This window comes from Paenibacillus faecis (genome assembly GCF_008084145.1).
GTDB lineage: Bacteria > Bacillota > Bacilli > Paenibacillales > Paenibacillaceae > Fontibacillus > Fontibacillus faecis.
Genome location: NZ_VSDO01000002.1, coordinates 57,672 through 288,357 on the forward strand (window position 1 = coordinate 57,672; position 230,686 = coordinate 288,357).

The following is a 230,686-nucleotide window of genomic DNA, read 5'->3' on the forward strand; positions in this document are numbered from 1 at the left end:
TTTAAGCAGACCGTTACCGCGATTTGGGACGAAGACGGCAATGAATTGGACGCGGCCCGGCATCCGCTGCAAAAAGTGAAAATTAAGGTGGATCAGCCGGTTTCCTATTTCGATATGATGCGTAAAAAGAAATAAATGGGTGTAAATTCTACGAAAGCCTGGGGAGTTGAAGAACTCTCCGGCTTTTTTTGTCTTGTCCGAATTAGGCCAAAAGTCCCTTTTTTAAGATTCGCCTTCATTTTTCTCATTAAAATTTAAATTCATGGCTGGATTATGCCGATATTAAAGAGGAGATGCTTGCTTGCCGTCGAATGATGTAAGTGACGCGAAATGTTAAGTAGACGTAAAAAGTAAGACCACAAGCCTAGGTTTGTGGGTGCAACAACTAATCTAAGCGGTGGGTGATGGAAATGGGTCTGGTTCCGAAGAAAGAGAACCGAGAAAGCAACAACAAGGAATCAAGAAAGAAGGGCTATGAGGACATCAGGAGCACCTTCAAGAAAGCCTTTGGGGGGGAAACCTGGTCGGCCTTGGGAAGCAAACTGCCGAAACAATTGAACCCGAGCAAATCGGTAGGCGTCCGTTTATTCCTAATCTTCTTTATTGCGATTATGTTCTTCGTCCTGACGATCGGTATAATCTCTTATCAGATGGCGAAAGGAACGATTCAGGAGAACGCCAAAAGCTCCAATCTGCAGACGATCGTTCAAACTTCGCAGAAATTGGACGTTGTTCTTGGCAAGTATGAAGAAAATCTGCAGCAGATGTTCCTGGATGATGAAATGCAGAAAGCGATTACGGAAGCTTCGCTGTCCAACATCACGGATTACGATCGCTTTACGGTCATGAACAAATTAAGAACCCGGTTAAACGGCATCACCTTTTCCACGAAAGGAATTGTTGCCGTTTACATGATGTCGGCGGACAACATGATTGAGGATGTCAGCTCGGGCAGCGCGGATTCCGCATTTCTTCAGGCGGCCCGGAAGGAGCCGTGGTTTGCGGAAGCGGCCAAGGGACCTAGCGTGCAATGGCTGAATGTTCCGGAGAAGAGCGGAGGGACGCAGGTGTTCCGGCTCGTCCGTTCGGTGCAAAGCGTCAACAGCATGAAGCGTTTTGTTCTGGTCGCAGACATCAATCTGGAAGTACTCAACGGCTATTTGAAAGAAATCAGCCTCGGGAAAAACTCGGAAATTCAAATGTTGACCTCCGACAATGTCGTGGTCGGCTCTTCCGCGGGAGGCGATGAAGGCAAGCCGACGGGCATCAATTTAACAAAAGCGGGAGACAAGAAAACCGGCAGCATCATTACGAAAAATGCAAGCGGACAAGACGTTCTGGCCGTCTTTAATTCCCAAGCTTCAACGGGATGGAAACTGGTAGGTACGGTGAGTACCGCTGAACTGACCAAGGATGCGCGCGGGATTTTGCTTGTGACTTACATATCGGCAGCTGTAGTTGCGATTATCACGATTCTGCTCGCGATGTGGATGGTTCGCATGATCGCTTATCCGCTCGCCAAGCTGAAGAACCTGATGGAAGAAGGCGCAAGAGGCAATCTGAATGTTCGGATGCAGTTGAATACGAAAGATGAGATCGGCCAATTGACGACCAGCTTTAACGTCATGATGGAGCAGATTACCAGCCTCGTGAAACAGACGAACCAGTCGGCTAGGGATGTGTTGGATACGGCTACCGAACTCACCCAGGCCTCCAACAAAACGGCGATTTCGGCCAAAGAGATCGCCGTGGCAACGGAGGAAATCGCCAACGGTGCGACGAGCCTGGCCAATGAGGCGGAGCGCGGCAACACGCTGACCGAGAACATTACGCGCCAAATGGAACTGGTTATTTCCGCCAACAAGGAAATGGAACAATCCGCCCACCAAGTGGAAAAATCGAGCCAGCAGGGGACAGGCTATCTGAACGGCTTGCTGGATAAGACGAATATGACCGTAGAGATGATAAATGCGTTGACGGCCAAGGTGGATGCGTTGAAAGCAAGTACGTCTTCCGTGTTGAAAGTGCTGGATGTCATGCAGAACATTACGCAGCAAACCAACATTTTGTCCTTGAACGCCACGATTGAAGCCGCTCGCGCGGGGGCCGCAGGGCGCGGTTTCATGGTCGTCGCCGATGAAATTCGTCAGTTGGCGGACCAATCCCGTCAATCGATTACGATGGTTGGCCAAATTACCGACAATATTCAGAAGGAAATGAACGAAACGGTTCAAGCGCTGTCGGAGGCAAGTCCTTTATTCCAGGAACAAATCAATTCGGTCAAAGAAACGAGCCAGATTTTCGTATCCGTTCAAGAGCAGATGGAAGGCTTTATCCGCCATTTGGATACGGTAACGACATCGATCGACGAGTTGAACGAATCCCAGACTGTGCTGTCCGAAGCGATGGGCAACGTCAGCGCCGTCGCTCAGGAATCTTCCGCGACTTCCGAGCAGGTGGCTTCGCTCAGCAGCGAACAGCAAACGGTTGGAGAGCAGTTAGTTCAGTTGTCGAATAAGCTGGAGAATGTATCCAATGGTTTGAAGGATTCGCTGTCCAAGTTTACCGTATAATAGATATAAGCGGAACGCAGAATTATCGGGTTGTCAGGACATGTTTGTCTTGGCGGCCCTTTTTTCGCAGAGACTGATGATTAGTTAAAGATGCGGCGTTTTCACCTCTCTCCGGGTTGAAGGGACTTTTCCCAGGAAATAATGGGAGAGTGGAATGGAGGCTGGCGAACATGTCATTATCCGTAAAGAAACGCATATTTTATATTCTAATGCTTTACGCAGGAATCTTTGTGCTTTTTGCCGTTCGGGTGGCTTGGATTCAGTGTACGGCAGCGTTTGTCCCGGTAACGAAGGCGGGGAAAACGATGAATGAGTTAGCGGTGCGACAGCGCGAGGAGGGCGTTGAATTGGATAGCGGCAGGGGGCACTTCGCCGATCGAAACGGTAAGCCCCTTACCGGGGAGATACGCTGGAAACCGACATTGTTTCCCTTATCCGAGTTGCCTCCAAGGAAGTCTGTGGGGGAACTGGCCGGTCTTCTCGGCACCGATATGAAGCATTTGAGCGAATTGTGGATGGGACTGCAGAAACCCTATATTTGGCCGGCTGCACAAGTCGGAGGAGGAAAGCCAGCGCGGCCCGAATCGCTGACGTGGCCCGTCGTCAAAGGATTTGAGCTTCTTCCTTATCTTGAGCGCCATGCCGGGGGACGAAACGGGAGACAGTGGCTGGGCTTTACGGGCCAGCGCCCCGATGAAGTACGGAAGCTGGCGGCCGCAAATCCGTCGAAGCGTCAGCTTCCTTTAAATTTGCAATTAGGGGCTTCGGGATTGGAAAAAACATTGGACCGGTTTTTACGAGGAGACGGGGAAACCCGGGTTTATTATACTGTGGATGGCCGAAAACGGGCCATGGACGGGATCGGAACAAGAGCGGTAAGCTCAGGGAACCGCTATTTCCCGGTTCAAGTGAACACCACGGTCGATTTGGATATTCAGCGGCGTCTGGAAAAGCTGACGGAGGACATGAAAATCCGCGAGGGCGCGGTCGTGGTTCTGGACGCTGAGCAAGGCGATGTGATTTCAATGGTATCCCGGCCGTTTTTTGATCCAACCCATGTGGATATCCAAAGCGGGGACTGGAGCAACCGTGCCGTCAAGGCGGCGGTTCCCGGATCCATCTTTAAAACGGTGGTCGCGGCCGCCGCTTTGGAGAAAGGGGTGACCCATCCCGGAGAAAGGTTCCATTGTTCAGGGCATTACGGCAAATACGGATTGGCTTGCTGGAAAAAAGACGGGCATGGTTCCCTTACATTGGAAGAGGGATTTGCCCGGTCCTGCAACGTTGTTTTTGCGACTTTGGGGGAACGACTGACCGCGTCCGATCTGGAGAGAACCGCCGCCGCTTTGGGGCTGAACAGGAGGATCGGCTGGAATGCCCAAGCGTTTATGGGCGGAGAAGCACTATGGCAGATCGACCAGGAGGAGAAGGGCGCCGTGTTCGGGGCTGCCGGAACAATAGACGGCGGGGTGCTGGCGCAAACGGCGCTGGGCCAGCGGGATGTTCTGATGACCCCGCTGCAAGCCGCAAATTTGGTCGTTACTCTGCTGCATGACGGGCAAGTCACCTCTCCGCGGCTGGTCAGTTCGATACAATACAAAGACGGTACGATTCTGGCCGATTTCCCGGTTCACCGTTTTGCTCGTCGGGAAGCGAGCATCTCGGCTAAAACCGCCAGAACCCTGCTAGCTTGGATGCGTTTGTCGGTCACCGACGACCACGGTACGGGGCGCTCACTGCTTCAGGCCGCTTGGCCCCTGGCCGGTAAATCGGGAACCGCGGAAACAGGAAAAGGGAGGGGCAGCCGAAACCATCAATGGTTTATCGGATACGGCCCAAAGGACCGCCCCAGGTATGCCGTAGCCGTGCTTGTACAGAACCGCCCCACCGGCTCTCCGCATCAGGCTGCCGTTCTTTTTCGCAGAGTGATGGATCTGCTAGCCGCACAGGACGAATCCGTGGCCGGATCAGAGGGACATTCGACCACTTTTCCAAAAAAATGGCCCTAATTCTGTGGAGGGTGTGATAAAATAGTGGGGATGCTATGTTTTAGTGCATGACAAAGTCAATGATCATAGAAAAGTGGGGAAAAGCACATGGAGACTTTGCTGCTGTGGTTATTTTATATCTCATCGCTTTATGCGTTTATACCCGGCCTGATCACCAGGCTCTTCGGGTTTCGGGTTTTCCGGCGGGGGCTTAGCGACAGCAGGTTCGCCCTCACCTTCGATGACGGTCCCGACCCGGTCTATACTCCTCAATTGCTTGATTTGCTGAAACGGTATGATGCCAAGGCGACTTTCTTCGTGGTGGGCTCCAATGCCGAGAAGAACGTCGATCTCATTAAAAGAATGCATGAAGAAGGCCATTTGATTGGGATTCACAATTACATCCATAAAACCAATTGGCTGATGCGACCGGCCACCGTCAAGAGGCATATCCAGAAAACGAGCGGTATCATTCAGGCCGTTACGGGTGTTAAGTCCATTTACTATCGCCCGCCTTGGGGGATCGTGAACCTGTTCGATTTCGCCAAACGCGGCGACACCCAGATCGTTCTCTGGTCGGCGATGTTCAGCGATTGGCGGGTGCGGATCGGAGCGGACAAATTGACCCAACGGATGATGAAGAAACTGCGGGGCGGCGAGGTATTTCTGCTCCATGACTGCGGTTCGACATTAGGGGCAAACCGGGGAGCCCCTGGGGAAATGCTGATCGCCCTGGAGCGGGTCTTGATGGAGGCGGACCGGAAGGGTCTGAAAAGCGTGCGGATCGACGATTTGATCCATATCACCGAAACCGCCAAACTTGAAAAAAAGGGCGGTCCTGCTCCGGTTGATGGAGACAAGGCCGCCAGAAGCGGGGCCAAGCCGGCTTCACGCTCCAAAAAAATAGTGGTCTCGTTGTGGCTGCTTTGGGAAAAGGTGTTTCACCAACTGTTCCACTTACAATCCACCAATGAGGAGAATCCCCTTCTGCATTTCCGGATTCGGCCGTATCACGGGGAACCGGTTGAAATGAACGGGGGCGTCAAATTGAAAAGCGGGGACCGGATTATGGAACTGCACTTTGACAATAAGAGGCTTTATGAATTCGGCTCCCGTTCGAAATCGCCGGTCCAGCTCGCAATCAAAATGGTTCGCGGCATGGAGAAGGAACTGCCGAAGTTGGCGGATCATATCGCCAATCATCCGGATTTGCATGATGTCAAGGCATTGTATGGCGTCAGCATGATCAACAAGGGACCGGAGCAGTTCGGGTTTACGGTTACCGACCTCCCCAAAGGCTGGTTCGCCAGCTCGTCGCGGCTTTATCTCAAGTTTTTGCTGAGGGTCATCCATCCGGAGGGCGGGGCCCGATTGAAGCAGTCTGCCGAACATTTGGTTCCAAAACTCATCGTAATGCCTATCGATCATTTGGTCAGCCACTATATGCAGGATGATTCCAAACGAAAAATGAACGGCAATCCGGAGGTTGTTCCGGAAGAAGAACCGGTATTGAACGCCAGCGTGTCTTGCCCTTAAGGTCTTATCGCACTAATATGCCAAACATCTACAAAAAAAGCGCCCGCAGGAATTTCCTGCGGGCGCATGTTCTTTATAATGCGTCTGATTTAGATTTTCATAACACCGCCGGAGCTGGCGTTGGTCACGAGCTTGGAGTAACGGGCCAAGTACCCGGTCTTCACTTTCGGCTCGAAGCCCTTCCAGTTGGCGCGGCGGCGGGCAAGTTCTTCTTCGTCGACATGGAGCTCGATCTTCCGGTTGTTCAAATCGAGTTCGATGATATCTCCATCCTCGACAAAAGCGATCGGTCCGCCTTCGGCAGCCTCCGGTGAAATATGGCCGATACTGATACCGCGGGAAGCCCCCGAGAAACGGCCGTCCGTGATGAGGCCGACTTTGGCGCCCAGGCCCATTCCGACGATCTGGGAGGTAGGGGCCAGCATTTCCGGCATCCCCGGTCCGCCCTTAGGTCCTTCATAGCGGATAACGACCACGCAGCCTTCCTTCACTTTGCCGTTCGCGATGCCTTCCAGCGCTTGCTCCTGGGAGTCGAAGCAGATGGCCGGGCCTTTATGATAGCCGCCAACCGAAGGATCGACCGCTCCGACTTTGATGACGGAACCTTCCGGAGCCAAGTTGCCGTACAGAATAGCCAGACCGCCTTTCTCCGAATGCGGATTGTCGATCGGGCGGATGACGTTATGATCCAGGATTTCGGCACCCGCCACGTTCTCGGCAATGGTCTTCCCGGTTACCGTGATCCGGTCTCCGTAAATGGCGCCAGGTTTCTTCAACAGTTCGTTGAGCACGGCGCTTACGCCGCCGGCCCGGTGAACGTCCTCGATGAAAAGATCGGAAGCCGGTGCCAGCTTCGCGATGTGCGGCACCCGGTTGGCCACTTCGTTGATCCGCTCCAGCGGATAGTCGATGCCGGCTTCCTGGGCCAGCGCGAGGGTATGCAGCACCGTATTGGTGGAGCCGCCCATCGCCATGTCGAGCGCGAAGGCATTGTCGATCGACTCCTGCGTCACGATATCGCGCGGTTTAAGATCGAGCTTGATCAGTTCCATCAACTGGCGTGCGGATTGTCTGACGAATTCTTTGCGCTCTTCGGCTACGGCCAGAATCGTTCCGTTGCCCGGAAGAGCGAGCCCCAGCGCTTCGGCGAGGCAGTTCATGGAGTTCGCCGTGAACATGCCGGAGCAGGACCCGCAGGTCGGACAGCCGTATTGCTCAAGCTCGAGCAGATCGTCATCGCTGATCTGTCCGGCCTGGTGAGCGCCGACGCCTTCGAATACCGAGGTGAGCGAAAGCTTGCGTCCCTTGCTGTCGACCCCGGCTTTCATCGGCCCGCCGCTGACGAAGACGGTCGGAATGTTGACGCGGAGCGCACCCATCATCATTCCCGGCGTAATTTTATCGCAGTTCGGAATGCAGACCATGCCGTCGAACCAGTGCGCGGAAACGACGGTTTCCAGCGAATCGGCGATAATTTCCCGGCTCGGCAGGGAATAACGCATCCCGATATGGCCCATGGCGATCCCGTCGTCCACCCCGATCGTGTTGAATTCAAAAGGTACGCCGCCGGCTTCGCGGATCGCTTCCTTCACGATTTTGCCGAATTCCTGCAGATGGACATGGCCCGGAACGATATCGATATAAGAGTTGCAGACCGCGATGAACGGTTTGCCGAAATCTTCGTCCTTCACCCCTGCCGCCCGCAGCAAGCTGCGGTGAGGAGCGCGGTCGAAGCCCTTTTTAATCATGTCTGAACGCATTTTCTTTGCTGTCATGATGTTGGATCCCCCCACGTTTGAAATAATATAATAAAAAAAGATTTTGGAACTTTACACCGCTAAAGGTTTTCTTTAAAGTCTACCATATATAACCCGGTTTTTCTACCAACCAGAAAAAAGAAACCCCGGCGAGTACCGGGGCTTCCGTGGGAAGAAACGGCGGATGGCCGCTTCGTTATTTATTGCTATTATTGCGAGCTTCGCCGCCTTTGCGGCCGATTTCGCGGTAAAATTCCTTGTCGTGTTTTTCGGAAGTGGCTTCGCCGCCCTTTTGACCGATTTCTTGATAGAATTCACGGTCATGATTTCGGGAAGTGGCTTCGCCGCCTTTTTGACCGATCTCCTGATAGAATTCCTTACCGTGGTTTTTGGCGGTAGCTTGCCCCCCCAAACGGCCTGCTTCTTCACGGCTCATTTTTCTTTTCTCCTGTGCCATGCCAATCACTCCTTAGGTCGTTTTGATGTGGTGCTTCGTAACAGTTATTTACCACCGCAAGCTAGCTTGAAACCAGATTTAACATAAAAAAGAAAAAAAGGACTGATTTGGTCCTTTTTAACCACCATTCTCCATACTCCTCTAATCACTGGTGTTTGCCGACAGCCCTCAGGCCGCCGAAGGCTTTACGCTCCAAATTTAGTACCCATTGAACCGGAGGTTCAATCGCGAATGAGGTCCATTTTCGGATCAACGGCTGGCTGAGCAGAAGGGTCAGCCCGATGGCGGCCAAGATGACGGCCACTCCGGCAACGGCGCCCTCCAGCCGACCGTACAACGGCGATGCCGCAGCGATGCCGCAGCGATGCGGATGAGAAGGCCGTGAAGCAGAAAGACGTACAGCGTCCGGCGGCCGTAATCCGTCAGCGGACTCTCGCGCTTCGGCACTAAAGAGAGGAATACCGTACCGGCGGCCAGTTGCAGACCATACAAGGCCAGCCGATACAGGCCCGCATACCATTCTTCATGTTGAAGCTGCATATAAGTCATGTTCCCGTAGAGCCAGCCCGGGACCAGACGGTTTCCGCCGATGAGGATCACCGCGAACAGGCCGATGGACAGGGCGATTCCGGCCAGCCGCACATTGCGGGTGAGTTTCTTGTTCAAGGCTTCAAAGGAGAAATGGTAGCCTGCGATGAAAAACGGCAAAAAGACGAAGGTTCGCGAAACACTCAGCCAGGTGCCGTCCAGCGGCAGATAGCCGACCAGCAGCCCGAGGGTAACGGCCGCAGCGATCTGTTGACGCGGTGACCATTTGCGCATCGCCAGCAGCAGAAGCCGCCAACCCAGATGGCTGGCCAGAAACCAGAGCAGCAAATAGGGCGCAAAAAAGGAATGGTGGATGTCCGGGACATGAAAGACGGTCCGATCCAGCACCGAGTATAAGGATTGGAAGATGACGTACTGCAAGCCGATCTGCACCATGATTTTACGGCCGGCGGTTCCGGTCAGGTTGGACTTGGCAAAATACCCCGTCACAAAAACGAACAAGGGTATATGAAAGGTGAAGATCCATAAATACAGGACATGAAGTCCCTCCATTCGCGTAATCATCGGTTCAATGGCATTGCCGACAAAAACGCAGACGATGAGCAGAAAGCGCAAATTGAGAAAAAACGTCTCCCCTCTGGATTGGAGCTGATGTGCCGACATACGCAATCTCCTTCCTGCTGGTGTCAATCTGGTCGATCTATTAGAAGCGGCTAAACAACGAGAACACAAAAATTAAAAATTTAAAATAATGATTCCATAAATAAAATACGATGAATGACCTTAAATGCTTGTGATAATAATCACATTTGACAGCGCTGTCATCCATTGCTTTTGTGACCATCCGATGAAAACTCGGAGGCGGGAGACTTTGTCACCCGAACGTCGTCGGAGTACAATGTTTTTATAAGTTATCAAGGTTTAGTTCGTTTTTTGGGAAACTACTTGAAAAAAGACAGGGGGAGCTCCGTTGCCTGCGATCCGCATTCACGACCAAACGGTTCCTTGCCGGGGAATTCTGTTCGATAAGGATGGGACCTTGCTCGATTTCCTGCAGCTATGGGGGAATTGGGCGCAAACGCTAACCGAACTGCTCGTCGCCCATCTCGGGGTGCTCGGGGCGGAGCTGTCCGTTCCGAAACCGCGTTTGATCGGGCTGCAATACAACGCCGAGGGGCAGGTTATCGGATATGACAAGACCGGCCCGCTCGCGATGGGAACGGAGGAGGAGATGACGGCGCTGCTCGCCTGGCAGTTGTATGCGGCCGGCGTGCCGTGGAATGAAGCGCTGGTTCAGGTGAGGCAATTCAGCGTATCCGCGATGGTGGAGGTGGAGAAACACAGAAGCGCCCAGCCGATGCCCGGATTGAACGACTTTTTGAACTCGTGCGAACGAGCGGGCCTGCGGCTCGGCGTTGTCACGTCGGACACGACCTCCGAGGCGTTGAAGCATCTGGACTGGCTCGGCTTCCGCGACCGGTTCCAAAGCGTGGTCGGCCGGGACCGGGTAGCGAAGGGAAAGCCGGATCCGGAGATGGCTTTTCTCGCGATGCGGGAACTTGGAATCGCGCCGGAGGAATGCATCGTCATCGGAGACAGCAATGCCGATATGACGATGGGCAAGCAAGCCGGCGCCGCGCTTACCATCGGCATCGCGCCGGACGGCGGAGGCCCGGATTATTTGCTGGATGCCGATCGCATCATCTCCAGCTACCGCAGCCTGGAGGCGTATTGACGGCGGGGTTACGAACTTCTGTTACGGAGTTACCAGTAGTGCTGGTTATGGGACGGATTAGTAGGAAGAGCAAGGAGGAGAAGAACGAATGAAAGAAGAATCGCAAGCCAAAATCGCCATGTTAGCGGAATGGATCGCAGAGAGCGACAATATCGTCTTTTTCGGCGGGGCCGGGGTTTCTACCGAGAGTGGCATTCCGGATTTCCGCTCGGCGGCCGGAATCTATCAAATGGAGAAGGAATCGCCGTATTCCCCGGAGGAAATTTTGAGCCGTCCGTTTTTTAACCGGCATCCGGAAGTGTTTTTTGATTTTTATAAATCAAAAATGATCCACCGGGACGCGCAGCCCAACCAGGCTCATCTTTTTCTGGCGAATCTGGAGGCGGAAGGCAGACTAAAAGCCGTGGTCACACAAAATATCGACGGGCTCCATCAATCGGCCGGAAGCCGCCGCGTCCTTGAGCTGCACGGGTCCATTCACCGCAACTTCTGCATGGACTGCGGTAAGTTCCACTCGCTGGATGAAGTCATGGCCAGCCCGTCCGTCGTTCCCGCGTGTTCCGCTTGCGGCGGCATTGTTAAACCCGATGTCGTTCTGTACGGGGAAAACCTGAATGACCGGGTGATTACCGAAACGGTCCAAGCGCTGGCGGAGGCGGACTTGCTGCTGATCGGCGGCACCTCGCTGACCGTATACCCGGCCGCTTCGCTGATCGGCTATTTCGGGGGCCGCCGGATCGTGCTGCTCAACGCTTCGGCTACTTCATACGATGATCGTGCGGATTTGTTGATCGCCGAGCCGATCGGCGCCGTGATGGGGCGGGTCGCGGATCTGCTCGAGCGCTAGGCTTCCTCTGACGCCTAGCCGCCCGGCTGCCAACGCAGTGGGGGAATGGGAACTCACCGCTATCGCGCAGCTCTGCCATGCTCTGCGCTATGGCGCAGCTCTTCCGTGCTCCGCGCTATGGCGAAGCTCTTCTGTGCTCTGCGCTATGGCGAAGCTCTTCTGTGCTCTGCGCTAGCCTGTCTCGCCCTGCGCTAACCAGTCCGGTCCTGTCCGGGCTCAGGCCAAATTTCTAACGGAAACTATAGCCGCTATTTCGTCCAATCGGGCCTAATGAGAAATCTAACGGACGCAGTAGCTGCTATTTCAGCAAAATGGGGTCATTTTGGCGGGGAAGAGTCCAAATAGGCGCTACTAGTTCCGTTAGAATTCCAATAAGGTGAATATTCGCGAAATAGCCGCTATTATTTCCGTTAGCGCGGGACAGGCTTCGAAAGGGCAGGGCACAGCGAAAAAGTTTCATCGAAAAGGTTCTCGCCAGCTTTAGCTGTAAAGTCATCGCGCAGCTCTTCCGTGTTCTCCGCTATCGCGCAGTTCTGCCATGCTCTGCGCTATGGCGAAGCTCTTCTGTGCTCTGCGCTAGCCTGTCTCGCCCCGGCCAGTTCTGTCCGGTCCTGTCCGGGCTCAGGCCAAATTTCTAACGGAAACTATAGCCGCTATTTCGTCCAATCTGTCCTAATGAGAAATCTAACGGACGCAGTAGCTGCTATTTCAGCAAAATGGGGTCATTTTGGCGGGGAAGAGTCCAAATAGGCGCTACTAGTTCCGTTAGAATTCCAATAAGGCGAATATTCGCGAAATAGCCGCTATTATTTCCGTTAGCGCGGGGATCAGGCTTCGAAAGGGCAGGGCACAGCGAAAAAGTTTCATCGTAAAAGTTATCGCGCAGCTTTGCTGTAAAAGTCATCGCGCAGCTCTGCCATGCTCTACCGGCTGCGCCGAAAAGGATAAGCTGCGAGAAAACGGTTTCTTGCCAAAGCGGAAGGAACGAGCTATGATGTTTTTCAAAGAGAAACTCACTTCGGGAAGGATGGGAATAGCATGGTTTATACGGCAAGCGACGATCGTTATGAATCTATGAAATATAACCGGGTAGGCCGCTCGGGTCTGAAACTGCCGGCCATTTCGCTGGGGCTGTGGCATAACTTCGGCGGCGTCAATTCGTTTGAGAACGGCCGGGAAATGCTGCGCCGCGCATTTGATCTGGGCATCACGCATTTTGACCTCGCGAATAATTACGGGCCTCCTCCAGGATCTGCCGAGGAGATGTTCGGCCAGATGTTGAAGAAGGACTTCGCTCCTTACCGGGACGAACTGGTGATTTCGACGAAAGCGGGTTACTACATGTGGCCGGGGCCTTACGGTGAATGGGGTTCCCGCAAATATTTGATCTCCAGCCTGGATCAGAGCCTGAAACGGATGGGACTGGATTATGTGGATATTTTCTATTCCCACAGACCGGATCCGGAGACTCCGCTGGAGGAGACCATGATGGCGCTGGATCAGATCGTGCGGTCGGGGAAAGCGCTGTACGTCGGTATTTCCAGTTATTCGGCCGAGCAGACCGCGGAAGCGTGCCGCATTCTGAAAGAATTGGGCACACCGCTGTTAATCCACCAGCCGAGCTACTCGATGCTGGAGCGCTGGATCGAGAACGGACTCCAGGATGTGCTGGATGAGAACGGCGTCGGCAGCATCGCCTTCTGTCCGTTGGCTCAAGGGCTGCTGACGAACAAATATCTGAACGGCATTCCGGAGGACTCCCGGGCGAAGAGCTCCACGGGCTTCCTCAAGGAAGAGCAGATCACGCCGGAAACGCTGCGCAAAGTAAGGGCATTGAATCAAATGGCCGCGGCCCGCGGGCAAAGTCTTGCGCAATTTGCCCTCGCTTGGGTGCTTCGCGGAGGCCGGGTCACTTCCGCCCTGATCGGGGCCAGCCGGGTGGGCCAAATCGAGGAGAACGTTCAGGCGTTGAACAAGCTGGACTTTACCGAGGAAGAGCTGTCCCGGATCGAGACGATTCTGAATACGAACGGGGATCATTAATTGAGGGCGTAGGGCCGAGATTCGATTCGCTCGGTTCACTCGATCTCTTCGAACACGCGATCTACTCGATCTACTCGATCTCTTCGATTCACTCGGTCCACCCGATCCCTTCGGTCCACCCGGTCGAAATTAAGCTACGGGAGCACCCCCATCCTCCAGCCGGTTTACGGAGAGGTGGGGGTGATTTTGTTGTGCGGCCCGCCGGGGGCGTTCTTCCTGTACTCGCTCGGTGATTCCCCGTGAAAACGCCGGAATTGGCGGGAAAAATACAGCGCGTCCGCCATGCCCACGGAGGCGGCGATTTGCTCGATCGACAGCTCGGGGCGTTCGCGGAGCAACTGCCGGGATTTGTCGATCCGCAGCTTCAGCAAATAGGTCACGGGAGACAGCCCGGTTTCCTTCTTGAATATGCGGGACAAATAGGCGCGGTTATATCCTAAACTTGCGCACATCTGCTCGATCGACATGGGGTGCGCGTATTGGCTGGACATATAATGAATCATTTGCTTGACGATGCGCTGGACCCCGGTTTCGCCCGCCGGAAGACCGGATTCCAGCACGAGTTTCTCCTCCGCTTCGGCCATGATCAAATACAGGCAGCCGAGCGAGGCGAGATGGGAGCTCGGCTTCTTGCTGCGGAACGCCTGCAGCACGGATTCCAGCAGCAGCGGAATCCGGCTCGCCTCGCCCGAGCGGAAGACCGGAAGCTTGGGGGTAAAGCCTGCGCGCGCGATCAGCGATTGCGCTTTTTCGCCGGAAAAGGCGATCCAACGGTAGCCCCAGGGATCGTCATTATCCGAGGCGTAGCTTACCAACTGGTCGGGCTGGATGAGAAAGCAGTCGCCCTGGCTGAGATCGTAGTGGGCGAATTCCGTCCGGAAGCTCCCTTTTCCGCGTTCGACAAAATGCAGAAGATAATAATCGTATACCTTGGGGCCCAGGCGGTGCTCGGCCATCGTCTGGCTTTCGCCGGCAAAAAGCACATAGAGGCCATGCATTTCGCTCGTTTCCGGGTTGGCCGCGGCACTGTAAGTTTTCTCGGGCATCGAAACACTCCTCTCGGCTCAGGTCACATATGTCCATATTATTCTCGCATAGTTGCATTATCAAAAACAAGCGTTTTCTTTATACTAGGTACAAGAAGTTAAGATTCCATGAAGATGGGGTGCAGGCGAATGAAAAAGCAGGAAATGGAACAATTGTTTATATCGCGTTGCGGAGGGAGCGACGAGGGTGTACGTATCTTTAACGCGCCCGGACGCGTCAACCTGATCGGCGAGCATATCGATTATAACGGAGGCTATGTGCTCCCGGCCGCCCTGGAGTTCGGAACGACGCTGGCCGTCCGGAAGAGAGCCGACCAAAAAGTGACATTTGCATCAAGTAATTTGCCTTATACGGCGGAAATCGGACTGGACGATCTGGGCAAAGAGAAAACCGGCGAATGGGTGGATTATCCGATCGGGGTGATCGTGGAACTCGGCAAGAAGGGAATTCGTTTAACGAGCGGCTATGACTTATTCTTCCACGGGGAAATCCCTAACGGCGCCGGCTTGTCTTCCTCGGCCTCGATCGAGGTGGTGACCGCATACGCGCTGTTGTCCATGGAAGGCCAACCGACGGATAAGGTGGAGATCGCCGTGCTGTCCCAAAAAGCGGAAAACCAGTACGTGGGGGTTAACAGCGGCATTATGGACCAATTCGCCGTTTCGAACGGCGCGCGGGATCATGCGATCCTGCTGATGTGCGACACGCTCGAATATAAGCTGGTTCCGTTCCGGACCGGAGCTTACAAGCTGATTATCGGCAATACGAACAAACGAAGAGGGCTGGTGGATTCCGCTTATAACGAGCGTCGTGAACAATGCGATGCCGCCTTGCGCATCGTCCAGCAGGAGGAGCCGGAAATTCAGTATCTCGCTCATTTGAAGCCGGAACGCTTCGAAGAGCTTCGCGACAGTTTCGCGGACGAAGTGTTGTTGAAACGGGCGAAGCATGTCGTGGAGGAGAACGCCCGCGTATTGCAATCGGTGGACGCGCTCAGCGCCAACGACCTGACGGCATTCGGCAAGCTGATGAACGATTCCCATGACTCGCTTCGCGATCTTTACGAAGTAAGCTGCGAAGAGCTGGACGTGATGGTGGAAGAAGCCCGGAAAATCGAAGGCACCTTAGGCTCGCGGATGACGGGGGCAGGCTTCGGGGGATGTACGGTTTCCCTGGTGCATGAGGATGCGGTGGAGCGGTTTGTTCAGGAAGTCGGAGCGGCTTATCTGGAGCGTACGGGTCTTAAAGGCGATTTCTATGTATGCGGCGTCGGCAACGGCGTTCATGAGATGAAGGGAGAGGTTTAATATGGCGATCCTGGTAACGGGCGGAGCGGGATATATCGGTTCTCATACGGTGGCGGAGCTGCTGGATCAAGGCAAAGAGGTTGTGGTGATCGACAACCTGCTGACCGGCCATAAGGAGGCGCTGCTCGGCGGAAAATTTTACGAGGGCGACCTGCGCGACAAAGCGCTGCTTGCCAAGCTGTTTGCGGAGAACGACATCGAAGCGGTCATTCATTTTGCCGCCAGTTCCCTGGTCGGGGAAAGCATGAAAGACCCGGTAAAATATTTCGATAACAACGTTTACGGAACCTTGTGTCTGCTCGAAGCGATGGACCAGGCCGGCGTGCGCAGCATCGTGTTCTCGTCGACGGCGGCGACGTATGGCGAGCCGGACAAGGTGCCGATCGAAGAGACCGATGCGACCCACCCGGCCAATGTTTACGGGGAAACGAAGCTGACGATGGAACGGATGATGGCCTGGTTTGACCAGGTTCTGGGCATCAAATACGTGTCCCTGCGTTATTTCAATGCCGCCGGCGCGCACGAAAGCGGCAAGATCGGCGAGGATCACCGGCCGGAAAGCCACTTGATCCCGTTGATTCTGCAAACCGCGCTGGGACAGCGTCCATCCATCCAGGTGTTCGGCGACGACTACAATACGCCGGACGGAACCTGCGTCCGCGATTATATCCACGTGAGCGATTTGGCGGATGCGCATCTTCGCGCGGTCGATCACCTGATGAAGGGCGGCGACAGCGAGGTTTTCAATCTGGGGAACGGTCAAGGCTTCTCGGTCAAAGAGGTCATCGCCAAGGTCAAGGAAGTGACCGGCCGCGATTTCCCGGTGGTCGTCAGCCCGCGTCGCGAGGGAGATCCCGCCGTGCTGATCGCCTCCTCGGACAAGGCCAGATCGGTGCTCGGCTGGCAGCCGAAGCGCAACAAGCTCGATGATATTATCCGCAGCGCCTGGGAATGGCATCTACATCACCCCGACGGCTACGGCGACAAATAAGGAGTGAGGAACTGTGGAAGCTGAAGTGATGCAAAGACAGGATGCGCAATATGCGATCGAACGGCTGATCCACTATGCCCTGGAGCAAGGCATGATCGACTGGTACGATCTGGACTATTCTCGGAACCGGCTGCTGGAGCTGTTCGGCTTCGACGAACCTTTCGCCGGGAAAATCGAGGAAGAGCCGCTTGCGGGGCCGCAGGAGCCGCTTAACAAGCTGATCGATTACGGTCTTGCCATCGGTCTGATCCCCGAGGACAGCGATACCTACCGAGATTTGCTGGACGCCCGCATCATGGGCCTGTTGATGCCGCGCCCTTCGGAGACGATTGCGCAGTTCCGTCAAACGGCGGAGAGCCGGGGCATTCAAGCGGCCACGGACGAGTTTTACAAATTGTCGGTAACGAGCAATTATATCCGGATGGATCGCGTGGCGCAAAATATTTACTGGACTCAGCCCACCGGCTTCGGCGATATGGAGATTACGATCAATCTGTCCAAACCGGAGAAAAATCCGAAGGAAATCGCCATGGCCAAGCTGCTTCCGCCGCCGGTTTATCCGAAATGCCAGCTGTGCCGGGAGAACGTCGGCTATGCGGGACGGCTCAACCATCCGGCCCGGCAGAACCTGCGGGTGATTCCGCTCGAGCTGAACGGCGAGCCGTGGCTGTTCCAATATTCGCCGTACGTGTATTATAACGAGCACTGTATCGTCTTCCATCACGATCACGTACCGATGAAGCTCACCAAGGAGACGTTCAAACGGCTGCTTGATTTCACGGGGCGTTTCCCGCATTATTTCATCGGTTCGAATGCGGATCTGCCGATCGTCGGCGGCTCGATTCTGACGCATGACCATTTCCAGGGCGGCCGGCACACGTTCCCGCTGGAGAAGGCTCCGATCGTGGCTTCGTTCCGCCATCCGGGCTTTGCCGGCGTAACGGCGAGCCTGGTCCATTGGCCGATGTCGGTGCTGCGGTTGAGCGCAGAGGATCCGGCCGTGCTGCTGGAGGCGGCGGACGACCTGTACGAGAAATGGAAGGCGTATAGCGATCCGGCGGCGGATATTCTCGCCTTCAGTGAAAGCGACGGTTCCCGGGTTCCGCACAATACCGTCACGCCGATCGTCCGCCGCAGTGCGGACGGCGGCTACGAGATGGATATCGTGCTGCGCAACAACCGAACGAACGAGGAACACCCGGAAGGGATATTCCACCCTCATCGGGAGATGCACCATATCAAGAAAGAGAACATCGGCTTGATTGAGGTGATGGGACTGGCGATTTTGCCGGGACGCCTGAAACAGGAACTGGCCGATATCGCCGGGATCTTGAGCGGGGATAACGAAATTCGGGAGCGGGCGTTTTCCACAGATGGAGTCGATCCGCTATCCGTGCACGCTTCTTGGATCGGCGAGCTGATCGAACGCCATGGGACGAAACTCGAACCGGAACAAGCGGAAGCGTTGCTGCGGGAAGAGGTCGGCGGCAAGTTTGCGGAAATTTTGGGCCATGCCGGCGTGTTCAAGGTGAGCGAAGAAGGCCGGGAAGCTTTCCGTCGCTTTATCCGGTCGGCGGGCTACCTGGAATAGGTGTACATGGTCGGTTATAATCGCGGACTGCAAAGGATGGTTTGCCTTTGCAGTCCGCTTTTTTCATTCCCACTGATGGAAGACGTCCCTGTGCGGTATGCTATAATAATGATTTAGCCAAAGGGGGTGCGTTCAATTATTGAGAGTATGGAATGGCTGTTTTCGGGGCCGTCCGAAGGCGTAAAATGGCGGGACATTTTGATTTCGTTCGGCATTTTGGCGGGGACTTTGTTTCTGGCCAAGCCGTTAAGCCGGGCTCTTTTCTATCTGGTCGAACGCCGATTTCATCCCGAGGAGAGCCATATCGACTGGTCGAAATCGTTTCGGAAACCCGTTCAATTTATTCTGCTGATCACGGGAACTTATATCGCCGCCTATTATCTGATGCACGGTCATCCCGCCTTGATGTATTGGATTAACCGGTCATTCCGATCCCTCGGGATTATCGCCGCGGGTTGGGGGCTTTACAGGGTCTCGGCTTCCTCCTCGGTGTTGCTGGAGGGCATGAGCCGTAAAATCGGTCTTGACGAGTCCAGCATGCTGATTCCTTTTTTGTCCAAAGTGGTCCGGTTTGTCGTCATACTGCTTATCATTATCGCGGTTGGGACGGAGTGGGGCTTTAACATCAACGGGCTGGCCGCCGGCCTGGGATTGGGAAGCCTTGCCGTCGCTTTGGCGGCCAAGGAAACGCTCGGCAATATATTGGGCGGGATCGTTATTATAGCGGAAAAGCCGTTTTCGCGCGGGGACTGGATCATGACGCCGACGGTGGAAGGAATTGTGGAAGACATTACCTTCCGCAGTTCCAGAATACGGACGTTCGCCGATTCGCTGGTCACGGTGCCTAACGCAACGCTGGCGGATCAGCCGATTACGAATTGGAGCAGGATGGGCAAACGCAGGGTGACCTTTACGTTGAACGCAGCGCTGGAGTCGGACCGCACCGGCCTGGAGAACGCTGTAAAGCGACTGGAAGACATGCTGAGAAGCGATCCCGACATTGATCCTCAGATGATTATGGTCAGGTTCACCGAATTTCGGGAAAGCAGTCTTGGCATTTTCTTTTATTATTTCACCAAGTCCACGGTATGGGCCGAGCATCTGGCGGTACGGCAGCGGATAAATCTGGCGATCCTGCGGATTTTGGAAGAAGAAGGAGTACGTCTCGCCTATCCGACCCAGCGCATATTCACGGCCGAAGAGGAGAAGCAGGCCGTATTTACATACGGCGAATCTTGATCCAAGCGTTTGTTTTAACGCCTGAAACGGCAGTATAATCAGAGTGTTATGCTGCATTTAAATTCAAACTAGGAGGGCGTCGAAACATGGAGCGTTTTCAATTTCATAATCCGACCAAGCTGATCTTCGGCAAGGACCAATTGCCTGCCTTGAAGGAGGAAGTCCCGCGTTACGGCCGTAAGGTTTTGCTTGTCTACGGGGGCGGAAGCATCAAGCGGAGCGGTCTCTATGACAGAGTGATGGCGCTGCTTCAGGAAATCGGTGCGGAAGTGACCGAGCTTTCGGGGGTGGAGCCGAATCCGCGTCTGTCCACGGTGCATCGCGGCGTGGAGCTGTGCAAGAGCAAGGGAATCGAATTGGTGCTGGCCGTGGGCGGCGGAAGTGTGCTGGACTGCTCGAAGGCGATTGCGGTAGGCGCGAAATATGACGGCGACATGTGGGATTTTGCGGAGCGAAAAGCCGCACCTCAGGCTGCGCTGCCATTGGGAACGGTGCTGACGATGGCGGCGACCGGTTCGGAAATGAACGGAAGTTCGGTCATCTCCAACGAAGCGACCCAGGAAAAGCTCGGTTGGGGCAGCAAACTCGCTTATCCCGCTTTTTCGATTCTGGAGCCGGAAAACACGGTAACGCTGCCGAAGGATCAGACCGTCTACGGCATGGTGGATATTATGTCTCATGTGTTTGAACATTACTTTCACAAAGAGACGAATACTCCGGTGCAAGACGGCTTCTGCGAGACGATTCTTCGCACGGTGATCGAAACGGCTCCGAAGCTGATCGCCGATCTGGAAAATACCGAACATCGCGCAACGATTCTGTACTGCGGCACGATGGCGCTGAACGGCGTACTTAACATGGGACTGTCCGGGGATTGGGCGACCCACAATATCGAGCACGCGGTGTCCGCGGTTTACGATATCCCGCATGGCGGCGGGTTGGCTATTCTGTTCCCGAACTGGATGAAGCATGTGATGCATCACGACCTTGCCCGCTTCAAACGGCTGGCGATCAACGTGTTCGATGTGGATCCGGCGGGAAAAAGCGATCAGGCCATCGCCGAAGAAGGTATCGACCGGCTTCGCGCGTTCTGGAATTCCATCGGGGCGCCGAGCCGGCTTGCCGACTATTCCATCGATGACAGTAAGCTGGAACTGATGGCCGACAAAGCGGTCCGCTTCGGACCGTTCGGTAATTTTGCCCGCCTTGAAAAACAGGATGTACTGGAGATTTACAAACGGTCTCTGTAGCTGGAATAAACCTTTTAGCGCCTCTCTTGGATTTCCAAGGGAGGCGTTTTTCTGTAAAAGGAAGGAAAAAAACTGCAACATTGTCGAATATAAAACGTAACCACATACATAGGGATTTGAGTTATAGCTGAACAAAAGGGGGGGATGAATTGGAGGTTTTGTTCTGGAGCTGTTTTGTAGGCGGTGCGCTCTTCGCCTTAATCAGTACAATCCTGGGCGATTTGGTCGGAAGCTGGCTGGAAGGGATGTTTGACGCCTTCTCCGCGGATTTTCTGAAACCGGTGGTTACGGCTTCGGCGGTCACGACCTTCGGCGGCGCGGGGATTCTGCTCGACCGCTACACGGGAATGGGGAATGCCGGGGTTATAATTATGGCTGTTCTCATCGCAATCGCCTTATCCGCACTGATTTACTTCGCCTACGTGAAACCGATGGAAAACAGCGAAAACTCAATCGGCTACTCTCATACCGAACTTCCCGGCAAGCTGGGGGAGGTCACCGTGCCGATCCCGTCCAAGGGGTACGGCGAGATTATGGTGAAGTTCGTTTCCGGCAATACGCTGCATACGGCGGCAAGTTGGGACCACCGCGATATCCCCGCGGGAACCCTGGTGGTTGTTGTCGATGCGAAGGACGGCGTCGTCCACGTATCGGAGTTCGAAGAACACAATCTAACACGAGGAGATGATGTGATTGGAAAACATGCCTGATTTTTTGTTGATCCCCGGAATTGTGATTGCCGTCATAATTATTCTTGGCCTGGCCTTCTGGGCTCGTTACAAAACGGTCAGTCCGGATGAGGCTATGATCGTGACCGGTTCCTTTTTGGGGAACAAGAATATTTCCGAGGATGAGTCCGGCAGGAAAATCAAAATCGTACGCGGCGGCGGGGCGTTCATCTGGCCGATTTTTCAAAAGGCCGAGTTTATGTCGCTCCTGTCCCACAAGCTCGATGTAATGACGCCCGAGGTCTATACGGAGCAAGGGGTTCCGGTGTCCGCGGACGGCGTCGCCATCATTAAAGTCGGCAGTTCCGTGGAGGATGTCGCCACCGCGGCCGAACAGTTTATGGGTAAGCCGATTGAATCTTTGAAGGGCGAAGCCCAGGAAGTCCTCGAAGGACATCTTCGCTCCATTCTCGGCTCCATGACGGTGGAGGAAGTGTACCGGAACCGGGATAAATTCGCCCAGGAGGTTCAGGGCGTAGCGGCGAGAGATTTGAAGAAGATGGGCCTGCAAATCGTTTCGTTCACGATCAAGGATGTGCGGGATAAGCACGGATATCTGGAAGCGCTCGGGAAGCCGCGAATTGCCGCGGTTAAGCGAGATGCCGAGATCGCCGAGGCGGAAGCGATGCGGGATGCCCGCATTCAGAAGGCCCTGGCTGAGGAGTCGGGCCAGAAGGCGGAACTGCTGCGGGACACGAATATCGCAGAGGCTTCAAAGGAGAAAGAGCTGAAGGTGGCTTCGTTTAAAAAGGAACAGGACACCGCCAAGGCGGAAGCCGATCAGGCTTATCACATTCAGGAAGCCCGGGCGAAGCAGACGATGGTCGAGGAGCAGATGAAGGTCGAATTGGTCCGGAAGGAGCGCGAAATCGATCTCCAGGACAAGGAAATCGTCGTGCGTCAAAAGCAATATGACGCTGAAGTGAAGAAGAAGGCGGACGCCGACCGCTATGCCGTAGAGCAGGCCGCCGAAGCGGAAAAGGCGCGGAAGATGCGGGAAGCGGACGCGCTCCAATACTCCATCGAGACGCAGGCCAAAGCTTCCGCGGAGCAAAAGCGCCTCGAGGGCTTGGCGATCGCCGATGCGGAGCGCGCGAAAGGGACGGCGGACGCCGAGATTATCCGGCTCCGCGGTCTGGCCGAGGCGGAAGCCAAGGAGAAGCTGGCGGAGGCGTTCCAAAAATTCGGCGAAGCGGCCATTTTGGACATCGTGGTCAAAATGCTGCCTGAGCTCGCCGGCAAAATCGCCGCACCGATTTCCACGATCGATAAACTTACGGTCGTCGATACCGGTAAGGGCGAAGGTGCCGCCCGGGTCAGCAACTATGTTACCGAGCTGATGGCGACCGCGCCGGAAATGCTGAAGAGCGTGTCCGGCATCGAGCTGGATCGGTTGATTCAAAGTTTGACCCAGGGCAAGGCGGTTCCGGCGGCTGCTAGCGCCGCCGCCAAAGCCCAAGCCCCGGCCGCGGCCCCGGCGGGCAAATCCTCCGTTCTGTTGGAGAGCGCGGCGGCATCGCAAGAGACCCCTTAACCGGCAGAAAACGGTCTGGTAAGGAGGCTGTTTTGGTAAGGAGGACGATTTTAAACAATGCGCGAGTTGCGAGCGAAGTGACGCTTGCAGCCCGCGCTTTTTTTGCTAACGAGTCAAATTCAGGCCAACGGAAGAAAAATCATGTTTCATACTTCACCCGTTTTAAGTTACAATGTTACATGCTGACCCGGCGGATGGCCTCCGCCGCGTGGACGCATCCGGCACTCGCAGCCCTATAAAGTCTGGCACGGTGAAGAGCCGTCGATTATAATAGGCGTAATAAGCATTCCGGAATACAAACGATGCAAGGAAAATGAGGTGCAATCGTGAGCAGCATACAAGTGGCCAAAGCGCTGAACAATAACGTCATTATTGCCCATCATCCCGAACATGGCGAAGTGGTCGTGATCGGTAAAGGCATAGGGTTTAACCGGAAGACGGGGGACGCGATCCCTCTGGAAGCGGTAGAGAAGATGTTTATTTTGACCAGCCGGTACGAGCAGGAGCAATACAAACAGCTTGTTCCACACGTCGATGAGCAGTTGATCGAAATTATCGGCGAAATTGTTACGTATATTTCCAGGAAGACCCAAACGGAGCTGAACGAGCATATACATATTGCCCTTACGGATCACCTTGCTTTTGCTATCAAAAGAGCGGAGCAAGACCTGGCGTTCCACAACCCTTTTCTCTATGAAACAAAGGAAATCTATCCGGTGGAATACGAGCTGGCGGAATATGCGATTCGTTTGATTCATCAGAATCTGGGGGTCGATTTGGGCGAGGACGAGATCGGTTTTGTAGCGCTTCATATCAATAGCGCGATGACCAACCGTCATATCAGCGAAGTACGCGGACACACCCAGTTGATCGCCGACCTGGTGGATGTCGTGGAATCCGAGCTGAAGTTTACGATTTTGAGGAACACGCTGGATTATTCCCGGCTGCTGACGCATTTGCGTTTCGCCATCGAACGGATTCGCCGGGGAGAGCAGGTCGGTGAGGTCGAGAAACTCGACGGTCTGCTCAAACAGGAGTATCCGGTACTGTACGGGGTGGCCGAGAAACTGACCCTGATGATGGAACAAAGGCTGAATCAGCCGGTTTACCGGGCCGAAGTGAGCTATCTGACCATGCATTTGCACCGGGTGGCCCCTCCCCATATTAAATAATGGGTTGCATGACCGAATAGGGTCTGCTATAATTCTTTGCGGTAAACAACAACATACTTCATGACAACGTGTTACTGATTCGATCAGGCATGAGTTGATAAAAGTTTTTTTGATTGTATCGCCGGATTGCGGGGTATTATAACCGTGATTACGGTAATTGCGATTAATTAACTTTCATTGGCTCATGCTTTTTTGTTGTCTGAACCTTTAAGAATGAGGTGGGAGGTTACTTATGTTCAAGAAGTTTTTCGGCGTTTTACAGCGTGTCGGTAAGGCGCTTATGCTCCCTGTGGCCCTGCTTCCTGCCGCGGGACTGCTTCTTGGGATCGGCAACATGCTGGTAAGTCCGGAGTTTCTGGAACATGTTCCGGTCTTGGAAAATCCGACGGTACACGCTATTGCCACGGTCATGATGAACGCGGGCCAAATCGTCTTTACCAATCTCGCGCTTCTGTTTGCGGTCGGGGTAGCGGTCGGCTTGGCCGGCGGAGAAGGCGTCGCGGGCTTGGCCGCCATCATTGGTTACCTCGTCATGAACGTGACGATGGGAACCGTGATCGGCGTTGTTCCGTCCATGATCGGAACCAATCCGGCTTACGCGAATGTGCTGGGAATTCCGACGCTGGCCACGGGCGTGTTCGGCGGGATTATCGTCGGGGTTTTGGCCGCCAGCATGTACAACCGGTTCTTTAAAATCGAACTGCCTTCTTATTTAGGCTTTTTCGCCGGTAAGCGCTTTGTGCCGATCATGACCGCGGCGACATCCGTCCTGCTCGGGCTGCTGATGGTGGTCATATGGCCGCCGATCCAATCGGGACTAAACTCGGCGTCCCATTTCATGCTTGAGCAAAACCGCACGCTGTCGGCGTTCATTTTCGGGATTGTGGAGCGTGCGCTCATTCCGTTCGGTCTGCACCATATCTTTTATTCGCCGTTCTGGTTCGAGTTTGGAGAATACGTGAACAAAGCGGGCCAACTCGTTCGCGGCGACCAACAAATCTTCATGGCGCAGCTCCGTGACGGCGTTGACTTTACGGCCGGTACGTTCATGACCGGTAAATTCCCGTTCATGATGTTTGGTCTGCCGGCGGCCGCACTGGCGATCTATCACGAAGCCAAGCCCGAGCACAAAAAGTATGTGGCCGGGATCATGGGCTCCGCAGCCCTGACTTCGTTCCTCACCGGGATTACCGAGCCGCTGGAATTCTCGTTCCTGTTTGTGGCTCCCGTCCTGTTCGCGGTACACTGCGTATTTGCGGGCCTGTCCTTCATGGTGATGCAAATCCTCGGCGTGAAAATCGGGATGACGTTCTCCGGCGGGTTGATCGACTATTTGATCTTTGGCGTCATTCCGGGTCGGACTCCTTGGTGGTATGTGATCATCGTCGGTCTGATTCTCGCCGTGATCTACTACTTCGGTTTCCGCTTTGTCATCCGGAAGTTTAACTTGAAGACGCCGGGACGGGAAGAAGCGGCGCCGGAAGGCGAAGGAGAAGCCGGAAAAGGTCCGGCGGTGAAGCAGGACGAGCTTCCGCATAACATTTTGGCGGCGCTCGGAGGCGGAAGCAACATCGCCCACCTGGATGCCTGCATTACCCGCCTGCGGGTAGAGGTGAAGGATAAGGCCGATGTCGACAAGGATCGGCTGAAAAAATTGGGCGCTTCGGGCGTGCTCGAGGTCGGCAACAACATTCAGGCGATATTCGGGACCCGATCCGATACCATTAAATCGCAGATTGCGGACATCATGAGCGGCCGGACGCCGGCGATTTCAACGAAGCCGGATGTCGCCGCGGAGGCCGCGCCAAAAGCGGCCGAAGTCGAGCAGCAAGCCGCCAAGGACGGCGATGCGATCATCAATGAGGATATCGTGATGCCGGTAAACGGGGAACTGCTGGATATAACCCAGGTGCCGGACCCCGTGTTCTCCGAAAAGATGACGGGCGACGGTTTCGCCGTGCTTCCGGCGGACGGCAACATCTGTTCACCGGTATACGGCAAAGTGTTTAACGTATTCCCAAGCAAGCACGCGATCGGCATCATGTCCGACGGCGGTAAAGAAGTGCTCGTTCACATTGGAGTCAATACGGTGAAACTCAAAGGGCAGGGCTTCAAGGTGCTTGTCAATGAGGGCGATCTGGTCGCGGCCGGTCAGCCGATTATGGAGGTCGATCTCGCTTATGTGAAAGAGCATGCGCCTTCCATCATTTCGCCGATTATTTTCTCGAATCTTCCCGAAGGAGCCGCGGTTACTTTGAAGAAAAGCGGTGCCCTGAAAAAAGGCGAAGGCGATATTATCGACATCCGCTAATTTGACAATTTGCCGAGGAAATTGGATTTTGGTACTACAGATCCCTTACAATAAGGGTGAATTCATAATAAGAAAGCGAGTGTATTCAACATGGAAAAAAGATTCAGAATTACTGACGAAGACGGTATCCACGCTCGTCCGGCAACGGCATTGGTCAACACGGCTAATAAATTCAAAGACGCGGAAGCTTTTGCTGAAGCTAACGGTAAAAAAGTGACGTTAAAATCGATCCTGGGCGTTCTTTCCCTCGGTTTGGAAAAAGGCGATAACATCACTTTAATCGTGGAAGGCGACAGTGCCGCGGAAGCTCTTCAAGCGCTCACGGATGTGATGGTTAACGAAGGGTTAGGCGAAATTGATGCTTAAGATCGACGGCATCGCCGCATCCGCGGGAATCGCGATCGCTGCCGCTTTTAAGCTGGAGCATCCCGATTATACGGTGAAGCGCAAAAACGCTGAGGATCCGGCCGCAGAGCTTGCTCGTTTGGAGCAGGCTCTGGCCACTTCCCAGCAGGAGCTCGAAGCGATTAAAGAGCGCACGCTGCAGGAGCTTGGCGCCAAAAAGGCGGAAATTTTCGAATCCCATCTGTTAATTCTGAACGACCCGGAGCTGCTTACGCCGGTGCGCGATAAAATCGCCGAGGAGAAAGTTTCGGCGGAATACGCGCTGGACGAAACAGCCAAACAGTTCATCAGCATGTTTGAAAACATGAAGAGCGCGTATTTGCAAGAACGCGCCGCCGATATGCGCGACGTGACGAAACGCGTGCTCACCCATCTGCTGGGATTGAAATACGTCAATCCCGCGGAGATCGGCGAAGAAGTGATCGTCATCGCCGAGGATTTGACCCCGTCGGATACGGCCCAACTGAACCGGAAGTATGTAAAGGGCTTTACGACGAACATCGGGGGCAGAACCTCCCACTCGGCCATCATGGCCCGTTCTTTGGAAATTCCGGCCGTCGTCGGAACGAAGGACGTTTTGTCCCGGGTGGAAGCCGGGGATACCGTGATTGTCGACGGTTTGGGCGGGACGGTTATCGTCAACCCTGCGCCTGAAGTGCTGGAGGAGTATAAGGTCAAGCGCGACCAATATCTCCGGCAAATCGAGGAGTGGAAGAAGCTTCGCGAGGTTCCGACCGTGTCCAAGGACGGCGTCCATGTGGAACTGGCCGCCAATATCGGGACACCGAACGATGTCGCCGGGGTACTGGAGAACGGTGGCGAAGGCGTCGGTCTGTACCGGACCGAGTTTTTGTACATGGGCCGAACCGAACTGCCGTCCGAGGACGTCCAGTTCAATGCCTACAAGACGGTGCTGGAGAAGATGGAAGGCAAACCGGTCGTCGTCCGCACCCTGGACATCGGCGGCGATAAGGAGCTGCCTTATCTGGATCTTCCCAAGGAAATGAATCCGTTCCTGGGCTTCCGGGCGGTTCGTCTGTGCCTGGACCGCAAGGATATTTTCCGCACTCAGCTGCGGGCCCTGCTGCGCGCCAGCACTTACGGCAATTTGCGGATCATGTTCCCGATGATCGCCACGCTGGACGAATTCCGTCAGGCGAAGGCGCTGCTTCTGGAAGAAAAGCAAAAGCTGGTATCGGAAGGCGTTGCCGTATCCGACGAAATCCAATTGGGGATCATGGTGGAAATTCCATCGACGGCTGTTCTCGCCGACCAGTTTGCCAAAGAAGTGGATTTCTTCAGCATCGGAACCAACGACCTGATTCAGTACACGATGGCGGCCGACCGGATGAACGAACGGGTATCCTATCTGTATCAGCCTTACAATCCGGCGATTCTCCGTCTGGTCAAAATGGTAATCGACGCGGCGCACAGAGAAGGACGCTGGGCCGGGATGTGCGGCGAAATGGCCGGGGATGCCACGGCGATCCCGCTGTTGCTCGGACTTGGGCTTGACGAATTCAGCATGAGCGCGACCTCGATTCTGCCTGCCCGTTCGCAAATTGCGAAGCTTTCCAAGGCGGAGATGAAATCTTTGGCCGAGCAGGCTCTGCAAATGCAAACCGCGGAGCAAGTCGTCGAACTGGTACGCGGTATCGGCGAATAATCATCGATTTTATTTGCATCTTTTCCAACATTTTTGTGGGTTTCCTACTTAACCGGCGCCTGAGGGTGCCGGTTTTTTTTGCGCTTCGGTTTATTTTTTCGCTTATTTGGGATAAAGTGAGGGTAAAACTTACTGTGTAAGGCACGGGCTGGTTTGAACTTAAAACTTAAAAAGAGATAACAGGAGCTAATCTACTCATGACGAACAACTTAGCGAGGACGGGGATTATCGACATCGGTTCCAACTCCATCCGTCTGGCGATTTACGAAGCTACGCCGGAAGGGGCTTACCGGCTGGTTAACGAGAACAAGGAATCCGCCCGGCTTAGCGGAAAAATCAACCGCGAAGGCATCTTGGAAGAGCATGCCATTCTCGGGATTGTTCCCGTCTTGTCCCAGTTTCGCGAAATCTGCGAGGTATACGGCTGCCGGACCGTACGCGTGGCCGCCACGGCGGCGATCCGGAACGCCGCCAACAGCGTGCGCATTGCGGAGCGCCTAAAAGCGGAAACCGGACTTGAGATTGAAATCTTAACCGGGGAACAAGAGGCGTACTTCGGATTTATCGGCGTGGCCGCCGGGATGGAGACGAAGGACGGATTCATTATCGATATCGGCGGCGGAAGCACCGAAATTACTTTGTTTCGCGATCGCCAGTTGCAGCACAGCGTGTCGCTGCCCATCGGAGCGGTGAACGCGCAATTGAAATACGGAGGCCCGGACCCTTGGGGGCAAGCCGATACGGCCAGGCTGCAGCAGGAAATCGAGCGGCTGCTGTCCGAGCATAAGTGGCTTGCGGAACACCCGGGACTTGAACTGATCGGCCTTGGCGGCACCATCCGGACGCTCGGCAAACTGGATCAGCGCAGGCGGAAGTACCCGGTCCGGCTGGCGCACCACTATCGGCTGGATGCCGAAAGCCTGGCGTATTACGCCGATCTGCTGCCTTACCTGCCGCTGGAGAAACGCAAGGCGCTCGACGGGCTGCCCAAATCCCGGGCCGATATTATCGTACCCGGGATGATCCTGCTGCAGACCGTCTTCCGCCATACCGGCGCGGCTTGCTGCGTTGTGAGCGGGACCGGGCTGCGCGAGGGCCTGCTGATGGATACGCTCGGCATCGGGGTGCCCGAGCCGGCGGAGGTGCTGGCCCGGCAGGCCTACGGCCTGCTCGCTTTCCATGCCGGGGCGCCGCTCGGCCATTTCCGGCAGGTCAGCCGGTTTGCCGAGCGGCTGAGCGCCGTCATGGAAGCGGGAGGACCCGCGCCGGAGAAGGCGGCGGAGACGCGCCGGCTGCTGTTCGCCTCTTCGATGCTCTACAAAATCGGCGGAGCGATCCGCTATCACCAGTACGACAAACATACGTCATACTGGCTGCTTCACGCGCCGCTGGGCGCCCTGAGCCATCGGGAAGCGGTGCTGTGCGCGGCGATCGTCGACTGCGCGGCGGGAGGCGGAAAGAAAGGAATCGATGGCGAACTGGAACGGCTTCTGGAGGAGGGCGACCCGGAGCGGATTCGCGAACTCGGTTCGCTGCTCGAGATCGCGATCGCGCTGGATGCCAGCGAAACGCAGAGCGTGGAGATCAAGGAAGCCCGGCTGCAGGACGGAGCATTACTGCTCCGCTTAAAATGCCGCAGCCGGGCTTATCTGGAAACGAGCCGGCTCGAGGGCGCGGCCAAAAGCTTTAAGAAGGCCTGGAAGCTCAGGTTGGAGTGGGAGTTGATTCCTTCTTCCACTTGCTGATATCCAGGGCGTCGAACTGGCTCCGGCGAGGCGGATGCGCGCGGACGGCGGGGACATACTTGCCGTTCTGAACAAGCTGCTTCGCCTTGACGTTGTCGGCCAGGGAAAGCATCAGCACCTGCATGAGCGTTGTGCGGGTTTCATCATTGAGAACCGGGCACATCAGCTCCAGCCTGCGCGTCAGATTGCGGGTCATCCAATCCGCACTCGACAACCAGACCTCCGGTTTGCCGCCGTTTTCGAAATAATAGATCCGCGAATGCTCGAGAAACCGGTCCACAATGCTGACGACCCGAATCCGTTCGCTTAAGCCCTCGATTCCCGGACGGAGGCAGCAGACGCCGCGGACGATCAAATCGATATTGACGCCCGACCGGGAGGCTTCATACAATTCGTCGATCATCTCCTGATTGGACAAGGAATTCATCTTCGCGATAATCCGCGCCGGCCTTCCCGCGGCCGCATGCTCCGCCTCGCGGCGGATCAGCGAGAACAGGCGGTCCTTCATTCCCGTGGGCGCCAGCGTAAACGCCTTCCAGTGGTCGGCCTCCGAATAGCCGGTAATCAGATTAAACAGCTGCGAGGCATCCTCGCCGATTGCGGGATCCGCCGTAAACAATCCGATATCCGTATACAGTTTCGCGGTGATATCGTTGTAGTTGCCGGTTCCTACATGTACATACCTTGTCAGGTCCCGCCCTTCCTGGCGGACGACAAGCAGGATTTTGGCGTGGGTTTTCAGGCCCACCAGGCCGTATACGACGTGGCAGCCCGCTTTTTCCAGCGTCCGGGCCCAGGCGATATTCCGCTCCTCGTCAAACCGCGCCTTCAACTCTACGACGACGGTGACTTGCTTCCCTGCCTCGGCCGCGCGGGCCAGCGCCTGAATGAGCGGGGAATTGCCGCTGACGCGGTACAGCGTCATTTTGATCGCCATGACCGCCGGGTCTTCCGAAGCCTGGGTGATAAAGTCGGTGACGGCCTCAAAGCTTTCATAGGGATGGTACACCAGGACATCCCGTTGTTTTAATACCTCGAAATAATCCTCGCTCATCTCGAACTCTCGGGGATAGACCGGCTCGATCTGCGGATACCGGAGCTTCGGATACCCTTTGACCGCGGACGGGAGCTTGCCGAGAAAGCCGAGGTCCAGCGGTCCGTCGATTTGAAAAATCGCGTCGGTGATTTCAAATTCCTCCCGCAGCACTTCCAGCGCGTAAGGATGAATCCCCTTCTGGATTTCAAGCCGGACGGGCGCCCCCCAGCGGCGTTTGCGGAGCTCTTTTTCGATTTCCTCGAGCAGATCCTCGGCCCCTTCCTCATCCAAAGCCAAATCGGCGTTCCGGGTCACCCGGAACTGATGGACGGCCAGCGGGGTATACCCGCTGAACAGCGTGTGAATATGGTGCTGAATGACCTCTTCGATCAGGATAAAAGATTGCTTTTTGCTGTTGGAATGATGCGGCAGAGGGATAATCCGCGACAGGTTGGACGGGATTTGCACGATTGCAAAATAAGGCTCCCGTTCTTCTTCCTCCAGGCCCTGCGCCGGCAGGGGGTCCCTCGCCAAAACGACCGCCAAATACACGAATCCGGTATGAACCAGCGGGAACGGGCGGCTCTGATCCACGGCCATCGGCGTCAGCACCGGAAATATAATGTCGTGATAGTAGGTCTCCATCGACTTCCGTTGGGTGGAGTTCAATTCCTCGTATTTGAGGAATTGAATGTGTTCCTTGGCGAGCTGGCGGGTTAAATCCCGGAAGGTTCGGTACTGCTCGCCAACCATAGCCGAAACCCGGGTAATCAAGCGTTTATACAACCCGGCCGGCGTATAGCCCGTGAAGTCGGTTTTGGTGTAACCCGCCCGGATTTGATCCTGAATGCCCGCCACGCGAACGCTCATAAACTCGTCGAGATTGCTGGACACGATCGAGAGAAATTTGGCTCTTTCCAACAAAGGCGTGTCCGGATCCTTCGCTTCCAGCAGAACCCGACGGTTGAATTCAACCCAGCTCAAGTCCCGGTTCAAATAGCGGGACCCTTTATTTTTATTTTCAGCAAGCGCCATTCCTGCATGACCTCCATTTGCCTGAAAACTCTCTTTTCTTAATAGAAACAATTAATGTTAGTTGAACTATTGATTTGCATAATAGACAGCGGCGTAAAGGTGGGTTACTTTCACACGCTTGACCTGCAGCTAAATGTTTGATTCGAATTAAAGGGAATTCTTCCCGTTAATTTGGTGTGTACACAGCTGCAGAGGGAAATTAGCTGGAAAACCTCCCGTTAATTCGCCTGAAATTGCGTATATCGGCAATAGGGCCGCGAAATAGATGGAGTTTTTCCAGTTAAATCCGGTCGAGGGGCCAAGAACGATACATTAACGGGAAATTTTCCCGTTAATATGCAGACTCCGACGGCGGGACTTTATATCTATAGTTTTATTTTACTATGCCGGCAGGAAACGAAATGCCTCATTATGTAAACGCAGTGTAAAAATTATAACTCTATGTAAAAATTCCTCCCGATTTTTGCGCTTTTTCTTGTTAAATTCAGCAAGAAAGAGGGTAATAGATATTTATAGCATTTATTGGCGTACGCGCCACTGTAACTTTTCTAGAGAGGATGATGCATGTATGGCAACGAATCATCAGACACATCGTTTGGATGCTGCGCGAAGAGAGACGTTTACCCGGGCATCCCTACGTCAGTTAAGGGACAGCGGCCGAATTCCCGCGGTCATCTATGGAGCGAACACGGAGCCGCTGCCGCTTCACGTGGATTTCAAGGAGCTGGCCAAAATCTCCAGGACCGGACGGGCGGAGGTGTTCGAGTTAAAGCTGGACAGCGGGGAAACCTACCCGGTTCTGATCAAGGAAATCCAGCAGCGCGCGGGTAAAGTGGTACATGTCGATTTTCAACAAGTCTCCAAAAACAAACCGATCCGCGTCAAAGTCCCGTTGAATCTAACCGGAACGGCTCAAGGGACGAAGGTAGGCGGCGTCCTGCAGATGCAGTCGACGGAGCTGGAAGTGGAAGGGCTGCCGGATGATCTGCCGGCCGAAATCGACGTGGATATCTCGCATTTGGGCACCGGCGACAAGCTGACGGCCGCGGACGTGACCTTGCCGGCGGGAGTTACGCTGGTCGGAGCGGAAGAAGAATTGCTGGCTTCGATTGTGCTGCCGCGGGTGGCGGAAGCGGATCTGACGTCGCCGGATGCGGCCGAAGAGACGGAGCCGGCGGACGAGAAATAAACGGGTATCGGACCTGGTTGTCAGGGCGGCGCGGTCTTCATGGCTGCGCCGTTTTTTTGCGTCTTCCTTCATCCGCCGAAACATGGACAGGCGAAATCACCGTTGGTTTTGAACCCCACACCCCTAACTCTCTCAAACTTGACGAATCTGTCATTTGTAACTAGAATGGTTGCATGATCTAGGAGTTATACTATTTTATTAGAAGAAAGAAGGGGTTTGGGTGCCACCGAAAAAGACAGGAAATGCCATGACGCAGCGAAAAGCGGAAGCGGAGAGGCAGGCGCAGCAGCAGCGGCGGAGACGGGTGATTTGGTTCTCCACCGTGGGGGTTCTGCTCGTATTGATTATCGTTGTGCTGTCCTTGGATCCGAAGCCGAAGGCGAAGGTTGCTTCGTTCGACTACGAGAATCTGCCGATGCTCGGCCAAAGCGACGCGCCGGTGAAAGTGGTGGAATTCGGGGATTTCAAATGCCCGACCTGCAAAATGGCCAACGAAACGATCAAGACGCAGCTGGTCAGCGACTATATAGATCAAGGAAAGGCCGCTTTTTACTTTATGAACCTTCCTTTTATTGGTAAAGACTCGATGACGGCGGCCCTCGCGGTACAATCCGTCTACCACCAGAACAAGGACGCCTACTGGCCTTATTTCGACGCCATCTTCAGCAAGCAAGGCGACGAACGCACGGAGTGGGCCACGGTCGATTTCCTGGTCGGATTGGCGGAGGAACTTAAGCTTGAAGTGGACTACGAGCAGCTCCGCAAAGATATCGAGAACAAAACCTATCAAAAAGAAGTGGACAAACAGTACGCCAAGGGGGATGCCTTGGGGGTCGACAGCACGCCTACCTTCTTTATTAACGGACAGGAGTTTGCCGGAAATGTCGGCAGCTATGACGAGTTTAAGAAAGCCATCGAGGAAGCGATCGGCGAGTAATGGGGAGGAATCGGCGGATGCGTTCTTTTTTCAGGAATTACGGCATTTATCTCGCTTGGCTGGTCTCGCTGGTGGCTACCGCGGGCAGTTTGTATCTAAGCGAAGTGCTGCACTATGAACCGTGCCGGTTATGCTGGTTTCAGCGGATCTTTATGTACCCGCAGGTGATCATTCTGGGGATTGCCGCCTACCGGAACGACCGTTCGGCCGTCATTTATGCCATTCCTCTCAGCGTTATCGGCGGTTCCATTTCGCTATATCACTACGCGGAGCAAAAGATCCCGGCGCTGTCCAGGCTGCTTCCGTGCAAAGTAGGGATTCCCTGCAATTTCGACTATTTGAACTGGTGGGGATTCGTGACGATTCCGTTTATGGCGTTAATCGCCTTTATTTTGATCATCGTATGTCTCTCCGCCGCCCGCAAGGGTACCGCGGATCAGCCGGAAGCTTAACAACAAGCGGCGCCCTTTGTCCGTCATGGACCGGAAGGGCGCCGCTTTGTCGTTGGCGGGCGAAATTAGGCATTTAATTCGTTCCAATGAAGTGAACGCGGCGAGTTCTGTTCATCCGCCTGCTGCCGCAGAAACGCATAGTGCCTGCCGCCCAACTCGCTGATGCGTTCAGGCTGGGCGAGGACAAAGTAAATCCCGGCGATGCAGGCCTGAAAATATTCGTGCCAGCTGCGGTATTTGGCGTACGCGATTTTGAAGAGCTTGTCGCGGAATACGTCGGCTTCGCCCCGGATTTGGAAACCGACTTTGGATGCCGAAACAAACAGGGTCAGATACAGTGCATAGTCAAAGGCGGCGATGCCCGAAAAGGTGAGGGTCTCCATATACGGACCGGCGTGAATCATCCGGTTCTTGAGCGGATCGGTTTCCGGCAGGCTGCGAATATAGGCACGGCGCGTGCTCTCCGGCAGACCGGAAAGGGTGTGCGCCGCCCGATTGAAGTCCTCCCGGTATCCCGTATACAGGAGCCACTTCAGCTTTTCCGTACAACGGTAGGATTCATCGGCGCCCCAAAAATCGAGCCAATCATGATGAAAATAACGGGAGGATCTCGCAAAATGGCGGAAGTTTCCGATCCCCGCATCATGAAACGGATCGGATATAAACAGGGGAGCGGTCATTTTCTCGATGAGGGCACGTTTTTTTAAAACCATATTCTTCGCCTCACACTTCTTCCGTATTCGAGGTATCCGAGGATCAGGCTGCGTAGTCCGATAATTACGCAAATCGCGATCGCCATCATGCAATGCCAGATGCTGTCCGCCCCCCTCGGATTCCGGATTTCAATAACCCGGGGGATCCAATCCGGCCCAAGCTCCTGGTCTTCCGCCGTGAACCAGCTCAGCACCCCGGAAATAGCCGCCCCGGCGCTTCCCCAACTCAGAGGCTCCGCGTATTCCCGCGAACCGGAGGCTTCTCTGATCAGGACTTCCGCCAGGGAGTCTCGCAATTTCCCCGGACCGAGCGTATCGATATACCCCGCCACCTTAACTGTCCTTTCTTCATTCTCGCTCAAAAGAGGCTTCGAGACCACGGCGAGTTGTTTTCCTTCGAAATTCGCCTGGTATACCCGAGCATCCGCCGATCCGTATTTCTCGGGATTAAGAAAAGCGTAATTCGCGTCCTGGTAGGCGACGACTTCCTCATCCCTCAAGGTTAGGAATGTATATTTTCCCAACTCAAGATCCCGCAGATCGGTCAGTTCCAGAGAGACCAAGGTGCCGGACTCCATGTCCTCCAATTGATGAAGGCTGGATACAGGAACGGGTGCCCCGGTGACGCTATCGGATTTGGAATATATAAAAAGCCCAACAATAAGCAGCAAGCAGACGAGGACCACCAAAGCATGGTTTCTGATTTTCCGGTTTTGAGTCCAGGCTGTTTTCCGCGGCTCGGGCCGTTTTTTGGCGGCGGGGGGTTGACTGGCGAACGCGGCGGCTTGTCCGTACAGCGCTTCATAGGTATGCAGCGCTTCTCCCTCTCGGCCCAGATGCATCAGCGATTGAGCCAGCAGCAGCTTGCTTCCCGTATGTCCCGGCCAACGGGCAAGAATGAACCTGCATATATCCTCGGCTTCGGCGAACCGACCGCTAAAGAATAAGGTGCGGGCTTTTTGAACATAGCCGTCGGATTCCTCCGGCGCCAATTCGATCCGGCGCTCAAACCGGGCCAGGGCGTGACGATCCTCGCCTACCCGAAGTTCGTATTCCCCAAGCAGAAGGAGCAGATCGGGATCGTCCGGGAAAAGGGCGTACGCTTGCTGGAGCGCTCTTCCCGCGGTTTCCAACCGATTCTCGGCCAAGGCTTGTTGTCCCTTATCGCGGTAATCCAGATACAGATCCATGTTGAGAATTTCGGCCGACAACAGCGGCTCGTATCGGAGTCCGGGGGTTCGCAGCTGCCTGATATAATAGGCCGTAAAAGAAGGGTCCTGAGAAGGCTCGAATCCGTTCGTCGCATCCCCCTCGTTCAGCATCTCTTCGAGGCCGAACGAGGCCTCCAGGAGCTCCCAAATTTCCGTCGGAAGGAACCGCCGCTCAGCCAAGAACGCCGGCAGTTGAACGGCGATTTCCCGCTTAAACCTCATATTCCACATCACATCGGAATTCAACAGTTCAAGCCATTCCCCTCTGGAAATGCGCGCAGGAAAATAATCGTAAATTTCCGCCGCCCGCTGCATAAATTCGGCCACGGTATGGCAGTTCCGAATATAGGGAAGCCGGTCTTCGTTCTCGATTTCCGGAAACGCCCGGTCTCTTAAGCCGCCGCCTTGTTCCTGCTCGTTCACCGTATCCAGAGGAAGCGGAGGGAGCGGAAGCCTGGGCGGAGGAACCAGGACGGACCCTCCCGGTTCTTCCGGATCTTGGTCGCTGTCCGGGGGAAAGAAGGTCCGGCGGTTCCAGCCTGTCGTTTCCCGCTCGGACGGATCATCCGCAGGGATCAGCGGCGGTATGCGGACGGGTGGGACCAGCGGGCTTTTTCCGGGTTCTTCTTCGGTATGTACATCGGGTTCGTAAACCACGCGGAGGAGTTTCGGACCCCCCTTCTCAGGGGGGGCCTCCGCAGGGATTCCGGCAAACCCTCCGTTTGCCGGCTCGCCGCTAAACTCGGATTCGCTTTTGGCGGCGGATTCCTTTCTTTTGGCATAGGCTAATGCCGCATCGAAGGCTTCCCGCAGCGCTTGATAGCCAGCGGGGTCATCTTCCGGGTGGTGAAGTTTCAACTGAGCGGCGTATGCGCGTTTGATGGCTTTTACGTCCGTGGTCGGGCTAATTTTCAGCCACTTCCAAAAGCTCATTAAAACTCCGTCCACCTTTCAAGCGAATCCAGCTTCTGCTTGAACAGGGCGGCTTGTTTCTTGATCTCTTGCTCGTTTTGGGAGGCGAGTACGCGTTCGAATTCAAGGATAAGGTCAGCGATATATTCCCGTCTTTCATGAAGGGCTTCTTCGTATAGCCGTTCCCCTCGCGCCAGCAGCAGGCGGTTTTCGCTGCGGTCGCGGGGGTGGATTTTCAAATGCTTCAGTTCCTCAAGCCGGGCCTGGATTTGTTCCGGGGAATATTGGCCCGGATTCTTCTCGATGATCATCGTTTTCTTCTCGCCGGTTTTGACCGTGGTGACCTCGACCTCCAGCACGCCGTTAATATCGTAGGTGTAGCGAAGATCGATGCTTTGCTCACCGGCCGGAGCCATCGGAATTTGAATGGTCAGATCGCCCAGGTGCACATTGTTTTCGACCCGCCGGCTTTCCCCTTGATAAATGCCGACGGTAATCGCGGACTGGTTATCATGAACGGTATAAAGGCGATCCACTTTGCTGACCGGAATCGGAGTGTTCCGTTCAATAATCGGAAGAAAATAGCCGTCTTCGATCCGGCCGCCGTCAAACCGCTTAATAATGTCCGTGCCCAGCGTGAACGGGCAGACATCGGTCAAGATCATCTCCTGCAAGCTGGCGTCGCGGTCTTTCAGCGCGACCTGAATCGCCGCGCCCAAAGCGACAGCTTCGTCGGGATTGATATTGGAGTAAGGCAGGCGGCCGAACATTTTGCTAACTACGGACTTAATTATCGGCATCCGGGTGGCTCCCCCGATGAGGATGACCGCGTCCAAATCTTTCGGCGCCAGCGAAGCGTCGCGCAAGGCCCGTTCTATCGGATTGCGCAGCCGAAGCAGAAGCTGGCCCGCCAGCTGTTCGTACTGGTTCCGGTCGAGGGTCAGCCGGTAGGTCTTGTCCCCTTCGGTAAAGACCATCTCGCCGGTATTGCCGTTGCCCAGGGCGATTTTGCATGTTTCCGCCTGTTTAAACAGGGCCGACCGGGCTTTGCCCGACAAATTCACAAAGTCGATGCCCTGATTCTCCACAAAGTAGGATAACAGAATGTCGGTGAAATCCTCGCCGCCCAAATAATTGTCTCCGGCGATGGATTGGACCTGCATGACGCCTTCGAACAATTCGAGAATCGATACGTCAAATGTGCCTCCGCCCAGGTCAAACACAAGGAACCGGGTATCCGCCTCCTGCTGATGAAGTCCGTAGGAAACCGCAGCGGCGGTAGGTTCGCTGATCAGACGCTCCACGTGAAGACCGGCCAGCGCCGCGGCCCGGAGCGTCGCTTTGCGCTGAGTGTCGTTGAAATAAGCCGGAACGCTGATGACGGCCTCTTCGATCTCTTCATTTAAATAGGCTTCGGCGTCCGCCTTCAAAGACCGGAGTATAAAGGAAGACAGGTCTTCGGGAGAAAAAGAATATTTGCCGATCTGGTACTGCTTGTCCGTCCCCATGTAGCGCTTAAAGGTCGAAGCGGTCAAGTGCGGATGCGTGATGCTTCTCTCCTTGGCGATCTGCCCTACCAGAATTTCGTCGTTGTCGTCCAAGCTGACGACGGATGGCGTAAGATGGGAACCCAACGAATTGGGAATGATCACCGGACCGTTTTCGGTCCAATGGGCCACCAAGCTGTTGGAGGTTCCGAGGTCGATTCCGATTTTTGCCATAATGTACCTCGCTTCACTGATAAGTTTTCATTTTAATTATCGGTCTGAAAGTAAGAAATTGTAACGATACTCTCCTCGCGCATTTCTCATTATAAACTGTTACACAAGTGGTGAACATTTCCAAGGGGCGATTTGAAACATTTCCATTGATTTTTCGTTCAGTATTTATGGAGGTGTTACTATTGATCAGACACAAGAAATGGCTCATTTCCGCCCTAGTGGCCGTACTCGCACTTTCGCTGGCCGCCTGCAGCGGAAAGAACAACGCCCCGGAGAAGACCGCTCCGCCCGCGAATCAAGCCGACACAGACCATGCGGAACCAAATCGGAACGACTCGGAGACATCAATGGAAGCGAAGCAGGGAAAAGGGGTCTGGGTTGGCCTGATCGACAATCATTCCGCCGAAATCCAGGTGGATGGGAGCCCGGAAGCCTTCCAATTGAATCAGGATGTACAGGAACTGGCCGCCGGATTAAAGCCGGAGGAGTCCGTCGAATTTGAATATGTGGAGGAAAAGGTTGAGGGAGACGATTCCCTGATCCAGAAGACGATCACCAAACTGGCCAAAACGGGCGGGGAAAATCCGTCCAAGTCCGGCTCCGCCGGGCAAGCCTCCGCGGGGGATTTGCCGGCCGAGCGCACCATTGAGGTCGAACTTGAGGGCATGAAGGAGGGACGAACCGCCAAGCTGGTTGAAGGCAGTGACTATGCCTTATACGCTTTTGACGGCTTTACCTTCGATGCTAAGGAGAACAAGTTAAAGATGGATTACGACAACGATTATTTCGTCGAAATCGTCAAGCTGCCGTCCGATTACAGCCTGGACCAAATTACGGCGGAGGCCAAACAAGAAATGGCCGAAACCGGCAAGGTCGAAGAGCGGAAAGGCGAACAAATCCATGCTTCCATGCGGGACGCGTCGCTGTTTCTGGTTGCCGGCGGCGAGAAGGTAACCAAGGAGTACATCCTTAAAGAAGTGGACGGCCAAGGGTATGTGTTCAAAATAAACATGCCGCACGGCGAAGCTTCGGAGGGCTTTGGCCCGCTGGCCTTCGCTTCGCTGAATACGATTGTGAACCGGTAGGGCTTTTCTAAGAATATTTCGTCAAGGGGTTGGGACACTATACGAGGATGAAGCTATCCTAATCCCAGGACGAAAGGAAGAAAACCATTGCTTCTAGGCGCTCATGAAGCCCATGAACTCAACGAACTCCTGCTCGGCTGCACCAATTCCATCCAAAGTATGGCCTTGTTTCTAAACCAGGCGCAGGATCCGGAACTTCGGGAGATGATTTCCCGCCATTACGCCGTCCATGTTCAGGATTACAATATGAAAGTGGAGTTTGCGACGAACCGGCACGGTTCCCGGGACCAACTGAACGTACCGCAATTGACGATGACACCGGGCATGCCTACCCCCGGAACTTACACCCCGGTCCAGCCTCAAGTCAAGTTGACGGGCCTGGACGACAGGGGGATTGCGACTTCGTACCTGTTGACCCTGAAGCGGAGCGGACGGGAGTATGCCTGGTCCGCCTTCGAATGCTCGACGGTTCAATTGAGAGTCTTTCTGGAGGACGCGTTCCGGATGTGTTCTCATCAGGCTTATGAGGTATGGAACTATATGGTTCGTAAAGGCTGGTACATGATGGCCACGGCTCCGGACCAAACTTTGCAGACCATGGGCCAAATGTATCGCGAGGTGCCTTATCACGAGCCGATGAGTGTGTATCGTTAACAGACGGTTTATGCCGCAAAAACGGCCCGTTCTTTCCAAGTGAAAGGGCGGGCCGTTTTTTTTATTGGGAGTACTGTTTGCGGAACTTTTGCGGTGAACAGCCGTTCTTAATCGTAAACCGGTTGGAGAAATAAGGAGCATGCCGGAACCCGACATACTTGGCGATTTCGGACACCGGCCATTCGGTTTTCAGCAGCAGCAGTTTGGCCTGCTCCAAACGGTAGTGCAGCAAATATTCATGCGGGGTCATGCCGTAAACCTGCTTTAGGCACCGCGTTATGTAGTTATAGTGAAAATGAAGGGCTTCGGACAAGGTTTCGCCGGTAATTTCGGAACGATAGTGGTTTTTGATATACGCCTCCGTCTGTTCGGCCACAGTGACGACGGGAGAGGCATACTGCTCCAGTTGGCGTAAGTCCATCATGCGGACCAGTTCGTCGAACGTCTGTTGACCGGACCAATAAGCGCTCGATTGACGCTCGGTCGTATAGGCAAGCAGCTTGTCCATTAAGCGGTAGGTTTGAGCGGGATAAGGCAGATGCCAGTGCTTCGGGAGCTGAATGGAATAAGGCGCCGTCCCGTAGATCCGGATATGCTCCTCAGGCTGATAGAGAGCCGGCAAGCTTCCCGCGGCCGATTCCTGCCAGGGACATACGGTTTGGAAATGAAGCCAGTAGAAGGAGCAGCGGTCTTCGCAAGGTTTGAACCCGTAATGGTAGCGGTCCGGCAGCAGCAGCAGCGTTTCCCCCGGCCCCAGCTCCCAGCGTTTCTCTTCCTCCCCAATAAACAGGGTCCCTTGCTCCACCAAAAGCAGGTCGAATACGCCGAGATTTTTCCGGTTCGGATGCTGGTCTCCAGCGGCGTAGACCGTATGACCGCATTCCAGAAAATAGGGAGCGGGCGGGGCCGGAATATGAACGATATCGGCGGCTTTGATCATCGGGTCTCTCCTCCTTGGTTTGTGTGAAATATTATAAACAACAGGTTGGAAGCGCTTATATTATTTATTAAATATATAAGCTAGAATGAAATCTGTCAGTATGATTTTTCGATAAAAGGAGGAGTCTCCAAGATGGTCAAAAGCGCGAATACGGCTTACGCGGCTCGAGTGCCGCTGCATCAGGTGCACATTCAGGATGAATTTTGGAGTTACTATATTAATCTGGTACGGGATGTCGTGGTCCCCTATCAGTGGGACGCCTTGAACGACCGGGTCAACAGTGCGGAACCGAGCGGAGCCGTACGGAATTTTAAAATAGCGGCGGGGCTGGAGCAGGGCGATTTTTATGGGATGGTCTTTCAGGACAGCGATATCGCCAAATGGCTGGAAGCGGTAGCTTATTTGCTGGAATCGAAACCCGATCCGGCATTGGAGGACATCGCCGACGGTTTGATCGATATCATCGCGATGGCTCAACAGGAGGACGGCTATCTCAACACCTATTTCACGATCAAGGAGCCGGGGCAGCGCTGGACCAACCTGGCGGAGTGCCATGAGCTGTACTGTGCCGGTCATATGATCGAAGCGGGCGTAGCTTACTACCGGGCCACCGGAAAAAGAAAGCTGCTCGACGTCGTCAGCCGCTTCGCCGATCATATCGACAGCGTGTTCGGCACCGATCCGGGGAAGCTGGCGGGGTACGACGGCCACCAGGAGATCGAGCTCGCTTTGATCAAGCTGTATCAGGCGACGGGGAATGAGCGCTATCTGCGGCTCGGCCGTTATTTTGTGGATCAGCGGGGACAGAAGCCGAGCTTCTATGCCATTCAGCTGGAGGAGCGCGGAGGCAAGACCCACTGGCCGGGCAATGTGGCGCTGGATTTGGAATACAGCCAGTCCCATGTCCCGGTGCGGGAACAGGATAAAGCGATCGGGCACGCCGTCCGCCTGCTCTACATGCTGACCGGCATGGCCGATGTCGCCGCCGAAACGGGTGACGACAGCCTGTTTGCCGCGTGCCGGCGCCTGTGGGACAACATCGTCACCCGGCAGATGTACATCACGGGCGGCGTGGGCTCCATGCCGCAGGGCGAAGCCTTCTCCTTCGACTACGATTTGCCGAACGATACGGTCTATGCGGAGACCTGCGCCTCTATCGGCCTGATCTTTTTCGCCCAACGGATGCTGCGGATCTCGCCGGAAGCGCCGTTTGCCGACGTGATGGAACGCGCCTTGTACAATACGGTGGTTGGGGGCATGTCCCGGGACGGGAAGCACTTCTTCTACGTCAACCCGCTGGAAGTGGACCCTAAAGCGTGCGGAGGGGCCAACCGCAAGTACGACCATATCAAACCGGTACGCCAGGAATGGTTCGGGTGCGCCTGCTGCCCTCCGAATGTCGCCCGCTTGTTGGCCTCCTTGGGCGAGTATATTTATACCGTGCACGAAGGCACCCTATATACTCATCTTTATATCGGCGGCGAGGCGCAGTTGGAAGTAGGCGGCGGTAAAGTGAAGTTGAAGCAGGCGTCGAATTATCCGTGGGACGGCAAGATTCGGCTGGAAGTAGAGCCGGATGGGGCAGCGGGATCGTTCGCGCTGGCGTTGCGGATTCCGGGCTGGTGCAAGCGCGCGTCGCTCAAACTCAACGGTTCGGCCTATCCGCTGAACGATCAAACCGTCGTAAACGGGTATGTGCGGATCGAGCGGGAATGGGCGGCCGGCGATGTTGTGGAGCTGGATCTGGAAATGCCGGTGCAGCGGATTTACAGCCATCCGCTGGTCCGCGCGAACGCCGGAAAAGTCGCGCTGCAAAGAGGCCCGCTCGTCTACTGCCTCGAGGAGGCCGACAACGGCGCCAACCTGCACGAGATCGTGCTGCCTCGCGAGGCGGAGCTTACGGCGGTTCGGGAGGAACAGCTTCTCGGCGGCGTGGTCACCGTTCGGTCCGAGGCCGAGAAGCTTCGCGAAGAGGATTGGACGAACGGGCTCTACAGCCCGGAAGCCGTCCCAGGGACGAAGCCGCACCCGGTGAAGTTCATCCCGTACTACGCCTGGGCCAACCGGGGCGAAGGCGAAATGACCGTGTGGGTCAGAGAGCGTTAACAGAGCGAATAGGTGAAGGAAACAGGCCCGATTGCCGCCCGAGTGTGCGGCGGTCGGGCATTTTTGCGTTTTGGCGGTCGGCATGGCGGGGTGTGGATGCTGAACGAGCGGTAGCCTGAGACCTTTTGACAGCCGGACGGGAGGATAAGGGCTTTTTGAGGCGTTATTTTGTCGAATTTGTCCCTTCGGTGAGAAATAGCGGTCATTTGGGGCCTTATTTTAGGGAAAAGCGGGCCGAAACCTGATTTTTGGACCCGTATCAGTGAAATAAGGTCCTTTTTGGCCGCTATTTTTCCCTAAAACGCAAATTGGGTCGAAATAACGGCCCAAAACGCCGCTATTATAGCCGGCGGCAAGAGAGATTGCGAATAGGCGGCACCAGGTCAGGTTTCATGCAACGCCAGTGCCCAAAAGGCACCTACCTATCGCAGAGGGCGGCTAGGGGAATTTCAAGGCGTCGGATTTGGTCCGCCCGGCCGAGGCGAAATGTCCGATTGAGGCAATATAGAGAGTGGTCAGTCTACAGACTATTGTAATCCCCGCAAGCGGGTCCGCAGCAATACCAGCAGTACGACGAGATTCCAAACGGCGCAGCCTAGAAAAACGACCGCCGAGCCGTACCAGGCAATGATCCATCCGGAAGCATACACGGCAATCGGCATGCCGACCCGGAACAAAGTGCCGGTAATGCCCGCGATCCGGCCCATTAACGGAGCCGGGGTTTGCTCCTGCCGAAAGGAGTAAACGCAGACACTGTGGACGGTCGAGCCCAGCCCGGTCAAAAACAAGGCGATTAAGAATACCGGCAGTCCGTCGGTAAGGAATAACAGCAGATAACCTGCGCCGCTGATAAGGATGGACGCGGCGTACAGTTTGCCGAGACCGAGGCGCAGGCGCATTTTTCCCATGAAGAGACTGGCCGCAAGTCCCCCCACTCCGGCTGCCGACAGGACGACGGCCAACCCCGAGGAAGACAGCTTCAATTCATCTTTGGCGAAAAAAATCACGGTCGTGTTGACCACGGTCGAGCTGCAATTCAGAAAGATGACGAAGACGGTCATCATCCACAGTGGGGTGTTACTTTTGAAGGCGGTCCAGCCTTCCGTAAACGCCTTGGCCAAGCTGGGCCGCGTTCCGCCATCGGCATGCTTCTCTTCCAGGCGGAGCCGGGTGAACAGAAGCATGCACAAGCCGTAACAGCCCGCGGTGATCAGCAGCCCGTCGGAAATGTCCGGCAGCAGCAGGATCATGGCCGACAACGCCGGCCCCATGATGCCGACGAGCGTTTCGGCAAAGGATAATTTGGCGTTTGCCGAGGTAAGCCGGTGCGTAGGTACGGTCAGCTTGGTCAGGCTGGTCTGGGCGTTGAAGTAACCGTAATTGAACGTCATCAGCAAAAAGCCGATCGTGTAATACAGCGGCAGCACATGGGTGCCCGAGCGGAAAAACAGAACGAATCCGATCAGAAGCAACGCCTGAAGACCGATCATCCAGAGTACCCAGCGCTTTTTGTCGACACGGTCCACCAGTACGCCGATGAACAACGCGAAGAAGAAATTCGGCAGCAATTCGGCGGTTTTCATACTGGACATCGCCACGGAGGAATGCGTGATGTCATACATCATCAACGGTAATATGATTTCATACAGCTTACTGCCGAATGACAAAAGCAGCACGCTGCAAAGAATCACGAGAAAAGGGCGGCTGGACTCTAGCCTGTTGGATACGTTTAGCGAGGACGAAGTGTGGCCTAGCGATTCGGCCGGCTCAGTTTGTAAAGCGGGATTAAAGTCGTTATTCATGCGGCTACCTCCAACAATCAAATCAATTAAACTTGTTCCATTGTAGCTCCCGGGACCGGCGAGAAAAATGGAAGGTTTGGCGCGTTGGATTTCCACTTTTACCGAAGATGAATTGTAAAGCGATCGGAGGGGGAGTGAAAGCGATGGATAGATCCGCGTGTAAAGCTGCTGATCTTCGCGGTTCTGTCACCTTTGCGATTACGCCGAATGGACGTTTCTTTTTTTCTTACGGGTGGGCGTGAGTTGCTGTGACAAGGGCCCAGTCTTCCGCATATGATGCCTAAGACGATCATCATTGTGGCAAAGGGGAGGACGGCTCTGAAAAAGCGAATCAAAACCACGAGAACCGGTAGCAGAGCGAGAAAGTCGCTCTATTTCGTAGATAACCCGGATATTGACGAGTTAATGATGTTGGAGGAAACCGAGGTCAGAAAGGAGGAAGTTACGAACGAGCCAACGCGGGAGATGAAAATTCACCAAACGATCTACGCTCCTCCGCAACCTCCGGTGAAGGAGGTTTTTGTAGAGGAACAAGCGTCAAAGGGTAATTCCGACAAAGAAGCGGATTTTTTGACTGAGGAGCGGGAAGAGCAATTGGAAGTCATATTAGCTGAAAAAAAAGCTACGGCTTCCTCAAAAGGAATTATCTATACGGATGATATCACGGAATACGCCGTAACCGGAGACAAAATCGCGCCCTATACGATCGACGCCACCAAGCTGAAATTCGGTACGGTCGGTTCGGCATGGATTGCCGATTATTCGGTGCTCGGCAGCAAAATCGCCGACGGTGCGGTCAGCGGGTCCAAAATAGCGCCTTTGGCCATCCGCGGCGATCATTTGGTTGACGGAGCGGTGGAAGGACGGAACATCCGTGACCGTTCCATCAGCGGCAGCAAATTGGAAGACGGAAGCGTCACTGTAGATAAGCTGGCCGACGGGATCATTAATGGCAATAAACTGGCGGACGGCTCCATAGAGAGCCGCCACTTAAGCGAATGGATCGTCACGACCGATCTGCTTCAGGACCAGGCGGTGACCTCCGAAAAAATCTGCAGCGGTTCCGTCAAATCCATCCATCTGGAGAACGGAGCGGTCGACAATTCGAAACTGGGCGATTTCTCCGTGACGTCTTCCAAGCTCCGCGACGGGGCTGTGACGGGTGACAAGTTGCAGGCAGGCTCCATAGAAAGCCGCCATTTGGCCGAGAACGCCATTACGGTTCAACATCTGGCTCCGGGCATGATCGGCCGCGAACATTTGGGGCCTTCAAGCGTGGGGGCCGAGCAGCTAAGCGAAGACAGCGTCAAATCCGGACATTTGGCGGACCGGAGCATTGAAGCCCGGCATCTATCCCCGGGGGCGGTGCACGCCGAACATCTTCAGCCGGGCAGCATCGGGGAGCGGCAAATCGGCAAAGGCGAGATTCATGGAAGACATTTGGCCGACAAAAGCATCCAGTCCACGAAACTGGCGGATCAATCCATAGGAACGTCGCAATTGGTGGATCAGGCGGTAACCTCTTCCAAAATAACGGATCAGAGCATTCTGCCGAGCAAAATCGCCGATGAAGCCGTGCAGACCCGACATCTCGCCAAGTCCGCCGTTCACGGCCCGCAGCTTGCTCCCGAGTCGGTAACGACGCTCCATTTGACTCCCGGTTCGGTAAACGGGGAAAAAGTCGCCTTCGAAGCGATACAGGGCTGGCATTTGGCGGCCGGAACCGTAACGGGAGATAAAATAGCGCCAGCCGCGATTTCCGAAGGGCTGCTCGCCGCCGATTCGGTGACCGGACGGCATTTGCAGACGGGCAGCATAACCGGCGCCAAACTAACGGACGGCGCCATTACCGAGAGCAAGCTGGCCGACGGCTCGGTCAGCAGCCGGGCGATCGGCCAGGAACAGGTAACTTCCGGGCATATCCGGTCGGAGGCCATCCATAGATCGCATCTGGCGGATCGCAGCATTGACGGAAGCGCGCTTCAGGAAGGGAGCATTCGGGAAGAGCATCTTGGAGACGGGACGATATTTTCCCGGCATTTGCAGGACTTCGCGGTGACTTCCTTAAAGCTTTCTCCCGAAAGCGTAACGACCGACAAGCTGAACGACCTGGCCGTGACGGCTCCCAAATTGGCCGACGGGAGCATCACCGCTTCAAAAATCGCTTCCGGGGCTTTGGAATCACGGCACTTGTCACCGGGTGCGGTGCAGGCCGAAAGTTTGGCCGACGCTGTTGTGAAAGTTAGGCACTTGGACGCCAACGCCGTGGGATCGGGGCAGATTCAACCGGCGGCGGTTCAGGAGTTTCATTTGGCCGAGGCTTCCATTTCCGAACGGGTGCTGCAAAATGAGTCCGTCACCGCAGCCAAATTGGCGGCGGGATCGGTTCGCCCCGAGCATTTGGAAGAAAGCAGCGTTTCTGGCGCTCACCTGGCGACCGGTGCGGTGGAATCCCGTCATATCGGAAACGGGGAGATCACCAAGGAACATTTGTCCGAGGGGCTGAAGCAGGAAGGGGTTCTGCCGGAGAACGGCATCGGCGGGGCGGATCTCCAGCCGTCTTCCATTCAACGAGCCCATCTGCAGAAGGGGATTGTCGACGGGGAAGTCCTCCAGGAACAGGCGGTGGGTCCGGCCCATCTTCGTCCCGATACCGTGCAAAGCCACCACTTGGCGGAGGCGGCTATCCTTGGGGAGCATCTCGCCGAGGGCGCGGTGAATGCGCGTCATGTGGCCGACGGAAGCATCGATGGCCGCTTGCTTGGAGAACAGGTCGTGACCGGCCGGCATCTGCAAACCCATGCCGTCGCTATCGACCATTTGGCCCCCGAGCTGCAGGAGAACGGTCTGCTCCCCGTTGGCGGGATCGGCAGCGACGATCTTCAGGCCGGCTCGATTCGCAAATCCCATTTGCAAAAGGGCAGTGTGGACGGGACGATTTTGCAAAATGAATCCGTGGGCGCGCTGCATTTGAAATTGCAGGCGGTGCAGTGCTATCACATTATGGATGAAGCGGTGCAAAGCCAGCATGTGTCGTCGGGAAACATCCATTCCCACCACTTGGCGAAAGGGATTATCGATGCCGTTCATATCGCCGAAGATGCGGTGCAATCGGGGCATATCGGTGAGAACGCGGTTTCGTTCCGGCAATTATCGGCCGAATTACAGCGGGACGGTCTGCTGCCTGCATCGGGAATCGGCGGAGAGCAAATCCAAGCGGGCTCGATCGGTCCGCATCATCTCCAGCCGGGGACGGTGAACGCCGAGACGCTTGGAGCCGGAGCGGTAGGCCCGTACCACCTGCAAGCCGATGCCGTTTACGGGCATCATCTGACGGCGGGCTCGGTCCAGGAACATCATATCGGGAATGGTGCGGTGCATCGTCAGCACCTGTCGGCGGAACTGGTTGAAGCGGGCCATTTGGCCGACGAAGCGGTGCAATCGCGGCATATCTCTCCCGGCAGCGTGGAAACCTGGCAGTTGTCGGCGGAATTGCAGCGGGACGGTCTGCTGCCGCAGGCGGGGATCGGCGGAGAACAATTGCAAGCGGGCTCGATCGGTCCGCATCATCTCCAACCGGGAGCGGTAACCTCCGCGACGCTCGGTGCCGAGGCGGTAGGTCCGGACCATCTGCAAGCCAATGCCGTTTACGGCCATCATCTGTCGGCAGGCTCGGTGCGTGAACAGCAGCTCGGGAACGGCGCCGTCCAGCGTCAACACCTGTCGGCGGAAGCGGTTGAAGCGGGCCATCTGGCCGACGAAGCGGTACAAACGCGGCATATTTCTCCCGGCAGCGTGGAAACCCGGCATTTATCGGCCGAACTGCAGCGGGACGGTCTACTGCCGTCGTCAGGGATCGGAGGAGACCAACTGCAAGCGGGATTGATCAGCCCGCACCATCTTCAACCCGGAGCGGTAACTTCGGTGACGATCGGTGTCGAGGCTGTGGGCCCGGACCACCTGCAAGCCAACGCCGTGTACGGCCGTCATTTGACGGCGGGCTCCGTGCAGGAGCAGCACATCGGGGACGGTGCGGTGCAGCGTAAGCATCTGTCGGCGGAATCGGTGGACTCCGGCCATCTGGCGGATGAAGCGGTGCAGACGCGGCACATCGCTCCAAACAGCGTGGAGTCATGGCAGTTGTCGGCGGAATTGCAGCGGGACGGCTTGCTGCCGCAGGAGGGCATCGGCGGAGAGCAAATCCAAGCGGGCTCGATCGGTTCGCATCATCTCGAGCCGGGAGCTGTCAACGCGGAACTGCTTGGTGCCAAAGCGGTAGGTCCGGACCACCTGCAAGCCAACGCTATATATAGCCGCCATTTGACGGCCGGATCAATCGGTTCGCATCATCTCCAACCAGGAGCTGTCAACGCGGAGTTGCTTGGTGCCGAGTCGGTAGGCCCGGACCACCTGCAAGCTAACGCCGTGTACGGCCGCCATTTGACGGCGGGCTCCGTGCAGGAGCAGCATATCGGGGACGGTGCGGTGCAGCGCCAGCATCTGTCGGCCGAATCGGTGGACTCCGGCCACCTGGCGGATGAAGCGGTGCAGACGCGGCACATCGCTCCAAACAGCGTGGAGTCCTGGCAGTTGTCGGCCGAGTTGCAGCGTGACGGCTTGCTGCCGCAGGAGGGAATCGACGGAGAGCAATTGAAGGCGGGCTCGATCGGCTCGCATCATCTCCAGCCGGGAGTTGTCAACGCGGAGTTGCTTGGTGCCGAGTCGGTAGGCCCGGACCACCTGCAGAGAAGCGCCGTGTACGGCCGCCATCTGACGGCGGGCTCCGTGCAGGAGCAGCATATCGGGGACGGTGCGGTGCAGCGTAAGCATCTGTCGGCTGAATCGGTGGACTCCGGCCATCTGGCGGATGAAGCTGTTCAGACGCGGCACATCGCTCCAAACAGCGTGGAGTCCTGGCAGTTGTCGGCGGAATTGCAGCGGGACGGTCTGCTGCCGCAGGAGGGAATCGGCGGGGAGCAAATCCAAGCGGGTTCGATCGGTTCGCATCATCTTCAGCCGGGAGCGTTGAATGCGGAGCTGCTTGGTAACGAGTCGGTAGGCTCGGACCACCTGCAATCCAACGCTGTGAATGGGCGTCATCTGTCGATGGGCTCGGTGCAGGAACACCATATCGGGGACGGCGCGGTGCAGCGCCAGCATCTGTCGGCGGAATCGGTAGACTCCGGCCATCTGGCGGATGAAGCGGTGCAGACGCGGCACATTGCTCCAAACAGTGTGGAGTCCTGGCAGTTGTCCGCCGAATTGCAGCGAGACGGCTTGCTGCCGCAGGAGGGAATCGACGGAGAGCAATTGAAGGCGGGCTCGATCGGTCCGCATCATCTCCAGCCGGGAGCTGTCAACGCGAAGTTGCTTGGTGCCGAGTCGGTAGGCCCGGACCACCTGCAAGCCAACGCCGTGTACAGCCGCCATTTGACGGCGGGCTTGGTGCAGGAGCAGCATATCGGGAATGGTGCGGTGCAGCGTAAGCACCTGTCGGCGGAAGCAGTGGACTCCGGTCATCTGGCGGATGAAGCGGTGCAGACGCGGCACATCGCTCCAAACAGTGTGGAGTCCTGGCATCTGTCGGCCGAATTGCAGCGGGACGGCTTGCTGCCACAGGATGGAATCGGCGGAGAGCAATTGAAGGCGGGCTCGATCGGCTCGCACCATCTCCAGCCGGGAGTTGTCAACGCGGAGTTGCTTGGTGCCGAGTCGGTAGGCCCGGACCACCTGCAAACCAACGCCGTTTATAGCCGTCATTTGACGGCAGGCTCGATCGGTTCGCATCATCTCCAGCCGGGAGCCGTCAATGCCGAGTTGCTTGGTGCCGAGTCGGTAGGCCCGGACCACCTGCAAGCTAACGCCGTGAACAGCCGTCATCTGTCGATGGGCTCGGTACGGGAGCAGCATATCGGGAACGGCGCGGTGCGGCGTCAGCACCTGTCGGCGGAATCAGTGGACTCCGGTCATCTGGCGGATGAAGCTGTTCAGACGCGGCACATTGCTCCAAACAGTGTGGAATCATGGCAGCTGTCCGCCGAATTGCAGCGGGACGGTCTGCTGCCGCAGGAGGGAATCGGCGGAGAGCAGCTACAGGCGGGCTCGATCGGCTCGCATCATCTCCAGCCGGGAGCCGTCAATGCCGAGTTGCTTGATGCCGGGTCGGTAGGTCCGGACCACCTGCAAGCCAACGCCGTATATAGCCGTCATTTGACGGCCGGATCAATCGGCTCGCATCATCTCCAGCCGGGAGCCGTCAATGCCGAGTTGCTTGATGCCGAGTCGGTAGGTCCGGACCACCTGCAAGCCAACGCCGTATATAGCCGCCATTTGACGGCCGGATCAATCGGCTCGCATCATCTCCAGCCGGGAACTGTCAACGCGGAGTTGCTTGGTGCCGAGGCTGTAGGCCCGGACCACCTGCAAGCCAACGCCGTGAACAGCCGCCATTTGACGGCGGGCTCCGTGCAGGAGCAGCATATCGGGAACGGTGCGGTGCAGCGTAAGCACCTGTCGGCTGAATCAGTGGACTCCGGTCATCTGGCGGATGAAGCTGTACAGACGCGGCACATCGCTCCAAACAGCGTGGAATCATGGCAGTTGTCCGCCGAGTTGCAGCGTGACGGTCTGCTGCCTCAGGAGGGAATCGGCGGAGAGCAGCTGAAGGAGGGCTCGATCGGCTCGCATCATCTCCAGCCGGGAGCCGTCAATGCGGAGTTGCTTGGTGCCGGGGCTGTAGGCCAGGACCACCTGCAAGCTAATGCCGTGAACAGCCGTCATCTGTCGATAGGCTCCGTGCGGGAGCAGCATATCGGGAACGGTGCGGTGCAGCGTCAACACCTGTCGGCGGAATCGGTGGACTCTGGCCATCTGGCCGAAGAATCGGTTCAGACGCGGCACATTGCTCCAAACAGCGTGGAGTCATGGCAGTTGTCCGCCGAATTGCAGCGTGATGGTCTGCTGCCGCAGGATGGAATTGGCGGGGAGCAATTGAAGGAGGGCTCGATCGGCTCGCATCATTTCCAGCCGGGAGCTGTCAATAGCGAGACGCTTGGCGAAGACGCGGTAGGATCGATCCATTTACAGAGAAACGCCGTATACAGCCGCCATTTGACGGCGGGCTCGGTGCAGGAGCAGCATATCGGGGACGGTGCGGTACAGCGACAACACTTGTCGGCGGAATCGGTGGACTCCGGCCATCTGGCGGAAGAATCGGTACAGACGCGGCACATCGCTCCAAACAGTGTGGAGTCATGGCAGCTATCGGCCGAATTGCAGCGGGACGGCTTGCTGCCGCAGGAGGGGCTAAGCGGTGGAGATTTACAACCCGGCTCGATCGGGAGCGGTCATTTACAGGCTGGGGCAGTGACGACCGAAAAGCTTGCTTCCGATGCTGTAGGCAATAGCCATCTTCAAGCCAATGCCGTAGACAGCCGGCACCTCTCAGAGGGAGCCGTCCTTGAAGAGCACCTGGGCGAGGCGTCGGTCGGCGCGGGGAAAATTCAGCCCGGCGCGGTCCGGCCCGAGCATTTGAGCTTTACTCCCGTTCAAGCCCCTTCCGGGCATCCGACACTTCAGCAGTTCGGCATGTGTCCGTTCTTGCTTTCCAGAAACGAGACTTCCGCCGATGTTACCGTCATGTTTGAGGAGCCTTATCCCAATGAACATTATGTGCTTGTCGCGATGACCAATCAACCCGCTTATTATGTCACCATAAAGGAACAGTCCCGGGAATTGGCGGTGGTGGAGATCTCGAGGTTGAAAGAAAGCCACTTTAATTACGGTTACATCACATGGATTGCAATTGGCTCATTAGATTAACACGAACAAGGAACAGGGCGGCCGCGCCGGGAACTCCGCGCGGCCGCCTTACGTTTCAAAAGAAATTAGGTCTTAAGAACCAGTCGCAAGGATGGTGGAATTGTCCCGCCTCGCTATTTAGATGCGGTCGCGGGATGAAACGGGCGGGTAACGTTCCTGTCGAATCGGATAGGAGTCTGTCGAAAACGACAAAATTAGAGCCGTTCAGATTATATACAGTATTTCCCTTTCTTTTGTATAATAACTTTATTACATATAGAGCGGGGGGAGCGACGTGCATGGGCTCGCCTGGAGAAAACTAGGGTTTGTCATTCTGTGCTGCTGGATTCTGGCCGGTTGTCAGTGGGCGGATCGAATGGCGGAGGATCTCGTAAGGGAGACCGCGGCGATCCTTCAGCCAATCAAGGAGAAAGCGAATGCCCCGGAAACCAAACCGGAACAAAGTACGCAGGAGACTAGACCCGAACCCAAAAGGAATGCCGATTCCGAAGCGGCGCCGATAACCGGAAATTTAACGGTTGCCGATTTAAAGAACAAATACAGCAGCGCCCACGCCGAGATTCGAGGGCCTGCGTCTTTGGCTCGGGTGGAACCCGACGAACACTTTTACATAACGTTCAAAACTTTCTTCGGAGAAGAGCTGCGCCCCGAAGATATCGTATCCGTACATACCGATCCGAAGGTTCTTCCCGAGAGCAGGGTCGATTACCGGGCCGAATTTGCGGAGGAAGCAAACTCCGGTTCCAGGGTCGTACTGTCCCCGTCCCTATACGGTGTTTTGACCTCAAATTATACGTATCGGGCCGGCGAAAATATGTGGGGAAACGCCCCCAAATACTATATCCGCATTAATTACGACATGAACTCGGCCAAGCCTGTTCACCTGGATTCGCCGATCGTTGTTCCCTTTACGGTGAAGTCGGCGCTGCCCGCGCCGAAGGTTGCCGCTCAGATTGACGGGGAAGGGCGATTAAAGCTGACCTGGAACCCGGTGGAAGGAGCTGAGGTCTATCATATCTACAACGATATGGCCGGTCTGGCCGGCGAAGGGAAGAAACAGCTTCCCAAAACCGGTGCCGAGGAAGGGTTTAAAGATAACTATCCGATTTTAATCGGAGTCACGACGCATACCGAATTTGATGATTTTATGATGGATGGCAAAGGAGGGTTGAGTTACTTCTCCTCCAGGGATAGGGTTTCTTCCCAAAACTTAATGGTGAGCGGAAACTATTACGTGACGGCCGTCAGAGGGAAAAGCGAATCCAACTTCAGCGAAACGGTTCAAACGTACCCGCTGCTGGAGAAGCTTCCGTCCCGATTGACCAAGGAGGCCTCGAACCGGTTGTTGGGCTTCCGGAGTCTGGACGATCTGCCGGAAAAGGTGGACGTCGAGAATGTGGATGGAAGTGTGACAAGCCGAAGAATCGTCTACGATACGGCGCGGCTGTCATCCCCGGATGAAGGAGAGGCCTCCGACCGTTTGTATTACAGAGTTTTGGGAACGGCCTTAAGAGGCTGGTTGAGCTTTTACGACCGCCCGACGGATCGGGAAATCCGGATGTTGGAGAGTCGGCAGGAAAGTGTTCCCGAAGCGGAATTGGAGGCGTTCCTTCTGGACGACGAGACGTCTTCGGAGCCTCAAATCGAAGTCAAGACTTGGAAGGAACGGTTTCCCGAGGAGAATAAAGGCACGACCGAACGCAAACGTTGGGATCGTCAGCTCGTTCCGGATCCGCCCATCCTGAAGCAAGTGAATATTCACGCGGATTCGGCCCTGGAAGAGTACCTGGCCAGATTCATGATCGACGGCCAACGAAAAATACCGCTTCGCGCTTTTCCCGAAGCCGAGGATGAGGACCAGCTCTTCGATGCGCTGAATAAAGTGTATTATCAAAACCCGATGATTCTCGGCGTCAAAAGTTACAGATACAGCTATTTCAGCGAATCCCTTATCGTGAATTACCATGATTCGCAGCGGACGATCAAGGAGAAACAAGCCGAAACGCTGAAGGCGGCAAGACTCATTTTGTCTTCTATGATCAAGGAAGGGATGACCGATGAAGACAAACGGTTGGCCATCTACGATTATTTGAACGACAATGCCGTTTACGACGACGAAGCTTACAAAAATTCGAAAGCTCACGATTTTGAATATGTCGATGATCAATTCTCCGACGCTTATACCCCCTACGGCGTTTTGGTCAAGCAGAAGGGGGTCTGCATGAGCTACGCTTATGCCTTCAAGCTGCTTGGAGATTTGGCTGGCTTGGAAAGCATCGTCGTTACCGGGACGCTGGACGATATCCCCCATGCCTGGAACAAAGTCCGCATCGGCGAGGACTGGCTGAATGTCGATGCGACAAACGGCGCCACGAATGCGGGGGTACCTTATTTTTTGTATAATGCCAGTGATCAATTGGCCGAAAAGCTGAAGTTTCATTTCGACGAGGACTATGTTTTGGACAGCGAGTTGAGCGATTACGCCGGCAAATCAAACTCCCGGGATTATTATGTCTCCCATGGCCTTGAAGCCAAAACGCTGGCGGAGTTCAAAAAGAAACTGGCCGCCGGTTTGCAGCGGGGGGACGAAGTTATTTCGCTCCGTGTCGCCTCCAATCTGGATGAAGATGACTTGATGGAGGCCGCCTCGGATACGTTTTATCAAATTTCGCCGGAACTCGCGGAGTCTGCGGATTACTACGAAATGGAGAATTATGTGGTGATTTATCCATAGTAGATGCGTCCACCCGGGAGCCAAGCATGTCATCCGCTTCTTGCCGTAGTATAATGAAACTATCATTGCTATGGAGGAATCTAGTGTGACATTGATCAGGCAACTGGGGAATCAGGATGAGTTTGTCGGGTTTTACCTGCTGAAATCGCTGGAAATCAAACAGACGAACAGCACGCCGCCCAAGGATTATCTGGATATGATGCTATGCGACGCCAGCGGGGAGCTGCCGGCCAAACTGTGGGATGCGTCCCCGACCGATAAGGAAACCTTCTTTCCGATGGGGCTCGTCAAGGTGAAAGGATTGGTACAGACCTACCGGGACAAACTGCAGGTGAAAATATTGCAAATTCGCCCGGCCAAGGCCGAAGACGGGGTGAAATTGACGGATTTTATCCGCTCCGCGCCGATTTCGTCGGAGGAGCTGGTACAGACAATCAGGAACGTCGTCAACGGGATTGCCGATGACGAAATCCGGGAAGTCGTGCGTTTTTGCGTGGGAAAGGTGGAGGAGAAACTGGAGCATGCTCCGGCGGCCAAGACCCACCACCACGCTTATTTCGGCGGCTTGGCCTATCACATGGTGCGGATGCTGGAGCTCGGCGATTTTCTGTGTAACCAGCGCCCGTTTTTAAACGCCGACCTGTTGAAGGCCGGCATCATCCTGCATGATATCGCCAAGCCGGAAGAGATGGTGGCGCAGCTCGGCATCGTGTCGGAATACAGCGTCCAGGGCAGGCTGGTCGGGCATATCGCCATGGCCTCGAATTGGATTACCGAGGCCGCCGTCCGGCTCGGAATCGGACTGGAGTCGCCCAAAGTGCTCAGCCTTCAGCATTTGGTGCTGTCGCACCACAACCTGGGTGAATGGGGGAGCCCGGTTCAGCCGCAAATGGCCGAAGCGGTGGCCCTGCATTTTATCGACGCGATCGATGCAAAGCTGCAGATGGTGGAGGATGCGTTAAATACGACACCGGAAACGGAAGAATGGACGCCGTTGATCCGCGGGCTTGAGAACAAGGCCGTGTACCGGACCAAACTCCAGGGTTAAATTCACCGCACTTATACGTTGAATCGACATAAGGCTGCCGCACGGGAGGATGATCCACCGGTGCGGCAGCCTTTTTATCATGATCGAAAAGTCGGGGCCGAAGTTAGATATTTTGGGCGTAACGGGGCTCGGGAACTTTGGTCAGAATGACATACAGCGAGGATGGTTCACTGCCCGAATTGGTATACGAAAACATCTCTTCCCCCGCCAAGTGTACGATTTCCCCTTTCGCCAATTCGGATTCGACGCCGTCCACGGTCACCGTTCCGTCTCCCGCAAGACCGAGAAGGTAGACGTCCGTCCCGGGGTGCCGATGAGCGGGCAACTGCTGCCCTGGCAGGAAGTTCAAAACAAATACCACGCTTTCGCCCTTTTGAAAAGCGATTCGCTTCGTAAATCTCCCCTCCTGATAATCCTGCAGGCTAGCCAATGATTTTTTCTCCATGTGAATCCCTCCTTGCCTTTATCCTACCTGTCCAGGGAAGAGCAAACCTTGATTCAAATCAATTTTCTTCACAATTGTTGCTTGACGAAGTGCGGAGTTCCATGTATATTAATAAATGCTTTTTAATATTTTACTGCTTATTATTTAAATTGTATAACTATTAAGAGATGAATTAATACAATAGAGAAAGGAGCTGTGGGAAATCAAGGAATGGATAAATAATGGAGGGGTACCGGGGTGGAAAAAGAAGACTTGCTCGAAGTAACGACGATGTTCAGAACTTTGATCAGGGGCATTACCCAAGAATGGAACAAACGCGGGGGTGAGTACAACCTCAGCTTTCCGCAGTTTAAAATGCTGCACATGTTAAGCCGAAGCGGCCCGCAAAGGGTTTCGACCATTGCCGAAAAGCTGGGGCTTACCTCGGCGGCCATTACGGGGCTGACCGATCGACTGGTGTCCGAAGGATATGTGCTAAGGGCCAGGGACGATAGCGACCGGAGAGTCGTTTATATAACCGTAACCGAGTTGGGTAAGGAGATTGTAGACCAAGTGATCCAAGGGCAGGAAGAATCGAACCGGACGATATTCAGTACGCTGGACGACGGGGACATTCAGCATTTGAAGCGGATTTTTTCGCGGATGATTGCCTATTTGGAAAAAGAGAACTAAGAACCAAGAGGTGGAGAGACAGTATGGAGCACTTATCATTAAAACGCAAAATAACCATTATGATCGCCATTATGGCGGCCATGTTTTTTGCGGCGATCAATCAAACGATTACGAGCACGGCGATGCCGCGCATTATTTCCATTCTCGACGGAATGGATTACTACACCTGGACGATCAATATTTACTTGCTGACTTCGACCATCGCGACCGTCCTGGTCGGCAAACTGTCCGATATTTTTGGACGCAAGCCGTTTATCTTAATCGGTATTTTGCTGTTTATGGCAGGCGCCTTTCTAACGGGGACGTCTTCCGATGTATTTCAGTTTATCGCTTACCGCGGGATCCAAGGGATCGGCGCCGGGATCATCCAATCCACCGCGTTTACGGCGGTCGGAGACCTGTTCGCCCCTCGCGAACGCGGGAAATGGATGGGCTTGATGACCGCGATCTTCGGTTTTTCCAGTGTGGTTGGCCCGACGCTCGGCGGTTATCTGGTCGATCATCTGGATTGGCATTGGCTGTTCTGGATTTTCCTGCCGCTCGGGGTCGTCGCGTTTATCATGATTCTTACTTTGTTTCCAAAAGTGGAACGCAAGCAGGGGGAAGGGATCGATTATCTGGGTTCCCTGTTTATGACGACGACGATCGTACCGCTGCTTCTGGCCTTTTCCTGGGCCGGAACCCAATATGAGTGGGGCTCCGCGCAAATTCTCGGCTTATTGGCCGCGACGGTTGTCTCGGCGGTCATCTTCGTGATCATCGAGCTGAAATCGAAAAACCCGATTTTGCCGATGCATCTGTTTAAAAACGATGTCGTCACGATTTCCAACCTGATCGGTTTCATTATGAACTTCGGGATGATGGGTGCGCTGATTTACATTTCCTTCTTCGTGCAAGGCGTTATGGGAATTACTCCGACATATGCCGGTTACGTGACGATGCCGATGAGTATTTTTATGGTTATTATGAGTGCTTTGACCGGACAATGGATCGCAAAGCAAGGCAAGTACAAAAAATTTGCCCTGATCGGCGTTCCGGTAATGATTCTCGGTATGGCGCTGATGGTCATTATGAACAGCATTTGGCTCGCGGTGCTCAGCATGGTTATCTTCGGGATCGGTTTGGGCCTGGGGATGCCGGTCTTCTCGCTGGCTACGCAAAATGCGGTTCCGCATAAGGAACTTGGGGTTGTAACGGCCTCCTCCCAGTTGTTCCGCAACTTGGGGGGGACGATCGGGATCGCCGTGATGGGGACGGTCATGTCCAACAGTTTGAAGGGCAACCTGAAAAACGCGCTCCAGTCCGACAGCGCCCCGGATTTCAGCAAGATGGATCCGGAGATGGCCAAACAGCTTACCGCTTTTGCCAATCCGCAAACATTGATGAACAAGCCGCTGATCGAGCAGACGCAGGCCGGCCTGCCTGGGGATGTACAGCCATTGTTCGCGCAAATGATCGCCGGAATTCGGGATGCGCTGGGCGACACGCTGTCCGTCGTATTCCTGACGGGGACGCTGGTCCTGGTTGTCGCCTTCGTGCTGGTCTTCTTCCTGAGGGAACTTCCGCTGCGGACGTCAAATCAGGCTTCGCCTGAAGCCGGCGGGGATGCGAAAACCGTGTCGGGAGCGAAAGGAGCGGGCGCTTCTTCCAAAACGGCCGGCGTAAAAGCTTAAATAAGCAATTTCATCAGAGAGCAGGGTGGCTGTAAAGTGCCATGCTGCTCTTTTTCTATATTGAAATGAAAACAAATTGATTTTACAGAAAATTTACATAGATCGTTCTGCCAAGAGATGGTATAATCAATTTCCTGCGGATTAAGCCGAAATATTGCAAAAGGGGAGAATACTACACCATGAACCATCAAAAGAAGAAACTGAAATGGGCGGTCCGACTGCCGCGCTTCAAAAGTATGAAAACGAAGTTGATTGTTTTTATGGGGCTGCTGGCGATCATCCCTGTGATCATCGTCGGGGGAATTTCCATCAAATACGTCCAAACGACCATGAAGCATAAAATTGAGGACTCGTCCCTGCAACTGGCCAAAGAAGTTCGGCATAGCGTGGTCAATTACTTATTGGGCGTAGAAGGCTCGATTCATTTGTTGGCCAACAACGTGGATTTCACGGAGTATACAAAGAATCCGCACAATCGTACATACGGGCAATATTTGCTGGAAGATATGAAAAATACCCGAGCGGATTTCAGAAATGTGTATTTTGCCTCCGTGGGCAAGGAACTGCTGATTGCTCCCAAGGAGACGGAGCTGGGGGATTTCGATCCGACGCTCCAAAGCTGGTATAAGGAGGCTGTTCAAGCCAACGGAGCATTGGCGATCAGCGACCCCTACACGGACAATGCCACGGGAAAAATGACCCTCACGGTGTCCCAGGCTGTGCTGGACAAGGACAAGGCCATCACCGGAGTGATCGGAATCGACTTGGATATCGACGCACTCAGCAAAGATATCAATCAGATTGAAATCGGCGAAAACGGTTATGTGCTGGTTCTGTCCAAAAACGGGATGGCGATCACCCATAAGGACGAGAAACTGATCGGCACCAAGGAATTAACCGAGCTCAAGCTGTGGAAGGACATCGCAGGCCGGGAGGAAGGCTTCAGCGAATACGATTACCAGGGAGTTGCCAAGACGTCGGCTTTTACGACCCATGCCGGAACCGGGTGGAAAATCGTCGCTACGCTGGATTCGAAAGAAATCACGCATAGCTCCAGCGGCATTTCTAACGTCACCTTGCTGTTGATGATTGTGTGCGGTTTGGTTTCCGTAACGGCCGCCTATTTCATCAGCCGAAAAATCGGGATGAACCTTCAGGAAGTCAGAACGGGCTTCGCCCAAGCTTCCCAAGGCGATCTGACGACCCGGATCCATGTCAATTCGCAGGATGAGTTCAAAGAGCTGGAGACCAGCTTTAACGGCATGATGGAGGGATTGTCCCAAGCCTTGCAAAACGTTGAGGTATCGTCCAAAACCGTGCTCGAAACCTCTACGTCTTTGTCCAGAATGACGATGGAAACCTCCCGTTCCGTGGAACAAGTGGCCAAGGCCATTGAGGAAATCGCCGTAGGCACCGTTCGCCAGGCCGAAAACTCGCAGACGAGCGCCGATGAAATTGCGGAGCTTTCCGAAAATCTGGAACGCATCTCGGCCTCTACACTGGAGATGGACGAGGCATCGAAAATCTCGGCGGAATACGGGAATAAAGGGCTCAACCAGGTGTCCCTGCTCGCGGAGAAATCCGGCCAGACCAAACAATCCACGGAAGAGGTTCGCCGTAGGGTACAGGATATCGAGAAACATATGGGTGACATCTATCAAATGTTGTCGGCGATTTCCGAGATTTCCACGCAAACGAATCTTTTGTCGCTGAACGCATCCATTGAAGCGGCAAGGGCCGGAGAGCACGGCCAAGGATTTGCGGTCGTTGCGAATGAAGTGCGCAAACTGGCCGAGCAGTCCAGCGCCTCCGCGGCGGAAATCGGCAAGATGGTGGCCGGAATTCAGAATGTCGTCAGCGAAGCGGTAAGCGCGATGAAACGGACGGAAGCGGTAGTGCGGGAGCAGGAAACGGCTGTGGAAGAAACGAAAGAAACTTTTGAGCAGATCATCGTTTCGGTACAAACCTTGATCGACAAGGTCCATACGGTTAAGAACGATGTGATGGAGAGCGATCGGAACCGGGAAAATGTCGTCCGGGAAGTCGAGAGCCTCTCCTCGGTTTCGCAGGAGATCGCCTCCACTTCGGAAGAGGTGTCCGCGTCTACCGAAGAGATCTCCGCCACCATGACGGAGTTTACGAAGCATGCCGCCGGTTTGCAGCAACTTTCCGAGCTGCTGGACGAGGAGCTTAAGAAATTTAAATTGTAACAAGTGTTTTTTGACGGACAGCCGTCTCCTTCCTTAAGGAGGCGGCTGTTTTTACGTCGATTTACGGTTTCTTACGCAAAGTTTACAATATGGCGAATTGTAATTAATGCGGAATTGATACTGGGACGGCAGAATGAATGTCATGAGAGGGGGCAATTCATGCAGAATTAAGGGTGTGATGAGGAAATGCTTGATGAAAAAACGGAGACTTCCGTGGAATTGACCCGTGGGGAGGCGGTGGTCCTGCTGAACCGGCTGTTTGGAATTCAAGGAAAAAAGAATGAATCGTTCAACGATGTAGAGCAGGGGAGCGACTGTGCCGAGGCCATTGGAGCGGCAAGCCAGCTCGGGCTTGTGCGGGGAACCGGCATCCGGCAGTTCAGCCCCCAGGGCAGGGTTCGGACACTGGACTACCTTGTCATGCTGCACCGCTATCTGGTCGGATTGAACCTGCTGGCCCCCGAGCGGCATCGGAGAGGGGCGGCGGGCGAGTTTGAGCTGAACCGCGTTCCCTTTTATGCGAGAGAAGCGGTTCTTTATTTTCAGGATGGCGGTTATTTGGCGGAAGGGTCCGTCCCCGGATGCCTGTTTCGCCCGATTCCGCGGGTGGAGGCGATTGCGCTGCTGGACAAGTTGAGACCGGCGTTTTTGGAATATCTCCCCCAGGAAAACAAAGAAAACAGTCTTGATTAATACGATGCAAAAGAAATAAAGAACCTCAAGCCGGGCAACTCGCCGCTTGAGGTTTTTGGTTATTCGCGCACTTCCGGGGGGCGGCGGATTTGCGAGGAGCGGTAGAGGTCCGACACAAGCCCCATCACTTTTAGGCCCTCATGCTCGTCGATCGCAAATTTCCGTCCTTCCCGGATGTGGCGGTAAAAATCGGAGATCAGCCGGCCATGGCTGTTTCCCCAATAGGATTTGCCTGCGGAGTTTCCGGCTCCCCCAGCTTCCCGGGCGCGGAAGGGGGGACCGCAAAGCAGGCTTTCCTCGCCGTCCCGGCTAAGAAAAAGGCGATCCTGGCGTTGGTGAAGACAGCCTCGCTCAAAGATCAGCTCCAGTTCGACGGGGGAGTGGGCGAGGTAGGCATTTGTGGCGTAAAAGAGGCCCCGCACTCCATTTTTAAAGGTGAGCGCGGCGTGAACCGTATCCTCCACTTCGATGACGTCATGGAGAACATCCGCACTGGCGCAGCCCCGAATGGAAGACACCTCGCCCCCGAACCATTGAAGCAGATCGAGCGTATGGATCGCCTGATTGATCAGGACGCCGCCCCCCTCTGTTTCCCAGCGCCCCCGCCACGGGCTGTTTTCGTAATAGCCGGGTTCCCGGAACCAGGTAACGACGCCTTTCATGCAAACGAGTCTTCCCAGTGCGCCTGTTTCGATCATGTCGCGGATCTTTAAGGAGGCCTCGTTATAACGGTTTTGGAACACCAATCCGAATTGTGCCGAGCTCCTCTCCGCCGCATGGGAAATGCGCAAGGCCGCCTCGAGGCTGTGAGCCATAGGTTTTTCGCTCAGGACATGCTTTCCGGCCCGCAGCAATTCGACCGCCATTTCGGCATGACGATGATGGGGCGTGCATAAGTGAACGACCTGAATATCTTCCCGTTCCAGCAAGCGGCGGTAATCGGCGGCCGCCTCGCATTCGTATTCCCCGGCCGCGGCCTCCGCCCGGCATCGGTCCTCATCGACGACCACCCGCAAAACGGCTCCGTCCATACGTTTCAGCGCCTCGGCATGCGGGGGGAAGATCGTCCCGCAGCCGATAATCGCCGCGCCCAACGCTTCGCCCATCCTCACATCACGCTCTTTTCCCGGGAAATGACCATCGCCTGCCGCTGGGCTTCCAGACATAATTCGGCGGCTTTAAAGGCGTGCTCCTGCGTCATGGCCAATTCCGTCCGGTTGATGCAATCGAGAATCAGTTCCCCGAAGTAAGGATAGCCGATCCGGCCGCGAACGCCGAATCGCCGTTCCCCTTCCCGGTTGACCAGATAAACTTGATCACCGTCCGCTTCCCGGGCGATATCGGTATATTTGCGCAGTTCGATATAGCCCTCGGTTCCAAGAATGAACGTCCGTCCATCCCCCCAAGTGCGGAGTCCGTCCGGCGTAAACCAATCGACGCGAAAATACTGGGTGGCCCCGTTATCCCCAAGCAGGGTGGCGTCGCCGTAATCCTCAAGCTCGGGATAATCGGGATGATCGTAATTGGCGACCTTGCTGTGCAGCACTTGAGCGTCCTTACAGCCGGCATAGAACAGAAACTGTTCGATTTGATGGCTGCCGATGTCGCACAGAATCCCGCCGTACCGCTCTTTACGGAAAAACCAGTCCGGCCGTGAAGACGCGTTCAGGCGGTGGGGACCGAAGCCCGTGACCTGAAGCACTTTGCCGATGGCCCCCTCCCGAATCAGTTGTCCGGCATAGACGGCCGATTCCACATGGAGGCGCTCGCTGTAATAAACCGCATATTTGCAGCCTGTGCGGCGAACGGCTTCCCGGGCTAACGCCAACTGGTCCAGACTTGTGAAGGGCGCTTTGTCGGTAAAATAGTCCTTCCCGGCATCCATGACCTTAAGCCCCAGCGCGCAGCGCTCCGACGGAATCGCGGCGGCGGCCACAAGCCGGACCTCCGGGTCTTCAAGCACCTGTTCCAGCGTATCCGCACGGACCGCTTGCGGAAATTCGCGGACGAACGCTTCGGCTCTGACCGGATCCGGGTCGTACACCCACTTCAAAGTAGCGCCGGCTTCGATCAGGCCGCCGGTCATGCCGTAAATATGGCCGTGGTCCAAAGCGACGGCCGCAAATATGAACTCACCGGGCTTCACGACCGGCCGGGGCAGGCCTTTCGGAGCGTAGTTCATCCCGTCCCGCGTTTGAAAAACCTCGGGCCGGGAGTTTTGCCCGGATCCGGTTGCTTCCTGCGGCGAGGACGAAGCAGCCTCGGGGACCGCGGAGGGCGATGATTCGGACGCCGACAACGCTTGAGTCGTTTGCGGCGCAACCAAGTCCAGTGACGAATCCGTTTCTTGCGGACGCTGAGTTTCCATTATATTTCCATCCTTTCGCGGATAAATTGGGCATATGCCGCCAGCAGATCGCCTGAGGCGTATTGGCCGCTGAAATCCTCGATGCCGAGATAGCCGTCATACCCGACGGATTTCAGATCGGCCAGCAGCAGCCGGAAATCGACAAATCCTTGCGCCAGGGGAGCCCAATCGGACCGCCATCCCGACGTCCCGTCTCCACGCGGTGAAGCCGGAACCCAGGCGGCGTTTTTGATATGGACATGGGCCAGGTAGGGGCCCAAAAGTTCCAGGCCCATTTTAAAATTTTCGTACCCTTCATGAACCATGTTGCCGGGGTCGAAAAGAACGCCGATATGATCGGGGCTGCAGTGGCTCACAAGCCGGTGGGTCAGCCCGGCGCTCGGAGCGATCGTGTTGTGATGGGTCTCCACGACCCCTTTCACGCCGTAGTGTTTGGCCATCGTCTCGGCTTCCTTCAGGTAGCGGACGGTGGCCTCGTATAAGTCGGGATACGGCCGGCTTCCGTCGTAGGCGGCCGCTCCGACCCGAATCATATCCGCTCCGAGCAGCCGGGCGGCCCGAAACGCCCGTTCCGTCTCTTCCAGATCGAGCGAGTTCAAATAAGGCGTGACGCTCACGACCTCCAGTCCTTGCGCTTCCGTAATATCCTTGAAACGCAGCCACGCTTCCTCGGGCAAGGACGGATCGATCGAACATTTGTTATGGCGCCAAAACGAGGGAGCTTCCCCAGCCGCTTCGGCAGGGATCTCCCTAAAGCGCCATTCCACGCCGTCCAGGCCGGCCCGGCGGGCGGCAAGGACCAGTTCCTCCGGCGTCAGCTCCGGCGTAACGACAGTAAAGACGGACAACTTCATCGCAATCGCTCCTAAGTTTTTTTAAATTGCCGGCGGGGGGCCGGCCCGCCCCCGCTTGGCTGGCTCGAGATCGGCGCAAGCCTGAGGGCCCGGCTCCTGAGCGGGGGGATGGTGCGGTGGGCGCCGGTGTGGGAGGGGGCAGAGCGGAGGGTGCCGGTAAGGGAGGTGCCTCTAAGCTTCTAACGGAAACCATAGCCGCTATTTCGCGATTTTAGGGCGATTTGAAATTCTAACGGACGTAGTAGCGGCTATTTTGACTAAAATTACTCATTCGGATCGGAATGACCACAAATAGGCGCTATAGCGTCCGTTAGATTTTTCAAAGAGCCATTTTTCGCGAAATAGCGGCTATTATGTCCGTTAGAGCAACCGTGGAGAGCTTGCCGCCCCGCGCCCCTGCCCGCCCCGCGCTCGCCCGTCTCGCTTCCCGCGCGCCCCTGGCCGCCCCGCGCTCGCCCGTCTCGCTTCCGCGCTCCCCTGGCCGTCCCGCGCCCGCTCGTCTCGCTTCCCGCGCTCCGGCCGTCACGCGCCCGCTCGTCTCGCTTCCCGGGCTCCGGCCGCCCCGCGCCCGCCCGTCTCGCTTCCGCGCTCCCCTGGCCACCCCGCGCCCGCTCGTCTCGCTTCCCGCGCTCCGGCCGTCCCGCGCCCGCTCGTCTCGCTTCCCGCGCTCCGGCCGCCCCGCGCTCGCCCGCCTCGCTTCCCGCGCGCTCCGTCCGCCCCGCGCCCGCTCGTCTCGCTTCCCGCGCCGCCTCGCCCGCAACGCGGGCTCCCGGCCGGCCCGCCCCCCCGCGTCACGGCTGCTTCGCCCTTTGCCGCTAATGCGTGCCCGAGACGTCCAGCAGTTTGCCGCCGGCGGGTCCGGTGCTCTTGCGGTAAGTCGAGGACTTGATTTTTTCCTGCAGCTTGGCATAGAATAAGTCCTCGTTCAGAGGTAATCCGACCCAGTCCGAGGTCCAGGCGGACAGGTGCATGGCGTTGGAGAGGGTGAGGCCGAGAATGCCCTCCTCTCCGGGGGCGAGCAAGGGCTCATCGCGCAGCACGGCGTCGGTGAAGTTTTGCAGAATGCCCCGGTGCTGCGGGCCTTCGCCTTCGCCGACCGGGATGTCGCATTTCCAGCATTCCGGTTGGCCGAACCCGCCGGTATACTCGGCGTTGAATTTCGGCTCCGGAACCCGAAGCCGCCAGAAGGTCAGCTTGCCGTCCTCCGCGACGATTTTGCCGTTGTCCCCCGAAAGCTCGAACCGATTGGTTCCCGGCGCTTCGCCGATCGTCGTGACGAACAGGCCGGTCGCCCCGTTTTCGTACTCTACATAGGCCGTGACATCGTCTTCGACTTCGATGTTTCGGTACTTGCCGAAATGGCAGAAGGCGCGTACTCTTGCCGGCATCATGCCCGTCGTCCACTGCCACAGGTCGAGCTGGTGCGGATCCTGGTTCAGCAGCACGCCGCCGCCTTCACCGGCCCAGGTGGCCCGCCAGCCGCCGGAATCGTAGTAGCTCTGCGACCGGTACCAGTTGGTGATGATCCAGTTCGTCCGCCGGATCTCGCCCAGCTCCCCGGAGAGCACCAAGTCCCGCAGTTTGGCGTAAAGGGGGTTGGTGCGCTGGTTGTACATAATCCCGAATTTCCGGCCGGATTTGGCGGCGGCCAGGTTCATGTCCCGGACGGCTTTGGTGTAGACGCCGGCGGGTTTTTCGATCAGGACATGGTAATCGCTTTCAAAAGCTTGCACCGCCAACGTCGGGTGATCGTAATGCGGGGTAGCAATCAGGACGGCATCCATGGCGCGGGAGACGAAGAACGCGTTCGCATCGGAAAAGGTCCGCACCGATTCGGGCAGGTTCTCCTTCGCCCACCGAAGCCGTTCCGGATTACTGTCGCAAACGGCCGTAAGCCGGGCCCCCCGGATGTCGCGCAGAAGTTGTTTGGCATGGGAGGTCCCCATATTTCCGATGCCGATGATACCAAATCGTACTTGATCCATTGGAGTATACCTGCCTTTCCATCTTTTGTGAGGATGCTTTTAGCTTAGCTGGAAGTCCGGTGGAATAGAATCGCAAAGGTTAAGTAACTTTTGTACAAAATTAAGGTGTATTCGGAAAATAACAGTGATAATATAGGAACTTACAGAGAGAAAAGTTCGTTTGAACTAGAGGAGGAGAGCGTTGTATGCAGCCAGGGTATCCATTTATCGGACGCTTGCTGGAAGGGCTGTCCGTTACGGTGACGCATGTTCAACTGAAAAGCGGCTTCCCCGGATGGAACCGGGCGGAACAGTCCCCCAGCTTTAACCGTCTGTATTTTATAGCCGCGGGGGAAGGATCGGTCGTCCTCAACGGAGTTACATACTATCCCCGTCCCAATCAACTGATGATTATGCCGGCCGGAGCGAGCCAGGTCACGTTTACTTCACCGGAAAATCCCTATACCCGTTATTTCTGCCATTTTGATGCGTACGTGGGGGAATGGCCGCTTTTTCATGCGGGAAGCCCGCTTTATATCAGCTGTGTCAAGGAGCCGGAGGCGGTTCGCGCCGCTTTCGACGAATTGGTTGCGCAGTTCCAGTCGGGCGGGCCCTTTTCGGCGCTGCGGATGCAGGCGGGGCTGCTTCATTTGCTGGCCACCTGCCTGGAGGAAGGTGGATACGGCGATCATCTGAAGGATTATCTCCAATTTACGGAGCGGAGCAAGCTGGGAGGGGTGCTCAAATATATACACGATCATCTGCACGAGCCGATCGAAATCGAAACTTTGGCCGAAATCGTGCATCTGCATCCGAATTATTTTATTCCGTATTTCAAAAAAATTATGGGAATCACGCCGATTCATTACGTTCAGCGCAAGCGAATGGACGAAGCGAAGCGGCTGCTGACCCACACCGATGACAGTATCGCGAATATCGCCGAACAGCTCGGTATGCAGCTGGCGTATTTTTCCCGTCAATTTAAAGGGCATACGGGGATTTCTCCGACGGCTTACCGGGCGTGGACCCGCTGAACATGACAGGCATAACGAATGTGAGGGACATGTCGCGATTTTATATAGTTTTGTCGCATACTCCTACTAAAAAAATACAAACTGGTGTGTTACCTTAATGAATAGATGTCAGGATATCATATATGCGTGGGAGGTAACCAAAATGAGTATTCGAATCGGCAAGGCCAGTTTCTGGCATGTCCATGCCTGGGATTATACGCGCCAGGCGCAGGAGCATCCGGATACGGAGATTGCGGCCGTCTGGGATGAAGATCCGGTCCGGGGCAAGGAGGCCGCCGGGAAATTGGGCGTTCCTTACTATGAATCGCTTGAAGCGATGCTTGCCGGGGGAGATCTGGACGCGGTCATCGTCGACGCGCCCACGAACCGGCACAAGGAAGTGATTATCGCGGCCGCGAAGGCCGGGAAGCATATTTTTACGGAAAAAGTGATCGCTCCCTCCCTGCGGGAGGTTCGTGAAATCATGGAGGAAGTGGAGCGAAGCGGGGTGAAATTCACGGTTTCCCTGCCGCGGTTGAATGACGGTTATACGCTCGCCCTACAAGATATTCTGGAGCGCGGCCTGCTCGGCGAGGTCACTTATGTGCGGGTCCGGCTATCCCATAACGGAGCGTTGGCCGGTTGGCTCCCGGCGCACTTCTTCAGTCTGGAGCAGTGCGGAGGCGGCGCGCTGATCGATCTCGGCTGCCATCCGATGTATTTGACCCGGCTGTTTCTGGGCCAAGAGGTCACGGGAGTGAGCGCGAATTACGGCTATATCACGGGAAAAGAGGTCGAGGACAACGCCGTCGCGACGCTGTTTACCGATTCGGGGGCCATCGGCGTCGTGGAAGCGGGATTCGTGAACAGCCATTCCCCGTTTACGGTCGAGGTTCACGGCACGGAAGGAACCGTGCTGTACGGAACGCCCGAAGACAAACTGCTGCTTAAATCCAACAAAGCGGAAAACGAGGGCAAGGCCTGGATCGAAGTGTCGCCGCGAAGCCGGCGTGAAAGCGCCTTCGAGCAATGGGTCGGGCATATCCAAAACGGCACGGTCGCCCGCAGCAACCTGCAGATGGCCGTGGAGCTTACCAGGCTGATGGAAGCGGCCAACCGCTCGGCCAAAGAAGGGCGCGTCATCCGTCCTGAAGCGGCAAGCCTGAACCTATGAGCGTCAGCGTCGGCAAGCTTCCTCCCTTTCCGTACGAGGTCATGTTTGAGAAACAGGATCTCCTGGAACGGCTCGACATTAAAATCGCCTGGGGCCATTACGAGATCAAGGTGCTGCGTTTTCATTTGACCTCGTTTGAGCCCGGCAGGGTCATTGATTTTCACAACCACGCCGAATTTGAGTTTCACTTCATCCCTCGGGGAAAAGGCACGGTGATTCTGGAAGACCAGCCGACCCCGTTATCGGAGGGGATGTTCTACCTGACGGGTCCGGGGGTCATGCATTTCCAGGCCGCTTCGCCGGATGAAGCGATGGACGAATTATGCCTTCATGTCGACATTGTGCCGCGGGAACGGCCGGATACCGACCCGTGGGAAGCGGCCGAGGCGGAGGAGTGCATGGAGAAGCTTCGGGGGCTGCCGCTGAAGCCGGAGCTGGACCGTCATGGGGCGATGAATTGTTTTTTGGAAGCGTATCAAGTATGCGAGGGCAAACAGCGGGGATATTACACCTCCATCAAACAGCTGGTGGTCAGTATTTTGCTGAAGGCGGTAAGGGCCTATGACTCGGGAGAAATCAGCACGGAGGCCCCGATCCGCAATATGGTCGCCTACCGATATCAATACGCGGTCCAGTATATGGAGGCGAACTCTTCCTCCAGTTTGACGCTGGAGAACGTTGCCGAGAAGCTGAACATCAGCCCGCGGCAACTGCAGCGGATATTCCGGCAGATCGATACCGGGAAGCCTTTCAGCAAGGTGCTGGAGGACATCCGTCTTAAATCGGTCTGCCGGCGGCTGGAGGAGAGCGCGCTGTCCATTGAACAAATCGCGCTGTCGGAGGGGTTCACGAACGCGACCTACCTGCATTCGGTGTTCCGCAAGCGCATGGGCGTAACGCCCTCGGCTTACAGGAAGGCCAAACAGGCCAAATAATTTTTATACAATGATGAGGAGGAGAAAATATGAGTAAAGTGTATCGTGTAGGAATCGTTGGATGCGGGGGCATCGCGAACGGGAAACATCTGCCCAGCTTAAGCAAGCTGGCGAACGTCGAGTTGGCTGCTTTCTGCGATATCGTGCCGGAGCGGGCAGAGGAAGCCGCCGCCAAATACGGGATCGACGGGGCCAAAGTCTATGCCGATTACCGGGAAATGCTCAAGGAAGAGAAGCTGGATATCGTGCATGTGCTGACGCCGAACGATTCCCACGCCGAGATTTCCATCGCCGCGCTGGAGGCGGGCAATCATGTCATGTGCGAGAAGCCGATGGCGAAGTCGGCGGCGGACGCGAGAAAAATGGTCGAAGCGGCCAAGCGGACCGGAAAGAAGCTGACGATCGGATACAACAACCGGTTCCGGCCGGACAGTCTGCATTTGAAGAAACTGTGCGTGGAAGGTAAACTCGGGCACATTTATTACGCCAAAGCGCATGCGATCCGCAGAAGAGCGGTGCCGACCTGGGGCGTATTTTTGGATGAGGAGAAACAGGGCGGGGGTCCGTTGATCGACATCGGCACACATGCTCTGGACCTGACGCTTTGGATGATGGATAACTATAAGCCGAAGGTCGTGCTGGGCACGAAATACCACGAATTATCGCAGCGGGAAAATGCGGCCAACGCCTGGGGACCTTGGGATCCTAAAAAGTTTACGGTGGAAGATTCCGCGTTTGGGATGATTGTCATGGAGAATGGCGCCACGGTTGTGCTAGAATCCAGTTGGGCCCTCAATTCGCTGGAGGTGGACGAATCGAAGTGCAGTTTAAGCGGTACGGAAGCCGGAGCGGATATGAAGAACGGGCTGCGCATCAACGGCGAGGAGTTCGGACGATTGTATACCAAAGAGGTTGACCTGGGTGCGGGCGGCGTCGCTTTCTATGAAGGAAAGGCCGAAAATGCGGCGGATACGGAAATGAGAAGCTGGATCGAAGCCGTCGACAAGGATCTGGAGCCTGTGGTGACGCCGGAGCAGGCTTGCGTCGTCTCGGAAATCCTGGAGGCCATCTATGAATCGGCGCGGACCGGGAAGGCCGTTTATATGAATTGATCCCCAGCCAGTGGGGAACTTGGAGGAGAAACTGTATGAACAATGAGCATGCCAACCATTCCGTCGTCATCGTGGGCTACGGAGGCATGGGGAGCTACCATGCCAAATTGATCAAGGACAACGGGCGGCTGAAGGTGACCGGAACCTACGATATCGATGGTCAGCGCGCGGCGGCTTCGGAAAAAGACGGGTATCCGGCGTATTCCAGCTATGAAGCCGTATTGCGTGATCCGGCGGTGGAAACGATTCTGATCGCCACGCCGAACGATGTGCATAAAGACCTGGCCGTGCAGGCCTTTGCCGCGGGCAAGCATGTCATTTGCGAAAAGCCGGTGACGATGTCCGTGGAAGATTTTAAGGAAATGACCGCGGCGGCCGAGCGGGCGGACCGCGTATTGATGGTGCATCAGAACCGCCGCTGGGACGAGGATTTCCTCATCATCAAGCAGATGTATGAGCAAAAAACGGTCGGCGACCTGTTCCGCATCGAATCGAGAGTCCATGGAGCGAACGGGATTCCGGGGGACTGGCGGCATCTCGAAGCTTATGGAGGCGGGATGTTGCTGGATTGGGGCGTACATTTGTTGGATCAGCTGGTCTTTATGGTCGACAGCAAAATCACCAGCGTGACCGGCCGGCTGAGCTTTATTCTGGGGGACGAAGTCGATGACGGGTTTGAAGCGGTACTGCAGTTCGAAAACGGGCTGTCCGCGCTGGTCGAAGTCGGGACGACGAATTTTATCCCTCTGCCCCGCTGGTACGTAAAAGGGACGGAGGGGACCGGCGTGATCGAGGACTGGTCCATGACCGGGCGGATCGTTACCCGAAACCGCGAGGCGGAGCATGTGGAGCCCAAACCGATTCAGGCGGGCGTGGGCTTGACCAAGACGATGGCGCCGCCTTCGGAATCGGCCACGCTGACGGGTGTCCTGCCGGAGCCTTTCCGCCAGCCGAGCAGCTTTTACGACAACTACGTCTCGGTTCTTGAAGGGACGGCCGAGCCGTTGGTCAAGAACGATCAGGTCCTGCGGGTACTGAACCTGATCGAGGCGGTTTTCCGCTCCGGACGCACCGGCGAAACGGTGAAGGACTTCGATCTGTATTGATAAAAAAGTCACCACCATCGGCTTAGCCGGTGGTGGTGACTTTTTTATTCGACATCGTAAGAAGCATCGTGGCAAACGTTGAGCCGACGCTTAGCAAATTACCCGGCTGCCCGCCGAAATAGCGGTCCCAAAGGCCTTTATTTCGGCCAAATTCGCTTTCGCGGGAAAAATAGCGGCCAAAAGGGGCCTTATTGTTCTGGTTCGGGTCCCAAAATCAGGTTTCGGCCCGCTTTTCCCCAAAATAAGGCCCCAATGGACCTCTATTTCACACGGAAAGGACGAATTCGAAAAAATCGCGGTCGAAAAGGCCTTTAATCCCCCGCACGGGTTCAAAGGGAAGCTGGCCGCGGACAAAATAGGTTGAAGTATTGAATTGCATATTAGACAGGGGTGTAAAGGGTCCTTATCACACTCTTCCCTGTAATTAAGGGGTTGGTTCGAATTAAAGGGAATTCTTCCCGTTAATTTGGTGCGTATGCGGCCGCAGAGGAGAATTAACTGGAAAACCTCCCGTTAATTCTCCTGAAATTAGGTATATCGGCAATAGGGCCGCGAAATAGATGGAGCTTTTCCAGCTAAATCCGATCGAAGAAGCAGGAGCGGTACATTAACAGGAAATTTTCCCGTTAATGGTGTAGACCCCGACGGTGGGATCTTATATCTACAATTGCGGATGTTGGCAACGTAGTTCCGAATGCGGGGGTTCTTTTCGTGGTGGAGCGGATTTACGGGATGACGCGATTGAGATAGACTGGGGGCAATGAGTTTGAGGGGAAGTGATTCGAATGATAGACCATCCGGTCGTTGAATCGGGAGATCCGGGGCAAGGAGGGACAACCGTCAGGCGCCATTGGCTCGATTTTATGATCGTGCCCTCGAAATTTGAGATTCCGGCTGTGCCCGAAGACTATGTGAAGCGTCCTCGTTTGGACAAGAGGCTGCAGGGCGCGCTTCATCGCCGCCTGACAGTCATCGAAGGGCCTCCCGGATCGGGAAAAACGACGCTGGTCAGCGGATGGAAGGAGGAGTCCGCGATCCGTCTCGCTTATATCGCGCTTGAAGAGGCGGATAACCATCTGCTCCGTTTTTGGCTGCAGCTCATTGCCGCCCTCGACCGGGCGATACCGGGTTTTGATGACGGGCTGACAAGCCGGTATATCGAACAGTTTATGCAGCAGCCTTCCCGCGCTTTGGCGGAATTAAACTCGACGTGCGCCAGGCAGGAGGGGCCCGTGGTATTAGTCCTGGACGGGTATCATTCTATTGAAATCGCAGAAATCCACGATATGGTGGCTGGCTGGATCCGAAGCTTGCCCGAGCCACTGCACATCATCATGATTACCCATGACGAACTGCCCCTCAACCTGCCCAAAAATTTGGTCTATCGCATAGGTTGGCCGGACTTGGCGTTCACGTTGGGTGAGACAAAACGGTTCTGTCAAAAACATCACCCCCCGCGCTTTTCCGGGGAGCGTGCCCTTATGCTCCAGGAGCAGACGGAGGGCTGGGCGCTTGGCCTGCGCATGCTGGGATGGACTCCAAGCTCGATCGGAGATGAAGGGAGGGCGACCCGAAACGCCTACGGAACCGGCTCCTGGGAGCGGCAGACCACGGTATGCGGACGCGTTCTGGAGCAGCTCCTGTCCAGACTGCCGCAGGAATCGATTTCGTTCCTTCTCCGTACAGCCGTACCGGAGCGCATCAACGAGTCCCTGAGCGGGGAGCTGACCGAAAGTTCGGAGCCGGGGAAGGTCCTGAACGAGCTGGAAAAAGAAAGGTTGTTCTTCCAACGAACCCGCGACGGTTCGGAGGTATGGTACAGATATCATCCGCTAATCGCCCGCAAGCTGCGCGACCTGCTGCAGGAACAGGACCGGGAGCTGTGGCGTTCCCTTCAGCGGAAAACGGGATTTTGGTTGGAGAACAACGGATTCCCAATGGAAGCGATGGAACACTATATCCGAGGCGGACACTACGACGAGGCGAGCCGGCTGCTCGAAGTGCTGTTCAATCAGTTTATTCTTCGGGAAGCTTGGACGCTCCGGCGCTTTTTTGCCAAAATCCCCGAGGAAACGATTCAAAAACGGCCCAAGCTGTATTTGTCGTCCCTCTTCTTTGCGGCCGGTGAACAGGATCCCGAACGGACATGGGAACAGCTGGATTCGATCGAGTGGAGAGTCACGTCGGGCCAAGGCGGGATGAACGACGCGCAAAAGGCTTACTCCATGCGGGTTATCAAGGTTATGCGCGCCTATGTATGTATTTTTAAAAGGGATCTGCAAGGTCTTGTCCACCAACTGAACGACTATCTGGATCAAGGCTTTCCGCAGGAGGATGACATTTTCTCCTATATTGATTATCACGAACGTCATTTCTCCCGTTTAAGAAGTTTTCCGGGGGTCAAGGGCCGCTTGCTGCAGGCGGAGCGCTGTTTCGAACCGATTATGAAGCGGTGGGAAAAAATTCGTTCCTACAATACCGCCTATTATGCGATCGGTTACGGAGAGCTGCTGTACGAGCGAAATCGGCTGCGGGAATCGGAAGTCTATGCGTCGCTCGCCCGCTCGATCGGGGAGGAATTGGGGAAGGCCGCCTTATTTGTTCCGGCGGCGATTTTACAAAGCCGGATCGCCTGGGTTAGGAAGCAGGGGGAGAGGGCGCAGCGGCATCTGCGGGAAGTTCGGTCATGTCTCCATGGCAGGGAAGCGCAGGAATGGGCTTCTGTGTTAAAGGCTTGCGAAACCAAGCTCCATTTGATGTCCGCCGAGGGGGACCCGAAGGCCGGTCCACACTATCTGGCGGCCTATCCCGATCCCCTTGCGGAAGGGAGCGGCAGTAATGAATTGCTGGGCTCGCTGGTGCGGGCACGGGCGCTGATCCTTGCGGACCGGACAGAGGAGGCGCGGATTTTGCTGAAAACCATCCAGAAATGCGCCGCGGCGCGCGGGCTGTTGATGGAGCAGTTGGAGGCGTGCGTTCTTCTGGCTCTGATGTACGATCAACAGGGCAAAAGCAGCCTGGCCGCGAGAACCTTCGGCAAAGCGGTCCAGCTTTCGGCGGGAGACGGACATCTCCGGACCTATTTGGATGAAGGGGAGCCGCTGCGAAATATTGCCTATCGTTATCGTGAGTCGAGGCAGGCTTACAAAATGGAGGAGAGGCAAGTTTCCGTCCGGTATATCGACCAAATCCTGTTTGCGTTTGAAGCGCAGGAGGCGGGGCGTCACGGGGAGAAAGCGGCCGGTCGCAATCCGCTGAGCGAGATGGAGCGGCGGGTTTTACTGGGCGCCTCGAAAAGATGGACCAGCAAGGAGATCGCCATTTTCTTGGGGGTAAGTACCGGGACGGTGCATACGTATATTCAAAGGATATTTTCCAAGCTGGAGGTAAACAAACGGAAGGATGCGGTTTTAAAAGCATACCGGGCGGGGTGGCTCGACGTAGATGCGGAGCCATAAAGGTGAGCGATTACTCCCGAAAATATAGACAAACTCCTGAAATGAAGCACTGAAAAGCGGAGTGTTGTCTATATTTTTAGGGGGTTTTTTTGTGGATTAAAACTATTAAACTTTACTATAAACTCGACAAAAAGAGGAGGAGATCGATTTTAAAAGGAGAGATCGTATGAAGCGCCTGCTTGTGAGCATGATTTTAACGGGATTCGCCGTATTCCTATGGTTCAGTCTGAATCCCGGTCCCGGAGGAACGGCGCTGGCCTTTTCCGATACGGATAAGCACTGGGCCCGGCAGGAAATTCAGGAGTGGGTATCCGGAGGGCGGATCAAAGGGTATCCCGATCAAACGTTTCGGCCGGACCGGAGACTTACAAGAGCGGAAGCCGCGGCGCTGATTAACCGGGCGCTGGGTATTCCCGAAGGGCACGAAGCGGAAACCGCGGCGTTCCCCGACATGGTTAAAGGCCGCTGGGATTGGGGTCCCCTTACGGCGGCGGTTGCCTCAGGATACATGCATGGCTATGCCGACGGCACGATGGGGGCGGACCGGCCGGTAAGCCGCCAGGAAATGGCCGTCATGCTGACGAGACTGGTACGTTATGACAAGGATGAAGCGGGGATGCCCCCGTCCTTTACGGATCCGCTTCCGGGCTGGAGCCGGGAAGCGGTTGGGGCGGCCGCGGCGGCGGGCTGGATGCAGGGGTATCCGGACGGCAGCTTTAAAGCCGAGCGACCGCTTACCCGTGCGGAGGCCGTTGTGATTTTGGGCCGTTTTATGCAAGCCGAAGGGAAGGCGAACGACGAGGGCGAGGTTCGCTATGCAAGAAGCGGAACCTACGGGCCCGAGGCAGGCCGGCGCGTCATCGAAGGCAATGTGACCGTGGCCGCGGACGCAATAACCTTGCGGAATGTAACGGTCGCCGGCGATTTGACGTTGACGGAGGGCGTAGGCGACGGAGATGTCTTGCTTCGGGGCGTGGTGGTGAAGGGCAAGCTTAGCGTGCAAGGCGGCGGGGAAAACACGATCCGCCTCCAGGATACGGAAATCCGCGAACTGGATGTCCATAAGAAAGTGGGGACTCCGGTGCGCCTTGCGGCAGAGGGAAGCACCATCGTAGAGGAGACATTGCTTCATACCTCCGCCGTTTTGGAGGATGAGGAACTTAGAGAAGGCTCCGGATTCAGGCGAGTTGGGATCGCGGAGGAAATGAAGGCGGACGGCCTGATCCGGCTGCGCGGTGATTTCGCTGCGCTCACCGTGCGATCCGGCGAAGTCCGAATACAGCTGGAGCGGGGCGCCATCGGCCGACTGGACCTTCCGGAAGGCTCGCGAAACCGGGATATCTGGCTTGCCGAAGGGGCGCGGGTCGAAGAGGCGATCATCGCGGGTCCGGCCGTATTTCGCGGTCAAGGCGTGATCGCTTATGCCGAAATCCGCACCTCCGGCGTCCGTTTTGAGCGGAACCCGGATCGGGTAAGCTGTCCGTCCGGAATAAGCCATGCGCTATGCGGAACCCATGCGGGAATACCAACGTCCACTTCTTCCGATTCTTACGGCGGAGGAACTTCAGGAGGCGGGGAACAGCCGGCGGCAAGCGTCACCGCGCTGGTCTACGAGCCTCGGCAGGTCGTGCTGTCGGCCCCCGGAGGCCGTCTCCAGTTGAAGCTGGAGGCGAAGTGGAGCGACGGCCGGTCAACGGATGCGACTCTTGCGGCGGAATGGTCGACGGATGATCCCGCGATTGCCGCAGTGAGCAAAAGCGGGCTCGTTACGGAGGCAGGGGAAGGACACACATTCATTTCGGCGGCTTATATGGGCCATTCTGTCCGGATTCCCGTGGACGTGGTCTACCGCTCGACGCCGCCTGAATCGACCGTAACGGAGTTGGTGTACAGACCGGAATCCGTTCGGCTCACATCGCTTGGGGAGCGTGTACAGCTGGAACTGTCGGCCAAATGGAGCGACGGGTCGGTTGAAGACATCGCCGGCAAGGCACATTGGCGCTCGCTGGATCCGCATGTGGCCGCCGTCAGCGACAGCGGTCTGATTGAGGCCGCCGGAGAAGGCGTGGCACGGATTGAAGCCGAGTATGAAGGGATAGCCGTGAACATTCCGGTACATGTAGTGTTATCTGATACCGTTCTGGACGCGGCGACGGTAATGGCTTCGATAAGCAGTGCCGACCCACTGGTCGGGTCGGACAACGCGCTGGTGCTGACTGTTAAACGGTCGGATGGAAGTGTGGATACCGGTTTTAATGGAAAGAAGAAAGCGTTTTTGAGCCTGAGCGGACCTACAAACGGTTCTATATACGGCTACGGTGTCTGGAATAAGGAACAGATGACGGAACGGATCCACGAAACCGAGATTACTTTTGTGGACGGCGTTTCAAACACCAATCTCGTATTGTTTAAAGCCGACCCCCACACGATTACTGTTAAGGTTGAAGATGTGAAAGTTCCTGAGGCAAGTGTGATGGTTAGACCAACTCCGGAACAAGCGGCTCGGGTTGTCGTAAGCGAATTGTATGCGAGCGGAACGGCGAAATCGGGCAAAATGTTTTTGAACCTCGTAGTCGATTTGTTGGATCCCTATGACAACATAGCTTCGCATACAAACAAGAAAGTGCGGGTGTCCGTTAAAAACACCGGAGAGAGCAGCCCCGATTTGATTGGAACCCAAGAAGTCCTTTCCATCCATGGACAGGCGGTCTTCAGCGATTTATACGGACGGGGAACCGGGCGGTTCATTCTTAACATTACGGCGGAAGGTTTACCAGCCTATGAGACATACCCGATTACCATCCAAGCTCCATTCCAGGGAAAGGGGACCGACACCGATCCCTACCTGGTTGATTCGGCACAACTGCTGGATGAAGTCCGTTATTATCCAGAGGCTTCATTTCGACAGACCCGCGATATCGACTTATCGGTCTACTCCGCGGAAGAAGGATGGGCGCCGATCGGGAAGGGGCTATTGTACGAAACGCTGACGTATGACTCGTTTACGGGATCCTACGATGGAGGCGGTTTCGCCATACATCACTTGACGATCCAGACTCAACGCGGCTGGATTGGATTATTTGGCCATACCCGAAATGCCGAACTGAAGAATATCCATTTAAAAGATCTGCGCATGGAAGGAACTTTTTATGCCGGCGGTTTGGTCGGCGAGGCGTGGGAGAGCCGCATCACGGACAGCAGTGTGGAGGGAACGATCCGCGGGACCTCGTGTTTTGGTGGACTGAGCGGTTACGCCCGCGAAACCGTGGTTGCACGCTCCTCTGCGAAGGTGCAACTAACGGCGATTCAGGCATCTTCGGACGTCAGACTGACGATCGTAGGGTATATCGGGGGCCTGTCGGGGGGGATGGAATACGGTACGGTTACCGACTCCTTCGCAACGGGTACCATAACTACCGATGACGAAGCGTATGATGTCGGGGTCGGCGGGCTGTTCGGATTCTTTGCCGGAGAAAGTATCAATTACAAAGGAACGCTGGACCGGTCTTATGCCGAAGTCGATATCCGCATGAAGCGGGGGACCCGGGTCGGCGGACTGGTTGGAGCAACCTATGGAAGTTCGCTCACCGATACCTATGCTAAAGGTCGCATAGAAGTCGACTCACCGTTATCCCGGGATGGAGTAGGCGGGCTGATCGGCCGGCAGGAAAACGGTTTTACCCGAAATTCCTACGCTGCCGTACAACTGACGACAGACCCGACGGAAAATACCGGAGGTCTCGTCGGTCTCTCCTTAGGCTACTCGGACTACACGGCCTCCTTTTACGACAGCGGAGTTTCCGGCCGGTCCGACACCGGAAAAGGTATCCCGCTGAATACGGCAAATATGCGGAAGCCGGCCAATTATAAGGGTTGGGACTTTCCCGGCACCTGGTCGATGACGGAGGGATGCGGGTATCCCTATTTATCCTGGCAGAAGGAAGTCTCTGCCTCGGACTGCTTTCAGGTTAAGCTGTTGGAGGAAGGAACAAAGACGCATGGAAAAATATTTCAGTTGTTGATTACCGGGGCCAAGGACGCTGCCGGGTTGCCCTTAAACGGGGCTCACCAGGTGGAGGTCTTCTTGAGCTCCATTCCTTACACTCCGATTCTGTCCAGTCAAGCCGAACCCTTTGAGGAGGGGGAGCGCAAGGTCAGCTTGGCCGTACATGAATCCGGCAAAGTTTCTCTTGTCGTTAAAATCCTCCATGTAGATGGATACCGCACCTTGGATGTCGAACTTGGCCCGCATCCTTTCGATGGGGGAAAGGGGACAAAAAGCGATCCGTTTTTGATCAGCACCGCCGAGCAGCTTGATATGGTTCGGGATTTTACAAGATCCCACTTTAAAATGACCGCCGACATTGACCTGGATGCGCCGCCTTATGCCACTGGTGCAGGATGGAGGCCTATTGGAACCAGAGCCCAACCTGTTTATGGCAGCCTGGATGGAGACGGCCATACGATCCATGGTTTAACGATTCGCAATACGAATCAGGCTCCCGCGGGCTTGTTCGGCATCCTCCAGGGAGCGGAGATTCGCAACCTTCATTTGACAGGCGTGGATATTACGTCGTCCGCCCCGGAGGTAGGGGGTCTGGCAGGGATTTTGTATTACGGTCATATTGAAAATGTATCCGTTCAGGGAGCCATTGCTTCTGCGGCACAATCTGTTGGCGGCTTAAGCGGAGTGATGTATGGTAGTGCCAAAAACGTCGCCATCGATGCGGAAGTATCGGGGAGCTACTGGGTTGGCGGTGTAAGCGGAGTTCTTAAAGCGGCCAGGAGGATCGAAAACGCCTCCGTAAAAGGAAGCGTCACAGCTACTTCGGGGCTAGCGGGAGGGATTGCCGGCAGCGCGGAGACGAACAGTGTCATCCTAAACTCCTATGCTTTGGCCAAAGTGACGGCCCCGAACAAAGTTGGGGGAATTGTCGGCGGTTCCCTCGGTACGATCCAAAAGTGTTATGCGGCCGGATGGATTCAGGGAAATTCTAAAACAGGCGGCATTTCCGGCAGCGAGGGCTTGATTACCGATAGTTATTATGACAGTGAGTCAACCCGTGTGATCGGCGGTGGCGGCGAGCCGAAAACGACGGAAGAAATGAAGCGACAGGCGACTTTTGCAAACTGGGATTTTATCCAAGTGTGGGAAATCAAGGAGGGAGTCGACTACCCGACATTAAGACGGCCCCATCCTTGACGTGCAGGTCAGTTAAACTTGAAGCGGCTTCGGCAGGGAAATTCCTTCCGGAGCCGCTTGTTTTTTTGCAAGTGAAAAAATAAATTTGTCATAACATATTGACCATATTTTATATATATTATAATATATGTCATAACAAAAATGTAAATTTTACCAAGTGTCGTTGCACGACAGAGTAAGGAGTTGGTCAGCGAATTTAAAAACCGATGCGGCTATTTAATTATGACAGCGGTTACAATCTGAATCTTCATTCTATCCTTGCTTACCTCGATCACCTCTTGGGAAAGGAGCAGTGAATGTGAATGCCGTTAAAGACCGTGCCCTCAACCGGCAAGCCTCATCCGTGGAGAATAAGAAAAACGGCAATCCGCGGTCAAGTTAGGCGCAACATCGCCTTGTACGTCATTATTTCCCCCGCCGTCCTCTACTTTGTTATTTGGCATTACCTCCCTATGTACGGGGTGCAAATCGCCTTCAAGGACTTTATGCCCGCGCTCGGCATCAACGGCAGTCCATGGGTCGGTTTTGAGCATTTCGAACGTTTCTTCAACGCCTATTATTTCTGGAACATTCTGCGCAACACGCTGGGCATCAGCGTCTACGGGCTCCTCATCGGCATCCCGGCCCCGATTATTCTGGCTCTTATGTTCAACGAACTCCGCTCGAAGGGGTTCCGGACGATCGCTCAAACGATCTCCTATGCTCCGCATTTTATATCCGTCGTCGTCGCCGTCGGGATTCTGTTCTTTTTTATTTCTCCGAATCAAGGGGTTATTCATTCGTTAATGACGTGGTTTGGCGGTACCGGCCGAGATTTCCTGGCCGATCCCGGTTCGTTCTGGCATCTGTTCGTCTGGTCGGGACTTTGGCAAAGTATCGGTTGGTCCTCGCTTCTCTACACGGCCGCCATGTCCGGCATCCCGCCGGATCAGTATGAAGCGGCGTATATGGACGGGGCCAACAAGTTTCAGCGCATCTGGCACGTCACTTTGCCGGGGATCCTGCCGACGATCGTTATTCTTTCCATCCTCAGCATCGGCGGAATCATGAATGTCGGCTTTGAAAAAGTGCTGCTCATGCAGTCGGATCTCAATCTGCAAACCTCGGAGGTCATTTCGACTTATATGTACAAGAGCGGGATTCTGAACGCCCAGTACAGTTTTTCCGCCGCGGTCGGCCTGTTCAACAATATCATCAATTTCATTCTGCTGATTTCCTTCAATGCCATCGCCAAACGGGCCGGTCAAACGAGCCTCTGGTAATTCGCGCGAGATCGGGAGGGTTGTGTAGATGAATCTCCGTATCCAAAGGACGGCGGGCGAAAAAGTGTTCGATGCGGTCAATTTCACGCTGGTCCTGTTTCTGACGTTCCTCATCTTTTATCCGCTGGTGTTCGTGCTGTTCGCTTCGGTGTCGGACCCCCGCCAGATCTATGTGCATCCGCTGCTGTTCTGGCCGCAGGGCTTTCATCTGGAAAGCTACGCGAAGATTTTCGAGAATCAGGACATCTGGCGCAGTTACGGTAACACCTTGCTCTACACGGTGACGGGTACCTTGATCAATGTCACCATGACGGTGTTGGGGGCCTATCCGCTGTCGCGGCGGAGATTTTTTGGAAAAAACGTCTTCACGTTTCTGTTCACATTTACGATGTTTTTTAGCGGCGGCCTGATTCCCGGCTACCTGGTCAATCAATCCCTCGGCATCGTGAACACGATGTGGGCACTCATTCTGCCGGGAGCGATCAGCGCCTATAACCTGATCATTATGCGGACTTTTTTTCAAACGCAAGTTCCCGTCGAGCTCGAAGAGAGCGCGTATGTGGACGGCTGCAGCGATTATCGGCTGTTGTACAAGATCGTCCTGCCGCTGTCGACGCCGATCCTTGCCGTAATGCTGCTGTTCTACGGGGTGGGTCACTGGAATTCCTACTTTGACGCCATGATTTACCTCTCGGACCGTGAACTGTATCCGCTTCAGCTCATTCTGCGGGAAATTCTGATTCAGAACGACTTTCAGCAGATGACCGCGATCGCCATCGACGACGGGTATGCGGACCGGATGATGGTGCAGGAGGGGATCAAATATGCCGTGGTCGTTGTCTCGTCACTTCCGCTGCTGGTGTTGTATCCGCTGCTTTCGAAATTTTTTGAGAAGGGGATTCTGGTCGGTGCCATAAAAGGCTGAATCAACAGCCGGGGTTGATATACATCGACGAAACGAACATGAGAAAGAGGGGATGAATCATGACAAGGAAGCTCTTGGTGCTGCTGGCTTTTCTGTTGACCGTTACGACCGGCTTGGCGGGCTGCAGCGGCGGTGGCGGTGGCGGTGGACAAACGGCCGGCAACCGGGGGGGAAAAGGGCAGACGGACGGACCCGTGACGCTGAAATTTACGCGCATCAGCTACAACGATGTCCGCCCCCCGTCCAAGGATCTGTGGATGTGGAAAAAGTACGAGGAGAAGACCGGGATCCGCATCGAATGGGAGGAAATTCCCGGCGCCAGCGTCAGCGAACGGAAAAACGTAATCCTCGGCTCCAACAATTTGCCCGACGCGTTCTACCAGCTCGGTTTCAGCAATGACGAACTCATCCGGTACGGGGAGCAGGGGATTTTCGTGCCGCTGGAAGATCTGATCGAACAGCATGCCCCCAATTTGAAGAAGCTGTTTCAGGACTATCCCGAAGTGAAAAAAACGCTGACGATGCCGGACGGGCATATTTATTCGCTGCCCTATATCGACAGCGCGCTGCCTTACCGGTCCATCCGGCTCTATATCAACCAAACCTGGCTGGACCGCCTCGGTCTGGAACTGCCCAAAACGACCGACGAGCTGAGGGAAGTGCTGCTGGCGTTTAAGGAAAAGGATGCGAACGGTAACGGAGACCCGAACGACGAGATGGGCTGGATCATGCCTTCCGGCACGATCAACAGTATGTTCGAACGCCAGCTGTTCGGCAGCTTCGGCCTGGGGAACGGCGGCCTAAAGGCGGCGGAAAACTGGATTTACAAAGATCAAGACGGGGAGATAAAGCTGATCTTCAACGACCCGAAGTATAAGGATGTGCTGCACTATTTGCGGCAGCTCTATGAGGACGGCACGCTGCCGCTGCTCAACTACTCCGAATACGAGTACGCCAAATGGGTGAGCGACGCGGCGAACGACAAAGTGGGCGCCTTCTCTTGGGGCGATCCGGCTTATATCGGAACCGCCGGCCCGAAAAACTTTGTCGGCATCAATGTGCTGGCGGGGCCGGGCGGCGATCAGGTGGTGAGCTGGATGGACCCGATGACGCGCGGTACGTCGTCCTTCACGATCACCAAGGCGAATCCGCACCCGGAAGAGACGATCAAATGGGTGGATTATTTTTACGGGGAAGAAGGCTCGATGTTCGGTTTCTTCGGAATCGAGGGCGAAACCTACAATATGGTGGACGGCAAGCCGGCCTACATTGACGAGATCCAAAAATACGAGGGCGGACAGCAACTCGGGGCTTTCCAGTACGTGGATAACGTCTACGGCGGATATTACCCTTACGTCGAGCCGCCGGCGGATCTTCGCTCCGCCGCCAAGGGCAAGACGGTCGACGAGGATTTCAAAACGAACTCTGCGGAGCTGGAGAAGTTCCTGCCGGAGGAAATCTGGCCGTCCTTCGTTCCGACACCGGAGGAGAGCAAGGAGCAGAGCGCGATTTTAACCGATATCAACAAGTACATCACGGAGATGCGGGTTAAGTTCATCACGGGCAAAGCCAGTTTGGAAACGGATTGGGACAACTACGTCGGCACACTGGACCGGATGGGCGCGCAAAAATATCTGGAAATCAAGAAGAGCCAATATGAGCGATACCAATCCGTGAAGTAGATTACCTGGAAAACAGGAAGAGTCAGTTTGAGTGCCGGCAATCCTAGCAATCCGTGAAGTAGATAAGCGATCGGGCGGCTCCCGAAGGTTCATTTCGGGGGTCCAACCCGGTTTGCAACATATGTTAAAATGAGCAATAGCAGGTTAATCATGGGAAATAGAACGGAGAAGGACGATGAGAGGAACGCTGTACAGTAAAATCGTAGAGGAAATGAAGGCGAAAATCGCCTCGGGCGAGTACAAGCCGGATGAGCAACTGCCGACGGAAGCCGAGTTGACCGAGCGGTTCGGAGTCAGCCGGGTGACGAGCCGGCGGGCGCTGGAAGAGCTGGAGAAGCTGGGCTACATCTATCGGATCCAAGGAAGCGGGAGCTTCGTCAAGCCGCTCAGCCGTCTTCATGCCGAACAGCAGGGTGACCGGGTCGGAAAGATGGTGTCTTTGATTCTGCCGGAGGAAGATGATCGCGGGGCGATGGGGTATATCCGCGGGGCCTCCGATTGGTTAAACCGGCACGGGTATTTTTTGAGCGTGCACCAGAGCAATTACGACAACAGCAAAGAGCGCAAGCTTCTCGAAGAACTGCCGCGCCGCGGGGTTTCGGCGATCATCTATTATCCGCGGACGCCCAGCCATTTCGATGTCCTTCATAAGCTCGCTCTGGAGGATTATCCGCTTGTGACGATCGACAAGAGCTTTGAAAGCCTCTCGATCGGCAGTGTGGTCTCGGATAATTTTGACGGAACCTATCAGGCGGTCTCGCATCTGATCGCGCTCGGCCACCGCCGCATCGGTTTTCTGTCCAGCGTATCCATCGAGTCGACCTCCTCGGTGCTTGACCGCTATTTCGGCTACTGTCAGGCGCTGAAAGACGGGGGGATCTCCGTCGACAGCCGCTTTGTGCATCTGGACGCGCGGGTGATGATCGAGGAGCGGGGGCGGGAACGTTTTTTTGAGGAACTGCTGCAACTGTACATAATCGAAGGGGTAACGGCCGTGCAAACGGAGAACGACCTGGTCGCGGCCAGCCTGCTCAACAGCTGCCTGGACGCGGGGCTGCGGGTGCCGCAGGATCTGTCGATCATCGGCTACGATAACCATGCGCTGGCGGAGCATGTGGCGGTGCCGCTCACGACGGTGGAGCAGAACTTTTACGAAATCGGCCGCAGGGCCGCCGAAATGGTCGTGTCCTGGCTGGAACAGGCGGCCGTTTGCCGGGACAAGATTACGGTCCCCGTCAAGCTCGTCCGCCGGGAGTCGGCTGCCGGGACGGACCGCCGGCTTGAGGCGGAGGGGGCGAGACAGCTTGCGGAATAAAGCGCGGGACATTTGCGTGATTTTAGATTTTTAGGTTTTTAGGTTTTAGGTTAGGGCATGTTGGGGAGAGGGGAGATTTTACGATGATGAACAATCCCGTTCAATCAGGCAACCCGTTATTTCCGGGGTGGTATGCGGATCCCGAAGCGCGGGTTTTCGGAAGCCGGTACTGGATCTATCCCACGTATTCGGCGGTGTATGAGGAGCAGACTTTTTTTGACGCTTTCTACTCCGACGATCTGGTGACCTGGCACAAGGCCGGCCGGGTCCTGGATTCTTCCGGCGTCCCGTGGGCGCGTCGGGCGGTATGGGCTCCTTCGCCCATCGAGCATCGCGGTCAGTATTTTTTATATTTCGCGGCGAACGATATTCAAAGCGACCGCGAACATGGCGGCATCGGCGTGGCGGTCTCCGACCGGCCGGAGGGCCCGTTCCGGGATCCGCTCGGCCGGCCGCTGGTCGACCGGTTCGTGCACGGGGCGCAGCCGATCGATCCGCATATTTTTGTGGATGATGACGGTACCCCTTACTTGTATTATGGCGGCTGGGGCCATTGCAACGTCGTCAAGCTGGGGGCCGATTTGATCAGCCTGGCGGCGCACGAAGACGGCGAAGTCTTCAAGGAGGTCACGCCGGAGGGTTATGTGGAAGGCCCCTGCATGTTCAAAAGGGGCGGCCTGTATTATTTCTCCTGGTCGGAGGGCGGTTGGGGCGGCCCGGACTACTCCGTCGCCTACGCGATCGCCGCATCCCCGCTCAGTCCCTTCGAGCGGATCGAGAAGATTTTGTTCCAGGATCCGGACGTCGCCACCGGCGCGGGCCATCACGGCTATCTCAATATCCCCGGAACGGATGAGTGGTATATCGTCTACCATCGGCGTCCCTTGGGCGAAACGGCGGCCAACCACCGCGTGGTATGCATCGAGAGAATGGAATTCGACGAAGCGGGAAGAATCCGGCCGGTCCGGCTGACCTTCGAGGGAGTCGGGCCGAGAAGATTGGGGCGGCTTTAGTCGCAGGCAGCAGCGGGGCCCGGATCTCGCAGATCGCGGCCGGGCGCGGTCATACGTCCCGTAGCCGGGGGGCGCGAACTTGCGTACCGCGGCCGATCCGTTAGCGCTAGACGCTGGGCGCTAGACGGTGGGAGCTGGGCGCTAGACGCTAGGCGCTAGGAGCTGGACGCTAGGAGCTAGGAGCTGGGCGCTGGACGCTGGACGCTGGACGCTAGGAGCTAGGAGCTGGGCGCTGGACGCTGGACGCTAGGAGCTGGGCGCTGGACGCTAACGGACATAATAGCTGCTATTTCGCACATTCTCGCCTTTTAAGAATTCTAACGGAAGCCATAGCGCCTATTTTGCTCATTTACCGCTCGAATGCCCCCATTTTGCTAAAATAGGCGCTATTACGTCCGTTAGAATCTCAATTTGCTCCAAATGTTCGATTTAGCGGCTATGATTTTCGTTAGCGCAACCGGCTGGCCACGATCCCGCAGATCGCACGAGGTTACGCTACGAGCAGTCAGTTAAGTATCGCTGTTAACTATCGCTCACGGAGTTACGTACCGTAGCGAATCTCATACTCGCGTACCTGGGTCCGTGCCCGCGTACTGGGTCCATCGCACTCACACCGACCGCGGCCCATCCGTATGGTGTAAAACGCTAGGCGCTAGGCGCTAGATGCTAGACGCTGGACGCTGGACGCTAACGGACATAATAGCTGCTATTTCGCACATTCTCGCCTTTTGAGAATTCTAACGGAAGCCATAGCGCCTATTTTGCTCATTTACCGCTCGAATGCCCCGGTTTTGGCGAAATAGACGCTATTATGTCCGTTAGAATCCCAAATTGCTCCAAATGTTCGATTTAGCGGCTATGATTTCCGTTAGCGCGACTCCGGCTGGCCACGATCCCGCAGATCGCACGAGGTCCCCCCCTCCCCTCACAAAGTCGCTCACGCCCTTGCGTCCCGAGTCAGCCATGTCCTCGCGTCACGCGATCGGTCCCGCCCTCGCATTGCGCAGTCTGTCCTGCCTTCGTGTTCACGCAGTGGGTCCCCCCTCGCATCGCACAGTCTTTCCCGCCCTCGCCTCACACAGTCGCTCTCGCCCTCGCCTCACACAGTCGCTCTCGCCCTCGCAACGCGCAGTCAGCCGTGCCCTCGCGTCACGCAATCGCTCCTGCCCTCGCGTCGTGTAAACCGTCCCGTCTTCGCGTAACGATTGGAGCTGCGTTTGCCGTGGCCGATGCCGGGACCTGCGTGGGCCAGTCTTTCGCCGAATATCGGCGCGCCGTGGAGGATTTCACCGAAAGCGAAATGTGCGGGCGCAGTTCCACTGGCCGAGTAAAGGATACGCTGAAGGATAATTCGCCCCCTATCTGCCGGATCCAGCATTGCGCGTACATGTGGCTTGCGGCTCGTGAGCCATACCCGGATGGGGAATAAGGTCCGCGGCTTCAAGTATGGAGGTTCTATTCTATGAATTCAGGAAACTATCCTGATATTTCCTTTTGTTAGAGTATAATAGAAGCAAATAACTTAGCGAAGGGGATATCGATATATGAAAATCGTAGAATTGAGTCCGAATCCCGACAGCCGGGCCAGATTGGTCGGATATTTGCATGACATCGAGAAGGAAAGCATGGGGAACCGCGTCGAGCGTCCTTGCGTCGTGGTCTGTCCCGGCGGCGGTTTTGAGATCCTGTCTCCTCGGGAAGCGGATCCGCCGGCGACGGCATTTTTTGCGAAAGGATATCATGTCTTTACCCTGTATTATTCCATACGGGATGAAGCGGACGATTTGCGGCCGTTGGTGGATATTTCTCTCGCGATTCAAACCATCCGGGAAAATGCGGCCGCTTGGGGCATTCTTCCCGATAAAATCGCGGTCTGCGGATTTTCGGCCGGGGGGTATGTCGCGGCGGCTGCGGGGACGTTGTGGGACCATCCCAAGCTGAAACAGCGGACCGATCTTCAAAGCGGCCAAGGCCGGCCGGACGCCATGGTGCTGTGTTACCCGGTCCTTACGGCGGGCGAATTTGCGCACCGCGGGTCGATCGAGCGTTTGAGCTGCGGGCTGAGTGAAGAGGAAAGAGAGGCGGTGTTTTCGCTCGAACAACATGTGAACTCTTCCACGCCGCCGGCTTTTTTGTGGCATACCGTTGAAGATGCTACTGTGCCGGTGGAGAATTCCATGCAATTCGCCGCCGCCCTGCAGCGCGCCCGCGTGCCGTTTGAGAGCCACATCTATCATAAGGGCCGGCATGGAATGTCGATGTGTACCACGGAGGTAGGCAGCTCGGATCCGCATTTGGCCACTTGGTTTCCGCTTTGTCTGGAATGGCTCGGACAGCAGTTTGAATTCGAATATTGAGTTGGTTGAAGAGCGTCAAAACGGAAGAGTTAAGGTTCTCAGCCTCTTAGTTTCACATTCCCTCAGTCCAGCAGTCCAGCAGTCCGGCAGTCCAGCAGTCCAGCAGTCCGGCAGTCCTCCAGTCCCCAGTCCCCAGTCCCTCAGTCTCTAAGTCTCTGAGTCTCTAAGTCTATCAGTTCCTAAGTTCCTAAAGTCCTCAAACCCTCAAACCGTCAGGTAAATTTCCCCTGGCGGTTTTTGCGGTTCTTATGAAGTTTAGCATTTTGCTACCACGGCAGACGACGGAACTTCCGTCGGTTCCCGGGTCATAGGGCAGGAAGAACCGGAGTTGGTGTCGAAACATGCTAACGTTGGTTATGACTTGCTGGCGAAAGGTGAATCGGAATGAACGAACAAGCCAAATGGCGCAAAAAAGAATACACCGATTGGTTAAGACGAAAGAAGCGGGACAACGGGCAGGCGTACTCCGAAAATACGGTGATATCTTATGTCTCCGCCCTGACGACGGCTCCGCCCAGATTAACGGGCCTCGAGCTGGAGACCGTCGATGTGTTCGAGATCGCCGATGCGGATCGGTTCCGGAGCATGCGAATGATGATGGAGCGGGCGGAGAATTTTGCCGAAGTCAATAAAAAGGCGGGAAACCAGGCTTTTCAATATGGTCTTGCTTTATATGAAGCGTTTCTGCGGGAGCAGGAAAACGGGACTATCTCAGAAAACGGTGATCCAGCGATCGCGATAAAGTACTCGGGAGCGGAGCCGTTACTTGATAAAAATATCATCCTCTACGGTCCTCCGGGAACGGGGAAAACCTACCATACGGTTCTTTATTCGGTGGCGATGATCGAAAATAAGCCGCTGTCCGCCGTTCTGCAGGAATCGGAGTCGGACGGCTATCGGCAAATCAAGCAGAGGTACGAGGCCTACAAGGCTAAAGGGCAGATTGAGTTTACAACATTCCATCAATCCTACGGTTACGAGGAATTTATCGAAGGCATCAAACCGAAAATGCTGTCCCAAGAAGACGGCGGGTCCGCGGAAACCGGGGACGTGGCTTACGAAATTACCCCCGGCGTGTTTAAACGTTTTTGTGAAGCGGCTCAGGAGCCTATCGTCATGTCCAGCAATGATTACGGAATCCGGAAAGATCCGACCGTATGGAAGGTATCCCTGGGCGGCTCCAAAGAGAACCCCGTCAAACGGGATTGCTTCGACCATGGAAGAATCCGCATCGGATGGGACTCTTACGGTGAAACGGTCAACGAAGAAACGGACTATAGCAGGCATGGCGGCAAGATGATTCTTGCCCGGTTTATGACGGAGATGCGGGCGGGGGATATCGTTCTGGTTCTGCACGACGAGGAGACGATCGATGCGATTGGCGTGGTTACCGGGGATTACGAATGGTTGGAGGAGATGGAGGATTACAAGCGTTCCCGGAAGGTAAACTGGCTGGTCAAGGATGTCAGGGAGAACATAATGGAATTAAACGGAAACACGGTGATGACGCTGGGTTCCGTTTATCGCTTGAACCGGATTACGCTGGCTGATGTTATGGCGATTTTGCAGAAGCATAAGAAAGGGCAGCTTCCTTCCGTGATCCGGCAGAACACCGATAACTATGTCTTTATAATCGATGAGATTAACCGGGGAAATATTTCCAAAATTTTCGGCGAGTTGATTACCTTGATCGAGCCGACGAAAAGAATCGGGATGGCGGAGGAATTAAGGCTTAAACTCCCGTACTCGCAAAAAATTTTCGGAGTGCCCGGTAACGTCTACCTGCTGGCGACCATGAACACGGCGGATCGTTCGATCGCCCGCTTGGATACGGCGCTGCGGCGGCGGTTCTCTTTTGCCGAAATGATGCCTGACCAGGGGTGTCTGGCCTCCGTAGTGATCGACGGAGAACGGCTGGACCTGAGCCGGATGCTGGATACGATGAACAGACGCATCGAGGCCTTATATGACCGGGAGCATATGATCGGACATGCGTACTTTTAGGCTTGAACAGCGACTCCACCTTGGAAAAACTGGGGCATTTGTTTGAGCATACGATCATTCCGCTGCTTCAGGAATACTTCTACGATGATTATGAGAAGATACGCCTGGTGCTGGGGGACAACAACAAGCCGGTAACAGAACAGTTTATTCATGTGAGCCCCGTCAACATGGCCGAGCTGTTCGGCGATCTGAGTGAGACCGATCTGGAGGATAGCGTGACTTACCGAATAAATCCCCATGCGTTTCGGCAAATCGGCGCTTACCGGAAAATTTACGGCTCCAGCGGTCAGGAATAGGTTGTTCCCATGAATGCGAGGGCGAATCTACCCCATAAGAATCGAAAGGGCGCCGACATTACGCTGAAGGAGTACGGAACCTTGTGCCGAAATCCGGCGGGAGCGGCTTATGGCTACCAATGCATAGACGAGTCCGTATTTGACCGGCTTGAGCGTTTTATTTTGGAAAACCGGGCAGACGGGAAGGGGACCGAGGCTCTGGAGCTGATGACCGTGGCAAGCAGGAAAGGAATCGGTAAAATCATCAGCGCCAAAAACTACGTTGGTGTCATCGCCATGGCGGAGGGGACCCGGATCGAAATTTTGCCTAAGGTGTACACCGGAAATGTAGAAATTTCGATGCTGGAAACCAAGCGAATATTTCTTCACATGTTAAAAACGATCGGCGATATACCGGGCAAGGTGTTCCGCCATACGGATCTCGACGCAGGAAAGAACCACATTCTTGACTTGTTTATCCGGATGTTTATCGACGAGGCGGTAATCCTGGTGAAGCGCGGATTGAAATCGGATTACCGGGAGCATCGGGACAACGAAACGTTTTATAAAGGGAAGCTCCGATTCGCCGAGCATATCAAGCATAATGCCGCCCACAAGGAGCGCTTCTATATCGAATTCGATGAATTCAACGTCGATCGGCCGGAAAACCGGCTGGTCAAAACCACGATCGAGTTGTTGAAGAAGATGAGCCGCAGCCCTGGAAATCGAAAGGATCTCCATATCCTATCGGCCGCCTTCGATCAGGTCGAGATATCCGAACAGCCGGAGAAGGACTGGGCGGGCATATCCCTGGATCGAACGACACAGGAATACCGGACGCTGCTGGAGTGGTGCCGCTTGTTCTTGTCCGGGCTGAGCTTTACGCCGTTTAAAGGCGAAAATAAAGCCTACGCTCTACTGTTTCCGATGGAAAAAATATATGAACGTTACGTGGCCAAGCAGCTTAAAAAAAGACTTTCCCATCCCGATATCAGGGTCAAGACCCAGGACCGAACCCACCGTCTTTTTCAAACTCCGGCGAGGTTTCAACTGAAACCGGACATCGTGGCGCAAGGGCCCGCCGGGGTCGCCGTGCTCGATACGAAGTGGAAAATCCTTTCCCAAGTCAAGGATTACGGCATTTCACAAGCGGATATGTATCAGGCCTATGCCTACGGAAAAAAATACGGAGCGGGCAGGGTCTATCTTTTGTATCCCGGAGTCCCGCGTGTCTCGGAGCTTGAGCCGCCTATCGTTTACGACAGCGGGGACGGTGTGGAGGTCAGGGTTGTGTTTTTGGATTTGGGTTTGCGTACGGACTGCGTGAGCGAGTTGGCTGAAGAGCTGCGGCACCTGGTTTTAACCTAACGGAAAGTAAAGTTGGTTCATGAAAAGAATAGAAATATATGGGAATCCGGTTCTGCATTCAGCAACCGGATTTTCTTGATTCCCAGCCCGATAGCGGCGCCGTTTCGCGATTTGGCTTCGGATCGGGGCCTTCCCTCAATCTTGACTAACCTCAAAGGACGTGGTATTTTAGCTTAACTAAAAGCTCCTGCTTGATAGGCTGACCCATGTCGGCCACTGATCGGCGCGCATTATAGCCTCTTCCATGAATCAAGACGAATCATAAGGGAGTGAAGCTGTTGTCTCGCACTTGGTATCGTCGTCTCCTCTTATCTTACTTTCCTATTTTCCTGATTACCGTAACGATTTTGATTTTTATCGCCTTTCTGTTCGTGAATGAAATCTCCCGCGCGGAGACCAAGAAGGCGGACCGGATCACAAACAACTATCTCGTTGAAAGCCTGCAGCGGACTCTAAAGGAAATTGAGATGGGCGTTTTGAAAGAAGTGGAAAGCAACCCCGGCTACAAGGAATACTTCAACAGAGAGGTCGGCGATACCGCTTCGATGTATGCGGTTGCAGCCAGCCTTCGCAAGCTGTCCGACAATCCCGATTTTATTAAGTCGATCTATCTGTACCGCCAAGCGGATCGGAGCATTCTTACCCAGAATGGACTGAACGATTTGCAGACCTTCGCGGATAAGGCGTGGGTGGAAAAGGTTTTGTCCGAGCGGCAGGAGCAGGGCTGGATGCCGGTCCGGGAATACAAGGACATGTTTGACAAGACGCCCGTTCGCGTTATTTCCATGTACAAGCGGATGCCGCTTCCTTTCGGTTCTCAGGGCATTCTTTTTATCAATGTCAAACTGAGCGGGATCGAACGGATCGTGGACGAAATGGTGGACGGTCAGATTTCCTTTGTGGAAATCCGGGACCGGCAGGGCAACACGATTTACAACGCGCATGCAAAAGGTGAAAGCCGGGGGGAAGGCAAAGTCCTCAACACGATCCATTCGGAGACATTGGACTGGACATTTGTAAGCGGTATCAAGGATGGCAATCTGTTCGGCTGGGTATCCGTGATCTCGTACATCTGGGTCATTCTCGGGCTGATTACGGTAACGGGCGCGGTCGTTTACATCATCTATATTACCCGGAGAAATTACAAGCCGATTCAAGTGATGATGAACCGCATCGAATCGCTGCAGATCCGCAATGCTGAAAGCGGATTCATCCGGGACGAAATGAAGCTGATCGAGAACACCCTGGAGAATCTGATCAACCATACGCTGGATTATGAAAAGCAGCACAAGGAAAATCTGCTCCTGCAGCGGAGCCGGTTGTTCATGGATATTCTTCAGGGAGGACGGATGGACGGCATTCTTCAAAGAATGGAGGAGCTCGGTCCGCTCTCCGGGATTCCCGAGAAGGCAAAATTTTCGGTGGTGATCGCGGAGATTAACCGGTATGACGCCGTTTTCCAGAACACCTATTCGAAAAGGGACCAGAACACTTTAAAATTCGCGCTCATGAATGTGTATCAGGATCTCGCGCGAAACGCGGAGCTGCAAGGCTGGGCGGAATGGGTAACCACGAACCGGGCGGCCATTATTTTTCTGGCGACCGCCAGCGATGCCGAGATGCGGGAGAAGATGCGGATCGTCGCCGACGACTGCCGGCAGTGGGTGGAGAAGCATTTGCGCATCTCCCTGAGCTTCGGCATTGGCTCGATGGCCGACGGCCCGGAAGAGATACGGGATTCGTACAGAGCGGCGGAGGCCGCGCTTCAGCACAAGCTTCTTATGGGCGAAAGCATCATTATGACGGGCGGGGAGAGCGCCCGGACCGATCTGATCGAGACGTACAAGTATATGCAGATGATCGCCGACTTTGTGCGGGAATTTCGGATGTCCAGCGGGAATTGGCGGCTTCGGCTTGAGGAGATTTTCGACTCCTTCCAGTCCGATTTTATGAAGGATGACGATATCCGCTCGTTGATTCAGGCGCTCCTGCAGATGCTCGGCAGGGAAGTGGCCGTAATGTCGGATGAACTGCAGCGGGAATTCGCCGGGGAGAAAGCCGCGAAGCGCCAGCAGGCACTGAAGGAAGCCGAGTCCATCGGCGAATTGAAGGCGCTGCTGTTCGGGGATCTCACGGATGTGTTCCGGACCTATGTATCGGTCAGCGAAACCAAAAGCTACCGTGCGCTGGTGTGCGAAATGAAACAATACATTGAGGAGAATTTTACGAATCCCGATTTGTCGCTCAAACATCTCAGCGATCGTTTCCAAGTCTCCGGAAAATACGCCAGCTATTTGTTCAAAACGGAATTCGATATGAAATTCGTCGATTTTCTGATGGAACTGCGCATGAAAGAAGCGGAAAAGCTGTTGTTGGCAACGGAAGATCCGCTGCAGGAAATCGCCCGGAAGGTGGGCTATGCCAATTCGATCACCTTCGGGAGAGTGTTCAAACGAATTGTGGGCATGACCCCGGGCGATTACCGCAGGGTAAAGCGGTTTACGCTGACCCGGGAATGAGACCGATCATTTTAACGTGCAGGCAGGCTTTGAAGAGAGAACATCCGGCGAAATTCCAACAGCAGCTGCCGCCGATCATGCCCGTGGGCGAATAAGCTCAAAATGATCAGCACCATGCCAGGTTTGATGCAAGTTTCCGCACTGCCGCCAGGCGGTGCCGGAGAAAAACCCGCAGTATGCCGGTAAGATACCTGCCCGAGAAGGGAGGCGGCACACTGCGGGTTTTTCTGTTCATGATTCTGCTTTTCGTTTCGGCCGGGAATCCCCCGTTGATCGGTTTATCGCGAAAACAGTTTATGGAATTCGGTTAACGAGGCGCTGGCGGCGATTTTTGAAAACGGTTTAGCTTCGGAAAAAGGTCAGCCGCAATCCGAAAGGAAGAAAAATCGCCGATTTTCCCGTCCGAAACTGGTTTATTGTCACCGGAACTTTCGGTGTGACATACTAGGGCCATCCCAAGGAAGCGGTAAGGGTGCCGGGCGATTCAGCGTGATACAACACCGCTTAAGCATCATAAGTAGCCTACCGGGAACGAAGGGGACACACTTTACAAAGCACTTGCAAAGGAGATGGGATTATGGCAGTAAAGGCAAGAAAAGGGGTACTTTCAAGGGCGCTGGCATTAGCGATGGCCACGGCGATGACGGTCTCCCTGCTAGCGGGCTGTTCCTCCAAATCCGCCGAAGGAGAAGCGTCTTCAAAGAATGGCGCGGCGGAGTCAGGCAAGAGAGTTACTTTGAAAGTGGAAGTGTTCGATCGGGGGAATTCGCCCGCGCCTCACACGATTACCAACAATTATCTGACTCAATTCGTGCAAAAGGAATTCGGCGATCCGAACAACATCGACGTGCAGTTCGTCCCAATTCAACGATCGGAGGAAGTCACCAAGCTGAACGTTCTGATGGCCAGCGCGTCCGATGTGCCGGACATCGTATTCGTCTATGATTCCAGCGTATTTTACCGGTATGCCCAGCAGGGCGGGTTGACGGAGGTCGGTCCTTTGCTCGATGAGCACGGTCCGAATCTGAAGAAATTCCTCGGCGAGGAAACCCTGCAATACGGCAAACTGGACGGCAAGATGTACGCGATTCCGGGCAAGCGGGCCATCACCGGGCGTTATGCTTCCTATATACGTCAGGATTGGCTCGACGCCCTGAACCTGCCGGCTCCGCAAACGACGGAGGAATTGTACAATACTTTGAAAGCGTTTAAGGAGAAGGACCCCGGCAAAGTGGGCGGCAAAGTCATCCCGATGGGTATGGCGCTGGCTCCCGCCCAGTACGAACCGTTGATCTACTCCTTCATCAAGCCGGTGAAGGGCGATTTGACTTACCCGCAGCGGTATGAGATGCCTTTTCACGAAGGCTTTAAGGATGCCATGAAATTTATGAACAAACTGTACAACGAAGGGTTGATCAGCAAGGATTTCAGTCTGGATGAAGACAAGAGCCAGCTGGTCAAGGATATCCAAAACGGCAATGTGGGCTTTTTCTCCGACGATGTGGACCGTATCTTCTATGACGATGGAATTCTTGACAATCTGCTGAAAAATGTAAGCGGTAGCAAACTCGCCGCGATCGACGCCTATACCAATGCGGAAGGTAAACACGCCAAATCCCGCTATGCTTCCAACGGCCTCTACATCATGATTCCGAAAAGCAGCAAGCGCGCCGTAGAAGCGATTAAATATCTCGATTGGATGGCGTCCGGAGACAACCTGGTTCATATGTACAGCGGGGTGGAAGGCGAAAACTATGAACTGGTTGACGGCATCCCGGTCATGAAGCCCGATGCGCCTCAGGAAGCGGTGGACCGGATTTACAACGGCGGCGACATGGCGATTATCTCCAACGGGAAAAACTTCGGCGATGTGAAGACCAACGAAAAAGCCTGGATTTTCGGCTTCCCGGAACGCAACCAGGAGATGCTGCGGCAATCGATCGATATCGCCAACCAGGACACGATCGGCCCGATCGCTTTCGGCAAACCGATTGAAGCGGAAGCCAAGTACGGCACCGCCCTGCTCGATAAATTGAACGTGATTATCGTAAAAAGCACGATGTGCAAACCGGAGGAATTCGAGCAGGTCTATGAGCAGGAAATGAAAGACTTCATGGCCAAAGGCGGTGCCGAACTGCAAAAAGAGCTTGAGGAGGCGCTCAAAGAGCTGAAATAGCCGGAAGCTGGAAATGACGAATGTCGGGGCGTAAAGACTCATGTCATGCCTTTGCGCCCTTCCTTTTTTCCGGACAGGAGGGGACCAAGTTGAAAGGATCAGCTTATATCAAGCGATATTGGCAGCTGTACGCGCTGCTGTTGCTGCCGATCGTTTATTTTCTGATATTCCGCTACGGGCCGATGTACGGCGTTCAAATCGCTTTTAAAGATTTTAATTTGTTTCAGGGGATCGCGGGCAGCGAATGGATCGGCTTTGACGCCTTCCGCCAGGTCTTCGCCATGCCGGATTTTTACGTGACCTTGCGAAACACGTTCATGCTGAATTTTCTCGATCTGATCGTATCTTTTCCGGCGCCGATCCTCCTGGCAATCATGCTGTTTGAAATGAGATCGGTCTGGTTCAAAAAAATCTCGCAGACCATTCTGTACATCCCCCATTTTATTTCCTGGGTCATCATCGGGGGGATTGTTTACCAACTGTTCGGCAACCAATCCGGCATGATCAATAACCTGTTGATGAACATGGGGCTTGATCCGATCCCTTTTCTTACCGAAAAAAATCCCTGGCTGCTCACCTATTTGTTCACGGGCGTCTGGCAAAGCGCAGGCTGGGGGACCATTCTGTACCTGGCCGCCCTCACCGGCGTCAACAAGGAGCTGTTTGAAGCGGCGGAAGTCGATGGAGCCGGGAGGTTGAAGCGGATCTGGCATATCACCCTGCCCTCGATCAAGCCGACCATCGTGACGCTGTTGATTCTCAACCTGGGCAAAATGATCAGCATCGGCTTCGATCGTCCCTATATTATCGGCAACGTGGCGGTCCGGGAATATTCCGACGTACTTAGCACCTTCGTTTACCGGGTGGGCCTCGAATCGGGGCAATATACGCTGGCTACCGTAGTCGGTTTGTTCCAGGCGGTTGTAGGGCTCGTCTTTATTTTAGGCTCCAACTACATTTCCAAAAAGCTGACCGGAGACGGCATCATGTAGAACCTGTTAGGGAAAGGAGTTGATTTTCGTGAGCGAACGCGCATCCAACCGCATGTTCGAAGCCTTTTTAATCGTTTGTGTTTTTATTTTCGTCATGCTTTGTCTAGCTCCATTCCTGCATATCATTGCGATTTCCTTGAGTTCGAACCGGGCGATCACCTCGGGCGAAGTGACGCTGTTTCCCATCGAGTTCAACTGGGAGGCTTACAGCAAAGTGTTCTCCGATGTATCGATGCTCCGTTCTCTCGGGTTTACGATCATCCTGACCGTGGCGACCACGCTGCTCTGCATGGTGTTTTCGGTCGCCGCCGCCTATCCGCTGACGAAAGGGAATCTCAAGGGACGCCGCTTTTTCATGTATCTGATCATTATCACGATGTTTTTCAGCGGCGGCATCATTCCCGAATATCTCCTGATTCGCGACCTCCATATGATCAACTCGGTATGGTCGCTGATTTTGCCGGGTCTCATCAGCCCGTTCAACCTGATTATTCTCATTTCCTTCTTCAACAATATTCCGCCAAGTCTGGAGGAATCCGCGGAGATCGACGGGAGTTCCCATTTGCACACGCTGATCAAAATCGTGCTTCCCCTTTCCATGCCGGTGCTGGCGACGCTGGCGCTCTTCTACGCCGTCGGCCGCTGGAACGGGTTCCAGGATTCCCTGATGTATATCAATAATCCGGACCTCTATCCGATTCAACTGAAGCTGTACCAGATGGTACAGAACAACATGGTCACGGAATTGACCCAGATGGAAGGCTCGAACAGAACGGCGCTGACCCCGGAAAGCCTCAAGGCGGCCAGCGTGGTGTTCGCCACCGTGCCGATTCTGCTGGTTTATCCCTGGCTGCAAAAGTACTTCGTCAGCGGCGTCATGCTCGGCGCGGTGAAAGGGTAGAAGCAACGGAAGGGGGGATGGGCAATGCAGAACGATAAAGGAACGTATTCATTTTCGACCTGTTGGAATATCAAAAGGCATACGGTTGGACGGGAGATGGTCCGGGAAATCGGGGAGCTCGGCTTTCACTATATCGAGCTGAATTACAACGTAACCCGGGAGATGCTTGCGACGATCGAGCCGATGATCGAGCGGGGGGAAATCGGCGTATCCAGCGTGCACAACACCTTCCCCCATGTCCCCGATCCGGACTACGGCACGGATTCCGTACTGCTCGGGTTCGAGGAGGAAGACAAACGGCAGCGGGCCATCGAGCTGTTGGTGCGGTCCGCGGAGTATGCGCATCGCTACGGGGCGCAGGCGGTCGTCGTCCATCCCGGAGAGGTGCCTATGGCACATGAGACGATCAAAGAACTGGAAAGATTGTACAACGAGTCGGGGAGAGACTCCGAAATGTACCGGACCAAGTGGCGGGAGATGATGGAACGGAGACAGGCGGAGAGCGGCCGATACGTGGATCAAATCTGCCGAAGTTTGGAGGAAGCGAGCGACCGGATCGCGGCCAAGGGCTACAAGGTGGGCTTCGGCATCGAAACCCGCTCCCGCCCGAATCAGATACCAAGTTTACAGGAAGCAAAGATGATCATCGAAAGATTGAAGGGCGCGCCGGTGTACTTGTGGTACGACATCGGGCACGCCACCATGATGGAACGATTGGGCCTGTACGACAACGACAAGGAAATGGACGGGTTGATGGATTCCATCCTGGGGGTCCATATTCACGAAACGATCGGTCTTTCCGACCATTGGTGCCCTTATGTGCACAGCAAGGATATGCGGTCTTTTGACCGTTTCCTGCCCATGATCGAAAAGGCCAAGGTCAAAGTGTATGAGCTGAAAGCGGCATGCCGGCCGGAGGAAATTCACGAGAGCCATGAGCTGATCCTAAGCAAACTACCCGGCGCAGGCGACGGGAGCTTGACGTAATGCGAATATCGGATACGTTCGATCGCGAGAGCGCTTTACGGTATGCGCCCCGGCTGCTTATGGACAAACGGGAGCCCTTCTTCCCCGTGCGGATCGGGGTGACCGCATTTGAAGCGGAAGGGGATTCCCTTTCTTTCCGGCGCCGCATAGCATTCACGGACCCGAAGGTGCAAAGCGTGCTGGAGTACGCGATTTATTATGACTACGACATCCAGCACCTCTACGACCTGGAGCATGTCTGGATTTACATCGGTAAGGAAGGCGAGATTGTGGATGCGGAAGCCAGCTTTCACGGGAAATACCTGAAGGCGCTTCGGTCCGACCGCTCCAATATAAACCATGGCCGGGTGACGCTGTATGTGCAGCCCGGTAAGCATGCGATGGCGCCGCTGGCGGAGCGGTTTGAACGGCTGCCGGATTTCGAGCGCTGCACGATGGAAGAGGCCGGGGCGGACGGGGTCATCTACGGGGACATGTTCGCCGGATTGATCCGGAAGGACCATGAAACCGACCGCCGGGTTCGGGAGCATCTGCAAAAATTCCGCTTCCGGCCTTCCCGGGAATATGAAGAATTTCGCTGGGAAAAGGAAGCGGAGCGGTTCGTTCCGTGGGAGCGATTGTATGCGGAGATTCCCGAGCGCATGCGGAAAGAATTGGCCTTGATCCGCGGATGGTAACACCGGCGTTGGCTGATCGCTGAACTAAACATGGGGGAAGTGAGCAGGATGTACGAAAAACTGGTGGCTGTGAACGATGCCTGGGCGGAGGAAGGAAAGGCCCGTCAAATATTGGAACCGGAAAGCCGCTATTATGGCGGAACGATCGATCCGGCGACAGGCATCGCCTGGGTCAACCATACGACGGGCACACCGACGGTCATGGCCTTTTGGGGGGCGGCTTTGGTCAATCCCAAATCCGCCTTTTACCGGGACGAGGAACTGCTGGAACGGCTCAAGCTGGCGGCGGAATTCGTGCTGCGGCTCCAGCACGAGGACGGCTCCATTTCTCCGGGCTGGACCAACTCCCATTCCCCGCCGGACACGGCCTTTGTCGTCGTCGGTTATGCGCAGTTGGTCCAATTGCTTGCCGGAGATGCCTGGGAGCCGCTGGCCCCCGTCGTGGAACGAATGAAGCTGTTCCTGGAGAGGACGATCCCGGTTCTGCTGACCGGCGGATGCCACACCCCGAATCATCGCTGGGTATTGTGCGCCGCTTTGGGATTTCTTCATGACATCTTCGACCTTGAGGAAGCCGTACGGCGGGCCGACCAGTGGCTGGCCGAAGGGATGGACATCACGCCGGACGGCGAATGGACCGAGCGGAGCAACGGCATTTACAGCGCGGTCAGCGATCTTATGCTGATCCACGCGGCCCGTCTTCTGCGGCGCCCCGCACTGCTTGAGCCGGTCCGCCGGAATTTGCGGATGATGACCTACCTCGTTCATCCGTCCGGTGAAATCGTCACGGATTATTCGGGGCGCCAGGATTTGGGCCAATATCATGATTTGTCGCCGTACTATCTGCCTTATGCGATTCTGGCCCGTCTGGACCGCGATCCGGTGTTTGCCGGCATGGCCCGGCTGGCGGAGGGCGCCCTCACGGGGCCCGGCGTTGTGTCCACCAATGTGCTGGTCCGGATGATGCTGGAGCCCGAATTAAGGCAGCCCGCCGTGGAGCCGGCCCTGATTCCGACCCGTTACGAAAAGCTGCTGAACGGCGAGTTTCTGCGTGCCGGCTATTTGGCCGGGATGGAGGCGGCAGGACATAACGGCCGCGTCTTCCACAGCCGGCTGCATACCGAATTCGGCGCACCGGTGGCCCGCTACCGGGACGGCGATACCAGCGTGACGCTGATGACGGAGACCCCTTCGTTCTTTGCGCTCCGTCACGGCAAAGTCCGGCTTTTGGCGGTTCAGATCGCCTCCTATTTCTACCCCGGCTACATTCCGATGCAGGAAATGACCGTGCTGGAAAACGGCTACAGGCTTGAAGGGGAACAAAAGAAAGGCTATTACGGACCGGTTGCGGAGACGCTGCTCCCCGTCACATCCAGAGAGCCCGTCAGCCCGTGGTATCTTCTGCCCCATCACAGCCGGCTTCTCACCCATGAGCAGAAAATCCGCGTGACGGTGGAGGCGCTCCGTACGGATCGCGGCTGGGAGCTTAAAGTCGGATGCGCGGAGCCGCTGGATGTCATGACCCAAATTTCGCTTGTATTCGGCAGCGAAGGCGAGTTCGTCGCCGGGGAATTTCAGGATAACGGCAGCGATACCTTGCTGTGGAGCGGGGGCGCCGCCCGGTACGAATGCGAAGGGGACTGGGTGGAGCTGACGGGCGGAGAGCTGGCGCATTTATCGACCGGCGTCCGCGAAGCGGGTCTCCCCCCTCACTGCAAAACCCTGCTCGTCAATGTGATGACTCCCTTCGAAAAGACGATCGTCCTTACGCTTTCGCCGGGAACGAAAAGGGAGTAGTGAGGGGAAAACGGGAGCGGGAGCGATTGGCGGTATCGGGTTGAACGGTTTGAAGCGGGAAATCCGCCTTGTCATTGTCGGGTAAACGCGACCAAACGGATAAAGAGATGGAGGGAAAACGAAACGATGGCGGATTATTTGGAACCGCGGGAAAGTATCGGCTACTGGTTGGGGGAAGATCCGGAGAATATTTTGCCCGTCCTCGCCGGACGTTACATCGGCGCGAATCCGCCGCTCCCGTTCGCCTTCCGGGGATTTCGCCGGAACGGCATTTTGCAGACCGGGGACGGCATGTTTGACATGGACCTGACGGCACGCCTGCCCGAGGCCGGACAGGGCGATTACGCTTACGTCTTCGGTCTGGTGTGGAGCGACGACGAGCGCTCGCTGGATACGGGGATCATGCCGCTCGGGCCGATCCGGTTGTACGTGAACGAGCGTCTGCTGTACCGTTCGAGCGCGGTGGATGAACTCGATCCGCAGGCGAAAGCGGTCGTGCCGCTGACGCTGGGGCGCGGCTGGAACACGCTGCTGATCGAGGCCCGCCGTACCGAAGCCGGCTTCGGCTGCCGGTTTGGGGCGGAGGAGGCGAAGGTGCGCATCCTTCAGGTGCTGGCCCCCTTCGCCGAGCGCAAGGAAGAGGCGGGCTGGCTGTATTCCGAGCCCACCGCCGTGCCGCTCTTCGGAGAGCAGGGAAACGGGGCGTTTCCCGACTACCGGCGATCCGAGAAGAGCAGCGGGCTCCGCTGGCTCCCCACGGGGGAGTGGAGCGCGGATCGGATGGCGCGCCCCAACTGTGCGCGGCTCTTCGAAAGCCCGGACGCGGGGAAGCCCGTGTCTGCTCTGGCCTGGAGCCGAATAGACGGGGCCCTGCCGGGCGAGAGAACGGTATGGGAGGGCCGGGTGTGGGGCGCGACCACCTTCTGGCTGGACGGAACCCCTGTCGTCCGCTTGGAGAAGGCGGGCACCTTCCGGGAAGAAGTGACGCTTGGGGAAGGGGGCGGCCAGGTGTTGGTACAGACCGCTTCTTCGGAAGCGGGCTGGGGATTCGAGCTGGAACTGAGCGGTACCCGGGGGCCGATCCCGCTGACCCTGCCCGCCGGGGTTCTCGGGAGCCGGGGCCCTTGGCTGTATGCCGGCCCGCTCGCCCCCGATGTGACGGCCGCCCCGGCGAAGGCTGCTTCTTTGCGGCGGCTGTTCGAGCATGCGGACGGCGGCGAAGGGGCGCATGGCAAGGTGTACTGGTCGCTGGATGCGCCCGGGTGCGCGGTGCGGCCCTTCTACGAAAACGCCATGCTCAGCAACAAGTGGACGACCGGCTCCGCCACCAACTTCGGACGCTGGGATTATCCCCTGGGCGTGACCATGTACGGGTTGCTTCGCGCGGCGGAAACGCTGGAACGAAAGGATATCGCGGATTATGCTTACAGGCATATTACGGTCTGCACCGATTTTTACGACTACGCGTTATGGGACAAAGAAATCTACGGTTTTCCATCCGTCAATCATCAACTGGTGCTGATCCGGATGCTGGATAACTGCGGCTCCTTCGGCTCGGCTATGCTGGAGGCTTATAAGCGCTGCCCGGAACCGGATTTTCTCCGCATTGCCCGCGCCATTGCCGATTTCATCAAAAACCGGCTGGAACGAAGGGACGACGGTGCCTTCTACCGGCTGTGCCCCGGCGAATATGCCGCAAACACGATGTGGGCGGATGATCTGTACATGAGCGGCCCGTTTCTGGTCCGCTACGCCCGGGCGGCGGACGACCCGGCCTGCCTTGACGAGGCCGCCCGTCAATTTTTGCTGTTCCGCCGGTATCTGTTTATGCCGGAGCCGAGGGTTATGTCCCATGTGTTTGATTTTAAGGTGGGCAAAGCCACCAAAATTCCCTGGGGAAGGGGCAACGGGTGGACGGTGTTTTCCCTTTCCGAAATTTTGGAGGCGCTGCCTCCGGAGCATAAGGACCGGGCGGAGCTGCTGGACTTCTTCGGTGAGCTCTGCGGCGGCATCGCCGCCTTGCAGGGCGAATCCGGGCTTTGGCGGCAGGTGCTGACCGAGGAGGATGCTTATGAAGAAGCCTCCTGTACGGCGATGTTCGCCTATGCTTTCGCCCGGGGCGTCCGTTTCGGCTGGCTGCCGAAAGACGGTTACGGCGCAGCCGCCATCCGGGCCTGGCGGGGACTGGTGCGGGAGGCCATCGACCGCCAAGGCAACGTCCATGGCGTGTGCAGCGGGTCGAGGTACTCTTTTACCCCGGATTATTACAAATATGATCTAAGGACCGTGATCAACGACAACCATGGCATCGGCATTATGATGCTGGCCGGCGTGGAGGTCGGGAAGATGAAGGAAGGCCTGGGCCTTCTGCTTCGGGACGAACGCGGCGCGTCCGCGGATGAAAAGTAAAAAAGGAGATGGAGCGCGATGTCTGAGCAAACGGGAACGCTGCGCTTGACGATGGCTCAAGCCTTGCTGAAGTTTATGGAGAACCAGTACCTTGAGGCGGACGGGGAGGAAATTCCTTTTTTTAAAGGCGTGATGGGCATCTTCGGCCACGGCAATGTGACCGGTTTGGGCGAAGCCCTGGAGCAGGGAAAAGGACGGCTTGTCTTCATCCAGGGGAAAAACGAGCAGGGGATGGTGCATGCCGCCGCCGCTTTTGCCAAACAGACCAACCGGCGGCAGATCTTTGCCTGTACCGCATCCATCGGGCCGGGATCGCTGAATATGGTGACGGCCGCGGCGGCGGCCACCGTCAACCGGATTCCGGTCCTGCTTCTGCCCGGAGACCATTTCGCCTGCCGCCAGCCGGATCCGGTGCTTCAGCAAATGGAGGTGGGCAGCGATTACACCGTCTCCGCGACGGACGCCTTCAAGCCGGTCAGCCGCTATTGGGACCGGATTACCCGGCCCGAGCAGCTGATGGCGGCCGCCCTCCAGGCTATGCGGGTGCTGACGGACCCGGCGGAGACCGGAGCGGTGACGCTGGCGCTGCCCCAGGATGTGCAGGCGGAAGCGTACGACTATCCGGCTTCCTTCTTCGCGAAGCGGGTGCACGCGCCGGACCGCCGGCCTCCCGCGGCCGCCAGCCTGAAGCGGGCCGCCGAGAGGGTCGCGGCCGCCCGCCGCCCGCTGATCATCGCCGGCGGCGGCGTTCACTATGCGGGGGCGATTCGGGAGCTGACCGATTTTGCCGAAGCTTTCGGCATCCCCGTCGGGGAAACGCAGGCCGGCAAAAGCGCCATGAGCTGGCGCCATCCTTTAAGCGTCGGCGGCATCGGCGTGCTCGGCACCAAGGCGGCCAATGTGCTCGCCCGGGATGCGGATCTGATCATCGGCGTCGGCACCCGGTATTCCGATTTTACCACCGCGTCCAAATGGCTGTTCCGCCATCCGCAGGTGTCTTTTTTAAACCTGAATGTTCAGGGGGCCGACGGGATCAAGATGGACGGCTTGCCCTTGATCGCCGATGCGAAGGAAAGTCTGCCCGCGCTTAAGGCGGTTCTTTCCGCCATGTCGTATCGAAGCGGCTATGACCCCGATGAGCTGGCGAGGCTTAAAGCGGAGTGGGACGCGGAGGTGGACCGGCTCTATGCGGACGAAGCGGAGGGCGGCTTGTCGCAGACCCGGGCGCTCGGCATCATCAATCAGACGATCGATCCGGAAGCGGTCATCGTAAACGCGGCGGGCAGTTTGCCGGGAGATCTGCAGCGGCTGTGGCGCTCCGTCCACCCGAAAACCTACCATATGGAATACGGCTTTTCGACCATGGGATACGAGGTGAGCGGCGCGTTCGGCGTCGCCTTGACGGAGCCCGGCCGGGACGTTTATGCCCTGGTGGGTGACGGCAGTTATTTGATGCTGCATTCGGAAATGATCACGAGCCTGCAGGAGCGGCGGAAGATCACCATCCTGCTTTTTGACAACCATGGATATCAATGCATTCACAACCTGCAGCGGGAAAACGGCAGCGGCGGTTTCGGCAACGAATTCCGCTACCGCAGCCCGGAAACGGGAAGCTTGAGCGGGGATTATCTGACCTTCGATTTCGCGACCCATGCCCGGAGTCTGGGCGTGAAGGCCTACAGCGCGACAACGGCGGAGGAACTGGAAGCCGCGCTGAAGCTCGCCAAGGAAGAGGAGGCCACCACGCTGATCGCGATTTCCGTTCTGCCGGGAACCCATACCGGGGGATACGAGTCCTGGTGGCGGGTCGGCGTGCCGGAGCATTCCTCCTCGAACGAGGTCAACGCGGCACATCGGCGGATGCTGCAAAGAACCGGAGAAGCCCGGCCTTTCTAAAATTCGATCGTAAAGGAGCAGGTTATCCATGGAAAAATGGAGCTTTAAGCTGGGCGCCCATCCCATCAACTGGGTAGGCGAAGATGTCGAAGAGCATGGCGCGGATACTTCCTATGAACAAATTCTGGACGACATGCAGGCTCTGGGGTTGAAGGGAACGGAAATGGGCCGCAAGTATCCCCGGGACCCGGCGGTGCTTCGCCGGGAACTGGATTCACGCGGCATTCAGCTCGTGTCCCAATGGAAATCGGTGCGGTTCTCCGATCCGTCCCGGCGAGCGGCGGAGCTGGAAGCTTACCGGCGGCATGCGGATTTTCTGGCCGGCTTCGGCAGCAAGGTGATCAGCACCTGCGAGACGGGAGGTTCTTTTTTTGCCGATGCTTTAGGAGCAGGGGGCGCGGGCGGGGCTCCGCCGCGGGGCCTGGACGACGAGGGCTGGAAGCATCTGGCCGAGGGGCTGAACGAAGCGGGGAGAATCGCTCAAAGCTTCGGTCTCAAGCTGGCCTATCATCATCATGCCGGCACCGCGGTGGAACGGCCTCATGAAATCGAAAGGTTGATGGAGACGACCGATCCGAATCTGGTCTATCTGCTGTTTGATACCGGCCATGCTTTGTACGGCGGGGCCGATCCGCTTGAATTGTTGCGCACCCATTCCGATCGCGTGGCTTACGTTCACTTGAAGGATGTCCGTCCCGGGGTGCTTGCGGCCGCCCGGGAAGAAGGCTGCGATTTTATCACCTGCATTCGCCGGGGCGTCTTTACCGTCCCGGGGGACGGGTGCATCGATTTCGCCCCGATTGTCCGGGAACTGGAGAGTCGCGGTTATCAAGGCTGGGCGATGCTGGAGGGAGAGCAGGATCCGGCAGCGCACCCTCCTTATGAATACGCCAAACGGTCGATGGAATATCTGTATTCCCTTTGAACCGAGGGGGAGAAGAGAACGGGAACGGAGGAATCAGGATGGGGAAGACGGTAAAAGTGGGGATTATCGGAGCCGGCCGGATCGGCAAAATCCATGCGGAACATTTACTGCGGCTGGATGACGCGGAGGTGGCGGCGATCAGCGATCCGTTAGCCGGCGGGGAACTGGAAGCCTGGGCCGCCAAGCGGGGAATCCGGCGAATTACGACCGACAGCGGGGAGGTGATCGGGGATCCGGAGATCGATGCCGTGTTCATTTGCTCGCCGACGAATACCCATGTGCCGCTGACCTTGGCGGCTGCCGCCGCGGGGAAGCATATTTTTTGCGAGAAGCCGGTCAGCATGGATTTGCAGCGGACCCAGGAGGCGTTGGAAGCGGTGCGGCGCGCCGGAGTCATGATGCAAATCGGGTTTAACCGCCGGTTTGACCATAATTTCAAACGGGTCCGCGAGCTGGTGCGGGAAGGCCGGATCGGCGAACCGCAGATCATCAAAATCACCTCGCGCGACCCTTCTCCGCCCGCTGCGGATTATATCCGGCGTTCGGGAGGGCTGTTCATGGACATGGCGATCCATGACTTCGATATGGCGCGTTTCCTGGCGGGCAGCGAAGTCGAGGAGGTTTACGCCAAAGGCGCGGTATTGGTGGACCCGGTGTTTGCCGAATACGGCGATGTGGACACGGCGATCACGACGCTGCGGTTCAAAAACGGGGCAATCGGAGTGATCGACAACAGCCGCCGCGCCGTGTACGGGTATGACCAACGCGTGGAGGTTTTTGGATCAGGCGGAAGCGTCACGGCGGACAATGATTTTCCGAACTCCGTGGTGATCAGCCATGGAGAAGGCGTTGTCCGCGAGAAGCCCCTTTACTTTTTTCTGGAGCGATATAAGGAGGCTTTCTTGGAGGAGATTCGGGGGTTTATAGATAGCATCCGTACGGGGAGCCCGGTGGAGGTCGACGGTTTTGACGGGCTTCAGGCCGAACGGATCGCCCATGCCGCCAAACGCTCGGCCCGGCTCGGTCGTCCGGTGCTGCTCAACGAACTGGAACCGGCGGGAAAACAACATCCATAGCGGAGGTGGAAGCATGTCGCAATATTTGATCTCGGCTGCTCGGGAGCCGGATAAATCCGGACGCATTCTGTCCGTGACGCCGGAATCGGCACAATGGAAGTATGTGGGTTTCGAAGTGTACCGGCTGCGGCCCGGCCAGACCCTGAGTCAGGAAACCGGGGACCAGGAAGCTTGCATCGTCCTTCTCAGCGGTAAAGCGGACGTGAGTGCCGGGGATGAAGGGTGGACGGGAATCGGGCGGCGGATGAGTGTGTTCGAGAAAACTCCTCCTTACTCCGTCTACGTTCCTTCCGGCACCCGTTTTACCGTCGGCGCGTCGACCGAGCTGGAACTGGCGATATGCCGGGCGCCCGGCCGGGGGACGCTGTCGCCCCGGTTGATTGCGCCCGAAGCGGTGGGCGTGGAGCACCGGGGCAGCGGCAGTATGGGCCGGCTGGTTCATAACATCCTGCCGGAGCAGGAGCCGGCCGACAGTCTGCTCGTTGTCGAAGTGTTCACCCCCGGCGGACACTGGTCCAGCTACCCGCCCCACAAGCATGACCGTGACGATCTCCCGGAAGAATCGCTGCTCGAGGAAACCTATTATTTCCGGGTCGTCCCCGAGCAGGGATTTGCTGTGCAGCGGATTTACACGGAGGACCTGTCGATCGACGAAACGCTGACGGTTCGGGACGCGCAAACGGTATTGGTACCGAAGGGCTATCATCCCGTTTCCGCGCCGCCCGGCTACGAAGTCTACTATCTTAACGTTATGGCGGGCCCGCACCGGACCTGGAAGTTTTTCAACGATCCGGGGCATGCCTGGCTGATGGAGCGGAAAGGTTGAATATTTTATTTTCCCCTGTCTGGTAGTTTGCGAGAAATATTTACACAGCGTGCCCGCCCTTACGGCGGGCTTTGTTGTTGCTGTGTTGCTGCTGCTCCCGCTCCCGCTGTTACCAATGTTACCAATATTACCATTGTTGCTATGCCTGCTCATGCCGCCTGCCGATGGAACTCCACTGTTATGCTATACTTTGAATAAACGGGGGTTGCCTGCTTTTGACAAGACTGTGGGTTAGGTGGTGCCTAATTTGTACGCTTTGCTGCCAGCCGGTTTATTGATCGTCTATCTGGTCTGCTTGCATACCGTATTTTCAAAGAAAATAACACGCCGGCACCAAGGAAAGCACGAATACGGGATGGGCGTTTTGTTTGTATTGGTCATGAATTGGATCTATACCTTCTTAAATGCAGTACCCTTCGGATTTTTTGCGTTTTCCGCGATTTTCGGGAAGCCCCCTATGATTCTGGCGGGAAGTCTGCTGTTCCTTGTCCTGACATTGTGTCAGCACGCCCTGGCAACCTACTATAAAACATACGCGGGATACGTGGTTTGGGCGTACCTGTTGTTTTTGGGCGGAGTGGGGTGCTACATTTTATCTCTTTATGCGGCGTGACAGGATAAATAACGGGAATTTTTCCCGCTAAATTGGTGGCTAGGTGGTTGGGAAGGCAAAATAGCTGGAAAACCTCCCGCTATTTTACCCGAAAGTGCGTAAATCGGCGATTGCGCCGTAAAATAGCTGGAACTTTTCCAGCTAAATCGGATTTAAAGGGCAAAGGCGAAAATTTAACATGAGTTTTTCCCGTTAATACGTACCAATAAAATATGAAGCAGGTGGGACGCTCCATGAAAGTATACCTGAAAAAAGGCGCAGATCATGAATTTGCGAATCACAATTTTTATGCCGCGTATGACGGATTTAAGCAGATGGGTTTCGAATTGCGTTATTTTCAAGATGTAAGTGAATTGTCCGATCATCAAAAGGAAGACATCGTGGTTGGTTATGTCGATGACGTCAGATCCATGCTCCGTAAATACGATATTACCGCACCCGAGATGGATTACCCAGAAGAGCTAACGGGCTATTTAGGCCGAAAAGTGTGGAAATCAAAGCTGAGTACGATTGCTAATCATCCGGAAAATTGGAACGTATTCGTTAAACCGGTCGAAGATAAGAAATTTACCGGGGTTGTGGTCAGAAGCACAAGGGATCTAGTCGGAAGCGGGTCTTATGGTGAGGATCCCGAAGTATGGTGCTCGGAAGTCGTCAAATTCCAAGCGGAGTGGAGATGCTTCGTGAGGTATGGACAGATTTTGGATGCTCGCAGGTACAGAGGAGACTGGAGACTACATTTTGATTCTCAAATCCTACATAACATGGTTACCCAGTTCCGGTCGGCCCCGAGCGGATATGCGGTCGATATCGGATTGACGGAACAAGGGGAGACCTTGCTGATTGAAGTGAATGACGGGTATGCGCTCGGACATTACGGCTTGTTAAGCCTGGACTATGCGAAGTTGCTGGCGGCAAGATGGGCGGAATTAACGAGTACAGCGGATGAATGTGATTTTTGATCTTGAATGAAGGAGGGCAATCAAATATGCGGCAAGAAACCGTTAGGGTTCGTCATGCCAGAGGGAGAGGGGCGGCAGATGATATGATAAGGCATTGATTTGCTAGATTTTATAAAGAGTTATTGTTACAATGCGATTAAATTTACACTTTGAAGAGTGGTGTCCCTAATTGTCAATTCAACTTCCAATCGATGAGATCAAGGCTATGTGCGGTACGACGAGCTATCAGAGAGGGGTGGAATATTACCGTGCAGGACGCGTCGTGAATTTTCAATGTAATGAAGACGAAGGGTATTATTCCGCACGCGTAAAAGGCTCCGGCTCAAAATTATACGATGTTTCTGTTTATGTGGAGGAAGATGAAGTAATTGAGGCGGATTGCAACTGTCCGGCTTTTTTGAGTTCCTACTATTACTGCAAACACGTTGGCGCTTTGCTTCTGGCTATGAAAGATGCGAACGAAGCCGCTTCTTCCCATCCCGATCCATGGATGCAGAGAATGAGCCATTTTCTTGACTCCACTGCCTCGGGCCACAATTCGAAATCGAGCGCAATTGCTGTAATGGAGATGATCTCCCTTTTTAAAAATAACCTACAGCCATCAAGAGAAGTCTATCCATCGGCACCTATCAAGTCTAAGGATGATTTGCAGCTCGAATATTTCCTCAAGTTGACAAACTCTTATCAGGGAGGTCAACTGTTTCTGGAAATGAAAGTGGGGGTCAAGAGACTTTATGTGGTCCAAAAAATAAAGCAGTTTCTCAAGGCTGTGGAACTGGGCCAATCGATGGTTTTCACCAAACTGTTCAGTTATGACCCGGAAATCCATCGGATCTCGGAGCGGGAGAAGGCTGTGCTGAACGAGTTGATTGAAATCATGAACATCGAGGAATTTTATCGCAGTTCAGCCCCTTATTACATTAGTGATGGAGCGAATGCAAGAGCCGTTGCCATCTCTCCCCAGACATGGGCCCGACTTGCTCCGATGCTGGAACAGGTGAATTGCTTGATCCAGCCAGGTATGGCAAACCCGGTGAAGTTTCATCTGCTGTCCGGCCCGCTTCCGCTTGAATATAAGCTGGACCAGCAGGCCAAAGGTAAAGATTACATGATGAGGATCAGCAATTTAAACGATCTGATCCTTTTGCCAGCCTATGAAATTGCAGGATATCAAGGGGCTGTGTATAAGCTGGAAGCCAATGAAGTCCGATTGCTCTCTATGCTGAAAAGTACGTTGAATAAATACTTATCTGACAATACGCTACACATCCCCGTCGAACAGATCGCTCCCTTCGTGCAAACCGTCGTTCCCGGATTGCGCAAAATAGGCAACCTATCAATCGGAACTGACATCTCCGGGCGGATTGTTGAACCGAAGTTGTACCCGAAGCTGTATCTGGATATTCAGGATGAAGTACTGACCGCGCGTCTGGAGCTTGACTATGAGGGGACAATCATTGTCCCGGATCTGAAGGACAGCGTGCCGACCGGACAAGCTCTTGCAGAAAACACGGATCAGATTCTGATGAGGGACATCCAGGCGGAGCAGCGGCTGATCGGCATGCTGGATCAGTCCCCGCTCAAGCGGTCGGACAACAGCTGGTCCGCCGAAGGTGCGGATGTAATTTATGAAATGTTGTTCTATGTTCTGCCGCGACTGGAGGACGAGATGGAGATTTATTTGTCCTCGGCCGTCAAGTCGATGTTCACGGACCGGAAGAGCCGCCCGAGAATCAAGGCCGACCTTGGCAGCAATCTGGATTGGCTCGAAATTTCGTTCGAGCTGGACGGAGTCGATGAGAAGGAATTGCGCCGGATTATGCGGAGTATCGTGGAGAAGAAGAAATATTACCGGCTGAGCAGCGGCGCCTTTCTGTCCCTGGAGGAGGAAGAGTATGCCAGCTTCGGCCAAATGGCCGACCAGCTGGGTCTCGGCAAAACCGATCTGCGCGGCAACAAGATCAAGGTTCCGGCGGTTCGGGCTTTGCAATTGCCTGACCGCGGCGAATTGAACAAAAGCGTGAGCTGGGGCAAGGCTTTGCGCAAATTCCTCAACGATGTCCGCGACCCGGAACGGATGGAGTTCGAGGTGCCGGAGGAGCTCGGGAACGTGCTCCGCGACTATCAGGTACAGGGATTCCAGTGGCTGAAAATGCTGGCGCATTACCGCTTCGGCGGCATTTTGGCGGATGATATGGGACTGGGCAAAACGCTGCAGAGTATCGCCTATATTGTTTCCGAACGCCAAGAGGCTGCCGGGAAAGAACGGACTCAGACACTGATCGTGGCACCTTCCTCGCTGACCTATAATTGGGAGAATGAATTTGCCCGATTTGCTCCGGATTTACGTGTTCTGGTCGTAGCAGGGCTGAAGGCGGAGCGGAATGAGCTTCTGAAAGATATCGATGAAGCCGACGTTATCGTCACTTCCTATCCCTTGCTGCGAAGAGATATTGAGGTTTATCGGGATCGGACGTTTGCCAGCCTGATTCTGGATGAAGCACAGGCGATCAAAAATGCTGGCTCCCAGACGGCGCAAGCGGTCAAAGAACTCCAGGCGACCCGGAAATTTGCTTTGACGGGGACGCCGATTGAAAATTCGATGGATGAACTGTGGTCCATTTTTGATGCGGTATTTCCCGGTCTGTTTCCGAGTCAACCGTCTTTTCGCCAGCTGTCTTCCGAGCGGGTTTCGCGGATGGTGCGTCCGTTTATTTTGCGCCGGATGAAAAAAGATGTGCTGACCGAGCTGCCCGACAAGATTGAAACCGTGCAGCGTCCGGAATTGACGCCGGAGCAGAAGAAACTGTACGCGGCCTATCTGGCCAAGCTTCAGGAAGATACGGCCAAGGATTTGGCCGAGGAAGGCTTCCAGAAAAGCCGCATGAAAATTTTGGCCGGGATTACACGGCTGCGCCAGCTGTGCTGCCACCCCGCCTTGTTTGTCGAGGGCTATACGGGAGATTCCGGCAAGATGCAGCATTTGGAAGAAACCATCGGGGAATGCCTGTCTTCTGGAAAAAGGCTGCTTGTTTTCTCGCAATTTTCCAGCATGCTGCAACTGATTCGCGCAAGGCTGGAAGCGGCGGGCAGGAAGTTGTTTTATCTGGATGGACAGACCCCTGCGGCCGATCGGGTTGATATATGCCGGCGGTTTAATGAGGGGGAGGGAGACATTTTTCTCATTTCGCTGAAAGCGGGTGGAACCGGACTCAACCTCACCGGGGCGGATACGGTAATCCTGTATGATTTGTGGTGGAATCCGGCTGTGGAGGAACAAGCGATCGGCCGGGCACACCGGATGGGACAGAAGCATGTGGTGCAAGTCATTCGTCTCGTTACCGAAGGTACCATCGAAGAGAAGATGCTTGAGCTCCAAAAGCGCAAAAAAGATCTGATTGAGGAAGTTATCGAATCCAACAACAATACGGCGGGCACCCTGACGGAAGAGGATATCCGGGAACTGCTGATGGTGTAGGAAGACCGGAGACAAATGGACATCGATTCTCTTGCGAACGCCGGAGAATACCCCGTATGTCGCTACTCACGAATCGGGGCTCCATCACAACTATTATTTCGGGCGGAATGAGGCGGATTTGACGCCTTGGTTGGAGTTCTTTATTGATGGTTTGGCAGAGGTTTTTCAGGAAGCCGCGGCGATCGTAACGGAGAAATCTGTCCAAATGACGAAGATTGAACCCGATCTGATTCGTAGGTTAGATCCGCAACAAAGAATGGTGTTCGCCCAATTATCCTTTAAACAAGACACCCTGACGACAAGCGAGATGAGGGATCTTTCTTCGTTTGTCGGATCGTTCAATAAGAGAAAAGATAAGCCATTGGCGGGAAATGGGATTCATTGAGCCTCGCGATCAAGATGCCAAAAGAGTTCGTTCGATCAAGTTATCCGCGGAATACGAGAAGTTGGCACAAGATATCCGGAATGCGCCGGATAAGTTCGCCCATTTTCTTAAATGAATGGAGCACTGCGATCTCAACCTGAGATGCCGTAGTGTTTTTTTGCGGGAAAGGGAGGATTTTTTTTAGAAGTTAAAACTATGTACCCGAATTCTATTGAATCTACTGATATGAGAAGGATATGATAAATTGGTATATTCCGGTTGTGCGAGAAACAGAGCATTTCTTTTGATTCTCGTTATAATTATATGGATTGCAGCCACGTTATCCAGCTGTAAAGCAACTGATCCACCAGAGAGCGATATAGAGATTATCTCTAAAGAACTAATAGAAGTGCCTGGTCAAAATCCGAATATTGATATATACAAGTTATTTTATAAGAGTGATAACATCAAAGTCCTAACATATATGACGGTTCCCAAGGATGTAAATTTACGCTGGTTAGATGAGCATCCGGACGTAAATTCACCTGAAATTGTAGCGGAGAACAGGGAGACGGCAGGTTATGTAAGATATGGCTTAATTAATGTCAATCCCGAATCGAAAGGGGATTATTCGATACTGGATCGAGTTCCCGATATTCAGGCACCGGTGCTTCTGTTGCAAGGGACTGCCGATGAAAGTCTCATTTGGCAAACCGTTCAAGATTTTGCAGATGAAATGGAAGAAGCGGGTAAGACCGTGAAACTCGTTTTATACCCGGATGGTCGGCATGGGTTAGCGGACAAGTATCAAGACCAGAGGAACCAAGAAGTGATGCAATGGCTTCATAAGTATGGCGTACCCCAATCATTTGTCATGCAGTAGGAGTCCTGTTCGATTTGCTGGCTATTGTCTATCCAAATTATGCGTTTTAGAAAGGTTCGTGCTTGCCTAAAATACTGATGGAATACGCATCGGAAGATACGGAAGGGTCGATTTCTTTTCCCCGTACAGGCACGGTTGGGCCCCTGCCCACATACAATGAAATGATCCCACATGGAGATGGGTTGTTTTATTGTCATGAGATTCAGCAGGAGGTGTCTTCTTTGCCCGGATTGTTTACTGCCATAGCCTTATTTATCAAACAGCTGACTCTGCTTGTGTCGTACGTGAAAAATAATGCGTTCCCCCAGCCCCTCACAGAGGAAGAAGAGACGAGGCATCTGCAGCGGATGGCCGAAGGCGACGCGGTTTCCCGCAATTTGCTGATCGAGCATAACCTGCGGTTGGTGGCGCACATCGTCAAAAAATTCGATAACACCGGCGAGGACCTGGAGGATCTCATCTCCATCGGAACGATCGGGCTCATTAAGGCGATCGAAAGCTTTCGGCCGAATAAGGGCACGAAGCTGGCCACGTTCGCGGCCCGTTGTATCGAAAATGAAATCCTGATGCATTTGCGCAGCTTGAAGAAAACCCGCAAGGACGTGTCGCTGCACGATCCGATCGGAACGGATAAGGAAGGGAACGAAATCACGCTGATTGATATCCTGGGCACGGAGGCCGACGATGTCGTGGACCGGGTTCAGCTTAAAATGGAGAAAAGCAAGATTTACCGCAACCTTGACATTTTGGATGAACGCGAGCAGGAAGTGATCAAGGGACGGTTCGGCCTGGAGCATGGGGGCGAGGAGCGGACGCAGCGCGAAATTGCCAAGGAGCTCGGCATCAGCCGGAGTTATGTGTCACGGATTGAGAAAAGAGCGCTCATGAAGCTGTATCATGAGTTCTATAAGAAGAAATAGCAAGGGAAGTTGAGTTTCACGCTATAGGCACAATCGGATGGAAAGCAAAGGCGATGGAGAGATCCATCGCCTTTGCTTTCCATATTAGCGTTTCGGCATTTTGCTCTCATCCATGTACAGCAGGTTCCAGCGATGACCGTCCAGGTCGGCGAATCCTGCGCCATACATCCAGCCGTCCGTTTCACTCGGCTTGCCAAAAATACTTCCTCCGGCAAACTCAACTTTTCGGATAAAATCATCTACTTCTTCTCTGCTTCCGGCCCCAATGGAAAATATGACCTCCGCGCTATGGGAAGTATCTGCGGTTTTTGAACCTGTAAATTTCTCAAACGTTTCATCCGGGAACAGCAGAATCGTGGTTTGGCCTATGACCAGCTGGGCTCTCTCGCTTCCAACGCTCACCGCATGAAATCCGATTTCATTGAAAAATGCGGTTGACCTCACAACATCTTTGACCGGCAGGTTAATCCAGATTTCCTGTGACATGGCGGCAGCCTCCTGGAATGTATTTTCAACTACTCCTACTATAACTTACTTCCGGCAGCAGAAGCGAGCGAATCTTAAAATTGACAGCCCAGGCTTCCATTTGCTTTTTTTATGAAAAATATTATAGACTGTTTTTTAGCAGCTTTTGGTGTATTTATTCTGAAAGGGGAAGTAGCATGAATGCAAGCAGCAAACACAACTCGAATATTCTGAAAATCATATCAAGAGGATTATTGATCATCATAGGTGCTCTTGTAGCGGCGTACGGTCTGGAAGCCGTGTTGATACCCAATAAAGTATCGGATGGCGGTGTGACAGGCCTGAGTATCGTCGGTTCGAAGCAGTTTGGATTACCGTTAGGGCTGCTGATTGCTGTAATTAATATCCCTTTTGTATGGCTCGGTTATAAACAAATAGGTAAAAGCTTCGCCTTTTATTCCGTTCTCGGGATTGCTTCGTTGGCAATCGGCACGGTTGTTATGCATGATGTACCGACAATTATTCATGGCGATACATTATTGGTTACCGTTGTCGGCGGGATTATCATCGGCTTCGGAATGGGTTTGGCCTTGAGAAATGGCGGGGCGTTAGACGGGATCGATATGCTGGCTGTGTTGCTGTCGCGAAAGCTGCCTTTTGGGACAAGCGACTTGATTCTGTTCTTAAATGCGTTTGTTTTCATTGTGGTTTCGACCGTATTTGGCTTACAAGGGGCCATCCTTTCGGCACTCGCTTATTTTATTGCATCCAAAGTCATACATATTGTTGAAGAAGGCTTGAGCGGTTCCAAGACCTTCAAGATCATTACCACGCAACCCGAAAAAATGGTGGAAACGATACGTGACCGGTTAGGGCGCGGTTCGACCTATACGGATGCTTACGGCGGCTACTCCAATGAACAATACAAAGAGATCACTTGCGTTATTAACCGCCTGGAGGACAGCAAGATCAAACAAATCATTCAGGAAATCGACCCGAACGCTTTTGTGGTCGTCTATGATGTAGCCGAGGTGAAAGGCGGCAATTTCAGAAAGAAGAATATACACTAAAATTCAAAAGAGCCTGCTGCGAGCGGGCTTTTTTTATCATATGCAGCTCGACATTTATAACCTGCCGACTTTAAAGTCCGGCGGGTGTTTTTACATTTTTTAACCTGCTAGGTTCTAGTGGTATTGACGATGCCAACTTTTGGTGATATATTGTGCATGCACGGTATACACAATTTACGAGGGGGTACAGCATGCTGACGTTAGATGTGCGGAACATAAACAAGAAATATCCGAGCTTTGAGCTCAAAGATGTTTCGTTTCAACTGGAGAAGGGTTACATTATGGGTTTTATCGGTGTCAACGGTGCAGGTAAAACTACGACGATCAAGTCGATTTTGAATATGACACATATCGATAGCGGCGAGGTTCATATTCTGGGCAGAAGCATGGCCGAACATGAACTTGAATTGAAGCAGGAGATCGGATTCGCCTTCGGGGGCATCGATTTTTATACGCGCAGTAAAATGAAGACGTTGACCGAGACCATAAAGAAGTTCTATCGGAACTGGAATGATGAGACCTATTACCACTACCTGCGAAGATTCAAATTGGACGAGAACAAAAAAATCGCCGACCTGTCGACGGGCATGAAAGTAAAATACAGCCTGGCCCTGGCCTTATCCCACGGGGCTAAGCTTCTCGTCCTCGACGAGCCGACCAGCGGGCTTGATCCGGCCTCAAGGGACGATTTGCTGGATATTTTCCAGGAGCTTATCGTGGACGGCGAAGTTAGCATCCTTTTTTCGACCCATATTACCTCCGACTTGGAGAAGTGTGCGGATTTCATTACGTTTATCTCGGGTGGGCAAATTATTCGTAGCTGTGAGAAGGAAGAATTCAAAGCCTCTTATCTCCTGCTGAACGGTACCGCGCGCGAACTGGACCGGGTAAAGGACCGGTTGATTTCCTATAAAACGAATTCGTTCGGCTTTACGGGGCTGATTCACGCGAGCGACTTCGATTCATCCTATGGCATAAAAGCCGCCACGCCGAGCCTTGAGGAGATCTTGATTTTTTTTACGAAGAAGGAGGAAGTCCATGTATAACTTGGTGATGAAGGATATTAAATTAGGTGTGCACCCTCTGTTTTTTGCCATGCCTTTGTTGACCGGCGCTTTAATGCTTATTCCCGGCTGGATCTACTTCATTGTTCTACTGTATTTTTGCTGGATTACGGTACCGAATATGTTTAACCAATTCAGATCGCAGAACGATCTGATGTTTACCTCGATGATGCCCGTCACTAAACGCGACATCGTAAGAGCCAGGGTAACCGTAGTCGCCGGGCTGGAATTGCTGCATATCGGGATTGCCATGGTTTTTGGTCTGGTCACGTTGCGGATATATCCAAATTTTGATTACTATTTCTTCCCGCCCAATTTGGGTTTTTGGGGTCTGTGCTTTGTCATGTTAGCGATTTTTAACCTGATCTTTATTCCTATGTATTACAAGACCGCGTACAAAATCGGTGCGGCGATCCTCTATTCCATAACGGCTGCCATGCTGTTCGCCGGGGTTGTCCAGTGGATCGGAATCCAGAGCCCGGTTTTGTCTGGTATTTTCTATGGTACGGATGCCAACAGCAGGGTGATTCAAACCTGTATCCTGATTGCGGGGATCGCGATATTCTTTGCACTCACTGCCATTGCGTATCGCATTGGGGTCAAGCGATTCCTTCAAGTGGAGATCCAGTAAACATGGCGGTCTCGAACAACGCTGAAAAACCGATGTATCAGCAGCTTTTTGAGCAAATTAGCGCTCAAATTCTGAAAGGGGAACTGGAAAGCGGCTATTGTCTGCCGCCGATCCGGCAAGCCGCCCATGAAATGCGCGTTAGTGTCATCACCGTCAAGAAGGCATGGGAAGAACTCGAACGGTGCGGTTTGATCCACTCGGTACCAGGAAAAGGATGCTTCGTGGCCGATTTCCCGCCCGGCGAAATGCAACGAATACGCGATGAAATGATTACGAAACAAATGGCTGGCGAGGTGCCCTACTACAAGTCCTTTGGTCTCACCTTGGATGAGATGATCGAACTGTTGAAAAAGGTTTATTGACGTTGATTCCCTTGTATTTGAGGCCTTATTGTTATAAATGATCGCAGATGAGACAATATCTGCGATCATTTTATATAGAAAAAGGATATCAACGGAATTCTAGTAGTATCTCATCAGGCATCGTAGCAGGAAACTCCAAAAAGATGCAAATCTGCAGGCATTTCTAGCGATTTTAGAAAAGCGGGCCTGATTCGTCAAAAATTCCTGCAGATTTGCAGGAATTTTAAAATTTTTGTTCCGAACAAGAAAAAAACATGCATAAATGCAGGAATTCTGTTATCCAGGTGGTCTGATGGGACACTAGATTTAATAGCCATCTCATGAGCTAAAATTCCCCCGCAAAAATTCCTGCTCATAAATCGCTTGAATCCTGTCCAAAACGTTCCGCGCCTGTTCTTGAAATTTTAATTCCGCAACCCGACCTTTCACCAAAAACACGCCGGTTTTATTCTGATGTTCCCCAAGTGCTCCATCATACAACCTGTCGGCGCCGTGAGTAGGCGGGGAGAAAAACAGCTTCATGATTATTTTCACTAGAAGAGGCAATCCGGACCGTTTTCCTTTTCTCAGCGTATTGTTGGCGCCAGGGTCGACGCTGCGGATCTTGATGTCGTCCTTGGCAAGCTGCGCCGCGATGGCCTGGGTCCACAGCGAAAGTGCCAGCTTAGAGGTGGCGTAAGGACCGATCAGCTTACGGAAGGTTTTGGGGTGTTCCAGGATTTCGACGGAAAACGACTTTGTCGATCTAAAGGCTGATGATGAGGTGTTAATCACCGTTTTTAACCGACCGAGGGTTAAGAGTTCCTTCAACTCCATCAGAATAATATAAGGAACGACCGTCAACAGCTCATAATGCTTCTCGCGCCCTTGTTGCGAATAGCTCAGCTCGGGAAATGACCCTCCGGCGTTATTGAACAAAAGATCGATCCGCCGCTCCCTGCTTTTGATCTCTGTCAAAGCACGTCTCAAGCTGGCATAGTCGGCAAGATCCTCTGTTTTATAAATTCGAAGTGCTCCACTCTGGATCGCATTTTGGATGCTCGCATCTTCCCGGGGAAAGTCGGAACGATTTAATGCAACGACCTGCCAGTCCTCCGACAGCAATTTCCGGGTTAATTCCAATCCGATCCCGGCACTTGCTCCTGTAATCAATGCGATATGTTCACTTGGGCTCTTACTCATTGTGCATCTCCTCCTGATAACGGGATAATCTCTGATAGCGCACATTCTATAACTTGAAGCCGACTCCAAGTCAAGGCGCATAAAAAGAGATTTTCCCCTGCAAATAAGAGACTTGACTTGGAGTAAGCTCCAAGATGTATAATGCATGAAATACAATTCGTCCGGGAGGGAACAGGGTGAAGGATGAGCGAACCTTTACGATAAAACAAACCGCCGAGCAAACCGGAATGACTGAGGATACGATTCGATATTACGAAAAAATCGCGCTGCTGCCTCGTGCCGAGCGAAAGGACAACGGGCACCGCATCTACCGTCAGGAGGATATCCATACCCTCCGGCTGATCGCATGCCTGAAAAAAACGGGGATGCCGCTGGAGGAAATGCGGCCTTTTTTGGCGGTCTCCGCCGATACGGATCCCGGGGAATATCCCGAACTGGTGGAACTCCTAAAGAGTCACCGGGAAAATATCTCCAGACAAATCGCCGCGCTCCAGCAGGTCGTCGATTTTATCGACCTAAAGCTGGAGGAGGGGAGATACCGCCGCGACTGCCCGGATGAAAAGCCGGGGGGAAAGCGCGTCTCTCCGGCCGAGATGAGTTATTTTTCCGTGCCCGCCAGGTAAATAAAGGACTTTTACGCCGCTATTTTGTCGAATTTGGCTTGGCGGTGTGAAATAGCGGCTTTTTGGGGGCTTATTTTGGGAAAAAGCAGCCCATTTCCTGATTTTGGTGCCCGCAACAAGGAAATAAGCCCTTTTTTGACCGCTATTATCCCCGTGGAGCCCAAAAGGGCCGGAATAACGTCCCAAAAGGCCGCTATTGTAGCGGGCGGCTCGGGAAATTGCGAGGCGGGGGCGATTCAGCCTGCTTCGCCCGCCGAGGGTTCCCCCACTACATGGCTGACGGGGTACTAGCTAAGCCGGTTCCCAGGCTGCTCCTGAGGAACCGGCTATCTTTTTAACCGAGAGGGTTACATATATTCGCATTTAAACCTGGAGAATTCGGCCGAAGCGCCTTCTCCGACGGCATATAAACCGATGAGAACCCCCGTAAACCCACCCGCCACTTCAGAGGAAAGATATCTGGTTTGTGCCGTGCCTAGGAGGATGTCCTCGCCATTGACGTGAAGGAGAAAGCTATAACGTTCATGGGCTGCCCGGATCAGCAGAGTAGCATGATTGCCGCTTCCCAGGTCAACTTCATGCTCAACGGATTTAATATCACCGATATTCAGACGCTCAATAACTTTATATCCATTCCCATCTTTACGTACAGCTAAATCATAATGATGATGCTCGTCCATATAGAGCGTGATGCCGGCTTCTCCGCTTGCAAGCCGAACATCGCAGGAGATCTCGGCGCGGAAGTCCCTTTGACGCAGGCCTATAAAAGTAGGGGATGTGGGCGTATCCAGCGTTACGCCGGTTCCTCTTAATATCGCTTTGTCGGATTCCAACAGGTAGTTATCCGCGACAGGATGACGAAGATGGCACCAGTCCAGATTCCAGTCCGTGTTCTCAAACGTATACGTCTTTTTCTCCTGCTGAATGACCTGGCTTGAGATCCGGCCGGTCTCAAAACTCATGAGGGCGGTTCCGCTATGACCTGCCGTAAACCAGCCATCCCCGCCAAAGGTAACCGGCGTAAGAAAAACTTCGCGGCCCAGGTGATGGTAGGTCAGCCATTGGCCGGTTTGACGGAAGCCCAGATGGAGCATCCACCAATTTCCGTCGTGGTCTTGAATCAGATCGCCATGGCCCACTCCCTGCAGCTCATAGCCGCCCAGATTCCGGTTGGTCAGTACGGGATTGTTCGGATAGGCCTCGAACGGACCGGAAATCGTCTCACCCCGTGCATAAACCACCATATGGCCATACTCCGTTCCTCCTTCAGCCGCCATCAAATAATAACGCCCGTTAATTTTATACATATGCGGGCTCTCCAAATAGCGCCCGCCCGTTCCTTGCCAAATCGAGCGGCTTGGCGACAGCTTGCCGCCCGTCTCAATATCAATTTCGCACTGAACAATACCGCTAATCCCGTTATCGTCTTTGCCGTTGCTCATAAAGAAGACCTTGCCGTCTTCAAAATACAGATCGGGATCGATTCCCCCCTGATCCACATAGATCGGTTCCGACCACTCCCCGTAAATATCGTCGGTCCATACATAAAAGTTCTGATGCGTGGTGTCGTTGGTCGTAGTCATGTAAAATTTCCCGTTATGATGCCGTATCGTGGGAGCGAAGACGCCGCCCGAGCTGCTCACCTTGCCGAGCTGAATCTGGCTCTCCCGGGTTAAACAATGCCCGATTTGCTTCCAGTTTATCAGGTCTTTGCTCTCAAAAATCGGAACGCCGGGGAAGTACTGAAAGGAACTGCACACCAAATAATACGTATCCTCTACCTTACATACACTGGGGTCGGGATAAAATCCTTTGATGACGGGATTATTGTATTTCATAGTTTCGCCTCTTTCGTCATTTGTGAATTCACATAAACATAAATCTAAGGGACTCAGTAGTTAAGAAAATTAAACACCAATGTTTTACTTCTTACAATGGATGAGGCTTAACGATTTATGTTAAATTAATATATATATGAATTCAAAAGATGTAGATAGGAGCAAAGGATGATCATCAAAGCGAACGGGGAACCGAAATTTATACCTTTATACGAAGCGTTGTCCAGTGCAGTAAGGTGGAAAATCATGAGTCTCCTTGCCGATCAAGAGATGAATATGAAGGATATCGCGAATCGTTTGGAACTCAGCCCTTCGATCGTCACCATGCATATCCGAAAACTCGAACAGGCCGGGCTCGTTGGAAGTCACCGGGTTCGGTTAGGCGGAGGGACGCACAAAATGTGTTTCCTCAAACAAAAATCCGTCGAAATCGAACTGCCGACCGCCGGTCGCACGGCCAAGATCAGAGAGCAGAGCATTTCGGTGGGGCATTATACCGCTTTTGAGGTTCATCCTACCTGCGGCCTCGGGACGCGCGAGAAAGAAATCGGAGTTTGGGACGATCCGCGTTACTTCCTTGATCCCGAACGGGTCCAAGCCGCCATTCTATGGCTGGGGTGGGGCTATGTGGAATACAAAATGCCTAACTATTTGCTTGCCGATCAAACCGCGGAAGCCGTCGAAATTTCAATGGAGATCGCCTCCGAAGCTCCCGGGCTAAGAGATTATTGGCCTTCGGATATTGAATTCATCTTCAACGGAGTCTCGCTTGGCACCTGGACAAGTCCGGCCGATTTCGGAAGAGCCGCGCGGGGGAAATATACCCCCGAATGGTGGCATCGAAATGTGAACCAATACGGACTACTGAAGACGATCCGCATCGACGAATCGGGCACATTTATCGATGATGAGCGGATGTCGGAGGTGACCCTTGCGGATCTCAAGCTCGGAGAGCCGTTTTGGACGCTTCGTTTCGCGGTCGACGAACATGCCGTTAACGTAGGGGGATTGACGCTCTACGGATCGGGATTCGGCAATCACGATCAGGATATCATCGTGCGAGCTTATCTTAAAGACGATACGAAGATGTAAAGAGCTCTGCCTCATCCCGAGGCAGAGCTCTTTCTCTAGAGGAACCGATAAAGGCGTACCCCGTGCGGCGGCACATGGGTCCGCAGCATGCCGGCCGCAACCTCGGCCGGCGTTCCGCTCCACAGCTCGGTGCCTGCGGTCCAATCTGTCAGGCCGATCTGCGGGGCGGCCAGTTCCAGATCCATCGGGCTCTCGCCCACGTTGAATACGGCAGCGTAGCGGGGGCCTTCGCCGTCTTCGGCCGTCCAGACGATGAGGTCTCCCATGCGGAGCGTTTCCTTGGCTCCCCGGCTCTCCCGGTGCATGCGCAGAACCTCGCGGTTGGTCAGCAGAGAGAGCGTCCAGTCGTCGCAGTCCCGCAATTCACCGCCAAAAATGAGCGGCGAGCGGAAGATGCTCCAGAGCGACATCATCGTTAACTGCTCGTCGCGCGTGAACCGGGTCCAGCGGTCCGAACCGCCGCCATCCACGGAGCGAATGCCGATGTGACCGAGCGGCAGCATGTCGCAGTCCGGCCAGCAACCCGGCTGCGGCACGCCCTGCCAGGCCCGGCAGCGGTCGAACATATCGCGCAATAGCGGCCACTGGTCCCAGAAGTCGTCGGTGACGCGCCACATATTGGCATGCTCGGCGAAAAACGGCGCGTATTCCACCGGAGCGGGTCCGGGGGAGAGGCTTAGCACCATGGGCCGGCCGCAGCGTTCGATCGCTTGCGAGATCAGGGCGATCTCCGGTTGATGGGTGTCGTACAGCCGGGAGGCCGCGATATCGTCCACTTTTACCAGGTCGACGCCCCACTGCGCGTACAGTTCAAAGAGAGAATCGTAATAGCGCTGAGCCCCATCTTTGGAGGCGTCCACCCCGTACATATCCGTATTCCACGGACAAATCGAGTTCGTATGCGCAATATCGCGCGCCGTCGCGGACGTCCCCAGAATCGGAGTGGCGGCGTGGACGGCCTGCCTGGGAATGCCGCGCATGATATGAATCCCGAATTTTAATCCCAGGCTGTGCACCTCATCAGCTAACGGCTTGAAACCCCGGCCGCCCGCCGCGGAGGGAAACCGGTTTTCGGCCGGCATGAGCCGGGAATATTCATCCATTACGAGCGGAACGAACGGCCGATATTGTGAGGAATTCGCATGAGGCTCATACCACTGAATATCGACGGTAATGTAGTTCCAACCGTATGCCTTGAGATGCTTCGCCATGTATTCCGCATTGCCCCGAATCTCTTCTTCCGTGACGGCCGCGCCGTAGCAGTCCCAACTGTTCCAGCCAAGCGGCGGAGTAGGCGCTATAAGTTTATGATCCATTGCCAAGCTCCTTTACTGATTAATTATTGCTCTTGTTATGTTCATCATAATAAAGGGAGATTAGCAATATCTACAGTAATCTTGATAGCTCAATGGTACAATATTGCGGTTAATCGAAGAACAGCTTGCGATAGGCGAGGCTTTCGCCGCCGCTGCGAAATTCGCCCGGCGTCAGCCCGGTCAAGCCGCGGAACGCCTTGATAAAATAACTTCCGCTAGAGTAGCCGATCCGCTCGGCAATGGCCTCGATGCTAAGGGCGGTTCCCCGCAGCAGTTCCATCGCCTTCTCGATGCGGACGCGGGTCAGATACGCGCCGGGTGTAAGGCCCGTGCTGGCCGAAAACCGGCGGATCAAGTGGTACTTGGACAGGGAGACATGCTCGGAAAGCTGTTCGATGCTGGTCATCCGCGCATAATGGAGCTCTATAAATTCGGCTGCGCGCCTGACGTTCTGAGGCCAGTTCTCCCGATTGCGCAGGGATGCGACCTGCATTCTGGCGAGTTCCGTCACGAATTGATAGACGCAGGACGAAGCGATCAGGGGGTCGGAGATCCGGCCGGCGGCCGCGTCGACCACAATCATTCGCGACAAGCGGACCGGCGCACTGTCTAAGGGAAGATGAGGAACTTCCCCCGCTTCGCGCCGGAACTTGCGCCAATGGGGCAAAATAAGCTGGGGGCGGAACAGCAGGAACAGAAACTCCCAAGGCTCTTTGGATTCCGGGTGATAATAATAGCGATGGGGTCCCGGAATTTCGGCAAGAAAAGCTTGTCCGGCGGTGACACGGTGAATTTGGTTCTCCGACTCATAGACGCCTTCCCCCGAGAAAGTGTACTGGAACAGCAGAAGCGGCCCGTCGGTCCGCTCCAGCCCGTCCCAGCGATAAGTAGGGGTGGTGATAGAATCACAGCCGGCCGCAAATAAGACGCAAAGCTGGAGCTCCGGATCTTCGGCGAACCGAAAGCCGTAGGTGCCTTTGGGGATGTCCATAACTAATCCTCCTTATAGTAAAGCTTAAGTGGCGAGAGCTCTTACAGGTTGTCTTGCCGGTAGCCTTCACCTCATACATATAACCAATCATACGACTTAGCCATGACTTACGCTATGTACTTGGCGAAAGAGGGCCTTTCCGTAACGGTTTTGAGCGAGGGACCTTCGTTGGAGAATGGATTGCTCGCAACCGCAAGCCCGCCCATGCGGGCTTCTTTCTATTGACAAATCTCGTTGACCAAATCGGAAATTACTGTCATATTTTTAAAGTCAACTCAACTAAATATCGCAAGAAGGTAGTGGCTTTAATGAGACAAGAACATCTATTGTTGGTAGATGACGAAAAAGGAATTTTAACCATGATCCAAAAATTGCTCCAAAAAGAAGGCTTTCAGCGGATCGCTACCGCAGCCTCGGCGGGCGAGGCCCTTCGCTTGATGGAGCTTCATGATTTCGATCTCGCCGTATTGGATGTGATGCTTCCGGATATGGACGGGTTCGAGTTGTGCCGGGAAATTCGCAGCAGGACGAATATGCCGATTATTTTCGTTACAGCCAGGTCAGGGGACTTGGATAAAGTGATGGGACTCGGATTCGGCGGAGACGACTATGTGACCAAGCCTTTTAACCCTTTGGAACTGGTGGCCCGGATTCAGGCTCATTTGCGAAGAGAGCGGTTCTACAAAAATCAACCGGCCGTCAAAAGCAAAGCTATGAATTTCGGCTGCTTCCGCATCGATAAAAGCACGGGCCAGCTCTTCATCAACGGTCGGGAGACGCCTTGTCCGGCCAAGGAGTTCGAACTGTTGACGTTTCTGTGCGAACACCCGAATCAGGTTTTTACCGCCCTGCAGCTTTACGACCAGGTATGGGGGACGGCGTTTACAGGGGATGAAAAGACGGTAGTCATCCATATCTCCAGATTGCGAAAAAAACTGGAATCCAACCCTTCGAATCCCCAAATCATCATTAATATGCGCGGAATCGGCTACCGCTTTATCCCTCCCGAAATGGGCGCATCGGTATGAGGCTGAGCATTAGATTTTTTTTGCGGCTCACCGTTCACTTCTTGGTCAGTCTGGCGCTGCTTGTCGCCTGTATCAGTCTCGGCTTGGCGGTGGTCGATGTCCTGATTCCCGAGGGAGGCGCGCGCCAGGATAACGGGGTCATACTGTGCGTGGCGATTCTTATTGCGATATACGTTCTCGTCAGCGGCTGGTATTTCGGGCTCCCGCTAATTTATGTCATCGGCAAAATTCAACGTTTGGCGGACGGGATTTACCGGGACCCGGAGAAATATCGGTCACTGAACACCGGCGAGGGGAAGAAAATCAAGGCGCCGTACAGCCTTTTGAAGGAATTGATTCTGCAACTGCAAACCCTCGCGGAAGCTTTGGAGAGAAGCGAACGGGAGCGGAGCCGGTTGGATGAGCTGCAAAAAGAGTGGATAGCCGGCATTTCCCATGACTTGAAAACTCCGCTGACCTACATCAAAGGATACGCCGATATGCTCCTTTCTCCGCACGAATGGACGTTACGGGAGCAGGCGGAGTTTATCACCGAAATCCAGACGAAGGCCAGCCATATGGAGGAACTCATCGGGGATTTGAGCCTGACCTTTCGGTTGGAAGGGCAGGAGATGCCTTTGCAACTGGTCAAAAGAGAGCTTGTCGAGTACGTGCGGCGTATCGTGGCCGATGTGGCCAATGATCCCCGGGCCGCTCATTATTATCTTGGGTTCGAATCCGCTGTTTCCAAAGTTAATGTGCCGATTGACGAGAAGCTGCTGCAGCGCTCGCTGCACAATCTTATTATTAATGCTGTACTGCATAATCCGCCCGGGACCCGGGTACAGATTGAACTGCTGAAGCAGGCTTCGACGCTGGCAATTCGGATTGCCGATGACGGATCGGGCATGAGTGAAGAAACGGTAGAACGTCTATTTAATAAATATTACCGGGGGACCACCACGGAAAGATACTCGGAGGGAACGGGACTTGGCATGGCGATTGCCGATTCGATCATGCGGGCTCATAAGGGAGGCATTGAGGTTACCAGCAGCGAAGGGGCAGGCACGATCGTGACAGTCACACTTCCCTTAGGGAAATAATTAGGATACAAGTTGCTTTTTGTTTACCTCGATTTTATTTCCATGCTCTAGAATGCTTTGTGAGACAGGGAGAAATTGGGGAGGACATTCAAGATGTTAGAACTGCACAATGTAAGCAAACGCTATAAACAAGGGAAATGGGCGTTGCAAAAAGTAAGCATGACGCTGCGGCCGGGTATAACCGGCCTGCTCGGACCGAATGGAGCCGGGAAATCGACGCTGATGCGCATGCTGGCCACGATCTCGCGGCCGACAGCGGGGACCATTACCTGGGATGGAGACAGCATAAGCAAACGAGCCGATGCTTTTCGTGCCCAAATGGGCTATTTGCCGCAGGATGTCGGGGTGTATCCCCAACTGAATGCGGTCGAGTTTTTGCAATATGCCGGTGCCTTGAAAGGACTTGGCGGACCGAAACTCAAAAAACGGATATTAGAGCTTCTTGAACTCTTGAACTTGCATGAAGTCCGCCAGCGTCCGCTCGGCAGCTTCTCGGGCGGGATGCGTCAACGCATCGGCATCGCCCAAGCTTTACTGAATGACCCGCGGCTACTGATTCTCGACGAGCCTACGGTCGGATTGGATCCGGAGGAGCGGGTCCGGTTTCGAAGTCTGCTGACGGATTTGTCCGGGGAGAGAATCGTTCTCCTATCCACCCATATCGTTTCGGATATCGAAGCCACCGCCGATCAAATCGCCATCCTTTCCAAGGGGAGCCTGTTGATGAAGACAGATCCGAGCGAGGCGCTGCGCACGGTGCAGGGAAAAGTATGGTCGCTGCTGATTCCGGAGCACAAGCTTCAGGAGGCCCGGGCGGCCTGGACGATTAACGGCACGATAAGGAGAATGGAGGGACTGGAGCTTCGCATCATTTCGGAGTCACCGCCCGATGTTCTGGCGTCCCCGTTGACGCCCAGCCTGGAAGATGCTTATCTTTACGCCAGGATGTGCGGGGGAGGGGAATAGAATGCGGGGGGTTGCCACGATTTATTGTATTGCCCGCGCCGACCTGCGGGAACGGACAAGGCATTTTTCTTTTTTGGCCACACTCGGCTTAGCGATGATGGCCGCTTATTTTTGCGTTCCTCCTGCGGATGCAGGCTATGTAACGGTGCATCTGGGCGGTGTATACCGCGGTGTATATAATTCCGCCTGGGTTGGGGCGTCCGTTGCCATTTCAAGCTTGTTTTTTCTCAGCTTGTTTGGTTTTTACTTGGTCAAAAACAGCATTCAACGTGATGAGCGTACCCGCGTAGGTGAAATTATCGCATCCGCCCCGGTGAAAAAGCTCTACTACCTCACGGGCAAGGCAATGAGTAATTTTGCCGTTTTATCCATCATTGCGACTGCCGTTATGGGAGTGTCCGCCGTGATGCAGTGGAGCCGTGGAGAGGTCCGGCGGATTGAAGTTTGGGATCTAGTGTCTCCTTTCCTTTTCATGGTGCTGCCGATATTGTCGGTCGTTGCGGTATTGGCGGTGCTGTTTGAGACCTGGAAGCTGCTTCGGGGCGGACTCGGAAATGCCGTGTATTTCGTGCTGTTTATCTTGTTCGCCACAATGATCGATTCGTTCCCCTTTGGGGTTTCCGTATTTACCTCGGATATGATGCGGGAATTGCGCGAAATCGATCCCGCCTTTTCGGACAACTACGGTATCGGAATCTTATTTCCGCATGCCCCAATCCAGCGGTTCGAGTATCAAGGTGTGGCCTGGACAGGCCACCTGATTTTACAGCAACTCATCCCATTGGCGGTGGCTGCGGCATTCCTCCTGATCGCTGCGCTTCTGTTCCGGGGCTTTAAAGAACCGGTGCGGGCAGGAGCAATCGAAATGGCTTCTGAGGAGATCTCCGGAGCGGACTGCGAGGCGGTTCGAAGCGAGCCAGCGGCTGTGCGTGCCGCTGAGCTTACGTCTGTGCCTGTTGTGGGGGCGTTTTGGCCGCTGCTTGCCGGGGAATTGCGGCTCCTGAGGAAGGGGGCTTCTTTGGGTTGGCTCATCGTTACTCTCCTGCTATCGCTCTTGTGTCTGTTTCTGCCGACCGAGGTTTCGCGTACATGGTTGATTTGGCCGCTCGTCTGGATCTGGCCGCTGACGATGTGGTCCGGCATCGGGAGCCGGGAAGCACGCTACCATACGGAATCCATGGCCTTGTCCAGCCCTTATTTTGCGACTCGTCAACTTTTGGCGGTTTGGCTTTCCGGCGTTCTTGCGACTTTGTTTGCGGGAGGCGGAATGCTGATTCGGTTAATGCTGGAAAAGGATATCGCGCATTTGATTTATGCCGGCTCGGCGGTCCTGCTCATTCCGTCCTTGAGTCTGGTTTGCGGTGTATTGACGCGTACTAATCGTACCTTTGAAGTGCTGTACATGCTGATCTGGTACCTGGGTCCGTTTAATAAAACCCCGTATCTCGATTTTTTAGGGGGGACTCCTACGGATTGGACCGCTGTGCAAGCGGGTGGAATCTATATTCTTTTGAGCCTGGGAATGACGGGTACGGCTTATTTGGCAAGAAGCGGGTTGAAAAACCATTTCTAAGGAGTAACTCTCTGCGTGAACCCTAAATGGCCTTGGCCGCTGGGGCTCACGCTTTTTTGCTGTCAAAAAGCAGCCTCAGTATCACTTAGCCGAGCCATGCCGGCTGGCAAATAGAACACCTCAATAAAATATAGTGTGTATTATATATTGATTGTTTTTTATATATGACGTACTATATATTCAATAAAACCTTCCAAGCGAGAGGAGGAACCCCAATTCGCCCGGCGATCGGGCAGAACGAAAAAAAGCGGAGGGATCCACTATCAAACTGACATCCCGTCAAATGGAAATTGTAGATATCGTAAAAAAACATGCCCCCATCACCGGGGAGCAAATTGCGGAAATGCTCAACTTGACCCGGCCGACCATCCGTTCGGATCTCTCGGTGCTGGTCATGCTCGATTATATCGACGCCAAACCGAAGGTCGGCTATTTTCTCGGAAAACGGGCGCTTTCGGAAAATGAGAACAGGCTTAAGCTGCTGGATATGAAGGTCGGCGACGTCCATGGGGTCCCGGTGGTCGTGCGGGAAACGACGACGATCCACGATGCGGTCGTGACGCTGTTTCTCGAAAACGTCGGCCATCTGATCGTCACCGACGAAGAGGGCAGGCTGGCCGGCATCGTCTCGAGAAAGGATCTGCTGAAGGTGACACTGGGCAATGCTTCGGCTTCGACCATGCCGGTGAGCTTCATCATGACCCGCCGGCCGAACGTGATCACCGTGTCCCCCGAGGATACGGTTCTGGAAGCGGCCCGCATCATCATCGCCCACCAGGTCGACAGCCTGCCGGTGGTCGTGCCGGCCGCATCCGGCGGAGAAGGGGAATTGAACGTCGTCGGGCGAATTTCCAAAACGAACATCATTAAGATGCTGCTCGACACGCTGGAAGAAAAATAAAGAAATAAGATCAAATCAACGGATATCTGGGAGGAATGGGATGAACCAGGGGCAGGCACACTTCATAGCTATTTGCTCGGACTCGATCGGCGAAACCGCCGAAGCGGTCGTCCGGGCGACACTGCGGCAGTTTGAACTGCCGAACACGGAAATCAAACGCATCATGAATGTCCGCTCCGAAGACGAGGTCAGCGCGGTCATGGAAGAGGTGGCCAGCCGGGGAGGCTTCGTCGCTTATACGCTGGTGCAGCCGGAGCTTCGGGAGGCGATCAGGGAGGAGGCGGTTCGGCTCAACGTCCGCGCCGTCGATATCATGGGACCGATGATGCAGGCGTTCATCGATACGTTTAACGATACGCCGAAGCGCACGCCCGGCCTGCTGCACCGGCTGGACGAGGATTACTTCAAGCGGGTGGAGGCCGTGGAATTCGCCGTCAACAACGACGACGGAAAGGACGTCGGCGCCATTTTGAAGGCGGACTTGATTCTATTAGGGGCTTCCAGGGTGTCGAAGACGCCGCTGTCGATATTTTTGGCGCACAAAGGTTTGAAGGTGATGAATTATCCGGTGGTACCGGAGCTTACGCCCCCAACTCAGCTGCGGGAGGTTCATCCGGGCAAGATCGTCGGACTGACGGTAAACCCGGAGCATTTGGTGAAAATCCGCTCGGCGCGCCTGCAATCGATGGGGCTGCCGGACGACGCCCACTATGCCTCCATGCAGCGGGTCCAGGACGAACTGAAATATGCGCAGGAATTGTTCGCCGACTTGGGCTGTCCCGTGATTGACGTCACGGATAAGGCGATTGAAGAAACCGCCGCTTTGATCATGAAGCAATTATAGAGAACGGGAAACCGAAACGGAGGGAAAATCATGGAACGTCATATGGCATTGGAATTGGCGCGTATTACAGAAGCGGCCGCACTGGAAGCGGCCCGATGGACGGGAAGGGGAGACAAGCACAGCGCGGACGAGGCGGCAACGGTCGCGATCCGCAGCTTGTTCCATTCCGTCGATATGGATGGCACCGTCGTGATCGGCGAAGGGGAAATGGACGAAGCCCCGATGCTCTATATTGGTGAAAAAGTCGGCAACCGTCGCGGCCCGAAGGTGGATATCGCCGTCGATCCTTTGGAAGGCACCGAAACGGTGGCAAACGGCCTGAACAATGCGATTTCCGTGATCGCCGCCGCGCCTCAGGGAAATCTCCTGCATGCGCCGGACATTTACATGGCGAAGCTGGCGGTCGGACCGGCGCTGGCCGGGAAGCTGTCGCTGGACGACCCGATCGGCGTTACGCTGGCGAAGGCTTCCGGCATTCTGAGAAAGCCGCTGCAGGACATGACTGTGTCCATCCTGGACCGGGAACGCCATCAGGAGATGATTCAGGCCCTGCGCACCGCAGGGGTGCGGATCAAGCTGCTGGGCCACGGCGATGTCATGGGGGCGATCGAGGCCGCCACCGAGGGCGGCGTAGATCTTCACGTCGGCTCCGGCGGCGCCCCGGAAGGCGTGCTGGCGGCCGCCGCCCTTCGCTGCCTCGGCGGGGAGCTGCAGGGCCGGCTGCTGCCGGGAACCCCCGAGGAAGCCGCGCGCTGCCGGGCGATGGGGCTCGGCGATCCGCGGCGGCTTCTGACGATGGAGGACATGGTCGGCGACGGCAACGTGTTGTTTGTGGCCACGGGTGTGACCCCGGGAGATTTGCTGAGCGGGGTTCGATATCTGCCGAACCAGAAAGCCGAGACCCATTCCGTGATTATGCATTCCTCCAACCGGACGGTCAGTTATTTGCGGACCATCCATCATCTCGCCGGACGAGGGCGGATGGATTTGCTTGCGGAACAAGCGATTTAAACGGCGAGCGGAGAGTAACCTTTGTTTCGTCTCTTGATGGACCGGCCCTGGGGCCGGTCTTTTTCGGTTGGCCCGTTCGAAAGCGCGCTTACCGGTTCGGAAGCGCACTTACCAGTTCGTAAGCGCCCTTATAGGTAGGACAAGTGCATGAGAGACCGGGATTAGTGCCCCCCCCATCTGACAATCTTCATTAAACGTAAAATTCCTGCAAATCTGCAGGAATTTTTCCGATTCTGAACCCAAATTTCGAAATGCCTGCAAATCTGCAGGAATTTTCAGCGAAGTCGGCTCGTTCCTCTCAAATCGCCAGAAATACCTGCAGATTTGCATTTTTTTTCGCAAAATGCTCGTGAACCGGCTTAAATTCCTGCAGATTTGCATCTTTTTGGAGCTGGGGGTGTCGGGAACTCGTCTGGCACTTTGATCGCCCGGTGCTTAATACGATTTAGGTTCCCTTCTGGTCAGGCCCTAATCACGAGCGACCGGATGTCTCTTGTACAAGGCGCGCGCGAGAAGTCCCGCCGCCGAAATGCCGGGAAAACAGCAGCATCGCGCAAATTTGCACGGCGGCAAGCACCAAGTAGATGTTGCTGTAAGTCGCCGAAGCCGGAAACGCATTGATCGGGTTCCAGGCCTGCGAAGTTCCGAGGTCTACGATTCGGCTGTAAGTCGCCGAAGCCGCCGCGCCGGCCAGGAAATTAAGCATCGACAACAGCCCCATGCCGACCCCGGTCTGTTCCTTGGGGAGCGACAGCGAAATCGTTTTGGTCATGGAAATCTGCAGGAACATCTGCCCGACATTGCCCAATATTAAAAAAGCGGCGATCCCGATCGGCGTTATCCCGGCGAACGAGGATAACAGGACGAAACAGAGCAAATTCAGCAAGACGGCGACGCGAAAAAGAACGGCTGTCCCCCGGCTGTCCGCCAGTTTGCCGCCGGTGCTTCCGAGCATCGCCGTAGCAAGGGCTCCGGGTACCATCGTAAATCCGATCCATCCCGGTTCCAACCGGTTCAGGTCGGCCAACAGGTACGGAGTCAAAAAGGGCAGCGAATAGCTGGTCCCCATCGACACTACGGCCAGGACAAGGCCCCAAACATAGCTTTTGTTTGAGAACAGACGAGGCGGTAGGAAGGGATCGGCGGCCATCCGGATGCGCAGGATAAACAAAATCAGAAAGGCCAGACTTGCCAGCCCCGAAAACCATCCACCGCTTTGGGTGACCGCCAAGAGAAAGAGCGCCACCGCTCCCGCCAGCAGTCCGCCTCCCGGCCAATCGATGCGTCCTTTGGCCACGGGCTCGTCGCGCAGCAGTTTCCGGTACATGGGCAGGGTCAACAAAATAAGCAGGGGAATCATAAACAGCCATCGCCAATGGAACACGCTGACCAACAGGGAGGATACGACAGGGCCTACCGCACTCCCGATGGCCAGCCCCGTGGCGGTAATGCCAAGGGCTCGGCCGCGGCGTTCCGCGGGAAAATAGCGGACCGGGATGATCATCGCCATCGCCGGAATGACGGCGGCCCCCATGGCTTGCAGGATGCGGGCGAGGAGGACCATCCAGTACGCGGATGAGATGAGCCCGATCATGGAGCCGACGAAGAAAACGAGCAGGCCGAAGGTGAGCAGGTTTTTAGGCTTGAACCGATCGGACACTTTTCCATAGATGACGGACCCGATGGCGTATATGAGCAAATAGATCGAAGTTACCCAGCTTACTTGGGCAAAAGTCAGTTGAAATTGCTTGCTGATTTCAGGCAGTACGATGTTGAACATCGTCGCGCTCATCGACGAGAGCACCATCGTAAATGCCAGGACGCGGATCAGCCGATCCGCCGCCGACAGGTTGCGGTCGAAACTCATAACAATCACCCCTTTGATGTTTTCAAGCAATATCTTATAATTCATTTATAATAAATAAAAATATATATTTTGTTATGAATTGATATACTCGAGGTTATGAATGGAGAGAGAAGGATATGGAGCTGCTTCAACTGCATTATTTTCAAACGGTGGCGCGAATGGAACATATGACCAATGCCGCGAAGAAACTGCAAATCGCCCAGCCTGCGTTGAGCAAAACGATCGCCCGCTTGGAGGAAGAATTGGGAGTTCCGCTGTTCGACAGGCAGAATCGGCAAATCCGGCTCAATCCGTTCGGAAAGGCGTTCCTAAACAGCGTCGAGACGGCCTTGTCGGTGCTGGAAGAGGGGAGAAGGGAAGTTACCGATCTCGCCGGGATCGAGCGGGGGACGATTCGGATTGCCACCACGACATTGAATCGTCTGTCCAAAGCGCTGGGCGCGTTTCGCGAACAATACCCGGAGGTGAACTTCCGGATTGTCCAGGTGGCCCCCGGTTCCATGGCGGAAATGGTCCGCATGTTGGAGAACGGAGAGGTCGACTTATGCTTTGGGGCGGCCTCCTTGGACCATCCCCGCATCAAGGAGGCGGACGTGCTGCATGCCGAGGTGCGTCTCGCGGTACCGCACGGACACCGGCTCGAGGAACGAGAGCGGATTCATCTGCGGGAAGCCCGGGGCGAGGCTTTTATCGAATATAAGGAGGGCCACCCGTTTCGGCGTATGAACGATGCTTTTTGCGAGTCCGCGGGGATTCAAAGGGAAGTGGTGTGCGAGGTGGAGGAGCCGTCGGCTCTTTCCGGTTTGGTGGCCGCCGGGTTGGGCGTTGCCTTCATGCCCACTTGCAAAGGGGATGAGGAAACGCAGGCATACACGCTGATCCCGATCGCATCTCCGGATTGCCACCGGGCCTTTTCGCTCGCCTGGCTGGAATCCAGATATTTGCCGCAAGCGGCCAGCCGGTTCCGGGAATTTCTCGCGGAGTACTTCAAGGAAAGCCGGGCATAACGGGGTAATCAGAGCCTGCTCTGGACATGGAAAAAACCGGCCCGGGCCAAGCCCGGCAGCCGGCCATAGCTGTTCATAATTGTTCATACAGCCGCTTCAAATAAGCAACGCTCGCCTCCATGTCTTCTTCCGGCGTGCTTTCGAGCAGGCCCTGGATGTGGGGGCGCTTGTACTTCATATAATGCAGTAAGGGACGGAATTGCATGTCCCCCTGACCGACGGGAACGATCTCCAGGCGTCCTTGTTCAACCCTGAAGTCTTTCAGATGGAGGACGGCGATGCGGTCGCCGAGCAGATCCAGAGCTTCGGCGATAATGTCTTCCTGCCGCAGGTAGTTGTCCGGCGACAGCAGGTTGGCACAATCCAGGATGACCTGGAGATTCCGTGACGGAACTTCCTCCAGAAGCCGGCGGGTCAGCCCTGCCGTATAAAGCGGATGATTGAGGCCGGCCTCGATCCCTACCGTTACGCCAAAACGCTCGGCTTCGGCCACCATCCACCGGACCGATTCCACCACGCGCTGAAACGCCTCTTCCGTGAAATTATCCGGCGTGTAGCCATTCCCTACGCTCCCGGTTTCGGTTCCGACGAGACTGGCGCCGAAATCCCGGGCCAACCGAAGGTGAACGGCAAAGTCGGACAGCGCCCGGTTCCGCTCGGCCGGGTCGGAGGCGACGATGTTGACGTAGCATCCCAGCACGGCGAGGTGAATGCCGGCTTGGCGGAAGGCGCCGCCGAAATAGGCGGCCGTGCCGGGACTCAATGCGGAGAAGTCGGGAACGCTGTCCGGGAACGATTTTTTCACCGCAAACTGAACGCAAGTAAAGGAATGCTGCCGGATTTTGGCAATCAACGCGTCCAATGGGACCTGACCGAAATCATGGGCCCTTACCCCAAGATTAAGCGGAGGATAGGGGGAGGCGGTTGCCGCTGCTTCTTCGTTTGTATTCATGGGCGCTGCACCGCCTTCCCGGGAAAGAGGCTCTCTGCCGGCGTACTCTTGAGGCAGGTCCGAAGCTCGGCCAGTTCAGGCGATTGCCGGATCGCCTGGGCGACCAGCCGGGCCACCTGACGGGCGCCGACATCGGAGAAATGCGTGTCGTCCCGGAGGCCTTCCGGATAATTGGGATGAGCTCCCGGCGGCAGATGCATCACAAGGTGCCTGGAGCCCGTGTCGCCGAGCGCCCGGAAGAGCTGCTGCGACGCCGCAAAAATATCGAGCAGCGGCGTCCCCGTGTCCGCCGCGACCTGCCGCATCGCGTCAGGGTAGGGGCCGACCGCCTCCGGATCGGGCGTTCCGTCCGGCAGAAAGCGGCGGCGGCTGACCGGCGTCAACAGCACCGGCGTCGCGCCCGCCCGCCGGGCGGCCTCCGCGAACTGCCGGAGATTGTCTTGGTAAGCCCGCTCGGGATCGGCGTAGCGGGCCGGATCCTCCTGTTTCCCGTCGTTATGGCCGAATTGGATGAAAAGATAGTCGCCGGCCTGGAGATCCCGCTCGATATGCGCCAGCCGGCCTTCGGCCAAAAACGATTTGGTGCTGCGTCCGTTCACCGCCCGGTTGTCGACCTCTACCGCTGAACCGAAATGCTCCGGCAAATATTCGCCCCAACCGGTCATCGGTTTTTCCGCCGCTCCCTTCAGCGCCGCCGTGGAATCCCCCGCTATAAACAGCTTGAAAGACATCGCTGATTTCGCTCCTTCCCCGTTGAAATAGTCAAAATCCGAAGTACGACGCCGCGTTGTTGTAGGAGATGTCTTCGACGATCCCCCCGAGGAAAGCCGCGTCATCCGGCGCCTCGCCGCGGGCGGCCCATTCGCCGAGCAGCTCGCACAGCACGCGGCGGAAATACTCGTGCCGCGTATACGAGAGGAAGCTGCGCGAGTCCGTCAGCATGCCGACGAATCCGGACAGCAGGCTGTGCTCCGCAAACAGGGAGAGCTGCTGGCGCATCCCGCTGCGCGTATCGTTGTACCACCAGCCCGAGCCGAGCTGAAGCTTGCCGGGCACTTCTTTTTGATAGCAGCCCATCAAGGTCAGCAGCACGGGGTAGTCGTTCGGGTTCAGCGAGTACAGAATCGTCTTCGGCAGCCCGGCTCCGAGCTCGGCCCGGTCCAGAAGCTGCGAGAGCGGTCCGGCAAGGGGCAGATCGTTCAGAGCGTCGTAACCGGTATCGGGCCCGAGCCGCCGGAACATCGGCGTATTATTGTTGCGCAAAGCGTGGATATGAAGCTGCATCGTCCAGTTGTTCTCCCGGTACATGCCGATCAGCGCCGACAGCAGTTCGGTGCGGTACACCGTAATCTCGTCCGGAGTCAGGGATTCGCCGGCGAGCCGCTTGGCGAAGATGGCCTCGACTTCGGCGGCGTCACCGGCCCGGTACTTCAGCACATCGAGCGCGTGGTCCGACAGGCGGCAGCCTTGTTCATGGAAGAAGTCCACGCGTTCTTTAAGCGCTTTCAGCAAGGCCGCATAGGAATCCACCTTTCGTCCGGCCGCTTCCTCGAGCCGTTTTATCCAATCGGGAAACCCGGGCGCGTCCAGGTTCAGCGCTTTGTCCGGACGGAAGGTCGGCAGGACGCGGAAGTCTTGCTCTTCTTCCCGCAGCAATCGGTGGTATTCCAGCGTGTCGGCGGGATCATCCGTCGTGCAGACGAGCTTCACCCCGGCATGCTTGATGATGTTCCGCCGTTTGAAACGCTCGCTAGCCAGTTGGGCGTTGACTTCGTCCCAGATTCGCGGCGCCGTTTCTTCGTTCAGCAGCTCCCGAATCCCAAAGAATCGGCGCAGCTCGAGGTGCGTCCAGCTGTACAGCGGATTGCCCACGGTTCTCGGCACGGTTCTCGCCCAGGCGAGGAACTTGTCGTAATCGGAGGCGTCCCCCGTAATATGGGATTCCGGCACTCCGTTAGCACGCATCAGCCGCCATTTGTAATGGTCACCGGCAAGCCAGGCTTCGGTCAGGTTGCGAAAAGGCTGATTTTCGTAGATTTCCTTCGGGTCGAGGTGGCAGTGATAATCGATGATCGGCATATTGGCGGCGTGTTCGTGGTAGAGCGTCTTGGCCATATCGGTGGATAACAAAAAATCGTCGTTTAGAAACATGGGATATGCTCCTTTATATGGTTTAGGATTCTGGTTTAGGATTCCTATGGGAATGAATATAATCGAAAAGATGCAAATCTGCAGGTATTTAGCTCGATTCCCGAGCGGATGCGAAAAAAGATGCAAATCTGCAGGCATTTTTAGCGATTCTAGAGAAACGAGCCGGTTTCGTCGAAAATTCCTGCAGATTTGCAGGAATTTTGAAATTTTTGTTCCGTACAAGAAAAAAACATGCACATATGCAGGAATTCACTGTTATCCCGGTTGTCTGACGGGGCACCAGACAACTGCCGAAGCAAATAGCCGGGAAACTTCCCGCTAATTTGCCGGAAACGGCGGCGTAGATCCGCTGATGGCCGCAAAATAGACGGGATTTTCCCCAGCTAACCAGCTAAACCGGTCTACAACGTAACTCCCGTTTTAAAGATCGCCAGCTCCCGCACCTCGTTTTGCTCGTTCCGCGTCTTTTGCCCGCTGGCTACGGCGATGATGTACTCGATAAACTCCTCCAGCACCTCGCTCATCGGGGTTTCCAGCAGCGGTCCCGCGTTGAAGTCCATCCAGTGCTTCTTGTTGTTGTACAGCTCGTTGTTTGTGGCGACTTTGACGGTCGGGACGAAGCTGCCGAACGGCGTGCCGCGCCCCGTGGTAAACAGGACGAGCTGGCAGTCGGCCGCCGCCAGGGCGGAGGAGGCGACCAGATCGTTGCCCGGGGCCTGCAGAAGGCTCAGGCCTTTTTTGCGCAGCTTCTCGCCGTATTGCAGGACGTCGACGACCGGTGCGGTGCCCGCTTTTTGGGTGCAGCCGAGCGATTTGTCCTCCAGGGTGCTGATGCCGCCCGCCTTGTTGCCGGGGGACGGATTCTCGTAGACCGGCTCGCCGTAGGACAGGAAGTACTGCTTGAAATCGTTGATCAGGGCGACGATTTGCTCGAAGACTTCCCGGTTCTCCGCGCGGGCCATCAGCATTTTCTCGGCGCCGAACATCTCGGGCACCTCCGTTAACACGGTCGTTCCGCCTTGGGAGATGAGAAAGTCGGAAAAAGCGCCCAGGAGAGGGTTGGCGGTGATTCCCGAGAAACCGTCCGACCCGCCGCACTTCAGCCCCACGTTAAGCTCGCTGATCGGCACGGGCTCGCGCCGGTCTTCGCGGGCCGCTTCAAAAATCTCTTCCAACAGCGCCAGCCCCGCCTCGACCTCATTGCCGACCTCTTGGGCGACGAGAAATTTGATTCGGCTTTCGTCATACTCGCCGAGGAGGCCGCGAAACTCGGAAACGATGTTGTTCTCGCAGCCGAGGCCGAAGACGAGCACCCCGCCGGCATTGGGGTGGGTGACGGCATCCAGCAGGATACTGCGGGTCATCCGATGATCGTCGCCGAGCTGCGAACAGCCGTAAGGGTGCTTCAGCACCGTCACGTTGTCGAAGCTTCCGAGGTCGGGATGCTTCGCCTTAAACTCGGCGATCATCATTTCGGCGACTCCGTTCACGCAGCCGACGGTCGGGACGATAAACAGGTCGTTGCGGATGCCGACCTTGCCGTTCTTGCGCCGATAGCCTTGGAAGGTCAACTGGCGGCGCGGATAGACGACGGGATGGAGATCCGGTTCGTACGTATAAGTTTCCTCTCCGGCCAGGTTGGTCTTCAGGTTATGGGTGTGCACCCATTCGCCTTCCTCGATCTCGGCCGTCGCGTGCCCGATAGGGTAGCCGTATTTGGTGACGACATCCCCCGCCCGGAACCCGGTCAGCGCGATTTTATGGCCTTGCGGAACGGGCTGTTTTGCCGTGTATACCCGGTCCTCCACGGTGATTTGCTCCCCGGCTTCGATCGGGCGCAGGGCGACCGCGACCGTGTCCCGGGCGTTCATTTTCATCACATCCATCTTCATCACTCGCTGCATACGATTTCGCCTCCTAAACTTTGCTCAAGGGCCGCGCGGCTTCCCGAGGCTTCGAGCAGCTTCAGCATGGAAGACAGCTTCGCCTCAAGGCCGGGCACGGCAGTAAGATCCTGTCCCCAAAACTCCGATTTGCGAAGAATCGCGGTTATAAACTCATCCGGCCGGCTCCACGCTTCCCGGAAGGCGTCCAGTACTTCCGGGCTGTCCTGCGGCTTCAAACGATCCGCCCGATACCCGAGAAGCAGCGCGGCAAAAGCCAGCGTCATCAGCGGCGGCAATTCTCCCCGTTCCCGAACGTAGCGAAGGAGGACCGGCAGAAGGCGCGTCTTGAATTTGGAGATGCTGTTCAGGTATATGGAGGTCAGTTCATGGCGGATAAACGGGTTTTTGAACCGTTCCAACACCGATTCGGCATAGGACTCCAGCTCCGGCCGCGGCAGATCCAGCATCGGGATCAGTTCGTCCTGGAGCAGGCGGTCGACGAATGCAGAGAACACTTCGTCGTTCATGACATCCTCGACGGTTTCAAGCCCGGCCAGCAAGCCCAGCGATACCATCGCCGTGTGCGGCCCGTTGAGCAGGTGAACCTTGCGCTCACGGTAAGGGGTCATATCCTCCGTGACGACGACGTTCAAACCGGCGGCGGCAAGGGGGAGGCGGTCGGCGAGCCAGGCCGGCCCTTCGATGACCCAGAACAAGAACGGTTCCGCGGTTACCATAAGGCTGTCGCGATAGCCCAGTTCCTGTTCCAGCTCCGCCGCTTTGTCGCGCGGATAGCCGGGCACGATGCGGTCGACCAGACTGCAGCAGAACGTATTCTCTTGCTCAAGCCAACGGATGAAGTCCTCGCCGAGGTTCCAGTCCTCCGCATACTTGTGCACGATTTCCTTCAGCTTTTCGCCGTTTCGGTCAATCAGTTCGCAAGGGATGAGCACAAAGCCTTTTTTGCCAAGCTGAAATCTCCGGTATAAAAGCGCTGTCAATTTGCCCGGAAAGCTGACCTGCGGCCCGCCGTCCAGCGTATCTTCGGGGCGGTAAGCGATGCCGGCTTCCGTCGTATTCGAAGTGATGAATTCCAATCGGTCGTCTTCGGCTAGGGCGAGAAAGGCTTCATAATCCGTATAAGGGTTGATCAGGCGGCTGACGCTGGTGACGATTTCGCGGTCATTGACCGTTTTCCGATCATGGATGCCGTTCAAGAGCACGGTGTAAAGATAGTCCTGCTCGGCCAGCATGCCTCCCAGGCCGTTCTCCAGCGGCTGAATCAGCACCGCGCTCCCTTGAAACAATCCCTGCTTGTTCATTTGCTGCAGCTGCCAATCCACAAAGGCGCGCATGAAGTTGCCTTCGCCGAACTGGATCATCTTTTCGGGGTAACGGGGCAGATCAGGATAAGCGGTGCGGGATAGTCGTTGTGTCATGGGTTATGTTTCGCTCCTTTTTGAAATAGAATAGATTATGCACACGTGAACATTTTTATTTAAAAAAAGAGGAAAACCTCTTTCTTTAAATCGATATGCGGTCTCTTTCCGCTTCATCCCACCGTTTCGAGTCCAACGTGAGATTTAAATTTGCGCCACCGAGTGGCGGACCATTAACGCGGTATTCACCAGAATCTGTTCGGGAGCCGTCGTTTGCGGTTGCTGGATCAGCTCGATCAGCTTCTTCGTGCCCCATTCGCTGATATCGACGACCGGTCTGCGGACCGTCGTTAAGGACGGGTTGGTATATTGGGCGAATACGATATCGTCAAACCCGATCAGCGACATCTGCCGCGGAATCTGGATTTCGGCGGCGAAGCAGGCGTTCATGGCTCCGATAGCCATGTCGTCGTTGGAGCAAAACACGAACGTCGGGGGCTCGGGAAGCGTTAGCAGCTCCGTCATCCGCCGAAAACCGCTTTCGATGCTGTAATCCCCGCCGACGAAATAATCGGCACGGGGGGAAAGTCCATGAGCCAGCATGCTGTCTAGGAAGCCCTGCTTCCGTTCCGAGGTCGACTTGAACCCCGCTCTGCCTTCAATCATGGCCAGGCGGCGGTGCCCCCGGGCGATGGCGTAGTCGATCGCCTCCCGTACACCGTCCCGGTCATTGGCGACGACGTTCATGATCCCCGGATCCTCGAGATGCCGGTTCAGCACGACAAACGGGATGCCCGCTTTCTTCACGTGGTAGATGAAATCGTTATCCGCGTCGCTCTGGCTCATGACCAGAATCCCGTCGAACCGCCGGGCGGAGATGCCGTCCAGATGCCGGATATTATCGATTCCGTGCACGGTCAGGCTGTAGTTCTCATCCAGGATATGATGGATGCCTTTGATAACGTCGACCAAAAAACTGGCCGAAGTCCCTTGGTCAATACTGGAAAAAAACAAGCCGATCGTATACGATTTCTTCATGACGAGACTTTTGGCGCTGAAGTTGGGGACATAATTCAATTCCGACGCGATTCTCTCGATGCGGTCCCGCGTTTCCTTCTTGATGAGCGGATTTCCGTTTAGCGCCCGGGATACCGTCGTATGGGAAACCCCGGCGACTTTTGCAATGTCTTTAATCGTGACCATAGGACCCTCTGTTTTCCGGATATGTTAGTTTCACGTTTTCATTATAGTTTTTATATCCTGTTTAAATCAAGGAAAATATATCATGCACACGTTAAAATAATCATTGTCAGGGAATTCATGTAAGCGCTATAATAACACATACCATACGGTCAAAGGAGCAGCGCCAATGAACAAAGGGAGCATGTTTTACAAAATTTTTATCCCCATTCTCGTGCTTGGAGTTGGCCTTGTAGCCAGTTTTGGAAGTTACATCTATTTCAGCACCGTAAACTCCGTCCATGAGCGGATCGCCGACAGCAAGCAGAATTTCATCACCCAGACGAAAAATAACCTGGAGAACAAAATCCAATCCATTGAATACGCGTTCGATACCTACAGCACGACCACTTCGTTCCGCGATACGGTGACCCATCCGATTACGGAAGAGGACTTTATCGCTTACCGGAACGTCAATTCCCAACTGAATTATATCGCGACCATGGGCATGGAAGGGACGGAATATTCGCTGATCAGCCTAGAGCAGGACTGGCAAATTTCCAACGGCAAACTGTCGAAGCTGACCGCCGAGGAACGCGAGGCTTTGGTCCGGGCTTATATTGAAAATAAAGATCAGAGCCTGTTCTGGATCAAGACGGATAAAGGCATACGTTTCGTCAACACACTGCCGGTCTTCTCCAAGAACAAACAGGCGATCGCCCTTTCGGACATTTCGCTCCGCTCCCTGGATCAAACGATTCGAACGGAGGATCACAGCGATGTGTTTATCCTTAATCGGCAGGGGGATCTGATGTACCAGACCAACCCGGAGCAGGATTTGCTACAAGCCGCGGACCTGAAGAACATCGCCTTAAAGATGGAGGGGGCGAAACCGACGGGCATGCTGACGCTGGACAGAGCCGGTCATTCGTCCGTGCCCGTGAAGGTCATTTACGCCAAGTCGGAGTACAACAATTGGATTTATCTCACACTGCTCGACCGGTCGGAAATCGCCGATGCCCTCAAGCTGACGCGGTTCGGACTCATGACGATGGGAGCCGTGCTGATGCTTCTCATTGTGGTCGTGGCTTATGTCTTCTCCGTCTACTTTACGAGACCGATTCAGCGCATCAAGCGAAGTCTGCCCGATGACGGACCCGCCGCGTCCGCGAATGAGGTGGAGTGGATCCTCCGCTCCATCGACACGATCATTACGGAAAAAGAAAGCCTGAAGAACCTGATGGAGGCGGAAAAACCGCAACTGGAGACGCAACTGATCCTCAATTTGTTCCGAAACCGGGTCACCCCGGAGGAACTGGCATGGAAACTGCCTCGTCTCGGGTACCGGGAAACGGACGACAAGCTGTACGTGGCGATGCTGACCCAACTCGACAGCCTGGGCGAGCGCGAAGCTTCCGACAAGGATGTGCTCCTCCTGGCGATCAACAAGTTGGCCGAAGAGCAGATTCCGCCGGAGTGCCGCATGCTGCCGATCATTCTGAACGATAAGACGCAGGCGACCATCCTGGTGTTCGACAATAGCATGAGCGAGCAGGACATCCGCAAACGGACGCTGGATCTAGCCACCAACTTAATGAAGCGTGTTCGGGAATATCTAAAGATATCCGTCAGCATCGGCATCAGCCATTCGTACGGCAGCCTGCTGGAAAGCAAGGAAGCCTGCGAGATGAGCAAGCTGGCGCTGCATCACCGGCTGAATCTGGGCAAGGAATCCATCATCTTCTATGAAGACATCTCGAACGTGGTTTCCGGTCCGGTGCTGCTTCATTATCCCGTGGAGCTGGAGTCCAAGCTGTTCGACGCGATCCGCCTCGGGGATGAGGAACAGGTCAGCCGGACCCTATACCTGCTATTGGCCGAGATGATGCGGAAGAACAAATATTCGATGAATTTCGAAGTGGCCCTGGTCCGGTTCGTCAACAACCTGATCCAGCTGGAGCAGGTGCTCGGGATTGAGGTCCTGCTGACGCAGGACAATTACGCGCTGTATCACGTCCTGCTCGATACCCGCAATCCGGAAGAAATCGAACGGATGCTGGTCGAGGAAGTTATTTTCCCGATGGTCCGGAGCATGAAGCACAAAACGAACCAGCAGTTCCGCTGTTTGTCGGAAGAGATCGCGGCTATCGTCAGAGCCGAGTACGACCAGGAACTGTCGCTCGATATGATCGCCGAACGCTTACATTATAATCCGAACTACTTAAGCAGCATTTTCAAAAAAGAGTACGGCACGACCTTCACCGAGTATTTGATGAGCTACCGGCTGGATATGGCCAAGAAATGGTTGACCGAAACGGACATGACCATCAAAGAGATCGCCGAACGGCTGCAGTACCATAACCCGCAAAATTTCATCCGCTCGTTCCGCAAGCGGGAGCAGGTTACGCCGGGATCGTACCGGAAGATGAAGCAGGCGAACTAGGGCCGGGTTAAAAGGGAAACGGAGAAGAAGTCTTGCTACCCTCCACGATGGGGACAACACAGACTTCTTCTTTTTATGCCGTGCCGTCAGCCTTTGACCGAGCCGAGCAGCGCCCCTTTGACAAAATGCCGCTGTACAAACGGATAAGCGATCAGCATCGGCACGGTGGCGATGACGATGACGGCCATCTTGATCGTTTGCGCCGGCGGAATGATATCCACGGAGCCGCTGTCACCCTGCATTCCGCTGGAGACGATAACGATTTGGCGCAGCAGGACTTGAATCGGCCACTTGAGCGAGTCGTTAATGTAGAGAATGGCGTTCATATACGTGTTCCAATAAGCTACGCCGTAAAACAGGGAAATGGTCGCGATCGACGGCAGCGCCAGCGGCAGCATGATTTTGAAGAAGACGCCGAAATCCGTGCATCCGTCGATTTTGGCCGATTCCTCCAGGCTCTCCGGCAGCGCCTGAAAGAAATTTCGCATGATGATCAGATTGAACGCATTGATGGCCACGGGGACGATCATGGAGGCATAGGTGTCGATTAGATGAAGGCTTTTGACCACCAGAAAGGTTGGGATCATCCCGCCGCTGAACAGCATGGAGAAGACGACGATAAAATTGATCGTATTTCGGCCGAGCAGATATTTCCGGGATAACCCGTACGCCATCAGCGAGGTCAATGCCATGCTCAGGACCGTCCCGGCGATGGTGACTCCAATCGATACGCCCAATCCTTTAAAGATGGTCGGTGTCGAGAAGATATACTTATAGGCATCCAGCGAAAACGTAGTGGGGAACAGGATGAACTTCTTGGCTACCATTTCCTGCGTGGAGGCGAAGGAGCTGGCAATGACATTCACAAAAGGCAAAAGACAGACGAGAGCGAGCAGAGCTAGCAGGGTCGTATTGACCGTCGTAAAAATGATGCTTCCAATAGAACGTTTTTTTCGTAATGTTTGCGCCACGTGATTATCCTCCTCGAAATCGTTTACAATTCAACCTTAGCAAGGAGTCCGGATTTCGTATATAATCCAGATCTGAGATGATCATGTATAATGAGGAAAGGTTTGGAACACGGCCGATGCTCATTAGATTAGGGCGTAATCATTAAGTTAGTAGTCGAGGCCGGGAAGGCCTGCTGTACTTGAGTTTTGTAACCGCTATCATGTAATGATTATTTGCGGAATGGGATGAATCGCTTACGCTGGAAGGGTAAATAGGATAGCGCCAAGGAGGTTGCCCCAGTGAAAGCGTCAAATGCCGCACCGTTGGATATGAGAATGGAGCCCGGGCTCCAGAGCAAGAAAAAAACGTCTTCGATGCTCAACCAGTTAAAGCGCAACAGGCTGTTGTACCTCATGATTTTTCCCGGACTGATTTACTTCATCGTATTTAAGTATTTGCCCATGGGAGGGCTCGTGATCGCCTTTCAGGATTACCAGTCTTTTCTGGGAATCACCGGCAGCCCGTGGGTAGGCTTCAAGCATTTTGCCCGGCTGTTTACGGAGCCTACCTTTTTTATGCTGCTGAAGAACACGCTCATTCTGTTTGCCATGAATCTGATTTTCTTCTTTCCGCTGCCGATTATTGTGGCGCTGATGCTCAATGAAGTCAGGGTCAAATGGTTCAAGAACGCGGTACAAACCATCATCTACATTCCGCATTTTATGTCCTGGGTCATCATCGTCTCCATCAGCTATGTATTCCTGAATGTGGACGGCGGGGTGCTGAATGAACTGCTCGCCGCGCTTGGATTTCAAAAAATCAGCTTCCTGACCTCCCCCGAATGGCTTCGGACCGTGTATATCGGCCAGATCATCTGGAAGGAGCTGGGTTGGTCGACGATCATTTATTTGGCGGCGATTACGGTCGTGGATACGCAGCTTTACGAAGCGGCGGAAATGGACGGTGCCGGCCGCTTGAGAAAGACGTGGCATGTCACCCTGCCGGCGATTCGCCCGGTCATCATTACGCTTCTGATTCTCAAAATCGGCAGTACCCTGGATTTGGGCTTCGAGCATATGTACTTGCTGCTCAATTCCTTGAACCGCGAAGTGGCCGAGATTTTCGATACATTTATTTATACGGCGGGGCTAAAGAACGGGCAGTTGAGCTTCAGTACCACCGTCGGCCTGTTTAAGGGGCTGGTCGGTTTGCTGCTCGTCATGGCTTCCAACCGGTTGGCCAAAAAATTCGGGGAAGACGGCGTGTATTGATTTACCTGAGTCTTAAATTCTTGCTTTCGCCATTGCCGGCGGGAGAGGAAGATACAGAAGTTGAATCGGACGGCGGAAAACCGTTCGACCGATGCAATTCATCTTAATGAAAAAGGGGTAGAAAAGATGAGTCCAAAGTTCAAGTCATGGGGAGTCCTGATGTTAGCCGGTGTCTTATTGCTGTCCGCCTGCGGCGGAGGTAAAGGCGGGGAAGGAGCCGCGGGCACCGGCGGAAACGCCCAGAGCAGCGGAGCGGGTTCGGGCGCCGAAGGGCCGGCGAATATCAGCTGGCTGAACATTCTGCACACGCCATCCACGCCGACGGGGCCGGTTCTTCCCAAAATCGAGGAGATCACGAATACGAAACTCAAAATTTCCTGGATTCCCGATGCTTCCAAGGAAGAACGGATCAATACGGCTCTCGCCTCCGATTCGTTGGCCGATATCGTGACGCTGACGATCCTGGACAATTCCTCCGTGCGCAATGCCATCAAAAACGGCATGTTCTGGGATGTGGAGCCTTATCTGGACGAGTTCCCGAATCTGGCGTCCATCCCGGAGGACACCCGGCGATCCGCCTCCATCGGCGGCAAGCTGTACGGGATTCCTTTCCAAAAGGACTTGGCCCGCAACGGCGTTGTCATCCGCAAGGACTGGCTGGATAAGTTGGGGCTTCCCGTTCCCAAAACGACGGATGAGCTGATGAATGTCGCCAAGGCGTTCACCGAGCAGGATCCGGACGGAAACGGCGTTAAAGACACGACCGGCTTCGTCGACCGGAGCGATCTGATCTACGGAGCTTTCAAAACGTTAAGTTCCTACTTCGGTACGCCGAACAACTGGAGAGTCAGCGAGGACGGAAAAATGACTCCGGAGTTCGACACCGAGGAATACATTAAAACGATGGATTACATGAAAACGCTTTATGACAACGGCTATATCAACAAGGATTTCGCCGTCACGGCCAAAAACGACCAGCAGCAGGCCTTCGCCCAAGGCAAGGCGGGCATTTACGTGGGCGCGTTGTTCGATGCCAAGAACCTTTTGATTCTGTCCAAAGGGATCCAGGACAATATGGAATTGGCCCTGGTGAACAACATCACGCCGACCGGTAAAGAAGAGGAACGCGCTATTTGGGCGGCCAACAACGGAATCGGCGGACTGCTCGCCTTCCCTCGTTCGGAAGTCAAGGACGAGGCGGAGTTGAAACGGATTTTGAAATTCGTCAACGACCTGATGGATGAGGAAATTTTCACGCTGATGACCTATGGCGTGGAAGGCGTCCATTTTACAGCCGACGCGCAAAAAGCGGTGACCATCAAGGATTCCGATGTTTGGAAACAAGAGGTTCAGCCGTTCGCTTCCTCCCGTCCGAAGGAGTTCGGCTATGAAATTCACGATGCCGACCCGCTCAAGGTGGAATCCACCAAGCTGATCGCCGAGAACGCCAAGTATGCCGTTTTGAATCCGGCGTATTCGCTGGAATCCGAGACGTATACGACGCAGGGATCCGAACTGCAAAAAATCGTGATTGACGCCACCTACCAGTACATTCTCGGCAAGATCGATTTGAACGGGTTCAAAGCGGCCGTGGAGAATTGGAAAAAATCGGGCGGTGCGCAGATCATCAGCGAGTACGAAGCCGCCTATAAGGCGGTAAGCTCGAAGTAATCCGGCAAATTTCAAAGGGTCCTTTCCATGTACCGTGGTAAGGACCGTATTTTTTCAAAGACGGGGAGGAGTGTTCGGAATGAATCGGATCGGTTGGGCGCAAAAAACGGCGGAATCCGTGATGGAGCGGACGCCGAAATTATATGAAGATAAAGGCTACGGCGGAAAGTGGTCCTATGATTACGGCGTTGTGCTGAAAGGCTTCGCGCTGCTGTGGAGCCAGACGGGCGAGCGGAAGTATTTCGATTTTATCCGCGACAATATGGATCATTTCATCCTGGAGGACGGAAGTATCCGGGGATATGCGCCTGAAGAGTACAATATCGATCATATCAATACAGGGAAGCTCTTGTTCCCGCTTTACCGGGAAACCGGGCAGGACAATTATCGGCAGGCCGCAAGCCTGCTGAGGAGCCAGCTCGCTTCGCATCCGCGGACTTCGGAAGGGGCGTTCTGGCATAAACAGATTTATCCGTATCAAATTTGGCTGGACGGTTTGTATATGGGCGCTCCGTTTTATTTGGAATATCTGCTGACGTTTGAAGACGGGGCCGGGTTGGAGGATGTAACGAAGCAGTTTATCGTGTGCGAACGGCATACGCGGGATGCCGGGACGGGCCTCCTGTACCACGCATGGGACGAGAAAAAAGTACAGCCCTGGTGCGATCCGGCAACCGGACTTTCGCCGAATTTCTGGGGCCGCTCGCTGGGGTGGTTCGCCATGGCCCTGGTCGATGTCCTTGAGCTGCTGCCGAAAGAACAAACGGATTATCCGAAGCTTGCCCGGATGCTCCAAGATTTGATGCGTGCGCTGAAGAAAGTCCAGGATACGGACAGCGGCGTTTGGTATCAAGTCATAAATAGGGGAGGGGAAAAAGGAAATTATCTGGAAGCTTCCGCATCGAGCATGATCGTGTACGCGATGGCCAAGGGAATCCGCCTTGGACTGCTGGACGGGGAGTGGTTCGGCACGCTGGATCGGGCCTATGAAGGGTTGATTCGGGAGTTTGTGCTGGAGACGAAAGAAGGCTGGGTCAACCTGATCAAGAACTGCCAAGTGGCCGGATTGGGCGGGGCGGACCGGCGGGACGGCACGTACGCTTATTATCTCAGCGAGCCGATCGTGACGAATGACCAAAAGGGAGTCGGCGCGTTCCTGCAGGCTTGCGGCGAGTATGAGCGGCTGCGGAGCGGTTCAGGTTCCGGTTCCGAAGACGGGCAAGGGAGGAAGAACATCGATGCGGCTGTATGATATTAGTGACTACGGAGCCGTCCCAGGCGCCGGGGAGCTTGCGACCGCGGCGATTCAGTCGGCGATCGATGCGGCCGGAGCGGCCGGGGGCGGGACGGTGTTCGTGCCGGCCGGCACGTTCCGCTCCGGCGCCCTGATGATGAGAAGCCATGTCGAGCTTCGATTAAGCCCGGGCGCCGAGTTGTCTTTCGACCCTGATCCCGCCTTGTATCCGGTCGTGAAGTCGAGATGGGAGGGCGTGCTGCGGGAGGTTCACGCCTCCTGCATCTTTGGCCAGGACCTCGTGAACGTCTCGATTACGGGAAGCGGCATGCTCAACGGGAACGGACAGCCGTGGTGGGACAAGAAAAGGAACGCGCCGGAGGAACTGGAATTCCCCCGCCCGAAGCTGATCAGCTTTGACGGCTGCCGGCGGGTGACGCTCCGAGATTTGAATCTGATCAACTCCCCGAGCTGGACGGTGAATCCGATTCAATGCTCCGACGTTACGATCGATAACTTGTCGATTCTGAATCCCGCCGACTCGCCGAATACGGACGGCATTAATCCGGAATCGTGCCGGAACGTGCGGATCAGCAACTGCCATATCGATGTCGGGGACGACTGCATCGCGATCAAAGCGGGGACCGAGGATACCGCGGAGCGAATTCCTTGCGAGAACATCACGATTGCGAACTGCACGATGGTTCACGGACATGGAGGCGTTGTCCTGGGCAGTGAAATGAGCGGCGATATCCGCAATGTTACGATCACCGGCTGTGTATTTCAGCATACCGACCGCGGTATTCGCCTAAAATCACGGCGCGGCCGCGGAGGCATCGTCGAGGATATCCGCATCAGCAATATCGTGATGGATAACGTGATCTGTCCGTTTATCCTGAATCTCTACTACTTCTGCGGTCCGCGTGGGAAAGACAAATACGTATGGGACAAAAATCCGTATCCCGTCACGGAAGAGACGCCGTGTTTTCGGCGCATCCACTTCGCCAACATTACCGCCCGACGGGTTCATGCCGCGGCAGGTTTTTTATACGGCTTGGCCGAGCAATATATTTCCGAAATTACGTTCGACCATATCGATATTTCCATGGCGGAGGACGCGGTTCCGGGAGTTCCGGCCATGATGGCGGGAATCGGCGAGATGGCAGGCAGGGGCTTTTTCCTCGGAAACGTGAGGCAGGTAAGGTTTCATCATGTCACGGTCGAGAACCATGAGGGACCCGCTTTTTATGTGGAAAACGGAGAACAGGTTACGGTCGAGCATTGCGAATCCAGAAATACGAAGCATCCCGAGAAGCTGTTGGAACAGGTGGAGGTTCCGCCGGAACAACAGAATGCGGGAGTTTAGGGGGACATCATGACGACGAACGAAATAACGGCTGGCGCAGGAGTTATTCAAAACCCCATACTGCCGGGGTTCAATCCCGATCCTTGCCTGTTTAGGGCGGGGGATCTTTACTACATCGCGGTTTCCTCGTTTGAATGGCTCCCCGGCGTTCGGGTATACGTATCGTCCAACCTGGCCGAGTGGGAGCATTGCACGGATATTTTGACCCATCAGGTGGATTTGAGGGGGAATCCGAAGAACTGCAGCATCTGGGCCCCGCAGCTCAGCTATCATGATGGATTGTTTTATCTGTTGTATACCGATGTAAAAAGCACGAAACGTCCTTTTAAAGACTGCCACAATTATCTAATTTCGGCCCCGTCGATCCACGGTCCGTGGTCGGAGCCGATCTACCTGAACAGCAGCGGTTTCGATCCGTCCCTGTTCCACGATGACGATGGCCGCAAATGGCTGCTGAACTGCCTGTGGGATTACCGGATTACCGAAGGCAATAAATCGAGCGGGATCGTGATCCAGGAGTTTGATCCGCGTTTGGGCCGCCTGGTCGGCGAACCGCGGAAATTGTTTGACGGCACGTCGTTGAAAAAGACGGAGGCCCCGCACATTTACAAGCACAACGGCTACTATTATCTCATCACGGCAGAAGGCGGGACCGGCAGCGGGCATGCCGTTACGGTTGCCCGTTCCAAAGAATTGCCGGGCCCCTACGAAGTCGATCCGTTGAACCCGATGCTGACCTCGCGACATGATCCGGAGCTTCCGCTGCAGTGCGCCGGTCACGGCAGCCTGGTCCAAACGCCCGGCGGCGAATGGTATATGGCGCATTTGTGTACGCGTCCGGTCGACGGGCAATATGCCATATTGGGGAGAGAAACCGCCCTGCAGCAGGTATATTGGGATGAGCACGGCTGGCTTCGTCTGAGCGCGGGCGGCAATGTCCCGCAGTTGAAAGTGCCGCTGCCCGGGGACGTTTCGGTGACGACGAAAGGAATGTCGACGGATTTTGAAGATGATTTCGCGGGACCGGGGCTGAAGAAAAACTGGAACACGCTGCGGATTCCCGCGGACGAAAGCTGGTGTTCGCTGGCCGCGCGTAAGGGATATTTGCGGATTCAAGCGGGTGAGTCGGTCCAGAGCTTGTTCCGCCATCATGTTTTGGCGATTCGTCAGACGGACAAATCGTTCCGCGCGGAAACGAGGGTGGAGTTCAGTCCGGTTTCTTATTTACAGATGGCCGGGCTCATGCTCTACCTCAACGAGGATAACTACCGGTACGCCTGCGTCAGCCATGAGGAGGGCCGGGGGAAGGTGCTGCGGCTAATGTGCTGTGAGAGAGACGAATTCGAGCTTGAGCTGAACGCGGTTGAGCTAAGGGGGACCGGGGCGGTTGACCTGGCCGTGGACGTCCATGGGACAGACGGCCGGTTCTTCTACCGCGAGGACGATGAAGAAACGTGGCGCCCTCTGGGCATGACCCGTAACATGGGGTTCTTGTCCGGCGGGTTTACCGGCAATTTTATCGGCATCGCGGCTCACGATATGAACCGGTTTGGCGGTTGTTATGCCGACTTCGCTTATTTCCGGTACCAAGGCAGGGACCGGCAAAGTTGAAGTTGGGAACGGCACCCCGCCATACCCGTGCCTGTCGGGCACTTTTCAAATCGGTAAAGGGGGAAGGAAAATATGCATCGGAACCGGGGAGCGGACCGTGCGCGGGAACAACTGCTCGGCCTGCTCGGCGATCTTCCGGAAGACGGGCCTTTGGACGCCGAATTGCTGAAGTGGGAGGAGCGGGAAGGGTTTCTCCTGGAGACGCTGCTCCTGGACTTGAACGGCATCGAGCCGGTCCCGGCCTATGTCGCGAAACCGCGGGAAGGGGACGGCCCCTTCCCTCTGGTCATATTCAACCATTCCCATGGCGGGAACTATGCGAATGGCCGGAAGGAACTGCTCCACAGCGGCACTTATCTGCAGGAGCCTTCTTTTGCCAAAGTGTTGACCGATATGGGGTGTGCGGTTTGCTGCATCGATATGTGGGCGTTCAACGAACGCGCCGGCAAAACCGAGAGCGAGCTCGTCAAGGAGATGCTGTGGAACGGCCGGGTCATGTGGGGGATGATGCTGTACGACAACCGCCGCCTGATCGATTATATGCTCGGCCGCGACGATATCGACGGCTCCCGGGTCGGCACGATCGGGATGTCCATGGGCGGCTTGATGGCCTGGTGGCTGGCGGCGCTTGATGAACGCGTCAAGGTGACGATCGACATATGCGGCCAGGTGGACGCCGCGACGCTGATCGCCAAGCGGGGTCTGGACCATCATGGCTTCTACTCCTATGTCCCGGGGCTGCTCAAGCACTTCAGCACGTTGGACATTCAGAAGCTGATCGTGCCCCGTCCCCGGATGAGCCTGACCGGCCGGAACGACCGGCTGTGCCCGCCGGAAGGCGTGGAGCTGTTGGCGGCGGGGCTCGCCGAAGCGTACGCCGCCGCCGGCGTGCCGGAGCATTGGCAGCCGCGGATCGGGGGCGGCGGACATATGGAGACGGCGGAGATGCGGGCGGCCTGGCAGTCGTTCTTGCGCCGGCACCTCATGGAGGAAGAATAATGCTGGAATGGCTGGTCGGACCGGAAGCGTATTGTGATTTCGCCACGGTTCAGGGAGCGGTGGAGGCCGCCGAACGCGTTCCCGGAGAAGAACCGGTGCGGATATCTATTCTATCCGGCGTTTACCGGGAGACGGTGCGGATTTATCGTTCCCGTCTCCGGCTCATCGGAATCGGCCCGGTGGAAATTACGATGGACCGTTGTGCCAAAGACCTGGATGAACGCGGGCGAGAAATCGGCACGTTCGCCACTCCCACGTTGTTCCTGGGCGGAAGCGAACTCATCCTTGAAAATTTGACCGTTTCCAATACGGCGGGGCAGGGGGACGATGTGGGCCAGGCGCTCGCCGTCTATGCCCACTGCGACAAAACCTTGTTTCTGAATTGCACCTTTAAGGGCCATCAGGACACCTTGTGCACGGGGCCGCTGCCGCCCGCGCAAAAAAACGGCGAACCGTTCGGCGGTATCCCGCTGAGAAACCGCCGGGCCCTTTGCCGGCAGCTGTACCGGCAGTGCCGGATTGAAGGCACGGTCGATTTTATTTTCGGCGGGGCGGCCGCTTTGTTTGAACGCTGCGAGATTCGCAGCCTTTCGCATGCGAAGGCGGGCCGGCCCGGATACATCACCGCCGCCTCCACTCCGGAGGGCCAGCGGCACGGCTTCGTGTTCCGGGATTGCTGGCTGACCGCCGCTCCGGGGGTTCCCGAAGCATCGGTGTACCTGGGGCGGCCGTGGCGAAAACATGCCCGAACGGTGTTCGTGAATTGCCGGACGGGCGGGCATATACATCCCCAAGGATGGGATAACTGGGGCGATCCCGCCAATGAGCCGACGGTATATTACGGCGAGTTCGGCGTAAACGATGCGGAAAGGCTGCGTAAGCAGCGGGTGTCCTGGGCGGTCTGCTCCGGAGAAGACGAAGCGGTCGGGAGCAACGATGACCTGGCTCGCTTTTTCGAAGAAATGACGGCGATTGATCGTTCCCTTTTACTATAATGCAGGTGCAGGGCAGGGGGAGTAAGCTTGCAACGAGCTTTGTCGGCGAGCCTCGCTCCCCCGTATAATTAACAGGAAAAACCCCTGTTAATTTTATTGTTCGGCCTTTTGGAGCAGAAATAGCTGGATAAGTTCCAGCTATTTCGCGTCCTAACCTCGAATCTCCTCATTTCAACGGGATTTAACGGGAAGTATTCCAGTTAATCCACCTTTTCTGCGGAGATAGGTAAGCATTAACGGGAGATATTCCCGATATTTGGCCTTCCCGTGGTTCGGGTCCCGAAATCAGGTTTCGGCCCGCTTTTCCCAAAAATAAGGCCCCAAAGGACCTCTATTTCACACGGAAAGGACGATTTCGAAAAAATCGCGCCTCAAATAGCCCTTATTTACCCGTCCGGCTCAAAGGGAGGCTGTTACAGCCGTTAGTCCCCTCGGATTAATGCAACGCTAGTGGTCAAAAGCCGCTTCGACAAAATCGTGGCTTAAACAGCTTTTATCACGATTCACCATATTCCCGAGGATCGGTTAAATCCCTCCATAACGGATCAACATATGGCCAAATACAAACTTGGGACAGGGTGAGAGATACGAAGAAAGACCGCTACTCAAGTAGTCGGTCTCCCCACTTATACCCCAAAACTTCCTCCGCGTCGGCAATCTGTACGACGAGCATCGTTATGTCGGCCCCCGGGTGGCGGCGGGCGAGATTAGGCAGCAGAATGCCGAGTTCCTCGTCGCCGCTACGCCTGAGGACGAGGTCCTCCAGGAGAACGGAGGCGACAATCCGGTCCCCGAAGTTCTCGGGCTCAAACGGCTCGAACGGACCCTGAAGCGGCAAATACAACACGCCGCTCCAGTCCGGCTCTCCCGGGCCGAACCGGATCACCAGTTGCAAAGGCCGGATCTCTTCCGATATAAAGTCGCAATAGAGGGCGAGCTTCATCTTAATTCCCTCCGGGGTTGCCGCCGAGCTGCCGCTCCAACTGAGCCATGATCCGCTTCGTTTCCCCGGACCACCCGCAGGCGGATTGTCTCTGGCGGTCCGCCTCTTTGGCGGCGGCGATCAGGCTGCCGTGCAGCACCCGCCGCTGGATCTGGTCCAGGCGATGCTCCGCGAGCCCGTAAGGGACGCGGAAGGTCTCCGCGAGATAAGCGACCGCTTCGGAGCGCTGATCCGGCACCGGCAGCCGGGTGAACATATAAAAGGGAATGGCCGCGTACAGCACGAACTGTTCCGCTTCGGTTTCCTGGGCGCTTCTGAACATGGCGGGCATGATTCGCTGATCCCCGGCATGCCTGAGGACATGGCATAACTCATGGAAAAAAATCACCCGGGCGGTCACATCGTCCGCATGCTTGTTCAGAAAAATCACCCGCTCTTCATTATCGGAGAAAGACGGACATTCCTCGTACACGAGATCGACACCAAAGGCGTATGCGATGTGCTCAATATCGTGCTCCGCCGGGCCGAGGATCCCATGGGCTAAATATTTGCCGCTGATCCATTGCTCCAACTCGGTTTCCCTATAGTAGGAGAATAACATAAAATCACCTCAAAAGAGAATGTATGTTCGGTATGTATCGGAAAAGAAGGGCCCTTATCCAAAAAGGGCCTGATTCTTGTTGTGTGGATTTGTCTGAAGCTACTTATTCGACGCTTCGTCATTAAATCCTTTAATTTTTTGGATTTTCGCTGCCGCCGTCGAGCAATTTTTTCTTCTGTTCCCGGTAAGCTTTGAGCGCGGCTTCCATCATCGCGATTTCGTCCGAAGTGTAGGCTTCGGGTCCGCCGTAAAAAGACAGGCTTGCGCCTTTGTCGTACGACTCCGAAGGTGCCTCGGTCCGGCCGAGCAGGTAGTCCGCGCTGCTGTCCAGGGCGTCGGCGATCCCGCGCAAAGCCTCGGGATCCGGCTTCCGGTCGCCGGTTTCGTACCGGGACAGTTGAACGACGGTTAACCCCGCTGCGGCAGCGAGATCCTTTTGCGTCATATTCTTTTTCTCCCTAAGGAATTTGATCCGATCCCCAAGACTCTGCATAGGAACTCCCCGTTTTTATGGTTTCTTCTATTATATCATGAGGTTGCCATTTTGGTAAATAAAGCTCGATAAAATCATTGGGAATTATTTGACATTGCCAAAATGGTAATGTAAAATAGGGTTAAAGTTACCGTATTGGTAATATAAAATTGATAATTTAGATTTTTGGGAGGAAATACGAGTTTTTAGACAAGAGACACAAAAGATGATGTTACCAAATTGGCAAGTTGTTGGTGGAAATATCTTCAGGAGGGATCGCCGTGGGAAGAAGACGTACACATCCGTTTATAACCGTGTTTGACACCTTGTCCATCGATTATTCCGCTACGCGGGCAGCAGTAGAAAAGCGGCTGGAGGAGGTGCGGCAGTTCCGGCAAATCGGTTTCGTCCGTCAGCAGGCCGGGATGACGGTCAACTACGAACCGAGGTTCCATGGAGCCACGCATGTGATCAGCAAGCCGGCGGAGCGAACGGCCATCCGGAACGTTGACCGGGAAGCCGAGCTGATCCGCAAGTCGGAGCTGCTGGACCAGGCGATGGAGCGCCTCACGAAGATGCAGCGGGAAGTGATCGAACGGAGCTATCTCGATGACGAGGGCGAGTATGATTTTATCAGCTGCGGGGAAATGGGGATCAGCGACCGTACCTACCGCCGCATCAAAGCCGACGCGATCCGCATCCTCGCGCTGGCTATGAAGCTGGAGGTATACGTGAACGATAGAGTGCCTGAGGCGTGTAAGGGATAGGAGCAGGAGCCGGCGGGAACGCCGGTTTTTTTGTGAACGGTATTTCAAGAAATGACTTTAAGGTTAGCCCTTATTCGTTTGACGGCGGAATGGACCGAAGATTTGATCTTACTTTCGCTGCAGTCCATCAGCTGTGCCGTTTCTTTAATGGTGTATCCATGGATGATGCGCAGTTCCACAATCCGCCGGTGTTGTTGGTTGCCGATCAGGGAAACCATTTCGCGGACGCCTTCCTCGATTTCCAGCTCCGAGGTATCCTGGCAGAAGCGGGGGGAGTTTAGGCGGCTGTCCCGTTTCGCGGTCCTGATTTTCTTTCTGAACACGTCGGTGGCCATATTTCGGGCGATCACTTTTAAATAGTAAGGGATACGGGATTCCTCAAGCTTCGCTTGCACCGTCATCAGCCGGATAAAGCAATCCTGCACGAGATCCTCCACATCTTGCGGATGACGCAATATTCGGGATAAATACCTCACTAGTTCCGCTCTATATCGAACATAAGCTTCATTAAGTTGTCTTTCGTCCAGCATAACCGCGAATTCCCCTTTAAACATGAATTTCCAGTATTCAGCTTCATACATGACTTGGCTGTTACACAGTATAATGGGCTTATGTATCCAAAGCTTGGATAGTTGTATCCGATTTGTAACATTTCCGCGGTTTTTCTGTTCAAACCGGTTTCTTGCCTTCAAAATATGGACAGATCGGTGAAACAGAAACGCATCCATGTTTTAGGAAAAGGGAAAGAGGATGACATCAAGATGTCGAAAAGAATTTTGATTATCGAGGACGAGGACTCCATTCGGGATATTTTGTCTTATTCCTTAACCAAGGAGGGGTTCATCATCCATCAGGCCGCTAGCGGCTCGGAAGGATTGCGCTTGATGGAACGGGAACGGCCGGATCTGGTGCTGCTGGACCTGATGCTGCCCGATATGAGCGGCTTTGATATCTGCAAAAGGCTGTCCGTGCAGTGGAAGGTGCCGGTGATGATGATCACGGCCAAATCGGATATGCTGGACAAGGTGCTGGGGATGGAGCTGGGAGCCGACGATTATATCACCAAGCCTTTTGATATCCGGGAGGTTGTCGTACGCATCCGCGCGATTTTTCGCCGCATCGATCTGATCAGCGAGACGGTGGAGAAAAGGGCGTTCGATGTCGTCCGGCTGGGCCGCCATATCGAAATCCGCAAGGATGAGCGGGAGGTATTACGGAACGGTGAGCGGGCGGGGCTGACGAATAAAGAATACGATCTGCTGCTGTTTCTGGCCACCAACCCTCATAAAGTGTTTACCCGGTCCGAACTGCTGGACAAAGTTTGGGGATTTGAATTTGCGGGAGATACGCGTACGGTGGATATTCATGTGCAGCGTATCCGAAAAAAATTGGATCAGAGCGATTCGGAAATGTCCATTATCGAGACGGTTTTCGGAGTGGGCTACAAAATGAACGCGCCGGTGCAGCCATGAAATGGACGATCCAGTTCAAGCTGGTGCTCTTATTCTCGGTTATTGTGTTTCTGGGGTTTACCCTGCTGATTATTCTGTCCGGCAAAGTCGGGGTGGACAACCTGTACGGCGAGGTGGACGAGGATATGGGGCATTTCAAAAAGAACCTCGATATCGCGGTGAACCAATACTTCCTGATCCATAATCTTCGAATGAGCGAGAAAACGCTGGCGTTGGAAAATGCCGAGCTTGCCGGCCAAATCGGCAGCGCCGTCGGCGGGAAGGTGACCTTATACCGTCCGGACGGAACTCCTTTTCGCAAAGAGGAGGCGGGTGAAGCGGCGCCGGGATCCCCATTGGATTATCATACAACGGCTGCCGAACAGAAGGTGGTTTATACCACCTATGTGGAGAATAACCGCATGATCGCGCGGCTGGCCTTTCCCCTGACGGCTCGGGGTGCGGTTATCGGGCTGCTTCAATTCGACAAGGATTACAGCGATTTGTACCAACGTCACGTCCGGTATCAGGAGACGATTAAAAATTTCGCCGCTCTGATCTTTGGGTTTGTGTTCCTGGCTTCCGTGCTGATTTCCCGAAAAATCACGAACCCGATTCGCGTGCTCACGCGGCGTTCAGCCGAAGTGGCGCAGGGAAATCTCGTCGCGGATATCCGCATCACCACCCGGGACGAAATCGGCGAACTGGCGACCAGCTTTGCCGCGATGATCCGGAGAATTCGGGAGCAGATCGACGTCATCGAACGCGAGCGGGATGAGGTGAAACAGGTGCAGGCGCGCAGCAAAGCTTTTTTTGACAATGTGACGCATGAATTGAAGACCCCGTTGACCACTATTTTGGGCTATGCGCAAATTCTTAAAGACAACGGTTTTTCCGACCGGATGTATTTTGACAAGGGGCTGGATTATATCATCAAGGAGAGCCGGCGGTTGAACGGGATGGTTGCCGATATTCTGGAGGTCTCCGTGGCGTCCGGTCCATTGCCGGCCTACCGGTTCGAAGCGATCGATGCCGCCAAGGTCGTCCGGGAAGCCTGCGAAGATATGTCTATAAAAGCGAGCAAATACAATATGCGGATCCAATACAACGTGGAAGAGCGGCTTGAGGTCCGGGGAGATCGCCACAAACTGAAGGAGGTCTTCCTGAATGTGTTGGATAACGCGATCAAGTACGGCTACGTGAACTCTTCCGTTCATATCGAAGCTTCTCGGGAGGATGCCATGGTGGCGGTCCGGATCACCGATCAGGGGGAGGGTATTTCGCCTGAAGCGCTGAAGCTTGTATTTGAACCGTTCTACCGGGAAGGCGAGAAACACCGGAGCGAAAAAGGCAGTGCGGGTCTGGGCTTGTCCATCGTAAAACAAACGGTGGAAGCTCATGGGGGCCGGGTGGAAATAGACAGCGAATTGCAAAAAGGGACGCGGGTCACGATCCTGTTGCCGGAGGATAAACATGGAGCGACGTAATTTTTGGGCGGCTTTCCGGAATAAACTGATCCTTGCCGGAATTCTGATGGCCGGAGTCGGGGGCATTTACGGTTTGGAACATTTGTTCAACCTGATCTATATCCACCCCCGTACAATCGAACTGTCCGGCAGCCAGTTCGACAACAGCCTCCCCCTCAAGCCGGGCAATGCCTTCTCGACGGAGTCGGCGACGAAGCTGCCGAATAATTTTGCCGTCTATAACTTTGAGGCCCTCGATCATAACACACTGGTCCTAAATCGAACCGACGCTTCCTACACGGGAATGAAGCTATCCCTGCTCCACCTGGACGACAACCGGGTGAAGGATCTCGATTCCAGTGTTCTGTACGACACGTTTTCCTTTTGGAACGGCACGCTGATCTATTCGCGGTACCGTTCGAATCAAACGCAGGAGACGTACGCTTACGATCTTGCATCGGGTCAAAAAAAGCTGCTTTTCTCCGACAAGTCCTTTTACTTGAGGCAGGCGGGGAACGAAGCGCTTATCGGCTTTGATGGAACGACCTACCGGTTATATCACCCGAAGACGGAGAAGAAGGAAATGCTGTACACCTACAAACAGCTGCAGGAACGGATCGCGAAGCCTGCCGGGATTAACGCTCGGGATGTGTTTCCGTTTGATTTGTCCGGCACGAACGATCAACAAACATATATACTGGCGCAGTTGGGCGAGCACTCGGGGATTTACCGCCACCCTTTAAAAGGGGAAGCGGACGGAACTCTGATGCTCAAGGCCGATGAAATTCACGATTTTCGGGTGCTGAAAAACGGAGATCTGCTGGTGCTGGGAACGGTGGCCCATGTGCAGGGATTGTATCGCTTCCATTCGGAATCGGGAACTTATGAGCTTCTGAAGCAAGGGGCGATCTGGGGATTTGGGATCGATGAGGAACAATTTCGTCTCGCTTACCTGCTTGGAACGGACAAGCGGACGAATGAGGTGCATGTCGCCTATCTTCAAGAGACAGGCCTTGATTCGGATACGGTCGTCTACCGGAACATCGACCAGTTTCTCAAGTTAAGCTGGAAGGGAGACGATCTGTTCGTTCTGGGCAGCTCCGTGGACAACAGTGAAATTTACCGCTTTACCTTCAGACCGTGGTGATCATCGACCCTCTGCCGGGTACAAATTAATTAGAAGTTTTGCCTCTGAGAGACCGGAGTACAGCCGAAATTGTGCCCGGGTCTTTCGGGGGTATTTTTATTTGGGGCTTTAGCCAGTTGAGCTCGCGAAGCGTGCGAAACAACAAACCACCTGATGGGTTCGTGATCATAGGGGTGTTTAAGCTACTATGTATAACGAAAGGAAAGGTGGCTTAATAGCTAATCGAAGGGATATGTCACTACAAAGAGGCGTCTAGTGTGCTTCAAAGCTTCGAACTCCAAAAAGATGCAAATCTGCAGGTATTTAGGCCTGATTCCCGAGGGAATGCGAAAAAAGATGCAAATCTGCAGGCATTTCCAGCGATTTTAGAGAAACGAGCCGGTTTCATCGAAAATTCCTGCAGATTTGCAGGTATTTAGAAATTTTGAGTCCAAACAGGAAAAAAGCATGCAGATATGCAGGGATTTTATGTTATCTGGCAATGGCCTAGCAGCTTGAACGTAGTGAAAGCTAGCGCCTTTTGACGCGAGCCGGTAATAAAGGCTTATAGCCTTAGAGCAAACCACCCGTTCACACGGGTGGTTTTTATGCCTATTAAAAGTTACAACCTGTATACAACTCGGCTGAAGTCCGATACAACCGGCTCCTATAATGAAGGGATGGAGGCGGCAAGAGTACATACTTTGCATGAAAAAACAGGAGGGATAACATGTTGCGCGTAGACCAGGTCAGCCATACCTTCCGCAGCCCCCAAGGAGTCGTCCCCGTATTGGACGGAATCAATATGACCGTGGACAAGGGGGAGATGGTCGCTCTACTGGGCAGCTCGGGCTCGGGCAAATCGACCCTGCTCAACTTGATGGCCGGCTTGATGAAGCCGGATCAAGGGAGCATCTGGATTGCCGGCACGGACATCGTGCGGCTGGGGGAGAACAAGTTGGCCGAATTTCGCCGCCAGCATATCGGATTTATTTTTCAGGCTTATGAACTGATGTCCAATTTGACGGTAAGGGAGAATGTGGAGCTTCCGCTGGTCTTTATGGGCATGCGGCCCGCCCTGCGGCGGAAAAAGGCCGAAGCGCTTTTGGAACAGGTCGGGTTGGCCGGGAAGGCGGGACTCTTCCCATCGCAGCTCTCGGGTGGCCAACAGCAGCGGGTCAGTATCGCGCGCTCGCTGGTTACGGAGCCATCCGTCATTTTTGCGGACGAGCCGACCGGAAATCTCGATACGGAGACCGAGGAAGAGATTCTGGCCATTATCCAGCGGTTGAACCAGCAGATGCAGACCACTTTTATTATCGTTACCCATGAAGCGGAGGTGGCTGACCAGATGCAGAAGGTCATTACGCTGAAGAACGGAAGACTGATTCGGGAGACGACGAATGAGCCGCTGAATGAACTTGAGATGGAAAAAGGAGAAGCGTTGTGAGAACTGTTGATGTGTTGCGCATGGCCTGGGGGCAGATCATTCGCAGAAAAGTGGTCACTTTGCTGTGTATGGCCGGTTTGGCTATCGGCTGTGCGGCCCTGATTATTGCCTTGAACGTCGGGAAATCGGTCCAGACGTATACCGAGAAGACCTTAAACGAGAATTACCGCATGGACGAAATTACCGTATCGCCGAACGAGGGGATATCGAGTGGCGTCGAAGGGCGAAAAACCGGAGCCTCGAGCTCGGGCTTTGACCGCGGCGCCCTCACCCCGCGCAAGCTGGAAGTCATCCGCAATTTGCCGCATGTGGTCTCGGTGGCTCCCATGCTCAAACTCGATTATATGGAAATGGTGACGTCCGACGGACGCTCCTCCGGTGTGGAGGTCATAGGAACGGAACTGGCTTCGTTACGCGATTTCGGCTTTCGCTTCGCACAAGGGGCCCCTTCGGAAATGAACGGCGCGGCCGTCGTCAATTATGGGGCCACGTACGGATTGGTGGACCCCAAGGTCATACAGCAGATGCAGGAGAAGCTGTCCGAGGACCCGTATAATGACGAATTGCTGCAACAATTTATGGAATTAATGTCGGCTCCCGCCGACTTATATCAGAACCAGATCCAATTCAAGAGCCCCGATCCGGCCGATATGACGAAGATGCGGACAAGCACGTCCCTTCGGGTGATGGGCGTATTAAAGCTACAGGAAGGAACGAATGCGAACAATGCGATGTACGACAAAAAAGTTTACGTCTCCCTGGATACCGCCCGTATGCTCAAGGATCAGCTGCAAAACAGCGAGACGGGTCCCGCCGGAAGCGGCCGTCTTAACTCCGCGCTCGTAAAAGTGGAAGACAAAAAATACGTGGCCCAGGTGGAACAGCAAATCCAGCGGCTGACGCTGCGGACGGAAAGCAATTTGTTTCAGGAGAAGGCCATGAGCGAACAGTTGGACTTGTACCGGAAAGCGGCGATGGGCATCGGCCTATTTGTTATGATGCTGGCCTCGCTGTCCATCATTGTGGCGATGATTATGTCAACCCATCAACGGCGCAAGCAGATCGGCGTCATGAAAGTGCTGGGAGCCAATCTGTGGCAGATCCGGGAGATGTTTATCGTCGAGGCCGCTTTACTGGGACTCCTCGGGGGGACGGTCGGAATCGTGATTGCGTTCCTGGCCGTCGACCAGGTGAACGGGCTTCTCGCCAGTCAGATGATGTCGCAGGAAGGAGGCCCCATGACGGTGGTGATCGAGTTGTCCACGCTTCCCGCCGGCATGGTTTTTGCCGTGGTGGTAGGGGTGCTTGCGGGCATCTACCCGGCGATCAGCGCCTCCAGGACAAATGCCCTGCGCGTGATCAAGTCGGCATAACGGGTTTAAACGGCAGAAATGATCAGGAAAGGGATTATAGAGATGAAGACATGGATAAAAGGGATTCTCGCCATCGCGATTGTGGCCGGTGCGGGGTACTGGATTTATCAAAAGTACAAGCCGGAGCCGGAGCTTCCGGCGGAGACGCCAGTTCCGATTACATTTCAGGTCACTCAGGCGACATTGGCTCAGAAAGTGCAGGTTAAAGGCAAATCCGCCTATGCCGAGCAAACCGAAGTGTTCGCGCCTTTTTCGGCAAAGATCCGGGAGTGGCGGGTGAAGAACGGCCAGCAAGTTCAAAAAGGCGATCTTTTGTTCACACTCGATACCCAGACCCTGGAGAGCGAAGCGAAGCAACTGGAGAGTGAGATCGAGAAGACCAAGGTGGAACTGGACCTGAACAAGCTGACCTTGAATGCGGCGGAGGATACGGAACCGCCTGGGGCAACCGAGGAGGAGCGGAAAAAGGCCTATGCCGACCGGGAAACCAAACGCCAAGCCCAAACGTTGAATGAAAAAGCGCTGGCATTGAAAATGAAGGAGCTGCAAGCCAAAAAGGCGATTATCGGCAACGCGGCGGTTCATGCCGGGACGGCGGGCGTATTCGTTCTGTACGACACGGAGAACAAGACCCGTATGGCTTCGGAAGGGCAGGTCCTGGGAACGATCGTGAATACGGACAAGCTCCAATTTCTCGCTTCGATTTCCGAGGCGGACATGTTTCGCGTCAAACCGGGAATGAGTGTGAGCGTGAAGGCGACCGGCAATCCCGACTTGAAGCTGTCGGGCAAGGTCAGACAAATCTCCAAGTTTGCCCAAAAAGGAGCGAACACGGATCCGAAGCTGCCGTCCCAATTCGATATGGTGATTGATCTGGAGCCGAGCCCCGGGCTGATCGGAGGCCTTAGTCTGGAGGGGACGATTGAGACGCTGCGGAAAGAGAATGTGATCGCCGTGCCGTCTCTGGGCATCCTGCGCGACAAAGATACCCCGTACGTTATGCTGGACAAGGGGAATGGACAGCCGGAAAAACGCGTCATCCGGACAGGACTCGAAGTGGACGATTTAACGGAAGTGCTGGAAGGGTTGAAACCGGGGGATGCGGTGCTTATTCCGTAAGATTTCTTGGATGCTGGATGCGGGCTGGGCGGAGAGCGTCCGATTAACGGGAAAAACTCCCGTTAATCAGGCGCGGGGACGGCCGCGGCAGGCGAATAACTGGAAAAACTCCAGTTATTTGGCGGCCGGAAGGCCGATTCGCGCCGGAGGGGCAAATTTAGCTGGAGAAATTCCAGCTAAAGCGCAAGATGGCGCAATGAGCGCGGAATTAACGGGAGGATATCCCGTTAATTCCGCGGCGGGGAAAGCAGTGGACGCAAAAACCGAACAAAACAAGAACATGTGTTCCTGTTTTTGTCCGGTTTTTGCCCAGTGCGTGTCCATTCGCTCGACTTTAGGCATGGTAAATTTATATTGTGGAAATCGAGTGGTCAGGCGGCGAAATAGTCGAAATCCTTCATCTCCTGAGCACTCTTCATAAAAAACATGAAAGCCGCTGACCCGTTCAGCGGCTTTTCTTATGGGAGGGAAGCGATTTGCGAAACCGCAGCAGCAACAATAAAAATCCGCCGAATCATCGGATCGCGGCGGAAGCGGACTGGACTCAGCCGGAGCGCTGCGTCCGCTGCGTTTGGGGACGCCTTGAAGGAAACCGGCAGTTTTGCAGCCTGCCGAGATGCGTCGCGGCGGGAAGCCCGGCGGAAGGGAGGTGAGTTGGATCATGCTTGATTCCATGATGAGAACGACCTATGACAAGCTTCGAAGCTCTGTCCCGGAATTGCGGGAAGTCTATCTCCATGCCCCGCCCGCCGGAGCGGAGGCGCCGAAGCCCTACGCTGTATTGGCCGCGGGAAAAGACAGCGGGGAAAGTCCCGGTTCCGGCCTCTGGAAAGGCTTCCGGTATCTGATGAACATCGAGATGTACGGTTCTCAGGCTTCCCCGGCACAGTCATCGTCATCGGATCCCTTGCAGGCGCTGACCGCCGCTTTGAACGAGGCGCTGGACAAGCAACTGCTGGAGGACGATACGATTGGAAAGTTCACCTTGCTCTCCCTTGGCCCTTCCGGCCCCGATTGGGTGGACGAGGAGCGCCAAGCCGCGGTAAGGACGCTGCAATACGCCTTGGTGTCGCCTCAACCTTTAGCCGAGCCGACGCCGATCGTCAGCGACCCCTGGCTTATTGCGCTGGCGGATTGGACCCAAAAGCGGCTGGGCCGCGAGTGGTCCGTATACACCGGGAACTGGCCGGTGGGAGCGGGCTCCCCCGCGATTTTATGGCGCGTCGTCGAGATGAGCGCCGTTCCCCAGGGGACGAAGGCGGTTGAGGTGCGGAAGCGGGCGAGCGCTTTTTTCCGTGCCGCGGATGCCGATCAGGAGCATGCCGCATTACTGCGGCTGCTCGAAGGTCTGGGCTTGTCCGCGAAACTTCCGCTAGCAGCGGAAGAGAAAACCTACATGAGGGCAACCGGGGTCCAGGTAAACACCAAAACGGTGGCGGACGGCTACTCCCCGTCAGGGGAAGGGCCGTTAAGCGTTACCTTAAGCCGGAGAGTAGCGGAGGCATCCGCGGACGCCCCGCTCATGCAGTTCGTTTATTATCAATCCCATATTTGAGTGTTGAGGTGAGTTATCGTGAAATCGAAGAACAAGCAAACGACCGAAGCCGCCGGAATCAGCGGGAAAACGGCTTCCGAAGCCGAATATCCGCTCGAGGAGCTGGCGGAACACAGCGCCGCCCTTTTGGGCGTGAACCGGGAAGTTCTTTTGGGCGCGGTGCATGGAGCATCGCGGAACCATTTTAGCGTGGAAGAAGCCAGACAGCGGGTCCAACAATTCTTGAAAAGGAAGGTGCAGTAATATGGCAGGAGGAACTTGGAACGTAACGAATCAACCGGTGCTCCCCGGTTTGTATATGAATTTTGTGAGCGCGGCCGGAACGGCGATTCAGCCGGGAGCCCGCGGCGTGGTGGTCGCACCGGTAAAGTCCCATTGGGGACCGGTCGGGCAATTCGTGGAGGTCGCCGGCGAAGCGGCGATCCGCGAGCTCTATACGGAGGATGAATCCGATGGAGCTTCGGCATTTACCACCTTATATTTGGCGCTTTTGGGCGGACCGAAAAAGCTGCTCGCTTACCGGATCGCGGACAGCACGGCCGCACCGGCGGAACTGACGCTGAAAAGCGCGGCCGCTGCCGAAGATAGCGTCAAGCTCAAAGCCAAGTATCCGGGCAAGCGGGGGAACGGCTTTAAAGTCACGGTTCAGCCGAGCCTTACAGTGGCGGGAACGAAAGAGCTGAAGCTGTACGAAGGAGGGACGCTGCTGCGGACGATCTCCATCGGCGACGGTGAAGCGGGCAAGGCGGCAGCGGCGATTAACGAAGATTCGGGCAACCGCTGGGTGATCGCGGAGAAAATCGCCGACGGTACGCTGGCCGACGTTTCCGGAGAGTCTTTTGCCGGGGGTGCGAGCGGGATTGCGGGCATTACGAACGCGGACTACCTGAAGGCCGCGGAAGCGTTCGAAACGCAGGATTTTCACGTGCTGACGCTGGACGGCGTCACGGATGCGGCGCTGCGGGTCAGCCTGGCCGCCTGGGTCAAGCGGGTTCGCGGCGAAGGAAAGGGGATTATCGCCACCCTGGGCGGCACGGCGGCCGAAGATACGGGAGCGGACGCGGTGAACCGGGCGATTGCGCGCAGTGCCGCACTGGATTTTGAGGGGATTGTCAATGTGGGTACCGGGGCGATCATGAACGGCAAGTCGTACTCCTCCGCCCAAGTGGCGGCATGGGTCGCCGGGCTGATCGCCGGTCAGTCCTTGAAGGAATCGGCCACGTACGCGGTCTCCCCTTTTGAGGATGTGACCCGGCGATGGACGCGTTCCGAGCAGGAAGCGGGCGTGCAGAACGGGGTCTTGCTGCTGGTGCATGACGGCCGGAAGGTCAAGGTGCTGCGGGGCGTGAACAGCTTGGTGACATTGCGGGAGGGCCAGAACAAGGGCTGGAAAAAAATCCGCAAAATCCGCGTGCTTGACCAAATCAATGCCGATTTGCAGCGCACCGCCGAGGATCATTATATCGGCAAAGTAAACAACACCGAAGAAGGCCGGCTGGCGCTGATCGGCGCCGGGAAGCAGTACCTGCAATCGCTGGCTTTGGAAAATGTCATCGAATCGACCGGCTATGACGTGACGCTGGATCCGCGCTACTACGGCAGCGCCCCGCAAATGCAGCCGGAGGACGATCAGGTTTATCTGGCATGGACGGCGGATGACACCGATGTGATGGAACAAATTTTCGGCACGTTTTACGTGCAATAATTCAGAGGGGGAATAGTCAATGGCACAATATCTTGATCCGGGCCGCGTCATTATGGGGACGTTCGGCCAGATTTTTATCGACGGGGTGTGGCAGTCGAATTTGAATCATCTGGAGGCCAATGTGGAGGCGGACAAACGGGAGCTGAATCTCGTGGGGACCGAGTATACGGTGTTCAAGCTGGGCCGCAAAAAAGGGACCGGCACGATGAGCGGTTACAAAATCACCTCGGACATGATCGCGCGGGGATTCCGGAAGTTCTCGATCATTCACAAGCTCGACGATCCGGAAGCCTATGGCTTTGAACGGATTGAATTAGTCAATTGCATGGTTGATAAAATTCAGCTGGCCAACTGGACCGCAGGCGAAGAGGTGGTGGAAGAAACACCGTTTACGTTTGAGTCGTACGTGCTGAAGGACCCGATCGTCGCATCCTGATATTTTTGATGAAAAATAGTACTTGCTATCCCATGAAGGAGGAACGTAACTATGAGTTTGGAACAGCTGAATGAACAGGATATTTTGGACGGTCTCTTCGAAACGGCGGCGAATCTGCCGGAAGAGGCCGTTTTTATTGGCCGTCTGGGCCTGCGGATTACGCTGCGGGGGTTGACCTCCAGCAAAGTGGATTCCATCCGTGAACGCTGCACGATCCGTAAGACGACAAAGGGTCAGGTGACGGAAAAAATCGACAGCGAGCTTTTTAACGCCGCGCTGATCAAGGAAGCGACCGCGTCTTTGGAGGTCGTCAAAAAGCTGGAGGATGGCGGGGAGCAAAGCGTCAAACTCAGCGGCTGGGGCGATGACCGGCTGATCAGCCGGCTGAAGCTGTCCGGCGGCGAAGAAGCCGTCCGCCGGATGCTGCTGGCCGGAGAACTGGATGCGGTCGGTGATAAGGTGCTCGAACTCTCCGGGTTCGGGGTGGACATCGACGACGTAAAAAACTGATTGACTCCGGCGGCGTGACGACGCTGCTGTTCCATCTGTGGACACGGCATCATCTTCGCCCCGGGGAATTCTGGTCACTCCCCAAGGGAGAGCGCCTGCTGCTGCGGGCTTTTTCGGAGAGGGAGCTGGAGCTGATGGCTTCGGCTTCCTCGCCGTAAGCCTTGCTGCGGGCGCGCCATATTGGGAGAAAGGAGGTGGCATATGGCTCAAAAAGAAGTGTTCGACCTGGATTTTGAGGTGGACAGCCGCGAACTGGATCAGGCGGATAAGAAGCTCCGCAGTTTGGATAAGCTGCTCCAGCAAACTCAGCGGCGGGCGTCCGTTCTGGGCAAGACCAAAATCGCGCCGAAGATCACGCTGGAGGACCGCTTTACGGCGGCCGCGGATAAGGTGGAGCGCAGGCTCTCCAAACTTCAGCGCACGACCGTTCGCCCCATCGTCGGCCTGGCGGATGGCGTAACCGCCGCGGCCGCGCGCATTCGCGCCTCCCTGCTGGGGCTCACCGGTACGCCCTGGCGCGTCCGGGTGGAGGGCGTGGATTGGGATGGGGTGATCGGCAAGCCTCTGATGGAGCTTTTGGGTAATGAGTCCATGTTTATGGAGGCGGGGAAGAAAGCGGGAACCGCGTTCTTTCAGTCCTTTCTGTCCGCATTCGATTCCAAAAGCCTCGACGCCCTAACGGGCGGAAAGTCCGGGGGTAGCGGTGAGAAGAGTGCCGAGTCCGGCGCGGGAGAGAAAGAGGATAAGACTTTTCTGGATAAGTTAATGGGCTTCGGCGAGGATATTGAAAAATTCAGCTTGGACCTCGGTAAGGATGTACTCAAAGATTTACTAAAAGATGAAATTAAAGGCTTATTCGACAAAATGCGAGGGAAAGACGACAAGAAAACTTGTATTTGCATTTGTAAATGCAACTGCGGCGGTGGTTCCGGCGGCCTTTTAGACGGTGATTTGGGTTCCGATTCCGAGGACGACGGGAAGAAGAAAAAGAAACCCAAACGAAAAAAGGGCCGGGGCTCCAAAAATCCTATGGCCGGCCTGGACAACGAGTCAAAGGACCCTACCAAATCATCGAACAGGAACAAAGCCGAGCAAGGCGGTAAATCAAAAGGCGCCCGAGGAGTTCCCGGGAAAACCAGGTCGGGACGATGGGGAGGGCTCCGAATCGGATCATGGCTCAGCGACGGGATGAACTCTCTTAAAAATACAGGAGCCAATTGGCTGCAAAACGGCAAGTCTCGGGTCGTCAACGGTGTTTCCTCTATAAAAGAGAAAAGCTCGGGCTTGCTAAAAAAGGGTGGAGCTTGGATTGGTAATGGTTTTTCCTGGCTTAAGGAAAAAGGTTCTGGTCTGCTTAGTAAGGGCGGAGAGTGGGTTGGTAAAGGAGTTTCCTTCGCCAAGGAGAAGGGATCAAATTTGCTCAAGCAAGCCGGCGGATGGTTTGGGAAAGGCATGAAGTTTATGGGGAAAATAAAGCTTCCCGGCCCTCTTGGCCTGCTAACGGATGTCGGGGCTTTTGCCACAGCCGGATCAAAACGGGACAAGACCAAGGCGGTTACCTCATCACTTTTATCGATGGCAGGTGGTGCTGTTGGCGGCTTTTTCGGTTCTATCGTACCGGGAGCGGGCACGGCTGCGGGAGCAGGTTTGGGATCTATGGCCGGAGACTTCCTAGGCGACAAGCTTGGGGGCTTTCTCTTTGATCTTTTTAAAAAGCCAGAAAAGAAAAGCAAAGCTCAAGCTCCAGCTGCCATCGCCGATACTCCTGCTATGAGAAAACCTTTGCAACGATTGCCAGAGCGTCCGCAAATCCCTTCAAAAAAGGATGAGAACAGGGAATTTCCGGTTGGTACTCAAGGAATGGCGCCAGCAGTCCCGAAGATCGATGTGGTTGTGTCCAAAGGAGCCATCAATTTAACCATCAATAAAGACGAAATCAATTATGACGAATTGGCTAACTTGTCCGGCCGTAAAATTGCCAACGAAATTCGCCTAGCCATGCAAAACGTCGGCTAAGGAGGGGAGCGCGCATGGAAATTCACTTGAAGGATGGCGCGGGAAATGACTTTCATTTCCCCGTCAATCCCGAGGAAATCACGATATCCCGGGGGAAGGCCCTGGAGACGGTCAATATCCTGTCTCTGGGCGAATACGACTTTCCCGCAGGAGAGAAGGTGAAGGAAATCGCCTTCTCTTCTTTTTTTCCGGCGGTGTATGATGAAGGATACTGCAATTATCGCGAGATACCCGATCCTCAGGAGGCGATGAACCTCCTAACCAAGATGATGAACAGCAAACAGCCGGTAAGGCTGATCATCACGGGGACGGCGGTCAATGTGCTGGTCATGATCTCGGCCCATAATACCACGTTTAAAGGCGGGGAACCGGGGGATGTTTATTTTGAGCTGACGGCACGGACGTGGCGCAATATGAAGGTCCATACGAATGCGGCCGCGGCCGCGGGAAAGTTGGCGCGGCAAGCCAGCCGCCCGGACACGAAGCCGAAGCCCAAAACGTATACGGTGAAAACCGGGGACACACTGTCGAAAATCGCCAAGCTGGAGCTCGGCAGCAGCGCCAAATGGCAGGCGATCTATAACGCCAACGCCAAGGTCATCGGCAAGGATCCGAACAAGATCAAGCCCGGCCAAAAGCTGGTGATGCCTTCATGAGCTATGAGGTGGTGCTGCAAAATAAGTATGATCTGCGCGAACTGGTCGAGAGCATAACGCTGACCGATTCGCTCGATCAGATCGCTTATCAGGCCTCCATTGCGATAAAGGTTCCGGCGGATTTTCCGGGAATCGAACCCGGTCACGAAATTCGGATCAGCGGCGTGCCATTCGGCGCTTCGAATCGGGTGCCGCTTTTGCATCCGGGGGTGGTTTGGGATTGCGGCAGCACGGCCGGCCAGACGAAGCACATGAATCTCACCGTGTATGACCGCACGATTTATTTGGCCAAATCGGAGGACGAGTGTCTTTTTGCCAAAGGAGGAACCGCTTCGCAGCGGTTAAAACAGCATGCCGCCAACTGGAGCATCAAGCTGGCGTCCGTCCCCGATACGAAAACCAAGCTGAACAAGGCCGTTTACCGGGCGCAAACCATCTACAGCATGATCATGGCCGACCTGAAGGAAACGGTAAAATCGGGAGGCGACATGTTCATCCCGCGGATGACGTCCGCCGGGCTGGAGCTGTTCAAGATCGGCGGGAACAAAACCGTTTGGAGGCTGGAAGGGATCGAGGAAGCGACGCAAAGCCGGACGTTGGAGGAAACGGTGACCCGGGTGAAAGTGCTGGGTTCGTCGGCCGATGAAAACGCGCCTTCCAAGGTGCTGGCCATCGCTTCGGGGCAAACCGCCGAGTATGGCGTGCTGCAGCGGATCGTGCAGGATGAGAATGTCAAAACGGCGGACGCCGCCAAAAAGCTGGCCGAATCGATGCTTACCGGCAAAGGCCTGTCCTACAGCGTGTCCTGCATCGACCTGAATACGGTCCGGGCCGGAGATCAAGTGAACTTCAACGGTCTGAACCTGATCGTGACTTCGGTCAGTCATCAACTGGGCGATCCGGGCCATATGACGCTGGAGTTGGCGACGTATGAAGATGTGAAAAGGAGGTATTTTCTTGAGCACTGATCCTTATACGGCTTTGGCCGCCGCTTTTCGCGAACAGGCCTGGAGCAAAACAAAGGAAGCCCTCTCCGGCACCGCAGCCGAGCTGGGTACGGTTACCTCCACGGGGCTCAAGCTGGATCATTTCAAGCATGAGATCGGCGATTATTATGTGGCGGAGTTTCCGGGGACTTTAAAGCTGCCTGAGCTGGAGTGGACGGGAGGCGTGACCGAAAAAAAAGAGCGGTTCGTCTTCGATCCTTCCGAAACGGAGGAAGTCGTCCTGAAGCCGGTCTACAAGCCCGGGGACCGGGTGCTGGTCATTCCGCTGAACGGCGGTCACGATGCGGTTGTCCTCTGCAAGGTGGTGAGCGCGGGTGGATAATCTTTTTCCGATAGATGCGGAGCAGGCCTGGGCCGCCGATGGAGCGGGGGAGGAGACGGCGGATGAGCGGGTTCCGTTCGGGCGGAGCTGGCGGTTTGATTTTGACCGGGGCGAGTTCGTCTTGACGCCTGCGCGAAAAATCGTCCCGGCCGATAACACGGAAGCCTGGGTGATGTGGTGCCAGAAGGCGATCCGGACGCCGCGTTACAGGCACTTGATTTACTCGCGCGACTACGGGCAGGAGTACGAGGAATTGATCGGCCGAGGCTACAGCCGCGCCGTTCAGGAAAGCGAGATCGAGCGGATCACCCGGGAAACCCTGTTGACGGATCCCCGGACTGCTAGCGTGGATGAATTTGTTTTTGACTGGACGGGAGAGCGGTGCCGGTTCACCTGCCGGGTGACGAATGTTCAGGAGGAAGCGTTGGTTTTGGAAGGGAGCGTGAGTTGATGGCGGAGCTGCCATTATTTTTGCAGGAACAGACGGAAGAACATATTATGCAGCGGATGCTGGCGAGGGTGCCTTCGGATATCGATAAATCCGAGGGTTCTTTTATTTGGGACGCCCAGGCTCCGGTGGCCTTTGTGCTGGCGGAAGCCGCAGGCTGGGCGCAGCAGGTGCTGCAGCGCGGCTTTGCGGGGACGACCTACGGGGCGTACCTCGATTTGCGCGCGGCGGAGCACGGGGTCACCCGGCGGCCGGCCGTGGCGGCGGTCGGGACGATCCGTTTTACCGGGGTCCCGGGTACGGTGGTCCCGGCGGGAACCGCCGTGCTGACGCCGGCGGACGAGGGGACGAACGAGCCGTCCGTGGAGTATGAAACGACGCAGCCGGCGACGGTGGGGTCGGAAGGAACGGGGACCGCTCCGATCCGGGCATTGGTGCCCGGGCGTTCGGGTGTCGTTCCGGCGGGCGTCATTACGTTGATGTCGACGCCGGTCAGCGGAATCACCGCCGTGACGAATCCCGAGGAAACGCGCGGCGGCGCCGATACGGAGTCGGACGAACTGCTGCTGGAGCGTTTTTACGCCCAGGTCCGCCATCAGGGGACCAGCGGCAACAAGGCGCAGTATATGAAGTGGGCCGGCGAAGTGCCCGGCGTGGGCGGGGTGCAGGTGCGGCCGCTTTGGCAGGGTCCGGGCACCGTCGGGATCTATTTGCTGGACACGGACAAACGCGCGGCGAATGCCGACATCGTGGCCGCGGTCCAGCGGCACATCGATCCGACGATGGATGGCCAGGGCGAAGGCATGGCTCCGGCGGGGCCCGTCGTGACGGTGATGGCCGCGGAGGAGGTGCCGATCGCAATCCGCGTGAAGCTGACGCTGGCCAGCGGGGTGACGCTGCCGGAGGTCAAAGCGCTGATCGAAAAGGGGCTGCGGGACTATTTGAAGCAGCTCGCTTTTGCCGATCCGCTGGTGAGATTTACACGGATTGCGGCGATCCTGCTCGATATCCCGCCGATCATCGACTATACCGACCTGACGGTGAACGGTAAGGCGGACGCGAACATCGAAATTTTGCCGGGTCAGGTCGCCGTGCCGGGGGCGGTGGAAATTGATGAGTAATGTCGAAGCCGCGGCAATGGCGGTTGTCGCCCAAGACGCCGGAGGTGCCCGTGCCGGTGAGTATGCGGCTGAGCGGGAGATCTCCAGTCCGCTGGGACGCGAGATGTTCTCTTTTTTGCCGGGATATTATGAAAACTCACGCATTATGAGCTCGGATATGAACGCGAAGGGCGCGGAACTGGATGAGCTTTATCGGGCGCTAAACGAGACGTTGGACCAGTTTTTTGTGCGAACGGCGACGTGGGGGCTGGATCGGTGGGAACAGGAATTGGGTTTGACCACGGACAAGGAAAAACCGTTGGAGCAGCGCCGGGCTTTAGTGGAGTCCAAGCTGCGCGGGGCGGGGCAGTTCTCCGGCCGCCTGGTCAAAAACGTGGCGGAAGCCTACGACGGCGGGACAGTCGATGTGACTTTTGCGCCTTCGGAGTGGAGTTTTACGGTTAAATTCGTCGATACGATCGGCATTCCGCCAAATCTGGACGATTTGCGGGCGATGATCGAGGAGATTAAGCCGGCGCATCTGGCGGTCGAGTACGAATTCAGTTATTTGTTGATCCATCAGCTTCATGGCGTCAAGACGTTGAGCGAGATGGAGCAGATCCCTTTATCCAAATTTGCAGGAGGTGGTTCCCTTGGCCAGCAAAACGCCTAACCTTGATTTATTGAAAAAAGACCCCGTCGCGGACGGGAACGACACGTTTAATATTGAGACGATGCTGAATGAGAACTGGGATAAGATTGATGCGGCGGTGGGAGAGGTGCGGGAGGAACTGAAGGAAGTCCATGTTCCTTCGGCTACTTTGACCGAGCCAGGTATCGTGCAGTTATCCAGTGCCACCAACAGCAGCAGCGAAGCGCTTGCCGCCACGCCCAAGGCGGTCAAGTCGGCTTATGATGCGGCTGTGGCGGCGAAAGCCACGGCTAGTGTGGCAAATTCAGCGGCTGCGACGGCTCAGAATACAGCCAACAGCGCAAATAGTGCGGCGGCGGCCGCCCAAAACTCGGCCAATGCCGCAAACAACGCCGTTGGCCCGTTGGCATCCCTACTCACCGGGGTTAAATCCAACACGGTTGCCGCGATCAATGAGCTTTTTACAAATGTCAGTGATGGGAAAAACACAATCGCTTCCGCCATCACTGGCAAAGGAGTACCGGCATCAGGGAGCGATACGTTTTCAGCTTTGGCTGGAAAAATCGGGAAGATTGACATTAAAGGTTATGAACAAATTAATATAAGTAGTCAAGGGGATTTAGAAACAACAGATTCCAATAAATTTTTTAATATATGTACCATCTCGAACAACCCGGATAGAAATAGAATTTTATTAGTGGGGACTAGGGGGGCTTATTTAAGGGCTAACCGGCACGGTTATCTTTTTATGGTACGCCATACGACATCCAATACAGCGTTGCAAATTTTAAGTGTAAGCGAAGAAGGTTATGAAAGTGACGAATACTTAGCGGAAATTGCCTTAATTGATTTTAATCTGGCTATCGGGAAAATGTATGTAATATTAGGACTAAAAGCCGATAAATATGAGGGATTAACAAAATATTCAGCTTTTGAGAGTGAACTTTCTCCCGAATGGGTGATGAAGTTAAGAGATAATTTTGAAATTGGTATAAGAGGTCTTGGTGCATCGCCAACTAATAGTGCTAAAGGAAACTATAGATTTGATGCTTCCGCTTGGCTGTTTACTTGAATACTAAGGTTACCGGTAGAGATAAGTTAGAATAGTTTTATAGTTTTCGACTTATTCGACTTAATAGTGGAATTATTATTGTTTGCCCTACGGAAAATCCGGGGGCTTTTTCTTTTCCACTAATCCCAAGGAGGCAATCGACATGAAAGACCACCTAGATTACTTCACCACCAGCACAGCCTCTATTGTCGGAGCGATGATGGGTTACATGGTCGGCGGTTGGACCCTTCTCCTCCAGGTTCTACTCGTCTTCGTCATCGCCGACTGGATTACCGGCTGGGTCGCCGCGTGGATGAACGGGGAGCTGCGCAGCCGGATCGGGCATGAAGGCATTATCCGCAAGGTCACGATTTTTATCCTGGTCGCCATCGCCAATCTCATCGACGGGATTTTAGGCGAAGGGCATTATATCCGGGATGCCGTGATCTTTTTTTATTTGGCGACGGAACTGCTATCCATCATCGAAAACGTGGGGCGGATGGGGATTCCCATGCCGGAGGTGCTGCGGAGCGCCGTGAAGATTTTTCAATCCAAAAGCGGAGAAAACAGCGAGGAGGGAATCAAGGATCATGCAGGCAAAAAGCAACCGTAACGCGCGCGGCATCGACGTCTCCCATTGGCAGGGGGAGGTCGATTGGCCGAAAGTCAAGGCCGCAGGCCTCTCTTTCGCCTTTATTAAAGCGACCCAGGGAACGGCCTGGGTCGACCCGAAATTCCGCGGCAACGCTGCGGGCGCACACAAGGCAGGGCTGCTTACCGGCCCTTATCATTTCCTGGACGCGACCTCGCCCGAAGCGGCCGCAAAGCAGGCGCAGCATTTCGCGCGAACGCTGCAAGGCGTGGGCACGCCCTTCGCCCTCCCGCCCGTCATGGACTACGAAAACAACCCCGCAGGCTTGAGCCGGACGCAAATCAACCAGATTGCCAAGGCGTTTCTGTCCGAAGTGGAGCGGCTGACCGGCATCCGCCCGATCATCTATACGGGCAACGCGTTCGCCCAGCAGTTTGATGAAACGCTGCAAAGCTATCCGCTTTGGGTCGCTCGCTACAGCTCGGCCGCTCCCTACGATGTTCCGGCCTGGAAAAAGTGGGAGTTTTGGCAGCACAGCGACAGCGGACGGATCGCCGGAATTGCCGGCCATGTCGATCTCAACGTGTACCGCGGAACGTCGGAGGAATTGCAGGGGAGATACGGTGTTTCCAATAACCCCAGGCGAGAGGAGGACCATGATATTTCCGGACAGGAACGCAATATCGAGCAGGTCAGCGAATGGGCGGCCAAGGATTGGGCCGAAGCGAAAGCTTGCGGCATTTTTGACGGAGAACGCCCCGGAGCGCCGTTGACCCGGGAGGAAGCCGCGGTGGCGATCAACCGGCTGCGGCGGCAAATATTAGCTGCATGGAAAGACGCGAAGCCAAGTTAATGTGACGAAAAAAGAAGACAGCCCCGCCAACCGTCGTGTATAATTGGAAAAAAGATGCATGACAGGTTGGGGGGCTTTTACATCGTGTCCAAAACTACATATGTTAAAATTATTTCCGGCTTGCCGGTCAAATACCCGCAAATTGAGCTTCAGTTGCTTTTCGACGAAGAGTTTTTGGATGTGATCGAAGGAAGGCATGACGGGCGCAAATGGGTGGTGGAGAATATTTTTAAAATCCCGCTCAAGAATATCATTGCCACCTCCGCTGAAGTGATACGGAAAGAGTACTACGTGGAAGAGGAGTACGCCAAAACGACGCTTCACAAAGGGCTGTTCGAGGAATATGCGGTCACCAAAAAAGAAACCGACCTCAAGAAAAAGACCGATTGGATTTTTCCCTACAATATTTCCTTTATCAACTCGAACGGCGAAGCGGCCTTGGCGCAGTTTTATTCTCCCTCCGGAAGGGAAGGCATGACGAGAAACTTTAACAAGAAGCTGGAACAAAAGCTGCTAACGGTTCCCAAAAGTCCGGAGGTATTGGGCTTTTATAAGTTCATGTACGAAGAGAACAACAAAAGTAAAGAACGGATCGTATAACACTGCAGTTTGAATTACACACTCCGTATGAAAGAGAGGCCGCTCTTTTCAAGAGCGGCCTCCTCCATTTATTTTCCCCAGTACACCGAAAACAAAATGTACATTACATACCCGCAGCCCAGCAAAATCGCAAACGCGCTGATCCATAGGACGGCCTTTCCCCAACTGCGGTATCGTTCACCGGGTTTCCATAGTCCCATCGCACTCACTCCTTTTAATTATTTTAAGTTCATCTCCCCGTTTCTAAACGCAAATCATAAGTTTCGGAGCCCCTGCCCGGCTTTGGTAAGTTCTCCGGCTGTCAAGGAATTCCCGGAAGAGACGGTGATTTTTTCTTGTTGAATAAAGAACGTGTGTTCGCATATAATACAAACAAATGTTCTTATTTGGAGATGAGGCGCGTGGAAAAATACATCGGACGAATCGTAGAGATCATCTACCTGGACCGGAAAGGGAAAGTGACGCAGCGGCGGATCGAAGTTCATGCGGTCAGAGGCGGTTTGGTGCGGGCCACTTGCTTGACCAGCGGGGCTCCCCGGGCTTTTCGGGCCAGCCAAATCCTGGCCTGTTCCCCGGTGAAAGGGGGCGGAAGCCATGCTTCCTGATCTTGAGCGCAAGCTGCTGCGTATCCTGTTTAATTTCACCATCCAACGCAGGAGGATGCCAATGATGGGAGAACTGGAGCGGATGACCGGCCGCGGCAAAAAAGACATCCTGAAAGGGCTGCGCCAATTGGAGCGGGAACGCTACATTCACTGGCCGAATCCCCCGGAATTGGAAGAAATTCTGGTGCTGGAGGCTTTTGAGCGGGGATCTCTCTGAGGATCCCCCGGCCTCATTTTTTGGATATTTTCGTAAAATCGTGGGATGTTTCTTTGCCGTCGGGAGCGCTAAGATAGCAGTAAGCGTACACTACAATGAAAACGCTTAATTTCCTAAGCGAAAGGGAGAGAGCGCACTCATGTCAAAAGTGGTTTATCTGCCATTGGACGAAAGACCCTGCAATTACCGGTTTCCGCTGCGGCTTGCCGCAATGACCGATTTGCAGCTTGCTGCGCCGGACATCCGGCTGCTGGGGCAAAAAAAGAAACCTGCCGATACGGCGGCGGTGCGGCAGTGGCTTTTGAAGGAAACCGCGGATGCGGACTATCTGCTCGTGTCGATCGACCTGCTGGTTTATGGAGGCATCGTTCCGTCGCGCCTGCATCATCTGACCTTCGAGGAATGCCTGGAGCGCTTGTCCGTGCTCGGGGAAATCAAGAAACAGAGGCCGGGGCTGCGGATTCACGCTTTCAATCTGATCATGCGGGTGCCGAACAACAACAAGGACGAGGAAGAGCCGGACTATTACAAATTTCACGGCGGGCAAATTTTTAGATACAGCTACTTGACCGACAAAGAGGAGCGGGACACCCTTAGCGAGGCGGAGCGGGAGGAGCTGGAACGGGTAAAGGCCCTGATTCCCCCGGAATATCTGAATGATTTCGTCGGGCGCAGGCAGGTCAACCAGCAGGTCAATCTCCATTCCTTGGAACTGGCGCGCGAGGGCGTGATCGACCATTTGGTCATCCCGCTGGACGACAACGCCGAGTACGGTTTTTCCCCGAAGGAGCAGCAGCTTATGATCGGCCGGGCGTGGGAGCTGGGCGTCATGGACCGCGTTATGATCTATCCCGGCGCCGATGAAGTCGGGTGCACGATGTTTTCGCATATTTTTTGCGAGACCAAGCGGCACAAGCCGGAAATTTTCGTGCGTTACTCTTCGACGAAAGGCCCGTTCATCAAGCCGAAATACGAGGACCGGAGCCTGAACGAGAGCGTCAAAGCCCACCTGACCGCGGCGGGTGCCGTGTTGGCGGACCATTCCGGCGAAACGCCGCTGGTGCTGATCGTCCATTCGCCGGCCGTCGACCAGGCGGGGATGGCGGAGCAGATTCCTTTCCGGGAGCGGCACCGTTCGTATTTCTCGGAGATTCAGTACCGCGAAATCGTGGAGGCCGCGGAAACCTATCTCCGGAAAGGCAAGCATGTCGCATTGGGCGATGTCGCGACCTGCAATGGCGGCGATCCCGTGCTGATCCAGCTGCTGAGGAGCAAAGGACTGCTGGACCGGTTGACAGCCTATGCGGGCTGGAACACCTCGGGCAACGCCCTGGGCACGGTCATCGCCCATTTCGTCATCGTTTCTTACTATCTGGAGCATCCGGAACAGACGGCCGGAATCGAAACGTTCCGGGAAAGCCGGAAATTTTATTATGAGCGCCTCGTGGAGGATTTTATTTATCAATCCCTCGTCCGCCAGGACATGCTGGAGAACGATCTGCCCGGACTGAACGCGAGCTATTACGAGATAGGCCATTGCCTGGATGAGGTGCAGACGATTTTGGAAGTGAAGATGAAGTGGCTAACGGCGGAATATTTCCAAGGCATTCGGGATGGAGAAGTCCGTTTGGCCCGGCTGCATTTTCCTTGGACCCGAATGTTTGAGATCGGTTTTGATTTGGAACTGCAATCTCAAACATTATAACGTTATATTTACTTCAGTGACCCCTCATGCTAAATTAAACATTATAATGTTATAAAAGAAAAAGGTGAATATCATGGGAGAGACATGGGTGCTTCGCCGCGTAAAGCGAGTCGGCGGGGAAGAGGTCGATATCGTGATCGACCGCGGCCGGATCGCGGAGATCACGGGGCCGGGCCAGGGCCGCGCTCCAGAGGAACGGGACGGCCAAGGGTTGTACGTGTCGAGCGGCTGGATCGATATGCATGTTCATGCGTTTCCCGAGTTCGACCCCTACGGCGACGAGATCGATGAGATCGGGGTCCGCCAAGGCGTGACCACGATCGTGGACGCGGGCAGCTGCGGGGCGGACCGGATCGCCGACCTCCTCAAGGACGGGGAGCGGGCGAAGACGCGGGTGTTTGCTTTTTTGAATATATCGCGCATCGGTCTGAGCCGTGTCGACGAATTGTCGCGCATGGAGTGGATCGACCGGGAAAAGATTAACCAAGCGGTCAACGCCGCCGGGGAGTTCATCGTCGGCTTGAAGGCACGCATCAGCCGAAGCGTGGTCGGGGACAGCGGCATAGCGCCGCTGCGCGCGGCCCGGGAGCTGTCCGGGGAAACGGGACTGCCGCTGATGGTCCATATCGGGTCGGGGCCGCCGGACATCCGGGAGGTCGTTCCGCTTTTGGCGGGAAGAGATATCATCACGCATTATTTGAACGGCAAAAAGAACAACCTGTTTGACGCCGGGGGACAGCCGCTTCAGGTGCTGGTCGACGCGATCCGGCGGGGCGTTCACCTGGATGTGGGACACGGTACGGCCAGCTTCTCCTTTCGGGTCGCCGAAGCAGCCAAACGGTACGGCATAGCGCCGGACACCATCAGCACCGACATCTACCGCGGCAACCGGTTGAACGGGCCGGTGTACGGCATGGGCAGCGTGCTGTCGAAGTTTCTTCTTCTGGGATATCCTTTGGAAGAAGTCATCGCAATGGTAACCACGCGGGCCGCGGCCTGGCTGGGCAAACCGGAGCTTGCGCGCATACGTGCGGGAGAAACCGCCAACCTGACGCTGTTCCGTCTGGACGAAGGCCCGGCGGTGCTGCGCGATTCGGAAGGCGAAGAGCGGCAGGCGAAGCAACTTATTCGAGCCAAGGGAGTTGTGATGAATGGGGAATTCATGGAATGCGAAATACGGCCTTAAGCGCGTGATCAACGCCAGCGGGCGCATGAGTATTCTCGGCGTGTCCGCGCCGAGCGATACGGTGATGGAAGCCATGAAGCAAGGCGGACAAAGCTATGTCGAAATCGCTGATCTGGTGGATAAGGCGGGGGATTACATCGCGAACAAGATCGGCTCCGAGGCGGCCGTCGTTGTCAATTCGGCGTCCAGCGGCATCGCTCTTTCCGTGGCCGCGCTCGTCACGCGGGGAAATCGGCGGCTCAGCGAACGGCTGCACCAGGAATTCATCATCCGCAATGAAATCATCCTGCTCAAGGGTCACAACGTACAGTACGGCGCTCCCGTCGAGACCATGGTTCATTTGGGAGGCGGCCGGCTGGTGGAAGTCGGGTATGCCAATGAAGGGAAGGCGGAGCATATCGCCGACGCCGTGAACGACAATACCGCGGCGATCCTGTATGTGAAATCCCATCATACGGTCCAGAAAAACATGATTTCCGTCGAAGAAGCCTGGCAGGTGGCTCAGGACAAAGAAATCCCCCTTATCGTCGATGCGGCGGCCGAAGAGGACTTGCGAAAGTATGTGGCGTGCTCGGATTTGGCGATTTACAGCGGCTCCAAAGCGATCGAAGGTCCCACCTCGGGCATCGTGGCCGGGAAACGCCAATATATCGACTGGCTCAAGGTGCAGCTGCATGCCATCGGGCGCAGTATGAAGGTCGGCAAGGAAACGATCTTCGGTCTTCTGCAGGCCCTGGATGAATACATGGTCAAAGAAGATAAGAGCGAGCAGGAGAAAGCGTCGCTGCAAGCGTTGATGCCGCTGAACGACATTCCCGGGGTCCGGGTGACGATCGTCCAGGATGAAGCCGGACGGGCCATTTACCGCGGGCGCGTTCATATCGATCCGGCGGCCGTCGGCGTATCCGCGAAGGAAGTGGCCTCGGCTCTTCAGCAGGGGGACATCGCCATTTATACGCGGGATTACGGGGTAAGGCAGGGGTATTTCGATATTGACCCCCGCCCCTTGCTTGGGGACGACATCCAGGTGATCGAGTCCGAAATCCGAAAATTGACGGGAGGCAAGTGAGATGTCGCAAATCGCAAAGCGTTTCTATAAGGATCGTGTGGCTCTGAATGTACTGGCGAAGGATATCGCCAACGCCAAGGAAGTGTTCGAGGCGGCGGAAGGCCATGTTTTGGTGGGGGTGCTCTCCAAGGCTTATGCCACGGTTGAAGAAGCCGTGGCCGCGATGAAAGCCTACGGGAAGGAAATCGATGAAGCCGTCTCCATCGGCCTCGGCGCGGGAGATAACCGGCAGGCGGCGGTTGTGGCGGAGATCGCCAAGCATTACCCGGGGAGTCACATCAACCAGGTGTTTCCGGCGGTCGGAGCGACCCGGGCCAACCTCGGCGGGAAGGACAGCTGGATCAACAGCCTGGTGTCCCCGACCGGGCGTCCGGGATACGTGAACATTTCCACGGGGCCGGTCAGCGCGGCCGGCGGGGAAGCCGCGATCGTACCGGTCTCTGCGGCAATTGCGCTTGTGCGCGATATGGGAGGCAACGCGCTCAAATATTTCCCGATGCAAGGCCTTAGCCGGGAAGAGGAGTACCGGGCGGTCGCCTCGGCCTGCGCCGAAGCGGGATTTGCGCTGGAGCCGACGGGCGGCATCGATATGGACAATTTCGAGGCGATTTTGCGCATCGCCCTGGAGGCGGGCGTAAGGCAGGTCATTCCTCACGTGTATTCCTCCATCATCGAGAAGGCGACGGGCGAAACCCGGGTTCAGGACGTACGCGCCCTGCTCGACACGATGAAAAAGCTGGCGGATACCCATGCCTAAACGGATCGCGGCGTTCGGCGAAGTGATGATGCGCCTGCAGGTGCCGGGGGTTGAGCTGCTTTCGCAATCCAGCGTCCTGAATTACTCTTTTTCCGGGACCGGTGTAAATATCGCCTCGGCGTTATCCCGGTTCGGCCATGCCGGGTACCTCGTCACCCGCCTGCCCAACGGACCGCTCGGCGACGCGGCCGCGGCCTATTTGCGGAAGCTCGGAATCGGCGCGGATTTCGTGCAGCGGGGCGGCAGCTATCTGGGCATGTATTTTTTGGAGAACGGCTTCGGCGTCCGGCCGAGCCGGGTTACTTATACCAACCGGCTGGAGAGCAGTTTCAACACCGCGCCGGAAGGGACCTATGACTGGGAGGGCATCGCGGCCTCCGTCGACGCGGCCCATTTTTGCGGCATCACGCTGGCCATGAACGACGGTGTCCGCGGCCATATGCTGGCCATGGCTCAAGCCGTCAAAAAGCGGGGCGGGGCGGTGGTGTTCGACTGCAACTACCGTCCTTCGCTCTGGGGAGAGCGGGGCTACCTCGCCGCACGGCCGCATTACGAACGAATGCTGGAGCTGGCGGACATCGTCTTGATGAATGAGAAGGACGCGATGCTCACCCTCGGCATGAATACGGAGAAGGAGACGCGGGAAGATCGGCTTAAGGCGCTGATTCCGGCGGTGGCCGACAAATTCGCAATCCGGGTCATTGCCGGAACGCACCGGGATATCCATGCGGATAATTCCCACTCCCTGCGCGGCTTTATTTACAAAGGCGGACAATTTGCGTTTTCCCGGCGGCTGACCTTTTCCGTCCATGATCGCATTGGAGCCGGAGACGCCTTTGCTAGCGGCATCATTCACGGGGAACTGGAGGGCTTTCCGCCGGAGCGGTCCGTGAACTTCGCGGCTGCCGCGGGAATGCTGGCCCATACGGTCGCCGGCGATACCCCGATGGCTTCGGAGGCGGAGGTGTTCCGGGCGATCGACAGCCGTATAGGCGATGTGGAAAGGTAGTGGAAGTGAACATGAGCTTGTCCCGAAAAGACCGGCCGTTATATTTGCAAATCAAACAAATTTTAAAGGATCGTATTTTGCACGGCGTTTACGCGCTGGGAAGCAACATTCCGTCCGAACCGCTGCTCGAGAGAGAATTTTCCGTCAGCAAAATAACGGTACGCGCGGCGATCAGTGAATTGGTGCAGGAAGGCTATTTGGAAAAAGGCAGCGGGAAGGGCACGAAAGTCATCCGGAACAAAGCGGCCTCCAAACTGTCGAAGTGGAAGCCTTTCACGGAAATTCTCGTGGAATCCGGACACCGAATCCGCAAGCGGTGGCTGCGGACGGAAATCGTGTCGAACGAGGAAGGAACGGAACTGTACCGGGCGTTCGGCACGCGCTGCTTGAGGATGGAGCGCCTTTATGATTTGAACGATCAGCCGTATATTTTTTACGTGCACTATTTGACCATCGAGCTTGAAGGCCTGGAACTGACCGATATGAAAGATCAATCGTTGTATGAGCTGCTGGAAGAGCAGGGCTTGTCCCTGGACCGGCTGCGGGACGAATTCGGCGTAGAGTCGGCCGGGCCCGAGGTGGCGGATATGCTGAATCTGGAGGAGGGAACCCCCCTCCTGAAACGCAGCCGCTATTCCCGTGACGGACGGGGAAGGATCATCGAGCTGAGCATCGGTTATTACAATACAGGGCTGCAGAATTACATCGTGAACTATGACGTGTAAAGTGAGCCTGTATGGGTTTGCCGAAAGCGGTGGGACGGATTGGCCAGGGCGCCAAGCGGTCCCGCTTTTTTGTTTGGGGCTTTAGCCAGTTAAGGTGGCGAAGCGGGCGAAACAATCAAACCACCAGCTATGCGGGTGGTATAGTGATGCTTATAGCCAAAAACCAACTGATGGTTTCGTTATCATAGGAGTGTTCAAGCTACGATGTACAACGAAAGGAAAAGGTGGCTTAATGCACTAGCGTTGCATTAACCCGGGGGTCCAATGCTGTAACCGCCTCTCTTCGAACTCTGGCCGGTGGATAAGCGCCTTTTGCGGCGCTATTTTGTCGAATTTGGCCCTTTGGTGTGAAATAGCGGTCTTTTGGGGTCTTATTTTAGAGAAAGTCGGGCAATAACCGGATTTTTGGGCTCGCACCAGAGAAATAAGGCCCTTTTTAGCCGCTATTCTTCCCGAAAAAGCAAATCTGGCCGAAATAGCAGCCCAAAACGCCGCTATTATAACGGACGGCCAGAAAAAGTTGCTGACCGGCAGCACTAAGTCAGGTTTAATGCAACGTCAGTGGGCTTAATGGCTAATCGAAGTGATATGTCACATCCAAAGAGGCGCCTAGGTGTTTCTTCCAAATCTCCAACTCCAAAAAGATGCAAATCTGCAGGTATTTAAGCCGATTCCCGAGGGGATGCGAAAAAAGATGCAAATCTGCAGGCATTTCCAGCGATTTTAGAGAAATGAGCCGGTTTCGTCGAAAATTCCTGCAGATTTGCAGGTATTTAGAAATTTTGAGTCCAAACAGGAAAAAAGCATGCAGATATGCAGGAATTCTATGTATCAAGGTAGTCTGACGGGGCACTATCTATATAAGTTGAACTAAAGAATTAGCAATAGGCAAGAGTGTGAAATGATTCTGGAGAAGCTACAAGCTTTCTGAAAGAAAGCTGGCATCGGAAGCATAAGCTAAAGCTCGCCTTTGCGATCGGAAGAACATTCCATACGGCTGCCCCACATGCAAATCAATAGTTCAATATAGTAATAATCGCACCCCTTCAGGGATAGGCAAACATAGTAGCTTGAAAGCAAGCGCCTTTAGACGCGAGCCGGTAATAAAGACTTATAGCCTTAGAGCAAACCACCCGTTCACACGGGTGGTTTTGATTTCCCCAAAAAACACCCCTATTATTCGGACGTTTTCTAAAGTCCACAGGATATTTTGCGTTTTGAATGCGTTTTATAATAGCCCTATAAGAGGATTTAGAGGAGGCATGCAGATGAAGATCGAGAGACATCCGGAAAATCCGATCGTGGTACCCGGGGGATACGAATGGCGAATGGTAACCGTTTTCAATCCTGCGGTCATTATCGACAACGATAAGTTCTATATGATCGAAAGGACGGCCGGATCGCTGACACCGTGCAAAAATTTCCTGGGCCTGCTGGAAAGCGAGGACGGCGTTCACTTTACGCACGTCAAGGACGAGCCTGTCGTGACGCCGGATATGCTGGGATTTCCGTACGGGAGCGTACAGGATCCGCGCATTGTCAAAATAGAGGACACCTTTTATTTGAACTATGCGCTGCGTCCTTGCGCGATGAGCTATTACCCGACGGGCCGGGGGGTCCCCGAGCGCTCCATCCCGGAATACCCGGACGGGTGGGGCGAGCAGGAAGGGCATTGGCTGACGCGCTCGTCGATTCTGACCTCCAAAAATCTCGTGGATTGGGAGTTTTTAGCCGACACGACGCCGCTGGATATCAATGATCGGGACAATATTTTATTCCCGGAAAAAATCAACGGCCGCTACGTGCTGCTGCGCCGCCCCGAGGAATATGTCGGCGACAAATACGGCACGGAAAAAGCCGGGATGTGGATCACCTATTCCGACGACTTGATTCATTGGGATGAGCCGAAGCTGTTGGCCAAAGGGGAGAATCCCGCCTGGGAGTCGCGGAAAATCGGCGGATCGACGCCGCCGGTAAAAACGGACCGCGGCTGGCTGGTCCTTTATCACGGGGTGGATGACGATGTCGTGTACCGGGTCGGAGCCATGCTGCTGGACTTGGAGAACCCGGAAAAAATCATCGCCCGGACCCGGAATTTTATCATGGAGCCGGAAACGTATTACGAGAAGTTCGGATATCAGATTCCTAACGTCATCTTCCCGACGGGCAACGTGGTGAAGGACGGATTGCTGTACGTTTACTACGGAGTTACCGACACGGCGATCGCATTGGCCACGGTCCCGTTGGACGAGCTGGTCGATTATATTTTGAACGAGCCGGAAAATTAAATCACCGTACATGTGAAACTGACCGCCGCAGCGCGGTTATTTTCCAAAATGATTTGTAACCGCTTACCTTTGTCTATACTATATTATGTTACATTTCATGACGTGAAATTTAAACTTATCTTGATTCTTTTGGATATTATCGTAAATTTATGGGATATAGACAAAGCGTGAACCGATTTATAATTGCTTATATAACGAATCAGGATAAGAAACGCATCATGGTTTGTTAGATATTCACCGATTTCATTATCACGAAAAGAGGGTTGGTTATGAACAAAACAAACAAAAGCAAGAAAGTACTGCTGCTCGGTCTGATCGCTTTGCTCACGCTTTTTACCGCGGCATGCGGCAAGAACGATGCGGAGGGCAGTGGGGGGAGCGGTGGAAACGGCGCCGGAACGGAGTCCGAGAAGATTACGCTGAACATGATGCATCCCTGGACTTCGCCAAACGTGGACAACGAAGTGTACAAAGCCCGAATCGCGGAATTCGAAAAGCAGCATCCCAATATCGTGATCAAGCAGGACGGCGTCCCCGCCGCCCAGTACAAAACAAAGCTTCGCACCCTGGCCGCCGGAAACAACCTGTCCGACATCAACGTCGTATGGCCGGGCGCCGACCTGGATCCGCTGGTGGCCGGGAATTTGCTGCAGCCGATCAACGACCTGATGGATCACTGGACGTCGATTCTTCCGGAGAGCGCGCTAACCGGTTTCAATGTGGACGGCCAACAATATGCGGTTCCGACCAAACAGACCTTTGTCGATATCGTCTACTACAACAAAGAAATGTTCGCCCAAGTGGGCTATGAGCAGTTTCCGGCCACCTACGATCAATTTATCGATGCGGTCAAAAAGCTGAAAGCGGCGGGCATAACGCCGATTTCCCTCGGCAACAAGGAACAGTGGCCGCTGCAGTCGTCCTATATTTCGATTATCGGGGACCGCTTTACGGGCAGCGATTTCCTGCCGGCCGTCCTGGCGGGCAAAGCGAAATTCACCGATCCGGAATTCGTTAAGGCCCTGGCCGTTGTGGATGAACTGAGCAAACTGGGCGCTTTCAACACCGACGCGAACAATATGGATTCGGTTCAGGCTCAAGACTATTTTATTCAAGGGAAAGCGGCCATGCATATCTCCTCGTCGACCGTGGACGGCAGAGTGCGGATTACGAACAGCGAGGGAGACAAGTTCGGGATCGCTCTGTTCCCGAGCGTAGAGGGGGGAAAAGGCGACGCGGCCAAGAGCGCTGGCGTGGTGCAATACGGCATTTCGATCAAGAGCGGACTGGATGACAAGAAGCGCGAGGCGGCCGAGGAGTTTTTGAAGTTCTTCGTCAACGAAGATCTGTACAAAGAATTGATCCGCAACGGCATCGTGGTGCCCGCGAAGGTGGAAGTTCCCGAGGATGCCAGCAAATATTTGAAGGAGATGCTGGAATTGACGGGCAACGGCACGGCTCCGGTGTTTGACAGCGTCGTTCCGACCCAGGTGGTGGACGTGCTTCAAAACGGACTGCAAGCGCTAACGGTAGGCCGGGGAACGCCGGAAGAGTTGGCGAAGGAAGTCCAGGAAGCGATGGACAATCTGAACTAAAGTGAAGTTGGAGCAAACAGACTCCGAAGTTGAATCCGAAGCCGAAGAAAACCCGATAAACCGGGTTTTCTTCATTCATCGGGTTTGAAAACGGGCAAAAAGGAGGAAACCGGATGCAAACCTTAAGAGGGACCAAATTTGCGATTTTTCTCGGCTTGTTCCCGGCGCTGGTCATTTATCTGGGGATTGCCATCGTTCCGATCGGGTTGTCGCTGTACTACTCGCTGATGAACTGGAACGGGATCGGATCGATGACCTTTGCGGGTTTCGATAATTACATGAAAATTCTGACCGACGACACCTTCTGGCTGTCGGTGAAGAACAACGTCATCATCATGGTGACCGGACTGATCGGCCAACTCCCGCTGGGCCTGCTGCTGGCGCTGCTGCTTAACCGCGGGCTGAAGGGCTCGGGGATATTCCGGACGATCGGGTTTATGCCGGTCGTCATTTCCTCGGTCATGGTTTCCCTCATCTGGGGCATGGTGTACAACACGGAATACGGCATGTTGAACAATTTGCTGAGCATGATCGGACTGGACGGATGGAGACGGAATTGGCTGGGCGATTCGACATGGTCGATGCTGTCGATCAGCATCGCGTACATTTGGCAGAATTGCGGTTTATACATGGTTATTTTCCTGGCCGCGCTGCAAAATATCCCCGACGAAGTAAACGAGGCGGCCGAACTCGACGGGGCTACCGGATGGAGACGGACGCTCCGCATCACGATTCCGATGATCCGGGGAACGATTATGGTGGGCGTCGTGTACAGCATCAGCAACTCCTTCCGGGTGTTCGACCTGATTCAGATTTTGACGGGCGGAGGCCCGGCGCATCAGACGGAAGTCATGACGATTTACATGTACAACAGCGCTTTTATCAATATGCGTTACGGCTACGGGAGCGCGGTATCCATCCTGGTTCTGCTCTTCAGTTTGATCGTCATTTCCGTCATCAATCGGTTCGGCCGGGAGAAAGAGGTTTAGGGAAGGAGGGAAGCGGGATGAAAAGAAAGTCGGGCTTGTACCGGTTATTCGCATACACTTTTTTGTGCCTGTTCGCTATTATTAATGTAATTCCTCTCTTCTGGATGGTGGTCAACTCCTTCAAAACGGAGCAGGAATACGCCGCGGGTCCGTTTTCGTTTCCGAAAACGCTGCAGTTCGCCAACTACGCAAGGGCTTGGGAAGTGGCGAATATGAACGTATATTTTTTAAACAGCATCATTATTACTTTCGCCTCCCTGATCATAACCGTGCTTCTCGGAGCGCTGGCCGCTTATTTTTTGTCCCGGTTTAAGTTTAAGCTGCGCGGGGTGACTTACGGCGCGTTTTTGCTGGGGATGCTGGTTCCGATTCATGCGACTCTGATTCCGATCTTCCTGATCATGCAGAAGCTTCGCCTGCTCGATACCTACTGGTCGCTGATCTTGCCTTATACGGCGTTTCACTTGTCGTTGACGGTGTTTATCCTGGAAGGATTCATGCGGAGCTTTCCCAAGGATCTGGAAGAATCGGGAGTTATGGACGGGGCGGGCGTGTACCGCATTTTTTGGTCGATTATATTGCCGATCACAAGACCGGCGCTGGCTACGGTTATTATTTTGAACTTTATATATAATTGGAACGAGTATTTGTTCGCGCTCGTTTTGATCACTTCAACGGAGCTTAAGACGCTGCCGCTTGGGCTGGCCAACTTCGTCGGCATAGAAACCGCCAGCCTGACCCTGCAGATGGCGGCGCTCACGATCGCGTTGATTCCGATCCTGATTTTTTATCTGCTGCTGCAGAAACAACTCGTCAACGGGATGACGGCGGGGGCGGTCAAGGGCTGACCCGGGGAGAGCACACGGAAGGGAAGAGACACCATGAGGAGACATTACCGAAAATATTTGGGAAACTTCGGTCTCAAGCGTAAAGCGCTGGTGATCTTCCTGCTGTTTGTGATCCTGCCGACATTTGGAGTCGGCGTTGTGGTCCAGTATAAGTTTAACCAAATCTTAAGGGATCAGTTTGTGAACTCCACGAAGCGAAATTTGGACAATGTGACCAATCAGCTTGAAGAGCAAACGAGAAGAGTGGAGGATATCGCCAACTATCTGATTCTGAGTCCGGACATGCGGTCGTTCCTGAGGTCTTCTCCGCCGCTCGGCAGCGAGCAGCGCGAGAAGCTCAAGCGGAATATCGAAGAATTTCTCACCTTCCAGCTCATGTCGCGCAGTTATATCCGTTCGATCGAAATCGCTGGATATAATGGAAGCTTGATCCAGATGGGCGAGCCGTTCCGCGGCGACGAATCCCGGTGGGAACTTCAGGCCGAAGCCCGCAAAGGCGGGATGGTCTGGACGGAAGGATACAGCCTGAACAGCGATTGGAACGGAGATGTCCGAATTCTCTCCATGTTCCGGATTTTGAATTCCTACAGTGAAATTACGAAGCCGACGGGCCGCTTAACGATCCGGATGGATGAGGCGAGCATCGTGGACTTGCTGGAAAAAGGAATTTTCGAGGACGGGGCGGGAACGGTCTTTATCATCGGGCCCGAAGGGCAGGTGATCTTGAGATCGAAGGATGACCTGGGCGATCGTTTTGTTCCCGATGAAGCGATGCTGGGCAAGCTTGACTTGGGGCAGGAGGGTTTTTTCTCCTATCCGATAGACGGAAAAGCCTATATGACCTTGTTCTCCTCCATGGATAACACCGGCTGGAATGTCGTGGCCATGATCCCCGAGACGACGGTGTCGGAAGGGTTTCGCGGCGTCAAACTGCTGATGCTGTTTATACTGGCGGCCATCCTGCTGCTCGGCCTTACCGCGCTGATCGGGTTCCATTATACGATTATCATGCCGATTCTGCGGCTAAAGAAAGAAACGTACCGGGTGATGCACGGCGATTTCACCGCACGCGTCCCGATCGAATCCAGGGACGAAATCGCGGAGCTGAATCATAAATTCAACGAGATGGTCGCCACCATTCAGCAGTTGATCGACCATAAGTACAAGCTGGAGCTGCGGGAGCGGGAATCCGAACTCAAGCTGCTGCAAAATCAGATGGATCCCCATTTTCTGTACAACACGCTGGATATGATAAGGTGGACGGCCAGGCTGGAAAAGGCGGAGAAGTCCAGTCAGCTGATCGAAATGCTGTCCAAATTTTTCCGTTCCAGCGTCAATAACGGCAGTTATAAGACTACCTTGCGCCGGGAGATGGAGTTCGTGCAGTCCTATCTGTATCTCCAGCAGCGGCGTTTGGGGGAGAAGCTGAAATATACGCTCCATACCGAAGCGGGTCTGGAGGACACCTTGATGCTGAAGGCGACCGTTCAACCGCTGGTGGAGAATTTCTTGAAGCATGGATTTGACCGCACCAAGGCCGTCAATGAAATCAGCGTAAATTGTTATGCGGCCCATGGCGAGATTTGGATCGACGTCATCGATAACGGAAAAGGCATGAATCGGGGAACCTGGGTGAAGGGAGACGGCAAGCCTGGAGCGATGTCCAACATTCATGAGAGGTTGTCGATTTTTTTCGGACCGGAATACGGCTTGAAGGTCATCGGCACTTCCGCGCAGGGGACTTGGGTTCGCTTGCGGGTTCCCAAGGGGGAAAGTCAAGAAGATCACGGTGGTGAGCGTCATGAACAATAAACTTGGGAATAAGAACGGCGAGGTAAACATGCTGATCGTGGACGACGAGCCCGTCATTTGCGAAGGCTTGCGCTGTACGATCGACTGGGAGAAGCTGGGCGTCCGGGTCGTCGGCGAAGCTTATGACGGAATGGAAGCGCTGAGGCTCGTTCAGGAACATGGGGTGGATCTCGTGCTGTCCGATATTCGCATGGAGGGCATGGACGGGCTGCAATTGGCGAAATGCCTGAAAGAACGGTTTCCGGAAGTGCGCGTCATTATGATCAGCGGGTATGAGGATTTTGATTACGCCCGGCAGGCGATTCGGCTGGGAGTCAGCGATTACCTGCTCAAGCCGGTGGAGATCGACGAATTGACCGAGGTGGTAAAAAAGGTCGTCCTGTCGCTCGGGTCCGAAGCGAAGGCCGGGGGGATGCAGGAGGTCGAACTGTGGCTGTCCCATATGGCCCGCCATGGCATCGCTTACGGAAAGCAAGCTCCCTCTTCTTTGCGCGGGGCGCAATTCCGGGTCTTGGCGACGCAGCTGGACTGCTTCTACGAGCAGTTTGGCGAGCAGCCGCCGGAAGGGTACGAAGAGATCCAGGATGACTGGATCGATCGGCTGCATACCGCGGTTGCGCGTCCGTTCCTTCGCGCGGTATCCGTATTTGACCATGAGAACCTGCTCATTACACTGGTCGTATCCGATGTGAACATGGATCGGGCCGCGTGGGACCAATGGCTTGGCGCCTTGCGTTCTAAACTCAAGGAAGCCCGGCTGTACTGCGGCGTGTCGGAGCCGTATGACGACCTGGAGGAAACGGCCAACCGCTGCGCCGAAGCCAGCGGGTTGCTGCCTTATCACTTGCTGGACGACAAAGCCGTTCTGCTGCCGGAAGATCGGGAAGCGGCGGCGCGGGAGCGGACGATTTCCGCCTTCGACGCGACCGATGCCGCGCAGCGCCTGATGGCCGCGATGCTGAAACAGGATGCGGCGGAAGTCCGGGCCCGGGTTGCCGGGATCTTTACTTTTTTCCGTGAGGAAGGCTATTTGCCCGAAGAAATTTTGCGCTCGTACGAAGAAATGTCGGCCTTGCTCCGGCAGCGGCTGCGCAAAAGCGGAATGACCGGACTGGAATACGGTCCCCGCGGGGCGTGGGATTTGAACATTTTTAACACGTACGGTTCCCTGGAAACCGCCGTCCTGGAAGAAATGAGCCAGCTGATGCAGCGAATCGAACGCCATGGCATCGATAAGTCCTATTGGATCATCGAGAAGGCGAAGAAATTTATGAACGAGCATAACGGTACGGATTTGAAGGCTTCCGAAGTGGCGGCTTGGCTGAAAATTACGCCGAGCTATTTCAGTTACATTTTCAAACAGGGGACCGGAAAGAGTTTTACGGAATACATGAACGAAATGCGGATGGAACAGGCCAAGACGTTGCTGGCCACCACGCACGACAAGGTTTTTGAAATCGCGGACAAGGTAGGTTACAAGGAATACAAATATTTCGTCTCCGTGTTCAAATCGTATACGGGGATGACGCCGAAGGAATATCGCGGGCTCAGCGCGTCCAAAGATGCGGCAGCCGAGATCGACTGAGGACCCGCCTACTTGTGGGGAAGCGAGGGAGACGTGGAATGGAAAAATACAAATCGCCCCGCGTGGCGCTTGAGGAACGCGTCGAGGATCTGCTCGGCAGAATGACGCTGGCCGAAAAAGTGGGGCAATTAAACCAGCGGATGTACGGTTGGAACGCCTACCGCAAGGTGGGAGACGGATACGAACTTACGGACGAGTTCAAAAAGGAAGTGGCCTGGGGCGGGGGAATGGGAGCCCTATACGGTTTGTTCCGCAGCGACCCCTGGTCCGGCGTGGACTACCGCACCGGCATTCCGGCCGCGGACAGCGCCAAGGCGGCCAACATGGTGCAGCGTTATGTCATTGAGCACACCCGGCTGGGCATTCCCGTTCTGTTAACCGAGGAATGCCCCCATGGGCATCAGGCCTTGGACGGAACGATGCTGCCGGTCAATTTGGGCGTCGGCTCGACTTGGAACCCGGTGTTGATGAAGCGGGCCTACGGGATGGTCGCTTCCGAAATCCGGAGCCGAGGCGCGCATGTCGGCCTGGTCTCGGCGCTGGATATTCTCCACGATCCGCGCTGGGGGCGTTCCGAAGAATGCTTCGGCGAGGATCCGTATTTGGCCGCCAGGTTTACCGAAGCGGCCGTCCGGGGCATGCAGGGCGAAAGCCCGGACGATCTGGCGGGGACCGATAAAGTGGCGGTGGTCCTCAAACATTTATGCGCACAAGGCACCGGCCTCGGAGGCCGCAACGCCGGCCCGGCTCCGATCGGCGAGCGCGAGCTGCGCGAAATCCATCTTCCCGGCGCCAAAGAGGGGAAGGATGTGGGCGCGGCCGGCTTTATGGCCGCGTATAACGAGATCGACGGCATTCCCTGCCATGCGAACGAGCGCCTTTTGACCGGGATATTGCGGGAGGAATGGGGGTTTGACGGCATCGTTATGGCGGACGGGGGCGCGATCGACCGGCTGATTGCGCTTACGGGAAGCCATGAGTCCGCCGCCGCGCTCGCCCTGGCGTCGGGAGTGGACCTGAGCTTGTGGGATACGGCGTTTTCGACGCTGGAAGAGGCGGTGAAGCAGGGGCTTGTTTCGGAGGCGCTGATCGACCGGGCGGTGCGGCGGGTGCTGCGGCTGAAATTCAGATTGGGCTTGTTTGATCGGCCCTATGTCAACGAATTGCGGGCAATCTCGGTCGTCGGCAAACCGGAGTTCTGCGAAGTGAATTTGCAAATCGCCCGCGAATCGGCCGTGCTGCTCAAAAACGAGGGAGGACTGCTGCCTTTGGGGCCGAAGCCCGGAAGAATCGCGGTCATCGGCCCGAATGCCGACCGCTTGTACAACCAGTTGGGCGACTATACGAGCGTTCAACGGAAGGGAGTCGGCACGACGATTCTCGAGGGGATCCGGATGATGGCGCCGGAAGACACGGAGATCGTTTACGCCCGAGGCTGCGGCATTCGCGACGAGGACGAAAACGGCTTGGCGGAAGCCGTGGAGGCCGCGAAAGGCGCGGATGTTTGCGTCTTGGTGTTGGGCGGCAGCAGCGCCCGCAGGTTTGACGGCGTTTTCGACAGCAACGGAGAAGCCGTGATCGGGGAAGGAGGCCTTCCCGCGGAGATGGATTGCGGGGAAGGCGTCGATCTGGCGGATCTTGCGCTCGGCGGAGTTCAAGTCCGACTGGCCAAGGAGGTGGCGGCTACGGGAACTCCGGTGGTTGCCGTACTGATCCAAGGCCGGCCGCATGCGATCGGGGACTGGGCGGACGGCTGCGGGGCGATCCTGTGCGGCTGGTATCCCGGAACGGAGGGCGGCCGGGCGGTGGGAGAGCTGCTGTTCGGCAGGGTGAACCCCAGCGGCAAGCTGCCGGTCTCCCTTCCCCGCTCTTCCGGACAGCTCCCGGTCTACTATAACCAGAAGGATCCCGGCCGGCCAAGGGTCTATGTGGACATGACCTCGGCGGCGCTGTATCCGTTCGGTTACGGATTGAGCTACACGGAATTCGAGTATGGAGAGCCGCGTCTGTCGCAATCCGACATCTCCGCCGCGGAACTTGCGGAAGGCGGCAGAGTCACCGTAACGGTAAGGCTGAAAAACACGGGAAGCCGGGTCGGGTCCGAAACCGTCCAGTTGTATATCCGGGCCCGCGAATCGGGCATTACCCGCCGCATCGCCGAGCTTAAGGCGTTCCGGAAGCTGGAGCTGGCGCCCGGCGAGCAGCGCGACATCACGTTCAGTTTGGGCGAGGAGGCGTTCGCCGTCTGGAAGCCGGACATGACGTTCGGCCTGGTCCCTTGCCGGGTCACCATTATGGTGGGCGGGAACTCCAGGGACACGGTGGGCGCGGAATTGAAAATTACGGGTGGCCGCCTGGGGTAATGAATTTTAGCGGATAAAAAGAATGGCGGCAACCGTTTCGCCGCGATTTTGTCGAATTCGACTGGGGGACTAATAGCCGTAACCGCCTCCCTTTGAAGCCGGACGGGTAAATAAGGGCCATTTGCGGCGCTATTTTGTCGAATTTGGCTCTTCGGTGTGAAATAGCGGTCATTTGGGACCTTATTTTAGAGAAAGTCGGGCAAAAACCGGATTTTTGGGTTCGCACCAGTGATATAAGGCCTTTTTTGACCGCTATTTTTCCCGAAAAAGCGAATCGGGCCGAAATAGCAGCCCCAAACGCCGCTATTATAACGGACGGCCAGTAAAAGTTGCGGATCGGCAGCACATGTTTGGGTTTAATGTAACGTCAGTGCCTGAAATGGTGTATATCGGCAATAGGGCCGCGAAATAGATGGAGCTTTTCCAGCTAAATCCGATCCAAGAGCCAAAGAGCGGTACATTTTAACAGGAAATTTCCCCGTTACAATTGTGGATGTTGACAACGTATATCCGAAACTACCCTATCCCTATCACATCCTTTCCAACGCTAATTCTTTAGTTCAACCTATATAGAAACTTCCGTAATAAACATACTCCATACGGTTCTTAGTTCCCACAACTTATTTGCCTGAGAAAAAATCAACCAACATGAGGATTTGCATGGCCCTGACTTCGTTGAAGTAGGGGCCTGCTTTTTTGCTTTTAACATGCCGCTACGATGGGGGGTACAACATATATCACTGAAAACAGGTAATTGATTATGTAAAATAAAAAAACGTAACTAGTTACCTATTTGCAAGGAGGTTTAGCGCGATGAATCAAGAGGAGAAGCAAGCATTCATTTTTGCTACTATACTGACACTGGCGAATCGGCTGCAAATCGTAGGGGATAAATTAGATAAGAATATCACCTTGAAGCAATGGCTCCTGATCGCCATTATTTTAAAGAATGGAAGCCCGGCTCCCACACTAGGTGAAGTTGCGGGCATCTTCGGTTGTTCCAGACAAAACATAAAGAAACTGGCCATGATTCTTGAGAAGCAGGGGTTTGTTGCCCTCAAGAGAGATGAACAGGATGCGAGAGTGGTCCGGGTTCAGTTGACATCCAAGTGCCACGCTTATTTTAAGGGACGAGAAGATCTTGAAAATGAGCTTATGCAAGATTTATTTCATCATTTTGATGAGAAGTTAACGGACGGTTTATTTTACGGTATTCAACAGTTGGCAGACAATCTGGGCCGGATCGAAGAGAATTACCGCGCAAGGGAGAGTTAAAGGATTTGAGGATAAGGAAAGGAGTACGAAAACCTATGTTGATCGGATTGTCCTTACTGGTTTTAACCGTTGTTGCCGTCGTCGTTTTTTTTGTTATTCCGTATTCGCCCCTGAAGGCGGAGTTTAATCGGGATGTCAAGGAGCGTATAGATCGTTCAAGCCAAGTGACAGGGGTGCTTACCTATGAAGAAGTCGAACATTTACCCCTTCCTGTAAAGAGATATTTGAAGACCTGTGGTTATATGGGCAAACCGAAGAGTTCACACATGAAAATCAATTTTAAGGATGTGGATTTTAAGCTATCGCGGGAAAAGCCCATGATCAAAATAGATTACTCGCAGGTTAATTTTGTGCAGAAAGCAGATCGGGTTGCATTCATCGATACACGGATGTACGGCATTCCATTTCAAGGATATGACTCTCTTCTGGACGGTGAAGGAGGCATGAAAGGCGTTTTGGCCAAAGGGATTACCTTGTTCAACGAAACGGGAGGGGATATGGATCAGGCGTGCTTGGCGACCTTTTTATCCGAGTCGTTATTGATTCCCGATGCTGCTCTGCAAAGCTACATTTCCTGGAAAGAGGTGGACAATACGCACGCAAAAGCAATCATTACCTATGGTGGCATCGAAGCTAGCGGTATATTTACTTTCGGCGAAACCGGGGAATTGCTCTCGTTTTCAACGGAGGATCGGATCTATACTTCGATGAATGGCGATCGACAGCAAGTGAAGTGGACGGCATTGTTTAGCGACTACCAAACTAAGGATGGCCGTAAGCAGCCCTCTCGTTTACAGGCGATATGGCATCTTCCGGAAGGCGACATGATTTACTTTGATGGTCGAGATTTTCGAATCGATAGATTTATGTGATAAATATATCGGGGGTTACGCTGCCTACCTGGAATTCGTACTGACGTTGCTTACAAAACATCACATAGATTTTTAGCTCTTGCTATTTGGCGGAAGTCGGAATAAAATATAATCATTATAAGTTGTACGTACAAGGTTGGATTAAACTACATTATTTAAATATTGTATGTACAAGAGGTAAGACAACATAATCGTATAGTAGGAGGCGTATACACATGAATTTGAAACCGTATTCATTTTGGTTCGTGACCGGAAGTCAGCACTTGTACGGTCCGGAGACGCTCGAGCAGGTCGCCGAGCACTCCCGCATTATCGCCGAGCAATTCGATCAAGACCCCGCTTTCGCGTATCCGGTCGTCTTCAAGCCGATCGTCAAAACGCCGGATGAAATTTACAACCTCTTGCAGCAGGCCAACAGCGACCCTTCCTGCGCCGGCGTGATCACTTGGATGCATACCTTCTCCCCGGCCAAAATGTGGATCGCCGGTCTGGCGCAGTTGCAAAAGCCATTGCTTCATCTGCACACCCAATTTAACCGCGATATCCCATGGGAATCGATCGATATGGACTTCATGAACCTGAACCAGTCCGCCCACGGCGACCGGGAATACGGCCATATCGGCGCCCGCCTCGGCATCGCGCGCAAAATCGTCGTCGGGCATTGGGAGGACGGCGAGGTTCGCGGCGATATCGCGGCCTGGATGCGGACGGCGGTGTCCCATGCAGAAAGCCGCAGCCTGAAAGTGGCGCGGTTCGGCGACAACATGCGCGAAGTGGCCGTAACGGACGGCGACAAAGTCTCCGCGCAAATCCAGTTCGGCTGGTCCGTGAACGGCTACGGAATCGGCGATCTGGTCCAGGTGATGAACGAGGTCAGCGACGCCGAAGTCAAGGCGCTGCTGGAGGAATACGCGGACAGATACACGATTACCAAAGAAGGCTTGAGCGACGGACCGGTTCGCGATTCCATCGCTTACCAGGCGCGGACGGAAATCGCCTTGAAACGGTTTCTTGAAGAAGGCGGGTTCGGCGCGTTCACGACGACCTTCGAAGACCTGCACGGCATGAAGCAGCTTCCGGGGTTGGCGGTACAGCGCCTGATGGAAGCGGGCTACGGCTTCGGCGGAGAAGGCGACTGGAAGACGGCCGCCCTCACCCGTGTGCTCAAGGTGCTCGCGGATAACAAGAGCACTTCGTTCATGGAGGACTATACCTACCATTTCGAGCCGGGCAATCATATGATTCTCGGTGCGCACATGCTGGAGGTATGTCCGACGATCGCGGCGACGAAGCCGACGATCGAGGTGCATCCGCTGGGCATCGGCGGCAAGGAAGACCCGGCCCGGATCGTCTTTGACGGGCAGGATGGGCCGGCGGTTAACGCGTCGCTGGTCGACCTGGGCCATCGCTTCCGGCTCCTTGTCAACGTCGTCGACGGCGTGAAGGTCGAGAAACCGATGCCGAAGCTTCCGGTCGCCCGCGTACTGTGGAAGCCGCAGCCGTCGCTGCGGGAATCCGCCGAGGCCTGGATTTTGGCCGGCGGCGCGCATCACACGGTGCTGTCCTACGCGATGACGGCCGACCAACTGTGCGACTGGGCGGACCTGGCCGGCATCGAAGCGGTCATTATCGACAAGAACACCGATGTGCGCCGTTTCAAGAACGAGCTTCGCTGGAGCGATGCGGCTTACCGCTTGAGATAACGGCCCGGCCGCTCCCGTCCGGATTTGCCCGGCCTGTGATACAATAGCGGTTAGAGTGCAAAAAGCGCGCCGCGATTTAACCGTACGGCGGCTGGAGTAAATGAAGGATGGAGCAAAATATGGAGAATCGCAAAATTCCAAAGTACATGCAGTTGAAGCGCGAGCTGCTGACCTGGCTGCAATCGGGAAGGCTGCAGCCGGGACAGCAGTTTCCTTCCGAGAATGAAATCGCGGAGCAGTTCGGCCTCAGTCGGCAAACGGTGCGCCAGACCTTCGGCGAACTGGAGAAGGACGGATGGCTGGAGCGCATCCAGGGGAAAGGGACATTCGCCCGGAACCCGCAGCGTCGGGAAAGCGAGCAGGTCAAGACGATCGGCATCATTACGACGTATATTTCCGACTATATTTTTCCCCATATCGTGCGGGGAGCGGAGGCGGAGCTGCGCAGCAGAGGATACCGGCTTCTTCTCAGCAGCACGGACAACACCAAGGAGAAGGAAATGGAGAGCCTGCAGCTCATGACCAGCCAGCCGCTCAGCGGCCTGATCATCGAGCCGACGCGGAGCGCGGAGGGAAATCCGAACCTGCGGTTCTTTCTGGATTTGCAGGCCAAAGGCATCCCTTATCTGATGATCAACGAGAAATACCGGGAACTGGAGTGTCCCTGCCTGAAAGTCGATGACGAAAGCGGCGGCTACAAAGCGGCCTCCTATCTGCTGGAACGGGGACACGACTCTATCGCGGGGTTTTTCAAGAGGGACGACCTGCAAGGGGTCGGCCGTTTGAAAGGTTTTTTGGCGGCCCACAGGGACTATGGTGTTCCGGTGGGCTCCAGCCGGGTGATCACTTATACGACCGAGCAAAAAAACGACCTCCCCTTTCAGGAAGCCCTGAAATTGCTCGGGAGCCCGCAGGGGGAGCGGCCGACCGCATTTGTGTGCTACAACGACGAATTGGCGGTCATGCTGATGGAGGCCGCGGCCCAGTGCGGGCTCCGCGTTCCGGAAGATTTGTCGCTGATCGGTTTCGACGATTCCAGCCTGGCGGTTGCCTCGGGGACGAAGCTGACCACGCTCACCCACCCGAAGACGGAAATGGGCGAAACGGCCGCCCGGCAGCTGGTGGGGATGATCGAGGACGGGGCCGAATATGAGGACGTTCTCTATGAACCCGAGCTGATCGAGCGGGATTCGGTCATTACCAGAAAATAACGTTTAAAAGGAAGAATCGGGCGTTCCCTTCTCCTCCCTGACAAAGGAAGGGGTAGGGACGCTTGCTGGGTGACTTGTACGTACATTTTGAAATGCTGAAAAGAACATGGGATCAAAACGGGAAAGGAAGTGGCTGTTCATGCTGGAAAAGCTGAAGCGGCAGGTGTTGGAAGCCAACCTGGAGCTGCCCAAATACGGGTTGGTTACCTTTACATGGGGAAATGTCAGCGGTATTGACCGGGAGAGCGGCTTGTTCGTTATCAAGCCCAGCGGGGTTCCTTATGAGGAATTGAAAGCCGAGCATATGGTCGTTGTCGACCTGGAAGGCCGGGTCGTGGAGGGAGAGCTGCGCCCTTCGTCCGATACGCCGACGCATATGGTGCTGTACCGCTCATTCCCCGAGATCGGGGGCGTAGTTCACACCCATTCGCCGTGGGGCACGAGCTGGGCGCAGGCCGGACGTGCGCTGCCGGCTTACGGAACGACGCATGCGGATTATTTTTACGGGGAGATTCCCGTAACGCGTCCGATGACGAAGGAAGAAATCGAAGGCGCTTACGAACTGGAAACCGGCAATGTCATTGTGGAGCGGTTCAAGGACCTCGACCCAAATCAGGTGCCCGGCGTTCTGGTTCATTCGCATGCTCCGTTCGTATGGGGCAAGGATGCCCATAACGCGGTGCACAATGCCGTCGTGCTGGAAGAGGTGGCCAAAATCGCCGCCCGGATGCTGCAAATCCGGCCTGACACGCCGCCGATGGAACAGACGCTGCTGGACCGTCATTTTTTGCGCAAACATGGAGCCAACGCCTATTACGGCCAGAAATAAAGCATAGGGAAGAACTTATATATTTATATAAAACGGTTCAGGAGGGTTAGCGATGAGCAAAAAATATACGATCGGTGTCGATTACGGGACGCAGTCGGGGCGCGCCGTATTGGTGGATCTGTCCGACGGCCGCGAGGTTGCGGACCATGTCACGCCTTATCCCCACCATGTCATCGACGAGTATCTGCCGGGCTCGGGCATCAAGCTCGAACACGACTGGGCGCTGCAGCATCCCGACGATTACCTGGAGGTTCTGCGGAAATCGGTTCCCGCGGTCCTCGCCGAATCCGGCATCGATCCGGCCGACGTGATCGGCGTCGGCATCGACTTTACGGCTTGCACGATGCTGCCGATCGACGAAAAGGGCGAGCCGCTGTGCTTCGACCCGGCGTATGCCGAACGGCCGCACAGCTGGGTCAAGCTGTGGAAGCACCATGCGGCCCAGCCGGAGGCCGACAAGATCAATGAGATCGCGGCCGCCCGGGGAGAGGACTTCCTGCCGCGCTACGGCGGAAAGATTTCCTCCGAATGGATGATCGCGAAGGTGTGGCAAATCCTGGACGAGGCGCCGGACATCTACGAGCGGGCCGACATGTTCCTGGAAGCGACGGACTGGGTCATTTCGCAAATGACCGGCAAAATCGTCCGCAACAGCTGTACCGCCGGCTACAAGGCGATCTGGCATAAGCAGAAGGGGTATCCGGATAAGGCCTACTTCAAGGCGCTCGATCCGCGGCTGGAAGATTTGACGGATACGAAGCTGCGCGGCGAGGTGATCCCGCTCGGCACCAGTGCGGGCGGCCTGACGCCGGAGATGGCGGAGCTGACGGGCCTTCGTCCGGGCATCGCCGTCGCGGTGGGCAACGTGGACGCCCACGCCGCCGTCCCCGCGGTCGGCGTCGTGACGCCGGGCAAGCTGGTCATGGCGATGGGCACCTCGATCTGCCACATGCTGCTGGGCACGGAGGAGAAGCAGGTTGAAGGCATGTGCGGCGTCGTCGAAGACGGCATCATCCCGGGGCTGTACGGCTATGAGGCCGGGCAGTCGGCGGTCGGCGACATTTTTGAGTGGTACGTTGAAGAAGCGCTGCCGGCCTATGTCAAGGAAGCGGCCGCCCAAGAGGGCATCGGCGTTCATCCATGGCTGGAGCGGGAAGCGGCCAAGTACAAACCGGGGCAAACCGGGCTGCTCGCCCTCGACTGGTGGAACGGAAACCGGTCCGTGCTGGTCGATACGGATTTGACCGGCCTGATCCTCGGCATGACGCTGCTGACCAAGCCGCAGGAGATTTATCGCGCCCTGCTGGAAGCGACCGCGTTTGGCACGCGGAAGATCGTCGACGCGTTCCACTCGAACGGCGTGGCGGTCGATGCGCTGTACGCCTGCGGCGGGCTGCCGCAAAAGAACCGGCTGCTGATGCAGATTTATGCGGACGTCACGAACCGCGAAATCTTCGTCGCCGATTCCAAGCAGACGCCTGCGCTCGGCGCGGCGATGTTCGCGGCGGTGGCCGCGGGCGCGGAAGCCGGCGGCTACGATACGATCATTGACGCGGCGTCGCAAATGGCGCGGGTCAAGGAGGAAACGTTCAAGCCGATCCCGGCGAACGTGGAGGTTTATGAACGCTTGTATCAGGAATACAGCAAGCTGCACGACTATTTCGGCCGCGGGGAGAACGATGTGATGAAGCGGCTGAAGGCGATCAAGAAGTCGGCGGAATAAAACGTTATATGTAACGGGTGTTAAGCTATAGAAAAAAGCGAAATCGACAGTGGGGAGGAATCGGAATGTCCATGGTCAAGGAAGCGGCGTTTTTTGAACGAATCGTCCTCGAAACGGGAGCGTTATCGCAGGTGGCGCCGTATTTACGGGAGCGCGGCAGCCGCCGGCTCCTGCTGGCGGCGGACCGCAACACCTATGAAGCCGCGGGCCGGGATCTCGAGCGGATGCTGGCCGAGGCGGGGCTGGAACCGGCGCTTTGCCTGCTTGCGCCGAATGAAACGGGCGATGTGGTGGCCGACGAGGCCTCGCTAATCCAACTGCTGCTCGCGGTCGAGCCGGGCATGACGGAGGCGCTGGTGGCGGTCGGTTCGGGGACGATTCACGATATCGTCCGTTTCGCCGCGCACAAGAGCGGGATTCCGTTCGTTTCCGTGCCGACCGCTCCCTCGGTGGACGGCTTCACGTCGGCCGGCGCCCCGCTGATCATCCGCGGGACCAAAAAGACGGTGCCGGCCGTGCCGCCGGTCGCCATCTTCGCCGATCTGCGCATACTGATGGAGGCGCCCCAGCCGCTGGTGGCCGCCGGATTCGGCGATATGCTCGGCAAAATGACGTCCCTGTTCGATTGGAAGTTCTCCAGCCTGACGGCGGGAGAACCGTACAACGAACAGGCCGCGCTGATCACCGAGCGGGCGCTGGCCTCCTGCGTGGAGCACGCCCGCGAGATCGGCGAGCGCACGGAGCGGGGCATCACGGTGCTGATGACGGCGCTGATCGAGTCCGGCATCGCCATGCTGTTGTTCGGGCAGTCGCATCCGGCCTCCGGCGCGGAGCACCATCTCTCCCATTACTGGGAGATGGAATATTTGCGCCGGGGTCGCCGGGCGCTGCTGCACGGCGCCAAGGTCGGCGTAGCCTGCGCCGAAATTTCGCGCCTCTACCATGACGCCGCCGAGCGCGGCGTCTATCCGGGCGGCGAGCCGGAGGCGCTCCGCCAGCATGGCGGGCAGGTGCGCGAATGGCTGGCCGCCGTGCCCGGGGAGGCGGCCATACGCGAGCTGCTCCGGCTCGCGGGCGGGCCGTCCAGCCGGCAGGAGCTCGGCATTGACGACGAGCTGCTGGCGGCCAGCCTCCGCGAGGCGCACCTCATCCGCGACCGCCATACGCTGCTGCGGGCGCTGAACGAGGCGGGCGGGCGATAAAGCCCGCCCAATCAAAAACGAGCTGACGAGGGATTTCCGTCGTCAGCTCGTTTTTGGGTTAGTGGCTTTAGCCAGTTGAGCACTCGAAGCGTGCGAAACAAAAAACACCCGATGGGTTCGTTATCATAGGAGTGTTCAAGCTGCTATGTATAACGAAAGGAAAAGGTAGTTTAATGGCTAATGGCTAATCGAAGTGAGATGTCACATTATAAAGAGGCGCCTAGTGTGTTTCCAAGCTTCCAACTCTAAAAAGATGCAAATCTGCAGGTATTTAAGCCGATTCCCGGGGGAATGCGAAAAAAGATGTAAATCTGCAGGCATTTCCAGCGATTTTAGAGAAACGAGCCGGTTTCGTCAAAGATTCCTGCAGATTTGCAGGAATTTTAAAATTTTGGGCCCCGAACAAGAAAAAACATGCAGATATGCAGGAATTTTATGTTATCGAGGTGGTCTGAAGGGGGACTAGTAATAATCGCACCCCTTCAGGGGTAGGCAAAAGCGGCAACGGTATAGTAGCTTGAACGAAGTGAAAGCTAGCGCCTTTAGACGCGAGCCGGAGTAATAAAGGCTTATAGCCTAAGAGCAAGCCACCGTTTGACGGGTGGTTATGATTCGGTGCAGATCTGTTCCTACTTTCGCACCTGCACCTGTTCTCGCTCCTTCGCCAGCCCCTGCTCCTTCTCCTTCTTTTGCTTCTTTTTCTGCTTCTGCTCCTGCTCCTGCCCCTGCCCCTGTTCATGTTCCTCCGTGCTCACCCCCAAGAGCTTAAGCAGCGCCCGCAAAGCCGGTGTCATATAAGCGTCTTTGCGGTAGATGAGTTCGGTCTTCATGCGTCTGAGGGCCTCGGGGACTTCATGGATCCGCAGCGAGCCGACATTTCCCGGCATTTCCGCAACGACTCGGGGAACGAGGGAAATGCCGAGTCCCGAGGAGACGCCGCCCAAAATCGCCTCCAAGGTGCCGAATTCCATCGTCTTCAGCTGCCGGATCCCGCGGGAGTGCTGCCATCCCTCCAGAATTTCGCGGTATGAACAGCCTTTGCTGTATACGAGATTCGGCTTGGTCAGCGCGTCGTCCAGCTCGATAATCCAAGGGGCGGAGATCACCACGACCTCTTCGTCGAACACGGAGACCGGCGTAAGCTCGGGATGCCGGCATGGCGTACTGATAAAAGCTACGTCCAGCTCATACTGGAGTACTTTTTCCATCAGGCGGTCGGATAAATCGGTGGTCAGCGTCAGCTCCACCTTGGGATGCATTTCGTAATACCGGCTCAGCAGCCTGGGCAGCCGGACGGCCGCCGTCGTTTGCGAGGCCCCGATCAGCAAAGGCCCGCCCGGTTCGCTGGACGGCGAGAGCGCAAGGGCGGCTTCATCCAGGAGCCCGATGATTTTGTCGGCATAAGCCAGCAGGGTCTGGCCGCTGGAGGAAAGGGTCATTCCCCGGTTATGCCGGTGGAACAACGCCGTCCCGATTTCGCTCTCCAACTGGCGGATCCGGGCCGTCACGTTCGACTGAACATACCCGAGCCGCAGCGCGGCTTTGGTAATCGAGCCTTCATAGGCCACCGCCTGAAATATTCGCAGGTCCGCACTTTCCACAAGCCATCCTCCGTTCGTTATCAAAGAATCAATTTATTAGGTATCGTTTTTTGTGATATCGGATATCTGTAACGTTCATTATACATAAAGGCAAGGCTCCTCTACAATACAATCATGATCGACAACCAGATGGCAGGGAGGAAATAAACTTGAGTATTGGCAGGTCACGATTCACCATTCTTGTTCTTTTGACGACCTTTCTTATGGGGGTGGCGTTTCCGGTTGGAAAAATAGGGCTTACCTACGCCTCCCCTTTTTTGCTGATGGGGCTCCGCTTCGTTCTGGCCGGAGGTTTGCTGGCTATTTTCGTGCGGAAAAGGAAGCAGCCGAGGGGCGCCAAACAATGGCTTCAAGCCGCCGTGTTGGGATTGTTTCAGTCCGCCGGCGTCATGGGGTTCGTGTTTTTCAGCATGCGCTGGATCAACTCGGGGGAATCGGCCATTATCACAAGCACCAGTCCGCTTATGGTAATCGTGCTGGGCGCCGTTCTTTACCGGAAAATTTACCGGTGGCGCCAATGGCTGGGGGTTGTTATCGGCTTTGCCGGCGTCGTTTTAACTTTTGGTCTCCATGTGCGAATCGAACCTGGAATGCTGTTTTGCTTTGCCGGTGCCGTTTGCTTTACGGTCGCTACGCTTCTGATTAACCGGTATGGACCGGAGTTCGACATGACCGTGCTGGCGGCATATCAGATGCTGGCCGGCGGGATCGCTCTGCTTGTCCTGAGCTCGTTCGCGGAAGCGCCCCGCTTCGCTCTCAACGCAGCCTCGCTGCTCGTGCTGTTTTGGCTCGCGGTGATGTGCTCGATTGTCCAATTCTCGCTCTGGTTTTATTTGCTTAAACACGGGGATCCGGCCCGCACCAGCGCGTTTCTGTTTCTCGTGCCGCTCTTCGCGGTCCTCTGCAGCTTCGTCCTGCTGGACGAACGGATCGCTTGGTATGTTTATGCGGGGGGAGCGCTGATCTGCGTGGGGGTATTTATGGTCAATTGGTCAGGCGGACGGAAGGACGGTCTGGTCCATAGAAACGAAGGGATGGGGGTAATTGTTAATGGAATTGAAAAATAAAGTGGTTTTGGTCACCGGTGGTGGAACCGGCATCGGGAGAGCGACCAGCCAGCGGCTTGCGAGCCGGGGAGCGATCGTTGCCGTCAATTATTCGCGGTCGGTGGCGGAAGCCGCAGAAACCGTTCGCGCTATCACGGAAGCTGGCGGAAGAGCGATGGCCTTCCAAGCGGACGTCTCGCGAAAGGGGGACGTCGATCGAATGGTTGACGAAATCGTGCGCGAATTCGGAACGGTGGATCTGTTGGTCAACAATGCGAGCATCACCCGTCATATCGCCATGGATGATCTGGAGGCCGTTACGGAGGAGGCGTGGGAAGCGCTTTTTGGCGTGAACGTTGTCGGCATGTTCCATTGTGCTCGGGCCGTGGCTTCCTACATGAGAGCCTCCGGCGGAGGGGCGATCGTCAACGTGGGCAGCGTAGCCGGGCTGACCGGCAAGGGATCTTCGCTTCCTTATGCCGTTTCTAAATCGGCCGTCCACGGTCTGACGAAGTCGTTGGCCCATGCTTTGGCTCCCACGATCCGGGTAAACTGTGTCGCCCCCGGAGCCGTCACAACCCGCTGGTGGGAAGGACAGGAAACCCGGATGCATTCGTTAATCACTCATCTGCCTCTGGAACGGATCTCTCCGCCCGAGGAGATTGCCGAGATGATCTGCGCCCTGCTGGAGCAGCCCTCGATCACCGGGCAAATCATTACGGTCGACAACGGGCAGACGCTGTAAGCGTTGAGCCGAAGTCGAGTCGCCCGCCCGGCTTCAATAGAAGCGGCCTGGGGAAGGCGCGCCCTTGCCCTGTTAGGGGTAGGGCGGGGCAGGGCTGTGGCTAGTATCGGGACCAGGGCAAGGGACGGGGCCGTGGCAAGGATCGGGGGCCGTGGTCGGGGCGGAGCCGTTGCCAGGGTTGGTCCGGGCCTGGGACCTGGTCGGAGCTGGGGTCGGCCCTGGCTCTGAGTCTGGCTCTGGCTCCGGCCTCCCGGCCCGCATCATCCCCGGCCAACCCGAATTAACGGCCATTTGGGGCGCTATTTCGGCCAAATTCGGCTTCGGCGGGATAATAGCGGTCCAAAAAGGCCTTATTTACTGGCCAGGTACCCCGAAACCGGGGTTTTGGCCGTGTTTGCCCACTAGCGTTGCATTAACCCGAAGGGTCTAATGGCCGTAACCGCCTCCCTTTGAAGCCGGGCGAGAGGATAAACGGTCGTTTGCGGCGTGATTTTGTCGAATTTGTCCCTTCGGTGAGAAATAGCGGTCATTGGGGGCCTTATTTTAAGGAAAAGCGGGCCGAAAACCGATTTTTGGACTCGCTCCAGAGAAATAAGGCCTTTTTTAGCCGCTATTTTCCCCGAAAAAGCGAATTTGGGCGAAATAGCAGCCCAAAACGCCGCTATTATAACGGGCGGCAAGTGAGATTGCGGGGTCGGCAGCACCATGTCAGGTTTAATGCAACGCCAGTGGTGTTTGCCTCAAAATAAGGCCTCAAAAGTCCGCTATTCCGTCCCGATGAGCCGAATTCGACAAAATAGCGCCTCAAAAGGCCTTTATACTCCCGGGCGGCGGGTGCCTAACCGGATTTTTGGATTAGCCCTGAACAGGTGCGCTAAGCGGCGTTTGACCTTGACCTGGCCCAGGTTTCCAAAAAACAGGAAACCGGCATCAAAAGCCCAAACTCGTGAGTTTGGGCTTTTTTGCGGTGTGGAGTCTTTAGCGCCGCTACATGCTCAGCTCACTCCCCGTTCACATTGTATAGTACTCGCGCCAACAGGTCCTGGCTGTAGTTGCCGAAGTTTCGGCCGTAGATCGTCAGCCCGCGCTTGTTGAACGACTTCTCCGTTACGGCGATGCGGAACGTGAGCTCGCTTTTGTAATCGAGCTGAATCTGGTCCAGCGTGACATCGGAAATGCGGCAGCCGTCGATAAAGCTTCCTTCATGGTTAATGCGGATCAGCTTCAGCATGCCGTATTGGTTGAGATGCGGGGGCCACCAGTCCGGATTGAATGTGCCGCGGGCGTCGCCGAAGTCTCCCGGGCTGGTCCAATAGCCGATTTCGATGCCGTTGATATAGAAGTAAATGTCCGATGGGTAGTTGTCGCAATATCCCGGGGCCTCCGAGCCCAGCTCCATGGAAAACTGGATTTCGCGGAAGGTCTGGTTCGGCTTGAGATAGTTCGGAATCCGGTATTCCAGGTAGCCTTCGGTCAGCCAGATGATTTCCGAATCGATCCGCTGCGGGTCGGCGAAATAGCGGGGATCGTCAAAATCGCCGATAATGCTGTCCTTGGTCGCCAGTCCGCAGGTCGGCAGGGCCTGGTAATTGCTGTAGTGGCCTACCTGGATTTCCACTTCATACAGATTCTCGACTTCCTTGCTTTTAAGATCGACCATCAGCTTGTCTTTATTAAGGTAGCAAATTTTCTGGATGCCGTGTTTTCCGACCGTCGTATTGATTTCAATCAATCCGCTTTCTTCCAGCTTCTTAATATGCATCGTAATCGCCCCGTTGCTGAGATTCAGCCGCGTCGCGAGTTCATTGAGGTTCAAGGCTTGGTTTTTGGCCAGCAATTCCAGGATCTGAATCCGAATCTCCGAGCTCAACGCTTTGAAAATATCGATCCCGCTCATCAAATCCTTGATGTAAATCATAAGATAACCCTCTTCCGATTATAGTAGACACCATTTTACTTTAAATAATTATAAACTAACACTTCCTTATAATAAAGAAATATATCCCAAGACTCTAGAGAAAGAAGAAAAAAGACAAATATTTAACAAAAAACGCGCATAACATTTAAATAAATATGAAATGAATACGGTGAAAATACGGTGTATTTGTTTGGAATGTGCTGAAATTTGGCGAATAATCATTTAATTTTATAAAAATATAAAAAGTTTTAGATTTATATATTTACAGCCTCCTGGTTATATGTTATTTTATACCTGTAAGCGTATTCATTCAAGTTTAATCGAAAAGTTTTAAGAAGATCTAAAACGGAAGGTGATAGAGGTGCCGCCAATGTCAGCAGGATCAAAAGCTAAAATGATCGTGGACAAATCATTCCGGATTTCGGAGATCGATCCGCGGATTTACGGTTCTTTTATCGAGCATTTGGGAAGGGCCGTATACGGAGGGATTTATGAAGCTTCCCACCCGGACGCCGATCCCGCGGGTTTTCGCAATGATGTCAAACAATTGATCCGGGAACTGAATGTGCCGATCATTCGATATCCCGGAGGGAATTTCGTATCGGGCTATAACTGGGAAGACGGGGTCGGACCGGTGGAGAACCGGCCTAAACGGCTGGAGCTCGCTTGGAGAACCGTAGAGCCGAACTATGTCGGCACCAATGAATTCGTGAAATGGGCCCAGGAAGTCGGTTCCGAAGTAATGATGGCCGTAAATTTGGGCACGCGCGGCGTGGATGCGGCAAGAAATCTCCTGGAGTACTGCAACCATCCCGGTGGAAGCTATTGGAGCGATTTGCGCCGGAGCCACGGTTATGAACAGCCGCATCGCATCAAGACCTGGTGTCTCGGCAACGAGATGGACGGACCTTGGCAAATCGGACAGAAGACGCCGCAAGAGTACGGAAGATTGGCGTATGAAACCGCCAAGGCGATGCGTCTGATCGATCCGTCCATTGAGCTTGTTTCCTGCGGCAGCTCCAGTACGGGCATGCCGACTTTCCCGGAATGGGAAGCGGTAACGCTGGATCATACCTATGAGGTTGCCGATTACGTCTCTTTGCACCAATATTACGGCAACCGGGACGGCGACTCGGCCAATTTCCTGGCAAGAACGATGGATATGGAACATTTCATCAAGACGGTGGCCGCCACCTGCGATTATGTCAAAGCGAAGAAGCGGAGCAAGAAGACGATGTATCTGAGCTTCGATGAGTGGAATGTATGGTATCACTCCAATGATGCCGACGCCAAAATCGAGCCTTGGACGATCGGTCCGCCGCAGCTTGAGGATATTTATAACTTTGAAGACGCGCTGCTGGTCGGCAGTATGCTGATAACCATGCTCCGCCATGCCGACCGGGTGAAGATGGCCTGCCTGGCCCAACTGGTGAATGTGATCGCGCCGATCATGACGGAGAATGGAGGCCGGGCCTGGAAACAGACGATCTTCTATCCGTATATGCACGCCTCATTGTATGGCCGGGGCGTTTCTCTGCAACCGATTGTCGACTCGCCGCGCTATGACGCGCAGGATTACACCGATGTTCCTTATCTCGACACCGCCGTTGTTTATAACGAGGCGGAGGAAGAGGTTACGATATTTGCAGTCAACCGGAACCTGAACGAAGCGCTGGATTTGGAATGCGATGTCCGCAGTTTCGAAGGCTACCGGCTCGTCGAGCACATCGTGATGGAACATGAAGATTTGAAAGCGGTAAACACTGCGGCAGAGGAGAAAGTCAAACCTCATTCCGGGGGAGGCGCTTCCTTGCGCGACGGCTATCTCACCGGCAGACTTGCCAAAGCGTCCTGGAATGTCATGCGTTTGAAAAAGGCTTAGGCCAATTAAAGAAGCGGAGGGGTCAAGTATGAAGAGAAAGTGGTTTATCACACTGCTGGCGCTGATGATGACTACGGCGTTATGGGGCTGCAGCGGCAAATCGTCCTCCTCGGCCGGAGCGGGCGGGGAAACGTCCGTGCTCGAAGGCGGAGCGGGGGAAAACGCTACGGAATTATCCTATTGGACATTCGTCGAACTTCATGGCCAACACTTCGAGAAGATGCTGCAAAAATGGAATCAAGCGAATCCGGACCGGCAAATCAAGCTGAATGTTACCGTAATGCCTTATGACGATATGCACAACAAGCTTTCGATCGCCGTTCAAACCGGTGTGGGCGCTCCGGATATTTCCGATATCGAGCTCGGCAAATTCCCGGACTTTTTGAAGGATACACCGCAGTTGGTACCGCTGAACGATGTCATCGATCCTTACAGGGATACCATCGTCAAATCGAGAATCGACATTTACAGCAAGGACGGCCAAAATTACGGCATTCCCACTCACGTAGGCGCTTCGGTGGCGTTCTACAACACGGAGATTTTGGAAGAAGCGGGCGTGGACTACAAGAGTATCGTTACGTGGGAAGATTTCAAACAGGCCGGAATCAAAGTCTATGAGAAGACCGGCAAATATATGGGCACCGCGGATACGAGCGCAACCTGGCAGCTGTCCCAGTTGTTAGCCCAACAGGGCACCGACTTTACGGACGACCAGGGCAACCCGCAGATCAATTCGGAAGCGATGGTCAAAGCCCTCACGATCCTGAAAGATCTCCAGGACAACAACGTTATCGCCACGATCGCCGGCGGCCAGCCGGATACGGAAGAAGCTTACGGCGAATTCAATGCCGGCAATTACGCAACCGCATTCATGCCTTTATGGCAGATGTCGAGATACACCAACTATATGCCTGAACTGAGCGGCAAGATCGCCCTTGCTCCGATTCCGGTCATTGAGAAGGGCATGCCTAGATCCGTCGGCGGCGGCGGTACGGGGACCGTCGTAACCAAAACGGCCAAGGACATCCAACTGGCCAAGGACTTCCTAGCTTTCGCCAAGCTGTCCGAGGATGCCAACATCGAAATCTGGAACACGCTTGGTTTCGATCCGGTCAACATGGACATTTGGAGCAAAAAGGAAGTTACGCATAACCCGGAAAATGCATTTGTGAAGTACTTCCAAAACAACCCGTTTGATGTCCTGAACGACATCAAGGATGAAATCCGGATGATCAAGTCGACCTCGGCCTCCCCGACGATCAATAACGTGCTCTGCACCGTGACGTTAAACGAGATCTTTGAGGACGGCAAGGACATTAAGCAGGCGCTGGACGATGCGCAAGCCCAAATTTTGCAGGATCTGAAATAAGCGGTACGAATCCAAGCCAGGGAGCTGCCCCGCCACGGGAGCGGCTCCCTTCCCAAAGGAGTAGGAGACTATGATAAAAAGATTTCTGTATTCGCAAAAGGTCGCTCCTTACGTGTTTGTGCTGCCTTTCATCTTGGTTTTTGTGATTTTCTGGGCGTATCCGCTGGCCAGCTCCTTTTCCATGAGCTTTCAGAAGCTGACCCTCGGGCAGGAGCCGCAGTGGGTAGGGATGGATAACTATGCCAAGCTGATGGGGGACGGCATCTTCCTTAAAGCGGTGATCAACAGCGCGGTTTATATGGTGCTCACCTTGATTATTTTGATCCCATTTCCGATGCTGTTTGCCGTCTTGATCAACAGTAAATTCATGTGGGGACGGGAATTTTTCAAATCGTCCTTCTTTTTCCCGGCACTGACTTCGGTTGTCGTTGCGGGGACGATTTTTCGGCTGATGTTCGGAGAGATGGAAGGCTCGCTGATCAACAGCGTTCTGGGCTACTTCGGCATCGACCCGGTCAAGTTTTTGAAGGGCCAAGTCACAGGCTATATCGCACTCGTTGCGCTGGCGACTTGGAGATGGACGGGGGTCAATATGCTGTACTTTTTGTCGGGATTAAAAAGCATTCCCGATGAATATTACGAAGCCGCCTCCATCGACGGAGCGACCCGGTTCCAGAAATTTACGCAAATTACGATGCCGCTGCTCAAGCCGACGACGATCTATGTGTTGACCATCAGCATCTATGCCGGCCTTGCGATGTTCATCGAGAGCATGATGCTTTGGAACGGCAACAACTCGCCGAAAAATATCGGTCTCACCATCGTAGGCTATCTGTACCGCCAAGGGATCGAAAAGAACAACCTGGGCTACGCGGCCGCGGTCGGGATCGTTCTGCTGGCGATTACGATGATTATCAATTTGACGCAGCTGACATTCTCCGGAATGTTTAAGAAGGAGGACTGATCTCATGAAAAAGGATACCGCGATCAAAGTGTCCCTCTTTCTGCTTTTTTCCATTCTCTGCCTTCTGATTCTCATCCCTTTTTATGCGGTGACCATCGCTTCGTTTAAGCCGGGTGAGGATTTGGTCCGGTATGGACTGAATTTGCGTTTTGATTTGAATGTCATGAGCTTCGACAATTTCATTTACTTGTTTACGGGAGAGCACGCCTATTTCAGCTGGTTCTTTAACTCATTGTTCTTAACGGTCGTTCAGGTCGCTCTAACCTTGTTTGTGAGCGCCACCGTTGCTTATGGATTTTCGGCCTACGAATTCAAAGGAAAAAACTTCCTTTTTATATGCGTGCTTCTGATCATGATGGTTCCGTTTGAAATTTTGCTGCTTCCGCTGTACACGCTGACCTACAATATCGGGCTGATGAACAGCTATTCGGCGATTATTTTGCCGGGGATCGCGGGCGCGGCGACCATTTTCTTTTTCAGACAGTATTTGAGCGGCATTCCCAAGGAGATCATTGCGGCCGGCCGGGTGGACGGAGCCTCGGAATACGGCATCTATATGCGTTTGATTTTGCCCGTGATGAAGCCTTCATTCGCGGCTATGGCCATCCTGAACGGGATGAACAGCTGGAACAATTTTCTCTGGCCGTTTATGGTGTTGAGCGACGCCAATAAATACACGCTTCCGATCGGGCTGAAGACGCTGCTCACTCCTTACGGGAACAACTATGATCTGTTGATTGTAGGCTCTTTCTTTTCGATTCTTCCGATATTTATCCTGTTCGTGGCTTTCCAGAAATATTTCATTGATGGGATGACCGCAGGTGCCGTGAAAGGCTAAGCCTTTTGCGTTCAACCTTATAGATAGAATATAGAAAAAAGGAGAGAACAAGGGATGAACACAAAACGAGATTACGTCAATCCGGTGGTGGAACAGCGTGCGGATCCATGGGTTTACAAGCATAGCGACGGTTACTATTATTTTACCGCCTCGGTTCCCGAATACGACCGGATCGAGATCCGGCGCTCGGCCACCATCCAAGGCTTAGGTGAGGCCAAGCCCGTAGTGGCATGGCGCAAATACGACACAGGTCCGCTCAGCGCCAACATTTGGGCCCCGGAGATCCACTATATTCAAGGGAAATGGTACATTTATTTCGCGGCGGCCCGGACGACCGAAACGCAGGACGGCCTGTTCGATCATCGCATGTACGTGCTGGAGAACGGCTCGGCGAACCCTTTGGAGGGGAAGTGGGTGGAGAAAGGACAAGTTCGAACCCGTTGGGAGAGCTTCGCGCTGGATGCCACCACCTTCGAACATCGGGGTGAACTTTACTATGTCTGGGCTCAGAAGGATCCGGAGATCGAGGGGAACTCCAACCTGTACATTTCCCGGATGGAAAATCCGTGGACGCTAAAAGGGGAGCAGGTCATGATCTCAACGCCGGAATACCCTTGGGAAATCATCGGGTTCCGGGTGAATGAAGGCGCCGCGGTACTGAAGCGGAACGGGCGGATTTTCATCGCTTATTCGGCCAGCGCGACCGACCATAATTACTGCATGGGATTGCTCTGGGCCGATGAATCGGCCGATTTGCTGGATCCCCGCTCCTGGAGCAAATCGCCGGAGCCGGTCTTCCGGACGTGCGAAGAAACGGGACAGTACGGGCCGGGGCATAACAGTTTTACCGTATCGGAGGACGGCGAGGACGTGATGATTTATCACGCCCGGAATTACAAGGAGATTACGGGAGATCCGCTTTATGACCCGAACCGGCACACCAGAGCGCAAGTGTTCGGTTGGACGGAAGACGGAATGCCCGATTTCGGAATTCCGGTGAGGGACGGGGTCCGAAACAAATAAAAATGCGGGACAACGGAGGATCGCCTGCGGCATTTGGCCGAGGCGGTCTTTTTTTGCGGGAATAGGAGAAACAACCTTACCCAAACATCAAAATTGTGCAACAAATGAACATAATTATGTTTGAGGGATGCTGGAATAATCATTATAATTATATATGTAAACGCTTTATTCCCTTCTCTGTGGAGAAAGGTTTTTTTGCGTTCAATCAAGTGTTATATGTCGGGTAGGAACGCTGGACAGAACACACGGTAATACTTCCGACAGGGGGAACCTGCATGATTAAAGTGCTGATTGTGGACGACGAACCTAAGCTGCGCGAAGGTTTGCGGACTTTCATAGATTGGAACGAATACGGATACACGGTCGTGGATACGGCCGCCAACGGCAACGAAGCATTGGAGAAGTACCAAGCCCACTTGCCCGATCTCGTTATCGCCGATATCCGGATGCCGGGGATGGATGGTCTGCAGTTGATCCAGCGGCTGCGCCAGCTCGATCCGATGCTGCATATTTTGATTCTGAGCGGCTATGCCGACTTTGATTACGCCAAGAAGGCGATTACCCAGCGGGCGGACGGCTATTTGCTGAAGCCTGTAGACGAAGAGGAATTGATCGATTATATCGAAAAAATCAAGCTGCAGATCAAGCAGGAACGGTTAGCCGAGCAGTGGAACAGCGTAACCAGGGAATGGAGCCGGGAAGCGTTTATTCAGGTGCTTCTGGCCGGCGCCGAGAAGGATGAAACCGAACTCCAGCAGCGAGCGGATGACCTTGATCTGCGGTGGAAGTGCTACCAGGTCCTGCTGATCACCCTGCATGTGGATGAGGATGCCGACGACGAAGCCTCCAGCCACATTCGGCAGAAAATGGTATCCCGATTTGAAATGACCGGCCGGGGGTGTGTATTCAGCTTCCATACGCATATCGGCATTTTGTTGAAAGCTCCGATTCTCGGGGTCGAAACGGACAGCGTTTACCAGGGAATTCGCGAAGCCGTTTCCGAGACGGGCGCGGAATTTTCGGTTGCGGTCGGACCGAAGGTCGGCGGGTTGAGCGAAGTGGCTCGTTCCTTTCATGCCGCACGGGAATTGAGCAAGCATCACTTTTTCCTCGGCAATGACCGGCTGCTAACTTGCGATATGTTGGAGCATTTTCAGAAGGAAGTCCCGTCTGTGGTGGATCACGGTTCGGCGGAGTTTTATGAGCAGCTTTATTACGCGGTTGAAGTAGGCAACCGGGAGACTGTCAAGGCGCTGATCCGCCGCAAAGGTCAGGCTCTCGTGGCCGAAGGACAGAGCGAAGGCGATATCAAGCGGAGGTTTGCGGAGCTGCTGACGGCGATTCTCGGTAAAGGGCTGAAGCAATCGCCGGAGTTGCAAAGCCGCAGCAAGGAATTTTCGGACTATCTCTCCGAAATTTACAAGGTTCGCACACTGGAAGGGCTCTATGCCGAAACGGAATTTTTCCTGGAGCAGATGATGAGTCAATTGAACGAAGGCGGAAAGCACCGCGAAGTCAAAGTTATGCTGGATTTGATTCACCGCAATTTCAGCGACAATTTAAAACTGGAGACCCTGTCGGGCATCTTTAACTACAACAGCGCCTACCTCGGCAAACTGTTCAAGAACGAAACCGGCGAGTATTTTAACACTTATCTGGACAAAGTCCGGATCGAAAAGGCCAAATCCCTGTTGGAAGAAGGGCTGAAAGTTTACCAGGTTGCCGAGAAGGTCGGGTATACCAATGTAGACTATTTTCACAGCAAATTCCGCAAATATGTGGGGACGTCCCCGTCCGCTTACCGGAAAACGGCAAACCATGCATAAAACCCGGCTGATCAGCCGGGTTTTGTTTACGGGTAAAAAGGCAGCCCCTGGCATAAACTAATCTTTTAAACTTCGACTCCGGTACGGAGTTTCTTGCGGAATTCCGAGGGGGAGCATTTCATCGTTTTTCGGAACACCCGGATGAAGTAGCTGATATTGTCATAACCGACCTCAAGAGCGACATCGGAAATCTTGCGTTCGGGATCCCGGAGCAGCTCGGCGGCCTGGCGAATCCGGTAAGAGTTGATATAATCCATCGGCGTTTGCCGGGTCATGGATTTAAAGAACCGACAGAACTGCCCCTCGCTCATGGGGATTAACGAGGCCAGTTCGCTCAGCCGAATCGGGTTCTCGTAATTGTGCTGGATGTAATGGATGACCGTCTTCAAGCGTTCCAGCTTGGAAGATTCGCTCCGGTTGCTTGCGGTCCGGTTGCAGGTTTTGCCCTGCCCCACCGTTTCGGCCAGCATCAGGTAGAGATGGCCCTTGACAGCCCCGGCGAATCCCGGCAATTCGTCGCTGCAGCTTTTCATGATGGAGACGATGTGGTCAAGCAGGCCGGATTCGCAAGGATCCCCCCTTTTGATATGCCTCGGGAAGGTCGCTTTTCTTTCTTGCAGGGGCAGGATCAAATTCTCCTGAACGGCGTCGTAATGGGCGCTGGCCAGCAGATTCGTATCGAACACGAGGGAAAAGAAGGCGCAGCCCGCTTCACCCAACGCATGGGCGGCATGGATGTCGCTTCCGTCCACAAAGACGGCTTCCCCGGCCCGTACCGGGAAGTAATCCGTATCGATTTGAAAGAGGGTTTCTCCCTCTACACAGTAAAAAATTTCAGCTTCCTCGTGCCAATGGCAATCGATGACATGTTCCCCGGGACCGTAGCGGAACCAATAAGTTCCGAAAGGCAGGTGCTCGTCGCCGTGGGCCCGGCTTTCCTTTAAAGAGCGCCGCAGAGCTTGATCCATGATGTTCACCTCAAAATTGTGTTATATTATCATCGAATTATGTTAGAATGATTTCTTTTTAATCAGTATAATGCAAGTGTAAGAGGATTTATAGTGGAAATAAAGACAATATTGTAAATCGAAAGGCGGTATATCTCCAATGAAATTTACCGATGGAAACTGGCTGATTCGCGAAGGATTCAAACTTTCCACCGCAGTTCAGGCCTACGATTTTATGGTTCAAGACCAAACGCTGACGGCCTCCGCGTCGACGACGCCGCTTCGCGGCCGCGGCGATATGATTAATACAACCTTGCTTACCGTGCAGTTCCACTCGCCGCTTCCCGGCGTGATCGGCGTCAAGTTGATCCATTTTGCGGGGACCGTCGATCACGGCCCGAACTTTGAACTTGCGTCCGGCGGCGATCATGCCGTAATTACGGAAACGGAAGAGTACGCCGAATTGAAGAGCGGCGATCTCAGCGTCCGTATTTCCAAAGGGGCCCAGTGGTCGGTGGATTTCTACCGCGGAACGCAGCGCCTGACCGGCAGCGCCTTCAAATCGATGGCACACGTCACCGATCCGAACGGCGAAACCTTCATGCGGGAAGAGCTGGACTTGAGCGTGGGCGAATTGGTTTACGGTTTGGGCGAGCGCTTTACGGCCTTCATCAAGAACGGGCAGATCGTGGATATCTGGAACAAGGACGGCGGCACCAGCTCCGAGCAGGCTTACAAGAACATTCCGTTCTACGTAACCAACAAAGGTTATGGCGTGTTCGTCAACGATCCGGGCGGCGTTTCGTTCGAAGTGGCCTCGGAAAAGGTCAAGAAAGTTCAATTCAGCGTTCCCGGCGAATCGATCGAGTATTTTGTCATCGACGGACCGCAGCCGAAGGATGTGCTGGACAAATATACGCAATTGACCGGTAAACCATCCCTGCCGCCGGCTTGGTCGTTCGGCCTCTGGTTGACTACGTCCTTTACGACCGATTACGACGAGGCGACCGTGAACTCGTTTGTGGACGGTATGGCGGAAAGAGATTTGCCGCTGCACGTCTTCCATTTCGACTGCTTCTGGATGCGCGAATTCCATTGGACGGACTTCAAATGGGATGAGCGGGTGTTCCCGGACCCGGCGGGCATGCTGAACCGGCTTAAAGAGAAGGGCCTCAAAATTTGCGTTTGGATTAACCCTTACATCGGCCAACGCTCCCGCTTGTTCGAGGAAGGCAAGAAAAACGGCTACCTCGTGAAAAAACCGAACGGCGACGTATGGCAATGGAACCTGTGGCAGCCGGGAATGGCTTTGGTGGACTTCACCAATCCGGAGGCTTGCGAATGGTTTGCCGGTTACCTGCGTGAACTTGTGGACATGGGCGTCGACAGCTTCAAAACCGACTTCGGCGAACGGATTCCGACCGATGTCGTGTACCATGACGGTTCCGACCCGGTTAAAATGCACAACTACTATCCGTACCTTTACAATAAAGTTGTCTTTGAAGTGCTGGAAGAGAAGCTGGGCAAGAACGAAGCCGCTCTGTTTGCCCGTTCGGCGACGGTCGGCGGACAGAAGTTCCCGGTTCACTGGGGCGGCGACTGCTACGCGGACTACGAGTCGATGGCGGAAAGTCTGCGCGGCGGTCTGTCCCTCGGCCTGGCGGGCTTCGGGTTCTGGAGCCACGATATCGGCGGATTCGAGAACACGGCGCCGGTTCATGTATTCAAACGCTGGCTCGCCTTCGGTTTGCTGTCCAGCCACAGCCGCCTGCACGGCAGCAGCTCCTATCGCGTGCCTTGGGCCTATGACGATGAGGCGGTGGATGTAACCCGCTTCTACACGAAGCTGAAATGCAGCTTGATGCCATATCTGTACGATACGGCCGTCTACGCCACGGAGAAAGGCGTGCCGAGCATGCGGGCGATGTTCCTGGAATTCCCGGACGATCCGGCCGCCGAAACGCTGGACCGCCAGTATATGCTGGGGGATTCCCTGCTGGTCGCTCCGGTGTTCAGCGAAAGCGGCGAAGTTTCGTACTTCCTGCCTGAGGGCAAGTGGACTCATCTGTTGAACGGCAAAACGGTGGAAGGCGGCAAATGGCAAAAAGAGAAGTACGACTTCTTCGGTCTTCCGCTGTATGTACGCCCGAACAGCATTCTTCCGATCGGTGCGAACGATACGCGTCCGGATTACGATTTCGCGGACGGCGTGAAGCTCGGCTTGTATCAGTTGGACGAAGGCGTCACCGTTACCCGTTCGGTTCGCAACATGAAGGGTGAAACCGAGCTGCTCGTGACCGCGGTTCGCGAAGGCGGCAAGATCAAGCTCACCGCGGAAGGCGCAGGTAAGGCCTTTAAAGCGGCGGTTTACGGCATGGGCGAGATCGCATCCGTGGAAGGCGGAACCCTGAACGGCGAAGGTGTCGTTGAAGCGGCTTCCTTCACGGGCAAAACCGAGCTGGTCATTTCCCTGAAATAATCAGATTGCTCTTTTGCCCGTACTTAAATTAATATGATCCTAGCGAGCCGGACAGCCGGCTGCGCCCGAATATCCCCGCTTTGCTCAAAGCAGGGGATTTTCGGTTTTTATCGGGCGATTTGGTTATTTCTCCATTTTGTCCGAAATGCGGGAGGCATGGCGATGTTAAAGAAAATCATCCGGTTTACAAATAATCTGAAGCTGAAGCACAAGCTGATCATCTCTTACATTCTTGTGGTGATGATTCCGGTCTTGATCGTAGGTGGGAGCCTCGTCGGCTTTTTTCGGTCGGAGGCGATGGAACGGGCCATTGACCAGGCGACGAATAACGTGGAGAAGACGAAGTCCCAACTGGGAAATATGCTTAGAGTCCCGGTGGACGTCTCCAACACGCTCTTGCTGGATAAAGATTTGGAACGCGTCGTATCGACGCGGTACGACAATGTTTTGGAATTGACGAAGGCTTACTTGAACTATTCCGGATTTCAGCAGTTTCCGAGAACCTACCGGGAAGTCGCCTCCGTTCGTTTTTATTACGATAATCCGACTTTGATTAACAATACCCAACTGATTCCGGTGACCGACAGCATCGCGAAGACGGAGTGGTACCAGGAGGCGCTGAAAACCAAAAGCATCCGTTGGGCCTACATCGCCGTTGACGACGTCCTTCCCGTCGGGAAGTTAAGTCTGATTCGCCAGCTTCCTTTTCCCGATCAGCGGACAAGCGGGGTGCTGATGGTTTCGCTCGACCAAGAGGAATTGAACCGGATCCTTCGCCAGGAGCCGTTCGAGACGTTGATTGTCGACGATCAAGGAATTATCGTCGCCGCCCAGAAGCCGGGGCTTGTCGGAAGAGTGCTCGATCAAATGGATTACGGAAGAAACCTGAGCACTAAGGGAAAAGGGACGCACCAATTGGAGATCAAAGGCGAGAAATCCTATGTCGTCGTGGACGATGTGTTCCCGGAGTCGAGCGCCAACGGTTTAAAGATCATCTCTTTTTTCAGTACGGAATCGATTGTGAAAGATGCCAACAGAGTCAGTTTGATCGGTCTGCTTATTATATTGCTCGTGCTGCTGTTCGCGCTGGCGTTTGTTTATATTGTTTCTTTCCTGACAAGCAACCGTCTTTTGCGCCTCAGCCGGCACTTGAACCGATTGGCGCTGGGAGATTTAAACGTTGTTTCCCGGATTGACGGGAACGATGAAATCGGTCAGCTGTACCGTCAGTTCAACTATATGGTGGAGAGCATCCGAATGCTGATGGACCAGGTCGTGGAGAAAACGGAGCAGAATACCGCGCTCGAGCTGGCACAGCGTGAAATCAAACTAAAGATGATGGCCAGCCAGATCAATCCTCACTTCTTGTTTAATGCCCTGGAGTCGATCCGCATGAACGCCCATATGAAGGGCGAAAAAGAGATCGCTAACGTCGTAAGGCTGCTGGGCCGGTTGATGCGGAAAAATCTCGAGGTCGGCAGAGAGAGAACCCCGCTTAAGGAAGAAGTGGAAATGGTTCGTTCTTATTTGGAGATTCAAAAATTCCGCTATGAGTCGAGGCTGCAGTATGAACTGAACGTCGATCCCGAGGCGAATGAGATCCGTTTGCCGCCGCTCATTATCCAGCCGCTAGTCGAGAACTCCGTCGTCCACGGCGTGGAGGACAAAGAAGACGGCGTTGAAGTGGTCATCGAGATCAGGAAGCTGGAAAACCATATCCTGGTCAAGGTGAAGGACAACGGCCTTGGCATGACCCCGGAACGGCTTGCGGAGGTGCAAGGCTCGATCTCCGGCAGCGAGGAATCGGAAGAAAAGCGGATCGGGCTTCGCAATGTCCATCAAAGGCTCGTTTTGTCATA

Annotated in this window: 185 protein-coding genes (2 of these 185 only partly in view); 146 read left to right on the plus strand and 39 right to left on the minus strand. The window is 55.0% G+C overall.

Translation table 11 applies throughout. The features are described from left to right. From FRY98_RS08230 to FRY98_RS08245, 4 genes are all read left to right on the plus strand, one after another. Positions 1-135, plus strand: the 3' portion of a protein-coding gene (locus tag FRY98_RS08230; RefSeq protein WP_148451296.1) for a peptidase U32 family protein. 1,200 nt of this gene lie to the left of the window's left edge; only the last 135 of its 1,335 coding nucleotides appear in the window; the start codon falls outside the window, past its left edge; it ends in the stop codon at positions 133-135. A 275-nt stretch (positions 136-410) separates the two neighbouring features. Beyond that, a complete protein-coding gene (locus FRY98_RS08235) occupies positions 411-2,573 on the plus strand; it encodes a methyl-accepting chemotaxis protein (RefSeq protein ID WP_148451297.1) in 2,163 nt (720 codons plus the stop codon). A 170-nt stretch (positions 2,574-2,743) separates the two neighbouring features. Beyond that, positions 2,744-4,582: a peptidoglycan D,D-transpeptidase FtsI family protein gene (locus FRY98_RS08240; RefSeq protein WP_148451298.1), complete on the plus strand. Its 1,839-nt coding sequence runs from the start codon at positions 2,744-2,746 to the stop codon at positions 4,580-4,582. Between the two features lie 87 nt (positions 4,583-4,669). After that, positions 4,670-6,097 (plus strand): polysaccharide deacetylase family protein, encoded by a 1,428-nt coding sequence (locus tag FRY98_RS08245; protein ID WP_148451299.1) that lies wholly within the window; start codon positions 4,670-4,672, stop codon positions 6,095-6,097. A gap of 89 nt (positions 6,098-6,186) precedes the next feature. On the opposite strand, the gene ilvD is transcribed toward FRY98_RS08245, so the two are convergent. The 4 genes from ilvD to FRY98_RS08260 all read right to left on the minus strand — a co-directional run bounded on the left by ilvD (position 6,187) and on the right by FRY98_RS08260 (position 9,523). Beyond that, the gene (ilvD, locus tag FRY98_RS08250) at positions 6,187-7,872 is read right to left on the minus strand and encodes a dihydroxy-acid dehydratase (RefSeq protein WP_148451300.1); all 1,686 of its coding nucleotides are present in this window, start codon (positions 7,870-7,872) and stop codon (positions 6,187-6,189) included. Between the two features lie 178 nt (positions 7,873-8,050). After that, positions 8,051-8,311: a KGG domain-containing protein gene (locus tag FRY98_RS08255; RefSeq protein WP_148451301.1), complete on the minus strand. Its 261-nt coding sequence runs from the start codon at positions 8,309-8,311 to the stop codon at positions 8,051-8,053. A gap of 145 nt (positions 8,312-8,456) precedes the next feature. Next, entirely contained in the window at positions 8,457-8,615 is a 159-nt protein-coding gene (locus FRY98_RS28900; RefSeq protein WP_249043372.1) for a hypothetical protein, read from the minus strand. After that, positions 8,585-9,523, minus strand: coding sequence for an acyltransferase family protein (locus FRY98_RS08260; protein ID WP_249043373.1), 939 nt, complete (start codon positions 9,521-9,523; stop codon positions 8,585-8,587). The genes FRY98_RS28900 and FRY98_RS08260 overlap by 31 nt, the downstream gene beginning before the upstream one ends. 307 nt (positions 9,524-9,830) lie before the next feature. Here FRY98_RS08260 and FRY98_RS08265 point away from each other — a divergent pair, with 307 nt between their 5' ends. The 3 genes from FRY98_RS08265 (at position 9,831) to mgrA (ending at position 13,485) form a co-directional block, all read left to right on the plus strand. Continuing rightward, a complete protein-coding gene (locus FRY98_RS08265; RefSeq protein ID WP_148451302.1) occupies positions 9,831-10,595 on the plus strand; it encodes an HAD family hydrolase in 765 nt (254 codons plus the stop codon). Positions 10,596-10,683: 88 nt separating this feature from the next. Then, on the plus strand, positions 10,684-11,442 hold the full coding sequence (locus FRY98_RS08270) for an NAD-dependent protein deacylase (protein WP_148451303.1): 759 nt from the start codon (positions 10,684-10,686) through the stop codon (positions 11,440-11,442). A 1,038-nt stretch (positions 11,443-12,480) separates the two neighbouring features. After that, complete coding sequence (gene mgrA, locus FRY98_RS08275; protein ID WP_148451304.1) at positions 12,481-13,485, plus strand: L-glyceraldehyde 3-phosphate reductase; 1,005 nt, start codon at positions 12,481-12,483, stop codon at positions 13,483-13,485. Between the two features lie 164 nt (positions 13,486-13,649). On the opposite strand, the gene FRY98_RS08280 is transcribed toward mgrA, so the two are convergent. Next, on the minus strand, positions 13,650-14,531 hold the full coding sequence (locus FRY98_RS08280; RefSeq protein WP_148451305.1) for an AraC family transcriptional regulator: 882 nt from the start codon (positions 14,529-14,531) through the stop codon (positions 13,650-13,652). A gap of 129 nt (positions 14,532-14,660) precedes the next feature. Between FRY98_RS08280 and FRY98_RS08285 the strand changes: the two genes are divergently transcribed. From FRY98_RS08285 to FRY98_RS08340, 12 genes are all read left to right on the plus strand, one after another. Next, positions 14,661-15,839: a galactokinase gene (locus FRY98_RS08285; RefSeq protein ID WP_148451306.1), complete on the plus strand. Its 1,179-nt coding sequence runs from the start codon at positions 14,661-14,663 to the stop codon at positions 15,837-15,839. A 1-nt stretch (position 15,840) separates the two neighbouring features. Then, on the plus strand, positions 15,841-16,830 hold the full coding sequence (gene galE, locus FRY98_RS08290) for a UDP-glucose 4-epimerase GalE (protein WP_148451307.1): 990 nt from the start codon (positions 15,841-15,843) through the stop codon (positions 16,828-16,830). A gap of 28 nt (positions 16,831-16,858) precedes the next feature. Then, complete coding sequence (locus FRY98_RS08295; RefSeq protein ID WP_148452590.1) at positions 16,859-18,421, plus strand: UDP-glucose--hexose-1-phosphate uridylyltransferase; 1,563 nt, start codon at positions 16,859-16,861, stop codon at positions 18,419-18,421. 147 nt (positions 18,422-18,568) lie between these two features. Further along, positions 18,569-19,660 carry a mechanosensitive ion channel family protein gene (locus FRY98_RS08300; protein ID WP_148452592.1) on the plus strand — a complete coding sequence of 364 codons (1,092 nt, stop codon included), beginning with the start codon at positions 18,569-18,571 and terminating at the stop codon, positions 19,658-19,660. Positions 19,661-19,746: 86 nt separating this feature from the next. Next, positions 19,747-20,910, plus strand: coding sequence for an iron-containing alcohol dehydrogenase (locus tag FRY98_RS08305; RefSeq protein WP_148451308.1), 1,164 nt, complete (start codon positions 19,747-19,749; stop codon positions 20,908-20,910). Positions 20,911-21,059: 149 nt separating this feature from the next. Further along, entirely contained in the window at positions 21,060-21,620 is a 561-nt protein-coding gene (locus FRY98_RS08310) for an NfeD family membrane protein (protein WP_148451309.1), read from the plus strand. Further along, positions 21,613-23,172, plus strand: coding sequence for a flotillin family protein (locus FRY98_RS08315; RefSeq protein WP_148452594.1), 1,560 nt, complete (start codon positions 21,613-21,615; stop codon positions 23,170-23,172). Before FRY98_RS08310 ends, FRY98_RS08315 begins: the two co-directional genes overlap by 8 nt. 326 nt (positions 23,173-23,498) lie before the next feature. Beyond that, positions 23,499-24,344, plus strand: a complete 846-nt coding sequence (glcT, locus tag FRY98_RS08320; RefSeq protein ID WP_148451310.1) for a glucose PTS transporter transcription antiterminator GlcT — start codon at positions 23,499-23,501, stop codon at positions 24,342-24,344. A 232-nt stretch (positions 24,345-24,576) separates the two neighbouring features. Continuing rightward, positions 24,577-26,655, plus strand: a complete 2,079-nt coding sequence (ptsG, locus tag FRY98_RS08325) for a glucose-specific PTS transporter subunit IIBC (RefSeq protein WP_148451311.1) — start codon at positions 24,577-24,579, stop codon at positions 26,653-26,655. A gap of 90 nt (positions 26,656-26,745) precedes the next feature. Beyond that, positions 26,746-27,021: an HPr family phosphocarrier protein gene (locus FRY98_RS08330; protein WP_148451312.1), complete on the plus strand. Its 276-nt coding sequence runs from the start codon at positions 26,746-26,748 to the stop codon at positions 27,019-27,021. Then, the gene (ptsP, locus tag FRY98_RS08335) at positions 27,014-28,726 is read left to right on the plus strand and encodes a phosphoenolpyruvate--protein phosphotransferase (protein ID WP_148451313.1); all 1,713 of its coding nucleotides are present in this window, start codon (positions 27,014-27,016) and stop codon (positions 28,724-28,726) included. Before FRY98_RS08330 ends, ptsP begins: the two co-directional genes overlap by 8 nt. A 197-nt stretch (positions 28,727-28,923) precedes the next feature. After that, a complete protein-coding gene (locus FRY98_RS08340; protein WP_148451314.1) occupies positions 28,924-30,471 on the plus strand; it encodes a Ppx/GppA phosphatase family protein in 1,548 nt (515 codons plus the stop codon). Here the strand turns inward: FRY98_RS08340 and ppk1 are convergent. Then, a complete protein-coding gene (ppk1, locus tag FRY98_RS08345) occupies positions 30,431-32,542 on the minus strand; it encodes a polyphosphate kinase 1 (RefSeq protein ID WP_148451315.1) in 2,112 nt (703 codons plus the stop codon). The genes FRY98_RS08340 and ppk1 overlap by 41 nt on opposite strands. A gap of 568 nt (positions 32,543-33,110) precedes the next feature. Here ppk1 and FRY98_RS08350 point away from each other — a divergent pair. From FRY98_RS08350 to FRY98_RS08360, 3 genes are all read left to right on the plus strand, one after another. Beyond that, positions 33,111-33,731, plus strand: a complete 621-nt coding sequence (locus tag FRY98_RS08350) for a 50S ribosomal protein L25 (RefSeq protein WP_148451316.1) — start codon at positions 33,111-33,113, stop codon at positions 33,729-33,731. A 220-nt stretch (positions 33,732-33,951) separates the two neighbouring features. Then, positions 33,952-34,668, plus strand: coding sequence for a DsbA family protein (locus tag FRY98_RS08355; RefSeq protein WP_148451317.1), 717 nt, complete (start codon positions 33,952-33,954; stop codon positions 34,666-34,668). Positions 34,669-34,685: 17 nt separating this feature from the next. Further along, entirely contained in the window at positions 34,686-35,120 is a 435-nt protein-coding gene (locus tag FRY98_RS08360; protein ID WP_148451318.1) for a disulfide oxidoreductase, read from the plus strand. Positions 35,121-35,185: 65 nt separating this feature from the next. Here FRY98_RS08360 and FRY98_RS08365 read toward each other — a convergent pair whose 3' ends face one another. From FRY98_RS08365 to FRY98_RS08375, 3 genes are read right to left on the minus strand one after another with little or no spacing between them, the layout of a single operon-like run. Then, positions 35,186-35,833, minus strand: coding sequence for a DUF1266 domain-containing protein (locus tag FRY98_RS08365; RefSeq protein ID WP_148451319.1), 648 nt, complete (start codon positions 35,831-35,833; stop codon positions 35,186-35,188). Next, positions 35,824-37,977, minus strand: coding sequence for a J domain-containing protein (locus FRY98_RS08370; protein ID WP_148451320.1), 2,154 nt, complete (start codon positions 37,975-37,977; stop codon positions 35,824-35,826). Before FRY98_RS08370 ends, FRY98_RS08365 begins: the two co-directional genes overlap by 10 nt. After that, entirely contained in the window at positions 37,977-39,677 is a 1,701-nt protein-coding gene (locus FRY98_RS08375; RefSeq protein ID WP_148451321.1) for a molecular chaperone HscC, read from the minus strand. The genes FRY98_RS08370 and FRY98_RS08375 overlap by 1 nt, the downstream gene beginning before the upstream one ends. A gap of 182 nt (positions 39,678-39,859) precedes the next feature. On the opposite strand from FRY98_RS08375, the gene FRY98_RS08380 reads away from it, so the two are divergent. Together FRY98_RS08380 and FRY98_RS08385 are read left to right on the plus strand one after the other, a co-directional pair. Next, the gene (locus FRY98_RS08380) at positions 39,860-40,762 is read left to right on the plus strand and encodes a hypothetical protein (protein ID WP_148451322.1); all 903 of its coding nucleotides are present in this window, start codon (positions 39,860-39,862) and stop codon (positions 40,760-40,762) included. A gap of 87 nt (positions 40,763-40,849) precedes the next feature. Beyond that, positions 40,850-41,416, plus strand: coding sequence for a spore coat protein (locus FRY98_RS08385; protein WP_148451323.1), 567 nt, complete (start codon positions 40,850-40,852; stop codon positions 41,414-41,416). Positions 41,417-41,477: 61 nt separating this feature from the next. On the opposite strand, the gene FRY98_RS08390 is transcribed toward FRY98_RS08385, so the two are convergent. Next, positions 41,478-42,356: a helix-turn-helix transcriptional regulator gene (locus tag FRY98_RS08390; RefSeq protein ID WP_148451324.1), complete on the minus strand. Its 879-nt coding sequence runs from the start codon at positions 42,354-42,356 to the stop codon at positions 41,478-41,480. Between the two features lie 132 nt (positions 42,357-42,488). Here FRY98_RS08390 and FRY98_RS08395 point away from each other — a divergent pair, with 132 nt between their 5' ends. Beyond that, the gene (locus FRY98_RS08395; protein ID WP_148451325.1) at positions 42,489-44,462 is read left to right on the plus strand and encodes a glycoside hydrolase family 127 protein; all 1,974 of its coding nucleotides are present in this window, start codon (positions 42,489-42,491) and stop codon (positions 44,460-44,462) included. Positions 44,463-44,989: 527 nt separating this feature from the next. Here the strand turns inward: FRY98_RS08395 and FRY98_RS08400 are convergent. After that, positions 44,990-46,264: an MFS transporter gene (locus FRY98_RS08400; protein WP_148451326.1), complete on the minus strand. Its 1,275-nt coding sequence runs from the start codon at positions 46,262-46,264 to the stop codon at positions 44,990-44,992. A 297-nt stretch (positions 46,265-46,561) separates the two neighbouring features. Here FRY98_RS08400 and FRY98_RS08405 point away from each other — a divergent pair, with 297 nt between their 5' ends. From FRY98_RS08405 to FRY98_RS08415, 3 genes are all read left to right on the plus strand, one after another. After that, positions 46,562-54,085, plus strand: a complete 7,524-nt coding sequence (locus tag FRY98_RS08405) for a WIAG-tail domain (protein WP_148451327.1) — start codon at positions 46,562-46,564, stop codon at positions 54,083-54,085. Between the two features lie 274 nt (positions 54,086-54,359). Next, a complete protein-coding gene (locus FRY98_RS08410) occupies positions 54,360-56,819 on the plus strand; it encodes a transglutaminase-like domain-containing protein (RefSeq protein ID WP_148451328.1) in 2,460 nt (819 codons plus the stop codon). A gap of 85 nt (positions 56,820-56,904) precedes the next feature. After that, entirely contained in the window at positions 56,905-57,867 is a 963-nt protein-coding gene (locus FRY98_RS08415; protein ID WP_148451329.1) for a 3'-5' exoribonuclease YhaM family protein, read from the plus strand. A 103-nt stretch (positions 57,868-57,970) separates the two neighbouring features. Here the strand turns inward: FRY98_RS08415 and FRY98_RS08420 are convergent, their stop codons facing one another. Further along, positions 57,971-58,312: a cupin domain-containing protein gene (locus FRY98_RS08420; protein ID WP_148451330.1), complete on the minus strand. Its 342-nt coding sequence runs from the start codon at positions 58,310-58,312 to the stop codon at positions 57,971-57,973. 237 nt (positions 58,313-58,549) lie between these two features. Here FRY98_RS08420 and FRY98_RS08425 point away from each other — a divergent pair, with 237 nt between their 5' ends. The 4 genes from FRY98_RS08425 (at position 58,550) to FRY98_RS08440 (ending at position 63,560) form a co-directional block, all read left to right on the plus strand. Continuing rightward, a complete protein-coding gene (locus FRY98_RS08425) occupies positions 58,550-58,984 on the plus strand; it encodes a MarR family winged helix-turn-helix transcriptional regulator (protein ID WP_225039195.1) in 435 nt (144 codons plus the stop codon). A 23-nt stretch (positions 58,985-59,007) separates the two neighbouring features. Continuing rightward, positions 59,008-60,657, plus strand: a complete 1,650-nt coding sequence (locus tag FRY98_RS08430) for an MDR family MFS transporter (RefSeq protein WP_148451331.1) — start codon at positions 59,008-59,010, stop codon at positions 60,655-60,657. Positions 60,658-60,836: 179 nt separating this feature from the next. Further along, on the plus strand, positions 60,837-62,867 hold the full coding sequence (locus tag FRY98_RS08435) for a methyl-accepting chemotaxis protein (RefSeq protein WP_148451332.1): 2,031 nt from the start codon (positions 60,837-60,839) through the stop codon (positions 62,865-62,867). A gap of 186 nt (positions 62,868-63,053) precedes the next feature. Next, on the plus strand, positions 63,054-63,560 hold the full coding sequence (locus FRY98_RS08440; protein ID WP_148451333.1) for an S-layer homology domain-containing protein: 507 nt from the start codon (positions 63,054-63,056) through the stop codon (positions 63,558-63,560). Between the two features lie 59 nt (positions 63,561-63,619). On the opposite strand, the gene FRY98_RS08445 is transcribed toward FRY98_RS08440, so the two are convergent. From FRY98_RS08445 to FRY98_RS08465, 6 genes are all read right to left on the minus strand, one after another. After that, the gene (locus tag FRY98_RS08445) at positions 63,620-64,666 is read right to left on the minus strand and encodes a Gfo/Idh/MocA family protein (protein ID WP_148451334.1); all 1,047 of its coding nucleotides are present in this window, start codon (positions 64,664-64,666) and stop codon (positions 63,620-63,622) included. A 2-nt stretch (positions 64,667-64,668) separates the two neighbouring features. Then, positions 64,669-65,742 carry a Gfo/Idh/MocA family protein gene (locus FRY98_RS08450; RefSeq protein ID WP_148452598.1) on the minus strand — a complete coding sequence of 358 codons (1,074 nt, stop codon included), beginning with the start codon at positions 65,740-65,742 and terminating at the stop codon, positions 64,669-64,671. 185 nt (positions 65,743-65,927) lie between these two features. After that, positions 65,928-66,782, minus strand: a complete 855-nt coding sequence (locus FRY98_RS08455) for a sugar phosphate isomerase/epimerase family protein (RefSeq protein ID WP_148451335.1) — start codon at positions 66,780-66,782, stop codon at positions 65,928-65,930. Positions 66,783-67,101: 319 nt separating this feature from the next. Beyond that, a complete protein-coding gene (locus FRY98_RS28400; RefSeq protein WP_170287062.1) occupies positions 67,102-67,308 on the minus strand; it encodes a hypothetical protein in 207 nt (68 codons plus the stop codon). Next, positions 67,305-67,577: a hypothetical protein gene (locus FRY98_RS28405; protein WP_170287063.1), complete on the minus strand. Its 273-nt coding sequence runs from the start codon at positions 67,575-67,577 to the stop codon at positions 67,305-67,307. The genes FRY98_RS28400 and FRY98_RS28405 overlap by 4 nt, the downstream gene beginning before the upstream one ends. Before the next feature lie 20 nt (positions 67,578-67,597). Further along, complete coding sequence (locus FRY98_RS08465; protein ID WP_148451337.1) at positions 67,598-68,767, minus strand: Gfo/Idh/MocA family protein; 1,170 nt, start codon at positions 68,765-68,767, stop codon at positions 67,598-67,600. 185 nt (positions 68,768-68,952) lie between these two features. Between FRY98_RS08465 and FRY98_RS08470 the strand changes: the two genes are divergently transcribed. From FRY98_RS08470 to sigK, 35 genes are all read left to right on the plus strand, one after another. Next, on the plus strand, positions 68,953-69,780 hold the full coding sequence (locus FRY98_RS08470; RefSeq protein ID WP_148451338.1) for an AraC family transcriptional regulator: 828 nt from the start codon (positions 68,953-68,955) through the stop codon (positions 69,778-69,780). A 142-nt stretch (positions 69,781-69,922) separates the two neighbouring features. Further along, a complete protein-coding gene (locus FRY98_RS08475; RefSeq protein WP_148451339.1) occupies positions 69,923-70,933 on the plus strand; it encodes a Gfo/Idh/MocA family protein in 1,011 nt (336 codons plus the stop codon). Further along, positions 70,930-71,868, plus strand: a complete 939-nt coding sequence (locus FRY98_RS08480; protein WP_148451340.1) for an AraC family transcriptional regulator — start codon at positions 70,930-70,932, stop codon at positions 71,866-71,868. Before FRY98_RS08475 ends, FRY98_RS08480 begins: the two co-directional genes overlap by 4 nt. A gap of 29 nt (positions 71,869-71,897) precedes the next feature. Then, on the plus strand, positions 71,898-72,980 hold the full coding sequence (locus FRY98_RS08485; protein WP_148451341.1) for a Gfo/Idh/MocA family protein: 1,083 nt from the start codon (positions 71,898-71,900) through the stop codon (positions 72,978-72,980). Between the two features lie 35 nt (positions 72,981-73,015). Beyond that, positions 73,016-74,086: a Gfo/Idh/MocA family oxidoreductase gene (locus tag FRY98_RS08490; protein WP_148451342.1), complete on the plus strand. Its 1,071-nt coding sequence runs from the start codon at positions 73,016-73,018 to the stop codon at positions 74,084-74,086. A 785-nt stretch (positions 74,087-74,871) separates the two neighbouring features. Continuing rightward, entirely contained in the window at positions 74,872-77,544 is a 2,673-nt protein-coding gene (locus FRY98_RS08495) for a winged helix-turn-helix domain-containing protein (RefSeq protein ID WP_148451343.1), read from the plus strand. 166 nt (positions 77,545-77,710) lie between these two features. Beyond that, entirely contained in the window at positions 77,711-82,747 is a 5,037-nt protein-coding gene (locus tag FRY98_RS08500; RefSeq protein WP_148451344.1) for an S-layer homology domain-containing protein, read from the plus strand. Between the two features lie 302 nt (positions 82,748-83,049). Further along, positions 83,050-84,009 carry an ABC transporter permease gene (locus FRY98_RS08505; RefSeq protein WP_148451345.1) on the plus strand — a complete coding sequence of 320 codons (960 nt, stop codon included), beginning with the start codon at positions 83,050-83,052 and terminating at the stop codon, positions 84,007-84,009. 28 nt (positions 84,010-84,037) lie between these two features. Next, positions 84,038-84,934 carry a carbohydrate ABC transporter permease gene (locus tag FRY98_RS08510; RefSeq protein ID WP_148451346.1) on the plus strand — a complete coding sequence of 299 codons (897 nt, stop codon included), beginning with the start codon at positions 84,038-84,040 and terminating at the stop codon, positions 84,932-84,934. Positions 84,935-84,993: 59 nt separating this feature from the next. Further along, positions 84,994-86,616: an extracellular solute-binding protein gene (locus FRY98_RS08515; protein WP_148451347.1), complete on the plus strand. Its 1,623-nt coding sequence runs from the start codon at positions 84,994-84,996 to the stop codon at positions 86,614-86,616. 175 nt (positions 86,617-86,791) lie between these two features. Continuing rightward, on the plus strand, positions 86,792-87,931 hold the full coding sequence (locus FRY98_RS08520) for a GntR family transcriptional regulator (protein WP_148451348.1): 1,140 nt from the start codon (positions 86,792-86,794) through the stop codon (positions 87,929-87,931). Between the two features lie 83 nt (positions 87,932-88,014). Then, positions 88,015-88,944 (plus strand): glycoside hydrolase family 43 protein, encoded by a 930-nt coding sequence (locus FRY98_RS08525; RefSeq protein WP_318249356.1) that lies wholly within the window; start codon positions 88,015-88,017, stop codon positions 88,942-88,944. Between the two features lie 1,544 nt (positions 88,945-90,488). Beyond that, positions 90,489-91,301 (plus strand): alpha/beta hydrolase, encoded by an 813-nt coding sequence (locus FRY98_RS08530; protein WP_148451349.1) that lies wholly within the window; start codon positions 90,489-90,491, stop codon positions 91,299-91,301. Between the two features lie 384 nt (positions 91,302-91,685). Then, complete coding sequence (locus tag FRY98_RS08535; protein WP_225039196.1) at positions 91,686-93,305, plus strand: AAA family ATPase; 1,620 nt, start codon at positions 91,686-91,688, stop codon at positions 93,303-93,305. A 2-nt stretch (positions 93,306-93,307) separates the two neighbouring features. Continuing rightward, complete coding sequence (locus FRY98_RS28905) at positions 93,308-93,601, plus strand: hypothetical protein (protein ID WP_225039197.1); 294 nt, start codon at positions 93,308-93,310, stop codon at positions 93,599-93,601. 9 nt (positions 93,602-93,610) lie between these two features. Beyond that, positions 93,611-94,948, plus strand: a complete 1,338-nt coding sequence (locus tag FRY98_RS08540) for an McrC family protein (RefSeq protein WP_148451350.1) — start codon at positions 93,611-93,613, stop codon at positions 94,946-94,948. A gap of 278 nt (positions 94,949-95,226) precedes the next feature. Further along, positions 95,227-97,467: a helix-turn-helix domain-containing protein gene (locus tag FRY98_RS08545; protein ID WP_148451351.1), complete on the plus strand. Its 2,241-nt coding sequence runs from the start codon at positions 95,227-95,229 to the stop codon at positions 97,465-97,467. A 176-nt stretch (positions 97,468-97,643) separates the two neighbouring features. Next, positions 97,644-97,778 carry a hypothetical protein gene (locus tag FRY98_RS29190; RefSeq protein WP_263639131.1) on the plus strand — a complete coding sequence of 45 codons (135 nt, stop codon included), beginning with the start codon at positions 97,644-97,646 and terminating at the stop codon, positions 97,776-97,778. Positions 97,779-98,044: 266 nt separating this feature from the next. Further along, complete coding sequence (locus FRY98_RS08550) at positions 98,045-99,643, plus strand: extracellular solute-binding protein (RefSeq protein ID WP_148451352.1); 1,599 nt, start codon at positions 98,045-98,047, stop codon at positions 99,641-99,643. Positions 99,644-99,732: 89 nt separating this feature from the next. Continuing rightward, positions 99,733-100,635, plus strand: a complete 903-nt coding sequence (locus FRY98_RS08555; protein WP_148451353.1) for an ABC transporter permease — start codon at positions 99,733-99,735, stop codon at positions 100,633-100,635. Between the two features lie 28 nt (positions 100,636-100,663). Beyond that, positions 100,664-101,536 carry a carbohydrate ABC transporter permease gene (locus tag FRY98_RS08560; protein ID WP_148451354.1) on the plus strand — a complete coding sequence of 291 codons (873 nt, stop codon included), beginning with the start codon at positions 100,664-100,666 and terminating at the stop codon, positions 101,534-101,536. A gap of 24 nt (positions 101,537-101,560) precedes the next feature. Next, positions 101,561-102,523 (plus strand): sugar phosphate isomerase/epimerase family protein, encoded by a 963-nt coding sequence (locus FRY98_RS08565; RefSeq protein ID WP_148451355.1) that lies wholly within the window; start codon positions 101,561-101,563, stop codon positions 102,521-102,523. Then, positions 102,523-103,200: a hypothetical protein gene (locus FRY98_RS08570; protein ID WP_148451356.1), complete on the plus strand. Its 678-nt coding sequence runs from the start codon at positions 102,523-102,525 to the stop codon at positions 103,198-103,200. Before FRY98_RS08565 ends, FRY98_RS08570 begins: the two co-directional genes overlap by 1 nt. A gap of 48 nt (positions 103,201-103,248) precedes the next feature. Then, the gene (locus FRY98_RS08575) at positions 103,249-104,997 is read left to right on the plus strand and encodes a prenyltransferase/squalene oxidase repeat-containing protein (RefSeq protein WP_148451357.1); all 1,749 of its coding nucleotides are present in this window, start codon (positions 103,249-103,251) and stop codon (positions 104,995-104,997) included. A gap of 126 nt (positions 104,998-105,123) precedes the next feature. After that, positions 105,124-107,406 carry a glycoside hydrolase family 88/105 protein gene (locus tag FRY98_RS08580; protein ID WP_148451358.1) on the plus strand — a complete coding sequence of 761 codons (2,283 nt, stop codon included), beginning with the start codon at positions 105,124-105,126 and terminating at the stop codon, positions 107,404-107,406. A gap of 18 nt (positions 107,407-107,424) precedes the next feature. Further along, positions 107,425-109,302 carry a 3D-(3,5/4)-trihydroxycyclohexane-1,2-dione acylhydrolase (decyclizing) gene (gene iolD / locus FRY98_RS08585; protein WP_148451359.1) on the plus strand — a complete coding sequence of 626 codons (1,878 nt, stop codon included), beginning with the start codon at positions 107,425-107,427 and terminating at the stop codon, positions 109,300-109,302. 28 nt (positions 109,303-109,330) lie between these two features. Beyond that, a complete protein-coding gene (gene iolE, locus FRY98_RS08590) occupies positions 109,331-110,227 on the plus strand; it encodes a myo-inosose-2 dehydratase (RefSeq protein ID WP_148451360.1) in 897 nt (298 codons plus the stop codon). A 38-nt stretch (positions 110,228-110,265) separates the two neighbouring features. After that, positions 110,266-111,303: an inositol 2-dehydrogenase gene (gene iolG, locus FRY98_RS08595; RefSeq protein ID WP_148451361.1), complete on the plus strand. Its 1,038-nt coding sequence runs from the start codon at positions 110,266-110,268 to the stop codon at positions 111,301-111,303. Positions 111,304-111,316: 13 nt separating this feature from the next. Next, a complete protein-coding gene (gene iolB / locus FRY98_RS08600; protein WP_148451362.1) occupies positions 111,317-112,129 on the plus strand; it encodes a 5-deoxy-glucuronate isomerase in 813 nt (270 codons plus the stop codon). Positions 112,130-112,376: 247 nt separating this feature from the next. After that, positions 112,377-112,742: a hypothetical protein gene (locus FRY98_RS08605; RefSeq protein ID WP_148451363.1), complete on the plus strand. Its 366-nt coding sequence runs from the start codon at positions 112,377-112,379 to the stop codon at positions 112,740-112,742. A 233-nt stretch (positions 112,743-112,975) separates the two neighbouring features. Continuing rightward, positions 112,976-113,704 carry an ATP-grasp domain-containing protein gene (locus FRY98_RS08610; protein ID WP_148451364.1) on the plus strand — a complete coding sequence of 243 codons (729 nt, stop codon included), beginning with the start codon at positions 112,976-112,978 and terminating at the stop codon, positions 113,702-113,704. A gap of 205 nt (positions 113,705-113,909) precedes the next feature. Beyond that, positions 113,910-117,182, plus strand: a complete 3,273-nt coding sequence (locus FRY98_RS08615; RefSeq protein ID WP_148451365.1) for a DEAD/DEAH box helicase — start codon at positions 113,910-113,912, stop codon at positions 117,180-117,182. Between the two features lie 118 nt (positions 117,183-117,300). Continuing rightward, positions 117,301-117,567 (plus strand): hypothetical protein, encoded by a 267-nt coding sequence (locus FRY98_RS28910; RefSeq protein ID WP_225039199.1) that lies wholly within the window; start codon positions 117,301-117,303, stop codon positions 117,565-117,567. A gap of 283 nt (positions 117,568-117,850) precedes the next feature. Continuing rightward, the gene (locus FRY98_RS08625) at positions 117,851-118,429 is read left to right on the plus strand and encodes an alpha/beta hydrolase family protein (RefSeq protein ID WP_148451366.1); all 579 of its coding nucleotides are present in this window, start codon (positions 117,851-117,853) and stop codon (positions 118,427-118,429) included. Between the two features lie 221 nt (positions 118,430-118,650). Further along, positions 118,651-119,349 (plus strand): RNA polymerase sporulation sigma factor SigK, encoded by a 699-nt coding sequence (sigK, locus tag FRY98_RS08630; protein WP_148451367.1) that lies wholly within the window; start codon positions 118,651-118,653, stop codon positions 119,347-119,349. A gap of 84 nt (positions 119,350-119,433) precedes the next feature. On the opposite strand, the gene FRY98_RS08635 is transcribed toward sigK, so the two are convergent. Next, positions 119,434-119,835 (minus strand): VOC family protein, encoded by a 402-nt coding sequence (locus FRY98_RS08635; RefSeq protein ID WP_148451368.1) that lies wholly within the window; start codon positions 119,833-119,835, stop codon positions 119,434-119,436. Positions 119,836-120,011: 176 nt separating this feature from the next. Here FRY98_RS08635 and FRY98_RS08640 point away from each other — a divergent pair, with 176 nt between their 5' ends. The 4 genes from FRY98_RS08640 (at position 120,012) to FRY98_RS08655 (ending at position 122,941) form a co-directional block, all read left to right on the plus strand. Further along, positions 120,012-120,884: a YitT family protein gene (locus FRY98_RS08640; RefSeq protein ID WP_148451369.1), complete on the plus strand. Its 873-nt coding sequence runs from the start codon at positions 120,012-120,014 to the stop codon at positions 120,882-120,884. A 191-nt stretch (positions 120,885-121,075) separates the two neighbouring features. Next, positions 121,076-121,930, plus strand: a complete 855-nt coding sequence (locus FRY98_RS08645) for an ABC transporter ATP-binding protein (RefSeq protein WP_148451370.1) — start codon at positions 121,076-121,078, stop codon at positions 121,928-121,930. After that, complete coding sequence (locus FRY98_RS08650; protein ID WP_148451371.1) at positions 121,923-122,579, plus strand: ABC-2 transporter permease; 657 nt, start codon at positions 121,923-121,925, stop codon at positions 122,577-122,579. Before FRY98_RS08645 ends, FRY98_RS08650 begins: the two co-directional genes overlap by 8 nt. Before the next feature lie 2 nt (positions 122,580-122,581). Then, positions 122,582-122,941, plus strand: coding sequence for a GntR family transcriptional regulator (locus FRY98_RS08655; RefSeq protein ID WP_148451372.1), 360 nt, complete (start codon positions 122,582-122,584; stop codon positions 122,939-122,941). Positions 122,942-123,259: 318 nt separating this feature from the next. On the opposite strand, the gene FRY98_RS08660 is transcribed toward FRY98_RS08655, so the two are convergent. Beyond that, complete coding sequence (locus FRY98_RS08660; protein ID WP_148451373.1) at positions 123,260-124,123, minus strand: SDR family NAD(P)-dependent oxidoreductase; 864 nt, start codon at positions 124,121-124,123, stop codon at positions 123,260-123,262. A 176-nt stretch (positions 124,124-124,299) separates the two neighbouring features. Between FRY98_RS08660 and FRY98_RS08665 the strand changes: the two genes are divergently transcribed. Beyond that, positions 124,300-124,746, plus strand: coding sequence for a MerR family transcriptional regulator (locus FRY98_RS08665; RefSeq protein WP_148451374.1), 447 nt, complete (start codon positions 124,300-124,302; stop codon positions 124,744-124,746). Positions 124,747-125,093: 347 nt separating this feature from the next. On the opposite strand, the gene FRY98_RS08670 is transcribed toward FRY98_RS08665, so the two are convergent. Continuing rightward, positions 125,094-126,584, minus strand: a complete 1,491-nt coding sequence (locus FRY98_RS08670; protein WP_148451375.1) for a glycoside hydrolase family 43 protein — start codon at positions 126,582-126,584, stop codon at positions 125,094-125,096. Positions 126,585-126,752: 168 nt separating this feature from the next. Between FRY98_RS08670 and FRY98_RS08675 the strand changes: the two genes are divergently transcribed. Beyond that, a complete protein-coding gene (locus FRY98_RS08675; RefSeq protein ID WP_148451376.1) occupies positions 126,753-127,676 on the plus strand; it encodes an ArsR/SmtB family transcription factor in 924 nt (307 codons plus the stop codon). 35 nt (positions 127,677-127,711) lie between these two features. Here the strand turns inward: FRY98_RS08675 and FRY98_RS08680 are convergent, their stop codons facing one another. Together FRY98_RS08680 and FRY98_RS08685 are read right to left on the minus strand one after the other, a co-directional pair. Beyond that, complete coding sequence (locus tag FRY98_RS08680; RefSeq protein ID WP_148451377.1) at positions 127,712-128,992, minus strand: glycoside hydrolase family 27 protein; 1,281 nt, start codon at positions 128,990-128,992, stop codon at positions 127,712-127,714. Between the two features lie 109 nt (positions 128,993-129,101). Beyond that, positions 129,102-129,983, minus strand: coding sequence for a helix-turn-helix domain-containing protein (locus FRY98_RS08685; RefSeq protein WP_148451378.1), 882 nt, complete (start codon positions 129,981-129,983; stop codon positions 129,102-129,104). A gap of 308 nt (positions 129,984-130,291) precedes the next feature. On the opposite strand from FRY98_RS08685, the gene FRY98_RS08690 reads away from it, so the two are divergent. The 7 genes from FRY98_RS08690 to glpX all read left to right on the plus strand — a co-directional run bounded on the left by FRY98_RS08690 (position 130,292) and on the right by glpX (position 137,388). Next, positions 130,292-131,011 carry a response regulator transcription factor gene (locus FRY98_RS08690; protein ID WP_148451379.1) on the plus strand — a complete coding sequence of 240 codons (720 nt, stop codon included), beginning with the start codon at positions 130,292-130,294 and terminating at the stop codon, positions 131,009-131,011. Continuing rightward, on the plus strand, positions 131,008-132,093 hold the full coding sequence (locus FRY98_RS08695; protein WP_148451380.1) for a sensor histidine kinase: 1,086 nt from the start codon (positions 131,008-131,010) through the stop codon (positions 132,091-132,093). The genes FRY98_RS08690 and FRY98_RS08695 overlap by 4 nt, the downstream gene beginning before the upstream one ends. A gap of 93 nt (positions 132,094-132,186) precedes the next feature. Continuing rightward, positions 132,187-133,059 (plus strand): ABC transporter ATP-binding protein, encoded by an 873-nt coding sequence (locus tag FRY98_RS08700; protein WP_148451381.1) that lies wholly within the window; start codon positions 132,187-132,189, stop codon positions 133,057-133,059. Position 133,060: 1 nt separating this feature from the next. Continuing rightward, complete coding sequence (locus FRY98_RS08705; protein ID WP_148451382.1) at positions 133,061-134,632, plus strand: Tat pathway signal protein; 1,572 nt, start codon at positions 133,061-133,063, stop codon at positions 134,630-134,632. Positions 134,633-134,915: 283 nt separating this feature from the next. Next, positions 134,916-135,533: a helix-turn-helix transcriptional regulator gene (locus FRY98_RS08710; protein WP_148451383.1), complete on the plus strand. Its 618-nt coding sequence runs from the start codon at positions 134,916-134,918 to the stop codon at positions 135,531-135,533. A gap of 40 nt (positions 135,534-135,573) precedes the next feature. Next, the gene (locus FRY98_RS08715; RefSeq protein ID WP_148451384.1) at positions 135,574-136,377 is read left to right on the plus strand and encodes a pyruvate, water dikinase regulatory protein; all 804 of its coding nucleotides are present in this window, start codon (positions 135,574-135,576) and stop codon (positions 136,375-136,377) included. A 30-nt stretch (positions 136,378-136,407) separates the two neighbouring features. Further along, positions 136,408-137,388 (plus strand): class II fructose-bisphosphatase, encoded by a 981-nt coding sequence (gene glpX, locus FRY98_RS08720; RefSeq protein ID WP_148451385.1) that lies wholly within the window; start codon positions 136,408-136,410, stop codon positions 137,386-137,388. A gap of 472 nt (positions 137,389-137,860) precedes the next feature. Here glpX and FRY98_RS08725 read toward each other — a convergent pair whose 3' ends face one another. After that, on the minus strand, positions 137,861-139,255 hold the full coding sequence (locus FRY98_RS08725) for an MFS transporter (RefSeq protein ID WP_148451386.1): 1,395 nt from the start codon (positions 139,253-139,255) through the stop codon (positions 137,861-137,863). A gap of 116 nt (positions 139,256-139,371) precedes the next feature. Between FRY98_RS08725 and FRY98_RS08730 the strand changes: the two genes are divergently transcribed. Continuing rightward, complete coding sequence (locus FRY98_RS08730; RefSeq protein ID WP_148451387.1) at positions 139,372-140,262, plus strand: LysR family transcriptional regulator; 891 nt, start codon at positions 139,372-139,374, stop codon at positions 140,260-140,262. Positions 140,263-140,335: 73 nt separating this feature from the next. On the opposite strand, the gene FRY98_RS08735 is transcribed toward FRY98_RS08730, so the two are convergent. The 6 genes from FRY98_RS08735 to FRY98_RS08760 form a co-directional block, all read right to left on the minus strand. Further along, on the minus strand, positions 140,336-141,214 hold the full coding sequence (locus tag FRY98_RS08735; RefSeq protein ID WP_148451388.1) for a sugar phosphate isomerase/epimerase family protein: 879 nt from the start codon (positions 141,212-141,214) through the stop codon (positions 140,336-140,338). Further along, positions 141,211-141,945, minus strand: a complete 735-nt coding sequence (locus tag FRY98_RS08740; RefSeq protein WP_211373276.1) for a rhamnogalacturonan acetylesterase — start codon at positions 141,943-141,945, stop codon at positions 141,211-141,213. Before FRY98_RS08740 ends, FRY98_RS08735 begins: the two co-directional genes overlap by 4 nt. Before the next feature lie 31 nt (positions 141,946-141,976). After that, positions 141,977-143,365: a glucuronate isomerase gene (gene uxaC, locus FRY98_RS08745; protein WP_148451390.1), complete on the minus strand. Its 1,389-nt coding sequence runs from the start codon at positions 143,363-143,365 to the stop codon at positions 141,977-141,979. A 401-nt stretch (positions 143,366-143,766) separates the two neighbouring features. Next, entirely contained in the window at positions 143,767-145,269 is a 1,503-nt protein-coding gene (locus FRY98_RS08750; RefSeq protein ID WP_412067000.1) for a UxaA family hydrolase, read from the minus strand. Then, entirely contained in the window at positions 145,257-146,690 is a 1,434-nt protein-coding gene (locus tag FRY98_RS08755; RefSeq protein WP_148451391.1) for a tagaturonate reductase, read from the minus strand. Before FRY98_RS08755 ends, FRY98_RS08750 begins: the two co-directional genes overlap by 13 nt. Positions 146,691-146,834: 144 nt before the next feature. Continuing rightward, the gene (locus FRY98_RS08760) at positions 146,835-147,833 is read right to left on the minus strand and encodes a LacI family DNA-binding transcriptional regulator (RefSeq protein ID WP_148451392.1); all 999 of its coding nucleotides are present in this window, start codon (positions 147,831-147,833) and stop codon (positions 146,835-146,837) included. Between the two features lie 166 nt (positions 147,834-147,999). On the opposite strand from FRY98_RS08760, the gene FRY98_RS08765 reads away from it, so the two are divergent. Continuing rightward, complete coding sequence (locus FRY98_RS08765) at positions 148,000-150,252, plus strand: AraC family transcriptional regulator (protein WP_148451393.1); 2,253 nt, start codon at positions 148,000-148,002, stop codon at positions 150,250-150,252. 86 nt (positions 150,253-150,338) lie between these two features. Here FRY98_RS08765 and FRY98_RS08770 read toward each other — a convergent pair whose 3' ends face one another. Next, the gene (locus FRY98_RS08770) at positions 150,339-151,223 is read right to left on the minus strand and encodes a carbohydrate ABC transporter permease (protein ID WP_148451394.1); all 885 of its coding nucleotides are present in this window, start codon (positions 151,221-151,223) and stop codon (positions 150,339-150,341) included. A gap of 354 nt (positions 151,224-151,577) precedes the next feature. Here FRY98_RS08770 and FRY98_RS08775 point away from each other — a divergent pair, with 354 nt between their 5' ends. The 7 genes from FRY98_RS08775 (at position 151,578) to FRY98_RS08805 (ending at position 160,350) form a co-directional block, all read left to right on the plus strand. After that, positions 151,578-152,474, plus strand: a complete 897-nt coding sequence (locus FRY98_RS08775) for an ABC transporter permease (RefSeq protein WP_412067001.1) — start codon at positions 151,578-151,580, stop codon at positions 152,472-152,474. 126 nt (positions 152,475-152,600) lie between these two features. Then, entirely contained in the window at positions 152,601-154,145 is a 1,545-nt protein-coding gene (locus FRY98_RS08780) for an extracellular solute-binding protein (protein WP_148451395.1), read from the plus strand. 79 nt (positions 154,146-154,224) lie between these two features. Continuing rightward, on the plus strand, positions 154,225-155,397 hold the full coding sequence (locus FRY98_RS08785; protein WP_148451396.1) for a glycoside hydrolase family 88/105 protein: 1,173 nt from the start codon (positions 154,225-154,227) through the stop codon (positions 155,395-155,397). Beyond that, on the plus strand, positions 155,384-156,745 hold the full coding sequence (locus tag FRY98_RS08790) for a glycoside hydrolase family 28 protein (protein WP_148451397.1): 1,362 nt from the start codon (positions 155,384-155,386) through the stop codon (positions 156,743-156,745). The genes FRY98_RS08785 and FRY98_RS08790 overlap by 14 nt, the downstream gene beginning before the upstream one ends. A gap of 9 nt (positions 156,746-156,754) precedes the next feature. Next, the gene (locus FRY98_RS08795; protein WP_148451398.1) at positions 156,755-158,356 is read left to right on the plus strand and encodes a glycoside hydrolase family 43 protein; all 1,602 of its coding nucleotides are present in this window, start codon (positions 156,755-156,757) and stop codon (positions 158,354-158,356) included. 72 nt (positions 158,357-158,428) lie between these two features. Then, positions 158,429-159,355, plus strand: a complete 927-nt coding sequence (locus FRY98_RS08800) for a dienelactone hydrolase family protein (protein ID WP_148451399.1) — start codon at positions 158,429-158,431, stop codon at positions 159,353-159,355. Beyond that, positions 159,355-160,350: a pectinesterase family protein gene (locus FRY98_RS08805; protein ID WP_148451400.1), complete on the plus strand. Its 996-nt coding sequence runs from the start codon at positions 159,355-159,357 to the stop codon at positions 160,348-160,350. The genes FRY98_RS08800 and FRY98_RS08805 overlap by 1 nt, the downstream gene beginning before the upstream one ends. Positions 160,351-160,951: 601 nt before the next feature. Here FRY98_RS08805 and FRY98_RS08810 read toward each other — a convergent pair. The 3 genes from FRY98_RS08810 to FRY98_RS08820 form a co-directional block, all read right to left on the minus strand. Further along, positions 160,952-161,293, minus strand: coding sequence for a hypothetical protein (locus tag FRY98_RS08810; protein WP_148451401.1), 342 nt, complete (start codon positions 161,291-161,293; stop codon positions 160,952-160,954). A 1-nt stretch (position 161,294) separates the two neighbouring features. Next, positions 161,295-161,894: an ImmA/IrrE family metallo-endopeptidase gene (locus FRY98_RS08815; protein ID WP_148451402.1), complete on the minus strand. Its 600-nt coding sequence runs from the start codon at positions 161,892-161,894 to the stop codon at positions 161,295-161,297. Positions 161,895-162,024: 130 nt separating this feature from the next. Further along, the gene (locus tag FRY98_RS08820) at positions 162,025-162,387 is read right to left on the minus strand and encodes a helix-turn-helix domain-containing protein (RefSeq protein ID WP_148451403.1); all 363 of its coding nucleotides are present in this window, start codon (positions 162,385-162,387) and stop codon (positions 162,025-162,027) included. A gap of 260 nt (positions 162,388-162,647) precedes the next feature. Here FRY98_RS08820 and FRY98_RS08825 point away from each other — a divergent pair, with 260 nt between their 5' ends. Continuing rightward, entirely contained in the window at positions 162,648-163,133 is a 486-nt protein-coding gene (locus tag FRY98_RS08825; RefSeq protein WP_148451404.1) for an ArpU family phage packaging/lysis transcriptional regulator, read from the plus strand. A 44-nt stretch (positions 163,134-163,177) separates the two neighbouring features. Here FRY98_RS08825 and FRY98_RS08830 read toward each other — a convergent pair whose 3' ends face one another. Next, complete coding sequence (locus FRY98_RS08830) at positions 163,178-163,663, minus strand: RNA polymerase sigma factor (RefSeq protein ID WP_170287064.1); 486 nt, start codon at positions 163,661-163,663, stop codon at positions 163,178-163,180. Positions 163,664-163,894: 231 nt separating this feature from the next. Here FRY98_RS08830 and FRY98_RS08835 point away from each other — a divergent pair, with 231 nt between their 5' ends. The 24 genes from FRY98_RS08835 to FRY98_RS08940 all read left to right on the plus strand — a co-directional run bounded on the left by FRY98_RS08835 (position 163,895) and on the right by FRY98_RS08940 (position 184,621). Beyond that, positions 163,895-164,605, plus strand: coding sequence for a response regulator transcription factor (locus tag FRY98_RS08835; protein WP_148451406.1), 711 nt, complete (start codon positions 163,895-163,897; stop codon positions 164,603-164,605). Continuing rightward, the gene (locus tag FRY98_RS08840) at positions 164,602-166,071 is read left to right on the plus strand and encodes a sensor histidine kinase (protein ID WP_148451407.1); all 1,470 of its coding nucleotides are present in this window, start codon (positions 164,602-164,604) and stop codon (positions 166,069-166,071) included. Before FRY98_RS08835 ends, FRY98_RS08840 begins: the two co-directional genes overlap by 4 nt. Then, positions 166,058-167,197, plus strand: a complete 1,140-nt coding sequence (locus FRY98_RS08845; protein WP_148451408.1) for a hypothetical protein — start codon at positions 166,058-166,060, stop codon at positions 167,195-167,197. The genes FRY98_RS08840 and FRY98_RS08845 overlap by 14 nt, the downstream gene beginning before the upstream one ends. 709 nt (positions 167,198-167,906) lie before the next feature. Beyond that, complete coding sequence (locus tag FRY98_RS08850; RefSeq protein ID WP_148451409.1) at positions 167,907-168,626, plus strand: ABC transporter ATP-binding protein; 720 nt, start codon at positions 167,907-167,909, stop codon at positions 168,624-168,626. Then, entirely contained in the window at positions 168,623-169,999 is a 1,377-nt protein-coding gene (locus FRY98_RS08855) for an ABC transporter permease (protein ID WP_148451410.1), read from the plus strand. The genes FRY98_RS08850 and FRY98_RS08855 overlap by 4 nt, the downstream gene beginning before the upstream one ends. A gap of 42 nt (positions 170,000-170,041) precedes the next feature. Then, positions 170,042-171,118, plus strand: a complete 1,077-nt coding sequence (locus tag FRY98_RS08860) for an efflux RND transporter periplasmic adaptor subunit (RefSeq protein WP_170287065.1) — start codon at positions 170,042-170,044, stop codon at positions 171,116-171,118. A 476-nt stretch (positions 171,119-171,594) separates the two neighbouring features. Next, positions 171,595-171,771 (plus strand): hypothetical protein, encoded by a 177-nt coding sequence (locus FRY98_RS28410; RefSeq protein WP_170287066.1) that lies wholly within the window; start codon positions 171,595-171,597, stop codon positions 171,769-171,771. Positions 171,772-171,779: 8 nt separating this feature from the next. Further along, a complete protein-coding gene (locus tag FRY98_RS08865; protein WP_148451412.1) occupies positions 171,780-172,673 on the plus strand; it encodes a hypothetical protein in 894 nt (297 codons plus the stop codon). 18 nt (positions 172,674-172,691) lie between these two features. Further along, on the plus strand, positions 172,692-172,916 hold the full coding sequence (locus FRY98_RS08870) for a YqzN/YkzM domain-containing protein (RefSeq protein WP_225039200.1): 225 nt from the start codon (positions 172,692-172,694) through the stop codon (positions 172,914-172,916). A gap of 1 nt (position 172,917) precedes the next feature. Next, positions 172,918-174,378: a phage tail sheath family protein gene (locus FRY98_RS08875; protein ID WP_148451413.1), complete on the plus strand. Its 1,461-nt coding sequence runs from the start codon at positions 172,918-172,920 to the stop codon at positions 174,376-174,378. 19 nt (positions 174,379-174,397) lie between these two features. Beyond that, positions 174,398-174,814, plus strand: coding sequence for a phage tail tube protein (locus FRY98_RS08880; protein ID WP_148451414.1), 417 nt, complete (start codon positions 174,398-174,400; stop codon positions 174,812-174,814). 51 nt (positions 174,815-174,865) lie between these two features. Continuing rightward, a complete protein-coding gene (locus tag FRY98_RS08885; protein ID WP_148451415.1) occupies positions 174,866-175,324 on the plus strand; it encodes a phage tail assembly chaperone in 459 nt (152 codons plus the stop codon). A gap of 14 nt (positions 175,325-175,338) precedes the next feature. Beyond that, the gene (locus FRY98_RS28415; RefSeq protein WP_170287060.1) at positions 175,339-175,482 is read left to right on the plus strand and encodes a hypothetical protein; all 144 of its coding nucleotides are present in this window, start codon (positions 175,339-175,341) and stop codon (positions 175,480-175,482) included. Positions 175,483-175,714: 232 nt separating this feature from the next. Continuing rightward, positions 175,715-177,340, plus strand: a complete 1,626-nt coding sequence (locus tag FRY98_RS08890; protein WP_211373277.1) for a hypothetical protein — start codon at positions 175,715-175,717, stop codon at positions 177,338-177,340. A gap of 14 nt (positions 177,341-177,354) precedes the next feature. Then, positions 177,355-177,996, plus strand: a complete 642-nt coding sequence (locus tag FRY98_RS08895; RefSeq protein ID WP_148451417.1) for a LysM peptidoglycan-binding domain-containing protein — start codon at positions 177,355-177,357, stop codon at positions 177,994-177,996. Next, positions 177,993-178,964 (plus strand): XkdQ/YqbQ family protein, encoded by a 972-nt coding sequence (locus tag FRY98_RS08900; RefSeq protein ID WP_148451418.1) that lies wholly within the window; start codon positions 177,993-177,995, stop codon positions 178,962-178,964. The genes FRY98_RS08895 and FRY98_RS08900 overlap by 4 nt, the downstream gene beginning before the upstream one ends. Then, the gene (locus FRY98_RS08905) at positions 178,954-179,325 is read left to right on the plus strand and encodes an NUDIX hydrolase (protein ID WP_148451419.1); all 372 of its coding nucleotides are present in this window, start codon (positions 178,954-178,956) and stop codon (positions 179,323-179,325) included. The genes FRY98_RS08900 and FRY98_RS08905 overlap by 11 nt, the downstream gene beginning before the upstream one ends. Then, entirely contained in the window at positions 179,318-179,776 is a 459-nt protein-coding gene (locus FRY98_RS08910) for a DUF2634 domain-containing protein (RefSeq protein WP_148451420.1), read from the plus strand. The genes FRY98_RS08905 and FRY98_RS08910 overlap by 8 nt, the downstream gene beginning before the upstream one ends. Beyond that, positions 179,776-180,894: a baseplate J/gp47 family protein gene (locus FRY98_RS08915; RefSeq protein ID WP_148451421.1), complete on the plus strand. Its 1,119-nt coding sequence runs from the start codon at positions 179,776-179,778 to the stop codon at positions 180,892-180,894. Before FRY98_RS08910 ends, FRY98_RS08915 begins: the two co-directional genes overlap by 1 nt. Positions 180,895-180,997: 103 nt before the next feature. Then, positions 180,998-181,546, plus strand: coding sequence for a YmfQ family protein (locus FRY98_RS08920; RefSeq protein WP_225039205.1), 549 nt, complete (start codon positions 180,998-181,000; stop codon positions 181,544-181,546). Beyond that, positions 181,527-182,597 carry a phage tail protein gene (locus FRY98_RS29590; protein WP_225039202.1) on the plus strand — a complete coding sequence of 357 codons (1,071 nt, stop codon included), beginning with the start codon at positions 181,527-181,529 and terminating at the stop codon, positions 182,595-182,597. The genes FRY98_RS08920 and FRY98_RS29590 overlap by 20 nt, the downstream gene beginning before the upstream one ends. Before the next feature lie 142 nt (positions 182,598-182,739). After that, entirely contained in the window at positions 182,740-183,189 is a 450-nt protein-coding gene (locus FRY98_RS08930) for a phage holin family protein (protein ID WP_148451423.1), read from the plus strand. Then, positions 183,167-184,021, plus strand: coding sequence for a glycoside hydrolase family 25 protein (locus FRY98_RS08935; RefSeq protein WP_148451424.1), 855 nt, complete (start codon positions 183,167-183,169; stop codon positions 184,019-184,021). Before FRY98_RS08930 ends, FRY98_RS08935 begins: the two co-directional genes overlap by 23 nt. 84 nt (positions 184,022-184,105) lie before the next feature. Further along, positions 184,106-184,621 (plus strand): hypothetical protein, encoded by a 516-nt coding sequence (locus tag FRY98_RS08940; protein ID WP_148451425.1) that lies wholly within the window; start codon positions 184,106-184,108, stop codon positions 184,619-184,621. Positions 184,622-184,689: 68 nt separating this feature from the next. On the opposite strand, the gene FRY98_RS29195 is transcribed toward FRY98_RS08940, so the two are convergent. Further along, positions 184,690-184,821 (minus strand): hypothetical protein, encoded by a 132-nt coding sequence (locus FRY98_RS29195; RefSeq protein ID WP_263639132.1) that lies wholly within the window; start codon positions 184,819-184,821, stop codon positions 184,690-184,692. Between the two features lie 192 nt (positions 184,822-185,013). On the opposite strand from FRY98_RS29195, the gene FRY98_RS08945 reads away from it, so the two are divergent. From FRY98_RS08945 to FRY98_RS09050, 22 genes are all read left to right on the plus strand, one after another. After that, complete coding sequence (locus tag FRY98_RS08945; RefSeq protein WP_148452607.1) at positions 185,014-185,226, plus strand: hypothetical protein; 213 nt, start codon at positions 185,014-185,016, stop codon at positions 185,224-185,226. Continuing rightward, positions 185,216-185,443, plus strand: coding sequence for a hypothetical protein (locus tag FRY98_RS08950; protein WP_148451426.1), 228 nt, complete (start codon positions 185,216-185,218; stop codon positions 185,441-185,443). The genes FRY98_RS08945 and FRY98_RS08950 overlap by 11 nt, the downstream gene beginning before the upstream one ends. A gap of 139 nt (positions 185,444-185,582) precedes the next feature. Then, positions 185,583-187,148: a DUF4127 family protein gene (locus FRY98_RS08955; RefSeq protein WP_148451427.1), complete on the plus strand. Its 1,566-nt coding sequence runs from the start codon at positions 185,583-185,585 to the stop codon at positions 187,146-187,148. Between the two features lie 73 nt (positions 187,149-187,221). Continuing rightward, the gene (locus FRY98_RS08960; protein WP_148451428.1) at positions 187,222-188,334 is read left to right on the plus strand and encodes an amidohydrolase/deacetylase family metallohydrolase; all 1,113 of its coding nucleotides are present in this window, start codon (positions 187,222-187,224) and stop codon (positions 188,332-188,334) included. After that, the gene (locus FRY98_RS08965; RefSeq protein WP_148451429.1) at positions 188,300-189,403 is read left to right on the plus strand and encodes a DgaE family pyridoxal phosphate-dependent ammonia lyase; all 1,104 of its coding nucleotides are present in this window, start codon (positions 188,300-188,302) and stop codon (positions 189,401-189,403) included. Before FRY98_RS08960 ends, FRY98_RS08965 begins: the two co-directional genes overlap by 35 nt. A gap of 1 nt (position 189,404) precedes the next feature. Further along, entirely contained in the window at positions 189,405-190,160 is a 756-nt protein-coding gene (dagF, locus tag FRY98_RS08970; RefSeq protein ID WP_148451430.1) for a 2-dehydro-3-deoxy-phosphogluconate aldolase, read from the plus strand. After that, complete coding sequence (locus tag FRY98_RS08975; RefSeq protein ID WP_148451431.1) at positions 190,153-191,169, plus strand: sugar kinase; 1,017 nt, start codon at positions 190,153-190,155, stop codon at positions 191,167-191,169. The genes dagF and FRY98_RS08975 overlap by 8 nt, the downstream gene beginning before the upstream one ends. A gap of 11 nt (positions 191,170-191,180) precedes the next feature. Next, positions 191,181-191,894, plus strand: a complete 714-nt coding sequence (locus tag FRY98_RS08980) for a GntR family transcriptional regulator (RefSeq protein WP_148451432.1) — start codon at positions 191,181-191,183, stop codon at positions 191,892-191,894. A gap of 1,268 nt (positions 191,895-193,162) precedes the next feature. Beyond that, entirely contained in the window at positions 193,163-194,182 is a 1,020-nt protein-coding gene (locus tag FRY98_RS08985; RefSeq protein ID WP_148451433.1) for a glycoside hydrolase family 130 protein, read from the plus strand. A 269-nt stretch (positions 194,183-194,451) separates the two neighbouring features. After that, on the plus strand, positions 194,452-195,777 hold the full coding sequence (locus FRY98_RS08990) for an extracellular solute-binding protein (RefSeq protein ID WP_148451434.1): 1,326 nt from the start codon (positions 194,452-194,454) through the stop codon (positions 195,775-195,777). Positions 195,778-195,890: 113 nt separating this feature from the next. Further along, positions 195,891-196,766 carry a carbohydrate ABC transporter permease gene (locus tag FRY98_RS08995; protein ID WP_148451435.1) on the plus strand — a complete coding sequence of 292 codons (876 nt, stop codon included), beginning with the start codon at positions 195,891-195,893 and terminating at the stop codon, positions 196,764-196,766. A gap of 17 nt (positions 196,767-196,783) precedes the next feature. Next, positions 196,784-197,614, plus strand: a complete 831-nt coding sequence (locus FRY98_RS09000) for a carbohydrate ABC transporter permease (protein ID WP_148451436.1) — start codon at positions 196,784-196,786, stop codon at positions 197,612-197,614. 33 nt (positions 197,615-197,647) lie between these two features. Further along, entirely contained in the window at positions 197,648-199,426 is a 1,779-nt protein-coding gene (locus tag FRY98_RS09005) for a sensor histidine kinase (RefSeq protein WP_148451437.1), read from the plus strand. Next, on the plus strand, positions 199,416-201,011 hold the full coding sequence (locus FRY98_RS09010; protein WP_148451438.1) for a response regulator: 1,596 nt from the start codon (positions 199,416-199,418) through the stop codon (positions 201,009-201,011). The genes FRY98_RS09005 and FRY98_RS09010 overlap by 11 nt, the downstream gene beginning before the upstream one ends. Positions 201,012-201,049: 38 nt before the next feature. Beyond that, positions 201,050-203,374, plus strand: coding sequence for a glycoside hydrolase family 3 N-terminal domain-containing protein (locus FRY98_RS09015; RefSeq protein ID WP_148451439.1), 2,325 nt, complete (start codon positions 201,050-201,052; stop codon positions 203,372-203,374). Between the two features lie 813 nt (positions 203,375-204,187). After that, the gene (locus FRY98_RS09020; RefSeq protein ID WP_148451440.1) at positions 204,188-204,649 is read left to right on the plus strand and encodes a MarR family winged helix-turn-helix transcriptional regulator; all 462 of its coding nucleotides are present in this window, start codon (positions 204,188-204,190) and stop codon (positions 204,647-204,649) included. Between the two features lie 35 nt (positions 204,650-204,684). Beyond that, complete coding sequence (locus tag FRY98_RS09025) at positions 204,685-205,521, plus strand: DUF6544 family protein (RefSeq protein ID WP_148451441.1); 837 nt, start codon at positions 204,685-204,687, stop codon at positions 205,519-205,521. 215 nt (positions 205,522-205,736) lie between these two features. Then, a complete protein-coding gene (gene araA, locus FRY98_RS09030; RefSeq protein WP_148451442.1) occupies positions 205,737-207,224 on the plus strand; it encodes an L-arabinose isomerase in 1,488 nt (495 codons plus the stop codon). A gap of 119 nt (positions 207,225-207,343) precedes the next feature. Then, a complete protein-coding gene (locus tag FRY98_RS09035; RefSeq protein ID WP_148451443.1) occupies positions 207,344-208,435 on the plus strand; it encodes a GntR family transcriptional regulator in 1,092 nt (363 codons plus the stop codon). A gap of 139 nt (positions 208,436-208,574) precedes the next feature. Then, a complete protein-coding gene (gene araD, locus FRY98_RS09040) occupies positions 208,575-209,264 on the plus strand; it encodes an L-ribulose-5-phosphate 4-epimerase (RefSeq protein WP_148451444.1) in 690 nt (229 codons plus the stop codon). Positions 209,265-209,316: 52 nt separating this feature from the next. Then, positions 209,317-210,987 carry a ribulokinase gene (locus tag FRY98_RS09045; RefSeq protein WP_148451445.1) on the plus strand — a complete coding sequence of 557 codons (1,671 nt, stop codon included), beginning with the start codon at positions 209,317-209,319 and terminating at the stop codon, positions 210,985-210,987. Between the two features lie 65 nt (positions 210,988-211,052). Then, on the plus strand, positions 211,053-212,189 hold the full coding sequence (locus FRY98_RS09050) for a sn-glycerol-1-phosphate dehydrogenase (RefSeq protein WP_148451446.1): 1,137 nt from the start codon (positions 211,053-211,055) through the stop codon (positions 212,187-212,189). A 629-nt stretch (positions 212,190-212,818) separates the two neighbouring features. Here FRY98_RS09050 and FRY98_RS09055 read toward each other — a convergent pair. Next, positions 212,819-213,790, minus strand: coding sequence for a LysR substrate-binding domain-containing protein (locus FRY98_RS09055; RefSeq protein WP_148451447.1), 972 nt, complete (start codon positions 213,788-213,790; stop codon positions 212,819-212,821). Positions 213,791-213,939: 149 nt separating this feature from the next. Here FRY98_RS09055 and FRY98_RS09060 point away from each other — a divergent pair, with 149 nt between their 5' ends. Together FRY98_RS09060 and FRY98_RS09065 are read left to right on the plus strand one after the other, a co-directional pair. Then, complete coding sequence (locus tag FRY98_RS09060) at positions 213,940-214,857, plus strand: DMT family transporter (RefSeq protein WP_249043375.1); 918 nt, start codon at positions 213,940-213,942, stop codon at positions 214,855-214,857. Then, on the plus strand, positions 214,841-215,581 hold the full coding sequence (locus tag FRY98_RS09065) for an SDR family NAD(P)-dependent oxidoreductase (protein ID WP_148451448.1): 741 nt from the start codon (positions 214,841-214,843) through the stop codon (positions 215,579-215,581). Before FRY98_RS09060 ends, FRY98_RS09065 begins: the two co-directional genes overlap by 17 nt. Before the next feature lie 1,000 nt (positions 215,582-216,581). Here FRY98_RS09065 and FRY98_RS09070 read toward each other — a convergent pair. Further along, a complete protein-coding gene (locus FRY98_RS09070) occupies positions 216,582-217,499 on the minus strand; it encodes an ArsR/SmtB family transcription factor (RefSeq protein ID WP_148451449.1) in 918 nt (305 codons plus the stop codon). Between the two features lie 370 nt (positions 217,500-217,869). On the opposite strand from FRY98_RS09070, the gene arfA reads away from it, so the two are divergent. From arfA to FRY98_RS09100, 6 genes are all read left to right on the plus strand, one after another. Then, the gene (gene arfA / locus FRY98_RS09075) at positions 217,870-219,381 is read left to right on the plus strand and encodes an arabinosylfuranosidase ArfA (protein ID WP_148451450.1); all 1,512 of its coding nucleotides are present in this window, start codon (positions 217,870-217,872) and stop codon (positions 219,379-219,381) included. Positions 219,382-219,409: 28 nt separating this feature from the next. Then, positions 219,410-220,750, plus strand: coding sequence for an ABC transporter substrate-binding protein (locus FRY98_RS09080; RefSeq protein WP_148451451.1), 1,341 nt, complete (start codon positions 219,410-219,412; stop codon positions 220,748-220,750). A 70-nt stretch (positions 220,751-220,820) separates the two neighbouring features. Then, entirely contained in the window at positions 220,821-221,714 is an 894-nt protein-coding gene (locus tag FRY98_RS09085) for a carbohydrate ABC transporter permease (RefSeq protein ID WP_148451452.1), read from the plus strand. A gap of 4 nt (positions 221,715-221,718) precedes the next feature. Beyond that, positions 221,719-222,552: a carbohydrate ABC transporter permease gene (locus tag FRY98_RS09090; RefSeq protein ID WP_148451453.1), complete on the plus strand. Its 834-nt coding sequence runs from the start codon at positions 221,719-221,721 to the stop codon at positions 222,550-222,552. 54 nt (positions 222,553-222,606) lie between these two features. Then, positions 222,607-223,575 (plus strand): glycoside hydrolase family 43 protein, encoded by a 969-nt coding sequence (locus FRY98_RS09095; RefSeq protein ID WP_148451454.1) that lies wholly within the window; start codon positions 222,607-222,609, stop codon positions 223,573-223,575. A gap of 275 nt (positions 223,576-223,850) precedes the next feature. Then, complete coding sequence (locus FRY98_RS09100) at positions 223,851-225,401, plus strand: response regulator transcription factor (RefSeq protein ID WP_148451455.1); 1,551 nt, start codon at positions 223,851-223,853, stop codon at positions 225,399-225,401. 65 nt (positions 225,402-225,466) lie between these two features. On the opposite strand, the gene FRY98_RS09105 is transcribed toward FRY98_RS09100, so the two are convergent. Next, on the minus strand, positions 225,467-226,369 hold the full coding sequence (locus tag FRY98_RS09105) for an AraC family transcriptional regulator (RefSeq protein ID WP_148451456.1): 903 nt from the start codon (positions 226,367-226,369) through the stop codon (positions 225,467-225,469). A 139-nt stretch (positions 226,370-226,508) separates the two neighbouring features. On the opposite strand from FRY98_RS09105, the gene yicI reads away from it, so the two are divergent. Together yicI and FRY98_RS09115 are read left to right on the plus strand one after the other, a co-directional pair. Next, a complete protein-coding gene (gene yicI, locus FRY98_RS09110; RefSeq protein ID WP_148451457.1) occupies positions 226,509-228,827 on the plus strand; it encodes an alpha-xylosidase in 2,319 nt (772 codons plus the stop codon). A gap of 162 nt (positions 228,828-228,989) precedes the next feature. Next, positions 228,990-230,686, plus strand: partial view of a sensor histidine kinase gene (locus FRY98_RS09115; protein WP_148451458.1) — the 5' portion only. Its footprint extends 82 nt past the window's final position; the window shows 1,697 of its 1,779 coding nt (coding positions 1-1,697); it begins with the start codon at positions 228,990-228,992; its stop codon lies beyond the right edge, outside the window.

Coding starts and splice junctions, on each gene's coding strand:
- FRY98_RS08235 (WP_148451297.1), top strand. CDS start 411: ATGGGTCTGGTTCCGAAGAAAGAGAACCGAGAAAGCAACAACAAGGAA.
- FRY98_RS08240 (WP_148451298.1), top strand. CDS start 2,744: ATGTCATTATCCGTAAAGAAACGCATATTTTATATTCTAATGCTTTAC.
- FRY98_RS08245 (WP_148451299.1), top strand. CDS start 4,670: ATGGAGACTTTGCTGCTGTGGTTATTTTATATCTCATCGCTTTATGCG.
- ilvD (WP_148451300.1), bottom strand. CDS start 7,872: ATGACAGCAAAGAAAATGCGTTCAGACATGATTAAAAAGGGCTTCGAC.
- FRY98_RS08255 (WP_148451301.1), bottom strand. CDS start 8,311: ATGGCACAGGAGAAAAGAAAAATGAGCCGTGAAGAAGCAGGCCGTTTG.
- FRY98_RS08260 (WP_249043373.1), bottom strand. CDS start 9,523: ATGTCGGCACATCAGCTCCAATCCAGAGGGGAGACGTTTTTTCTCAAT.
- FRY98_RS08270 (WP_148451303.1), top strand. CDS start 10,684: ATGAAAGAAGAATCGCAAGCCAAAATCGCCATGTTAGCGGAATGGATC.
- mgrA (WP_148451304.1), top strand. CDS start 12,481: ATGGTTTATACGGCAAGCGACGATCGTTATGAATCTATGAAATATAAC.
- FRY98_RS08280 (WP_148451305.1), bottom strand. CDS start 14,531: ATGCCCGAGAAAACTTACAGTGCCGCGGCCAACCCGGAAACGAGCGAA.
- FRY98_RS08285 (WP_148451306.1), top strand. CDS start 14,661: ATGAAAAAGCAGGAAATGGAACAATTGTTTATATCGCGTTGCGGAGGG.
- galE (WP_148451307.1), top strand. CDS start 15,841: ATGGCGATCCTGGTAACGGGCGGAGCGGGATATATCGGTTCTCATACG.
- FRY98_RS08295 (WP_148452590.1), top strand. CDS start 16,859: ATGCAAAGACAGGATGCGCAATATGCGATCGAACGGCTGATCCACTAT.
- FRY98_RS08300 (WP_148452592.1), top strand. CDS start 18,569: ATGGAATGGCTGTTTTCGGGGCCGTCCGAAGGCGTAAAATGGCGGGAC.
- FRY98_RS08305 (WP_148451308.1), top strand. CDS start 19,747: ATGGAGCGTTTTCAATTTCATAATCCGACCAAGCTGATCTTCGGCAAG.
- FRY98_RS08315 (WP_148452594.1), top strand. CDS start 21,613: ATGCCTGATTTTTTGTTGATCCCCGGAATTGTGATTGCCGTCATAATT.
- ptsG (WP_148451311.1), top strand. CDS start 24,577: ATGTTCAAGAAGTTTTTCGGCGTTTTACAGCGTGTCGGTAAGGCGCTT.
- FRY98_RS08330 (WP_148451312.1), top strand. CDS start 26,746: ATGGAAAAAAGATTCAGAATTACTGACGAAGACGGTATCCACGCTCGT.
- ptsP (WP_148451313.1), top strand. CDS start 27,014: ATGCTTAAGATCGACGGCATCGCCGCATCCGCGGGAATCGCGATCGCT.
- FRY98_RS08340 (WP_148451314.1), top strand. CDS start 28,924: ATGACGAACAACTTAGCGAGGACGGGGATTATCGACATCGGTTCCAAC.
- ppk1 (WP_148451315.1), bottom strand. CDS start 32,542: ATGGCGCTTGCTGAAAATAAAAATAAAGGGTCCCGCTATTTGAACCGG.
- FRY98_RS08350 (WP_148451316.1), top strand. CDS start 33,111: ATGGCAACGAATCATCAGACACATCGTTTGGATGCTGCGCGAAGAGAG.
- FRY98_RS08360 (WP_148451318.1), top strand. CDS start 34,686: ATGCGTTCTTTTTTCAGGAATTACGGCATTTATCTCGCTTGGCTGGTC.
- FRY98_RS08365 (WP_148451319.1), bottom strand. CDS start 35,833: ATGGTTTTAAAAAAACGTGCCCTCATCGAGAAAATGACCGCTCCCCTG.
- FRY98_RS08370 (WP_148451320.1), bottom strand. CDS start 37,977: ATGAGCTTTTGGAAGTGGCTGAAAATTAGCCCGACCACGGACGTAAAA.
- FRY98_RS08375 (WP_148451321.1), bottom strand. CDS start 39,677: ATGGCAAAAATCGGAATCGACCTCGGAACCTCCAACAGCTTGGTGGCC.
- FRY98_RS08390 (WP_148451324.1), bottom strand. CDS start 42,356: ATGATCAAAGCCGCCGATATCGTTCATATTCCGGCCCCGCCCGCTCCC.
- FRY98_RS08395 (WP_148451325.1), top strand. CDS start 42,489: ATGGTCAAAAGCGCGAATACGGCTTACGCGGCTCGAGTGCCGCTGCAT.
- FRY98_RS08400 (WP_148451326.1), bottom strand. CDS start 46,264: ATGAATAACGACTTTAATCCCGCTTTACAAACTGAGCCGGCCGAATCG.
- FRY98_RS08420 (WP_148451330.1), bottom strand. CDS start 58,312: ATGGAGAAAAAATCATTGGCTAGCCTGCAGGATTATCAGGAGGGGAGA.
- FRY98_RS08430 (WP_148451331.1), top strand. CDS start 59,008: ATGGAGCACTTATCATTAAAACGCAAAATAACCATTATGATCGCCATT.
- FRY98_RS08435 (WP_148451332.1), top strand. CDS start 60,837: ATGAACCATCAAAAGAAGAAACTGAAATGGGCGGTCCGACTGCCGCGC.
- FRY98_RS08440 (WP_148451333.1), top strand. CDS start 63,054: ATGCTTGATGAAAAAACGGAGACTTCCGTGGAATTGACCCGTGGGGAG.
- FRY98_RS08445 (WP_148451334.1), bottom strand. CDS start 64,666: ATGGGCGAAGCGTTGGGCGCGGCGATTATCGGCTGCGGGACGATCTTC.
- FRY98_RS08450 (WP_148452598.1), bottom strand. CDS start 65,742: ATGAACTACGCTCCGAAAGGCCTGCCCCGGCCGGTCGTGAAGCCCGGT.
- FRY98_RS08455 (WP_148451335.1), bottom strand. CDS start 66,782: ATGAAGTTGTCCGTCTTTACTGTCGTTACGCCGGAGCTGACGCCGGAG.
- FRY98_RS08465 (WP_148451337.1), bottom strand. CDS start 68,767: ATGGATCAAGTACGATTTGGTATCATCGGCATCGGAAATATGGGGACC.
- FRY98_RS08470 (WP_148451338.1), top strand. CDS start 68,953: ATGCAGCCAGGGTATCCATTTATCGGACGCTTGCTGGAAGGGCTGTCC.
- FRY98_RS08475 (WP_148451339.1), top strand. CDS start 69,923: ATGAGTATTCGAATCGGCAAGGCCAGTTTCTGGCATGTCCATGCCTGG.
- FRY98_RS08480 (WP_148451340.1), top strand. CDS start 70,930: ATGAGCGTCAGCGTCGGCAAGCTTCCTCCCTTTCCGTACGAGGTCATG.
- FRY98_RS08485 (WP_148451341.1), top strand. CDS start 71,898: ATGAGTAAAGTGTATCGTGTAGGAATCGTTGGATGCGGGGGCATCGCG.
- FRY98_RS08490 (WP_148451342.1), top strand. CDS start 73,016: ATGAACAATGAGCATGCCAACCATTCCGTCGTCATCGTGGGCTACGGA.
- FRY98_RS08495 (WP_148451343.1), top strand. CDS start 74,872: ATGATAGACCATCCGGTCGTTGAATCGGGAGATCCGGGGCAAGGAGGG.
- FRY98_RS08500 (WP_148451344.1), top strand. CDS start 77,711: ATGAAGCGCCTGCTTGTGAGCATGATTTTAACGGGATTCGCCGTATTC.
- FRY98_RS08505 (WP_148451345.1), top strand. CDS start 83,050: ATGCCGTTAAAGACCGTGCCCTCAACCGGCAAGCCTCATCCGTGGAGA.
- FRY98_RS08510 (WP_148451346.1), top strand. CDS start 84,038: ATGAATCTCCGTATCCAAAGGACGGCGGGCGAAAAAGTGTTCGATGCG.
- FRY98_RS08515 (WP_148451347.1), top strand. CDS start 84,994: ATGACAAGGAAGCTCTTGGTGCTGCTGGCTTTTCTGTTGACCGTTACG.
- FRY98_RS08520 (WP_148451348.1), top strand. CDS start 86,792: ATGAGAGGAACGCTGTACAGTAAAATCGTAGAGGAAATGAAGGCGAAA.
- FRY98_RS08525 (WP_318249356.1), top strand. CDS start 88,015: ATGATGAACAATCCCGTTCAATCAGGCAACCCGTTATTTCCGGGGTGG.
- FRY98_RS08530 (WP_148451349.1), top strand. CDS start 90,489: ATGAAAATCGTAGAATTGAGTCCGAATCCCGACAGCCGGGCCAGATTG.
- FRY98_RS08535 (WP_225039196.1), top strand. CDS start 91,686: ATGAACGAACAAGCCAAATGGCGCAAAAAAGAATACACCGATTGGTTA.
- FRY98_RS08540 (WP_148451350.1), top strand. CDS start 93,611: ATGAATGCGAGGGCGAATCTACCCCATAAGAATCGAAAGGGCGCCGAC.
- FRY98_RS29190 (WP_263639131.1), top strand. CDS start 97,644: ATGCCGGTAAGATACCTGCCCGAGAAGGGAGGCGGCACACTGCGGGTT.
- FRY98_RS08550 (WP_148451352.1), top strand. CDS start 98,045: ATGGCAGTAAAGGCAAGAAAAGGGGTACTTTCAAGGGCGCTGGCATTA.
- FRY98_RS08565 (WP_148451355.1), top strand. CDS start 101,561: ATGCAGAACGATAAAGGAACGTATTCATTTTCGACCTGTTGGAATATC.
- FRY98_RS08570 (WP_148451356.1), top strand. CDS start 102,523: ATGCGAATATCGGATACGTTCGATCGCGAGAGCGCTTTACGGTATGCG.
- FRY98_RS08575 (WP_148451357.1), top strand. CDS start 103,249: ATGTACGAAAAACTGGTGGCTGTGAACGATGCCTGGGCGGAGGAAGGA.
- FRY98_RS08580 (WP_148451358.1), top strand. CDS start 105,124: ATGGCGGATTATTTGGAACCGCGGGAAAGTATCGGCTACTGGTTGGGG.
- iolD (WP_148451359.1), top strand. CDS start 107,425: ATGTCTGAGCAAACGGGAACGCTGCGCTTGACGATGGCTCAAGCCTTG.
- iolE (WP_148451360.1), top strand. CDS start 109,331: ATGGAAAAATGGAGCTTTAAGCTGGGCGCCCATCCCATCAACTGGGTA.
- iolG (WP_148451361.1), top strand. CDS start 110,266: ATGGGGAAGACGGTAAAAGTGGGGATTATCGGAGCCGGCCGGATCGGC.
- iolB (WP_148451362.1), top strand. CDS start 111,317: ATGTCGCAATATTTGATCTCGGCTGCTCGGGAGCCGGATAAATCCGGA.
- FRY98_RS08610 (WP_148451364.1), top strand. CDS start 112,976: ATGAAAGTATACCTGAAAAAAGGCGCAGATCATGAATTTGCGAATCAC.
- FRY98_RS08615 (WP_148451365.1), top strand. CDS start 113,910: ATGTGCGGTACGACGAGCTATCAGAGAGGGGTGGAATATTACCGTGCA.
- FRY98_RS08635 (WP_148451368.1), bottom strand. CDS start 119,835: ATGTCACAGGAAATCTGGATTAACCTGCCGGTCAAAGATGTTGTGAGG.
- FRY98_RS08640 (WP_148451369.1), top strand. CDS start 120,012: ATGAATGCAAGCAGCAAACACAACTCGAATATTCTGAAAATCATATCA.
- FRY98_RS08645 (WP_148451370.1), top strand. CDS start 121,076: ATGCTGACGTTAGATGTGCGGAACATAAACAAGAAATATCCGAGCTTT.
- FRY98_RS08650 (WP_148451371.1), top strand. CDS start 121,923: ATGTATAACTTGGTGATGAAGGATATTAAATTAGGTGTGCACCCTCTG.
- FRY98_RS08655 (WP_148451372.1), top strand. CDS start 122,582: ATGGCGGTCTCGAACAACGCTGAAAAACCGATGTATCAGCAGCTTTTT.
- FRY98_RS08660 (WP_148451373.1), bottom strand. CDS start 124,123: ATGAGTAAGAGCCCAAGTGAACATATCGCATTGATTACAGGAGCAAGT.
- FRY98_RS08670 (WP_148451375.1), bottom strand. CDS start 126,584: ATGAAATACAATAATCCCGTCATCAAAGGATTTTATCCCGACCCCAGT.
- FRY98_RS08675 (WP_148451376.1), top strand. CDS start 126,753: ATGATCATCAAAGCGAACGGGGAACCGAAATTTATACCTTTATACGAA.
- FRY98_RS08680 (WP_148451377.1), bottom strand. CDS start 128,992: ATGGATCATAAACTTATAGCGCCTACTCCGCCGCTTGGCTGGAACAGT.
- FRY98_RS08685 (WP_148451378.1), bottom strand. CDS start 129,983: ATGGACATCCCCAAAGGCACCTACGGCTTTCGGTTCGCCGAAGATCCG.
- FRY98_RS08690 (WP_148451379.1), top strand. CDS start 130,292: ATGAGACAAGAACATCTATTGTTGGTAGATGACGAAAAAGGAATTTTA.
- FRY98_RS08695 (WP_148451380.1), top strand. CDS start 131,008: ATGAGGCTGAGCATTAGATTTTTTTTGCGGCTCACCGTTCACTTCTTG.
- FRY98_RS08700 (WP_148451381.1), top strand. CDS start 132,187: ATGTTAGAACTGCACAATGTAAGCAAACGCTATAAACAAGGGAAATGG.
- FRY98_RS08705 (WP_148451382.1), top strand. CDS start 133,061: ATGCGGGGGGTTGCCACGATTTATTGTATTGCCCGCGCCGACCTGCGG.
- FRY98_RS08710 (WP_148451383.1), top strand. CDS start 134,916: ATGGAAATTGTAGATATCGTAAAAAAACATGCCCCCATCACCGGGGAG.
- FRY98_RS08715 (WP_148451384.1), top strand. CDS start 135,574: ATGAACCAGGGGCAGGCACACTTCATAGCTATTTGCTCGGACTCGATC.
- glpX (WP_148451385.1), top strand. CDS start 136,408: ATGGAACGTCATATGGCATTGGAATTGGCGCGTATTACAGAAGCGGCC.
- FRY98_RS08725 (WP_148451386.1), bottom strand. CDS start 139,255: ATGAGTTTCGACCGCAACCTGTCGGCGGCGGATCGGCTGATCCGCGTC.
- FRY98_RS08730 (WP_148451387.1), top strand. CDS start 139,372: ATGGAGCTGCTTCAACTGCATTATTTTCAAACGGTGGCGCGAATGGAA.
- FRY98_RS08735 (WP_148451388.1), bottom strand. CDS start 141,214: ATGAATACAAACGAAGAAGCAGCGGCAACCGCCTCCCCCTATCCTCCG.
- FRY98_RS08740 (WP_211373276.1), bottom strand. CDS start 141,945: ATGTCTTTCAAGCTGTTTATAGCGGGGGATTCCACGGCGGCGCTGAAG.
- uxaC (WP_148451390.1), bottom strand. CDS start 143,365: ATGTTTCTAAACGACGATTTTTTGTTATCCACCGATATGGCCAAGACG.
- FRY98_RS08750 (WP_412067000.1), bottom strand. CDS start 145,269: ATGCAGCGAGTGATGAAGATGGATGTGATGAAAATGAACGCCCGGGAC.
- FRY98_RS08755 (WP_148451391.1), bottom strand. CDS start 146,690: ATGACACAACGACTATCCCGCACCGCTTATCCTGATCTGCCCCGTTAC.
- FRY98_RS08760 (WP_148451392.1), bottom strand. CDS start 147,833: ATGGTCACGATTAAAGACATTGCAAAAGTCGCCGGGGTTTCCCATACG.
- FRY98_RS08765 (WP_148451393.1), top strand. CDS start 148,000: ATGAACAAAGGGAGCATGTTTTACAAAATTTTTATCCCCATTCTCGTG.
- FRY98_RS08775 (WP_412067001.1), top strand. CDS start 151,578: ATGCTCAACCAGTTAAAGCGCAACAGGCTGTTGTACCTCATGATTTTT.
- FRY98_RS08780 (WP_148451395.1), top strand. CDS start 152,601: ATGAGTCCAAAGTTCAAGTCATGGGGAGTCCTGATGTTAGCCGGTGTC.
- FRY98_RS08785 (WP_148451396.1), top strand. CDS start 154,225: ATGAATCGGATCGGTTGGGCGCAAAAAACGGCGGAATCCGTGATGGAG.
- FRY98_RS08790 (WP_148451397.1), top strand. CDS start 155,384: ATGCGGCTGTATGATATTAGTGACTACGGAGCCGTCCCAGGCGCCGGG.
- FRY98_RS08795 (WP_148451398.1), top strand. CDS start 156,755: ATGACGACGAACGAAATAACGGCTGGCGCAGGAGTTATTCAAAACCCC.
- FRY98_RS08800 (WP_148451399.1), top strand. CDS start 158,429: ATGCATCGGAACCGGGGAGCGGACCGTGCGCGGGAACAACTGCTCGGC.
- FRY98_RS08805 (WP_148451400.1), top strand. CDS start 159,355: ATGCTGGAATGGCTGGTCGGACCGGAAGCGTATTGTGATTTCGCCACG.
- FRY98_RS08810 (WP_148451401.1), bottom strand. CDS start 161,293: ATGAAGCTCGCCCTCTATTGCGACTTTATATCGGAAGAGATCCGGCCT.
- FRY98_RS08815 (WP_148451402.1), bottom strand. CDS start 161,894: ATGTTATTCTCCTACTATAGGGAAACCGAGTTGGAGCAATGGATCAGC.
- FRY98_RS08820 (WP_148451403.1), bottom strand. CDS start 162,387: ATGCAGAGTCTTGGGGATCGGATCAAATTCCTTAGGGAGAAAAAGAAT.
- FRY98_RS08830 (WP_170287064.1), bottom strand. CDS start 163,663: ATGCTGGACGAAAGACAACTTAATGAAGCTTATGTTCGATATAGAGCG.
- FRY98_RS08835 (WP_148451406.1), top strand. CDS start 163,895: ATGTCGAAAAGAATTTTGATTATCGAGGACGAGGACTCCATTCGGGAT.
- FRY98_RS08840 (WP_148451407.1), top strand. CDS start 164,602: ATGAAATGGACGATCCAGTTCAAGCTGGTGCTCTTATTCTCGGTTATT.
- FRY98_RS08845 (WP_148451408.1), top strand. CDS start 166,058: ATGGAGCGACGTAATTTTTGGGCGGCTTTCCGGAATAAACTGATCCTT.
- FRY98_RS08850 (WP_148451409.1), top strand. CDS start 167,907: ATGTTGCGCGTAGACCAGGTCAGCCATACCTTCCGCAGCCCCCAAGGA.
- FRY98_RS08860 (WP_170287065.1), top strand. CDS start 170,042: ATGAAGACATGGATAAAAGGGATTCTCGCCATCGCGATTGTGGCCGGT.
- FRY98_RS08865 (WP_148451412.1), top strand. CDS start 171,780: ATGCTTGATTCCATGATGAGAACGACCTATGACAAGCTTCGAAGCTCT.
- FRY98_RS08875 (WP_148451413.1), top strand. CDS start 172,918: ATGGCAGGAGGAACTTGGAACGTAACGAATCAACCGGTGCTCCCCGGT.
- FRY98_RS08880 (WP_148451414.1), top strand. CDS start 174,398: ATGGCACAATATCTTGATCCGGGCCGCGTCATTATGGGGACGTTCGGC.
- FRY98_RS08885 (WP_148451415.1), top strand. CDS start 174,866: ATGAGTTTGGAACAGCTGAATGAACAGGATATTTTGGACGGTCTCTTC.
- FRY98_RS08895 (WP_148451417.1), top strand. CDS start 177,355: ATGGAAATTCACTTGAAGGATGGCGCGGGAAATGACTTTCATTTCCCC.
- FRY98_RS08900 (WP_148451418.1), top strand. CDS start 177,993: ATGAGCTATGAGGTGGTGCTGCAAAATAAGTATGATCTGCGCGAACTG.
- FRY98_RS08915 (WP_148451421.1), top strand. CDS start 179,776: ATGGCGGAGCTGCCATTATTTTTGCAGGAACAGACGGAAGAACATATT.
- FRY98_RS08920 (WP_225039205.1), top strand. CDS start 180,998: ATGTTCTCTTTTTTGCCGGGATATTATGAAAACTCACGCATTATGAGC.
- FRY98_RS08930 (WP_148451423.1), top strand. CDS start 182,740: ATGAAAGACCACCTAGATTACTTCACCACCAGCACAGCCTCTATTGTC.
- FRY98_RS08935 (WP_148451424.1), top strand. CDS start 183,167: ATGCAGGCAAAAAGCAACCGTAACGCGCGCGGCATCGACGTCTCCCAT.
- FRY98_RS29195 (WP_263639132.1), bottom strand. CDS start 184,821: ATGGGACTATGGAAACCCGGTGAACGATACCGCAGTTGGGGAAAGGCC.
- FRY98_RS08945 (WP_148452607.1), top strand. CDS start 185,014: ATGAGGCGCGTGGAAAAATACATCGGACGAATCGTAGAGATCATCTAC.
- FRY98_RS08950 (WP_148451426.1), top strand. CDS start 185,216: ATGCTTCCTGATCTTGAGCGCAAGCTGCTGCGTATCCTGTTTAATTTC.
- FRY98_RS08955 (WP_148451427.1), top strand. CDS start 185,583: ATGTCAAAAGTGGTTTATCTGCCATTGGACGAAAGACCCTGCAATTAC.
- FRY98_RS08960 (WP_148451428.1), top strand. CDS start 187,222: ATGGGAGAGACATGGGTGCTTCGCCGCGTAAAGCGAGTCGGCGGGGAA.
- FRY98_RS08965 (WP_148451429.1), top strand. CDS start 188,300: ATGGGGAATTCATGGAATGCGAAATACGGCCTTAAGCGCGTGATCAAC.
- dagF (WP_148451430.1), top strand. CDS start 189,405: ATGTCGCAAATCGCAAAGCGTTTCTATAAGGATCGTGTGGCTCTGAAT.
- FRY98_RS08975 (WP_148451431.1), top strand. CDS start 190,153: ATGCCTAAACGGATCGCGGCGTTCGGCGAAGTGATGATGCGCCTGCAG.
- FRY98_RS08980 (WP_148451432.1), top strand. CDS start 191,181: ATGAGCTTGTCCCGAAAAGACCGGCCGTTATATTTGCAAATCAAACAA.
- FRY98_RS08985 (WP_148451433.1), top strand. CDS start 193,163: ATGAAGATCGAGAGACATCCGGAAAATCCGATCGTGGTACCCGGGGGA.
- FRY98_RS08990 (WP_148451434.1), top strand. CDS start 194,452: ATGAACAAAACAAACAAAAGCAAGAAAGTACTGCTGCTCGGTCTGATC.
- FRY98_RS08995 (WP_148451435.1), top strand. CDS start 195,891: ATGCAAACCTTAAGAGGGACCAAATTTGCGATTTTTCTCGGCTTGTTC.
- FRY98_RS09000 (WP_148451436.1), top strand. CDS start 196,784: ATGAAAAGAAAGTCGGGCTTGTACCGGTTATTCGCATACACTTTTTTG.
- FRY98_RS09005 (WP_148451437.1), top strand. CDS start 197,648: ATGAGGAGACATTACCGAAAATATTTGGGAAACTTCGGTCTCAAGCGT.
- FRY98_RS09010 (WP_148451438.1), top strand. CDS start 199,416: ATGAACAATAAACTTGGGAATAAGAACGGCGAGGTAAACATGCTGATC.
- FRY98_RS09015 (WP_148451439.1), top strand. CDS start 201,050: ATGGAAAAATACAAATCGCCCCGCGTGGCGCTTGAGGAACGCGTCGAG.
- FRY98_RS09020 (WP_148451440.1), top strand. CDS start 204,188: ATGAATCAAGAGGAGAAGCAAGCATTCATTTTTGCTACTATACTGACA.
- FRY98_RS09025 (WP_148451441.1), top strand. CDS start 204,685: ATGTTGATCGGATTGTCCTTACTGGTTTTAACCGTTGTTGCCGTCGTC.
- araA (WP_148451442.1), top strand. CDS start 205,737: ATGAATTTGAAACCGTATTCATTTTGGTTCGTGACCGGAAGTCAGCAC.
- FRY98_RS09035 (WP_148451443.1), top strand. CDS start 207,344: ATGGAGAATCGCAAAATTCCAAAGTACATGCAGTTGAAGCGCGAGCTG.
- araD (WP_148451444.1), top strand. CDS start 208,575: ATGCTGGAAAAGCTGAAGCGGCAGGTGTTGGAAGCCAACCTGGAGCTG.
- FRY98_RS09045 (WP_148451445.1), top strand. CDS start 209,317: ATGAGCAAAAAATATACGATCGGTGTCGATTACGGGACGCAGTCGGGG.
- FRY98_RS09050 (WP_148451446.1), top strand. CDS start 211,053: ATGTCCATGGTCAAGGAAGCGGCGTTTTTTGAACGAATCGTCCTCGAA.
- FRY98_RS09065 (WP_148451448.1), top strand. CDS start 214,841: ATGGAATTGAAAAATAAAGTGGTTTTGGTCACCGGTGGTGGAACCGGC.
- FRY98_RS09070 (WP_148451449.1), bottom strand. CDS start 217,499: ATGATTTACATCAAGGATTTGATGAGCGGGATCGATATTTTCAAAGCG.
- arfA (WP_148451450.1), top strand. CDS start 217,870: ATGTCAGCAGGATCAAAAGCTAAAATGATCGTGGACAAATCATTCCGG.
- FRY98_RS09080 (WP_148451451.1), top strand. CDS start 219,410: ATGAAGAGAAAGTGGTTTATCACACTGCTGGCGCTGATGATGACTACG.
- FRY98_RS09085 (WP_148451452.1), top strand. CDS start 220,821: ATGATAAAAAGATTTCTGTATTCGCAAAAGGTCGCTCCTTACGTGTTT.
- FRY98_RS09090 (WP_148451453.1), top strand. CDS start 221,719: ATGAAAAAGGATACCGCGATCAAAGTGTCCCTCTTTCTGCTTTTTTCC.
- FRY98_RS09095 (WP_148451454.1), top strand. CDS start 222,607: ATGAACACAAAACGAGATTACGTCAATCCGGTGGTGGAACAGCGTGCG.
- FRY98_RS09100 (WP_148451455.1), top strand. CDS start 223,851: ATGATTAAAGTGCTGATTGTGGACGACGAACCTAAGCTGCGCGAAGGT.
- FRY98_RS09105 (WP_148451456.1), bottom strand. CDS start 226,369: ATGGATCAAGCTCTGCGGCGCTCTTTAAAGGAAAGCCGGGCCCACGGC.
- yicI (WP_148451457.1), top strand. CDS start 226,509: ATGAAATTTACCGATGGAAACTGGCTGATTCGCGAAGGATTCAAACTT.